The sequence below is a fragment of the Micromonospora sp. WMMD754 genome (genome assembly GCF_049315235.1).
Classification (GTDB): Bacteria; Actinomycetota; Actinomycetes; order Mycobacteriales; family Micromonosporaceae; genus Micromonospora; species Micromonospora sediminicola.
On sequence record NZ_CP186058.1, the window covers coordinates 847,028 to 1,073,129 of the forward strand.

Sequence of the window (226,102 nt, forward strand, 5' to 3'; positions counted from 1 at the left end):
TGCCCACGTAGTTGAACATCACGTAGCTGATCACGGCGAGGAAGGCCGGGAAGGCGATGTGCGAGTTCGGCGAGATCTGGAAGAACGGCACGATCGCGAAGAAGTTCGTCAGCAGGATGAAGCAGAAGAGCGTGGTGAAGTACGGCGCGAACCGCACCCCCGCGTGCCCGATCATGTCCACCGCGATGTTGTTGCGCACGAAGCCGTAGATGGATTCGGCGAACCACTGCTTCTTGGTGGGCACGAGCTGCGGGTTCCGGTAGCTGACCAGGAAGAAGATGATCAAGATACCGACGGCGACCCACACCATCGCCGTGATCTTGGTGAACCAGTACGAGTTCTCCGCACCCCAGGGCAGGATGCTGGGCAGGTAGAAGTCCCCCACGCTCGGTGGGAATTCCGCCTGGCCCTGAGCCAGGACGTTCGCCTGTCCGAACACCGCGTCCCTTCCTATGTAGGCGTGCCCAGCCGGCGGACGACCAGGATGATGCCCCCGGCCATGCCGAGCACGACCCCGATGCCGGTGGCGATGCCGCCGGTATCGAGCCAACGGTCGACCAACCAGCCGATGAAACCCCAGACGAGCATGCCTCCGATGAGGTATGAGAGCGCGGTCCAACCCTGACCGGCACCGGACGGAACGTCGCCCGGGCCGCCAGTGTTGGGGGGTTTCTGGTCACCGGCCATGACGGGGCGAACGATATCAGTCGAGCAGAAGAGGTTGTGCCTCACCCCCCGCACAACCTGGTTGTGTGGGACACGGGCGGGCGAAGTCGTCTGGAGGCACCGTACTCCTCCCCCGCCACTGAGAGAATGACCGATCGCGGACACACCGGCGCGTCGCCCGAAGGGTGGGACAGCTCAGCGCGCCTGCCGTCGCGCGTGGACGGTGGCCAACCACCAGATGTGCACTCCGGTCCAGACCACGACACCCGCCGCGACGCCGACGCAGAACGGGATCAGCCCCGGCCAGCCGGTCGAGGCGACCAGCACCATCACCCCGCCCAGCGCGGTCATCTTGGCCACGTAGAGGCCCAGCCCGAGCGGCAGCACCAGCTGCGGGTCCCGGGCGTCCGCCCAGGCCAGCACGACGGTGGTCAGCGTGTAGCTGGCCGCCGTGACCGCCACCCCGGCCGCCGCGCCGAGCGCGCCGTCCGCGCCGCGCCACACCCCGCCGGCCACCGCCGCCACCGCGGCCACGACCGCCACCGCGGCCAGCAGCACGGGCAGGTGACGCAGTCGCCAGCCCCGGTCCGCGGCCGCCTCCGCCGCGCGCGTCCCCGGCTCAGCCACGGGGGTACGCCGGGAACGCGGTGACCAGCTCGGTCACGTCGGCGGCGATCCGGGCCAGTTCGTCGGCGCCCCCGGGCGCCTCCGGATCGGTTCGCACCGCCCGGCCGACCAACGCCGCTATCCGCCGCATCTCTCCCTCGCGCATGCCCTGCGTGGTGACGCTCGGGGTGCCCACCCGGATGCCGGAGGCGACCATCGGCGGCTGCGGGTCGTACGGGATCGCGTTCTTGTTGAGCGTGACGCCGGCGGCGTCGCAGCGCGCCTCGGCCTCGGCGCCGGTCACGCCGGCCTCCCGCAGGTCGAGCAGGGCCAGGTGGGTGTCGGTGCCGCCGGAGACCGGGCGCAGGCCCTCGGCGGCCAGCCCGTCGGCCAGCGCGCGGGCGTTGCCGACCACCTGGGCGGCGTAGGTGCGGAACTCCGGCTGCGCGGCCTCGCGCAGCGCGACCGCCTTGGCGGCGACCGCGTGCATCAGCGGGCCGCCCTGGGTGAACGGAAACACCGCCTTGTCGATCCGGGCGGCGAGCGACTCCCGGCACAGGATCATGCCGCCGCGCGGGCCGCGCAGCACCTTGTGGGTGGTCGCGGTGACCACGTCGGCGTGCGGCACCGGCGACGGGATCGCGCCGCCGGCCACCAGGCCGATGAAGTGGGCGGCGTCCACCATCAGGTACGCGTCGACCTCGTCGGCGATCTCGCGGAACCGAGCGAAGTCGATCAGGCGGGGGTACGCGGTCGCGCCGCAGATGATCAGCTTCGGCCGGTGCGCCCGGGCCAGGTCGCGCACCTCGTCGTAGTCGATGGTCTCGGTGTCCGGCCGCACCGGGTAGCCGACCGGGTGGAACCACTTGCCGGAGAAGTTCACCCGGCTGCCGTGGGTCAGGTGGCCGCCGTGCGGCAGGTCCATGGCGAGCACCGTGTCGCCCGGCTGCACCAGGGCGGCGTACGCGGCCAGGTTGGCGCTCGCCCCGGAGTGCGGCTGGAGGTTGGCGTGCTCGGCGCCGAACAGCTCCTTGGCCCGCGCGATACCCAGTTCCTCGGCGCGGTCCACCTCGGCGCAGCCGCCGTAGTAGCGCCGGCCCGGGTAGCCCTCGGCGTACTTGTTGGTGAGCGTGGAGCCGAGCGCGGCCAGCACCGCCGGCGACGTGAGGTTCTCGCTGGCGATCAGTTGCAGGCCGCCACGCAGCCGGTCCAGCTCACCCAGCACCACCTCGGCGATCTCCGGGTCGACGGTGCTGAGCTGCTGGAAGTCCGGTCCCCAGAAGGTGTCCCTCGCGTTCTCCACAGCGAAGGAGTCTACGGAGCCGCACACTGGATGCCGTGAGATGCCTCGTCACCGGTGCGACCGGCTACATCGGCGGGCGCCTGGCGCCCCGGCTGCTGGCCGAGGGGCACACCGTACGCTGCCTGGCCCGCAAGGCGGGTCGGCTGCGCGACGTGCCCTGGGCGGCCGAGGCGGAGATCGCCGAGGGCGACCTGAGCCGGCCGGAGACGCTGCCGGCCGCGTTCGAGGGCGTGGACGTCGCGTACTACCTGGTCCACTCGCTGGGCCAGCGCGGCTTCGAGGCGGCCGACCGGGAGGCGGCGACGAACTTCGCCGAGGCGGCGCGCGCCGCGGGCGTACGCCGGATCGTCTACCTGGGCGGGCCGGAGCCGGCGGAACGGGAGAAGCTGCCCTCGGCGCACCTGCGGTCCCGGGCGGAGGTCGGCCGGATCCTGCTGGACAGCGGCGTGCCGACCGCGGTGCTGCGCGCGGCGGTGATCATCGGGTCCGGCTCGGCCTCGTTCGAGATGCTGCGCCACCTGACCGAGCGGCTGCCGGCGATGGTCACCCCGCGCTGGGTGCGCAACCGGATCCAGCCGATCGCGGTCCGGGACGTGCTGCGCTACCTGGTCGGCTGCGCCTCCCTGCCGCCGGACGTGAACCGGGGCTTCGACATCGGCGGCCCGGACGTGCTGACGTTCGCGCAGATGATGCAGCGCTACGCCCGGGTGGCCGGGCTGCGGCGCCGGCTCATCCTGCCGGTGCGACCGCTCACCCCGTCGCTCTCCTCGCACTGGGTCGGCCTGATCACGCCGGTGCCGAACGCGATCGCCCGGCCGCTGGTGGAGAGCCTGGTCCACGAGGCGGTGGCGCACGAACACGACATCGCCCGCTACGTGCCGGACCCGCCGGAGGGGCTGACCGGCTTCGACCAGGCGGTCGCGCTGGCGCTGGCGAAGGTGCGCGACGCGCAGGTGGAGACGCGCTGGTCGAACGCGAGCGGGCCGGACGCGCCGGCCGAGCCGCTGCCCTCGGACCCGCACTGGTCCGGCGGCACGACCTACACCGACCTGCGGGAGCGGGCCGTGGAGGCGCCGCCGGCGGCGCTGTGGCGGGTCATCGAGGGTGTCGGCGGCGAGCACGGCTGGTACTCGTTCCCGCTGGCCTGGTCGGTGCGGGGCTGGCTGGACCGGCTGGTCGGCGGCGTCGGGCTGCGCCGGGGCCGGCGCGACCCGCACCGGCTCCAGGTCGGCGAGGCGCTGGACTTCTGGCGGGTCGAGGAGATCGTCCCGGGTGAGCTGCTGCGGCTGCGGGCCGAGATGCGGCTGCCCGGCCGGGCCTGGCTGGAGATGCGCGCCGAGCCGACCGGCGAGGGCCGCAGCCGCTACGTCCAGCGCGCGGTCTTCCTCCCGCACGGCCTCCCCGGCCACCTCTACTGGGCCTCGGTCGCCCCGTTCCACGCCGTCGTCTTCGGCGGCATGGCCCGCAACATAGCCCGAGGCGCCGAACAGAACCCCGTGTGACCGCCCCACCCCCGCGATCTTGCAGTTGCGGCCCGCGTTTCGCGGCCTGTGCCGCTTTCGCCCGGGCAGCAACTGCAAGATCAGCGAGGGTGGTCAGTTGCCGGTGCGGGGGCTGGTGTGTTCGAACGCGACGGGCTGGCCGGGAGGGACGAAGTCCTCGACCGGCTGGTCGCGCAGGGCCCAGGCGAGGATGCGGCCGACGGCGGCGATCTGCCGCTTCTGCACGCCGCCGCCGACCGCGTCCCGGGGGTCGTCCGGGTTGGCGGCGATGGTCGCCACGGAGAGCTGCGGGGTGAACGCGACGACCGTCTCGGTGGCGTTCCGCTCCGAACTGCCGGTCTTGCCGGCGAGCGGGCGGCGCAGGCCGGGGGCCAGTTCCTCGGCCGTGCCCCCGTCGCACTTGCGGTACATCGACTGGTCGCCGACCGGGCAGCGGCTGGCGTCGGCCGCCGCGCGGGCGACCTCGGTGTCCAGCACCTGCCGGCAGTCGGTGTTCCCGGCGGCCACCTTGCGGCCGGACGGGTCGGTGATGGAGGTGACCGGGGTGGGCCGGCACCAGGTGCCCTCGGCGGCCACCGTGGCGTACGCGTTGGCCAGGTCCAGCGGCGTGGTGGCGGAGACGCCGAGCGTGAACGGCCCCCAGTTCTTCGCCCCGTCGCGGGCCATCCGCGCGTCCTCGGGGGCGCGGAACACGATGCCCAGCCGCTCGGCCATCTCGACCACCCGGTCCGCGCCGACCCGCTCGGTCAGCCAGGCGAAGTAGGTGTTGACCGAGCGACCGAACGCGTCCCACATGTCCCGGTCGCCGTCCATCCAGTAGGTGTTGGCGTTCTCCGGGCACCACCGGCCGCCGCAGCTGGCCGGACCGCCGTCGATCGGGTACTTCGTGACGTAGACCCGGGGGGCGTCGAACTCGGTGTCCAGCGGCAGCCCGGACTCCAGCGCGGCCAGCAGCGCGAACAGCTTGAACGTCGAACCGGCCTGGTAGCCGGTGATGCCACCGCCGCCGGCCACCAGCTGGTTGACCGTGTTCGGGTAGTTCTGCTGCCCGGCCGGGTTCTCGGCCACGCCGTAGGTGCGGTTGACCGCCAGGGCCAGGACCCGTCCGGTGCCCGGCTGCACCACCGCGGTGGGGGCGGCGCGCTGGATCGTCTCCGGGTAGATCGCGCGTACCTGCTCGCTGGTCTTGCCCTGCACGTCCGGGTCGAGCGAGGACACGATGGACCACCCGCCCCGGCGCAGCGTGCGCTGGCGTTCGTCAACGGTCTTGCCGAACGCCGGCTGGGCGTTCCACCACTGGGTGAACCAGTCGCAGAAGAAGCCCCAGTCGTTGTGCCCGGCCGGCACGGCGGCGCAGTCGTTCGGGGTGCTCTTGGGGTCGAGGGCCAGTTCCGTCGCCTTCGCCGCGGCGGCGTCCGCCGCGCTCACCCGGCCGGTCTCCACCATCCGGTCCAGCACGTACGCCCGGCGGGCCACCGCCGCGTCGGCGTCACCGTTGATCGGGTCGTCGCTCGCCGGCGAGCGGACCAGCCCGGCGAGCAGCGCGGCCTGGGCCAGCGTGAGCCGGTCCGGGGTGGTGGAGAAGTAGCGCTTGCTGGCGGCGGCGATGCCGTACGCGCCCGCGCCGAAGTACGCGATGTTCAGGTACCGCCCCAGGATCTCGTCCTTGCCGACCTGCCGTTCCAACGTCAGCGCGTACCGCATCTCGCGGATCTTGCGGCCGACGGTGATCTCGGTGGCCGCGGCCCGCTGCTCCTCGGTCAGCCGGGGGTCACCGGCCAGCGCGTTGCGCACGTACTGCATGGTCAGCGTGGAGGCGCCCTGCCGGGTGCCCTCCCGGCGGTTGGCCGTGAACGCCCGCACCACGCCGCGCACGTCGACGCCGTGGTGCTCGTAGAAGCGCACGTCCTCGGCGGCCACGATGGCGTCCCGCATCACCGGCGCCACCTCGCCGACCGGCACGTCCACCCGGTCCTCGACGTAGAACGACGTGATCAGCGTCTGGCCGTCGTTGGCGTAGAGGTTGGATCGCTGCGCCGGCTGCGGCGCCTTGAGCGCCTCCGGCAGCGTGGTGTACGGCATCAGGTTCTTCACGCCCAACCCGAGGACCAGCGCGGCCGGCAGCGCCGCGGCGGCCAGGGCCAGTCCGGCGAGCACGCCGGCGAGCAGAACGGTGAACAGCTTGTCGAGATGGGCCCGGTTCATCAGCTCTCCCCGCAGGAGCCGGCCGTACGGACCCGTCAAGAATGACCGGAATCGCCGCTTTCACCGCCATCTTCGGCGAAATGCGCAGGAAGTTCGCGAGAAAGGATGAACGTCAGGGCAGCAGCGCGGCGGCGAGCGGCTGGACCGTCTCCTCGATCTCGTCGGCCACCCGGCTGAAGCACTGGTCACCCCGACCCCACGGGTCGTCCAGATCGTCGGTGGGCAGCGCGGCGGCGCCCCGGCGGAGCGCGTCGACCGCCGCCACCAGCGCCACCCCGCGGGCGTGCACGGCATCCGGGGTCGGCTCGGCGGGCGGCAGGGCGGAGCGGTCGAGGCCGCCGAGCAGCCGGCCGAACTCACCCAGCACGAACGTGCGCCCGGCGGCGTCCGAACGCAGCGCCACCACGTACTCCTGCTGGTCGGCGGTGGCGGTGAGCACCAGGTCGGCGGCGTCGATGAGGTCCGAGCGGAGCCGGCGCGCGGCGAACCCGGCCACGTCACCGCCGCGCGCCGTCACCTGCCGGGCGGCGGGCGGGTTCATCTCCTCACCCGCGTGCCAGCCACCGGTGCCGGCGCTGTGGCTGTGCACCAGCGCGTCCGAACCGGCCGGGTCGACGTCGAGGCGGCCCAGCCGCTCCCGGACCGCGAGCAGCAGCAGCCGCTCGGCCATCGGGGAACGGCAGATGTTGCCCATGCAGACGTGCAGGACGGTGAAGGGCGGCACTCAGAGCCCCCGCTCGTCGAGGATGCCCGGCACCACGTCGCGCAGCTTCGGCAGCGTCACCGCGCCCTGCCGCAGCACCCGCGGCACCTCGCCGGTCAGGTCGACGATGGTGCTCGGCACCGGGTCCACCGCCGGCCCGGCCTCCAGGTAGGCCCGCACGCCGTAGCCGAGCTGGTCGCGGGCCTCCTCCGCGGTGAGCGCGGCGGGCTGGCCGATCTTGTTGGCCGAGGCCACCGCCATCGGCCCGGTCTCCCGCAGCACCTCCAGCGCGACCGGGTGCAGGGGCATCCGCACCGCCACCGTGCCGCTGGTGTCGCCCAGGTCCCAGGCCAGGCTCGGCGAGTGCTCCACCACGATCGTCAGCGCGCCCGGCCAGAACGCCTCGACCAGGTCGCGGGCCGCCTGCGGCAGCGAGAACACCAGGCCGTCGAGCGTGTGCCGGGAGCCGATCAGCACCGGCGGCGCCTGCCGGGCGCCGCCCTTGGTGTCCGCCAGCGCCTTCACCGCGTACGGGGTGAAGGCGTCCGCCCCGATCCCGTAGACCGTGTCGGTCGGCAGGACGACCAGTTCCCCGTTCTTGACCGCCTCGATGGCAGCGGCGATGCCGCGGTCCCGGTCGGCGGGCGACCGACAGTCGTAGAGCATCACGAGGAGTCAGTCTGCCACGCCGCGCCGGGGTCGGCGTGTCGGCCGTCCGCCCGGCGGGACGCCGTCGCCCAGCGGGGCCGCCCGGCCAGGTCCCGGTGCTCCGCCACGCGCTCGTAGCGGCCGTCGCCGGCGAGCAGCGCCGGCACCGCCGCGGCGTGCGTGTCGTCGTGCTCGACGCCGATCGCGCCACCCGGTCGCAGCAGCGTCGCGGCCCGGGCCACCACCGGGCGGATCACGTCCAGCCCGTCCGCGCCGCCGAACACCGCCTCGTCCGGGTCGTGACCGGCCACCTCCGGCGGCACCACCACCGACCGGGGCACGTACGGCGGATTGCAGAGCAGCACGTCGACCCGGCCCGCCAGGTCGGCCAGCAGCTCCGGGTCGGTGACGTCGGCGACCACCACCTCGATCGGCCGGTCCCCCGCCCCGGCGCGGGCGGCGGCGTTGCGGCGCAGCCAGGCCAGCGCGGCCGGGGACCGTTCCACCGCCACCACCCGGGCCGCCGGCACCTCCTGCGCCACCGCGAGGGCGATCGCGCCGGAGCCGCTGCACAGGTCCACCACGAGCGGCGCGGCGAGCCGGCGGGCGCGGTCGATCCCCCAACCGGCGAGCAGCTCGGTCTCCGGCCGGGGCACGAACACCCCCGGCCCGACCGCCAGCTCCAGGTGCCGGAACCCGGCCGCGCCGACCAGGTGCTGCAACGGCTCCCGGGCCACCCGCCGGGCGACCAGCGCGTCCAGGCGGTCCCGCTGGGCCGGACCGAACCCGTCGGCCAGCGCCAGCCGGCCGCGCGGCACCGCCAGCACGTACGCGGCCAACTGTTCGGCCTCCGCGCGGGGCGCCTCGACCCCGGCCGCGGCCAGCGCCCGGGCGACCCGGGCCACCACCAGCGAGGCCCGTTCGCGTTCTGTCCCTTCGGACGGGTGTTGCGGGAGTGTGCTCACGCAATAATCATGAAGCGTCGCGGGTCACCTCACGAGCGGGTGCGTCCGGGCGCACACGGCAGGGAGGTCGCGAGTGGGCTGGCTCGACCAGGTCGAGGACCAGGTTGACGCCCTCCGACGTGCCCGGGCGTTGCAGGAGGTCAGCCGCTCGGCGGAGGCCTGCGTCCTGCTCGACCGGGTGATCCGCACCACCGACGACCCGTACGCGCGCGCCGACGCGTTGGTGCAACGCCTCTCCGCGCTGATCAATCTCGGTCGGACGGCCGAGTTCACCCGCGCGATCGAGGACGCCTCCGCCGCCGTGCGGGATCTCGCCGAGCCCTACCTGCACGGACACCTCAACGCGCTCGCCGCGCTCGCCGCCCACCACCAGGGCGCGCTCGACCGGTGCGTCATGCACCTGGTCCGGGCCGCCCGGGCGCTGGGCGCCGACGACACCCCGGACCGGGACACCGCCTGGGGCTGGCACGACCTGGCGATGGCGTACTCGTACCTCAGCTTCCACGGCCACGCCCTCGGCGCGATCGAGCGGGCCCGCGAGGTCGGGCTGAGCGCGGGCATCCCGGAGGAGACGTTCGCCGCGCCGGGGATCCGGCTGCGCAACGCGGTGGCCCTGGACCACAACGGCGACAGCGACGGCTGTCTGCGGGTGCTCCGCGACGTGGCCGGCGACCTGGCCCGGTTCCTGCGCGGCGGGCGGGCCGGCAACCTGCGCCCCAGCAGCCTCGCCGCCTACGGCTACGCCGCCGCCCGGCGGGCCGCGCTCGGCGACCGGGTGGAGTCGGCCGGGGACGCCGACCCGAACCGCCTGCTCGGCCACGGCGGCGACAGCGCCCGCGCCCGCGACCTGCGCCAGCTCGGCCAGGTCTGCCTGGCGGTCGCCGCCGGCCGGCCGATCGAGGCGGTCACCCGGCTGGACGCGCTGCGGGTCTCCGACGAGACGCTGGGCGCGGCCGAGGCGCCCCGGCTGCGCAGCGTCGCGCTGGCCCGGGCCGGCGACCACGCCGGCGCGCACCGGGCCGACCGGCACGCGTTCCGGCTGGCCGCGCGGCGCAGCGACCGCCTGCGGGACGTCTACATCGACGGCATCGCCGCCCGGATCGACCACGAGGAGATGCGCCGCGAGGCGGCCCGGTACGAGGGCGAGGCCCTCACCGACCCGCTCACCGGCCTGCCCAACCGGCGGCGGTTGGAGCGCTACCTCGGCGCGGTGGTGTCCCGGGGCGAGCGGGTGGTGATCGGCGTGTGCGACCTCGACGGGTTCAAGGCGGTCAACACCCGGCACGGCCACCACTCCGGCGACCTGGTGCTGCAACGGATCGCCGGCGTGATCAACCGGGTGATGCGGCGGGGCGACTTCGTCTCCCGCTACGGCGGGGACGAGTTCGTCGTGGTGCTCCCGGACACCGGCATGGCGGAGGCGGTCGAGGTGGCGCGGCGGATCGAGGCGGCCGTCCGCACCGAGGACTGGGAGTCGCTGGTCCCGGGCACCCCGGTCGGCGTGACGATCGGCTTCGCCGAGGTCGACGGCAGCACCACGGTCAGCGTCCGCGAGGCGCTCGGCACCGCGTTCGAGCTGGCCGACCGGGCGATGCTGCGCGCCAAGGACCGGCTGCGCGCGAGCTGAGCGGTAAGGAAGGGCCCCCTGTTAACGCCTCCGGTAGAGGAGGGGCCCCCGCTTAACACCCCGGCGGTCAGCGGCGGGACAGCTCGGTCTCGCCGGCCAGCCGGGCCGCGCGGTCCGCCTCGGCCAGCGCGTCGAGCACCCCGTCCAACTCGCCGGCCAACGCCAGGTCGAGGTTGTACGCGGTGTAGCCGATCCGGTGGTCGGTGATCCGGTTCTGCGGGAAGTTGTAGGTGCGGATCCGCTCCGACCGGTCCACGGTGCGGACCTGCGCCTTGCGCGCGTCGGAGGCCGCCGCGTCGGCCTGCTCCTGGGCCGCGGCGAGCAGCCGGGCGCGCAGGATCCGCATGGCCTGCTCCCGGTTCTGCAGCTGCGACTTCTCGTTCTGGCAGGACACCACGATGCCGGTCGGCACGTGGGTGATCCGGACCGCCGAGTCCGTGGTGTTGACCGACTGGCCACCGGGGCCGGACGAGCGAAACACGTCGATCCGCAGCTCGTTCGGGTCGATGGTGACGTCGACGTCCTCCGCCTCGGGCAGCACCAGGACGCCGGCGGCGCTGGTGTGGATCCGGCCCTGCGACTCGGTGACCGGGACCCGCTGCACCCGGTGCACGCCGCCCTCCCACTTGAGCCGGGACCAGACGCCGTTGCCGCCGTCCGGCACACCCTTGGTCTTGATCGCCAGCGAGACGTCCTTGACGCCGCCGAGGTCGGAGTCCTGGGCGTCGATCACCTCGGTGACCCAGCCGCGCCGCTCGGCGTAGCGGGTGTACATCCGCAGCAGGTCGCCGGCGAACAGCGCGGACTCCTCGCCGCCCTCGCCGGCCTTGATCTCGACGATCACGTCCTTGGCGTCGTGCGGGTCGCGCGGGATGAGCAGCTCCGCCAGCCGCTCCTCCAGCGCCGGCAGCGAGGCCGCGATGGTCTCCGCCTCGGCGGCGAACGTCGCGTCCTCGGCGGCCAGCTCACGGGCCGCGGCCAGGTCGGCCCGGGCCTGCTCCAGCTCGCCGGCCGCCTTGTGCAGCGGCACCAGCTCGGCGTACCGGCGGCCGACCCGCCGAGCGGCGCCCTGGTCGGCGTGGATGGCCGGGTCGGCGAGCCGCTTCTCCAGCTCGGCGTACTCGTCGAGGAGGGCGGCCAGGCGCTCACTGCTCATGCTGCGGATGCTCCTTCGGAAGACGCCGGGCGGAAAACGGACGAACGCCCGTGCCCGGCACGGAGCCGGACACGGGCGTCGTCGACGGAGCTACTTGGCCTTCTTGGCCTGAACCTTGGCGTACTTCTGCTGGAACTTCGCGACCCGACCGGCGGTGTCCAGCACGCGCTGCTTACCGGTGTAGAACGGGTGGCAGGCGCTGCAGGTCTCGACGCTGATGGCGCCGCCCTTGGCGGTGCTGCGGGTCGTGAACGTGTTGCCGCAGGAGCAGCGGACCTCGGTGGTCACGTACTCCGGGTGGATGTTGGGCTTCATGTCGCCTCGGTCCTTTCGTCGGTGGTCGCCGGGTCGCCGTCGGTGCTCCCCGTCGTCCGCGACGGGCTCGGGCGTGAACCGGAACCGGTGGCCGATTGACCAGTGTGCCATGGGCGTCGCCCACTCGACACAGCAGGTCCGGCTGCCACAACGCCCGCCCGCCCCACCGCATTCCCACCCCCACTCCACCCACGCCCCCGACCCACCCGCGCCCACCCGCGCCGAGCCGGTCGATCATGAAGTTAGCCGCGTGTCCTGTCGCTTTTGTCCCGGCCAACTTCATGATCGACGAGCCGGCGCCGGGGCTCCTTCCCCAGGTGGAGGAGCCCCGGCCCTGGGGTCAGGCCGCGGGGGCCCGGACCGCGGCCACGGTGGTCACCTGCGCCTCGGCCTTCACTCCGTTCACCGTCACTGTCAGCTGGACCTGGACGCCGGGGCGCAGAGCAGTCAGCTTGCCGGTCACCGGGTCGAAGCGGGCGGCGTGCCAGGGACGGACGCCCACCGCGCTGCCGATGTGCAGGTTCGGCGAGCCGGACCAGTCCGCGCTGACCGGCGCGGCCACCGGCACCTGCCGGCCGCCGGGCTGGGTGAGCGTGGCGGCGACGGTCACCGGGGTCCCCACCCGCACCTCGGCCGGCGCGGTCAGGTCGAGCCGGTCGACGTGCGCGTGCATCTCCGCGCTCACCCACTCCGGCCCCTCCGCCAGCGGGTCCCGGCGGGCCCGCTCGGCCTCCCGGGGCGTCACCGGGTCCACCCCGAACTCGGTCCAGCCGGTGAACCCGCCGAGCCCGGCCGGGGTGGAGGGATCCTTGCCCGCGTTGCCGTTGATCACGTACGGCACCCCGTCCACCCGGTCGGCGTGGAACGTGCCGACGTGCCCGTTCACCACCAGCGCGCCCTTGCCGGTGCGGTGCTGGAAGTCGGCCAGCCACTGCTCGACCAGGGCGGCCTCCTTCCGGTCGCCGAGCTGGCTGGCCTTGGCCGGGCTGGGATCACGCGGCGGGTGGTGGAAGAACACCGCGACCGAGCCGACCGACCGGTCGGCGGCTGCCGCGTCGAGCGTCCGGCGCAGCAGCTCCACCTGGTCGAACCCGCCCCCGCGCAGCGACCCGGTCGCCGTGGACAGGGTGACGAAACGGGTCCCGGCGTGGTCGAAGACGCGCGAGGTGTCCCCGAAGACGCTCCGGAAGTTGTCGATCGGCGCGCCCATGATCTCGTGGTTGCCCGGCACGTAGTAGTAGGGCACCTCGCCGCCCAGCTCCTCGTCCAGGATCCGCTTGGCCAACGCGAAGTCCGCCGGGTACGCGGTGTCCACGAAGTCGCCGTCGATGATCAGGAAGTCCGGTCGGGCGGCGCGGACCTCGCGCAGCGTGCGGCGGGCCTGGGCGACCAGCTCGCTGTCCGGGTCGGCGGCGACGAACTGGGCGTCGGAGAGCACCGCGAAGCGCCAGGGCGCGCCGTCCACCGTGCCGTCGCGCAGCACCACCCGGTCGGTCCGGTTCGGCTCCGGCGGCGCCTGCACGTCCGGCGGCACCCGGGCCACCAGGTCGTCGATGACCACCTCGCTGCGGTACTGCTCGGCCGGGTCGGTCTCGGCCACGTAGAACCGGCGCACCCGCACCGGGTACTGCACCCCGGGCGGCACCGCGAACTCGACGTACTTCCAGCCGGTCCAGTCCAGGTAGGGGCCGCGGAGCACGAACTGGGTGTCCTGCGCGTCGTGCAGGTGCAGGCTCGGCCACTCCCCGGTGCCGTTGGCCTTGATCCACATCCCGAACGCCTGCGGCTGACCGGGCACGTCGATCCAGGCCGGCGGGTCGGCGTACGCGGCCCGGGTGCCGGTCGACTGGCTGAAGTCGTACGACATCCGCAGGCCGGTGCCGGTGTGCCCCTCGGCCGGAGCGACCGACCCGGAGGCGCGGGCCTGGCTGAACGTCCAGGACGCGGCGTCGTCGAAGCCGGCCACCGGCACGTCGGTCAGCCCGACGGTCACCGGCAGCACCGTGCTGCGCGCGCCGACGCGGGCGGTGACCAGCGCCGAGCCGGACCCGCCGAGCGCCTTCACGGCCAGGTTGCCGTCGCTCGTGGGGGTGATCGAGAGCAGGTCGTGGTCGTACTCCAGCGTCAGGTCGCCGGGCTCGATCGGCGCGGTGTTCCCCTCCGCGTCGTAGCCGACCACGCCGAACAGGCCGGTGTCGCCGGCCCGGTCCAGCCCGACCCGGTCGACGGTGCCGTCGATCCGCTCCAGCGGGCCGAGCACGGTCAGCTCGATCGTGCCCCGGGCCCGGCCCCGGGAGGCGGTGACGGTGCTCCGGCCGGGGACGGTGGCGCGGAACACGCCGTCGCCGTCGACCCGGCCGTGGGTGGCGCGCCAGCGCGGCTCGCCGGCGGCCGGGCCGTACGTCTCGTCGTAGCCGGCGGCGGTGAGCCGGCGGGTGAGGCCGGGGAAGACGCGGTCCGGCCGCCCACCCCGCACCGGGGCGACGCCCGGCGCGGCGGTCGGGTCGCTGGCGGTCTCCAGCCAGTAGCCGGTGAGCCGGCCGCTGCCCTTCGGCGCGTAGACGGCCAGGCCGTTCGGCACCGGGCGCTCGCTGCCGTCGGACGGGCTGTTCTCCACCTGGACCGCCGGCGCGCCCGGCTCGCGGGCCAGCAGGGTGGAGGAGCCGCCGCCGTCGAGGTTGAGCGCGTTCGCCGCGCCCAGCTCGGCCATCATCCGGCCCATCTCGGTCTGGGTGACGCCGCGGCTGTCCACCTGCCGCCCGTCCACCGTCAGCATGATCATCTTTCGGCCGTCGGCGGAGAAGCCCACCGAGGTACGCGGGGCCAGCGACTGGTCGGCGACGGTCTGCACCACGCCGTCGCGGACCAGCACGCTGCCACCGCCCACGGCGGCTCGCAGGTCGCCGCCGTCGGAGGAGCGCGGACGCCAGGACAGGTCCACCGCGTCGCCCGGGCGCAGCGCGGCGAGCGCGTCGGCGCCGGCCTCCCGGCCGAGCAGCACGGTGCTGCCGGCCGGGATCGGGCCCTCCCCCGCCGCGGAGGCCACGGCGGCCACCCGGCCGCCGGTCAGCGTCACCTCGACCACCCGCGCCGCGCCGTCCACCGCGCGCTGCCGGGGGTACGAGCCCCAGAGCGGGGTGAAGACGCCCACGCCGTCGCGCTGCACCATGTTGTTGAACTGGGTCAGCGACACCGGGCCGGTGGGCAGCGCGGCGGTGCCCTCGAAGCCGACCTGGACGACCCGGCCGATGCCCTGGGCACTGATTCCCACGGCGTTCGGGTGCCCGGCGATCGGCGACTGCACCAGCTCACCGGAGCGGATGCCGACGCCCTGCGCCGCACCCGAGTTGTTGATGTCGAAGAAGTCGCCGTTCACCGCCGCCACCGCCCGGGAGCGGTCCACCGCGGCGCGCAGCGGCTCGTCCCGGGTCACCGCGCCGGAGTTCACGTAGTCGACGGTCAGCCCGCCGGACAGGTCCGCGGTGAGCGCGTCGGCGCGTAGCCAGCCGGCCGCGTCGTACCGGTCGAAGGAGGTCAGGTCGAGGCCGGGCGCGACCGGCCGGGTGGTTTTCGTGGTCTCCAGGCCGCCGGCCGGTTCCACGCCGGCCAACGCCACCGAGGACTCGGGTCGGGACGACGCGGCAGGTGCGTCCTCGGCCGAAGTGGACACCGGTGGCGCGGCCACGGCGGCGGGCGGTGACACCGGCGCGGCGAGCGTGAGCAGGGGCGTCAGCAGCAGGACGCCGGCGAAACGGGCGGATCGTCTGCGGATTCGCATGGACGACAGTCAACCCGACCATGAACAGAAGTTTCAATACCCCACGGCTTAACCGTAGAAAAACTTCACGCCGTCGGGGTCGGTACGCGAACGAGGGGCACGGCCGTCGGCCGTGCCCCTCGTCGTCGGATCCGTCAGGTCACTCGCCCGGAGTGGACTTCGCGATCTGCATCAGGAACTCGATGTTGGTGCGGGACTGCTTGAGCCGGTCCAGCAGGAGGTCGAGCGCCGCCTGCGAGTCCAGCGAGTGCAGCACCTTGCGGAGCTTGTGGATGATCGCCAGCTCCTCCGGCGCGAGCAGGACCTCCTCCTTGCGCGTACCGGAGGGGTTGATGTCGATCGCCGGGAAGACCCGCTTGTCGGCGATCTTCCGGTCCAGCTTCAGCTCGGCGTTGCCGGTGCCCTTGAACTCCTCGAAGATGACCGTGTCCGCCATGGACCCGGTCTCCACCAGCGCGGTGGCGAGGATGGTCAGCGAGCCGCCGTTCTCGATGTTGCGGGCGGCGCCGAGGAAGCGCTTCGGCGGGTAGAGCGCGGTGGAGTCGATACCACCCGACATGATCCGACCGCTGGCCGGCGCCGCCAGGTTGTACGACCGGCCGAGCCGGGTCACCGAGTCGAGCAGCACGACCACGTCGTGCCCCAGCTCGACCAGGCGCTTCGCCCGCTCGATCGCCAGCTCCGCCACGGTGGTGTGGTCCTGCGGCGGACGGTCGAACGTGGCCGCGATGACCTCGCCCTTCACCGACCGCTGCATGTCGGTGACCTCTTCCGGCCGCTCGTCGACCAGCACCACCATCAGGTGGCACTCCGGGTTGTTGCGGGTGATCGCGTTCGCGATCGCCTGCAGCACCATCGTCTTACCGGCCTTCGGCGGCGACACGATGAGCGCCCGCTGACCCTTGCCGATCGGCATGACCAGGTCGATCACCCGGGTGGTCAGGATGTGCGGCTCGGTCTCCAGCCGCAGTCGCTCCTGCGGGTAGAGCGGGGTGAGCTTGTAGAACTCCGGCCGGCGCTTCGCCTCGTCCGGCTCCATGCCGTTGATGGTGTCCAGCCGGACCAGCGGGTTGTACTTGTCGCGCCGCTGCTCGCCGTCCCGCGCGGCCCGCACGGCGCCGGTGATGGCGTCACCGCGGCGCAGGCCGTACTTCTTGATCTGGGACATCGAGACGTACACGTCGTTCGGACCGGCCAGGTAGCCGGTGGTCCGGACGAAGGCGTAGTTGTCGAGCACGTCGATGATGCCGGCGACCGGGACGAGCACGTCGTCCTCACCGACCTGCGGCTCGCGGCCGCCGCCGTTGTCGCCGACCTCGCCCCGCTCGCCACGGCCGCGTCGACGGTCCCGGAACCGGCTGCGCCGGCCCCGCCGGCCGCCGCCCTCGCCGTCGTCGTCACCGTCGTCGCCCCGCTCGGCGCGCTGGCCCCGGTCGTTACGGTCACCGCGGTCGTTGCGGTCGTTGCGGTCGTTGCGGTCACGGTCGTTGCGGTCGGCGCGCTCGCCCCGGTCGTTGCGCTCGCCCCGGTCATTGCGGTCGCCGCGCTCGCCCCGGTCGCCGCGCTCGCCCCGGTCGTTGCGCTCGGCCCGCTCGCCCCGGTCGCCCCGGTCGTTGCGCTCGCCCCGGTCGGTTCGCTCGCCCCGGTCGGCCCGCTCGGTGCGGTCGGCCCGCTCGTTGCGGTCGGCCCGCTCGCCGTTGCGCTCGCGGCCCCGGCCGTCGTTGCGCTCACCACGCTCGGCCCGGTCACCACGATCCGCCCGGTCACCACGCTCGCCGCGCTCGGCCCGCTCGCCGGTCTCGACGGCGGGAGCCTCCTCGGCGCGCGTCTCGGCCGGCCGCGTCTCGGCGGTGGCGGCGGTGGCCCGGCTGCGACGGCCACGGGTACGGCCCTCGGTCGCCTCGGCGGTGGGCGCCTGCTCGGTGGGACGCGCCTCGGCCCGCTCCTCACGGACCTCGGCGTGCACCTCCTCGCGGGCGGGAGCGGCCGCGGCCGCGACCTCGGCCCGCGGTCGAGGGGTTCCGGCGGCGGCGCCGCCCTGCCGCTCGGTGATGGCACTGATCAGCTCGCCCTTGCGCATGCGAGCCGTACCGGAGATGCCGAGCGACGCGGCCAGGCTCTGGAGCTCCGGCAGCAGCATCGCCGACAGGCCGGTGCCGCTACGCCGACGACGCGTGGGGGCGGCGGTGGTGGCATCGCCAGCGACGTTGGAAACATCCGACGTCACGTCGGTGGTGTCGCTCAATGGATTCCTTCCCTCGATAGGCCGGGGCTGCCCGGAGTCGTGGAACCAGGTGGCCGGGCGGCCTCGGTGCACCCGCCTCGCAAGGACGCGTCGCGGGAGTCTGTAACACAGCAGCCGGTCGGTTTCCCGACTCACCAACCATCGGTGAGCAGGTCTCGCCGTCTGCGGCGACCTGTGGAAACTGCGGTGCGGCGTGGGCCTTGGGCAGGGGTGACGGGCTGACCGCCGAGAGCTTCGGGGGTGCGCCGAACCGCAGGAAGATCGCATGCTTCGCGGCTGTGCTCGGTCTAGAGCGTAATCAACTCTTCCGACCTGCGGCAACAGGGTCCCGCTCGGCGTGTCAAAGTCTACCCCGGGAAACCCGGGCCCCGCTGACATCTATCGGCAACTCCCAGCGGCGCCATTGTGTTCCCGGGTCGAATCCCGCCGGGACCTCGGACAACGCCAGCACGGTCGGACCGGCCCCACTGACCACGGCCGCCACACCCGCCCCACGCAGCGCGCTCACCAGCGTGGCGGTGGCCGGCATCCCCGGCGCCCGCTGGTCCTGGTGCAGGCGGTCGACGGTGGCCGGCAGCAGCAGGGCCGGGTCGGCGGTCAGCGCGTGCACCAGCAGGGCCGCCCGACCCGCGTTGGACGCCGCGTCGGCGTGCGGCACGGTGGTCGGCAGCGCGGCCCGGGCCTCCGCGGTCAGGCCCCGCTCGGCGGGCACGAAGACGGTCGGGCGGACGGCCGACGCCACCGGCAGCGAGACCGCCCGGGCGCCGGACGGCTCCGTCCAGGCGATGGTGAAGCCGCCGAGCAGGCACGGCGCGACGTTGTCGGGGTGCCCCTCCAGCTCCGCCGCCAGCCGCAGCGCCGCGTCGTCACCGAGCCGCTGCCCGCCGTCGGCCACCAGCGCGCGGGCCGCCAGCACCCCGGCCACGATGGCGGCCGAGGACGAGCCGAGGCCACGGGCCTGCGGGATCCGGTTGACGCACTCCAGCGCCAGGCCGGCCGGCTGCGCGCCGAGCACGTCGAAGGCGGCCCGCATGGCGGTCACCACCAGGTGCCGCTCGTCCGCCGGCAACTCACCGGCGCCCTCGCCGGTGACCGCCACCCGCACGCCGCCGTCGGTCACCTCGGCGGTGACGTCGTCGTAGCGACCGAGCGCCAGCCCGAGCGCGTCGAACCCGGGGCCGAGATTGGCGCTGGTCGCGGGCACCCGGACCCGGACCGGGCCGGAGGTGAGAGTGGTCGGCACCGGCTCATGCTAGGGCGTGCCACCGACAGCCGGCCGGATCGCCCGCAGCGTGGGACCCACGGGTCACCCGGCGCCGCCCGGCGCCTGCGCCGGCACCGGGTCGGCGAGCGAGAGGCGACGCGTCGCGAACCGCCAGCCGATCGCGTAGACGACGGTCACCAGGCCGCAGCCGGCCAGCACGGTCCGCTCGTCCACCCGGTCCACGACCAGCGCCACCACCAGCTGGCTGACCGCGATGGCCAGCGTCGCCAGCATCATGTCGGTGGCGAAGACCCGGCCCCGCAGCCGGTCCGGCACCTCGCCCTGCAGGGCGTAGTTGGACAACACCCAGTTGCTGCCGCCGCCGAGGTGGGCGAGAAAGACCAGGACCAGGACCAGCGGGAACCAGGACACCGCCGAGGCGCCCAGGTAGGCCAGGCCGTACAGCGACATCGACAGCGCCAGGCCGGTGAGCAGCCAGGCCCGGTTGCTGAGCACCCGGCGCATCAGGATCGGGCCGACCAGCGCGCCGGCGCCCCGGGCGGCGAAGAGCAGGCCCGCGCCGACCGCCCCGACCCCGTAGACGCCGGCCAGCAGCGGGAAGACGGTCAGCACGCCGTTGCCCAGACCGACCGCCGACTTCACCGTGACCAGCGCGAGCACGCGCGGCCGGTGCGCGATGTAGCCCAGCGCCTCGCGGATCGCCGCCCAGGTGCGCGGCACTGTCGCCGCCGGGTCGCGGGGCGCCTGGAGCGGCCGACGGATCAACGCCGCCAGGCCCGCCGCCCCGGCCAGCGCCGCGGCGGCCACCCAGAAGCTGGCGTACGCGCCGGCAGCGGCGCTCAGGATGCCGCCGAGCGAGGCGCCGACCACCGTCATCGTGCCCCAGGCCGAGCCGGCGACCGCGTTGCCGGCCGCCAGGTCCGCCGGATCGAGCACGTTGGGCAGGGCCGCCTGGGCGGCCGGCGAGTAGAACGCCTTGGCCACCGCCACGATCGCGATCGACACCAGCGCCAGCCAGGCCGTCCCGGCGTCACGGACGCCGAGCAGCAGCAGGATGCCGGCGAGCGCGGCCAGGTTGGCCACCATCATGACCTTGCGGCGGTCGAACCGGTCGGCCACGGTGCCGGCGTACGGGAGCAGCAGCGCGGTGGTGCCGGTGTCCACCGCCAGCACCAGCGCGCCCCAGACGCCGCTGCCGGTCAGCTGCGGCAGCAGCACCAGCAACGGCACCATGACGAACCAGTCCGCGCCGAACACCACCAACTCGGCGAGGAACAGGTTGCGGAAGTCGCGGTTGCGGACGAGGACCGAGAAGGTGGGCGACACGCCGGCACCCTATCGGGCCGCCCCCGGACCGGCAGCGTGACGCAGCAGGTCGGAGACGGTGACGAAGGTGTAGCCCCGGGCCTTCAGCCCGGTGATCATGTCGGGCAGGCCGCGGAGGGCGACCAACCGCCGCTCGTCACCGACGTCGTGGCCGAGCAGGATGGTGCCGGGCCGGATGTCGGCGACGATCCGCCGGGCGTGCCCGTCCGGGTCGTGCGGGAACTCGCTCTCGACCATCTGGAGCGTCCAGAGCACCAGCCGGTAGTCCAGCCGCGCGGCCGCGTGCAGCACCGACCCGCCCAGGTGCCCCCAGGGCGGACGGAGCAGCCGGGGAGCCGCCCCGGTGGCCGCCGTGATCGCGTCGTGGCTGCGGCTCAGGTCGTCGTGGGCCTTGGTGGCGTCCATCCGGGCGAGGTCGTGGTGGGCCCAGCTGTGGTTGCCCACCTCGTGCCCGCCCATCCGCCCCCGAACCAGCGCGGCGTGCCGCCGGGCCCGCTCGCCCACCAGGAAGAACGTGGCCGGCACCCGGTGCTCGGCCAACGTGTCCAGCACCATCGGCGTCCACTGTGGGCGAGGCCCGTCGTCGAACGTCAGCGCGACCAGGGGCGTGTCGGTGCGGACGCCCCAGACGACCTGCACCCCGCCCGAGCCGACGTCCTGCCGGCGGTTACCCAGGGTGGCACTGGCCGGGCCGCCCGCGAGCGGCAGCCGGCGGTCGGCCACCCGGGCGCTCTCCAGCGTGGCGGCGGAGCCGAGCGCGGCTCCGCCGAGCAGCAGCGCGGACCGGCGCAGCAGCGTGCGCCGACCCCACCGGCCCCCGCCGTCGACCATCACGCCCCCGCACCCCGAGTAGGCACCAGCTCACTGAGCGTACCGTCCGAGGTGGCTCACCATGTGCCCCGCGCGGCGGCGGACACGCGTGGAAGGGCCCCCGCTCGTCCAGGAGGCGTCGAGCCGGGGGCCCCTCCTCTCACTCGGTCGGGGGCAGCGGGGACTGCCGGCTCTTGGGCAGGCGGAGCACCTCGAACTGGTCCGTACCGTCGATCAGCGCGCCCGACGGCCGGGCCGGCGGCGCGGCCACCTCGGCCGGGCGCTCCCCGCCGCCGACTCCCACCGGGACCGGCTCCGGGGCGGGCGCCTCGGCCGGCTCGGCCGCCTCGACCTGCTCCGGAGCGCCCCGGCGGCGGTCCCGGCGGGCCCGCAGCGAGCCCTTGGTCCGCTCCACCATGGTGTAGAGCGTCGGCACCAGGACCAGCGTCAGCAGCGTCGAGCTGAGCAGGCCGCCGATCACCACGACGGCCAGCGGCTTCGAGATGAAGCCACCCTCGCCGGTCAGCCCGAACGCCATCGGCAGCAGCGCGAAGATGGTGGCCACCGCGGTCATCAGGATCGGTCGCAGCCGACGCCGGCCGCCCTCGACCACGGCCTCGGTGACGCCCATGCCCTGCGCCCGGTACTGGTTGATCAGGTCGAGCAGCACGATCGCGTTGGTCACCACGATGCCGACCAGCATGAGCACGCCGATCAGCGCCGGCACGCCCAGCGGCGTCCCGGTGGCCAGCAGCAGCGCGATCGCCCCGGTCGCCGCGAACGGCACCGAGATCAGCAGGATCAGCGCCTGGGTCAGGCTCCGGAACGTCGCCACCATGATCAGGAAGACGATCGCGATGGCGGCCAGCACGGCCAGGCCGAGGTCCGCGAACGCGTCCGCCTGGTCGGCGCTCACCCCGCCGATCACGTACGTGGCGCCCGGCACGTCCAGCGCGTCCAGTCGCTTCTGCAGCTCCTGGGTGGTCGCGCCGAGGTTCGAGCCGGTGGCGGTGCCGGTGACCGAGACGCTGCGCTCACCGTCGATCCGGGTGACCTGCTGCGGGCCGTCGACCTGGTTGACGTCGGCGATCGCGTCCAGCGTCACCGGGCCCACCCGCAGCGCCCGCAGCTCGGCCACGTTCACCGGCGGCCGGGCCCCGGTGCTCAGCACCACGTCCTGCGCGGTGCCGTCCAGCGTGACCTGGCCGAGCGGCGCGCCCCGGTACGTCTGCGCGACGAGCTGCCCCACGGCCGCCTCGGTGAGACCGGCGCGGGCCGCGGCGGCCCGGTCCACTGTCACCTCCACCCGGGGCACCCGGGTGGCCAGGCCGCTGGTGACGTCCTCCACGCCGGGGGTGTCGGCCATCGCGGCGCGGACCTCCTCCGCCGCCCGGGTCAGCGTCTCCTGGTCGGCGGCCTGCACCACCACCTCGACCTGGTTGGCGGAGGCGTTCTGGCCACCGCCGAAGGTCAGCTCGCCGACCTCCGGGCCGAGCGCGTCGAACTCCTTGCGCAGCACCTGCCGCACGGCCGTGGCGTCGGTGTCGTCGGAGAGCGCCAACGACCAGGAGGCGCTGTCGCTGCCGCCCCCCGCCCACGGGTTGTCCCCGCCGCCGGCGCTGACCTGGTAGGTCTCCACCCCCGACGTACGCTTCAGCACCTCCTCGACCCGGGTGGCGGCCCGGTCGGTGCCGGCGAGTCCGGTGCCGGCCGGCATCTCCTGGCGGATCGCCAGCGTGTCCTGGCCGGAGTCGTCCAGGAAGTTGGTCTCCAGCTTCTGCGCCAGGCCGAACGTGCCCAGCAGCACCAGCAGGCCGAGCGCCACGGTGGCCCACCGGCTCTTGCGGGATCGGGTGGCGAAGCCGATCACCGGCAGGTACGCCCGCTGCAACGGGCTGCGCAGTTCCTTCTCCTCGGCGGCCGCCCGGGCGGCGGCGTCGTCGGCCCCGCGCCGCGGGCGCAGGAACCAGTAGGCCAGCACCGGGATGACGGTCAGCGACACCAGCAGCGAGGCGAGCAGGGCCACCGTCACGGTGATCGCGAACGGCGCGAACAGCTGCCCGACGAAGCCGCCGACCAGGGCGATCGGCGCGAACACCGCGACCGTGGTGAGCGTGGAGGCGGTCACCGCGCCGGCCACCTCGCGGACCGCGGTCAGGATCGCCGCCCGCTTCTCCTCGCCGTACTCCAGGTGCCGTTTGATGTTCTCGAGCACCACGATCGAGTCGTCCACCACCCGGCCGACCGCGATGGTCAGCGCGCCGAGGGTCAGCAGGTTGAGCGAGTAGTCGCCGGCCCAGAGCACGATCAGCGCGACCAGGACCGAGAGCGGGATGGAGACCGCGGTGACCACCGTGGACCGCACCGAGAGCAGGAAGACCAGGATCACCACCACCGCCATCAGCAGGCCCAGCAGGCCCTCGGTGGTGAGGCTCTCGATGGACCGCTCGACGAACGGGGCCTGGTCGAACACCACGGTCAGCTCGGCGCCGGAGGCGGCCTCCAACTCGTCCAGCCGGTCCCGGATGTCGTGCGAGATGCCGACCGCGTTGCCGTCCGGGCTGGCGGTGACCGCGATCCCGAGGCTCGGCTTGCCGTTGGTGCGGGTGAACGACGTCGCCGGGGCGAGCTGCTGCTCCACCCGGGCCACGTCGCCGAGGCGCACCGGCGCGGCCGGCGCCGTGGTGAGCACGATGCCCCGCAGGTCGTCCACGGTGCGGATCGGCGTGCCGACCTGCACCGGCAGCGAGCGGTCGCCGTCGGCCAGCGCGCCGGCCGGCACGGCCACCCCATTGGTCTTGAGTGCCTGCGCGATCGCGGTCGGCGCCACCTTCGCGGCGGCCAGCTTCACCGGGTCCGGCGTGACGGTCACCACCTGGTCGCGGGCGCCGGTGACGTCCACCGAGCGGACCCCGTCCAGCCCCTCCAGCTCCGGTACGACGGTGGCGCGCAGCTTCTCGGCCAGCGCCCGCTCGTCCCCGTCGCCGGTCGCGGCGACCACCACGGCGGGCAGGTCGTCAGTGCTGCCGGCGATCACCTGCGGGTCGACGCCCTCCGGGAGCTGGGCGTCGATCCGGTTGAGCGCGGTCTCCATCTTGTTGACCACGTCGTCCAGGTCGGTGCCGAACTCGTACTGCACCTGGACCGTGGCCGCGCCCTCCCGGGAGGTCGAGGTGACCTTCTCCAGCCCCGGGATGCCCTGGAGGCTGTTCTCGATCGGCTCGGCGACCTGGGACTCGACGATCTCCGGGGCGGCGCCCGGGTACGGGGCCACGATGAACGCGGCGGGGAACTCCAGCGACGGCAGCAGCTGCTGCTTCAGCGACGGCACGGCGAACGCCCCGAACGCCGTGGTCACCAACGCGATGAGGGCGATCAGGCCCCGGTTGGCGAGACTGAATCTGGCGAGCAGCGACATGGGCGTTACTCACTCCTGAAGAGGGGTCTACGGGGTGCCCTGAGTCTGCCGCACACGCTCGCCGGCTCCGCATCCGCCCCGGGTGAGGTATCGGGCCCCGCTCACGCTCCAAGCTGACCTCCTCACCCCCGTTCGACCTCGCCCACCACCACGTGCGGGCGGGGCGTCGCGCCTCCCCGTCCTGGCGCCGCCCGGGACCGGTGTCGGTAGGCGGGAACCCGTAGTGGCGTCGGAACGACCCGTCCAGACACCCACAACGTTCCACCCGTGCTCGGAAACGGCAGTGAGTGGAACACCATGGGTGTCTGGACGGCCCGGAGACACCCATGGCGTTCCACTCGTGCCCTGCGACGGCTTTGAGTGGAACGTCATGGGTGTCTGCCACGTCGGCGAAGGCGCGCGGCGAGGTGGTCGGAGGCGGGCACATGCCGTCGCGCACGGCGGCAGCGAGGGAGCCCGGCACATGCCGTCGCGCACGGCGGCAGCGAGGGAGCCCGGCACATGCCGTCGCGCACGGCGGCAGCGAGGGAGCCCGGCACATGCCGTCGCGCACGGCGGCAGCGAGGGAGCCGGGCACGGACGACGACGACCAGCGAGCACGCCGGCCCGCACCCGACGGAGATCAGCACCGCACCGGTCGGGGCACGCCGAGCGGGTCGACTCAGGCGAGGTCGAGGGAGCGGGCGGCGGCGAGGGCGTCGTTGGCGATGGTGACCGGCGCGGGAGCCGTCGAGATGGCCCACTCCGGGTCCTTCAGGCCGTGGCCGGTGACCGTGCAGACCACCCGCGACCCGGCCGGCACGCGCCCGGCGGCGGCCTGCTGGAGCAGCCCGGCCACGCTGGCCGCGCTGCCCAGCTCGACGAAGACCCCGACCTCACGGGCCAGCAGCCGGTAGGCCGACAGGATCTCCCGGTCGGTGACCGCCGAGATCAGACCGTCCGAAGCGTCCCGCGCGTCGACGGCCTTGGTCCAGCTCGCCGGGTTGCCGATCCGGATGGCGGTGGCGATGGTCGACGGCTCGGGCACCACCTGGCCGGTGACGATCGGGGCCGCACCGGCCGCCTGGAACCCGTACATCCTGGGTGCCTTCGTGGCGTTGCCGTCGCGCAGGTCCTCGGAGTAGCCCATCCAGTAGGCGGAGATGTTGCCGGCGTTGCCCACCGGCAGGCAGTGGATGTCCGGCGCGTCGCCGAGCGCCTCGACGATCTCGAAGGCGGCCGTCTTCTGCCCGTGCAGCCGGTCGATGTTGACGGAGTTGACCAGCGCGACCGGGAAGTCCTGGGCGAGCTTGCCGGCCAGGCCCAGGCAGTCGTCGAAGTTGCCCTGCACCTGGAGCAGCTTGGCGCCGTGCACCAGTGCCTGGGCCAGCTTGCCCAGCGCGATCTTGCCCTGGGGCACCAGCACCGCACAGGTGATCCCGGCCCGGGCCGCGTACGCGGCGGCCGAGGCGCTGGTGTTGCCGGTGGAGGCGCAGATGATCGCCTTGTCCCCCGCCTCGACGGCCTTGGAGACGGCGAGGGTCATGCCCCGGTCCTTGAACGAGCCGGTCGGGTTCGCCCCCTCGACCTTGAGCCACACGTCCGCGCCGACCCGGGCGGAGAGCACCGGCGCCGGCAGCAGCGGCGTGTTCCCCTCGTGCAGGGTGACGACGGGAGTGGCGTCGGTGACCGGCAGACGGTCCCGGTACGCCTCGATGAGTCCCCGCCACATGTCGCGCTCCTCGCCTCTCCGGCCCCGGCCGACCGGGACCCGCCAACAGCGTGGACCAGCCTCCCCGACCGGTCACCGGCACACCCCGTCCTAACCATCAGGCGGGACGCCCGGGTTACGCGCCGCCCTCGACCCGCAGCACGCTCGCCACCGAACGGACGATGTCCAGCCCGCGCAGCTCGCGGACGGTGGCGGCGAGCGCCGCGTCCGGCGCCACGTGGGTGACGATCACCAGCTCGGCGTCGCCCCCGGCCGGCCCCTGCCGCACGGTCGCGATGGAGACCTCGTGCCGGGCGAACACCCCGGCCACCGCCGCCAGCACACCCGGCCGGTCGGCCACGTCGAGGCTGATGTGGTAGCGGGTGAGCGCCTCGCCCATCGGCCGCACCGACAGGTCCGCGTACGCCGACTCGCTGGCCGCGTGCACCCCGGCGAGACGGTTGCGGGCCACCGCGACCACGTCGCCGAGCACCGCGCTGGCGGTCGGCGCGCCGCCCGCGCCCCGACCGTAGAACATGAGCTGACCGGCCGCGTCGGCCTCGACGAAGACCGCGTTGAACGCGTCGCCGACGCCGGCCAGCGGGTGGGTCAGCGGGATCATCGCCGGGTGCACCCGGACGTTGACGGTCTCGCGGCCGTCCGCGTCGACGCCCCGGGCGGCGATGCAGAGCAGCTTGATCGTGCAGCCCATGGCCTTCGCGCTGGCCACGTCCGCGGCGGTCACCTCGGTGATGCCCTCACGGTGCACGTCGGCGGCGGTGACCCGGGTGTGGAACGCCAGCGAGGCGAGGATGGCGGCCTTGGCGGCGGCGTCGAAGCCCTCCACGTCGGCCGTCGGGTCGGCTTCCGCGTACCCCAGCTCGGTGGCCTCCTCCAACGCCTCGGCGAAGCCGGCGCCGGTGGCGTCCATGGCGGAGAGGATGAAGTTGGTGGTGCCGTTCACGATGCCGGTGACCCGGGTGATCCGGTCGCCGTGCAGCGACTCGCGCAACGGGCGCAGCAGCGGGATCGCCCCCGCGACGCTGGCCTCGTAGTAGAGGTCCGCGCCGCCCTCGGCGGCGGCGTCGTGCAGCGTGGCGCCGTCCTCGGCGAGCAGCGCCTTGTTGGCGGTCACCACGCTCTTGCCCGCGCGCAGCGCCTCGACCAGCCAGCCCCGGGCCGGCTCGATGCCTCCGACGACCTCGACCACCACGTCCACGTCGTCCCGCTTGACCAGCCCGAGCGGGTCGGTGGTGAACAGCGCCGGGTCGACCGGCAGGTCGCCCCGGTCCCGGCCGAGCCGGCGTACGGCGATGCCGGCGATCTCCAGCGGGGCGCCGATCCGGGCGGCGAGATCGGCGGACTGCTCGTGCAGCAGCCGCACGACGTCGCTGCCGACCGTGCCGCAGCCGAGCAGCGCCAAGCGAACCGGTGAGGTCATCCCACATCCAATGCGAGCAGGTCGTCTTCGGTCTCCCGGCGGACGATCAGCCGGGCCCGACCGTCGCGGACCGCGACGACCGGGGGCCGCGGGACATGGTTGTAGTTGCTGGCCATGCTCCGGCAGTAGGCCCCGGTGCCGGGCACCGCGACAAGATCTCCGGGCTGCACGTCGGCGGGCAGGAATTCATCCTTCACCACGATGTCCCCGGACTCACAGTGCTTTCCCACCACGCGGGCGAGCATCGGCTCCGCCGCCGACGTGCGGTTCGCCACCGTGGCCGAGTAGGAGGCGTCGTAGAGCGCGGTCCGGATGTTGTCGCTCATCCCCCCGTCGACGCTCACGTAGGTGCGGATGCCGTCGACGTCCTTGACCGTGCCCACCTGGTAGAGGGTGAACACGGCCGGCCCCACGATGGCGCGGCCCGGCTCCACCGACAGGTGCGGCACGGCCAGGTTCTCCGCCGCGCACTCGCCGTCGACGATCTTGCGCAGCCGCTTGGCCAGGTCGTGCGGCGACGCCGGGTCGTCCTGCGTGGTGTACGCGATGCCGAAGCCGCCGCCCAGGTCCAGCTCCGGCAGCTCCACGCCGCGGGCGTCGCGGATCTGCGCCTGCAGGGCGAGCACCCGGCGGGCGGAGACCTCGAAGCCGCTGGCGTCGAAGATCTGCGAGCCGATGTGCGAGTGCAGCCCCCGCAGCTCCAGCACGTCCTCGTCGAGGATCTTGAAGGCGGCCGCGGCCGCCGCGCCGCCGGCGAGGGAGAAGCCGAACTTCTGGTCCTCGTGCGCGGTGGCGATGAACTCGTGGGTGTGCGCCTCCACGCCGACCGTGACCCGGACCAGCACCCGCGGGCGTACCCCGCGCTCGCGGGCCAGCTCGGAGAGCCGGTCGATCTCGGCGAACGAGTCGACGATGATCCGGCCGACCCCGGCGTCCACCGCCCGGGTCAGCTCGGCCACCGACTTGTTGTTGCCGTGGAAGCCGATCCGCTCCGCCGGCATCCCGGCCGAGAGCGCGGTGGCCAGCTCCCCGCCGGTGCACACGTCGAGGAACATGCCCTCCTCGGCGATCATCCGGACCACGGCGCGGCAGAGGAACGCCTTGCCGGCGTAGTAGACGTCCGCGTCCGGGAACGCGGCGCGGAACTCGCGGCAGCGCTCGCGCAGGTCGTCCTCGTCCAGCACGTACGCCGGGGTGCCGAACTCGGCGGCGAGGTCGCGGACGTCCACTTCCGCGACGGTCAGCGCGCCGGCCGGGCCGCGCGCCACGTGACGCGGCCAGAGCTGCGGCACCAGGGCGTTGACGTCGACCGGGGTACGCAACCAGGCCGGACTGCGGTTGCCGATGTCGCCGTGCAGGGCACCGGCTTCGTGCGCGCGCATCGGGAATTACATCCTCTCCGGGGCGGAGACGCCGAGCAGGTGGAGGCCGTTGGCGATGACCGTCCGGGTGGCGTCGTTGAGCCAGAGCCGGGCCCGGTGCAGGTCGGTGACCTCCTCGTCGCCGCGCGGCAGGATCCGGCAGTTGTCGTAGAACCGGTGGTAGGCCCCGGCGAGCCGCTCCAGGTAGCGGGCCACCAGGTGCGGCCCGCGCAGCTCGGCCGCCGAGGCGACCACGGCCGGAAACTCGGCGAGCGCCTTGAGCAGGTCGTTCTCCTTCTCGTGCACGAGCAGCTCGGCCCGGAAGTCGGCGGCGTCACCCCGGGTCAGCCCCGCCTCGGCCGCGTTGCGGCCGACGCTGGCGGTCCGGGCGGCCACGTACTGGACGTAGTAGACCGGGTTGTCGCGGGTGGCCCGGGTCCAGAGTTCCACGTCGATGTCGATCGGCGAGTCGCTGGAGTAACGGGCCAACGCGTAGCGGGAGGCGTCCACGCCGATCGCGTCGACCAGGTCCTCCAGGGTGACCACGGTGCCGGCCCGCTTGCTCATCCGCACGGGTGCGCCGTCGCGGAGCAGGTTGACCAGCTGGCCGATGAGGATCTCGAGATTGCGCGCCGGGTCGTCGCCGAAGCAGGCGGCCATCGCCTTCATCCGGCCGATGTAGCCGTGGTGGTCGGCGCCCAACATGATCACGACCCGCTCGAAGCCGCGCTCCCGCTTGTCCAGGTAGTAGGCGCAGTCGGCGGCGAAGTAGGTCCACTCACCGTTGGACTTGCGCAGCACCCGGTCCTTGTCGTCACCGAAGTCGGTGGTGCGCAGCCAGGTGGCGCCCTCGGACTCGAAGACGTGCCCGTGCTCGCGCAGCCGGAGCAGCGCCTTCTCCAGCTCGCCCCGGTCGTGCAGGTCCTTCTCGTTGAAGTAGGTGTCGAACTCCACCCCGAAGTCGCGCAGCGAGGACTTGATCTCGCTGAACATCAGCTGGACGCCCTCGACCCGGAACACCTCCTGGGCGGCGTCCTCGGGCAGGTTCAGCACGTCGGGCCGGCGCTTGACGACCTCCGCCGCGATCTCGGCGATGTACGCGCCGCCGTAGCCGTCCTCCGGCGCCGGCTCGCCCTTGGCCGCGGCCAGCAGCGAGCGGGCGAACCGGTCGATCTGCGAGCCGGCGTCGTTGAAATAGTATTCGGTGCCGACGTCGGCCCCGGTGGCCCGGAGCAGGCGGCTGAGCGCGTCACCGACGGCCGCCCAGCGGACCCCGCCGATGTGCACCGGGCCGGTCGGGTTGGCCGAGACGAACTCCAGGTTGATCCGCTGCCCGGCCAGGGTGTCGGAGCGCCCGTACGCCGGGCCGGCCTCGACGATCACCTTGGCCAGCTGGCCGGCGGCGCCCGCGTCGAGCCGGATGTTCAGGAAGCCCGGGCCGGCGATCTCCACCGACTTGACCCCCGGCGCCCGGCCCAGCTGGTCGGCCAGGGCCGACGCCAGCTCCCGCGGGGGGACGCCCACCTTCTTGCTGAGCTGCAACGCCAGCGTCGAGGCGTAGTCGCCGTGATCGGGGTTACGGGGTCGCTCGACGGTGGTCTGCGCGGGTAGCGCGGCACGGTCCAGGCCCCGCTCGTCGAAGACGGCGTGGGCTGCGGCGAGGACGACCTCGGCGAGTTCTGCGGGAGTCACTGAACCATGTTATCGGGGGTAGACTCGGGCACCGCGGAGGCGACCCAGCATGTGAACCGGCCCCGCGGTCCCCCTGACCGACCGACCTGACGAGGCACGATGAGCATCAGCACCCCGGGCGGCCCGGAGCGCCGTCCCACCGTGGTCAGCACCGGCAAGAAGCCGGCCGCAGGCCGTCCGGCGGCCGGCGACAAGCCCGCCGCGAAGGCCGGCGCGGGCAAGGCCGGGGGCGGCAAGGGCACGCCACGGCCGGGCGCCGGGGGCAAGGGCCGCAAGCCGGTCACCCCGGTGAAGGTGAGCCAGGGTCGCTCGTGGGGTCCGATCGCCCTGTTCGTCGCGGTCGGCGTGCTCGCCGTCGGCATCATCGGCATCGGCGCCTGGGCCGTCTACCAGGGCGCCCAGCCGTGGCAGAAGCGGGCGGACGCCATCAACGGCATGGTCGACTTCCGCAAGAAGGACAAGGACCTGGTCAAGGGCGGCAACCACCAGCCCGGCACGATCAAGTACGACGTCTCCCCGCCGGTCGCCGGCCCGCACAACCAGGCCTGGCAGAACTGCATGGGTGACGTCTACGACGCCCCGATCGCCAACGAGCACGCGGTGCACAGCCTGGAGCACGGCACCGTCTGGATCACCTACCGCCCGGACCTGCCCGCCGACCAGGTGGAGAAGCTCAAGAGCAAGGTGCAGGGCAAGGAGAAGCTGATGCTCAGCCCGTACGAGGGGCTGGACAAGCCGATCTCGCTGCAGGCCTGGGGCTTCCAGCTCAAGGTCGACAACGCCGACGACAGCCGGATCGACGACTTCATCAAGACGCTGCGGGTGAACGCCTCGATCGAGGGCCCGAACGCCCTCTGCGACCAGGGCGTCACCGCCACCGGCCCCACCCCGCGGGACAACCTGCAGAACAACATGCCCGAGCAGCCGACCCAGTAAGGACGTCGCGATGACCGCTCCGGTGACCACCGACAGCGAGCTCGACGAGGCACCGGCCACCGACGAGGGCGGCCGGCCGGCGGCGCGCCGCTACGGCCTGCTGGCCGTGGCCGCCGCCATCGTGGTCGGGCTCCTGCTCGGGTACGCCGGCGGCCTGCTCACGCCGACGCTCACCCGGCCGGGTGACAACTCGGCCGAGGCCGGTTTCGCCCGGGACATGACCGCGCACCACAACCAGGCGGTGGCCATGGGCCTGCTGGCGTTCCGGCAGGGGCAGGACGCGGAGGTCCGCCAGGTCGGCGTCGACATCGCCACCGGCCAGCAGGGCGAGATCGGCACCATGCAGACGTGGCTGCGCTCCTGGAAGCTGGACCCGACCGGCGACCAGCCGGCGATGGCGTGGATGCCGGACGGGGCCGGGCTGGTGAAGAACGGGCTGATGCCCGGCATGGCCACTCCCGAGGAGATGGCGAAGCTGAAGGCGGCCAGCGGACGTGAGTTCGACCTGCTCTTCCTGAACATGATGATCCGGCACCACATCGGCGGCGTGCACATGATCGACGGCATCCTGGCCGAGGGGCACGACGACGACGTGCTCGCGGTGGCCCAGACCATGAAGAACACGCAGCAGAACGACCTGACCAACCTCAGCGCGGCGCTGAAGCGCCTGGGCGGCACCCCGTAACAGACGCGAAAGGCCGGCACCCCGGGTTGGGGGTGCCGGCCTTTCGCGTTGGTCCTACTTGGTCCAGTGCTGGGCCACGATGTCGGTGGCCTGCTTCTCCCACTGCGCGTAGGCGTCGGGGTACGCGCTGACCTGGACGGTCTGGGCGGCGTCGGTCAGGGGCATGGTGTCCCAGCCGTCGACCTGCTTCAGACCCTTGAGGAACGCCAGGGTCGAGTACTCGGGGTCGGTGATCTGCTCCGGCGTGCCCCAACCGCTCGACGGGCGCTGCTGGAACAGACCCAGCGAGTCGTGGTCGTTGCGGTCGCCGAGGTGGCCCAGGTTCTCCAGCTTCGACTCCTGCAGGGCGGTGGCGATCGAGATGACCGCGGCCCGCTCCGGCAGACCGGCCTTCTTCGTCGCGGCGATGATCGCCTTGGCGTTAGCGGTCTGCTCGTCGTTCAGCGTGATGGTCGACTGCTCACCCTGCACGGACGCGACCGCGACGGGCTTACCAGCGGCGTGGGCGGGGGTGTCGGCGTGGGCGGCGACCGGACCGGCGAACACACCACCGGTGAAGGCCAGACCAGCGATACCGAGAATGCTCTTACGCAGGATCGTGTTCATGAGGGGGCTCCATTCGGGGGTCAACACACCGGGGGGTGTGGGCACCGTCAGGCGCGCGAAAAGTCTTGAGGGGATCCGGCAGGCTCGTGGGGCCGGGGGGCCAGTTCACGGGGGCCGGGGTGTCCGGCTGGCTCGCGGGGCGGGGGCCTCGTCGCGGCGCCGGGATGATGTGTAACGACCGGCGGCCGGCCGTCATTCCCCGGGGGCGAGGGTGGCGGCTCGGGGGTGTTCGCCTGCTCGGTCGTTCACCCGTCTATAACGCCGCCGACCCGCCGTCGATTCCGCCGCCGGGGTGCCGCCCACCACCACCGAACCGGACACCCCACCCCACCCGGGCCGCGCGGGTGGACCACCACGGGTGCATCCGGACACCCGCAGACACCCGTGACGTTCCACCCACCGGCCGCCAACCCCGCGAGTGGAACACCATGGGTGCATCCCGGCCGCGGAGACACCCATGACGCTCCACCCAGCGCCCGCCAACGCCGTCGGTGGAACACCATGGGTGTGTCCCGGCCCGGGAGACACCCACCCCGTTCCACCCAGCGCCCGGCAGCCCTGCGAGTGGAACGCCACGGGTGTGCCGGCCGGGAGACACCAGCCCCGCTCCCGCCACCGCCTGCCTACCCCGCCGTTCAAGGTTGGGGCCGCCGGGAGAGCGCCCGGACCTCGCACCGGCCAAGCGCGGCGCAATGACCAGAACACCCCACCCAGCCGGCGGCTACACGGGCCACCGACCGGCTGCCCGTTGCCGGGCCGGGCGCTGCGCGCCCTGGAGCTGGGGCAGTGTGGTGCTCAAGGAGTTTGTGTCGGGTCACGCCCTCGCCGCCGACACGATCTCCTTGATCACCGGGAGGGCGCGGGTGGTATGTCGGATATGCCGCTTTGTAACGTTTTGGGGCTAACGGGTCATTGCGGCGCTCTGAGAAGTTTCTCCATACATATCGTGACCAGTTGCGATTCGGGCTCGTTGCGCAGGACGTGGGGGTTGCACTCAGAGACGCAGGGCGGTCGGTGACCAGCTGGTGCCGACGCCACACCATCGGCGGTGACGGGGCGGTGGCAGCCGTCCGTCGCGGACTGCGGCAGGGCGAGCCGGGAACGCTCAGCCGCGAACAGGAACTCGAACTGATCGACGTGTTGCGGGGCGTCCACCCCGACGAGTTCGGCATCGACGAGGAGCTCTGGACGCGCCAGAGCCTGACCACTCTCATCGAGCGCCGGTTCGGGCTGAGCATGGACGCCGGCCTCGTCGGGGCGTACCTGCGGGCCTGGGGGTTGGGGCCGCGCGAGCCGCGCGAGCGCGCCTGCGGCCTCTGCGTCGGCGCGGTCGAGCGCTGGGTACGCAGCGAGTACCCGGCGATCACCCGGGCGGCCCAGGAGCACGCCGCGGAGGTCTACTGGATCGGCCGGGTGCGCCTGCGGGGCACCATGCCGGCCGCGGACGTGGTGTCGGCGGTGTCGTCCCGTGGACGGGTGCGGTTCATGGTCACCACGCCCTCGGTGGACCCGCCACTGCCCCGGGACTTCGTCCTGCGGTTGAGCGGCGCCGAGGAGCGTACGGTGCACCTCATCGTGGACGGCTCCTGGCCGCGCAACGAGTGGCCCCGGCGGTTGCCCCGTCGGATCGTGCTGCACCCGCTGCCGAGCTGCGGGCGCGCCCTCGCCGCCGCCTGAGCCGGCGAAGATCGACTCGCGGATACCGATTCGGTGATCCGGGGAGGGGTTTGCTACTCTTCTCGGGTCGCTGAGCCCCCGTAGCTCAGGGGATAGAGCACCGCCCTCCGGAGGCGGGGGCGCAGGTTCGAATCCTGCCGGGGGCACCAGTCACGTCGAAGCCCGGGCCACAGTGCCCGGGCTTTCGCGTGTGGTCAGCCCGCCTCGCGCCGCGCCTTCGCCCGCCGCTTGCCCTCGTGCATCGCCTGGACCCGGGCCACCGGGATGGTGCGCCCCTCGGCGACCAGGTCGGCCGGCAGCGGCTGCGGGGCGGGCAGCGCCTCCGCCCACGGGTCCCGCTCCCCCAGCAGGCCGGGCACGGTCCGCACGGTGAAGTCGGCCGGCGTCGCCGACTCCAGGTCGGCCCAACCGACCGGGTACGACACCGGCGTGCCGGGCCGGATCCGGGGGCTGTAGGCGGCGACCACCGTCGCCCCGTACGCCCGGGTGGAGTCGACGAAGACGCGGCCGCCGCGGTCGGCCACGATGAACGCGGTGGTGGCCAGCGCCGGGTCGAGCCGTTCGGTACGGGCCGCGAGCGCCCGGGTCGCGGCGGCGGCCTCCTCGGCCGTGGTGGCCGGTTCCACCGGCACGATCACGTGCAGGCCCTTGGCCCCGCTGGTCTTCACGGCGCCGGCCAGGCCGGCGTCGGTGAGCGCCTGCCGCACCAGCAGCGCGACCCGGACCGCCGCCGGGTAGGAGTCGCCCTCCGGCGGGTCCAGGTCGAGCACCAGATGGGTGGGGTGCTCGGGCTGACCGGCGTGGGCCAGTGTCGGGTGGTATTCCACCGCCCTCTGGTTGGCGAACCAGAGCAGCGTCCGCCGGTCGTCGCAGAGGGCGTACGCGATGCGCCGGTGCGACGCCTCCGCCCAGACGTCGGTGCGGCGCACCCAGTCCGGCGTGTACTTCGGCAGGTTCTTCTGCATGAACGGCTCCTGCCCGGGCCGCACCCGCAGCACCGACAGCGGCCGGTCCCGCAGCTCCGGCAGGATCCGCCCGTGCACCGCGTCGAGGTAGTCGACCAGGTCACGCTTGGTCGCGCCCGCCCCGTCGAACAGCGGCTGGTCCAGGTTGGTCAGCGACACCCCGGCCCGGGTCTCGTCAGCGGCGGCCATCCGCCCACCTTCCCGGGCCGGGCCCGTCTCGGCAACCCCGACACGGTCGCCGGCGGTCAGACCCAGAACGTGTCGTGTCGCAGGAAGAACTCGGCCCGCTCCTCCTCGCTGCGGTCGGAGAGGTCGCGCAGCCCCTCGAAGTAGCCTTCCCGGGGCGCGCCGGGGGCGAAGTGCAGCAGCATCGACGCGGGCTCGCCGGACTCGTTGCGGAACGCGTGCACCCCGCCCTCGGGGACGTGCACGAAGTCGCCGGGCTCCGCGTCGATCCAGCGGCGGCCGTCGTAGATGCGCACGGTGCCGGCGAGGATGAAGAAGGACTCCGAGATGGACCGGTGGAAGTGCGGGGCCGGGCCCGACGGTTGCGGACCCATCTCCCAGCGGTAGAGCCCGAACTGGCCGTTGGTGGTCGCCCCGGTGGCGAGGTAGCCGGCCGAGCCGCCGCCGGTGTGAACCAGTTCCGGCGGGTGCCCGGCCGGTCGGAACGTCGCGGTCGTCTCGCCCCGGTCCCCGGTGTAACGCGGCGGTGGATACGTCACGGTCCCTCCTCTGCCGGTGGAATCCCGACCGTACGTCCGTTTCGCTCGGGCCGCCGCCCCGTCCCGCGCGCTTTGTCACCGGGCCCCCGGCCTGTGACGATGAGGGCGTGCGTGAGGAACAGGCGAACCGGTGTGGGCCCGGCGCGGCGGACCAGGCCCGGGCCTGCACCGTGCGGGAGGCGTTGGACCGGGTCGGCGGCAAGTGGAGCATCGGCATCCTGATCGCCGCCTCGACCGGTCCGGTCCGCTTCACCGAGCTGGAGCGGCGGGTGGAGGGGATCAGCCGGCGGATGCTCACGCTGACCCTGCGCAACCTGGAGCGCGACGGCCTGCTCGTCCGGCACGTGCACCCCACCGTGCCGCCGAAGGTCGAGTACACCGCCACCCCGATGGCCCGGGAGCTGTACGAGTCGCTGGTCGCCCTCACCCGCTGGGCCGAGCGGCACCGGGAGGCGATCAGCGCGGCCCGGACGACGTACGACCGGGAGCACGGCACGTCGGCGGGCTGAGTCAGGCCCGGACCCGCTCGGCCCACTCGATGTGGTGGTCGAAGAGCCAGGCCTGCGCGGCGCCCCCGTTGCGCGCCAGGAGACGGGCGAACACCGGCATGCCGAGGTCCCGGACCAGGCGCCCGACCGGGCCGGCCACCTTGGCGGTGCTGGTCCGCCGCCCCTGCGCGACCACCCGCTCCACCCGAGCGCGGCGCAGCCGCTCGTACGCCGCGAACGCGGCCGGCACGTCCGGCAGGTCGCGCAGGCAGCGGGCGAGCTGGACGGCGTCCTCGAAGGCCATCGCCGCACCCTGCCCCGAGGAGGGCGCGGCGGTGTGCGCGGCGTCGCCGATCACGACCATGCGGTCCCGGTGCCAGACCGGCACCGAGGGCAGGTCGTACGTGGGCCAGCCGTACTCGATCCGCGGGGTGTGGTCGAGGATCGCCGCCGCCGGGCCGGGATCGTCGGCGAGCAGGGCGTGCAGCCGGGAGCGGGCCTCCTCCGGGCCGACCGCGGCGAGCTGCTCCCGGCTCTGCTCGACCGGCTGCGGCGGGTTGGCGAACCACCACACCTCGTCCTCCCCCACCACGATCCAGCAGAAGAAGCAGCGTCGGCCGAACATCATCTGCATGGTGCCGCGCTCGTCGGGCAGGCGCAGCCCGCGGGCGAACCCGCCGGCGTTGAGCAGTGGCACCCGGCGCGGCGCGGGGGCGGCCGGGTCGATGAGCGTGCGGACCCGGGACCGCAGCCCGTCGGCGCCGACCAGCAGGTCGCCGTGCTCGGTGCGACCGTCGGCGAACCGGGCGGTCACCCCGCCCTCGGTCGGCGCGGCGCCGGTCAGCCGGGATCCGTGGACGAACTCGACACCCCGGCTCAGCGCCTCGTCCCGCAGCGCGCGGTAGAGGTCGGAGCGGCCGACCGTGCGGCTGCCCGCCGCGTCGAACGCGGCGAGCCGGCGCCCCCGGTGGTTGTGCATGACCATCCGCGGCGTGGGATGCCCGAGCCCGGCGACCAGGTCGTCGAGCCCGACGGCGCGCAGCGCGTCCAGCCCGTTGACCGAGAGCGTGAGGAACGCGCCCACCCCGACGGCGTCCCGCTCGTACGCCTCGTGGACGACCGCGTCGATTCCGGCGCGCAGAAGTGCCATGGCGGCGACGGGACCGGCCAGTCCCGCACCGACGACGAGAGCCTTAGTCATGTGATGACTATACATAGAATGACTAAGAGAGAACAGGGTCACCTAGGGTGGGCACATGACGGCTCGTCGCTCGCCGCTGGCGATGATGGTGCTGGCCCTCCTGGTCGAGGAGCCGATGCACGCGTACCGGATGCAGCAGCTCGTCCGGGAGCGGGAGAAGCAGGACGTGGTCAACGTCGCGCAGCGCAACAGCATCTACCAGGCCATCGAGCGGCTGCGCCGGGACGAGCTGATCCGGGTCGCGGAGACGACACGCGCGGAGGGCCGGCCGGAACGGACCGTGTACGCGCTCACCCCGGCCGGTCGCCGCGCCCTCGACGCCTGGCTCGCCGAGGCGCTCGCCACCCCCGCGCGGGAGTTCCCCGAGTTCCCCGCCGCGCTGTCCTTCCTGCCCATCCTGCCGCCGGAGGAGGCGGCCCGGCGGCTCGACCAGCGGGCCGACGCGATCGAGGCGCGGCTGCGCGAACGCGAGGCGGCGCTGGGCGCGGTCGACCTGCCCCGACTCTTCCTGGTCGAGGACGAGTACCAGCTCGCCCTGCTCCGCACCGAACTGGACTGGGTACGCGGCCTGGTGGCCGACCTGCGGTCGGGCGCGCTCACCTGGTCGGGCGACTGGCTCGCCGACTGGACCGGGGCGCCGACCACCTGACCTGCGGCGACGCGGCGCTGTGGCGAAGACCACGTCTTCCGTCTGACCGATCGGTCAGGTGCTGACCGATCGGTCAGGCATGCTGGAGGACATGGCACGCGCGACCCCGGCCACCCACGACGAGCTGCTCACCGCGGCGGCCCGTCGGTTCGCCGTCACCGGCTACAAGGGCACCTCGTTGCAGGACATCGCCCGCGAGGTGGGCTGCTCCAAGGCCACCGTGCTCTACCACTTCGCCAGCAAGGACGCCCTGCTCTGCGAGCTGATGGCCCCGGCCATCGCGGTGCTGGAGGAACTCGACACCCGCCTCGCCGGACGCACCGGGGCGGACGCCCAGCGGGTCGCCGCGGAGGGCTTCGTCGACCTGGCGGTCCGCTTCCGCCGGGAGATCGCGCTGCTCCGGGGCGAGTTCCCGGACCTGCTCCAGCAGCCGGCGTTCGCGCACATCCAGCAGATCTCCGAACGGCTGGTCGCCGCCTTCGCCGGTTTCTCCGACCGGCCGGCGGCCCGCGTCGCCGCGCTGGTCGTCCTCGCCGGCATCGCCGAGACCTGCGGCGAGTTCCTGGACATCCCCGACGAGGAGCTGCGACCCGCGCTGCTCGCCGTGGCACACCGCGCGCTCGAACCCACCACCTGATTGCACTGTCCAACCCGAGGACGAAGGAAGGTCCATGGCGACCCTGCTGTACCGGCTCGGCCGGGCATCCCTGCGCCGGCGGCGACTCGTCGCCGTCGTCTGGCTCGTCGTACTCGTCGGTCTCGGCCTGGCCGCGGCCACGCTGAAGGGCCCGACGGCGAGCAACTTCACCATGCCGGGCACCGAGTCGCAGAAGGCGATCGACCTGCTCGCCGACCGCTTCCCGGCGGCCAGCGGCGCGACCGGCACCATCGCGGTGAAGGCGCCCCAGGACGGCGCGCTCACCACCCCGGCCGGTCAGGCGGTGGTCGGACAGCTCACCCAGGAGGCGGCCACGCTGCCCGGCGTGGTCGGTGCGGTCGACCCGTACCAGGCCCGGGCGCTCACGCCCGACGGCCGGTACGCGCTGATCCAGGTGCAGTTCGCCGGCCGGGCGGACGACGTCACGACCGAGCAGCGCGACGCGTACGAGAAGGTCGGCGCGCAGGCCGAGGCGCAGGGCTGGCAGGTCGCCCCCGGTGGCGAGGTGCTCAACGCCGAGCCGGAGGTCGGCTCGACCGAGGCCATCGGCGTGCTGGTCGCGGCGATCGTCCTGATCATCACGTTCGGCTCGCTGGTCGCGGCCGGGATGACCATGCTGAACGCGCTGATCGGCGTCGGCGTCGGCATGGCCGGCCTGTTCGCGCTCAGCGGCGCGGTCGAGCTGACCAGCACCGCCCCGATCCTGGCGTTGATGCTCGGCCTCGCGGTGGGCATCGACTACTCGCTCTTCATCACCTCCCGGCACCGGCAGAACCTGCTCGACGGGCTCTCCCCCGAGGAGGCCGTCGGCCGGGCGGTCGGCACCGCCGGCTCCGCCGTGGTCTTCGCCGGCGCGACCGTCGTGGTGGCCCTGGCCGGCCTGGCCGTGGTGGGTATTCCGTTCCTCACCGTGATGGGCCTGGCCGCCGCCGGCACCGTCACCGTGGCCGTGCTGGTGGCGATCACCCTGGCCCCGGCGCTGCTCGGCTTCGCCGGCCGCAAGGTGCTGCCGCGCAAGCTGCGCAACCGGGAGGCGGTCGCGGACCCGGGCACCGGCTCGGAGGACCGTTCCGGCTTCGGGTTCCGCTGGGCGCACTGGGTGACCCGGTTCCGCATCCCGGTGATCCTGGTCGGCCTGCTCGGCCTCGGGCTGCTCGCGATCCCCGCCCAGGACATGCGCCTGGCCCTGCCGGACGCGTCCGCCGCCGCCGAGGGCACCCCGGCCCGGGTCAGCAACGACCTGATCCAGGAGGGCTTCGGCCCCGGCTTCACCGGCCGGCTCGCGGTCGTCGTGACGGCCGACTCCCCGCAGGCCACCCAGGCGGCCGTGCCGCAGGTCACCGCGCTGATCCAGAAGACCGACGGGGTGCTGGCGGTGGCCCCGCCGCAGCTCGACCCGTCCGGCCGTACCGCGCTGCTGGGCGTGATCCCGAAGACCGGGCCGACCGACGAGGCGACCGAGACGGTCGTGCACGACATCCGCGAGCAGGTCGCCGGCATCCAGAACGCGGAGGTGCTGCTCACCGGCGTCACCGCGATCGGCATCGACGTGTCGGAGAAGCTCTCCGACGCGCTGCCGGTCTACCTGCTGCTGGTGGTGGGCCTGTCCGTGCTGCTGCTGATGCTGGTGTTCCGGTCGATCCTGGTGCCGGTGAAGGCGGCGCTGGGCTTCCTGCTCACCGTGGCGGCCACGTTCGGCATCACGGTCGCGGTGTTCCAGCAGGGTCACCTGGCCGACCTGGTCGGTCTGGACACCCCGGCCCCGCTGGTCAGCTTCCTGCCGATCCTGCTCATCGGCATCCTGTTCGGCCTGGCCATGGACTACGAGGTCTTCCTGGTGTCGCGGATGCGCGAGGACTACGTGCACGGCGACACCGCGCGTCAGGCCACCATCAACGGGATGGGGCACGGCGCCCGGGTGGTCACCGCCGCCGCGCTGATCATGATCTCGGTGTTCGGCGGCTTCGTCTTCCTGGAGGACCCGATCATCAAGTCGATGGGCTTCGCGCTCGCGATCGGCGTCGCCATCGACGCGTTCGTGGTCCGGATGACCATCGTCCCGGCGGTGATGTCGCTGCTGAACAACGCCGCCTGGTGGCTGCCGCGCTGGCTGAACCGGATCCTGCCCAACGTGGACGTCGAGGGCGAGGGCCTGCGCGCCCACCTCGCCGAGCGCGAGCCCGCCGAGGTGAGGTGAAAGGAGGGGCCCCCTGTTAACGCCTGGCGCATAACAGGGGGCCCCTCCTAACGCCTGACCTCACACACCGGCCGGGTACGTCTCCATCTCGCCCGGCGTCACCAGCGCCGGCAGCGGGTGCAGCGCGGTCGTCTCGTCGCACCAGACGAACGCGTCGTACCGCTCACCGAGCCGGGTCGGCACGTAGTTGCCCCAGGACTCGAAGCTCGGGTCGTACACCACGCCGATGGCCCGGTGGTCGACCTCGCCGGTCACCCACTCCGGCTGGTCCTCCCCGCCGAAGACCAGCACCGCCCGGTCCGGCATCAGCTCGTGCAGCCGGCGCTCGACCGACCCCTCGCGGGCCGGCGGCACCACCATCGTCTCGGCCGGCGAACCCCAGCGCGGGGCGGCGACCACGGTGCCCCGGTAGCTGCCGAAGCCGATCAGCGCCACCGCGTCCCGGCCGTGCCGTTCCCGCGCGAGCTGACCGATGTTCACCATGCCGTCCGCCGCCATCTCGGTGGCCCGGGCGTCCCCGACGTGCGTGTTGTGGGCCCAGACGACGCCGCGCGCGTCCGGGCCGTAGCGGTCGAGCAGCCGGTCCAGCGTGTCCGCCATGTGGATGTCCCGGACGTTCCACGACTCCGGCCCGCCGCAGACCATGGCCCGGTAGTAGCGCTCCGCGCCGGCCACCACCTCCGCGTTCTGCCAGGCCGAGAAGCGGTCCAGGCCGTCCGCGGCGGCCTGTTCCCGGGTACGCGCCAGCAGCCGGACCACCTCCTCCTCGCAGCGGGCGGAGACGAACCGGCTGGCCAACCCGTACTCCTCGACCTGCTTGCCGTACGGCTCGAAGCAGCGGTAGGCCTCCTGGGCCGCCTCCAGCGACGCCGGGTCCTCCTCGCCCAGGTAGTCGAAGATGGCCTGCATCGACTCCCAGAGGGAGTAGACGTCGAGGCCGTGGAATCCGGCCCGTTCCCCCTCCGGCCGCTCCAGGTTCCAGGCCCGCAGCCAGCGGCAGAAGCGGGCCACCTCGGCGTTCGCCCACATCCAGGTGGGCCAGCGTTCGAACCGTTCCAGCGCGACCAGCGGGTCGGCCAGTCCGCCCGGCGCACCCACCACGGACCGGTGCACCCGGTCGCAGTCCGGCCAGTCCCCCTCCACCGCCACGAAGTCGAACCCCTGCTCGGCGATGAGGCGCCGGGTCACCTGCTCCCGCAACCGGTAGTAGTCGTAGGTGCCGTGCGTCGCCTCGCCGATCATCACGATGCGGGCGTCCCGGACGCGTTCCAGCAACGGGTCGAAGTCGCTCGGCGCGCCGAGCCGCTGTACCAGCATGCCCGCGGCTACCCGGGACCGGTCGGGGCAAACCGGCGTCCCGGGGCATGCCACCCCGCCCAGCGGGTAGCCGCGCGGCATGACCGTCAGCGGCGCGCAGTTGCAGGAGTTCCTGGCCGGGCTCGACTACCCGGTCTCCCGGGAGGACCTGGTCCGGTGGGCCCAGGAGAACGGCGCCAGCACCGAGACGCTCCAGACGCTGCGGACGCTGCCGGCCGAGGAGTTCGGCACGCCGGCGGAGCTGGGCGAGGCGCTCGTCGTCGTGACCCGTTGAGCGGGAGCCCGCCTCTCACCGCACCGTGACCGCGACGGTGTGGTGGCCGGTGGCGCCGTCGGGGAACGGTGGGCGGCGGTCCTCGGGCTGCGGCGCGCCGGTGCCGTCGGTGGCGCGTACCCGCAGGCGGTGCGGGCCGGCCGGGGCGGACCAGGCGAACCGCCACTGGACCCAGGTGTCGGAGGAGGCGGTGGGCAGCAGCTCCGCCGTCCGCCACGGGCCGTCGTCCACCGAGACCTCCACCGCCGCGATGCCCCGGTGCTGGGCCCACGCCACGCCGGCCACGGTCACCGGACCGGCGGGAAGTCGGGCGAACGGCGCGGGCCGGTCGATCCGCGACGCCGTCTTCACCGGCGCCTCCCGGGCCCAGCCCCGCCGCACCCAGTACGCGTCGAACGCGTCGAAGGTGGTCACCTCCAGCTCGGTGACCCATTTGCACGCCCCGGCGTAGCCGTACAGGCCGGGGGTGAGCATCCGGACCGGAAAGCCGTGCACGAACGGCAGCGGTGCGCCGTCCATGCCCACCGCGAGCATGGCGTCCCGTCCGTCGAGGAGGGTGGCGATCGGCGTACCGATGGTCATCCCCTCGTCGGAGCGGGCCACCAGCTGATCGGCGCCGGCCCGGATGCCGGCGGCGCGCAGCAGCGGGGCCAGCGGCGCGCCGAGCCACCGGGTGGTCCCCACGTACGGGCCACCGACCTCGTTGGACACACAGCTCAGCGTGACGTCGCGCTCGATCAGCCCTCGGTCGAGCAGGTCGGCGAAGGTCAGCTCGACCGGCCGCTCCACCATCCCGTGCAGCCGCAGCCGCCAGGCGTCCACGTCCAGCCGCGGCACGGTCAGCGCGGTGTCCACCCGGTAGAAGTCCGCGGTCGGGGTGCGGAACCCCGGCCCCACCCCGGCGGGCAGCGGACGGGCCGGCGAGGCCGGGGCGGGCAGCCGGACGGCGTCCCGGGCGCGGGTGGCGTCGGCCAGGTTCAGCCGGCGCAGCGCGACCGTGCCGGCCCCGGCCAGGGTGGTCCCGACCGCCACCAGCGCGGCGTTGCGCAGCACCGCCCGCCGCGTCGCCGCCGGGCGGCGGGAACGGGCCACGCCGGAACCGGTCGAACGTGCCGCGCCCGCACCGGCCGCGCCCGGACCGGCCGCGTCGGCCCCGGACGCCGCCCGGCCCACCCCCACGGGGTCGGGTGCGGCGCCCGGGGCGGCCGGCCGGCCGGGCAGCGGCAGCCAGCGCAGGAGGGCGGCGGCCACGGCGGCGCCGGCCAGGGCCGGCAGGGCGTCGGCCGGGCGGGCGTCGGGGCGGCTCAGGGCGGCGGCGGCGCCGGCGATCCCGAGCACCGCCGGCCCGAGCAGGCCCAGCGTCGGGCGACGGCGGACGGCGACGCCGGTGAGCGCGGCCAGCACGACCACCGCCACCGCGATTCCGCCCAGGAGCAGCGGCTTGTCGTAGGTGCCGAGGGTGCGCACCGCCCACTCCTTGACCGGGGTCGGCGCGCCGTCCACGACGGCGCCACCGACCGCGACCAGGGGTGCCGCCTGTGGCCGGACGGCGGTGGCGAGCAGTTCCGCGACCGCCACCCCGGCGGCCGCCGCGAGCAGCCCCGTCCCGGCGGCCGCCGAGGTGCGGCGGATCATCGGTTCCTCCCCTCACCGGCCGGTCCGGGTCAGGACTTCGGCATCAGCACGGAGTCGACGATGTAGACGGTGGCGTTGGCGGTCTGCACGTTGCCGCAGACGACCGTCGAGGCGCCGTTCACGGTGAACTCGGTACCGCTGCCGGCGACCGTCACCTCGCCGCCCTGGAGGGTCTTGTGCGTGCCGGCGAGCTGATCCGGGCTGAGTCGCCCCTCCACCACGTGGTAGGTCAGCACGTCGGTGAGCATCTTCTTGTCGGCGAGGACCTTGTCCAGATCGGCCTTGGGCAGCTTGCCGAAGGCGTCGTTGGTCGGCGCGAAGACCGTCACCCCCGGGGCGCTGTTCAGCGAGTCGACCAGTCCGGCCTGCTTGACGGCGGTGACCAGCGTGCTCAACACCGGGTTGCCGGACGCCGCGGTCGCCACCGGCACCTTGGCCATGGCCGCGAAACTGCCGGGGTTCGACGCGTCGGTCGGCACCGCGGCACAGCCGGGTCCGAACTGACCGTCGGCCATCGCCGGGGCGCTGCTGGCCGGCGCGGAACTCATCGGGGCGCTGCCGGCCGGCGCGGCGGCGCCGCTGTCCTCGCCGTCCCCGCCGCAGGCGGCGAGTCCGAGGCCGAGCATGGCGGCGAGGGCGACGGCGGTGAGCTTCACAGGGCGCATCGGGTGAATCCCTTCAAGTGGTGAACTGTCGGTCTGGAAGGGATTCGGCGCGGATCGCCGCGCGGATGGGTCCGGTACGGAAAAGATCAGGTGAGCGCGAACGCCACCAGCGGCGTCGTGCTCGGCCGCGTCGACCCGCCCGCCGGCTCCTCGGTCACCCCGAAGGACCCCTTGCCGCGTACGCCCACCAGCAGCCGGGTGCCGGCGCCCTGCCCGGACGGCAGCACCCCGGCCGAGGTGGCGGTGCCGCCCTCGATCAGCCAGAGCTGGTAGGCCCGCCCCGGCGCCGGCGCGGCCAGTCCGTCCAGCAGCGCCACCCCCTCGTCCCGGCTCGCCGACGCGACCACTGTCACCCGGCCACCGGCCGGTGCGGTGGCGCCGCGGACGACCGCGTCCGGGGCGGCCAGCACCGCCCGGATCCGGCCCACCTCGTCCCGGGCCGCGCCGGCCTCGGTGCGCGCGTCGCGTACCCGCTGCTCCTGGGCCACCCAGGTGGCCGCGCCCGCGCCGCCGGCCAGCAGCACGGCGGCGGCCGCGACGGCCACCCGGCGCCGCCAGGTCCCGGCGCCGGGCGGCTCCGCGCGACCCGCCCGGCCGGGCCGTTCCTGCGGGGTGCGCCGGATCTCCGCCAGCACCGCCGCGCGCAACGTGGGCGGCGGCACCGACCAGGTCGGGTCGGCCAGCCGCGCGACCGTCTCGCGCAGTTCGGCCAGTTCCAGCGCGCAGCTCTCGCAGTGGTCCAGGTGCCGGGTGAACGCGGCCCGCTCGACGTCGTCCACCGCGTCGAGCACGTACGCCCCGGCGAGCGCGTGGATGTCGGTCATCGGCTCAGCTCCACTCCCAGGCAGTCGCGGAGACGGATCAGCCCGTCCCGCATGCGGGTCTTGACGGTCGGCAGCGCGGCGTCCAGCAGGCCGGCCACCTCGCGGTAGCTGTGTCCGCCGTAGTAGGCCAGCGTGATCGCCTCGCGCTGCACCTCGGTCAGCACGTCCAGGCAGCGCCGCACCTGCTGCCGCTCCAGCCGCGCCGCCGCCTCCTCGGCCACCTCGTCGTACGGCGTCTCCCGGGAACCGGCGGCGACCCGACGGGCGCGTTCGGCGCCCGCCTGTTCCGACCGGACCCGGTCCACCGCGCGGCGGTGGGCGATGGTGAAGACCCAGGCGGTCGCCGAGCCCCGGGCCGGGTCGAAGCGGGCGGCGGTGCGCCACACCTCCACCAGCACCTCCTGGGCTACCTCCTCGGCCTGGGCCGGATCCCGCAGCACCCGCCGGGCCAGGCCGTAGACCCGGGGCGAGACGATGCCGTAGAGCCGTTCGAACGCGGTCTCGTCGCCGCGCGCCACCGCCCGCAACAGGTCGTCGGCCTCGACCCCCGGGTCCGGGGCGGCCGGGGACAGCGCGTGCAGCCTCGACCGCCCCGGCACGTCACCGGCGCTGTCGCCGTGGGTCATCCGGTCCCGCCTTCCGTCCGCTCCGTCTGCCAGCACGGTAGGCATTCGGAGCCGGGGCCGTCCCGGATGGGCGGGGTTTCCCGCTCCGGCCGCTGTCGCTCGCGTGCAGCAGCCGGAACAGCACCAGCCACTGCTCGGGCCAGACCAGCCCGACCGGGGTGTCCGGCGCGACCCGGGCGGCGCGCAGCGCACCGTCCACCCGGCGGCCGGGATGAGCGGCGCGCAGCGACGCCGCGAGCGAGCCGCCGACGCCGCCGAACCCCAGCTCCACCATCCGCCGGTACGCGGGCAGCGTGTCCGGCGCGAGCAGCGGCACGGCGCGGCGCTCCAGGCGCAGGATGCCACCGTCCACGGCCGGCACCGGCCGGAACGCCTCCCGACGCACCCGCCCGGCCAGCCGCCAGTGGTGCTCCGGCCAGGTGGACACCGTCAGCCGGCTCCACCGGCCGTGGTCGCCGGCGCGCTTGCGGGCGTAGTCGAGCTGGGTGAGCAGCGTCGCGGCCCGCAGTCCGGGCGCGGCGAGACACCACCGGACCACCGCCGCGGTCAGTGACCAGGGGATGTTGCCGGCGACCGAGAACGGCTGGTCGGGCGGGGACGCGGACAGGAAGTCGGCCGACCGGATCTCCACGTGCGGCAGCCGCGCGCAGGTCGCCGCCAGGTCCGGCAGCACGGTCGGGTCGACCTCGTAGGCGACCAGCCGGCCGCAGCGCGCGGCGAGCGGCCGGGTCAGCTGTCCACGTCCGGCGCCCACCTCCAGCAGCAGGTCGTCCGGTTCGGGCCGGACCGCCCGGACCATCCGCGCGACGGCGGCCGGGTCGGCGAGGAAGTTCTGGGACAGTACGCGACGGGACCGGTCGCGTGCGGTGGGTCGGCGGGGCGCCACGGGTTCGTCCTGTCTGTCGCCGGACGGCGACGGGTACGGACCGCTGCGCGGGTGTCGACGCCGGGCCGGCGGCGCTCCGGACAGGCCGGGTGCCGTCGGCGTGGGTGAGCCGGCGTGGATCGGTCGGGCGGTCCGAGCGGATCGGGACTCGGACGACCCTGGAGGGTTGGTCGGGACGCGGACCGGCCGGACCACCGCGCCACCTCGGTGAGGTGGGGTGGCCCGTGACCGCCCGACGCCACCACCTCGGCGAGGTGGCGCGGTCGGCGGATACCGGATGCCGCCACCTCGGGGAGATGGCGGGCCTGAGCCGAGGAACGCCACCTCCGGGAGGTGGCGGGACCGGCGGGTGCCCGGGCCGGGGAGGCTCGGGGCAGGTGGTCGGGTCAGGCGCGGCGGTGGGCGTCCCGGCCGGCCAGGGCCGGGCGCCGGACCCGCGGGCGGGCGACCAGGAGGGGCCCCCACGCGGCCGGCGCGGCGGCCACGTCGATCAGGGCATGCGTGAACATGCCGGCCACGCTAGCGGCGGGCCGCTCGGCCCGCGACGGGATTTCTACAGCTCGACCGTGCGGCCCTGGGCCCGGGCGGTCTCCGCCGCGTCGAGCACCGCCACCACCTCGCGGCCGAAGCGCACGTCGCAGCGGTGGTCCCGGGTGCCCGCGTCGACCTCCTCCAGCAGCTGGTCCAGCGCGGCGCCGAACGCCTGGAGCACGCTGCCGTCGCCGGGCGGGACGCTCTCGGTGCCGTTCTCGCCGAAGAAGACGAAGTCCCGGGCGACCGCGTCGGCCGGCGCGTCCAGGGTGAGCGAGAGCGAGCTGGTCGCGCCGCCGTCGTGGGTGAGCAGGAGATGCACCAGGCCACTCGGCCCGTCCATCGCGGCGACCCGGGTGACCCGACCGAGCACCGGCAGGATCAGCGACAGCGCGTGCGGGCCGATGTCCCAGAGCGCACCCCGGTCCCGCCGCCACTGCGAGTCGCCGTACGGGTTCCCGGGCTGGTAGATCGAGGCGAACATGGTGGCCCGCGCGTGCTGCCAGCCGCCGGCGGCGGCGGTCGAGGCGAGGAAGCCGGTGACGTTCGGGTGGAAGCGCTGGGTGAAGAAGACCACCGAGGCCACCCCGGACCCCTGGGCGGCGGCGACCACCCGGTCGGCGTCGGCCAGGCCGAGCGCGAGCGGCTTGTCCAGCAGCAGGTGCCGCCCGGCGGTGGCGGCCCGGACGGCGATGTCGGCCTGCACGTCGGGCGGGAGCGCCACGGCGACCGCGTCGCACGCGTCGAGCAACGCGTCGACCTCGGTGAAGGCCGGGACGCCGTGCCGGGTGGCCAGTTCCTCCGCCTTCGCCGGGTTCCGTCCCCACACGCCGGCCAGGCGCGCCCGCGGATGCGCGTCGATGGCCGCGGCGTGCGTCTCCGCCGCCCAGTGACCGGTGCCGAACAACCCGAAGCGCACCCCGACCCCCTGCCGTCGTCGTCGGCCACCGGCGTACGCCCGGGGCCGTGATCCACGCTAGTCGTCCGAACCGCCCGGCGCGCCCCGACCCGGCGGGGACGGCGCTACTACACGGATTAGTAGACTGGGCCGGTGAACGACACAGCGTCGATGACCAGCGCCGCGGCGGCCGGCTCGCCGGTGGACGGGATCCTCGCCACGATCCCGATCGTGCTCTCGCTGGTGGTCGCGGTCTGGGCCCTGGTGGCCGCCGTGCGCCGGCAGCCGCCGGACCGGCTCCAGTTCGTCGGCCTGGCCGTGCTGGAGGTGGCGCTGCTCGCGCTGACCGTGGTCGCGCTCGTCGCGCTCGGCGGGGGCGACCGGCCGGGCGAGCCGGGCGCGTTCTTCGGCTATCTGGTGACGCTGGTCTGCCTGCCGCCGCTGGCCTGGGTGCTGGCCCGGATGGAACCGACCCGGTGGGGCTCCGCGATCGTCTGCGCGATCTGCCTGGTGACGCCGGTCGTGGTGGTCCGGCTGCAGCAGACCTGGGAGGTCGTCGGTGGTTGAGACCCGGACGCCGGAACGTGCCACCAACCGGGGGCCGGGCCGGCTGCTGATCGCGGTCTACATCCTGTTCGCCATCGCCGCGACCTCGCGCGCCGGGCTGCAGATCGCCACGAAGTTCGGCGAGGCGCCGGTGGCGTACCTGCTCTCCGCGCTGGCGGCGCTGATCTACATCGTGGCGGCGGTCGGGCTGGCCCGCGCCGGGCACGCCGGCCGCCGGGTGGCGCTGGCCTGCTGCTCGGTCGAGCTGGTCGGGGTCCTCGCGGTCGGCGTGCTGAGCATCGCCGACCCCGAGCTGTTCCCGGACGAGACGGTGTGGTCGGACTTCGGCAGCGGTTACGGCTACATCCCGCTGGTGCTGCCGGCGCTCGGCCTGTTCTGGCTCTGGCGCACCCGGCGCGACCCCGCCTGAGCGGGGCCGCGCCGGGCAGCGGTCAGTCCTTCGGGCCGCCGGCGACGTAGATGACCTGGCCGGAGACGAACGACGCGCCCTCGCTGGCCAGGAACGAGATGGTGTGCGCGACGTCCTCCGGACGGCCGGCACGGCGTACCGGGATCTCGGCGGCGGCGTGCTGCTGGAGCGCCTCGAAGTCGACCTTCATCCGTGCTGCCGTGGCCGCGGTCATGTCGGTGACGATGAAGCCCGGCGCGACGGCGTTGACGGTCACCCCGAACGGGCCCAGCTCGATCGCCAGCGTCTTGGTGAAGCCCTGGAGGCCGGCCTTGGCGGCCGAGTAGTTCGCCTGCCCCCGGTTGCCCAGCGCCGAGGTGCTGGAGAGGTTGACGATCCGGCCCCACTTGCGCTCGACCATGTGCTTCTGCGCGGCCTGGCTGAACAGGAAGGCGCCGCGCAGGTGCACGCCCATGACCGTGTCCCAGTCGGCGTCGGTCATCTTGAACAGCAGGTTGTCCCGGAGCACGCCGGCGTTGTTGACGAGCACGGTCGGGGCGCCCAGTTCGGCGGCGACCCGTGCCACGGCGGCCTCGACCTGGGCCCGGTCGGAGACGTCGGCGCCGACGCCGAGAGCCCGGCCACCGGCCGAGCCGATGGCGTCCACGGTCTCCTTGGTGGCGGACTCGTCGATGTCGACCACGGCGACGGCCATGCCGTCGGCCGCCAGCCGGCGGGCGGTGGCCGCGCCGATGCCGCGCGCGGCTCCGGTCACGATGGCGACGCGGGGCTCCTCCGACATGATTACCTCCCGGTAACTTGGGGTCGATCGAAGGAGCCTAACCCGCGCGCGCCGCGATCAGAGGTCCCGGCCCCGGCAGAGCCGGATCCAGCGGTAGCCGTGGCCGGCGAGCTTGAGCCGGTCGAGCTTGCCGACGTCCTCGTAGTTGCGGTCGGTCAGCACGTCGATCGGCAGGTCCGCCTCCGGGGCCAGCGTGCTCAGGTCGATCTCCACGTCCTCGGTGCCGAGGTTGTGCAGGAAGACCATGGTCCCGGTACGCCCGTCGGCGCGGTGCGCGAGCACGCCGGGCGGCATCGGCACGTCGATGTGGGTGGTGCTGCCGGAGCCGATCTCCGGCGCCTCCCGCAGCGTGCGGATCATGCGCTCGAACCAGCCCAGCAGCGAACGCGGGTCCTTGCGCTGGACGGTGACGTTGACCTGCTGGTAGCCGAAGTCCCCCTTGTCGATCACCGGGCGGACCAGCTTCTCCGGCTCGGCGGTGGAGAAGCCGGCGTTCTCCTTGTACGACCACTGCATCGGGGTGCGGATCGCGTCCCGGCCGTCCAGCGCCAGGTCCTCCCCCATTCCGATCTCCTCGCCGTAGCGCAGCACCGGCGTGCCGCGCAGCGAGAACTGGAGCGCGTACGCCAGTTCGATGTGCCGCCGGTCGTTGCCGAGCATCGGGGCGAGGCGGCGGCGGATGCCCCGGCCGTAGAGCTGCATGTTCTCGTCCGGCCCGAACTTCGCCAGCACGTCCTTGCGCTGGTCGGCGGTGAGGCGGGACAGGTCGATCTCGTCGTGGTTGCGCAGGAACGTCGCCCACTGGCCGCCGGTGGGCAGCTTCGGGGTGTCGCGCAGCGCGTCGATGATCGCCTCCGGGTCCTCCCGGGCGAGGGCGAGCATCAGCCGGCCGTTGAGCATGAAGTCGAAGAGCATGTGGATCCGGTTGCCCGAGCCGCTGCCGTCGCCGAAGTAGACCGGCAACTGGTCCGGCTCGACGTTCGCCTCCGCCAGCAGGGCCGCGTCACCCCGGCGCCACTGCACGTGCTGGCGCAGGTCGGTGAGGAAGTCGAAGTCCTTGGGCGAGTTCGGGTTGCCCGGCTCGGTCTTCTCGATGATGAACGGCACGGCGTCCATCCGGAAGCCGGAGACGCCGAGCTGGAGCCAGAACGAGGTGATCTTCTTGATCTCCGCGCGGACCTTCGGGTTCTCGATGTTGAGGTCCGGCTGGAACTTGTAGAAGCGGTGGTAGTACCAGGCCTTGGCGGTGCGGTCGTAGGTCCACGTCTCGTGCTGCTCGCCCGGGAACACCATGCCCTGGTGCCGGTCGTCCGGCTCGTGGTCGGCCCAGACGTACCAGTCGCGGTAGGGCGAGTCCGGTGAGGACCGGGCGGACTGGAACCAGGGGTGCTGGTCCGAGGTGTGGTTGACCACCAGGTCGATGATCACCCGGATGCCGCGGTTCTGCGCCTGGTGCAGCAGCTCGGCGAAGTCGCCCAGGGTGCCGAGGCGCGGATCGACGTTGTAGAAGTCGGTCGCGTCGTACCCGTCGTCCTTGTTCGGCGAGGGGTGGATCGGGTTCAGCCAGAGGCAGGTCACTCCCAGCCTGGCCAGGTAGTCCAGTCGCCCGATCAGGCCCTGGAAGTCACCCACCCCGTCGCCGTCGGAGTCCGCGTACGTGTCCACGTCGAGGCAGTAGACGACCGCCTCCTGATACCACCTGTCACCCATGCGGCAACTACTTCTCCGAACGGCCGATCCGGCAAACCCGGTACGGTGCCCCCATGAGCGAGGAGGCCTCGGACTGGTCCGCCGGTGTCTGGCTGAACCCGCCGGAGCGCGCCGAGCCGGTCGACGGTGGCCTGTTGGTGGAGCCGCGCGGCGGCAGCGACTTCTGGCGGCGCACCAGCTACGGCTTCGTGCACGACGACGGCTCGGCGCTGCTCGCGCCGTTCCCGGTGGACAGCGCCGTCGAGGTCTCCTTCCGGCTGGACTACGGCGCGCAGTTCGACCAGGCCGGCGTGCTGGTCCGGGTGGACGAGCGGCGGTGGACCAAGGCCGGCGTCGAGGTCAGCGACGGCGCCCCGCAGGTCGGCGCGGTGGTGACGGACGAGTTCTCCGACTGGTCGGTGGCGCCGGTGCCGGACTGGTCGGGGCGGGACGTGACGGTGCGGGTGAGCCGGGCCGGGGACGCGCTGACCGTACGGGCCCGGGTGGCGGACGAGCCGTGGCGACTGGTCCGGGTCGCACCGCTCGACCCGGCCGCCGAGGCGTCGGCCGGGCCGTACTGCTGCTCCCCCAGCCGGGGCGGCCTGGTGGTCCGCTTCACCGGCTGGCGGCGGGGACCGGCGGACGCGGCGCTGCATCCGGAGAGCTGAGCCACAGGTGTGGGCGGGGCCGGGCCGGGTACTACCCCCGGATCCCCGGCAACCCTGTGGAAGGACCACGATGGCCCTGGCCCAAGACGTCGACCCGAACCAGTTCACCGGGCTGACCGGCTGGGTGGCCAGCGTGATCGACTCGTTCGGCGCGGTCGGCGTGGCCCTGCTGGTGGCGTTGGAGAGCATCATCCCGCCGATCCCGAGCGAGATCGTGTTGGCGATGGCCGGCTATCTCTCCGCCGAGGGCCGGTTCAACGTCCTGCTGATCGTGCTCGCCGCGACGGTCGGTTCGCTGCTCGGCGCGCTGGTGCTCTACTGGCTCGGCGCGGCGCTCGGCGAGGACCGCCTGAAGCGGTGGCTGGACCACATCCCGCTGGTCGACCTGGAGGACCTGGAGAAGGCCGACCGGTGGTTCGAGCGGCACGGCCGCTGGGCGGTGCTGATCGGCCGGGTGGTGCCGGTGGTCCGCAGCCTGGTCTCGGTCCCGGCCGGCGCCAACCGCATGCCGTTGGGCGAGTTCGTCCTGCTCACCACGCTGGGCAGTGGGGTGTGGAACGCGTTGATCGTCGGCGCCGGCTTCACCCTCGGGTCGCGGTGGAAGGACGTCGACCGGTACAGCCAGTGGTTCAACTACGCGATCTTCGCCGTGTTCGGCGTCATGATCGTGAGCTGGGCGGTGAAGAAGGTACGCCGGCGGCGCGCCCGGCGGCAGTCGGTGACCGCCGGGCGCTGACCGCCCGCCTCAGCGACGGAACGTGAACCAGTTGACGTTGACGAAGTCGGACGGCTGGCCGCTGCTGAACGTCAGGTAGACCGTGTGCCGCCCGGTCACCCCGCCCACGTTGCCGGGGACCGACCGCCAGGTCTGCCAGCCACCGGTGTTCCCGACCGCGAAGCTGCCGATCGGCGGCGCGGTCGGGCTGTCCACCCGGACCTCGACCAGCCCGCTCACGCCGGCCGCCGCGCCGGAGGCGACCCGGGCCACGAAGTCGCGCGGCGGGGTCGACCCGAAGTCGACGTTGTCGTAGCGGGCCCAGTCACCGTTGGCCAGCCAGCCGATGTCCTGGCCGCCCTCGGCGCACGTCTCCACCTGCACGCCGTTCTGCGCGTTGAACGACTCGGCCTGGATGGTGGCGTAGGCGTCCCGCACCCCGCCGGGCGGCGGGGTGGTCGGGGTCGGCGACGGGTTGCCCCCGCCGCCGCGGGTGTAGACCGCCACGTAGTCGACGAGCATGGACCGGCCGGACACGGTGGCCGAGGTCGGCGTGGCCGAGCCGGCCACCCCGTCCGGGAAGCCGCCGCCCATGGCCACGTTGAGCAGCAGGAAGTAGCCGGCGTGGTTGGTCATCTGACCCCAGTACGGCTCGCCGACCTGGTTCTGCCCGACGGTGTGGAAGAGCTGGCCGTCGACGTACCAGCGCAGTTGCTGCGGGCTCACCGAGGCGTCCCACTCGAACCGGTAGGTGTGGAACGCCGACTGGCAGATGCTGCCGGGGCAGGCCCGGGACGCGCCGATGCCGTTGAACTCGCCGCACGGGCCGCCCGGCGCGACCCCGCAGTGCAGCACGCCCCAGACCGAGTTGATCCCGTTGACGTTCTCCATCACGTCGAACTCACCGATGCCCGGCCAGTTCTGGTAGTTGCCCCGGTAGGGGGAACCGAGCGCCCAGAACGCCGGCCAGTAGCCGGCCGCCGCCGCGCCGGTGACGTTGGGCATCTGGATCCGGCCCTCCAGGGCCAGCACGCCGCCGGACGGCGGTTTGAAGTTGGCCCGTACCGTCTCGATCCGGGCCGAGGTCCAGCGGCCGGCGGCGTCCCGCAGCGGCGTGATGCGCAGGTTGCCGGCGCCGTCGTGGGCCAGGTTGGCGGTGCTGGAGGTGTAGGTCTGGATCTCGCCGGTGCCCCAGTTGGCCGGCCCGCCCGGATAGCTGGTGCCGGTGTCGACGATCCAGTTGGCGGACGAGGGCAGCGTGTTGGCGGCGCCGGTGAAGTCGTCGCTCCAGACCAGGCTCCATCCGGAGGGTGGGGCCGGCACGGCCGCCTGCGCGGTCATCGAGACGCCGGCGAGCGCGGTGGTGGCGGCGAGCACGGCGGCGGCCAGGGCGAGCCGGCGGCGTGGCCGGGGCACGGTGGTGGGGGCGGCCGGGGCCGCCGGGATCGGGTCCATGTCGGGGTGCCTCTCTGCGGGGACGGGGCGGAGAGCGCTCTCTGAGAGCGATTTCTACGCGCCCGCCCCCGCACTTGTCAACGCTTGTCGATGGGTTCCGGAACCGGGCGGCGCAGCACCGCCTGCTCCACCGCGGTCCACGCGGTGGTGGTGACCAGGTAGAGCACGGCCGCGAGCGGCACCACCAGCGCCACCAGCACGGTCCCGAACGGCAGCAGCGGCACCAGCCGGCCGAGCACCGCCGCGCCGGGGCCCTCGGCCGGCGCGCCGGCCACCGTGCCGGTGGCGGCGGCCGCCCGACGCGCCCGCCGGGAGGACCACCAGGCCAACGCCAGCAGGACCGCCAGCAGCACCCCGAACACGACCGGCACCGGCCCGGCCAGCCCGTCGCCGAGGTGCCACCCCAGCGGTACGCCGGCCAAGCGCTCCCCCAGCAGCTCCGGCGCGCCGTCACCGGTGGCGAAGAGGCGGTACATGACCAGGAAGAACGGCGCCTGCAACAGCGCCGGCAGGCAACCGGCGACCGGGCTGGCGCCGGCCCGCCGGTAGAGCGCGAACAGCTCGCTCTGCAGGCGGGTGGGGTCGTCGGCGTACCGGCGCTGGAGGTCGCGGACCTCGGGCGCGAGCGCCGCGCGGCGCCGCTCCCCACGGACCTGGGCCACGGTGAGCGGCGAGATCAGCAGCCGGACCCCGGCGGTGAACAGGACGATGGCGGCGGCCGTCGCGGCGCCGCCGGCGAGCGGGGCGAGCGTGTCGGCGAGCCAGGTGACGACGACCGCGGCGGCCGAGGCCGCGGCGTGCAACGGTGCGAAGGCGAGCATGAGGAGACCCCTCGGTGGCGATTCCGGATGCCCCGGGGCGGCGACGCGCGGCGGGACGGAGGACGACGGAGTCGGCCAGGAGAGCCAGCAGGAAGGACAGGCGGAGGACACCGGTTCGCCCAGGGGCGGGCGACGGGACCGCAGCCGGGCGGCGCCTGGTGCGGGTGGCTGCCCGCCGGGCGTCCGGCGTGCGGCCGCCGGCATGTGGCTGCCCGGTGGTCCGTGTGGGGTGCGGCTGCCCGGTCCGGTGTGGCTACGCGGCCGAGGGGCGCAGCCCCGGCGCCCGGGGACGCGGACGGCCCGCCGCGTCCGGGTCGACCTGCCGGGGCACCCCGCGCCGGCGGGCGCGGGCCCGCAGGGCGGCGGCGTAGCGGCTGCCGGGCGGCGCGGGCAGCGCCCGGACGCGCAATGCGAGCAGCGTGGCCAGCAACAGCGCGGCGGCGACCGCCGCGCCGGCGAGCAGCCCGACCGGCCGGTCCGCGACCAGGGCGAGGCCATAGGCCCAGAGCCCCGTCAGCACCCCCAGCATCCCCGCCACGAACACCACCGTAGCCCCCCGTGTCACGTCCGGAGTGCCCCTTCGCACCACCTCGCCGAGCTGGCGCAATCCCCTCCCGCCCGACCCACGCGGCCCGGACCCGCCACTACGGCGAGGTGGCGGTATCGAAGCCCGCCTGATCCCCCCACCTCCCCGAACTGGAGGGATCACGGGGGCTCGAACGGGCGAAACGGGCCGACACGCCGAACGGCGCGTTTCCGGGCGACGACACGGTGGGTAACAGGGCCTCGACCACGCGGCACGGTGCCGCAGCGGGTCCGGAGGAAGCGGTGGTGACGATGGGCGGCTCAGTGGCGGAGCGGGAACGGAACGCCGCGCCGGGCGGAACGGACCTGCTGACGGTCGGCGTCGAGGAGGAGTTCCTGCTGGCCGACCCGCACACCGGCGCCGCCGTACCCGCCGTCGACCTGGTGATGGAGCAGGTGCCGGCCGAGCTGCGGGGGCAGGTGGAGCGCGAGTTCCAGACCAGCCAGATCGAGATCGGCAGCCCGCCCGGGCTGGAGCTGTCCTCGATCCGGCACTCGCTGGCGATGCTCCGCACCGAGCTGGCCGACGCCGCCGAGCGGGCCGGCGTACGGCTGCTGGCCATCGGCACCGGTCCGGTCGACGGCCCGGTGCCGCCGGTGGTGGACAAGCCCCGCTTCGACCGGATGATCGAACGGTTCCGGCTGCTGGTGCCCGGCCCCGGCAACAACGGCATGCACGTGCACGTCGGCATCCCGGACCCGGACACCGGCGTGCACGTGCTCAACCACGTCCGCCCCTGGCTGCCGATCCTGCACGCGGTCACCGCCAACTCCCCGTTCTCCCGGGGTGCGGACACCGGCTACGCGAGCTGGCGCTCGGTCGAGTGGGAACGCTGGCCGTCGGTCGCGCCCACCCCCTTCCTGGAGTCGCACGAGCACTACGAGCGCCTGATCCGCCAGCTCATCGCCAGCGGCGTGATGCTGGACGAGGGGATGCTCTACTGGTATGCCCGGCTCTCCGCGAAGTACCCGACCGTGGAGATCAGGATCGGCGACGTCTGCCCATCCGTGGACGACGCGGTGCTGGTCGCGGCGCTGGTCCGGGCGCTCGTGGCGACCGCGCTGACCGACATCGCGGCCGGCCGGCCGGCCGTCAACACCGACCACCACCTGCTGGTCGCGGCGCACTGGCGGGCCGCCCACGACGGGCTGGAGGGCGAGGGCGTCGACCTGACCGACGGCGAGCTGCGCCCGGCCTGGGAGCTGCTGGACCGGCTGGTCGACCGGCTCCGCCCGGAACTGGAGCGGCACGGCGACCTCGAGCGCGTGACCGACCTGCTCGGCGGGCTGCGCCGGCACGGCAGCGGCGCGGCGCGGCAGCGGGCGGTGTTCGCGCGTACCGGCAAGATGGTCGACGTGGTCGCGGACGTGGCCCGGCAGACCCGTGGCTGAGCTGCCCGCCGGCCGGGGCCCGGCGTGACAGGATGAGCGGCGTGGCGGAGCGGATGATCGTCGTCGGCGGGGACGCCGCCGGCATGTCGGCGGCCTCCCAGGCGCGACGCCGTCGTGACCGCACGGACCTGGAGATCGTCGCCTTCGAGCGGGGTCACTTCACGTCCTACTCGGCCTGCGGCATCCCCTACTGGATCAGCGGCCTGGTGCCGGAACGCGACCAGCTCGTGGCCCGCGCCCCGGAAGCCTTCCGCGACGACTTCGACATCGACGTCCGGATGCGGCACGAGGTCACCGCCATCGACCTCGACCGTCGCGAGGTGGTCGCGCGCGACCTGGACGGCGACCGCGAGGTCCGCGTCGGTTTCGACACCCTGGTATACGCCACCGGCGCCCGACCGGTGCAGCCGGAGTGGGCGCGCGACGACGTGGCCGGCGTGTTCGGCGTGCAGACGCTCGACGACGGCGCCGCACTGCTCGACTGGCTCGAACGCGAGCCCCGGCCCCGGCACGCGGTGGTGGTCGGTGGCGGCTACGTCGGCGTGGAGATGGCCGAGGCGCTGGTGCAGCGCGGGCTCTCGGTGCAGCTGGTCGAGCAGGCCGCGCAGCCGATGTCGACGGTCGACCCGGACATGGGCGAGCTGGTGGCCGAGGCGATGCGGGGCACCGGCATCGGCATCCGCACCGGGATGAAGGTCACCGGCCTGGATGAGCGGGACGGGCGGATCGCCGCGGTGGTCACCACCGAGGGACCGATCCCGGCCGACGTCGTGGTGCTGGGTCTGGGCGTACGCCCGAACACCGCGCTCGCCGAGGCCGCCGGCCTGCCGCTCGGCCCGTCCGGCGGGATCCGGGTGGACCGCCGGATGCGGGTGCCCGGCGTGCCCGGCGTCTGGGCGGCCGGCGACTGCGTGGAGAGCCTGCACCGGGTCAGCGGCATGCCGGTGCACGTCCCCCTCGGCACCCACGCCAACAAGCAGGGCCGGGTGGTCGGGATCAACATCGGCGGCGGGTACGCCACCTTCCCCGGCGTGATCGGCACCGCCGTGACGAAGGTGTGCGACCTGGAGGTCGGGCGCACCGGGCTGCGCGAGCAGGACGCGGCCAAGGCCGGCTTCGAGTTCGTCACCGTGCTTGCCGAGTCGACGAACCGGGCCGGCTACTACCCGGGCGCGGAGAAGATGACCGTGAAGCTGATCGCCGAGCGACCCAGCGGGCGGCTGCTCGGGGCGCAGATCGTCGGCCGGTCCGAGGCGGCCAAGCGGATCGACGCGCTCGCCGTGGCGCTCTGGAACGGCATGACGGTGGACGAGATGACCGCGCTCGACCTGGGCTACGCCCCGCCGTACGCCCCGGTCTGGGACCCCGTGCTGATCGCCGCCCGCAAGGCCGTCGACGCCCTGGCCGGCACGGGTCGCTGACCCAGGGCCGGCTATGTCGTCTGCCGCGACTCCGTGGCGGCCTGGACGAAGGCGCGGACCAGGGCGGTCTCCCCGCCGGTGCGCCAGACCGGCGCGTAGTGCAACACCGGCCCGTCGGTGATGGGCAGGAAGGTGATGTCGCCTCGCTGCCGGGTGGATGCCACGTCCGATCCGACCGGAGACACCACCTTGCCGCCGGCGATCCCCCGGAAGGCCTCCTCGAGGGTGTGCACGCCCAGTCCGCGCCGGACGGGTCGCCCGGCCGGGGTGGTGGACGGGGTGTGCGCCTCCCACACGTAGTCGGGAATGGGTCCCTCGGGGTAGACCACCGGATGGTCGCCGAGATCCTCCAGTTCGACGCTGCCCCGGCTGGCCAGCGGATGATCGGCGGCGACCGCCAGCACCAGATCCTCGTGGTGCAGGACCGGCCCGACCGTGAGGTCGGGCTCACGGATGGGTAGCCAGAGAATCCCGATGTCGATCGCGCCGGCCCGCAACGGCCCGAGGGGGTCGGTGGGCAGGATCTCGCGCAGGCGCATGTCGCACTGCGGGTGTCGCTGCCGGAACAGGTCGAGAGCGGCCTCGACCGACAGGTATTGGGTGGCCATGGTGCCGACGGTCAGCGTGCCGGCCTGGCCGCGGGCGGTGGCGGTGGCCTCCTCGATGCCGGACATGATCTCGTCGTAGCCGGCGCGGAGACGGTCGCGCAGCCGCTCGCCGAGTGGCGTGAGCCGGACGGCGCGGCTCGTACGCTCGAACAGGCCCCCGCCGATCCGACGCTCCTGCTGCTTGATCGACTGACTGACCCGCGACTGCGACACGTGCAGGCGTTCCGCCGTGCGGCCGAAGTGGAGCTCCTCGGTCAGCGTCAGGAAGATCTCGATGTCACGTAGTTCCACCGGGCGGCCCTGTCTCCCATCGTCACACTCGACCGCAGAGTCTAGGCCGCCTCGGAGACGCGCCGCCCGGCGCGATCCGGGCCACGCGTCACCGTGAGGGCCGGCGTCGATCGATTACCCGTGGCTCATGCGGCGATGCGATCTTCTGCGTTGTTCGGCCAGGGCGGCCGGACGAGGGTGGACGCATGAGCGAAGGCCGGATCGACATCGTGGCGGAGCCGGATCACCTCGGCGTCGCGCGGTGGCACGCCGTGGCTTCCCTCGGCCGGGTGGCGGGGGTAGCCGGTCTGCGCCCGGTCGAGCCGTTCGAGTGCGGGTGGCCGCCGCCGACGGCCGCGCCTTCCGGCGCTCTCGAACTGAGCCTGCACGTGGAGCCGCCGTGGCGCCGACGGGGGATCGGCTCGCGGCTGCTGGCCGCCGCCGGTGCGCACGCCGCGGGCCGGCGGCTGGTCGCCGAGGTCGGGGCGGGTTCGGCCGGGGAGTCGTTCTGTGTCCGGCACGGCTTCCGACGCACCGGGTCCTGGGATCACGACCTGCTCACCTACTGCGATGTCCACCACGCCTGGCTGGGCGAGTTGGTCGACGTCGAGCACCCCGGCTACCGCCTGCGGCACTGGGCCGGGGACCCGGGCGACGCGACGAGCGTCGAGCAGTTGCTCCGGCGCCCGAGCCGCCCCGGTGACGCGGTGGTGAGCGCGGCGGAGGCGGACGACGGCCTGGTCGCGTACGCCCTGGCACGGAGCGACGGACCGCGGCGGTGGCGCGCCCGCCAGTACGGGCCGGCAGTGCGTGGCGACCATCGCGAACGGCGACTGGGCCTGTGGGTCAACGCCGCCCTGATCAAGCGGATACGGGAGATCCACCCGCACGTCGAAGAGGTCGAGACCCGTACCGCCCACGACGACCCGGCCCAGCTGGCCCTGCGCCGGCACCTGGGCTTCCGACCTCTCGGGCGGAGTGTCCGCTACGAGCTCACCCTGCCGTAACCGGCGGCCCCGACCACCACGACAGCGCGCGGGGCCCACGCGCGCCATCAAGGAGAGGTTTGTCATGAAAGGTGAAGTATGCCCGAGAGACTGCGTCGCCCCTTCCGGAGGCAGGGACCCGCCGCACGATCGCGGCTCCGCCGCCCCCCGAATCCGACCGACGTCACCCACTCAGGAGTCCGTCACCATGTCCGTCACCCTTTCCGCCCACGACAAACTCACGCTCCGAACAGCCGCCTACGGCGCCGTCACGCTGCTGTCCGCCGCCGGAGCCGCCGGCGGCTCACCCCATCGGATCGCCACCGACGGATCCATCGCCCTGGCCTCGGCAACCGGCCTGGTCGGGCACGTGCTCGCCGAGAAGTCGACGGGCGTGGACCTCAGCGGCAGGTCGGTTGCCGCGATCGCCGACCGGGTGCTGCCCGCACTGACCGAGGCGATGCGCCTGCTCGCCCGGCAGGACCCGAGCGAGGCCGACAACTTCCGCCGTACCGTGGTGGTCGCCCTCGACGCGGGCGTGCGGAGTCGGCAGGGCGGGCCCGGCCCCGCCGTCACCGACATGATCGACAAGATCGGCGCGGCCCTCGACGCCGCCGAGGTGATCGCGTGACGGCCCCGGCGATCTCGGTCTCGGGGCTGCGCAAGGCGTACAAGGACAAGTCCGTCCTGGACGGCATCGACTTCGAGGTTCCCGCCGGCACCATCTTCTCCCTGCTCGGCCCCAACGGCGCGGGCAAGACGACCACGGTCAACGTGCTGACCACGCTGCTGGACGCCGACGGGGGCACGGTCCGTGTCGCCGGCCACGACCTCGCCACCGACGCCCGCGCGGTCCGCGCCGCGATCGGCGTCACCGGCCAGTTCGCGGCCGTCGACGAGTTGCTGACCGGCCGGGAGAACCTCCAGCTGATGGTCGACCTCAACCGGCGGGTGACCGGCGACGGCAGGCGGATCGTCGCGGGTCTGTTGGACCGGTTCGAGCTGGCCGCCTCGGCGGACAAGCCGGCCTCCACCTACTCCGGCGGCATGCGGCGCAAGCTCGACCTGGCGATGACGCTGGTCGGCGACCCAAAGATCATCTTCCTGGACGAGCCGACGACGGGCCTGGACCCCCGCAGTCGCCGCACCATGTGGTCGATCGTGCGGGACCTGGTCGCCGACGGTGTGACCGTCCTCCTCACCACGCAGTACCTGGAGGAGGCCGACCAGCTCGCCGACCGCGTCGCGGTGCTCGACCGGGGTCGCCTGGTCGCGCAGGGCACGCCCGAGGAGCTCAAACGCCTCGTTCCCGGGACCCACGTACGCCTGCGGTTCGCCACCGCCGCCGACCTCGACGCCGCCGCGGGGGTATTCCCCGAGGCGGCCCGCGACGACGACGCGCTGGCCCTGCGGGTGCCCGCCGACGGCGGCACGAAGTCGCTGCGGGCCGTGCTGGACCGACTGGACGAGCACTCCCTCAGCGCCGAGGGGTGCTCCGTGCACACCCCCGACCTCGACGACGTCTTCCTCGCCCTGACGGGCCACCCCACGGAGGTGGACGCGAAATGAGCGCCAACTCACTCGTCATGCTGCGCCGCAACGTCAAACACCTGGGCCGGAACCCGACGTCGGTGTTCAACGCCGTCCTGATGCCGATCATCATCATGCTGATGTTCGTCTACATGTTCGGCGACGCCTTCGACGTCGGCGTCGACTACATCGACTACGCGACGCCGGGCCTGATCCTGCTGGCCGTCTGCTACGGGCTGGGCGGCACCGCCACGGCGGTGAACTCCGACATGACCAAGGGCATCATCAACCGGTTCAAGGTCATGGACGTCTCCCGCGGCGCGATCCTGGCGGGCCACGTCATCGCCAGCCTGCTGACCAACCTGATCGCCGTCGCGGCGCTCGTCGGGGTGGCCTTCCTGCTGGGGTTCAGCCCGAATGCCGGCCTGGTCGACTGGCTCGCGGTGGGCGGCGTCACGGTGCTGCTCGCGTTCGCGGCGGGCTGGTTCACCGTCGCGCTGGGGCTGTCCGCGAAGTCGCCGGAGACGGCGGGCATGGCCGCCGTCCCGCTGGTCATGCTCCCGTTCTTCAGCAGCGCCATCGTCCCGGCCGAGAAGATGGGCCCCGGCCTGCGGCAGTTCGCCGAGTACCAGCCCTTCACGCCGATCATCGAGACCGTGCGTGGGCTGCTCGACGGCGCGCCCGACACCACCGACGCGTCCCTCGCGGTCGCCTGGTGCGTGGCCATCGCGCTCGTCGGCTACCTGTGGGCGCGCTCGACCTTCCGCAAGCGAGCGTGACCTTCGCCGGTGGAGTTGTTCGCGGCGCCGCCCCGGCGGCCCTGGCCCGATCCGGCAGTGCCGCGGACGTCAGGGCACCGCCGGATCGAGAACGCCTGGCGCGCGGCACCCGCGCGCCAGGCGTGGTGCGCGGCACGCCGTCCGGTGGGGAGCGTTCCCGCCTCGCGCCCGCCGTCACGCTGGCTCCGCGGTCGGAGCTGCTGCCGGCTCACCGGCAGAGCCAGCGGATCGGTCGTCCCACCGCCGACGGGTCGGCGTCCGTGTCACCGAGCTGCTCGCCCGCGATGATCCGCCCGTCGTCGCTCACGACCCACGGCACTGTGTGGCGCAGGCCGACGCCCGGTTCGGGAGCCGGCAGGTGGAGCAGGCGGGAACCGGTCAGCAGGGCGCCGGTCGGATGCGCCACCGGTTGGCCGTACGAGCCCACGGTCCAACCCCGGGAGTTCACCGCGACCGGTACGAACTCCGCGCTCGTGTGCGGGGCGACGAAGTCACCGGTCCGCAGGTCCAGCAGCGTCGGCGCGTACAGTGCGCGCGGCTGCTCACGGGGGGTGGAACCGAGCAACCAGTTTCCCCCGACCGACCGGGGCAGGAATCCGCGCGCCCCGTTGCCCGCCGTGGTCGGCATCGGCAGGAACTCACCGGTTCCGTCCGGCCGCCACCGGTAGCCCCGGTTGAGGTTCGGTCCGTAGCCATCGGTCAGCTCCAGCCCCTCCTCGCTCACCGTACCGATGATCGTGCCGTCGCCGGCGATGCCGATCGCCGTCCCCTCCCACCCCGGCCCGGGCAGCGCGAGGTCCACCGGCTCGCTCGTGGCCGAGGCCCAGAGGACCGGGACCGGCCGGACCCGCCGTCCCACCGGCTGCAGCCGCTCCCCCACCACCCGACCCGCGTCGTCCACCGCTGTCGGCCGGAGGCCGTCGCCTCCGGGGAGGCGGTCGACGCGGCCGTCCCGGACGACGTACGCCCGGTCGTCCGCGGCCCCGACGACCGTGCCGGCCGAGTTGACGGCCGCCGCCACCCCGTGACGCAAGGCACCCGGCAGCTCCGTCACCCGGTCACCGTGCCAGAGCACGGCCGTCTGCTGATCCGAACCGCGTCGCGCGGCGGAGCCGATCAGCCACCGGCCGGTCCGGTCGCCGCCGCTCACCGCGCCGCCGTCCGTGCCCTCGGGCAGCGGCAGGGGCGCGACGGCGCAGGCCGTCGGCGGCGGCACCGCGGACGGCGCGGGCGGCGGGGCGGGGCGGAGGAACAGCGGTGTCGCGCCGGCCGCCAGCGCGATGGCCACCGCCACCCCTCCCGCCACGGCGCCCCGGTGTCGGCGACGACGCCGACGGCCCTCGCGCAGGGCGTCGCCCAGATCCACCCTCGGCCCCCGGGGCGGCTCATCCCCCGCCTCGCGCAGGAGCAGCGTGATCCGGTCCTCGTCCCATGTCATCGCGTCACTCCCGTCGTCCCGGCCGGCGCTGTCTCCGTGAGCAGCCGGCGCATCGCGGTCAGACCGTGCGAGGTCTGGCTCTTCACCGTGCCCGGGGAGCAGCCCAGGATCCGGGCCACCTCCTCGACCGGCAGGTCGTGCAGGAAGCGGAGCACCAGGACGGCCCGCTGCCGGGGCGGCACCCGGTCGAGCGCGGCGCGCAGCGTCGTCCGGTCGTCGGCGCCCCGGTCCTCGACCGGTCGGGTGTCCGGCGGCGACCCGAACAGCCGCACCCGCCACCAGCCCGTGCGCCGGCCGTCGAGGAACAGTCGCACCAGGACCGACCGGACGTACGCGTCCCGGTGCTCGGCCCGAGCCACCCGGGACCAGCGCTGGAACAGCCGGGTCACGGTCTCCTGCACCAGGTCGTCCGCCTGGTCGACGTCGCCGCTGAGCGCGTACGCCAGACGGTGCAGCGCAGGCAGGCGAGCGCTGACGTACTCCATGTACTCCTGGTCCGATGCGTCTGGCATCCGGTTACCTCCGTCGCTCCACCCGTTCAGACGGGGTCCGGCCGGATTCGGTTGTACGGATCCGCCGGTTCGTTGCCCGCAACGGGGCAGCGGAGGCGGAACGGAATTCAGTACGGTGCCCAGACAGCGACTCTCCGTCGCGTCGATCCGACCCGGAAGGGGCACCTGACATGCGGTGGTGGCGAACGGCTGCGGCGAGTCTCCTCCTGCTGCCGGGCGGCCTGGTCGCCGGCGCTCCGGCCGCGAGCGCCGCGGCCGATCAGGCGCCGCCGGTGCTGGCCGGCATCACCGTCTCCCCCGACGCGGTCTCCGTGTCCGGGGTGGACCTGGTGCCGGTGACCGTGTCCGCGCACCTGACCGACGAGACCGGGGTCGAGCCGAGCGGCGAGATGGACGGCAGCAACCTGCCGGCCGTCACCCTCCTGCGGGCTGCCGGCGCCGACGCGACCGCCTCCCAGTCCGCCGAGCTGTCGCTCACCTCCGGCACACCGCAGGACGGCGTCTGGAGCGCGACGATCCAGGTGCCGTCCACCTGGGACGGTGAGTGGGAGGTCAGCCGGCTGGTCGCGGTGGACTCGGCCGCCAACCGTCTCGACGTCGACCCGCCGGCCTCGGCGGACACGAGGCTCGCCGTCACCGGCACCCACAAGCCCGCGGTCACCATGCGGTTCGCGCCGGATCCGCTGGCCGGCGACGGTCCGCTCACGGTCGAGGGGCGGTTCTACGACGAGGACACCGGCAAGGGCATCGGCAACCAACCGATCTACTTCGGCCAGGACAACCTCTGCGTCGAGTCCCCGAGCCCACCCAACGGCACCACCCGGGCGGACGGCACCTTCTCCCGGGTCTACCCGAGGGGCGACGACTTCCTGCACTGCGTCGGCATCCTGCGCCCGTCCGACATCAGGATCGCCACCTCGTTCATCGTCGTCGCGGCGCGTCACCCGCGGGTCAGGCCGCTTGTCTCGGTGACCGCCAGCAGCACCAGCGTCGCACCGGGCAGGAAGGTCACCTTCACCGGCACGGTCAAGCCCAGCACGCCCGACGTCGTGCTCCAGCAGCTGCGCGGCGGGACGTGGCGCAAGGTGGCCGGCGCGTCGGTCGGCGACGGCGGCCGCTACACCCTCTCCGTGACCCCGCCAACAGCCGGCACCTTCCGCTACCGGGTGGTGGCGCCCAAGGACGACCCGGCGCTGGCGGGCGTGTCCGAGACCGTCACGGTCCGGGTGGTGGCGCCAGGCGGTGCCGGCCAGCCCGACGGCGGCTCCGGCGGCGGCTCCGGGACGCTGCCGATCACCGGCCCCGCGATTCCGTCGCTGGTCGGTAGCGCGGCGGCTCTCCTGCTCGCCGGCGCCGGCCTGATGCTGGTGGCCCGGCGACGCCGGGTGGTCACCGCGACGGAGGGCCACGTCACCGGCCGCTAGGCACGGCAGGATGCCGACGCTTGCCCGGCTTCTCCGGCCCCGGCACGGCGGGGCGGTGTCGGTCGCCCGGGTCGGTCAGGATGACCGGATGCGGTGGGAGATTCCGAACGGATTGCGGTGGGTCGAGCGGGCACCGGCCGGACGGGCGTGGCTGACCGATCTGCCCGGCCGGCTGGCGGACTGCGCGGCGCGCTGGGAGCTGACGCTCGGCCCGCCGTTCGCCTACGCGTTCGCGTCGTTGGCCCTGCCGGCCGAGCTGCCGGACGGGACGCGGGCGGTGCTGAAGCTCCAGTACCCGGACGACGACAGCGTCCACGAGGCCACCGCGCTGGCGCACTGGGCCGGTCAGGGCGCGATCCGGCTGCTCGCCCACGACGCCGGGCACCGGGCGCTGCTGGTCGAGCGGTGCGACCCGGGTACGCCGCTGCACGCGCTGCCGCCCGACGCCGCGCTCGACGTCGCGGTCGGCCTGCTGCCCCGGCTCGGGGTGCCGGCCGGGCCGCCGTTCACCCCGCTCGCCGAGGAGGCGGCCGGCTGGGCGGAGCGGATGCCGGGGAACTGGCGGCGGGCCAACCGCCCGTACGAGCGACGACTGCTGGACGCCGCGCTCGGGCTGTTGGCCGAGCTGGCGCCGGACCAGGGCGAGCAGGTGCTGGTCAACCAGGACCTGCACGCCGGCAACGTGCTGGCCGCCGGTCGTGAGCCGTGGCTGGTCATCGACCCGAAGCCGCTGGTCGGCGAGCGGGAGTTCGCGGTGGTGCCGCTGGTGCGCGGCGCCGAGCTGGGTCACTCCCCGGCGCTGGTGCGGCACCGGCTCGACCGGCTCAGCGCGGAGCTGGGCCTGGACCGGGAGCGGGTGCGCGGCTGGGCGGTCGGCCAGACGCTGGCCTGGAGCATCGGCGGCGACCAGGTCTTCCCCGGCCAGGTCGAGACGGTCCGCTGGCTGCTGGACGAGGGGTGACTCAGCCCGCCTGGCAGGTGGGGCACCAGTAGAGGTTGCGACCCGCCAGCGTGCCCCGGCGCACCTCGGCGCCGCAGACGTGGCAGGGCGCGCCGGGACGGCGGTAGACGTAGACCTCGCCGCCGTGCCGGTCGACCCGGGGCGCCCGGCCCGTCGCCTCCGGCAGGTCCTCGTCGCGCACGGTGTCGATCCGGCCCCGCTCGACCGCGCGGGTCATCAGGGTCACCAGGTCCACCCAGAGGTCCGCCCACCCGGCCGGCGTCAGGTCCCGGCCGGGCAGCAGCGGCGGCAGGCCGGCGCGGAACAGCGCCTCGGTCACGAAGATCAGGCCGGTGCCAGCCACCACGGACTGGTCCAACAGCAGCGCGGCCAGCGGGGTGGGGCTGCGCCGGATCCGCGCGTACGCCCGGTCCGGGTCGGCGTCGGCGCGCAGCGGGTCGGGGCCGAGCCGCTCGCGCAGCGCCGCCACCTCAGGCGGGGTGAGCAGCTCGCAGGCGGTGGGTCCACGCAGTTCCAGCCAGTGCCGGTCGCTGCGCAGCCGCAGCCGCAGCTGCCCGACCGCCGGCGGCGGCTCCCCCGACCCGTCGGCGAACTTCCCGTACAGCCCGAGGTGCACGTGCAGCGTCAGCTCGCCCGCGTAGTGGTGCAGCAGGTGCTTGCCATACGCCTCGGTGCCGTCGAGGACGGTGCCGCTGAGGCGGGCGGCGCCCTCGGCGAAGCGCCCCTGCGGGCTGTCCGCGTGCACCTTGTCGCCGGCGAACAGCTCGGCGTGCCGGGCGGCGAGGCGGTGGATGGTGTGTCCCTCTGGCACGACCGCCAAGGTTAGCCAGCCGGGCCGGGCCCCGCCACGGGACGTCATTGAATCGACGCCTGTCGAATGCCAGACTGGTCGCGTTCGCGCCCGGGAGCCGGTGCGAGCCGCTCGATCCGGGGAGGGACGCGCGGGGTGGTGCGCCACCCGGCGCCGGGCAGCCTCTCCCCCACCCGTCCCGCTGGTCGCGCCACGGCGGAGAGCCGCGCCGAGGCGATCGCGCGGCGGGGCCGTGACCGTCTCCCGTCCGGCGTCGGCCCGGCCCGGCGCCCGCAGTCCCAGGAGTACCCCATGGTTCGCACGTTCGGCGCGGCCCTGGCCGCCGCGCTCGCCCTGACCGGCCTGGCCGCTCCGGCCGGCGCCCTCCGCTCGCCCGCCTCCACGGCGGCGACGCCCACGCCCGCCCCGACGCTGACCTGCCCGCCCGCGCTGCCGGTCAGCGGCCAGGTCACCGGGGCCACCACCAGCAGTCTCACCATCGCCTACTGGATGGTGCTCAGCCCACCCTGCGGCTACGACCCCCCGCTGGTCGTCAGCCTCTTCGCCAGCCGCGAGGACGCCACGCAGTGGCGCGATCCGGTGGCCGAGGCCGTCACGGGCCCGGAACGCTCCGGGTCGGTGACCGTCGGCGGGTTGACACCCGGCACCGCCTACTGGTTCCGGTTCGGCGACACCAAGGGCGTCCGGGATCCGTAGGTGATCGGCGGGCCGGCGCGGACCCTGTCGTTCTGCGCCGCGACGGCCACGATCGACAGCAGCTGGGGCGGCGGCTTCGTCGCCACGGTCACCGTGCGCAACAACGGGACCGCGCCGATGTCGGGCTGGCTCACCTCCTGGCGGTGGTCCGGTGACGAACGCGTCCAGTCGGTCTGGGGCGGGGTCGCGGAGGGCGTCGGCCCGGACGTCACGGTCCGCAACGCCTCCTGGAACGGGACGCTGCCCCCGGGCGGTTCGACGACGTTCGGCCTGCTCGTGGCGACCAGCGCGGCGCCCGGCACCATCACGCCGGACTGCCGCGGGTGACCCGGGGAGGCGCGGAGCGGGCGACGGGTGTCGATTTCCGCGCGCCTGGGTATCCCTTCCCTGTCATGCGCGGCCTCCGCGCCTGGATCAGGAGGTGCCATCGTGAAGATCCTGTCCCGCCGGAACCCTCCGGCGTCGAATACCGATGTGAACGGCGACGGCGTGGTGGACGCCCGCGACGGGAACACCGCCGCGGACGCGCCGGCCGACCGGCCGGTGGTGACCGACCGGGACGCCACGCAGACCACGTACCGCAGCGGCGCGACCGCCACCGAGTCGGAGCGGGCCGCCGAGGCCGACCGGGTCGCGGACGCCGACCGGGTCGAGGTCGCGGAGCGGACCGGCGAGCCGGAGCGGCGGGCGGCGCAGCGGGCCGCCGCGGCGCGCGCGGTGACCCGACGCCCGTCGGGCTCGACCGCGACGCCCGTCGACCCGGACCCCACCAGGGACCGCACCGTCGACCTGGACGGTGACGGGCGTCCCGACCGTCCCGTCGACCCGACCGTGGCCGGCCCCGTGGCCCGCCCCGTCGACACCGACGGCGACGGCCGTCCCGACCGTCCGGTGGACGCCGACGGCGACGGCCGTCCCGACCGCGAGCCCGACCCGGCGCTGACGAAGAAGCCGCGGGCCAGTTTCCTCGCCACGCTCGGCCTGATCGTCTCCGTGGTCGGCGCGCTGTTCGTGCTCTCCGGCACGCTTGCCGGCTACGGCATCGGGCTGGGCGCGGTCGGCGCGGTGCTGGCCGTCCTGGGGCTGATCGCCACCCGGCGCCGGCACGTGGCCGGGAAGACCGACGCGCTGATCGGCGTGGCGGTCGGCATCGCCGCCGTGGTGCTCGGCGTGGTGGCGATGACCGGCCAGTTCGACTGGCCGACGACCGACGGCGAGTGGGTGGGCCGGCTGCGCGAGTGGCTCGACTCACAGTTTGCCGATCGGTTCTGACGGGCACATTTCCGATCGCCGGCAGCGCCGGCAGCCCGACCAGCTCCGGTGGTTCACCGGCCGGGCACAACCTCTTTCGGGGGCGGCGGTTCGCCGCCCCCGAAGTTGTGTCCGGGGCACGGGCGGCCAGCGTGAGCTGTCGACGCAACGTTCCGTCGTGCCGAGCGGTCCAGACGCAATGATCCGCTGCTCGACGCACGTTATCGCGGTGGATGTCGTCGTACCGGGGCGCATAACGTTGGACCACGGCGCCAGCCCGTGGGCCGACCGTGGCCGGGCGCGCCCGACCCTGGGAGCACGACATGACGATGGACGCCACCCGCCAGCGCTTCCTCATGTGCCGGCCGACGTACTTCGCCGTCGACTACGCGATCAACCCGTGGATGGACCCGACCGCCCCGGTCGACGCCGACCTGGCGATCCGGCAGTGGGAGCAGCTCCGCCGGACCTACCTCGACCTGGGTCACGACGTCGAGCTGATCGACCCGGTCGCCGGGCTGCCGGACATGGTCTTCGCCGCCAACGGCGGCACCGTGATCGACGACAGGGCGATGGCGGTGCAGTTCCGGGACCCGCAGCGCGCCGACGAGGCGCCCGCCTACCGGGCCTGGTTCGAGGCCGCCGGCTTCGAGATGTACGACCCGAAGCACGTCAACGAGGGCGAGGGCGACGTCCTGCTGGTCGGCGACCACCTGCTCGCCGGCACCGGGTTCCGCACCGCGCACGCCTCGCACGCGCAGCTCCAGGAGGTCTTCGGCTATCCGGTGATCACCATGCAGCTGGTGGACCCGCGCTTCTACCACCTGGACACCGCGCTCACCGTGCTCGACGAGCGGACCGTGGCGTACCTGCCGGAGGCGTTCTCCCCGGGCAGCCGGGCGGTGCTGCGCCGGCTCTTCCCGGACGCGATCCACGCCACCATGGCCGACGCCGAGGTGCTGGGCCTGAACGCGGTCAGCGACGGCCGGCACGTGGTGCTGCCAGCGCAGGCCACCGACCTGGCCGCGAAGCTGCGCGACCGGGGCTACGAGACCATCGGGATCGACCTGTCCGAGCTGCGCAAGGCCGGCGGCGGACCGAAGTGCTGCACGTTGCGACTCCGTCAGGGAAAGGCGAGCAAGTGATCATCGACGACATGCTGCGGACTCCGTCCGCGGTCCGGGACGCGGAGCGTCACACGGCGCACAACTACCACCCGCTGCCCGTGGTGATCTCCTCGGCCGAGGGCGCCTGGTTGACCGACGTGGACGGCCGCCGCTACCTGGACTGCCTGGCCGGCTACTCCGCGCTGAACTTCGGCCATCGGCACCCGAAGCTGATCGAGGCCGCGCACGCGCAGCTCGACCGGCTCACGCTGACCAGCCGGGCGTTCATCCACGACCAGTTCGCCGACTTCTGCCGGGAACTCGCCGCGCTCTGCGGCAAGGAGCTGGTGCTGCCGATGAACACCGGCGCCGAGGCGGTGGAGACCGGCATCAAGGTCGCCCGCAAGTGGGGCTACCAGGTCAAGGGTGTGGCCCCGGGCCAGGCCAACATCGTGGTGGCGGAGGGCAACTTCCACGGCCGCACCACCACCATCGTCAGCTTCTCCACCGACGAGGACGCACGGGCCGACTTCGGGCCGTACACGCCGGGCTTCACCGTGGTCCCCTACGGCGACCTGGACGCGCTCACCGCGGCGATCGACGAGAACACGGTGGCCGTGCTGCTGGAGCCGATCCAGGGCGAGCAGGGCGTGGTGGTGCCGCCGGAGGGTTACCTGCCGGGTGTGCGCCAGCTCTGCACCGACCGGAACGTGCTCTTCGTCGCCGACGAGATCCAGTCCGGCCTGGGCCGCACCGGCCACACCTTCGCCTGCGACCACGAGGGCGTCGTCCCGGACATGTACCTGCTGGGCAAGGCGCTCGGCGGCGGCATCGTGCCGGTCTCCGCGGTGGCCGCGAACGCCGACGTGCTCGGCGTGCTCCAGCCGGGTCAGCACGGCTCCACGTTCGGCGGCAACCCGCTGGCCTGCGCGGTCGCCACCGAGGTGGTCCGCCTGCTCGCCACCGGCGAGTTCCAGCGGCGCTCGGCCGAGCTGGGCGAGCGGCTGCGGACCGGTCTGGAGGCGCTGCTCGGCAAGGGCCTCGTCGCCGTGCGCGTCCGCGGCCTCTGGGCGGGCGTCGACATCGACCCGGCGCTGATGAGCGGCCGGGAGGCCTGCGAGCGGCTGATGGAGCGGGGGGTGCTGGCCAAGGACACCCACGGCTCGACCATCCGGCTCGCCCCGCCGCTGGTGATCACCGCCGAGGAGATCGACCACGCGGTGGCGCAGCTCGCCGCCGTGCTGGCCGGCTGACTCCGTACGCGACAGGGCGCCGGGACCACGACGGTCCCGGCGCCCTCGCGTGCGACGGTCAGGGGCGCGGCAGCCGCATCGCCATGGTCGGCGCCTCGGCCATCACCGAGTTCGGGGTGTAGGTCGCGTCGCTGGCCATCTCGCCGGCGCGGCCGACCTGCACGCCCGGGTAGAGCTCGATCAGGTCGCCCTCGCCCAGCACCCGGGACTGCTGCGGCGGTAGCGGGATCCGCTCCGTCTCGACCATGGATCCGCCCGGTCGTACGCCGGAGCCGTTCGTGCTGATGTCGGTGACCACCACCTCGCCGCCGCGGCCCAGCGCGAACTGGACGTGGCTGCGGCTGATCCAGCGCCGGGCCTCGTCGTTGAGCCACTGGCCGAGCGTCACCCCGCCCGGCCCGTCCGGCGCCCGCCCGACCGCCACCGGCTCGGTCTCGGTGAGCGCGAAGCGCCGCCGCACCAGCCCGCCGATCCGCACCGCCAGCACCTCGCTGCGCGGACGCGGTCCGCCGTCGGAGAGCCGAGCGCCGTGCCGCGGACACGTCGGTACGCCGGTGCGCAGCGTGGGTGGCGGCTGCTCGGCCGGGGCACGGTCCACCGCGGCCAGGTCGGCGAACGCGCCGCCACCCCCGCCGCCGCCGAACAGGGCGCACCCCGGCTCGGGGCAGCGCCACTGCCGGGAGAGCACCTTGACCCCGGCCGGCGAGCGACTGCCCGTGGTCGGGTCCTGGCCGCCGCCGACGTGCGCGATGAAGACCGGACCGCCGGCGCCGGGCACCGGGGCGAGCACCCGGCCGGCCTGGCCGAGCCACGGGTAGCGGCCGACGAGCCCGTCCAACCGGGCCCGGGTGAGCACCGGCAGGCCGAGCAGGTCGGCCACCTCCAACATCCGGTCACCGGGCTGGTCGAGCACCTCCACCAGGCCGTCGTCGGCCCAGCGGCGGACCACCATCCGCTCGTTGGAGGTCAGGTCCGCGTCGGACAGCAGCGCCCGGTGCACGATCGCGTAGACCGGGACGCTGTCCTCGCCGATCTGCCGGGACAGGGCGTCGATCACCATGCCGAGCCGCAACAGGCTGGCCGGGCGGCCACCGTCCAGGTTCTGCCAGCGGATGACCTCGGCCAGGTCGACCACGGCCCGGGCCAGCGAGGGGTCGGTGCAGACCCGCCCCTCGATGGCGTCCAGCACCTTGCTGATCTCGAATCTCATGCCGCGCTCCGCACGATGTCGTCGCCTGACCCGCCCGGGGCGATCCGCCCCGTTGGGCCGCGCGCCACCACCGTGGCGCGCCCTCCACCTGGCGACGACCCTACCGGCCGCTCCCGACGGCGGCCCGGTGCCGCCCGCCCGGAAGGGGCGCGCGCCACGGCAGGGGACGTCCCCCCGACGCCCCCTGCCGTGTCTCCCCCCGACTCAGCCCGCCCGCAGTGGGCGGCCCGCGTCGTGCAGGTGCGCCAACGCCTGCCGGTACGACTCGATCAGCCCGGTCTCCGCGTAGGGGATGCCCTGTTCGGCGCAGTACGCCCGGACGAGCGGCCGGGCCCGGCGCAGGTTGGCGCGGGGCATGTTCGGGAACAGGTGGTGCTCGATCTGGTAGTTCAGGCCGCCCAGCGCCAGGTCGACGACGCGGCCGCCGCGCACGTTGCGGGACGTGAGCACCTGCTTGCGCAGATAGTCGAGGTTGTCCTCGGCGGTCGGCATCGGCATGCCCTTGTGGTTGGGGGCGAACGCACACCCCATGTAGAGGCCCCACAGGCCCTGGTGCACGGCGGCGAAGACCAGCGCCTTGCCCGGGGACATCACCGCCAGGAGCAGTCCGACGTAGCCGACGCCGTGCGCCGCCAGCAGCAGCCCCTCCACCGCCCGGTGCCGCACCGGGACGCGCCACCGGCCGTCCGGCTCCCGGCCGGTCAGCGCCCGGACGCTCGCCACGTGCAGCGCCAACCCTTCCAGCAGCAGCAGCGGGAAGAACAGCCACGCCTGCCGACGGGCCATCCACCGGCTCAGGCCCCGGGTGGCCCGCGCCTGCTCGTGCGTCCAGACCAGCGCGCCGGCGCCCACGTCCGGGTCCTCGTCGGTGTGGTTCGGGTTGGCGTGGTGCCGGTTGTGCTTGTCCACCCACCAGCCGTAGCTGAGCCCGACCGCAAGGTTGCCGGCGACCAGGCCGGCCACCTCGCTCGGGCCGCGCCGGCGGAACATCTGCCGGTGCCCCGCATCGTGGCCGAGGAACGCCACCTGGGTGGTGGCCACCGCCATCGCGACCGCCAGCGCCGGCTGCCACCAGGAGTCCCCGACCGCCGCCACCAGCGCCCAGCCGGCCAGGAAGGCGCCCAGGGTGAGGACGATGCGGACGGCGTACCGGCCGGGCCGCCGGTGGAACAGGCCCGCCTCGGCGACCCGGCGGGACAGGCGCGCGTAGTCGCTGCCCCGCCGCGCCCCCGGCGCCGCCAACGTGGAAGTGCTCATGCGGTGTCGCCCCCCGGTGCCGCGAGCCGCGCACGCCGCGCGACTCTCCGTCACCGATCCTCCCGACCCGAACACCCGGAGTTAATCCCGCACACCCCCGGATCCCCGGTGGTGCTACCCCCACCCGTCCCGTCGGGGGGTCAGGTCAGGCGGCCGACCAGGGTGCGCAGGCGGGCCAGGTCGCGGCGGCGGCGCTCGTACGTGGCGGCCAGGGCGATCAGCAGCACGCCGCCCAGCCCGAGGAAGATCCAACGGGGCAGCAGGTCCCAACCCCGGGCCAGCTCGTGCAGCGCCAACGGCACCAGCGTGGCCGCGCCCAGCACGACCGGGGCCTGCCAGCGCCGGACCGCCCCGCCGAGCACGACACCGAGCGCCACCACCCCGAGCGCCAGGCGTCGCCACGGCTGCGGCTCCCCGGACGCCAGCACCGAGACGAGGCTGGGCAGCAACGCCGCGCCGAGCCCCGGGCCGAGCGCCAGCCAACTGGTCAGCCCTGGCCGGTGCCGCAGCGCCACCAGACCGGCGGCGAGCGCGAGCACCGCCGCCGGCACGGTGTACGCCTCCAGCACCGTCACCCCGCCGGCGCCGAGCAGCAGCCAGCCGCCGAACAGTTCACTTCCGGCCGCGCCGCCCGCCAGCGCCCGCCGCCCGGCCGGCGTCTCGCCCCGACGCAGCACCCGCAGCGCGACGACCGCCCCCCACAGCACGCACACCGCCGCCGCGTGGCGCAGCGCGCCCACGGTGAGCAGCAGCGCGAGCAGCGCCACCGCCTGGGCCGCCGCCTCCAGCGCCGGCGCCCCGACCCGGGCCACCCGGTCGGGCGAAGCCACCCGCTCCCCGACCCCGCCACCCGGTGCGTCCGCCGCCGGCACCCCCGACGCGCCGCCGCCCGTCGCCGGCCCCCCGAACGCCCCGCCGCGCAGCGATGGCACCGCGTGCAGGGTCACCGCCGCGACGGCCAGGACCGCGAACCCGGCGGTACGCGGCGGCAGCCCGGCGGCCAGCGACGCGGTGAGCGCGAAGCCGGTGGCCGAGGCGACCGCGCCCAGCCAGCCGGCGAGCCGGACCACGACCGGGCGCCCCGTCACCCCGGCCACGGCGCCGGCCACCACCAGCGCGCCCAGCCCGGCGAGCGTCCCGGCGCGGGTGGCCAGCAGGCCACCGAAGCCGGTCGCCACCAGGACCGTCCCCAACGGCGTCAGCACCGCCGGCAGCGCCGGACGCGGGCCGGCCGACGCGGCGACCAGCAGCGCGACGAGCCCGGTCCCGAACGCCAGCGCCGGCACCACCGGCCAGGGCGCCCCTGCCGCCGCCACCAGCACCGGCAGGGCCACCGCGCCGAACGACGACGCGGCCAGCGCCGGCAGCCGCCGACGCCCGCCCGGCGACGCGACCCGGGTGTACGCCGCCGCGGCGACACCCAGGAGCAGCAGCGCCAGCCCGGCCCGGGCCGCCTCCACCGGCGCCGCCGTGGCGGCGGGCACCCCGGACCAGGGTCGGACCGGCAGGTCCACCAGCACGGCCAGCGCCACCGGCGCGGCGATCAGCAGCGCGAGCCCGGCCAGCGGGAAGCCCACCGCGCGGAGGACGGGCGCCGGCCGGGCCCCGCCGCCGGCGGCCAGCGCCAGCAGCGCACCCGCCACGGCGTAGAGCCCCACCGGCTCCGCGCCCGCCCCGACCAGCGGCCCGAGACCGACCGCGGCGAGCGTGACGGCCAGCCCCGCCGAGGCGTACCCGCTCAGGTCGGGCCAGGTGCGGCGGGCCGCCAGGACGGCGAGCACCGGCACCACGACGGCGGCGGTCCCGCCCCGCAGCTGCCACCAGGGCGGCGCGCCCAGGCCGAGCAGCCCGACGACCACCCCGGCCGGGACGGCGACCAGCGCCACTGCCAACGCGACGCCGGCGACGACCGGCTGCGCGCCCCGCCCACGCCGGCCGAGCGCGGCCACCGTCACGCCGAGCGCGGCCGACACGGCGAGCACCGCGCCCGCCCCGGCCGGCGCGGCGCAACCGACCAGCAGCGCGTGCCCGAGCAGCACCACGCCGGTCGACGCGGCGACGGGGACGACGACCCGGCCCGGGCGCGGGCGGGCCACGGCGGCCAGCAGCAGCGCGGTGGCCGCCACCAGGTCGACGACCAGCACCAGCGGCCACGGCGTCGCGGCCACGGCCGGCACGGCCAGGGCGGTCAGCCCGGCGGCGACCGCCCTCACCAGCGGCCGGGCGGCCCGGGGCGTCAGCAGCGCGACCGCGCCGGCGGTGAGCAGCAACGCCGGCGGCAGCTGCCAGCCCCAGGACGGGGCCGGCGCGGTCCGGCCGCCCTGCCAGGCCGGGAAGGCGACGGCCGCGCTCGCGGCGGCCACCAGCCCGGTGAGCACGACGGTGACCTGGCCCAGCCCGGCGGTCACCGCGAGGGCGCCCACCCGGGGGCCGGTCCGCAGCCCCGCCGGCAACGCCCGGACCGCTCCGGCCAGTACCGCCACCGCGAGCCCGGCCGCGAGCAGCAGCAGCCCGGGACGCAGCTCGGCCACCGGCCGCAGCAGCGCGGCCGCGAGCACCGGCACCAGCAGGCCGGCGGTCACCGCCCGCCAGAGCCGCCCGCCGGCCGCGACCGCGCCGGCGAGCAGGGCCAGCGCGACCACCAGCAGCGGGCCACCGGCCAGCAGCGGCGTGCCGGCGGCCCGGCCGAGGGCCAGCGGCACCAGCGCGCAGCCGGCCGCCAGGGCCAACGCCGCGCCGTGCCCGACCCAGCCGAGCACCTCGCCGGCCAGCACCGCCCCGGCGGCCGACCCCCCACCGGCGCGGGCCCGGCGACGCAGGGCGACCACCACCACGAGGTCGCCCAGCGCCGACGCGGTCAGCACCAGCGCCCAACCCGCCGCGCCCGGCCGGGCCGCCGCCACGGCCAGCGGCAGCACCGGCTGCGCGGCCAGCCACGCCGCGAACCACGGCCCGGTGAGGCGGCTGAGCCGCCCGTACCCGGCGGCCACCAGCGCAGCGGCCGCCGCCACCAGCGCGGCGTACCGGCTGCCCGGCCAGCCGGCCACCCCGAACAGGTTCACCGACCAGGCGGCGTACCCGTCCAGGAGCACCAGGAGCAGGCCCACCGCGGCGATCGTCTCGGCGGTGCCGCGCAGCCCGCGCGCCCGGGCCACCAGCGGCGCGGCGAGGGCGACCACGGTGACCGCGAGCAGGATCAGCGCCCGACCGGCCACCCCGAACGCGGCCCACGCGACCGCGGTGAAGACCACCGCGGCGGTGCCGAGCAACAGTCCACCCAGGACGAAGAGCAGGCCCTGCACGGCCCGGGTGGAGGTCTCCGCGCCGCCGGGGCGGGCCGACGCGACGGGCGGCAGCGGTCGTACCGGCGGCGGTCCGGCGACGACCGGCGCCGGCGCGGCGACCGGACGCGGCGCGGGGATCTCCAGGCGGATCCGGGCGGCCAGCGCCGCCCGGGCCTGACGGACCGTGGAGAACCGGCCGGCGAGATCCTGGTACGCGGCCCGGGCCGCCTCGACCTTCGGGGTCAGCGCGGCGATCTCCCGGTCCAGCCGGACCACCTCGGCGGCGGGCGGGTACGGCGGGCGGCCGCAGCCGCGGCATCCGGCGACGAGGTCGGCCGGGGCGCCGCAACCGGGACAGGGGTAACCGGTGTTCTCCACCCCGCCAGCTTCGTCGCCCCCGGGGCGGGCGGACAGAGTAGGCGTACCTAGGGACGGGTCTGCTCGCGCACCCAGGCGGTGTAGCCGGGGTTGCCGCTGTCCTCGCGGCTGACCAGGATCTCCGGCACCTCGTACGGGTGGTTGGCGCGGAGCTGGTCGACCAGCGCGTCCACCCGGTCCGGCGCGGTCTTGAACCGCACCGACCACTCGGCGGTGGTCTGGATCGCCGACTGCCACCAGTAGGTGCTGTCCACCGGCCCACCGACCTGGGCGCACGCCGCCAGCCGGCCGGCGACGGCGGCAGCCGCCAGGACGTCCGCCACCCCGCGGGCGTCCACCACCGTCGTCACCACGCAGATCTGCTCCACCAGCGCACCCTACGCGGACGACCGCGCCGCCGCCGCGAACCGCGCGGGAATCCGGTCAGGCGTCGGCCGTGTCGTCCCGGTTGGCCGCGACCCACCGGTCGATCCGACCCCACCAGTCGAACAGCCAGTCGACGCGTTCCTGCTTGCCGGCCGGGATCTCCTCCGGTGGGACGGACCAGAACCGCATCACGATCCGCTTGTCCATCGGCAGCTCGCGCCACACGTCCGCGACGGTGAGCATCTGGTCGAGCCCGGTGTGCGCCACGAAGATCACCCCGGCGTCCGGCGCGGCGTCGAGCGCGGCGAGCAGCCCGCCGGGCTGCGGGGCAAGCACGTGCTGCATGCGCTCGGCGCGCAGCGCCATCCGCTCCAGGCCGAGCGACCGCAGCCGGGCGATGGCGCGCAGCCGGCGCGACGGGGTGAAGTTGCCGCCCTCGGGGAAGATCACGAAGGCGTCGTCGTCGTCCAGGCCGGTGGCCAGGTGGCCGATCTGCCGGACCGCCGAGTCCCGGCCGTCCGCGCCGGGCGCGATGAAGCGGTTGGGCAGCCGGTTGAGCAGCACGTCGATGGCCGGGTCCCACTGGAGGCTCTCCTTGAGCACGATCCGGGGTTCCCGGTGGAACCAGTTCACCAGCGCGTGGATCAGGATGAACGAGTCACCGGGCCCGGCGTGCCGGCAGAGCACCAGCTCGGGCCGGCCGGGCAGCGCGGTGTCCGGGTCGGTGCCGACCACGTCGATGCTCAGCCGCAGCGTCCACCGGGCCTGCCAGAACAGCACCCGCAGGAAACGGCCGGCGACCACGTAGTGGGCCCGTTGGAACGCCGGCGACCGCTTGTACGCGCCGAAGCCGGAGGCCACCCAGAGCAGGAAGAGGGCGAGCAGCGCGGCGGCGTCCCAGACCAGGTAGACGGCACCGATCCAGAGCAGCCGCAGCGGGCGCAGCCGCCCCGGCACCAGCGGCGACGCGGCCAGCGCCAGCAGCGCCCAGACCGGGAGCGTGGTCACCACGGCGACGGCGAGCAGCACCACGCCGGGTGCGAGCAGCAACCGGCGTAGCCAGCGGGGTGGCAGCGGCATCAACGCTCCAGCGCGGTGTCCAGGTAGCGGCGCGAGGCGGTGTACGCCCGGCTGATCCGCCGCCCCACGGCCGCCATGTCCCGGTACGCCCACGGGCTGTCGTCGCGCGGGTCCAGACCGCCGGTCGGCAGCACGTGCACCGCGACGCCGTCGGGCAGCGCCGCCATCTCGCGGGCGAAGCGGTGCCGGCGGGCGATCTCGAACGCGACCTGGGCGATCTCCCAGGGCCGGCGCGGTGGGCTCAGCTCGCGGTCGATCCGGCCCACCTGGAGCACGAAGATCTGCGTCGCGCCGGCGGCCACCGCCTCGCCGACCGGGATCGAGTTGACCACCCCGCCGTCGATGTAGTGCTGCCCGGCGATCTGGGTGGGCGGCAGCAGCCCCGGCACCGAGGCGGACGCGAGCACGGCCGGCACCAGCGGGCCCTCGCTGAACCAGTGCTCGGCGGCGCGCTCGATGTTCGCGGCGCAGCAGCGGAACGGCACGGCCAGGTCGGCGAACGTGGTGCCCTCGCCCAGCTCGCTCTCCAGCAGGCGGCGCAGCGGGCGGGGCGAGTGCAGGTGGGTACGCGCGGCGAAGCGGCGCAGCTGCCGGGCGACCGAGTCGCCGTACACCTCGCTGGCCTCCGGGGAGGCCCAGAGGCGGACCAGCCGGTCGGTCACCGCCTCGGTCGGGTCGGCGGCCACCAGGGCGCCGTTGACCGCGCCGATCGAGGTGCCGAGCACCAGGTCGGGTCGGATCCGGTGGCGGAACAGGGCCCGCAGCATGCCCACCTCGACGGCGCCGAGCACTCCCCCGCCGCCGAGCACGAACGCCACCGGACCACCCGCCATGCCGTTCATCCTGGCACGCGGCCCACAGCCCGGCCCGTCGGTGGCGGCGGGGCCGACCACGGCCGTCACGGACGGTCAGCGGCGGCGCGCGGGCCGCGACCCGGGATCGGACGGCCGTTGACAGGTCGGACACATTCCCGCAACCTGGTAGCGCTCCCGAGCCCAGGCAGGTGCGAGGCGATGGCGACACTGCAGGCCGGCCGTCTGCTGGCCCGGCGGTACCGGCTCATCGACCGGATCGGCGCCGGCGGCATGTCGGTGATCTGGCGCGCCCGCGACGAGGTGCTCGACCGGGTGGTCGCGGTCAAGGTCCTCGCCCCCTCGCTCGCCGCGGACGCCCGCTTCCGGGACATGGTGCGCGAGGAGGCCCGCTCCGCCGCCCAGCTCGACCACCCGCACGTCACCGCCGTGCACGACTACGGCGAGACGGTGGCCCCGGACGGTGCGATCACCTCGTTCGTGGTGATGGAGCTGCTCAGCGGCGAGGAGCTGGAGCACCGGCTGACCGAGGGGCCGTTGCCCTGGCCGACGGCGGTGGAGACGGGCGCCCAGGTGGCCGAGGCGCTCGCCGCGGCGCACCGGCTCGGCATCGTGCACCGGGACGTGACCCCGGCCAACGTGATGATGACCGGCAACGGCGCCAAGGTGCTCGACTTCGGCATCGCCACCCGGATCGGCGAGCCGGACGAGGACGAGGACGGCGGCACGTTCGGCACCCCGGCGTACGTGGCGCCGGAGCGGCTGGACGGCGCCCCGGCCCAGCCGGCCACCGACGTCTACTCGCTGGGCGTGCTGCTGTTCGAGACGCTGACCGGCCAGCCGCCGTACCCGGCGGACACCTGGGAGCAGCTGAGCGCCGCGCTGGCGGACAGCCCGGCGCCCACCCTGGACGGCGTGCCGGGGCTGCCCCGGCCGGTCGCGGAGATCTGCCTGCGCTGCCTGGACCGGGACCCGCGCCGCCGGCCGACCGCGCACCGGGTGGCGGCCGTGCTCCGCGACCAGCTGCTGCCCGCCGACCCGCAGGCGGCCACCATGCTGGCACCGACGATGACCCTGCCCGCGCTGCCCGCTCCCCCGAACCCGACGACGGCGACCGCGGCGACGCCGGGTCCCGCGCCGGACCGGCGACGCGCGCTCGCGTGGGCGGGGGCCGGCGTGGCGGTGGTCGCCGCCGCCGCGCTGCTGGTGCCCGCGCTCACCCCGGACCGGCCGAGCCAGCCCGGGGCGCTGCCGACCACCGCGCCGGTGCGGGTGCCGTCCACCGCGCCGGAGGAGACGGCCGGCACCCCGTCCACCGAGCCGACGCCGCCGGCCGCCACCGTCGGGCCGACCGCTCCGGCCGCCGACCCGGCCGACGCGGCCGAACGGGTCGACGGGCTGATCGCGGCCGGGCTGGCGGAGGGGCAGATCCGCGACGACGTCGGCGTCGACCTGCGCAACCTGCTGCGCAACGCGGTCGCCGCCGACGAGGGCGAGGTGACCGCCGCCGTGGACCGGCTCCGCGGCAAGATCGCCGAGCGCCGGCGCGAGGGCAGCATCAGTCCCGGGTACGCGCGGCAGCTCGACGCCGCCGCCGCGCGGCTGCTGGCCGGACCGACCTGACCGGTCAGCCGGCGACGACCGGGGTGACCGCGCGCGGGCGGTCCGTGGTGGCCCGCGCGGCCAGGAAGCCCCGGTACACCGCCTCGTGATCGGCGGCCATCCGTTCCACCGAGAAGTTCTCCGCGACGTGCGCGATGCAGTCCGCCGGGTCCAGGCCGGCCGCCGCCCGCAGGGCCGCCGGCAGCTCGTCGGCGTGGTCGCAGACCAGACCGGTGACGCCCGGCCGGACCAGTTCCGGCACCGCGCCCCGGCCCAGCGCGACCACCGGCGTACCGGTCGCCATCGCCTCCACCATCACCATGCCGAACGGCTCCGCCCACTGGATCGGCATGATCAGACAGCGGGCGTCGAGCAGCAGCCGCAGCGTGGCCTCCCGGTCCGCGTTCACCACCAGCGTCACGTCGGAGTCCAGCATCGGCTCGACCACCTGTTCCAGGTAGCGGCGCTCGGCCGGCTCGTGGCACTTGCCGGCCAGGGTGAGCGGCAGCCCGGCCGCGCGGCAGGCCCGGATCGCCACGTCCGGGCCCTTGTCCGGGCTGAACCGGGCGAGCCAGAGCACCGGCCCGGCCCCCGGCGACCGCTTGCGCGGGACGTCCCGCAGCGGCATCGCGTTGTGCACCGTGCCGACCCACGGCAGGCCCGGGTTGGCCCGGCGCTGGGCGTGCGAGATCGCGATCAGGCCCACGCCCCGGTCGGTGTTGCTGAGCACCGTGCCGTACTCGCCGACCGGGTTGCCGTGCACCGTGGCCACGGTGGGAACGCGGCGGCGGCCGGCCACCATCGGGCCGATGGTGGTGTGGTCGTGCACCAGGTCGAAGTCGGCCGGGTCCACCAGGCGGTCGACGTGGGCCAGGTGGGCCAGCTCGGGCAGCGACTCGCCGAGCCGGTCGTACTGCAACTCCGCGCAGGTGGAGACGAAGCGGGCGTTCGTGCCGTGCTCCGTGCCCGCGCCGAACAACGTCACCGCGTGCCCCCGGTCGATCAGCGCGTCGACCAGCCCGGCCACCAGCGTCTCCAGCCCGCCGTACCCGGGTGGCGGCACCGAGAGCCACGGCGGCACCACCATCGCGATCCGGAGAGGTCCGGTCCACGCGCGGTCCGGCTGGTTCACGGCCACGAGCCCTCCCCGTTGGTCCCCGGCGTACCCGATCGGCGGCGGGTTCCCGACCCGACCGGCGGTAAACGGCGGCGCCGCCGGCCCTCGGCCGACGGCGACGGCGGGCGGCCGACGCTCAGTCGGTCACCACGATCCCGACGTGCACCTCCCGTACGCCGGGCAGGGCCCAGGCCGCCCGTTCCGCCTCCTCCCGCTGCCACCAGGCGCGCACCACGCCGGCGAGCACCACGGTGTCGCCCTCGACCCGGGCGTCGACGCGTTCGGTCCCGGTCCGCCGGACGAGCAGGCGGCGCAGGTCACGGCGGTTCTGCTCGTCGCTGGGCGGAGTCGGCGGGCGCACCTCGACCAGGTTGGTCACCCCGCGTACGCCCCGCAGCCGGCGCAGCTCGCGTTCGGCGGTCCGACGCTGGAAGCCGTACTCCACCTCGCCGCGGAGCATGACCCAGCCGTCGGCGACGGTCACGTCCAGCCGCTCGGCCGGCACGAAGCTGTCCCACTCCAGCGCCCGGCTGGCCGCGATCGCGATGTCGGCGTCGGTACGCCGGTCCGTGACCGGCAGGTCGACGTCGAGCTCGCTGGCGACGGCACGCACCCCGCGTACCCGGTGCGCGCAGCGCTCGGCCGCCCAGCGCCGGGCGTAGCTGTCCACGTGGCCGGTGAGCGTGACCACGCCGTCGGCGACGGTCACGCCGATCTCGGTGGGCCGGGTCTGCGCGTCCCAGTCCAGCTCGGCGAGGACGTCCCGCTGGATCTCCTGGTCGGTGCGTACGGCGACGGTGGTGGTCATGTCCCGAGGGTGCCGCCGGTGGGGGTGAGCCCGGGTCACCCGGACCGGGTGAGGCACGAAAAAGGGCGGCGGGTGACGGAGCCAACCCCCTTGGCTCCGTCACCCGCCGCCCGGGAGGGAGGCAGGTCTCGCGGACTATGACGTCTCGGCGAGCGTCACGGTTGCCGTCTCGGCCGATCCGTTTCGCTTGTACTGGACCTCGACCCGGTCGCCGACCTTGCCGGCCTGCACGGCGCCGACCAGATCGTTGGAGTCGTTGACCACCGTGTCGCCGAACTTGGTGATCACGTCGCCCCGCTGGAGCCCGGCCTTCTCGGCGGCGCTGCCCGGCGTGACGGCGGCGACCAGGGCGCCGCCGTCCTCGGCGGCGTTCACGCTCACCCCGAGCGACGGGTGGCTGACCTTCTCGCCCCGCTGGAGCTTCTCGGCCACGTCCTTGGCCTTGTTGCTCGGGATGGCGAAGCCGACGCCGATGTTGCCGTTGCTGCCCTGCCCGGCGGTGGCGATCGCGGTGTTGATCCCGATCACCTCACCCCGGGTGTTGACCAGCGCGCCGCCGGAGTTGCCCGGGTTGATCGGCGCGTCGGTCTGCAGCAGCCCGGAGATCGAGCTGGCGCCCTGCTGCGGGTTCTGCTGCTGGCCGCCCTCGCCGGCGGCGATGGTGCGGTCGCGGGCGCTCAGGATGCCGGCGGTCACCGAGCCCTGGAGGCCGAGCGGGCTGCCCAGGGCGAGCACCTGGTCGCCGACCTGCATGGCGTCGCTGTCGCCGAACTTCGCCGCCTTCAGGTTGCTCACGCCGCTGGCCTGGACCACCGCGAGGTCGGTCTTCGGGTCGGTCCCGACGATCTTCGCCGAGGCGGTCTTGCCGTCGGCGAAGACCACCTTGACGGTGTCCCCGCCGGCGGAGGCGACCACGTGGTTGTTGGTCAGCACGTACCCGTCGGCGCTGAGGATCACCCCGGAGCCCTCACCGCTGTTCGTCATGATCGTGACGATGCTGTCCTGGACCGCAGCCGCGATCTTGGGCAGGTCGGCGCTGTTGATCACCGGGGCGGCGGAGTAGGTGCGGGTGACGCCGCCGCCGTCGTCGAGCGCGAGGGCCAGCGCGCCGCCGGCCACGCCCGAACCGAGCATCAGGGCCAGCGCCAGCGCGCCCGCGCCGACGAACTTGCCGGCCCGGCTCGGCCGCGCCGGCTGGTGCGGACCCCACGGCGGGACCGGCTGCCCGGCCTGGTGCGGGTACTGCTGGTGCGGCTGGGCCTGGTAGGTCGGTACCGGGCCGGCGGAGTGCGGCGACGACGGGTAGCCGGCGCTGCCCTGCTGCGCCCAACCGCCCTGGTGCTGGCCCCCGTACCACGGGTAGGGCTGCTGCGACTGCCCGGAGACCGGGTACGGCGGGGCGGACGGCGTCGCGGCGGACGGCCCGTACGGGTGGCCCGGCGAGCCGGCGGGGGTGCTCTGGCCGCCGTGGGCTGCCGGGTCGGCCTGGGCGCCGGCGGCGGCCGGCGAATCCGGGCCGGGCCGGGTCGCCCACCCCGACGGAGTCGGCGTGTCGGGAGAGCCGGCGTGGGCTGTGGTTCCGGCGGCCGGGGAGTCGGCCGGAACCGGCGCGGCGGCCGGGGTGGTGGTGGAGTCCGACGTCCCGCTCTCGACGCGGGGCAGCTCGGCGGTGTGGTGCGACGGCTCGGCGTCGGCGGGGGCCGGCGACCGCTGCGGATCGGTCTCGTGCTCGGTCATGACACCAGCTTTCCCCGTGGCACTGTCACCAGCCTGGAATCCGCCTGAATGTTTTCTGTAAGTCACTCGCCCGGCTCCGGCGACTCCGGCAGCAGCGGCAGCTTCACCCGGAACGTGGCGCCCCCGCCCGGCGTCTCGGCCGCCTCGACCGTGCCGTGGTGCGCCGCCACCAGCGCGGCGACGATGGCCAGGCCGAGCCCGGTGCTGGTCGGCCCGCCGGCCCGCCGGGTCCGGGCGGCGTCCACCCGGTAGAACCGCTCGAAGACCCGTTCGGCCTGCTCCGGCGTCAGGCCGGGCCCGGTGTCCGCGACCTCCACCACGGCGACGTTGCCGGTCTCCGCCCGCAGCCGCAGCGTCACCGCGGCGTCCGACGGCGTGTGGGTGAGCGCGTTGGTCATCAGGTTGCCGATCACCTGGCGCAGCCGGGCGTCGTCGCCGAGCACCACCAGCGGGCCGGAACCCGGTTCCCGCTCCAGCTCGATCCGCCGGTCCGGATCCACCACCCGGGCCGCCTCCACCGCGTCCGAGGCCAGCACCGGCAGCTCCACCGGGGCCAGCGCGATCGGCCGCTCCCGGTCCATCCGGGCCAGCAGCAGCAGATCCTCGACCAGCAGCCCCATCCGGGACGCCTCGTCCTCGATCCGGCGCAGCAGGTCGGCGGTCTGCTCCGGCTCCCGCGCCGCGCCCTGCCGGTACAGCTCGGCGAAGCCCCGGATGGTGGTCAGCGGGGTACGCAGCTCGTGCGAGGCGTCCGCGATGAACTGCCGCATCCGCTCCTCCGAGCGGCGGGCCCGCGCCTCCGACGCCTGCGCCGAGGCGGCCGCGTCCCGGGCGCCCATCTCGGCGCTGCGCGCCGCCGCCTCGGAGGCGGCCCGCGCGGTGAACGCGGCCTCGATCTGGGCCAGCATCGCGTTCAACGCCCGGGAGAGCCGGCCCAGCTCGGAGGTCGGGCAGGCCCGCCCCTCCTCCGGGTCGGGCACCCGCCGGGTCAGGTCGCCGCCGGCGATGGCCGCCGCGGTCCGCTCGATCTCCACCAGGGGCTTCAGGCTGGTACGCACGATGCCCGCACCCACCGACGCCAGGATGATCATCACCGCTCCACCGACCAGCAGGTCTATCCAGAGCAGCTGCCGGACGGAGAGATCGACGTCGTCGAGGTTCTGGCCGACCACCCGGTACGAGTCGTCGCCGTCCTGCCGCACCATCAACCGCCACCGGACCCGCTTGTCGGCGCCGTCGTCGGTGAACGCTTCCCCGTTGGCGTGCTCGTCGTACCAGCTCTGCTGGCCGATGCCCGCCGGCAGGTCCTGGTCGTCGAGCGCGCGGTCGCGTGCCACCTTGCCCTGCCGGACGGTGCTGTTCCACTGCGCGACCAGGTAGTCGGTCGGAAGCGTGCTCAGGTTCTCCTGGCTGACCGTCACACCGCGGTCGAGCTGGTCGTCCAGCTCGCCGTCGATCCGGCCCACCAGATAGTCGTGCAGGAAGTACGCGGTGGAGACGCTGATGACCAGCAGTGCCCCGCCGACCAGTGCCAGCACGGCGGTGACCAGCTTGAGCCGGAGCGGGATCCCGCGCAGCCAGCCCTTCGCGTCGTGGACGGCGCTCACGCCGCCGGCTTGCGGAGCACGTAACCCACCCCGCGCAGGGTGTGGATCAGCCGGGGCTGGGTGTTGTCGACCTTGCGCCGCAGGTAGGAGATGTAGGACTCGACGATGTTGTCGTCACCGCGGAAGTCGTAGTTCCAGACGTGGTCGAGGATCTGCGCCTTGCTGAGCACCCGGTTGGCGTTGAGCATGAGGTAGCGCAGCAGCTTGAACTCGGTCGGCGACAGCTGCACCCGCTGGCCGGCCCGGTGCACCTCGTGCGTCTCCTCGTCCAGCTCCAGGTCGGCGAAGGTGAGCCGGGACGGCGCGTGCTCGCCGGTCGCGGTGCGCCGCAGCACGGCCCGGATCCGGGCGGTCAACTCCTCCAGGCTGAACGGCTTGGTGACGTAGTCGTCGCCGCCCAGGGTCAGCCCACGGATCTTGTCGTCGGTGGCGTCCCGCGCGGTCAGGAACACCACCGGGGTACGCGTGCCACCCTCGCGGAGCATCCGGATGACCTCGAAGCCGTCGAGGTCGGGCAGCATCACGTCGAGCACGACCAGGTCGGGCCGGTGGTCCTTGGCGGCGTGCAGCGCGGCGCTGCCGCTGGTCGCCGTCGCCACGTCGAAACCGGCGAAGCGCAGGCTCGCGGAGAGCAGTTCGAGGATGTTGGGATCGTCCTCGACGACGAGCAGTCGGGCCTCGGTCTGGGTAGCCGCCATGGCTCCCATCATCCGTGCTCCGGCTGCGGTCGCGCTGGGCGCCACCTGGAAACAACCTGTGAGCTCAGCGGAGCAGTCGTCGCAGCCCGTCGAGCGCGCCGTCGAGCACCCGGATCGCGGTGCGGAGCTGGTTGTCGCTGAGCCGCCCGGCCCGGACCAGGGCGCCCACCTCGACCGTGAACGCGGCCAGCCGCGTGTCGAACTCGGCGAGCAACGGCGACTCGGCCGGGCCGGGCGGGCTCCCGTCGCCGCCCGGGCGCGGGGGCGGGGGCGGGGGTGTCCAGCGGCCCTGCCGGGTCTGCCGGGCCACCTCGCGCAGCTCCCGCTTCAGGTCGCGCACCGAACCGCGTACCTCGGTGCGGATCTCGCCGGCGAGCGCCGAGAGGTCCTCGACGGAGGCGCTGATGTCGGCCTCCAGGGTGGCCAGCTCGTCGGCCCGCTGCCGCAGCTCGGCCCGACCGGCGTCGGTGATCTCGTAGACCTTGCGCCCACCCACGGCGGTGTGGGTCACCAGACCCTCCACCTCCAGCCGCTGGAGCCGGGGATAGATGGTGCCGGCGCTGGGCGCGTAGAGGCCGAGGAAGCGCTCCTCCAGCAGGCGGATCAGCTCGTAGCCGTGCTTGGGCCCGTCGTCGAGGAGCTTGAGCAGGTAGAGCCGGAGCCGCCCGTGACTGAACACGGCGGTCACGGCAGGTCCTCCACGTCGTCGGCGTCCGCGACCGGGCGGGCCAGCAGCGCGATGCTGCCGGACGTCGCGGACGCCCAGAGCTTACCGGCGCCCCCGCCGAGCACCCCGTGGCTGTCCTTGACCGCGCCGAAGCCGTGCTGACCGCCGCAGATCTGCGGGAAGCCGCTGGTGATCCGGCCGGAGGTGGTGTGCAGGTGCACGCTGAGGTCGCTGTCCTCGCGGACCCGCACGGTGATGCTGCCGGAGATGGCGCTGAGCCGGATCTCACTGCCGCGCGGGTTGTCCAGGTCGCAGGTGATCGAGCCGGACACCGCGTGGGCGCGGACCCGCTCGGGCGCGCTGTCGGCCAGGATCAGCTCGCCGGAGACCGTCTCCAGGTCGAGGTCGCCGCCGATGCCGAGCGCCTCCACCGGGCCGGAGACGACCTTGGCGGTGGTGCGGCCACGTAGCCCCATCAGGGTGACCTGGCCGGAGGTGACGTCGACCCGGGTGTCGCGACGCAGTCCAGAGGCGACCAGCGCGCCGTCGACCAGGTGCAGGTCGGCCAGCGCCTCGGCCGGCACCGCCACCGACACCTCGGCGCGGTAGCGGCGGCGGAGCTGACCCAGCCACCAGAGCACGCCCGGCCAGCGGGTGGTCCGCTCGTGCCGGACGGTCAACCGGCCGTCGCGCAGCTCGACCACGAGGGGTCGGCGGCTGATCCGGGTGACGTCGATCCGGGCCGGGCCGTCGGTGGCCACCACGTTGAGCCGGCCGCTGACCAGCCGGACCTCGAGCCGGGTGACCGGCTCGTCCAGGGTGAGCCGTTGCGGGCTGTCGACCGTCCAGCTGGCCATGGGTCCTCCCCTCGTCGCGCGCCCCCCGATGGCACGCCCGGTGAAGGAGAACTATAACGCGATACATCGCGACTGAACAAGTCCCTATCGCGACCGTATCGCGTCTCCCCTCGCACTTCCCCCGTTGACCAAGGAGTTCGCGTCGACTTCCGGCAAGACCGCCGACGCAAACTCCTTGATCAACGAGACGAGTCCCCGGACCGGGAAGCCCGGGACGTCAGCCCGAGGCTGGCCTCGGTCGTCCACCGTCCGGGGCCGCGAGGCTCCGCTCACGCTGCGGACGCCGAGATCTTGGTACGAAAGGGCCCTCATAGGGGCCGTTCTGTACCAAGATCTGCGGACGTTCTGAGAGGTGGAAGATCGATCCCTTTGGGTGGAAGGGTTCCGGGGGGGGTGAAGCGCGAACCGCTGTCGGCGGGAGGGGGGGCGGTGCGGTGCGGTGACGCGGCGGCGGGGTGGTCAGGCGACCAGGTCGAGGTCCGGCCCGGCCACGCCCGACGGCGACGGCACGACGCCCGGGGAGGACGAAACGTCGGCCCGGGACACGACATCGATGAGGGAGCGGGACCGGGGTGCCGACAAGAGCGGATACACGGTCGGGCCACCGAACGCCGGTTCGGGACGGGCCACCCGGGTCCGGGTGGGCGGGGCCGGGTGGACGGCGGACTCGGCGGCTCGGGCCAGCAGCCGCCGGTCCGCCCCGTCGGCCGGGTGCAGGGCGGCCGTCACGGTCACCGCCACGGTCAGGTCCCGGGCCGCCAGCACCCGGCGCACCGACGCCCAGAGCGTCTCCTCGCCCAGGAACGCGGGCAGCGTGCTCGGGTCGCCGGCGTACCGGTAGGCGAGGCCGAGCGGCACCACGGGCGCCCCGGCGACGACCGCGGCCTCGAACATCGCCGGTCGGAAGCCCCGGGCGGGGCGGCAGTCCGTCGCCGCGCCGCACCAGGTCGTGCCCTCCGGGAACACCGCCACCGGGTGCCCGGCGCGCAACGCCCCGGCCACCCGGTCGACCGTGGCCGGCAGTTCGCGCGGTCGGGACCGGTCCACGAAGACGGTGCCCGCCGCGGCGGCCAGCGCGCCGACCACCGGCCAGCTCCGGACCTCGCGCTTGGCCAGCATCCGGGCCGGCGCGACGGCGAGCACCGCGAGGATGTCCAGCCAGGAGACGTGGTTGGCGACCAGCAGCGCGCGGCGGCGCGGCGGCCGGCCCCGGACCGTCAGCCGGACGCCGAGGGCGCGCAGCGTTCCCCGGGCCCAGCGTCGCAGCGCCGCCCGCCGGTCGGCCGCCGGCAGCAGCGGCAGCACCGCCGCCAGGCCGGCCCCGGCCAGCAGCATCCCGAGTACGCCGAGCAGCCGCCCGGTCCGGCGCGCCCAGGACACGTCCGGCGCGGCGGGCGGCGGCAGGCAGTCCGGCCCGCAGCCCGAGGCGGGCCGCCAGAGCCCCTCGGCGGTCACGAGCCGGCCTCGCCGAGGAAGTGCTTCAGGTAGCGCGGATTCATCCGGTCCAGCGAGAAGAGCACGTAGAAGTCGGCGCAGCCGAAGTCCGGGTCGTACGCGGGCTCGCCGCCGACCCACGCGCCGAGCCGCAGGTAGCCGCGGAGCAGCGGCGGCACGAGCGCGCGGCGTTCGGCGGGGGTGAGCGTGGCGGGGTCGACGGCGGCCGACGCCTCGGCGAGCCAGGGCCGGCGCGGGGTGACCCGCAGCGGCGGCGGGGCGAGGTGCCGCGCCCGCACCTGCGCCCACACCTCGGCGGCGGCGGTCCCCCCGTCGGCGACCGGCACCGAGGCGCAGCCGCCGAGCCAGCGCGAGCCACGCAGGTGCAGGTAGCGGCAGATCCCGGCCCACATCAGGTTGATCACCGCCCCGGTGCGGTGGTCCGGGTGCACGCAGGAGCGCCCCGCCTCGACCAGGTCGTCGTGGAGCGGAGCGAGCGGGGCCAGGTCGAACTCGCCGTCGGCGTACCGCCGGTCGGTGCGTCCGGGCGGCAGCAGCCGGTAGGTGCCGACCACCTCCTCGGTGCCCTCGCGGACCACCACCAGGTGGTCGCAGTGGGCGTCGAACTCGTCGGCGTCGAGCCCGGCGGACCCCGGCGGCAGGGTGGCGCCGAGTTCGCTGGCGAACACCTCGTGGCGCAGGCGTTGCGCGGCCGCGACCAGGGTCGGGTCGTCGGCGATCAGCAGGGTGTAACCGCTGGTCGTGAGCGGTGCGCCAGCGGCGTGCAGAACGGCCATGGGTCCTGTGTAAGGGCCCCGGGTTGCCGCCCCCGGGGTGAGGGGTGTCGATCCGGTGAACGCCCGTCGGCGGCGGCGTGCGCGAACCGGTGACGGCGGGTGTGCGAGGCTGCCGGGCGACCGCCGACGACGGCGCCGGCGGCGCACGGAACCCGGAGGTGCACATGCTCGTCGAGGCCCGCTTCCACGGACCGGACGGCTCGGGCAACGGCGGCTGGAGCGCCGGGATCTTCGCCGCGCTGATCGACGACCGGGGGCCGGTGGAGGTCACCCTGCGCCGACCGCCGCCGCTGGACACCCCGCTGACCGCCGGCGACGGCGAGGTGCACGACCCGGAGGGCCGGCTGGTCGCCGAGGTACGCCGGGTCGCGCCGGTCGACGCGGTCGTGCCGCCGGTGGACCGGGCGACGGCCGAGCAGGCCGCGCGGGCGTACCCCGGTCTGGTGGACCACCCGTTCCCCGGCTGCTACGTCTGCGGGCCGACACGCCCGGACGGGCTGCGGATCTTCCCCGGCCGGCTGCCCGACGGGCGGACCGCCGCGCCGTTCCGCGCGCCGGCCGAGGTGGTGCCGGCGACGGTCTGGGCGGCGCTCGACTGCCCGGGCGGCTGGGCGGTGCTCTCCCCCGGCCGCCCGTACGTGCTGGGCCGGATCGCCGCGCAGGTCACCGCGCTGCCGCGGCCTGGCGACGAGTGCGTGGTGACCGGCCTCGCGGTGGGCGGCGAGGGGCGGAAGGCGGAGGTGCACACCAGCCTGTACGGGCCCGACGGCGCCCTGCTCGGCCGGGCCCGTGCCACCTGGGTCGCGGTGCCGGCGGGCTGATCTCCTCCCTGAGGAGGACGGCGCGTACGCATCCCGCCTGATTGACCCCCTTGCGCCGGGTTGGAAGGCTGTGCGGGGCGCCCCCGCAACGGCGCCCCCACCGGCGTGCGTCCAGCGCGCCGGGGCAGGAGAGGAGAATGATGTCCGACGGGCAGCCACGCCCCAGTGCCGCGACCGGCCAGATCATCGTGTCCGGCCTGACCAAGCAATACAAGAACGTCCGGGCGGTCGACAACCTGTCGTTCACCGTCGAGCCGGGCCGGGTCACCGGCTTCCTCGGCCCGAACGGCGCCGGTAAGACGACCACCCTGCGCATGTTGCTCAACCTGGTCACGCCGACCGCCGGCACGGCCACCATCGGCGGCCACCGGTACGCCGACCTGACCGACCCGCTGCGCACGGTGGGCGCGGTGCTGGAGGCGTCCAGCGCGCACAAGGGCCGCACCGGCATCAACCACCTGCGGGTGATCTGCGCGGCGGCCGGGCTGCCGAAGGAGCGGGCGGACGAGGCGCTCGCCCTGGTCGGGCTCTCCCCGGCGGCGAAGCGCAAGTTCAAGGGCTACTCGCTGGGCATGAAGCAGCGGCTCGGGATCGCCGCCGCGATGCTCGGCAACCCGCAGGTGCTGATCCTGGACGAGCCGGCCAACGGCCTCGACCCGGAGGGCATCCGCTGGATGCGCGGCTTCCTCAAGGGGCTGGCCGCCGAGGGTCGTACCGTGCTGGTCTCCAGCCACCTGCTCTCCGAGATGCAGCTGCTCGCCGACGACGTGGTGATCATCGCGGCCGGCAAGCTGGTCCGGCAGGGTCCGGTCGAGCAGGTGATGGGCTCGATGACGCACGGCGCCCGGGTGCGGGTGCGCACCCCGCAGGCGGACGAGCTGGCCGCGGCGCTGCGCGAGCAGTCCGCCACGGTCGACGCCGACCCGCACGGCGCGCTCCTGGTCGGTGGCGTGGACGCGCCGACCGTGGGCCGCGTCGCGCTGGCGGCAAAGGTGGAGCTGCACGAGCTGACCACCGAGCGCCCCGACCTCGAAGGGGTCTTCCTGGAGCTGACGGCCGGAAAGGCGGAGATCCGATGACGCTGGTCCGATCCGAACTGCTCAAGATCCGCACCACCAGCACCTGGTGGATCTTCGCGCTGATCAGCGTTCCCCTGTGGGGGCTCGCGCTGCTCTTCAACTGGCTGCAGACCGACGCGCTGGCCAGCGGCAACGTCGGCGACGTGCCGGCCGACCAGGCCGACCAGGTGCAGGCGGTATCCAGCGCCGACAGCATCGCGGCCAACCTCTACACGAACGGGCAGTTCTTCGGGCTGCTCATCGTGATGCTGCTCGGCATCGTGGTGGTGACCAGCGAGTTCTTCCACCAGACGGTGACCACCACGTTCCTCACCGCGCCGCACCGCACGGCGGTGATGCTGGCCAAGCTGGCCGCCGCCGGTGTGCTGGCGCTGCTGTTCTGGATCGGCACCACGGTGCTCAACCTGATCTTCGCGCCGCTGATCCTGAACGCCACTGACGTCGGCGCGCAGTTCGGCAGCGGGGCGGTCTGGCGCGCGGTGGCCCTCAACGGGCTGGCCTACCTGCTCTGGTCGGTGCTCGGCGTCGGGCTCGGCGTGCTGATCCGCAGCCAGATCGGCGCCACCGTGACCGGCATCCTGCTCTACCTGGGTGGCACCATCGGCGCGGCCATCGCCATCGGCCTGCTGGCGCAGCGGTTCGGCGACTGGATCAACCAGCTCCAGCTGCTGGTGCCGTCGCTGGCCTCCGGCCTGATGGTCAGCGGCGCCGAGATCCCCGGCAACCCACCCCGGTGGGCGGGTGCCGCGGTGCTCATCGGGTACGCGGTGGTGACCGGCGCGATCGGCGTGCTGACGATCCGCCGGCGCGACATCTCCTGAGTCGCCGCGCTCCGTGGCCCCGGCCGGTGACCCCGTGTCACCGGCCGGGGCCGCCGTCGTCTAGCAGGAGTCGCCGGATCACGCAGCGTTTGCCGAACTTCTGGCATCTTCTGTGAAACGGGCCACCAGCCGGAGGCGAGAATGCCTGCGGCAATCGCACGGCGTAGCCTGGGATCCGTCTTCCGTGCCCCGGCGAAGCGGGCACGGGAGCCACCGCGTGACATTCACAACCGCGTGAAAGAGGCGATTAGCGGCCGTGTCGACCCAGCAGACATCGCAGGAGAACCCACTGGCGGGTTTCGGCCCGAACGAGTGGATCGTCGAGGAGATGTACCAGCGCTACCTCGCCGACCCCTCGAGCGTCGATTCGGCCTGGCACGACTTCTTCGCCGACTACCGGCCGGCGCCGGGCTCCGCCACACCGCGCCCGGAGGCGCCGGCCAAGCCGGCCGCCAAGCCCGAGCCCGCGGAGCAGCAGGAGGCCGTCGCCACGGTCACCGAGCAGCCCGCCCCCGCCAAGGCCGCCCCCGCCGCTCCGGCCAAGCCGGCCGCCAAGCCCGCTGCCAAGCCGGCGGCGAAGGCGCCCGAGCCGGCCCCGGCGAAGAAGGCCGCTCCGGCCAAGCCGGCCGCGAAGGCGCCGACCGCGAGCGCCGCCGGCACCACCCCGCTGCGCGGCGTGGCCGCCAAGATCGTCCAGAACATGGACGCCTCGCTCTCCGTCCCCACCGCCACCAGCGTGCGCTCCGTCCCGGCCAAGCTGCTGGTGGACAACCGCATCGTGATCAACAACCACCTGGCCCGCGGCCGTGGTGGCAAGGTCAGCTTCACCCACCTGATCGGGTACGCGATGGTCCGGGCGCTGGTCGAGCACCCGGAGATGAACAACTCCTTCGCCGAGGTCGACGGCAAGCCGGCGATGGTCCGCCCGGAGCACGTCAACCTGGGCATCGCCATCGACCTGGTCAAGCCGGACGGCTCCCGCAACCTGGTCGTGCCGTCCATCAAGGCCTGCGAGCAGATGGACTTCCGGCAGTTCTGGCAGGCGTACGAGGACGTGGTCCGGCGCGCCCGCCGCAACGAGCTGACCATGGAGGACTACTCCGGCACCACCATCTCGCTGACCAACCCGGGCGGCATCGGCACGGTGCACTCGATCCCGCGCCTGATGCAGGGCCAGAGCGCCATCATCGGCGTCGGCGCGATGGAATACCCGGCGCCCTACCAGGGCATGAGCGAGGCCACCCTGGCCGAGAACGCGGTCAGCAAGGTCATCACGCTGACCAGCACCTACGACCACCGGATCATCCAGGGCGCGCAGTCCGGCGAGTTCCTCAAGGTGATGCACGAGCTGATGCTCGGCGAGCGCGGCTTCTACGACGAGATCTTCACCTCGCTGCGGATCCCGTACGAGCCGGTGCGCTGGATGCGCGACGTGGCCGTCGACAGCGAGGGCCAGATCAACAAGACCGCGCGGGTGCACGAGCTGATCCACGCGTACCGGGTGCGCGGCCACCTGATGGCCGACACCGACCCGCTCGAGTTCAAGATCCGCAAGCACCCCGACCTGGACGTGCTCCAGCACGGGCTGACGCTGTGGGACCTCGACCGGGTCTTCCCGGTCAACGGCTTCGCCGGCCAGCAGCGGATGAAGCTGCGCTCGATCCTCGGCGTGCTGCGTGACTCCTACTGCCGCCGGGTCGGCATCGAGTACATGCACATCCAGGACCCGGAGGAGCGGCGCTGGATCCAGGAGCGGGTCGAGCGCAAGTACGAGAAGCCCAGCACCGACGAGCAGAAGCACGTGCTCAACCGGCTCAACGCCGCCGAGGCGTTCGAGACCTTCCTGCAGACCAAGTACGTCGGCCAGAAGCGCTTCTCGCTGGAGGGCGGCGAGTCGCTGATCCCGCTGCTCGGCGAGGTGCTGGAGTCCTCCGCCGAGGCGGGGCTGGACGAGGTCGTCATCGGCATGGCCCACCGGGGCCGGCTCAACGTGCTGGCCAACATCGTCGGCAAGCCGTACGAGAAGATCTTCTCCGAGTTCGAGGGGCACCTCGACCCGCGCTCCACGCAGGGCTCGGGCGACGTGAAGTACCACCTCGGCCAGAACGGCAAGTTCACCACCCCGGACGGCGAGCACGCGGTCAAGGTGTCGGTGGTGGCGAACCCGTCGCACCTGGAGGCCGTCGACCCGGTGCTGGAGGGCATCGTCCGGGCCAAGCAGGACCGGATCGACCTCAAGCTGGAGGGCTACACCGTGCTGCCGCTGGCGGTGCACGGCGACGCCGCCTTCGCCGGCCAGGGCGTGGTCGCCGAGACGCTCAACCTGTCCCAGCTGCGCGGCTACCGCACCGGCGGCACCGTGCACGTGGTGGTCAACAACCAGGTCGGTTTCACCACCGCCCCGGAGTACAGCCGGTCCAGCCTCTACAGCACCGACGTGGCCCGGATGATCCAGGCGCCGATCTTCCACGTGAACGGCGACGACCCGGAGGCCGTGGTCCGGGTGGCCCGGCTCGCCTTCGAGTACCGGCAGGCGTTCAACAAGGACGTCGTGATCGACATGGTCTGCTACCGCCGGCGCGGGCACAACGAGGGCGACGACCCGTCGATGTCCAACCCCGAGATGTACAAGATCATCGACTCGAAGCGGTCGGTCCGGAAGCTCTACACCGAGGAGCTGATCGGGCGCGGTGACATCACCGTGGAGGACGCCGAGGAGCTGCTGCGCGACTACCAGGGGCAGCTGGAGCGGGTCTTCAAGGCCACCCGGGACGCCGCCACCAGCCCGCGCCAGCTCAGCCGCCCGAAGCGGGAGGACGAGCCGGAGCCGCAGGTCGACACCGCCACCGACGCCGCCGTGGTCAAGGCGATCGGCGAGGCGCACGTCAACCTGCCGGAGGGCTTCACCCCGCACAAGCGGATCCAGCAGCTGCTGGAGCGGCGCCGGAAGATGTCCGTCGAGGGCGGCATCGACTGGGGCTTCGGCGAGATCATCGCGTTCGGCTCGCTGCTGCACGACGGCGTGACGGTCCGGCTCGCCGGGCAGGACTCGCGCCGGGGCACGTTCGTCCAGCGGCACGCCTCGGTGGTCGACTCGAAGACCGGCGACGACTACCTGCCGCTGAAGTCGCTCACCGCCGACGGCGAGCGGTCCCGCTTCTTCGTCCACGACTCGCTGCTCTCGGAATACGCCGCCATGGGCTTCGAGTACGGCTACTCGGTGGAGAACGTCAACGCGCTGGTGGCCTGGGAGGCCCAGTTCGGTGACTTCGTCAACGGCGCCCAGTCGGTGATCGACGAGTTCATCTCCTCCGGCGAGGTGAAGTGGGGCCAGCGCTCCGCGGTCACCCTGCTGCTGCCGCACGGCCACGAGGGGCAAGGGCCGGACCACACCTCCGGCCGCCCGGAGCGCTTCCTCCAGCTCTGCGCCGAGGACAACATGCGGGTGGCCATCCCGACCACCCCGGCGAACTACTTCCACCTGCTGCGTCGCCAGGCTCTGTCGCCCAAGCGCAAGCCGCTGGTGGTGTTCACGCCGAAGTCGCTGCTGCGGCACAAGCTCTGCGTGTCGCCGGTGGAGGACTTCACCACGGGCACCTTCCAGCCGGTGCTGGCCGACACCGCCGCCCCGGCGCCGGAGCAGGTGAAGCGGGTGCTGCTCTGCTCGGGCAAGGTCTACTACGACCTGTTCCAGGCCCGGCAGGAGCGGGGCGTCACCGACACCGCGATCCTCCGGATGGAGCAGCTCTACCCGCTGCCCGTCGAGGAGGTCCGGGCCGCGCTGGCGCAGTACCCGAACGCCGAGGACTTCGCCTGGGTCCAGGAGGAGCCGGCGAACCAGGGCGGCTGGTCGTTCGTCGCGCTCAACCTGCTGGAGCACCTGCCCGAGGTCCGGCTGCGCCGCATCTCCCGCCCGTCCGCCGCCGCCCCGGCGGTCGGCTCGGCGAAGATGCACGAGGTCGAGCAGAACGCGCTGATCGAGGCGGCTCTCCCCCGCCCGTGACATCACCCGCAGCGGCCCGCCCCGACATCGGGGCGGGCCGCTGCCGTACGACGAGAGGAACACCGTGTACTTCACCGACCGTGGCATCGAGGAGCTGGTCGAGCGCCGGGGCGACGAGCAGGTCAGCCTGGAGTGGCTCGGCGAGCGCCTGCGGGACTTCGTCGACCTGAACCCCGAGTTCGAGACCCCGATCGAACGCTTCGCCACCTGGCTGGCCCGCCTCGACGACGAGGACGAGGACTAGTCCCCTCCCTCCCGTCTCCCCCGCGATCGTGCGGTTGCGGCCCGGCAAATGCCCGGACGGCGGCTTTTGTCCGGGCCGTAAGTGCAAGATCGACGAGGGCTGGCCGGGGGGCGAAGGACCCGGGCGCGGGTTCGTGCGATCTTGTAGCGTGAGGTCGTGGCGCGCAGCGTGTACCTGACCAGTGTGGGGTCGGGCGGGGGCAAGTCGACGGTGGCGCTCGGGCTGGCCGAGCTGCTGTCCCGACAGGTCGGGCGGATCGGCGCGTTCCGGCCGCTGGTCGCCGGCGACGGCGCCGACCCGATCCTGGCCCTGCTCACCGAGCGCTACCGGATCGAGCTGCCGGTCGGCGAACTGCACGGCGCCACCTATGCCGAGGCCACCGAGCTGGTCGCGAACGGCCGCCGGGAGGAGCTGATCTCGGCGATCGTGGCCCGCTACCGGGAGGTGGAACGACGCTGCCCCGCCGTCGTGGTGGTGGGCAGCGACTTCGCCGACGGCGACGGCGCCGGCCCCCGCGAACTGGCCTTCAACGCCCGGCTGGCGACCGAGTTCGGCAGCGTCGTGGTGCCCGTGGTGGACGGCTTCGGGCAGCCGCCCGAGGCGGTCGCGGCGGCGCTGCGCGGCGCGTACCACGATCTGGCCGACCTCGGCGCGACGGTGGTCGCGGTGGTCGCCAACCGCGTGCCCGGGCCGATGACGCTGCCCGAGCTGCCGGTCCCCGCGTACGCGATCCCGGAGGTGCCGGCCGTGTCGGCGCCGACGGTGGCCGAGGTGGCGGCGGCGCTCGGGGCCACCCTGCTCGCTGGCGACCAGGCCGCGCTGGACCGCGACGTGCTCGACTACGTGGTGGGCGCCGCACACGTGCCGACGCTGCTGGACCACCTCACCGACGGCGCGCTGGTGATCACCCCGGGCGACCGGGCCGACCTGCTGGTCGCGGCCGGCGCCGCGCACGTGGCGGGGCAGGTGTCGCTGGCCGGGCTGGTGCTCACGCTGGGCGAACAACCCGACCCCCGGGCGATGCGCCTGGTCGAGCGGATGAACACCGGGCTGGCCGTGCTGTCGGTGCCCACCGACAGCTACGACACGGTCGAGGCGTCCAGCCGGATCGAGGGCCGCCCCAGCACGGCCAACCCGCGCAAGGTCGACGCCGCGCTGGGCGCGTTCGAGCGCTGCGTGGACACCGACGACCTGGCCCGCCGGCTGCGGGTCACCCGCTCCGCCCGGGTCACCCCGCTGATGTTCGAGAACGACCTGATCGACCGGGCCCGGGCCCGCCGCCGTCGGCTGGTGCTGCCCGAGGGCGCCGAGGAGCGGATCCTGCGCGCGGCGGAGGTGCTGCTGCGCCGGGGTGTCGCCGAGCTGACCCTGCTCGGCCGCCCGGACGAGATCGCCCGACGGACCCGGGAACTGGGCGTCGACGTCGGCGACGCGCAGATCGTCGACCCGGCGACCAGCGAGTGGCGGGACGAGTTCGCCGCCACGTACGCGAAGCTGCGCGCGCACCGGGGCGTGACGCCGGAGCTGGCGCACGACATCGTGGCGCAGCCCAACTACTTCGGCACGATGATGGTGCAGACCGGCCACGCGGACGGAATGGTCTCCGGGGCGACGCACACCACGGCCGCGACCATCCGGCCGGCGTTCGAGATCATCCGGACCGTGCCCGGCGTCTCGGTCGCGTCCAGCGTCTTCTTCATGCTGCTCGCCGACCGGGTGCTGGTCTACGGCGACTGCGCGGTCAACCCGGACCCGGACGCCGCCCAGCTCGCCGACATCGCCATCTCCTCCGCCGACACCGCGGCCCGGTTCGGCATCGAGCCGCGGGTGGCGATGCTGTCGTACTCGACCGGCAGCTCCGGCGCCGGCGCGGACGTGGAGAAGGTCGCGGCGGCCACCGAGCTGGTCCGCGAGCGGCGGCCGGAACTGCTGGTCGACGGCCCGATCCAGTACGACGCGGCGATCGACCCGCAGGTCGCCGCGACCAAGCTGCCGGACAGCCCGGTGGCGGGACGCGCCACGGTGTTCATCTTCCCGGACCTGAACACCGGCAACAACACGTACAAGGCGGTGCAGCGCTCGGCCGGCGCGGTCGCGGTCGGCCCGGTCATGCAGGGCCTGCGCCGGCCGGTCAACGACCTGTCCCGAGGCGCCACCGTGTCCGACATCGTCAACACGGTGGCGATCACCGCCATCCAGGCCGCCGCGGAGGCGTCGGAATGAGCCGCATCCTGGTCCTCAACAGCGGCTCCTCGTCGGTCAAGTACCGGCTGTACGACGGCGACGAGGTGCGCGACAAGGGCACCGTGGAGCGGATCGGCGAACCCGGCGGCGGGCCGGCCGACCACGAGAGCGCGGTCCGGGAGATCATCGAACGGCTCGACCTGACCGGCCTGGCCGCCGTCGGGCACCGGGTGGTGCACGGCGGACGGCGGTTCAGCTCTCCGGTGCTGATCGACGACGCGGTCGTCACCGGGATCGAGGAACTCGTCCCGCTCGCCCCGCTGCACAACCCGGCCAACCTGGCCGGCATCCGGGTGGCCCGGGAGGCGCTGCCGGACACCCCGCAGGTGGCCGTCTTCGACACCGCGTTCCACCACACGCTGCCGGAGGCCGCCGCCACGTACGCGATCGACCGGGAGACCGCCGAGCGCTACGACGTGCGCCGGTACGGCTTCCACGGCACCTCGCACGCGTACGTCTCACGGCGCACGGCGGAGCTGCTCGACCGGCCGTACGCCGAGCTGAACACGATCACGCTGCACCTGGGCAACGGGGCGAGCGCGTGCGCGGTGGAGGGCGGCCGGAGCGTGGCCACGTCGATGGGCATGTCGCCGCTGGAGGGCCTGGTGATGGGCACCCGCAGCGGCGACCTCGACCCGACCGTCATCTTCCACCTGCGCCGCGAGGGCGGGATGGGCGTGGACGAGATCGACGACCTGCTCAACCACCGCAGCGGCCTGCTCGGGCTGACCGGCGTCAACGACATGCGGGAGGTGCTGGCCCGCCGGGACGCCGGTGACCCGCACGCGGCGCTGGCGTTCGACGTCTACTGCCGCCGGATCACCGGCTACGTGGGGGCGTACTACGCGTTGCTCGGGCGGGTCGACGCGATCGCGTTCACCGCCGGCGTCGGTGAGCACGCCGCGCCCGTCCGGGCGGCGTCGCTGGCCGGGCTGGAACGGCTCGGCGTCGCCGTCGACCCGGGCCGCAACGACGGCACGGGCGACCGGGTGATCTCCCCGGCCGGCGCCGAGGTCACCGTGCTCGTGGTCGGCACCGACGAGGAGCGGGAGATCGCCCGCGAGACCCGCGAGGTGCTCGCCGCCTGACCCCAGTCCCGCCTGCCCGACTCAGGACCGCAAACCATGATCGACACCACCTCGCCGAAGTGGCGGGATCATCGGGCCCTGGATGCGGCAACCTCGCCGAACTGGTGTTGATCATGCCCGGCGGAACTAGTAGTGCTTTGTTAGGTCGTTGTGGCGTGTCGCTTGTACGGGCATCGTGGTGGTGTTTGGCTGCGGTGCGTGGATGAGCGGGAACTCGTTCGGGTGCGGGCGCGGTTGGAGGACTTCGCGGCGGGGATCTTCGCGGGGTTGCGGCGCTCGGATCAGCGGGCGACGGGGCTGCGGTATCTGCGGGGGCTGATGCTGGACGGTCGGCGCAAGTCAATGCAGCCGATGGCGCAGCGGCTCGGGGTCGATCATCAGCAGTTGCAGCAGTTCCTGACCTCGTCCACGTGGGACGTCGCTGGCGTGCGGCGGCGGCTGGCCACCGCGGCGGTCGATCTGGTGACGCCCCAGGTGTGGGTGGTCGACGACACCGGATTTCCCAAAGACGGCAAGGCTTCAGCGTGTGTGGCTCGGCAGTACTCCGGCACGCTGGGCAAGGTCGCCAACTGCCAGATCGCCGTCAGCGTCCACGCCGCGGCCGACGCCGCGTCGGCGGTGCTGAACTGGCGGTTGTTCGTGCCGGAGTCCTGGGACGACACCTGCGTGCCCGGCCCGGACGGCAAGCCCGCGAACGCGCACGCCCGCAGGCTGCGCCAGCAGCCGGTCACTCTCGACCAGGCCGGGGCGAAGAAACCACATGTGCGCCAGCAGGTGCCGCCCGCCGAGCAGATCGCGCTGATCCGCCGGCGGCGGGCGGCATCCAAGGTCCCCGACGCCGAGCGGTACCGGCCGAAGTGGCTGATGGCCCTGGAGATGCTCGACGAACTGGCCGCGTGGGGGCTGCGTCCGCCGCTGCTGACCGCTGATGCCGGCTACGGCCAGGTCGCCGAGTTCCGCCAGGGCCTGACCGAACGCGGCATCGGCTACATCGTGGCGACCACCTCGTCCACCACCGCTCAACCCGGCGACGCCCAACCCGTCGAGGTCCCCTACGCCGGAGTCGGCCCCCATCCCACACCGCGCTACCCCCACCCGGCTCGCAGCCTGAAAGACCTGGCCCTCGCCCACGGCGCCGACGCCACGACGTTGGTGCGCTGGCGCGCCCGGCTACCCGCACCCGACCGCACCCCGGACCGGCCAGCCGGTGAACTGTCCGGGCACTTCTTCGCCCTGCGGGTGCGTCCCGCCGGCCGGGTGATCCGACGCGGACCCCACCGCGGTGACGACGGCGTCCTGCCCGAATGCTGGCTGCTCGTGCAATGGCCCCCCGACCAGCACGAACCCAGCGACTACTGGCTGTCCGACCTACCCGCCGACACACCCCTTGCCGAACTGGTCCGCCTGGCCAAAAGCCGCTGGCGCATCGAGCACGACTACCGCGAACTCAAGACCGCCCTCGGCCTCGACCACTTCGAAGGCCGCTCCTGGATCGGCTGGCACCGCCACGTCACCCTCACCGCAGCCGCCCAACTGTTCCTCACCCAACTACGGCTGACACGCCCAAAAGCAGCAGGGCAGACCTGAGCCTCTACGCCGTCCTCCGCGAACTGCAATACCTACTCGCGACCTGGCTCGGGTTCTGCCCCCTCTGCCACCAACTCGTCCCAACCTAACAAAGCACTACTAGGGCGGGAGCGGGAGCGCCGGCCCAGGACGAGCACGCCGGGAGCCGGCTCGCCCGGTCAGCCCAGGGCGAGCCAGGCGACGAGCGCGACGACCACCACGGCGGCGACGGCGAGGCCGGCGATCAACGGCAACCGGGACGGCGGGGCCGCGGCCGCGGCCGGCTCGGGCGCGTCCACGAAGGCGCGGAACTGCGCGGTGTTGCCGCTCGGATCGGTGTAGTTCTCAGCCATGCCGGTGACCCTAGCGAAGCCCGCCGTTCCCACGTGCCCCGCCGTGCCGGCGTCGACGGACCCGGGCGGCCGGCGCGCGCAAACCCGCCCGGGCGGTGGAGGCACGGCCCGGCCGGGTGGCGGAGGCAGCCGGCCCGGACGGCGGGCGCGGCCGGGCCGCTCGGCTGCCTACCGTGCAGGCATGACGGGGCAGCGGCTGGTGGCCGTGCTGATGACGGCGCTGCTGGCCGGCTGCGGGTCGGCCGTCGCCACCACCGGTCCGGTCCCGGCCGGCGTCCGGGCCGCGCCGGAGCGCCCGTACGCGGTGGGGATGCGACAGTTCACCGTCGACCCGGGCGGCGTCCGTCCCCTGCCGGTCACCGTCTGGTACCCGGTGGAGCCGTCCGCCTCCCCCGGCCCGGTCACCGCCCCTCCCGCCGCGCCGGGTGTCCGGGCGGGGGCCCGGGTGGCCGTCGGGCGGTTCCCGGTGGTCGTGTTCAGTCACGGCCTGCGCAGCCTGCCCGCGCTGCACGCGCAGCTGACCACCCGCTGGGCCGCCGCCGGTTTCGTGGTGGCGGCGCCCACCTACCCCCGCACCAACCTGCGCGCCCGGAGCTTCACCCGCGACGACGTCCGCAACCAGCCGGCCGACGCCTGGCGGCTGGTCCGTCACCTGGTCCGCCTGGGCGCCCGCCCCGGTGACCCGCTCGGCGCGCACCTGGCCGTGGACCGGTTCGCCGCCGCCGGGCACTCCGCCGGCGGTCACACCACGCTCGGCATGTTCGCCGCCGGACAGCCGTTCCCGGTACGGGCCGGGATCGTGATCGCCGGTGGCCGGCCGGTCGCCGGAGTCGCCCGGCCGCTCGCGCCGATGCTGTTCGTGCACGGCGGCGCCGATCGCGTCGTGCCGGAGTCGATCGGCCGGGCCGCGTACGCCCGCTGTCTCGGGCCGGCCGCGTTCCTGAGCCTGCCCGGTCAGGGCCACGGCGAGTACCTGAACCCCAACCGACCCGGCTTCCCCCAGGTGCTCGCCACCACCACCGACTTCCTGCGCTGGACGCTCTACGCCGACCGGGCCGCCCTGCGCCGCCTCCCCGCCGACGCCACCGCCCCCGCCCTGACCACCTTCACCACCCGCTCCCTCCCCACCTGACGATCATGAAGTTGACGGCGACAAACCGGACACCGGACACCGCCCACCTCATGATCGACGGTTAGGGTGCGGGCGTGGACGGGGTGGCCGGGCGGCAACTGGACGCGATTCGGGAGGTGGTCGAGCTGGCCGGGGCGGCCGGGATCGAGGTGTGGCTGCGGGGTGGCTGGGCGATGGACTTCCACCTCGGCGCGGTGAGCCGCCCGCACGTCGACGTCGACTGGTACTGCTGGCGCCGGGACGCCGAGGGACTGTCCGCCCGGCTGGGCGCGCTCGGCTGGCGGCCCGACCCGCGGATGCCGGCGGCGACGCAGCTCGACGTGCTCCGGGGTGACGTCGAGCTGAGCTTCGCGTACCTGGACCGGGACGAGGCCGGACGGGTGGTGGTCGGGGCCGGCCCGTGGGCGGGCACTCCCCTGCCGGAGGGGATGCTGGGCGGCCCGTCCGGCCGGATCGGTCCGCTCACCGCGCCGGTGATCAGCGTGGCCGCGCAGATCGAGTTCAAGGAGATGTTCCCGGTCTGGATGCCCGACCGGCCGCGCCGCGCCAAGGACGCCGCCGACCTGGCCCGCCTCCGGGCGTCGACCGGCGGCGGGCCCCCGGTGCGCTGACCCGCCCGGGTCACCCCCGATCGCGAGGCACAATCGAGTTCATGCGCCGTCGTCCCGTCGCCCTGGCCACCGCCGCCGCCCTGTTCGGCGCCGGCCTGACCGGCTGTTCCGAGCCGACCGCCCCGACCGGGCGGCCCGCACCCGACACCCCGCCGACGACCACGGCGCCCACGCCGCGCGTACCCGCCGGGAAGGCGCCCACGAAGAGCTTCGCGGTCGGCGTACGCCAGGTGAAGCTGAACCGCGACGGCGACCGGCCGCTGCCGGTGACGCTCTGGTACCCGGCGGAGGGCGCGGCCGGTGGCGCGGCCGAGCGGTCCGCGCCGGCGGCGGACGGGCGGTTCCCGGTGGTGCTGTTCAGTCACGGCCTCGGCGCCCGGCCGGAGGACTACCAGGTACTGCTCACGCGCTGGGCGGCGGCCGGTTTCGTGGTCGCCGCGCCGCGCTTCCCGCACACCGGCCGGGGTGGCGACGGCAACCCGCTGGACGTGCTCAACCAGCCGGCCGACGTGTCGTACGTGCTGACCCGGGTGCTCGCCCTCGGCGAGAAGGCGGGCGACCGGCTGCGCGGCCGGCTGGATCCGGAGCGGGTCGCCGCGACCGGGCACAGCGCCGGCGGGGTGACCACCATCGGGTTGTTCACCGCCGGGCGGGACGAGCGGCTCGACGCCGGCATCGTCTTCGCCGGCACGGCGCTCGGCGTCGGCACCGCGTTCGCCGGGGCCGCCGCGCCGCAACTGTTCGTGCACGGCGAGGCCGACGAGGTGGTGTCGTACGCGGCCGGCCGGGCCGTCTACGACGCGGTGCCGTGGCCCAAGGCGATGCTCAGCCTGCCGAAGGGCGACCACGGTCGGGCGTTGCTGGGTGACGGCAGGGCGCTGGGCGTGGTCGCCGACACCACCGTCGAGTTCCTGCGCTGGACGCTCTACGGCGACCCGGCGGCGAAGAAGCGCCTCCCCGCCGACGCCGCCAGGGGCGGCCTGGCCACCCTCGACGACCGCCTGTAAGGAAGGGCCCCTTCTTAACGCCTCCGGTAGAGAAGGGGCCCCCTCTTAACACGCCATCCGTCTCAGGCGGTGTGGTCGATGACGACCTTGCCGAAGACCTCGCCGGAGTGCAGCCGGGCGAACGCCTCGGCGATCCCGCTGAACGGCACCACCCGGTCCACCACCGGGCGGACCTCGTGCTCGGCGCAGAACGCGAGCAGTTCGGCCAGCTCGTCCGGGGTGCCCATCGAGGTGCCGAGGATCTCCAGCTGCATGGCGAAGACCCGGCGCAGGTTGACGGCGGGCTCGTGGCCGGCGGTCGCGCCGGAGACCACGATCCGGGCCATCGGGGCGGCCGACTTCAGCGAGTGGTCGAAGGTGGCCGCGCCGACCGTCTCGATCACCACGTCGACCCGCTCGGGCAGGCGGGCACCGGGCTCCAGCGCGGTCGCCCCCAGCTCGGTGATGCGCTCCCGCTTGGCGGCGTCGCGGCTGGTCGCGTACACCCGCTTGCCGAGCGCGACGCCGAGCGCGACCGCCGCGGTGGCGACGCCACCGCCGGCGCCCTGGACCAGCACCGACTCGCCGTCGGCGACCCGGCCCTTGGTGGTGAGCATCCGCCAGGCGGTGAGCCAGGCCGTGGGCAGGCACGCCGCGTCGGTCGCCGACAGGCCGTCGGGCAGCGGCAGCAGGTTCATCCGGGGTACGGCGACCAGCTCGGCGAAGGTGCCCTGGTAGTGCTCGGAGAGGATGGAGACCCCGCGCGGGTCGCCCGGGGTGGGCACCACCGGGTAGATGACCACCTCGTTGCCGTCCGGGTCGGTGCCGACCGCGTCACAGCCGAGGATCATCGGGAGCTGGTCGGCGGTCAGCCCCACGCCGCGCAGCGACCAGAGGTCGTGGTGGTTGAGCGAGCTGGCCCGCACCCGCACGGTGACCCAGTCGTCCTGCGGGTGGGTCGGCTCGGGACGGTCGCCGACGGTGAGCGCGGCGAGCGGGTTGTCGGCGTCGAAGGCCGAGGCATAGGCGGCACGCATGATCGGCACGGTAACAAGCTGAGCGGCCGTTAAGAAGGGGCCCTTCCTCTACCGGAGGCGTTAAGAAGGTGCCCCTCCTTACACCCTCAGCGGCGGGCGACGCCGTCGCGCCGGGCGGCCTCGGCCACCGCGTCGGCGACCGCCGGGGCGACCCGCGGGTCGAGCGGGGACGGCACGATCGCGTCCGCGGTCAGCGACTCGGCGACCACGCCCGCGATGGCGTCGGCGGCGGCCACCTTCATCGCGTCGGTGATCCGGGTGGCGCCGGCGTCCAGCGCGCCCCGGAACACGCCCGGGAAGGCGAGCACGTTGTTGATCTGGTTCGGGTAGTCGCTGCGCCCGGTGGCGACCACCGCCACGTGCCGGGCGGCCACCTCGGGGTGCACCTCCGGGGTGGGGTTGGCCAGCGCGAACACGATGCCGCCGGGGGCCATGCCGGCCACCGCCGCCTCGGGGATCTGGCCGCCGGAGACGCCGACCAGCACGTCCGCGCCGCGCAGCGCCTCGGTGACGTCACCCTCGCGGCCCTCGGCGTTGGTGAGGTCGGCCAGCTCGGCCTTGGTGCCGGTCAGCTCGCGGTGCCGGCCGATGATGCCGCGGGAGTCGCAGACCACCACCCGCGCCGGGTCGACGCCGCCGGCGATCAGCATCTTCGTCACCGCCACCCCGGCCGCCCCGGCGCCGCTGACCGCGACCCGTAGGTCGCCGAGCTTGCGGTTGAGCAGCGTCGCCGCGTTGCGCAGCGCGGCCAGCACGACGATCGCGGTGCCGTGCTGGTCGTCGTGGAAGACGGGGATGTCCAGCGCCTCGTCCAGCCGGCGCTCGACCTCGAAGCAACGGGGGGCGCTGATGTCCTCCAGGTTGATCCCGCCGAACGAGGGCGCGATCGCCCGGACCGCCGCGACGATCTCGTCCACGTCCTGGGTGTCCAGGCAGACCGGCACCGCGTCCACGCCGGCGAACTGCTTGAACAGCACCGCCTTGCCCTCCATCACGGGCAGCGCGGCGCGCGGGCCGATGTTGCCCAGACCGAGCACGGCGGAGCCGTCGGTGACCACCGCGACGGTGTGCGACACCCAGGTGTAGGTGTCGGCGAGGTCGGGGTCGGCGGCGATCGCCTCACACACCCGGGCCACACCCGGGGTGTACGCGAGGGAGAGGTCCTCCCGACTGGTCAGCGGCACCGTCGAGGTGACGGCCATCTTGCCGCCGACGTGCAGCCGGAAGACGGGATCAGCGGGGTCCGGGGTGGACGAAGACATGGTGACTCCAGGATCTGTCGATGCAGACGGACCGGCCGGCGTGGTCAGCGGTGGTCAGCGACCGGCGGGGCGGCGGTGCGGGGGTCACCCGGGCACTTTCCGAGCATAGTCACGCACCGGCTCCCAGGATGTGAGCGGGGTCATATCCGCCGCTACCCCTGCCGGCCCCTGATCCGGGCCGGACGCGGCCACCAGCGGGCCACCACCCGCCCGCGGACGTCGGCCACGCCGTAGGCCCGGGAGTCGTCGGCGACCAGGTCGTTGTCGCCGCGCAGCCACCAGCCGCCGGCGCGCGGTTCGACCGCGCGCTTGACCACCAGCAGGTCGGGGCGGGTGCGGAAGACGGCGACCACCACATCGCCGGGGCGGACCGGCCGGCCACCGGTGCGGACCAGCACCGCGTCGCCGTGGCGCAGCGTGGGCGACATGGACGGGCCGGTGACCAGGACCGGCACCAGCGGGCCGCGCAGCGCGGGCACGGCGTGTTCGTCCACACCTGGCACCGGGTTTCACCTCCCGCCCGCTGGAAAGCATCTCCAGGAGTAGTGTCGTCTTGGATCATCGCAAACATCCCATGGAGGACCCTGATGCGCCTTCCCCGCATCCTCACGCCCCGTGTGACCGCCAGTGCCCACTGTGACCTGCCGTGCGGCGTCTACGACCCGGCGCAGGCCCGGATCGAGGCCGAGTCGGTCAAAATGATCTGCGAGAAGTACCAGGCCAACACCGACCCGGAGTTCCGCACCCGCGCCATCCTGATCAAGGAGCAGCGGGCGGACCTGGTCAAGCACCACCTGTGGGTGCTCTGGACCGACTACTTCAAGCCGCAGCACTTCGAGAAGTACCCGCACCTGCACCAGCTCTTCAACGAGGCCACCAAGCTGGCCGGCGCGGCCGGCGCCAAGGGTGGCACCGACCCGGCCAAGGCCGACGAGCTGCTCTCGAAGATCGACGAGATCTCGAAGATCTTCTGGGAGACCAAGCAGGCGTGACGTCGCCCGTCGCGGCACCGACGATCCGGCCGGTACGTCCCGAGGACGTACCGGCCGTCGTCGCCATGGTGCACGAACTCGCCGAGTACGAGCGCGCCCCGGAGCAGTGCCACCTCACCGCCGAACAGCTCCACGCGGCGCTCTTCCCGGCCGCTCCGGCGCTCTTCGGCCACGTCGCGGTGGACGCGGCCGACGAGCCGGTGGGCTTCGCCCTCTGGTTCCTCAACTTCTCCACCTGGGCCGGCGTGCACGGCATCTACCTGGAGGATCTCTACGTCCGGCCGGCGGCCCGGGGCACCGGCGCGGGTCGGATGCTGCTGGCCACCCTCGCCGGGATCTGCGTCGAGCGCGGCTACGAGCGCCTCGACTGGTGGATGCTGCACTGGAACCCGGCGGCCCGCTTCTACGCCTCGATCGGGGCCACGCCGATGGACGAGTGGACCCCGTACCGGCTCACCGGACCCGCGTTGCGCGAGCTCGCCGCGCAGTCGACGCCCGCACCCACCCACCCGGCCGCCTGACCGGGTAGAGTCCCGCACCGGGGGGATGAGGCGTGACTCAACTGACCGGGCAGCCGACGACGGACGACGACGTCGTGCACCTCACCGTGCCCGCCGACGGTGGTTACCTCGGCGTGCTCCGCACCGCGACGGCCGGCCTCGCGGCCCGGCTCCAGTTCGCCCTCGACGAGATCGAGGACTTGCGCATCGCCGTCGACGAGGCGTGCGCCATGCTGCTCGCCATCGCGACCCGGGACGCCGAGTTGGAGTGCCGCTTCGCGGTCACCGAGGACGCGCTGACCGTCGAGGTGACCGTGCCGACCGTGCGAGGGGCCACGCTCCCGTCCGAGTCGTCCTTCGCCTGGAAGGTGCTCACCGCGTTGACCACCTCGGCCGGCGCTCACGCTGCCGACGGCCGGGCCACCATCTCGCTGCTGACCCGTCGCGCCCGCGGCTACTGACCCACCGGGAGCTGCCGCAGGGGCGGCCGTCAGGGGGTCGGGTCGCCGAAACCGAGCGCCCGGTTGGTCGGGCCGCTCACCAGCAGACCCACCATGCCGAGCCCGAGCGCGATGAGCGGCAGCCCGAGCCAGCCCAGGCCGCCCTCGATCATGAACCAGCCGACCGGCAGCAGCATGAGCTGGAGCACGATGGCCGGCGCGCGGGCGCCGGCCCGCCGACGCGACAGCGCCCCGCCGAGAGCCCAGAGCGCGACCGCGCCGCCGACGGCGAACGCGGTCACGAGCAGCGCCGAGGCCAGATCGGTGGTCCGTGCGGTGAGGTCGGACCAGATCAGCCACGCCGCGACCAGCCCGAGCGCCACCGCCTCGGCGCGCAGCAGGAGCACCGCCGCGCGGAGCGGGCCGGGGGTCGGGTCGGAGTCGATCGTCACGGGCGCCACGATACCGGTGGGTAGTCGCGGTACAGTGCCGCCCATGCGGGCCGTCCTGGTGGTCAATCCGAAGGCCACCACCACCAGCGAACGCAGCCGGGACGTGCTCGTCCGGGCGCTGCGCAGTGAAGTCGACCTGTCGGTGCGGTACACCCGCCGACGGGGCCACGCCATGGATCTGGCCCGGGAGGCCGCCCAGGAGGGCGTCGACCTGGTGGTCACGCTCGGTGGCGACGGCACGGTCAACGAGGTGGTCAACGGGTTGATGGCGGCCGAGCCGCCGACGTTCCGCACCGGGCAGACCTCGGCCGAGCGGTTGCCGGCGCTGGCGACCGTGCCCGGCGGCTCGACCAACGTCTTCGCCCGCGCCCTCGGGTTGCCCCGCGAGTGGCCGGACGGCACCAGCATGATCCTGGAGGGGTTGCGGCTGGGCCGGTCCCGCACCATCGGGCTGGGTCGGGCGGACGACCGCTACTTCACGTTCTGCGCCGGCTTCGGGCTCGACGCGGCGGTCATCCGCCGGGTGGAGCAGGCCCGCAAGCGGGGTCGGGTCTCCACCCCGGCGCTCTACTTCCGGTCCACCGCGAGCCAGTACTTCGTCGGCTCGGACCGTCGGCATCCGCCGATCACGCTGGAGCGGCCGGGTGAGGCGCCAGCGACGGAGTTGGCCACCGCCATCATCCAGAACACCGCGCCGTGGACGTACCTCGGCGACCGGGAGATCAACCCGAATCCGGAGGCGTCGTTCGACCTCGGGCTGGACGTGCTCGCCATCCGGCAGCTCAAGGTGGCCAGCACCGCACGGACGGTGACCCAGTTCTTCTCCCGGAAGCCCGATCCGCACGGCAAGCAGGTGCTCCGGCTGCACGACGTGGCGGAGTTCACCCTGCTCGCGGCGCGTCCGCTGCCGTTCCAACTGGACGGCGACTACCTCGGCGAGCGGGAAAAAGTCAGATTTACCTCCGTGCCGGCCGCACTCAGAGTAATCTGCTAGGTCTCGGGTATCCCAGTCGGTTGACGCGGACCCCCCGCCGCGCGGGTGCGGTGGCCGCCACGCCGAGGAAGGGTGCCGGAAATGTCAGCAACGTCACGCAGACCGTACTATATTGATCCTCGACTGTGGCACGCCGGGTAACGAGAGACTTCGGAAACCCGGACAAATGGGTGGTGAGCCCGCTCACTGTTCGGAGTTTTTCCGAGCGTCACCCTTGACATCGCTGTAGTTCGTGAAAGTATTCACAAGCGAACTCGTGTTACCGGGACATTGCCTGGATATGCTCGGCAGGTTGAGCTGTTCCAGCAGGTCCAGGGGCCCGCAGCCTGCTCACGCAGCGCCGAATTGATGGATGCTGACCGTCACCTATCGGCAATGCGGATGCATATAGGAATAGCAACGAAGCGTTATCTGGCCATCCACTAAGAATGAGGAGTGTTGCCGCCATGGACTGGCGCCACGATTCGGTCTGCCGCGACGAGGACCCGGAGCTGTTCTTCCCGATCGGGACGTCCGGTCCGGCTCTCCTGCAGGTGGAGCAGGCGAAGGCCGTCTGCCGGCGCTGCCCCGTGACCGACCAGTGCCTGCAGTGGGCGCTGGAGTCCGGTCAGGACGCCGGCGTCTGGGGTGGGATGAGCGAGGAGGAGCGCCGCGCGGTGAAGCGCCGCGGCGGTCTCCGGGTGCTGCGCGCTCACTCCGCCTGACCCGCACACGCGAGACGCCCCGGCCGGGATTCCGGCCGGGGCGTTCTGCTGTCCCGAGGCGCTCAACGCGCCGCCGCGTCCACCCGCCGACGCACCAGGTCGGCGAGTTCCGGCAGATCGGTGAGCGGGTCGGCGACCGCCACCGCCCCGGCCGAGCGGGCCGCCGCGCGTACCCCGTCGTGGAACCGGCCCGGGGCCAGGAAGTAGGCCGCCACCGCGACCCGACCGGCCCCCGCCGCGCGCAGCCGCGCCACCGCGCCGCCGACCTCCGGGGGCGCCGCCGAGGCGTAGGAGACACGGCAGGGCAAGCCCAGGCCGGCGCCGAGCGCCGCGGCGACCCGACCCACCGACGCCCGCGCGGCCGGGTCCCGGGTCCCGGCCGCGGCCAGCACCACCGCGTCCAGGTCGCCCGGGTCGTCCCCGGCGGCCTCGGCCAGCCGGCGTCGCAGCCCGGCCAGCAGCCGGCCGTCCACCGTGCCGCCGGTCGGCCCCAGCACGTCGGTCACCCGCACGTCGAGGTCCGCGCCGGCCGCCGCCACCGCCGCCGGGATGTCCACCTTCCGGTGGTACGCGGCGGTGAGCAGCAGCGGCACCAGCACCACCCGGGAGTGCCCGTCGGCGGCCAGGCCCCGCAGCACCTCGGTCGGACCGGGGTCGGTGTGGTCGAGCCAGCTCGGCAGCACCGGGCGGCCGGGACACGCGACCGCCACCGCCCGGGCCAACGCCCGGGTGGCCTCGGCCGCCCGGGGATCGCGGCTGCCGTGCGCCACCAGCACCACCGGTGGCGCGGCCGTCAGGTGTGCAGGCCGCACTCGGTCTTCTCGAACATCGCCCACCGGCCGGCCCGGGGGTCCTCCCCCGCCTTGGTCCGGCGGGTGCACGGCCAGCAGCCGATCGAGCCGTAGCCCCGGGCGAACAGCTCGTTGACCGGGATGTCGTGGCGGGCCACGTACGCGTCCACCTCGCGCTGCGTCCAGGCGGCGATCGGGTTCACCTTGACCTTGCCGCGACGCGGGTCGAAGCCGACCACCGGCGTGTTCGCGCGGGTCGGCGACTCGTCCCGGCGCAGCCCGGCGGCCCAGGCGTCGTACCCGGCGAGCGCCCGCTCCAGCGGTTCCACCTTGCGCAACTGGCAGCAGTCGTCCGGGGACCGGTTGAACAGGCGCGGGCCGTACTGGCCGTCCTGCTGCCCGACGGTCATCCGGGGCCGGATCGAGCGGACCCGCACCGGCATCCGCCGGGCCACCTCGTCGCGGACCCGCAGCGTCTCCGGGAAGTGCAGCCCGGTGTCCAGGAACACCACGTCCACCCCGGGGGCGACCCGCGAGACCAGGTGCGCCAGCACACCGTCGGCCATCGAGCTGGTCACGCAGAACCGCTCGCCGAACGTCTCCACCGCCCACCGGGCGATCTCCAGCGCGGGCGCGTCCGCCAGCTCCCGCCCGGCCTCCTCGGCCAGCAGACGCAGCTCCTCCGGGTCGCGCCGGGCCGGGTCGGCCGCTCCGCCCGCGCCGACCAGGCCCAGGCCCGCGGCGGAGACCAGGCCACTCACCGGGTCACCGCCCGGCCCAGCAGACCGGTGAACCTCACCGAGAAGACCCGCGCGCAGGCGTGGCACTCCCAGGCGCCGTGCCCGGCCTCGTGCGGTCGCAGGTCCTCCTCCCCGCAGTAGGGGCAGTAGAGAGGCGCGGATCGGGCATCACTCATCGGAGCTCCTCCTCGTCGACTCTGATCACCCAGCGGGCGAAGGTCTCGCCCTCGGTCCGGCCGGCCAGGTAGCGGCGGGCCAGCCGTTCCACGTACTCCGGAAGGTCGTCGGCGGTGGTCTTCAGGCCGCGCAGCTTGCGGCCGAAACCGGCGGTCTGGCCGGCGGCCATGCCGAGGCCGCCGCCGAGGTGCACCTGGAAGCCCTCGACCTGCCGGCCGTCCGGGCCGACCACGAGCTGGCCCTTGAGCCCGATGTCCGCGACCTGGGTGCGGGCGCAGGCGTTCGGGCAGCCGTTGAGGTGGATGGAGATGTCCGCGTCGAAGTCGCGCAGCCGCTCCTCCAGCCGGGCCACCAGCTCCTCGCCGCGCCGCTTGGTCTCTACGATGGCCAGCTTGCAGAACTCGATGCCGGTGCAGGCCATGGTGCCGCGCCGCCAGGCCGACGGCCGGGCCTCCAGGCCGATCCCACGCAGCGCCGTCACCAGGGACTCGGTCCGCTCCGGCGCCACGTCCAGCACCAGCAACTTCTGGTACGGGGTGAGCCGTACCCGGTCACTGCCGTGCGCCTCGACCACGTCGGCGAGCTGCGCCAGCTGGGTGCCGGAGACCCGGCCCACCACGGGCGCCGCGCCCACGTAGTTGGCGCCGTCGCGCTGCGGGTGCACGCCGATGTGGTCGACCGGCTTCGCCGGCAGCTCGGCGGCCGGGCCGTCGAGCAGCGCGCGGCCCAGGTATTCCTTCTCCAGCACCTCGCGGAAGCGCTCCACGCCCCAGTCGGCGACCAGGAACTTCAGTCGGGCCCGGTTGCGCAGCCGCCGGTAGCCGTAGTCGCGGAAGATGCCGACCACGCCCGCCCACACGTCCGGCACCTCGTGCAGCGGCACCCAGACGCCGAGCCGCTTGGCCAGCATCGGGTTGGTGGAGAGCCCGCCGCCGACCCAGACGTCGAAGCCGGGGCCGTGCTCGGGGTGGTCGACGCCGAGGAGCGCGATGTCGTTCGCCTCGTACGGGGTGTCGACCAGCCAGGAGATCGAGGTCTTGAACTTGCGGGGCAGGTTGGAGAACGCCTTGTCGCCGACGTACCGGCGGACGATCTCGTCGATGGCCGGCGTGGGGTCGAGCAGCTCGTCGCGGGCCACCCCGGCGACCGGGCTGCCGAGCACGATCCGGGGGCAGTCGCCGCACGCCTCGGTGGTCTGCAGGCCGACCGACTCCAGCCGGCGCCAGATCTCCGGCATGTCCTCGACCCGGATCCAGTGGTACTGGATGTTCTGCCGGTCGGTGATGTCGGCGGTGTCCCGGGCGAACTCGCGGGAGATGTCCGCGACCACGCGCAGCTGGGCCAGGTTGAGCTGGCCGCCGTCCACCCGGACCCGGAGCATGAAGAACTCGTCCTCCAGCTCGTGCGGCTCCAGCACCGCGGTGCGCCCGCCGTCGATGCCGGCCTTGCGCTGGGTGTAGAGCCCCCACCAACGGAACCGGCCGCGCAGGTCCTGCGGGTCGATCGAGGCGAAGCCCCGGTGGGCGTAGATGTTCTCGATCCGGTCCCGCACGTTGAGCGGGTCGTCGTCCTTCTTGATCCGCTCGTTGGGGTTGAGCGGCTCACGGTGCCCGAGCGCCCACTGCCCCTCGCCGCGTGGCCGGCGGGGCGCACGGGCGGCAGGCGCCGGGCTGTCGGGACGGGTCGGGGTGCTGCTGACCGCCATCGCGGCGTCCTCCATCGGTCTGCTGTGGTGCCTGGAGCGCGGACGCGGCGGCCGGCCCTGAGAAGGGCCGTGGACGGCGATGTCGATGACGGCCGGCGCGAGTACGCGCCCGAGACGGAAGGGTCGGGCGTCGTCAGTGGGCCGGACAGATCGCGCTGCGCACGCGGCCGTAGTCGACGTGGCGACGGGCCACGAAGCGGCGGACGACAGCGGCGGTCATGGGCCTCATGCTGCCACACCACCGTCCCACCGACCACCGCCCGCCCCGGTGATCCCACATCACGGGCGCCCCCCGCCCAGATCGACACCCATCCACCCCCCACCCCCCGTGACCAGCATCACCCCACCCGAGATCGTCGATCATGAAATTGGCGGCGGCAAAAGGGACGGCGGGTGCCGTCAACCTCATGATCGACCGCTGGGGGCCGGGGGTGGGGGGCCCGGTCGGGGGTGGAATCAGCGGAGCGGGGTGGCGGGGGTGGGCGGGCGTGTGACGCTGCGGGATGTGAGCGCGTTCGCCGGGCCTGCGCCGTCCCGAGCCCGCCTCGGTCGGCCGGTGTGGGTCGTACCGGGGCTGCTCACGCTGGGGATCACGCTGGTCGGAATCGGACACGCGCAGCCGTGGCGCGACGAGCTGGCCACCTGGAGCGCCGCCACCCGCCCGCTGCCCGACCTGCTCCGGCTGACCCGCGTCATCGACGCCGCCACCGGGCCGTACTACGCGCTCATGCACGGATGGACGGCGCTGGTCGGCACCTCGCCGACCGCGTTGCGGCTGCCCTCCGCGCTGGCCATGGCCGCCGCCGCCGCGCTGACCGCCCGGCTCGGCGCGCGCCTCGTCGGCGACCGGGCCGGACTGCTGGCCGGGCTGCTGTTCGCGGTGCTGCCGGCCACCTCGCGCTACGGCCAGGAGGCCCGCCCGTACGCCCTCGCGACGCTGCTCGCCGTGCTCGCCACGCTGCTGCTGGTCGACGCGCTGCGCCGGCCGACCTGGAGGCGTTGGGCCGGGTACGCGCTCGCCGTCGCCGCGCTCGCCCTGGTCCACCTGATCGCGCTCACCCTGCTCGCGGCGCACGCCGTGGTGGTGCTGCTGACCGCCGCACGCGGTCCGGCGACGGTCGTCGACCCGCCCGACCGGTCCCGGCCCGAGAGGCTCGACGCCGGCGCGGCCCACGACGCCCGAGGGGCGCCGGTACCCGGCCGGCGGGTGCTGACGCGGTGGCTGCTGGCGCTGGTGCCGGCCGTCGTGCTCGTCACCCCACTGGCGCTGGTCGCCCGGGGCCAGCGCGGTCGGCAGCTCGACTGGGTCGACCCGGCCCGCCTGCCCGACCTGGCGGCGCTGCCCGGTGGGCTGGCGCAGAGCGGCGTGGTGGGCGGGTTCCTGCTGGCCCTCGCGGCGCTCGGCGCGGTCCGGCTGGGCCGGCGGGCGCTGCTGCCCGCCGCCGCCGTGCTGCTGCCGGTGCTGCTGCTCTTCGCGGCCGGCACGGTGGTGCCGCTCTGGGTGACCCGCTACCTGGTCTTCACCGTGCCGTTCGCCTGCCTGCTCGCCGGCGCGGCCCTGGCCGGGACGACACCGACCGGGGCCACACCGACGGGGACCACGCCCACCGGGGCCACGCCCGCCGGGGCCACGCCCGCCCGGGCGGCGGTCAGCGGGACGAAGCCGACGGGGACCGCTCCGGCCGGAGCAGGGCTCGGGGCGGCGCTGGCCCTGGTGGCGCTGGCCGGGCTGCTGGGGCTGCCCGACCAGGCGGCGTTGCGCCGTACCCACGAGTGGCCGCGCGGCGCGCCCGTCGACTACGCGGGCGCGGCCCGCGTGATCGCCGCCGGCGAACGGCCGGGTGACGCGGTCGTCTACTCGCCCCGCGACAGTTGGCTGTTCCCGGATCTGGGCATGGCGTACCACCTGGGGTCGCGGCTGCCCCGTGACGTGCTGGTGGTCCGCGACCAGCGGCAGGGCGCGGACCTGTGGGCCACCGAGTGCGAGGCCCCGGCGCGGTGCCTGGCCGGGGTGGACCGGGTCTGGCTGGTGGTCACCGGGCGTCGGGCGGACCCGCTGGCGGCGGTGCCCGGCGCGAAGGGCGCGGCGCTGCGCGACGGCTTCACGGTGCGTCAGGTCTGGCCGCGGCCGGGCCTCACGGTGGCCCTGCTCGCCCGGTGAGGCGGTCGGTGGTGCCCCGGGCCAGCGGGACGACCAGCGCCGCCTCGGTGCCGCCGCCGGCGCCGTTGCGCAGCTCGATGGTGCCGCGCAGCTCACCGGTGACCAGCGCCCGGACGATCTGGAGGCCGAGGTTGCCGCCCCGTTCGGCGTCGAACTGCCCGGGCAGGCCGCGCCCGTTGTCGGTGACCGAGACGTGCAGCTCCTTGCGGAGCCGGTGCACCGAGACCACCACCTCCGGCTTCGGCCCGTCCGGCGCAGCGGGAGCGCCGTCCTCGTCGGCCGGCGGGAAGCCGTGCTCCACGGCGTTGAGCAGCAGCTCGTTGAGCACCATCACCAGCGAGGTGGCGATCTCGGCGGGCAGCACGCCGAAGCTGCCCTTGCGGCGCATGCCGACGGTCACCTCGGTGGCGGCCACCTCGGTCGCGGCGCTGGCGACCCGGTCGACGATGCCGTCGAACTCCACCGCCTCGTCGCTGGACATGGAGAGCGTCTCGTGCACCAGCGCGATCGAGGCGACCCGGCGTACCGACTCCTCCAGCGCGACCCGGGCCTCGGGCATGGCCACCCGGCGGGCCTGGAGGCGCAGCAGCGCGGCGACGGTCTGCAGGTTGTTCTTCACCCGGTGGTGGATCTCCCGGATGGTGGCGTCCTTGGTGATCAGGGCGCGGTCCCGGCGGCGTACCTCGGTGATGTCGCGGACCAGCACCAGCGCGCCGATCGGCACTCCGGCGGGCATCAGCGGCAGGGCCCGGGTCAGCATGGTGGCGCCCCGGGCGTCGATCTCCCGCCGGGGCGGCGCCTCGCCGCGCAACGCGGCGAGCACGGCGTTGCCCGCGTCGGTGCCCTCGAGCGGGTCGCCGGCCAGCCGGCGGTGCAGCTTGGCCAGGTCCTCCCCCACCAGGTGGGAGGCGAAGCCGAGCCGGCGGTACGCGGACTGCGCGTTCGGGCTGGCGTAGGTGACCTTCCCGTTGGCGTCGAGCCGCACCAGCCCGTCGCCGACGCGGGGCGCCGAGGTGGTCTCGCCCGGGTGCCGGGGCGGCGGGAACGTGCCGTCGGCGATCATCTGGGCCAGGTCGTCGGCGGTGGTCAGGTAGTTCAGTTCGAGCTGGCTCGGGGTGCGCGCGGTGGAGAGGTTGGTGTCGCGCCCCACCACGGCGATCACCTCGCCGTTCTCCCCGTCACCGGTGCGCAGCCGCACCGGGATGGCCTCGTGCCGGGCGGGCACGTCGCCGTACCAGACCGGGTCGCCCTCGCGCCAGATCCGGCCCTGCCGGTGGGCCACCTCCAGGTGCGCCACCTCGGGCCCGCCGACGATCCGGCCGACCTGGTCGTCCAGGTAGGCGGTCGGCGCGGTGGTCGGGCGGACCTGAGCCACGCAGAGGAAGGTGCCGTCACCGTCCACCGGCACCCAGAGCAGCAGGTCGGCGAAGGAGAGGTCGGACAGCAGCTGCCAGTCGCCGGCGATCCGGTGCAGGTGGTCGATGTCCGCCGGACGGAGCGCGGTGTGCTCCTCGGCGAGGTCACGGAGGGTGGACACGCCCCACAGCGTGCCACGCCGGACCTCACATCGTCGCGGTGACCTTCTTCAACCCGCGTGGTGCGTCCGGGTCCTCGCCACGGGCCAGCGCCAGGGCCAGCGCGAGCCGTTGCAGCGGCAGGATGTCGAGCAGCGGCGCGTACCGCTCGTCGACCTCGGGCACCGCCATCCGGGTCTCCCCGACGTCGGCGGAGCCGACCACCACCACGTCGGCGCGGCGCTCGCCGAGCCGGGGCAGCACCTCGCGCATCGACGTGCCGCCGGGGCCGGAGCCGACCACGGCCAGCACCGGCACGTCCGGGTCGGTCATGGCGAGCGGGCCGTGCAGCAGGTCGGCGCCGGAGAAGGCGAGCGCCGGCAGGTACGACGTCTCCATCAGCTTCAGCGCCGCCTCCCGGGCGGTCGGGTACGCGTAGCCCCGGCCGGTGGTGACGAGCTGGGCGGCGAACCGGTAGCGCGGGGCGAGCCGGGCCGGGGTGTCGTCGGCGAGGGTGCGCGCGGCCAGCTCGGGCAGGCGGGCCAGCGCGTCCCGTTCCTCGGCGGGCAGCGCGCCGTCGCCGGCGCGTACCCCCTCGACCAGCATGAGCAGCGCGAGCAGCTCGGCGGTGTAGGTCTTGGTGGCGGCGACGGCCCGCTCGTGGCCGGCGGCGATGTCGACGCTCAGCTCGGCGGTCTCGACCAGCGGCGAGTCGGGGTTGTTGGTGACGGCGAGGGTGAGCGCGCCGGAGGCCCGGGCGACCCGCAGCACCTCGGCCAGGTCGGGCGAGCCGCCGCTCTGGCTGACGCCGACGACCAGCGCGTCGGAAAGGTCGGGCCGGGCGCCGAAGACGGTGATCGCGCTCGGCGAGGCGAGCCCGGCGGGCAGCCCGAGGCGGATCTCGGTGAGGTAGGCGGCGTAGAGCGCGGCGTGGTCGGAGGTGCCCCGGGCGGTGAAGACCACGTGCCGGGGCCGCCGGTCCGCGACGACGGCCGCGACCTCGGCGATCGCGGTGGCGTGCTCGGTGGAGAGCAGGCGCTCGTAGCCGGCCGGCTGCTCGTCGATGTCGGCGGCCATGCCGACCCCTGGACGGGTCACCCCGCACCCCCTTCTGCGCGATTGCCGCGCGTTCGATGCTCAGTCTTGCACGTTTGAGCGGTCGCGGGCAACGCAACGAACAGTAGTGCGCAGTGGATCACCAATGCTGGACAAGATCCCCTACGCTTGCCCGGCTGACGACCCGACCGGCGAGAGGACGACGTGCCCGAGGACGACGCCGCGCTCTCCGCGGAGGAGGAACTCGCGCTGGCCCGCCTGGCGCTGGGCGAGGGCGACCTGCGGCACGCCGCCGACCACGTGGCCGCGGCGCTGGTCCGCTCCCCCACCCTGCCCGAGGCGCACGAGACGCTCGCCCGGCTCGCCGCGGCCAGCGGAGGCGACCTGGACCTCTTCCCGCTGGGACAGCACGCGTTCGTCGGCGCCGTGGTGGCGCGGGCACACCTGCTCGCCGCCGCCGGCCGCCCCGCCGAAGGGCTCGACCTGCTGGCCGCCGCCACCGGCTACGCGCCCGGCGCGCCGTGGGCCGCCGTGCCCTGGGTGACCGCCGCCGACCTGCCGGAACGCCTCGATCCGGAGCGCACCGCGCGGATCCTCATGCAGGTCTGCGCGGCCGTGCCGGACCCGGTGCCGCGCCGGCTGCGCGAACCGCTCCAGCCCTACCTGGCGCTGGCCCGCAACGCGATCACCGTGCACCCCGAGCACCCGCTGCTGCTGGGCGCGGCGTCCGCGCTGGCCCGACGCCTGGGCGAGGTCGCCTTGGCGGTCACCTGGGCCACCCGGGGGGTACGCGCGGAGCAGACCAAGCTCGGCGAGGTCTGGCTCGGGTACGCGTACCGCAGCGCCGGCCGGACCGCCGACGCGCTGGCCGCGCTGGAGCGCGCCGTCGCGCTCGACCCGGACGACCTGGCGGTCTACGCGGACATCGCCGGCACGCTGGCCGACCACGGCCGGCTGGACGCCGCGCTGGACTGGGTGGACCGCGCGCTGGCGAAGGACCCGTCCTTCGACTGCGCCGTGCACACCGCCCACCGGCTGCGCTTCCAGCGCGACGGGAACGTCGACCACCTGGTGGCCCTGGCCGACTTCGTCCGCGACCACCCGGACGACTCGCACGAGCACGGCGACCTCGCCGAGTGCTGCCGGGGCCGCCCCTGGCTGGGTCAGGTGACCCCGGTGGGCGCGGACGATCCGCTGGTGCCGGAGAGCCTCGCCGACAGCACGCTCCCGTCGGCCGGCGCGGTACGACGGCTCCAGCAGCTCGCCCAGCCGGCCTGGGCCCATCCCCCGGCGGCGTACGACGCCGCGGTCGGCCTCGCCACCGTCGACCTCGCCGACCTGCTCGGCCTGCTGGCGCATCCGCCGGAGACGCCGCCCACCGCGCTGGGGCGGGTGCTCGCCGGCCAGGATCCCGCGCTCTGGGTGCGGTGCGCCCAGGTCTGGGCCTGCCTCGGCCTGCTGCACCACCGCACCGACGAGCCGTGGGCGGAGTCCACCCGCCGCCGGGTGCTGGGGGCACTGGCCGCCGCCGGTCCCGGCCCGGTCGCCGAGGCGGCGCTGTTCGCGCTGGTCACCGCCGCGTGGGTGGAACCCGGGGTACGCGCCGACGTGGCCGGCCTGGTGGCCGGGCGGCTCGCCGAGGTGGCGGGCGGGCGGGCCCGCCGGACCCCGGCGGCGGTGTCGCTGGCGCACCTGGCCCGGGCCACTCCGGCCCTCGACCCGGCCGCCCGCGCCACCGCCGAGGCGTTGGTCGCCGATGCCGGGGCCGGCCCGCTGCGCCGGCTGTGGCGGCACCTCGCCGCCCTGTTCCGTCGCGCCTGACGACGCCCGGGGCGGTCCCCCGGGACGGTGCTGCCGGTACACGGTGTTAAGAAGGGGCCCCGGTACAACGCCAGGCGTTAAGCGGGGCCCCTTCCTTACACGTCAGACGGGGGCCTTGCCGAGCGCGATCTCGGCCTCGTCCTCCGGCGTGGCGCCGGCCGGCGGGGCGTCGTTCGTCGCCCGCAGCGGCACCTCCTTGATGAACCAGGCGAGCACCGGGACCGCCACGGTGAAGAAGACGGCCCACAGGAAGACGTGCGAGATGGCGTCGGCGAGCGCGCCCAGCACCACCTCCCGGGTGGCGCCGGTGAGCTGCTTGAGCTTCTCCAGGTCCAGCGCTCCGCCCTCGCCGCCGCCCTTGCCGGCGAACGCCGGGCCGGCCGCCGAGTCGGCCAGCCGGTTGGCGAAGACGGCACCGAAGAGCGAGACGCCGAACGAGCCGCCGATGGACCGGAAGAAGGTCGCCGCGCCGCTCGCCGCGCCCAGGTCCTTCTGCTCGACGCTGTTCTGGGCGATCAGCATCGAGGTCTGCATGAGGAAGCCCATGCCGACGCCGAGCACGACCATGTAGATCGAGGACTGCGTCTTGCTGGTGTCGAGGTCGAGCAGGCTGAGCAGCCCCATGCCGAGCGCCATCACCACGCCGCCGATGATCGGGAAGGCGCGGTAGCGCCCGGTCTTCGTGATCGTCCGGCCCACCACCAGCGAGACGACGAGCATGCCGAACATCAGCGGGAGCAGCAGCAGTCCGCTGTTCGTGGCGGACGCGCCCTGGACGGTCTGCTGGTAGAGCGGGAGGAAGTTCATCGCGCCGAACATGGCGAAGCCGAGCAGGAACCCGATCACCGAGATGAGCGCGAAGTTGCGGTTGGCGAACAGGCCCAGCGGCAGGATCGGCTCGGGCACCCGCCGCTCGACCAGGGCGAAGGCGACCAGCGCGACCACGGCCAGCGCGGCGAGGCCGAGGATCTGCGGCGAACCCCAGTCGTACTCGTTGCCGCCCCACGTGGTGACCAGCACGAGCGCCGTGATGCCGACCGAGAGCAGCGCCGCGCCCAGCCAGTCGATCTTGTGTTCGGTGCGGTACTTCGGCAGGTGCATGGTGGTGGCGAGGACCAGCAGCGCCACGCCGCCCAGCGGCAGGTTGACGTAGAACGCCCAACGCCAGGACAGGTTGTCGGTGATGAAGCCGCCGACCAGCGGGCCGGCCACCATGGCGATGGCCATGATGCCGGCGATCATGCCCTGGTAGCGGCCCCGCTCCCGGGGCGGGACCAGGTCACCGATGATCGCCATGACGCCGACCATCAGACCGCCGGCGCCGAGGCCCTGGACCGCCCGGAACGCGATCAGCTCGACCATGCCGTTGTCGGTGCCGCCGAAGACGCCGGAGCCGGACATGCCGCAGAGCGCGGAGCCGACCAGGAAGACGACCACCGCGGTGAGGAAGACGGCCTTGCGGCCGTAGAGGTCGCCGAGCTTGCCCCAGATCGGGGTGGAGACCGTGGTGCCGAGCACGTACGCGGTGACCACCCAGGTGAAATGGTCGGCGCCGCCGAACTCGAACACGATGCGTGGCAGCGCGGTGCTGACGATCATGTTGTCGAGCATCGCGAGCATCATCGCGATCATCAGGCCGAAGAGGACGACGCGGACGTTGGGTCTCGCGGTGACCTCGGCTGGTTGACTCATGGGTAGGCTCCCCCGCAGATCGGTGATCGACTTACTTGCCGCCCGGCTAGTTAGCTTACTAGCCGCACGGTAAGCTGGGGTACGGACGAGCGTCAAGCGGATTGGAAGGTGTCGGTCGGTGAGCGAGGGCACAGGCGGCACGCGCCAGCGGATCCAGGCGGTCGCGCTGGAGCTGTTCACCGAGCAGGGATACGAGAAGACCTCGCTCCGGGAGATCGCCGAGCGCCTCAACGTGACCAAGGCCGCGCTCTACTACCACTTCAAGAGCAAGGACGAGATCGTCACCAGCTTCGTCGACGACCGGCTCCGCCGGATGGACGAGCTGATCGCCTGGGCCGCCGAGCAGCCCGCCACGCTGGAGACCCGGCGCGCGCTGATCGGCCGGTACGCCGACGCCATGTTCGCCGGCGAACTGCCCAAGGTGATGCGCTTCTTCGAGCAGAACCAGACCGTGCTCAAGAGCCTCGCCGCCGGCCAGCAGATGCGCGAGCGGATGATGCGGCTGGCCGGCGAGCTGTGCCGGGGCGACGAGTCACCGGCCGCCCAGCTGCGGGCCGCGCTCACCCTGTTCGCGGTGCACACCAGCTGGTTCGCGGTGCGCGTGCCGGGCATCTCCGACGAGGAGCGGAAGAAGATCGCCCTGGAGGTGGCCGACGAGCTGCTGGCGAAGATCGGCGGCTGAGCCGGCTCAGCCCTCGGCGGTCAGCGCCAGACGCAGGCCGAGCAGGTCGACGCCGGGCAGCGGAGACCAGTCCTTCTCCGGCAGCCGGACGAACCCGAGCCGGTCGTAGAGGCGCCGCGCGCTCGCCGCCATGCCGTCGCGAACGCAGATCACCACCGCCGTGCAACCCAGCTCGACGGCGCGCGCCACACACGCCCGCGCCAACGCCGCGCCGGCGCCCCGGCCCTGGGCGGCCGGGTCCACCGCGAGCATCCGGAACTCCGCCTCGCCCGGCCCGGCCAGCTCCGCGTACGGGGTCCCGGGCAGCACGAACGTGACCGCGCCGAGCACCGCGCCGGTGGGCTCGTCCACCGCCACCAGCACCTCACCAGTCTCCGCCCGGCCGGCCACGTCGGCGAGCACCACGGCGTACCCGTTCTCGCCCTTGAGCTGGCCGTCCGCCTCGTACGCGGCCACCGTCAGGCGGGCCACCGCCGGGAAGTCCGCCGGTTGCGCGCGGCGGACGAGCAGGCCGCTCAACCGATCACCGCGATCAGATCGCCGTCCTGCACCACGTCGCCCTCGTTGACCGCGAGCTGCTGCACCACGCCGTCGGACTCGGCGACCACCGGGATCTCCATCTTCATCGACTCCAGGATCACCAGCGTGTCGCCCTCGGACACGGTGTCCCCGGCCGACGCGACGACCTTCCAGACGTTCGCCACCATCTCGGCGCGGATCTCCTCGGCCATGTCCCGGCCCTCCCTCTGTCCGACAGTCCTGCGACGGTATCCAATCATGACGCCGGTCACGCCGGCCCTCGGACCACCCGCGCGCTGACCCGCCCCGCCGCCCACGGGACGGACCGGGCGGCACTAGCATCGTGCGGGTCGGCTCCCGGCGCGCCGGGGACCACACGCGACCTCCGCCGCGCTCCGCCGCGGACGGACCGTGACCAGCACAAGGAGGCAGAGCATGGCGAAGAAGGCCCGGAAGAAGAAGGCCCGGAAGAAGAGCGGCGCGAACCACGGCAAGCGCCCCAACTCCTGATCGTCCGCGATCAGCGCGCCGGCCCGAGGCCGGACAGACCGGTGGCCCGGGTCCGTGCGGACCCGGGCCACCGGTGTACGTGCCCAGTCAGTCAGCCAGCTCGCGCGACTCGGTCGTCTCGAAGACCACCAGCTCGGTCAGCCGCAGCCGCAGCCGCTCGCGCAGCTTCTCCGGCGCGGCCTCGTTGCCGCAGCACCGGGCGACCAGCGCCTTGACCTCCTGCTCGATGCCGTACTCGCGCAGGCAGGGGCCGCACTCGTCGAGGTGGTGCCGGATCAGGACCCGGCGCTCCTCGGCACACTCCAGGTCGAGGTAGAGGTAGACCTCGGCGAGCACCTCGCGGCAGTCCGTCTCGTGCGGTTCTCCACAGCTCACGGTCACACCTCCCGGCCGGCGGTGGCGGTCGAGCCCTTCGACGACGCGGCGCTGAAACCTCGCTCCGCCGCGTACCCCTCGAGCAGCTTGCGCAGATTACGTCGGCCTCGGTGCAGGCGGGACATCACGGTGCCGATCGGCGTGCCCATGATGTCGGCGACCTCCTTGTAGGAGAAGCCCTCGACGTCGGTCAGGTAGACGGCCAGGCGGAACTCCTCCGGCAACTGCTGGAGGGCCTCCTTGACGTCGCTGTCCGGCAGCCGGTCGAGCGCCTCGGTCTCGGCCGAGCGCAGACCGCTGGACGTGTGCGACTCCGCCTCGGCGAGCTGCCAGTCGGTGATCTCGTCGGTCGGCGCCTGGACCGGCTGGCGCTGCCGCTTCCGGTAGGAGTTGATGTAGGTGTTGGTCAGGATCCGGTAGAGCCAGGCCTTCAGGTTGGTGCCCTGCTCGAACTGGTGGAAGGCGGCGTACGCCTTCAGGTAGGTCTCCTGGACCAGGTCCTCGGCATCCGCCGGGTTGCGGGTCATCCGCAGCCCGGCAGCGTAGAGCTGATCGACGAAGGGCATCGCGTCCCGCTCGAAGCGGGCCCTGCGCTCGTCCGTCTTCTCGGTGGTCAACCGCACATCCCCTCGCGTCGGATGCTTTCCCGCCGAGGATACGCGTACCCGGGAGCCAGCAGATTCACTTCCCGAGTGTGTGCCGGTGCTCACGGCCGACCCCGACGCGGGCCACTCCGGCGCGTCGAGCAGCCGCCGGAGCCGCCGTTCGTCCCGTTCGTCCCGCTCCCGGTTCCGTGTCTCGATCGGCACCGGTCACCCCCCTCGCGCTGACAATGTCATCCAAGGGGCTTCAACGCGAAGCGCGGGCCGTCGCATTCCATCGCACCGGCTCGACCACCCGTCCACCCGTTCCCGGCCCCAGCCTCGGCCGCGACCGACGCTGGGACCAGGAAGGGCCTGGGAGGTGACCCCGGCGCGCCCGAACCGGGCGGCCGGCGCCACCCGGTGCAACGACCACCGCCGGGGAGGGTCACGCGTCCCGGGCCGTGGTTCAGGTCAACCAACCGCGAGCGGCGAGCCAGTCGCGGACCGCCGCCGCCGTACCCGTCGGATCGACCCGCAGGTCGTGGCGCTCCCCCGGCCGGACCACCACCTCGACCCCCGGCCCCGCAGCGGGTACGCCGAACGGGTCCCGGTCGCCGTTGACCACCAGCGTCGGCAGGCCGGTGTCCAGTTCCGCCGCCCGCGAGCGTTCCGGCCGCCCCGGCGGGTGCAGCGGGAACGCCAGCGCCACCACACCCGACGCCCCGACCGTCCCGGCGGTCCGGCAGGCCACCCGGGCGCCGCTGGACCGGCCGCCCACCACCCAGCGGCCGGCGTCGGGCAGGCGTCGGCGCAGCTCGGCCAGCACCGCCGTCCAGGCCTCGTCGAGGTGCCCGGCCGGTGCCGGCGCGCGCCGGCCGGCGACCCGGTAGGGCTGGGTCACCAGCACCACTCCCGCCCCGGCGTCGCACACCGCGTCGCGGACCGCGACCAGGTCCGGCGCGTCCACGCTGCCGCCCGCCCCGTGGCCCAGCACCAGGACCGTGGAGTTGGCCGCCGCCGGCCGGTCGAGCCGGATCCGGGCCGGCCCCCGCGCAGTGTCGATCTCGTCGTCGTGCCGCACCGCCTCATTCTGCGCGCGACGCCCCGCGCGACGCGGACGGGAGCAGACATCCCGCCCGACCACGGCCTCAGCCGCCCACAGCCCACGGCCCACGACTCACGGCCCACGACTCACCGCTCACGATCCTGCGCATTCGGCTCGGAACCCTAGAGATCTTGGTACGGAATGGCCCCTGTAGGGGCCTTCTTCTACCAAGATCTCTAGCTGTCTCATGCCGTGGAAGCGGAATCCCACCGAGTGGCGAACTGCCAACCGAAGCGGTAACCGCGACGGATGAGCCGCGCACGGTGAACGCCATCGGGGCCGGACCGACGGGAACCGACACCTCGAACCGGCCGCGCACGACAACGCCCGTCGGCAACGCCCCAGCTCCGCACCGCCGCCGACGCCGAATCAGCGCGGCAGGACGACCCGTCCGCACCGACCAACGTGAGATCGGCACTGCCGGCGGGCCGGCGACACCGCTCGGCGCGAGATCGGCGATGCCCGGCGCCCGCGGGCCGGCGGACCGGACCGCGGGCGACGGGCGTGATCAGCTCAACGGCACCAGCGTGAGCAGACGGTCCCGGACCGGCGGGCCGGCCTCGTCGATCGCGTCCGGATCCGGCTGCACCTCGCTGCGCCAGGCGACGAGCATGGCCCGCCGCTCACGCGGCGTGGTGCCGCCCCAGACGCCGTGACAGTCGCCGACCTCCAGCGCCCAGGCCAGGCAGGAGCCCTGGACGTCGCAGGTGCGGCAGAGCGCCACCGCCGCGTCGGCCGGCTCGTTGGGCGCCGGGAAGAACGTCTCCGGATCGACGCTCTGGCAGGTGCCTCTGGTGCGCCAGGCATCATCCTGTCGCCGTTCGCGCAGAGCCCGTAGCAGTCGTGGATCGCGCCGTGCGGCGGCCACCTCGTGCGGGCGGGGCATGCGTGCCCGTGTCAATACACCCACCTCCCCCGTGGGACCGGCGAGGATCTTCGAAGAGATCGATGGGTGTCATCCGCCCCGTGCGAACGGACACCCACCACCGGCGCTGTGTTCTATCGCACTCGCGCACGCGGGGACAAGGGTCTCCGGTAAACATGGCTGAACGTCCGGGCGACGTTTCAGGCGCAACCCCGGCAAATCAGCACACGACAATGTGCCGAGCGTGATCAGAACAGCGTCAGTGTGGAATCCGCCTCCGCCCCCGCCGGGCCGACCCGTCGGACCAGCTCCGGCCCGTCGTTGCGGACGTCGCCGACGGCCGGTGAGACCGGCCGGATCTCCAACCCGGCGAGCTGCGCGTCGTCGGGCGGGACGAGCAACGCGGCGGGCTCGTCGGTCGGGCCGAGCCACGCCGCCCAGCGGTCCGGGGACAGCAGCAGCGGCATCCGGTCGTGCACCTCGGCCAGCTCGCCGAGCGCCGCGGTGGTCAGCACGCTGAACGTCAGCCGGGCCTGGCCGGCCGACTCCCAGAGCGACCAGATGCCCGCGAACGCCAGCACCGAGCCGTCCCGTGGGGTCATGAAGTAGGGCTGCCGACCGCCGTCGGGGCGACGGACCCACTCGTACCACCCGTCGGCCGGGACCAGGCAGCGCCGGCGGGCGAAGGACGGGGCGTACGCGCGGCTGGTGGCGACCGTCTCGGCCCGCGCGTTGATCATGCGGGCGGCGCCGGCGGCACTGCGGGACCAGGGCGGGAGCAGGCCCCAACGCCCGAGGGAGAGCAGCCGGTGCCCCTCGGGCGCGAGCCGGACCAGCGGCACCGGATCGGTCGGGGCGACGTTGAAGTCGGGCCCGACGCCGCCGGTGGAGTCGACCGACTCGAACAGCGCGCTCAGGTCCCCCGCGCTCCGGGTCGTCGCATACCTCCCGCACATGGCGCCCACGCTAGCCCCACCCGGGCGTTTCGGCTGTCCCGCTCACCGGGAGCAGGGCGCGGGGACGGTTCCACCGGGCCGTCGGGTTGGCAGAATGGAGGCGTGGGGAATCTGACCGCGACGCGTCCGCCGCAGCCGTGGACCGCGCCGACCGCGAGCGACCCGGTCGCCGCGACGCTGCGCCTGCCCGGCTCCAAGTCCATGACCGCCCGGGCCCTGGTGCTCGGCGCGCTGGCCAGCGGGCCGTCGACGCTCGCCCGGCCGCTGCGCGCCCGCGACACCGAGCTGATGGCCGGCGGCCTGCGCGAGCTGGGGGCCCACATGTCGGCCTCCGACGACGACCGCTGGCTGGTCCGCCCGCACGCGCTGGTCGGCCCGGCGCACGTCGACGTCGGGCTGGCCGGCACCGTGATGCGCTTCCTGCCGCCGGTGGCCGGCCTGGCCGCCGGGCGGGTCACGTTCGACGGCGACCCGCACGCGCGCACCCGTCCGCTCGGCCCGCTGATCGACGCGCTGCGCACGCTCGGCGTCCGCATCGACACCCCACCGACCGGCAGCCTGCCCCTGGTGGTCCTCGGCGCCGGCCGGGTGACCGGCGGCGAGGTCGTCATCGACGCCTCCGCGTCCAGCCAGCTGGTCTCCGGGCTGCTGCTGGCCGCCCCCCGCTTCGACCGGGGCGTGGTGGTCCGGCACCAGGGCCCGCCGGTGCCGTCCGCGCCGCACCTGCGGATGACCGTGCAGATGCTGCGGGCCGCCGGGGCGGCGGTGGACGACACCACGCCCGACGTCTGGGTGGTCGAGCCCGGCCCGCTCACCGGGCGCGGCTGGGAGATCGAGCCCGACCTCTCCGGCGCCGCGCCGTTCTTCGCCGCCGCGCTGGTCACCGGCGGTGAGGTCACCCTCCAGGGCTGGCCGCGCAGCAGCCTCCAGCCGGTCGAGCAGCTGCGCGAGCTGCTGCACCGGATGGGCGGCGAGGTCACGCTCGGCACCGACGGGCTGACCGTGCGGGGCACCGGCACGGTCCGCGGGCTGGACGCCGACCTCTCCGACGTGGGTGAGCTGACCCCCGTGCTGACCGCGCTCACCCTGCTGGCCGACGGCCCGTCCCGGCTGACCGGGATCGGTCACATCCGGGGCCACGAGAGCGACCGGGTCACCGCGCTGGCCAAGGAGTTCGCCGGGCTGGGCGCGGACGTCACCGAGACCCACGACGGCCTGGAGATCCGGCCCCGGCCGCTGCGCGGCGGCACGTTCCGGACGTACGCCGACCACCGGATGGCGCACGCCGCGGCCGTGGCCGGCCTGGCCGTCCCCGGCATCGAGGTCGACGACGTGACGTGCACCTCGAAGACCATGCCGGAGTTCCCGGCACTATGGTCGGGGATGGTGACCGGCAAGAACTGACAGCGGGGGGACGTCCTGGCGACCAAGCGGCGGGAGTACGACGAGGACGACGTCCGGGTACGTCCCGGCCGGTCGTCGCGGCCCCGTACGCGCACCCGGCCCCGGCACGCCGACGCCGTCGACGGGTTCGTGATCGCCGTGGACCGGGGGCGCTACACCTGCGTGCTGCCCGACGCCGGTCCCGAAACCCCGGTCGTCACCGCCATGCGCGCCCGCGAGCTGGGACGCAAGTCGGTGGTGGTGGGCGACCGGGTGGGGCTGGTCGGCGACACCTCCGGCGCGTCCGGCGCGCTGGCCCGCATCGTCCGCATCGCCGAGCGCCGCTCCGTGCTGCGGCGCACGGCCGACGACGACGAGACCACCGCCGAGGGCCGGCTGGAGCGGGTGGTGGTGGCGAACGCCGACCAGTTGGTGATCGTCAGCGCGCTGGCCGACCCGCCGCCGCGCACCGGGTTCATCGACCGCTGCCTGGTGGCCGCGTACGACGCCGACATCGAGCCGCTGCTCTGCCTCACCAAGGCCGACCTGGCCGGGCCGGAGGCGGTGCTCGGCTACTACACCGAGCTGGAGCTGCCGTACGTGCTGATCCGCCCGGAGTCCGACCTCGCCGAGCTGCGGGCGCTGCTCGCCGGCCGGATCTCGGTGCTGGTGGGCCACTCCGGGGTGGGCAAGTCGACGCTGGTCAACCGCCTGTGCCCGGACGCGGAGCGGGCGGTCGGCACGGTCAGCGCGATCGGCCGCGGCCGGCACACCTCGACCAGCGCGGTGGCGTTGCGCCTGCCGCCGCCGCCCGACCCGGTCGGCGACCCGGGGTGGATCGTCGACACGCCCGGCGTCCGCAGCTTCGGGCTGGCGCACGTCTCGGCGGAGAGCCTGCTGCACGGCTTCCCCGACCTGGTCGAGGCGACCGTCGACTGCCCGGCCAACTGCCCGCACACCGCCGACGAGGCGGACTGCGCGCTGGACGCCTGGGTGGCCGCCGGCAAGGCGGACCCGCGCCGGCTGGCCTCGTACCGGCGGTTGCTGGCCTCGCGCAGCGGCGAGGGTGACCCGCGCGAGCCCGAGCGCAACCCGGGCGATCCGCTCGCCGGGTCCTGACCGGCGGACGGACGCCCCACCCGCCGGTGCCGCCGGCGCGGCCGGCGCTAGCGTGTCGACCATGACCGGGTACGCCGACGACCTCGCCCTCGCCCACCTGCTCGCCGACGCCGCCGACGCCGTCTCCACGGCCCGGTTCCGCGCCCTCGACCTGCGGGTCGAGTCGAAGCCGGACCTGACCCCGGTCTCCGACGCGGACACCGCCGTGGAACGGGAGATCCGGGCCCTGCTGGCCACGCACCGACCGGACGACGGCCTGCTCGGTGAGGAGTACGGAGAGCAGCCCGCCGCCGGCCCGGACGGGCGGCGCTGGGTGGTCGACCCGATCGACGGGACGAAGAACTTCGTCCGGGGCGTACCCGTCTGGGCCACCCTGATCGCGTTGCTGGAGCACGACCGGCCGGTGCTCGGCCTGGTCTCCGCGCCGGCGCTCGGGCGGCGCTGGTGGGGCGCGGTGGGCGTGGGCGCGTTCGCCGGCGCCGGCCCGGCCGAGGCGACGCCGATCCGGGTCTCCGGCGTCACGGCGCTGGCCGACGCCAGCGTCTGCTACTCCTCGCTCACCGGATGGGAGCAGGCCGGTCGGCTGGACGCGATGCTCCAGCTCATGCGGGACACCTGGCGCAGCCGGGCGTACGGCGACTTCTACGGCTACATGCTGCTGGCCGAGGGCGCGCTGGAGGTGATGGTGGAGCCGGAGCTGTCGCTGTGGGACATCGCCGCGCTGGTGCCGATCGTCACCGAGGCCGGCGGCACGTTCACCGACCTGGCCGGGCGACCCGCGCCGGCCGGCGCGGACTCCGGCGACATCAGCGCGATCGCCAGCAACGGCGCGCTGCACGACGACATCCTGCACCGCCTCGGCCGGCCGGCCGAGCGCTGACCCGGCGGGAGCTCTATCCTCGCCAGGTGGTCTCCTCCGGCTGGTGCTTCCTCGCGGCGATGATCGTCGCGTACGGCTTCGCCAACCTCCTCCAGTCGGTCGCCGCCGCGCGGACCACCGTGCACCACACGTTCGACCCGGGGCTGCTGCTGCGGCTGGCCGGTCACCGGACGTACCTGATCGGGCTGACCTGCCAGGTCGTCGGCTTCGTGCTGGCCTTCCTGGCCCGCCGCGACCTCCCGCTGTTCCTGGTCCAGGCCAGTGTGGCGGCCGGGCTCGGGGTGACCGCCGTGCTCGGCGTGCTGGTGCTGAAGTGGCGTCTGCCGGCCGCCGAGGTGGCCCTGCTGGTGCTGCTCTTCGGTGGGATCACCGCGCTGGTGCTCTCCGCCGAGCCGGCGCCGTCGCGGCAGCTGGGCACCGCCGGGTTGATCAGTCTGGTGGTGGCGCTCGGCGCGATCGCCGTGTCGGGCTTCTTCGCCGCCCGGCTGCACGGCGCGCCCGGGTCGGTGGTGCTCGGCTCGCTGGCCGGGATGGCGTTCTCCGCCGCCGCGGTGGCGGCCCGGCCGCTCGCCTCGGCCGACTCGGCGGAGGCGTTCGTCCGCGACCCGCTGCTCTACCTGCTCATCGCCCACTCGGTGGTCGGCCAGCTGCTGCTCGGCCTGGCGATGCAGCGCGGCTCGACCACGGCCGCGGTGGCCGCGATGGACGCCGCCGGCGCGGTGCCCGCGGCGATCGTCGGCCTGCTGCTGCTCAACGACAAGATCTGGCCCGGGCGGGAGTGGCTGGCCGGGCTCGGCTTCCTGGTCACGCTGGCGGCCGTGGTGGGCCTGACCCGGTATGCCGAGCCGCAGCACCACCACGCGACCGCCCGTGACCGGGGGCCGGCGATGATCGGCGCCGGGGTGGTGCCCGCTCAGGCCGCCTCGACCGGTCCCCGGGCCTCGACGACCACCTCGACCGGCGGGGTCGGCTCCACCGGGGTGGCCGGCCGACGGCGCCCGATCACCCGCTCGTAGAGACGCTCCAGCGCCGCCGCCGTCCGTTCCCAGGTGTAGCTGCACCGCACCCGGTCCACCGCGGCGTGGCCGTACGCGAACCGCCCGGCGTTGTCGGTGAGCATCCGGCGCAGCGTCACCCCGAGGGTGCGGACGTCGCCCGGGGGCACCAGCTTGCCGGTCACCTCGTCCACCACGGCGTCGGCGATGCCGCCCATGGCGTAGCCGACCACCGGCACCCCGCAGGCCATCGCCTCCAGCGAGACGCGGCCGGCGGACGAGTAGTGCGGCGTGCAGGCCACCACGTCGGCGGAGCGGTACCAGGTGGCCATCTGGTCGTGCGGGACCGCGCCGACCAGCTTCACCTGCTCGGCCACCCCGGCCCGCTCGGCCAGCTCGCGCAGCCGGCGCGCCTCGGCGTGGCCGGCCAGCCGTTCGGCCGGCGGTCCGCCGGCGATCACCAGCTCGGCGTCGCCGACCAGCCGCATCGCCCGGATCAGGTCGTCCTGGCCGTGGCCGGCGGAGAGCCCGCCCACGGAGAGGATCCGGGCGCGCTGGTCCCGGGGGGCGGCCTCGCCGTCCGGGTGGAACTGGCCGAGGTCCACGCCGGTCGGCACCATCGCCACCGAGGTGCGCTGGAGGCCCATCCGGGTCAGCTCGTCGACCTCGTCGTTGCACTGGGCGACCGCCACGTCCACGGCCCGGGTCAGCGCCCGCTCCAGCGGGATGCGCTCGCCCGGCCCGCCGTAGCTCCGGCCGAGGTGACGCAGCTGCTCGACGCCGAGCGAGTGGAAGGTCTGCACCACCGGGATGTCGGTGGCCCGGACCGCGTGGGCGGCGGCGAGACCGCCCACCCAGTAGTGACCGTGCACGACCTCGGGGGCCCACTCACCGGTCCACTCCTGCGCCAGCCAGCGGCCGAACTCGGACACGTACGGCACCAGTTCGGCGGTGGGCAGCGGGTCGGCCGGGCCGACCGGCACCCGTTCCAGGCGGTAGCCGTCCAGCTCGGTGAGGGCGGGCTGGGCCGCCGCGTCGCGGCGTTCGTACACCCGGACCTCGTGGCCCCGGGCGGCGAGTTCCGCCGCCACACGCGCAATGTGCTCCTGGGTCCCGACGGTGGGACCGTCGGTGGACGAGCCGGCGTGCGCGCATACAAGGCCGACGCGCATGGTGCACCTCCATGCGTTCTCGCGAGCGGGGTCTCCCGGTCAGAGCGTCCCATTAACCCGGGTCCGGTGCGCCCAAACCTGGCAGATCGCCGGTGGCGACGGAGCGTCGCGCGGGCGGGACACCGCGCCGACCGGTCCCGATCAGGCCGACTCGGGCGGCATGACCGGCCGGCGCGGGGGTACCGGCGAAGGATGCCGCTCACCCGCACCCTCGCCGACGCCACCGTCGTCATCACCGGCGCCTCCAGCGGGATAGGCGCGGCCACCGCCTACGCGCTGGCCCGTCGGGGCGCCGCCGTGGTGCTGGCCGCCCGGACCGAGGCGGCGTTGGAGCGGGTCGCCGCGCACTGCCGGGAGTTGGGCGGGCGCGCGCTGGTGGTGCCCACCGACGTGACCGATCCGGATGCGGTGGAGCGGCTGGCGGCGCGCGCGGCGGCCGAGTTCGGCCGGATCGACGCCTGGGTCAACAACGCGGCCGTCGGCACGGTGGGGCTGTTCGACGAGATTCCGGTGGCCGAGTTCCGCCGGGTGGTCGAGGTGAACCTGCTCGGCACCGTGCACGGAATGCGGGCCGCGCTGCCCTGGCTCGGGGCGGCCGGCGGCGGCGTGCTGGTCAACAACGCCTCCGTGCTGGCCGAGGTGGCCATGCCGTACCAGTCGGTGTACAACGCCACCAAGCACGCCATCCGGGGACTGGCCGACACGGTCCGGCAGGAGCTGCGGGTGACCGGCCGGGGCGCCATCTCGATCTGCACCGTGCTGCCGGCCACCATCGACACGCCGTTCTTCCGGCACGCGGCGAACCACACCGGCCGGGAGCTGACCCCGCCGCCGCCGGTCTACCCGCCGGAGATGGTGGCGGAGACGATCGTCCGGCTGCTGCGCCGTCCCCGCCGGGAGGCGTACGCGGGGGGCGCGGCCCGGCTGATCGGGCTCCAGTGGCGGCTCGCCCCGGCGGTGGCCGAGCGGGTGCTCGGCTGGTACACCGCGCGCACCCAGTTCGGTCCCGGCGTACGCCTGGACGCCACCGGCAACGTGTTCACCCCCGACGCGGCGGCCGAGCGGACCGACGGCTGGTCGGGTCGGCGCGGCCAACTCCTGCGGCTGACCGCGGCGTTCGGGCTGGCGGCGGCCGGCACGGCGGTCGGCACCGTCGCGGCGATCGGCCGACGGTCCCGGGCCGGTCGCTCATGAGTCCCGTCGACCGGACCGATGCGCGGGGGGAGGCCGACGTGCACAATGGGACGATCATGCCGACGGACGCACGTTGCCTGGTCGAGACCGCCGAATCCTCCGCGACGGTCCGGCTGACCGGTGTGCTCGACCGGGCCGGGGTGGACGCCGTGCGGGGCGCGCTGCTCGGCCGACTCTGGGCCCGGCCGGGGCCGATGGTGGTCGACCTGTCCGGGGTCCGGATCCCCGACCCGCAGGCGCGCGAGGCGCTCGACGAGGTCGGCCGCGCGGTCGCCGACTGGCCCGCCACCGACCTGCTGTTCGTTTCCGGTGGCCGGCCGGTCCCCCGACCGGCGGACGCGCCGCCCGAGCTGCTCGACGTCGAGCTGCTCCCGGTGGTGGAGGCCGCGCGCGAGGCCCGCGCGCAGGTCACCGACGGCTGTGCCCGCTGGGGACTGCCGGAGCTGGCCGAGCCGGCCTGCATCGCGGTCACCGAGATGGTCAACAACGTGGTGGCGCACGCGGCGACGCCGATGACGCTCCGGCTGGCGCCCCGGGGCGGCGCCCTGCACGTGGCGGTACGGGACCACGCCGCCGGGCGTCCGACGTACGCGGGGCCGGCGCCGGTCGACTCGGTGGGCGGCCGGGGACTGCTGCTCATCGACGTGGTGGCCCGGCGCTGGGGCAGCACCGCGCTGCCCGACGGCAAGGTGGTGTGGTGCGTGCTGCACGCCGAGGACGAGGCGGCCTTCCGCAACTGAGGCGGGATTTCGCCCTCTTGCTCCCGATCCACCCGCTCGGTCGCGGTTAATGCGGTCAACGCAGTGGGTAGTTCACCCCCATGCGCGACGACGAGTACCCCACCCCCGTGTCCGACCCCGAGGCGGAGGGCCTGCCCGACACCGCCGACGACGACTCGACCGCCAACGACGACGTCCTGACCGGGCGCGAGGCGGACGGTCCCGAGCCGGCCCAGATCCCGGGTGACCGCACGCCGGTCGCGGTGGACCGGTTCGGCACCACGGCGGAGGAGCAGCTCGACGGCGAGTCGCTGGACTACAAGCTCGACCGCGAGCAGTACGAGCGGCCCGCCGACGACCCGCTCGCCGGCCCGGTCGACCCGGACATCGCCGCCGAGGCGGACAGCGAGGAGGCCGCGGCGCAGGCCCAGCTCGACGCGGACGTGATCGACCCGGGGCCGGTCTCCGACCCGAACTCCCCGGTCTCGATCTACGACCACGGCCAGCTCGGCGCCGTCGCCGACCACCAGGTGGGCCGGCTGGTCGAGCCGGACGAGGGCGCGCGCACCGACCAGGAGACCGACAACGTCGCCTACGACGCCGGCGCGGCCGGCGGCGGCGCCACCGCGGAGGAGCTGGCGATCCACGAGACCCGGCCGCCCGAGGCGCGCTGAGCTCTCAGCCGTCCAGGCCCCGCTCGATGGCGTACCGGGTCAGCTCGACCCGGTTGTGCAGCTGGAGCTTGCCCAGGGTGTTCTGCACATGGTTCTGCACCGTCCGGTGGGACACCCCGAGCCGCTCGGCGATCTGCTTGTAGGACAGCCCCTTGGCGACCAGACGCAGCACCTCGGTCTCCCGTTCGGTGAGCCGGGGTGCGTCGTCGTGCGGGGTCGGCGGCGCGGCCGCGAGCCGCCGGTACTCCCCCAGCACCAGCCCGGCCAGGCCCGGCGTGAACACCGGCTCTCCGGCCGCGGTGCGGCGCACCGCGTCGAGGAACTCGGCCGGGGCGGCCGACTTCACCAGGTAGCCGGTGGCCCCGGCCTTGACCGCATCCAGCACGCTCTGCGGCTCGCCGCTGGCCGACAGCATGAGCACCCGCACGTCGGGCAGGGCGGCGCGCAGCCCGTGGATCACCTCCACGCCGGAGACGTCCGGCAGTTGCAGGTCGAGCACGACCAGGTCGGGTCGGGCCGCCGCGGCCACCCGGACCGCCTGCCGTCCCTCACCGCTGGTCGCCACCACCTGGTGGCCGGCCTCGGTGAGGTCGCGGGCCACCCCTTCCCGCCACATCGGGTGGTCGTCGACCACCATCACCCGGATGCTCACCGCCGGCTCCTCGGCACGATCAGCTCGAACTCGGTCCCGGCGCCCGGCGTGGAGACGATCCGCACCTCACCGCCCAGATCGACCACCCGACCCCGGATGGACTGGGCCACCCCGAGCCGCCCCTGGGTGGCGGCTTCCGCCAGCCGCCCGTCCGGGATACCCGGCCCCTCGTCGCGTACCGAGACGGTCACCGTCTCCTCCTCGTCCTCGATCAGCACCCAGGCCCGCCCGCCGGCGTGCCGGGCCACGTTGTCCAGCGCCGCGCCGACCGCCGCGGCCAGCTCCCCGGCCGTCCGCGCCGGCAGCGGCACCGGGGTCGCCGGGGCGGCCACCTGGACCGTGGCCGAGGCGTACCGGTCGAGCAGGTCCCGCAGGTCCCGCTCGTCGGTGTCCCGGTCCGGCGCGACGCCCGCCCGGCCGATCAGCGCCCGCAACGCGGCCTCCTGCTCACCGGCCAGCCGGGCCAGCTCCGCCGCCTCGCCGTCCAGGTCCGCGCCGCGCCGCCGGACCAGCGCGAGCACCTGGAGCACCGAGTCGTGGATGTCCCGGGCCAGCCGTTCCCGCTCGCGGGTCGCCGCCTCCAGCTCCACCGCCCGCTGCAACCGGGCCTCCGCCTCGACGGCCAGCCGGGCCACGTGCCCGACCACGACGCCGGCCAACAGCATCAGGATCGCGCCGGTCAGCGCGGACGGGCTGATCCGGTCCCGGGTGGCCAGGTCGGCGCCGCCGAGCACCAGCGCGGCCACCGCGCCGCGCCGCCGGCCGCCGGAGACCGCCCAGGCCAGCACCGGCCCGGCCAGCCAGGCGACGGTCAGCGTGGGCACGCCGGCGGCGAGCGCCGTGCGGCCCACCACCCAGGGCGTGGCCAGGATGATCGCGAGCACCACGCCGAGGTCGGCCAGGAGCAGCGGCCAGCGGCGTCCGCCCGGGCGTCCGTAGCCGGCCGCCGTGACACCGGTCCAGGCCAGCATCGCCAGCAGGACGGCGCCCGCGGCGACCGGGTGCGCGTACCGGGTGGCGTCGCGCAGCACGAGCAGGCCGACGTACGCCAGCGAGGCGAAGCGGAACACCGCGATGGACCGCCAGAACGGGCCTTCCAGGCCGGAGGACGACGGCATGGGCGTCACCATGCCACAGCCCGTCACCGGCGGGCCGCCTGGTGCGGGCCGATAAACCCTGACGTACGGTGGAAATGCCGCGAAAGTCGTCGAGAAGCAGCGCTGGGACGGGGTCATGACGGACGGAGAATCCCCCGCACAGCGTACGGTTGTGCCCATCGAACCTTCCCTCCTCATCGCCGAGGCCTTCGACCAGGCCCAGGTGACCGAGCTTCGGCACTCGGTCACCTCCTGCGCGCACGCGACGGGGCTGGCCGGCCAGCGACTCGACGACTTCGTGCTGGCGGTCAACGAGCTGATCACCAACGCGGTTCGGCACGGCGGCGGGCAGGGCCGGCTGCGGCTCTGGCGCCGGGGCGGCGACCTGGTCTGCGAGGTGGCCGACCACGGCCACGGGATCAGCGAGCGACGGTTGCGCGACCGCGACCGGCCGGCGCCGGACACCGCCGGCGGTTGGGGGCTCTGGCTGGCCCGGGAGCTGAGTGACTCGATGGAGGTGGAGACCGGCGACGCCGGCACCGTCGTCCGGATCACCGCGGCTCTGGGCGCCCGGCAGCCCGCCGACCGTCCGCTGGACGGCTGACCGGCCACCGGGCCGTCCCCTCAGCCGAAGAGGGCGCTCACCGACTCGCCGTTGTGGATCCGACGCATCGCCTCGGCCAGGGCCGGCGCCACGGAGAGCACCTCCAGCTTCGGCACCCGCTTCTCCGCGGGGATCGGCACCGTGTTGGTGCAGACGATCTCCAGCACACCGTCCTGGGCGCTCAGCCGCTCCAGCGCCCCGCTGGAGAACAGACCGTGCGTGCAGGCCAGCCGGATCGACCGGACCTGCCGCTCGCGCAGGTGCGAGATCAACTCGATCACCGTGCTGCCCTTGGCGATCTCGTCGTCGAGCACGATCACGTCCCGGTCCGCCACGTCACCGATGATCGTGCTGATCTGCACCCGGTCGTCGCTGAAGCGTTGCTTGGCGCCGGCCGCGACCGGGGTGCCCAGCATCCGGGCGAACGCGGCGGCCTCCTTGGCGTTGCCGAGGTCCGGCGAGACGACCACCGCGTTGCTGAGGTCGTACCCCTTGAAGTGGGCGGCCAGCTCGCGCAACGCGTGCAGGTGGTCCACCGGGACGCTGAAGAAACCGTGCACCTGGGGCGAGTGCAGCGTCATGGCCAGCACCCGGTGCGCGCCGGCCGAGGTGAGCAGGTCGGCCACGAGCCGCCCGCCGATGGAGATCCGCGGGGCGTCCTTCTTGTCCGACCGGGCGTACGCGTAGTGCGGCAGCACCACGGTGATCCGGCCGGCCGACGCGCCCCGGGCGGCGTCGATCATGAGCAGCAGCTCGACCAGGTGCTCCTGCACCGGCGGCACCAGCGGCTGGATGAGGAAGACGTCGCGCTCCCGGCAGTTGGCCTGCAACTGCACCTCGAGGCAGTCGTTGGCGAACCGGGACACCCGCACCGGGTGCAGCGGAACGTCGAGGTGGGCACAGATCTCGGCGGCGAGGTCCGGGTGGGCGGTCCCGCTGAACACGGCAATGTCACGCACGTCTGCTGATCGTACGGGTCGATCGAGGGGAGACGGTGGACACTCTCGGCGGGTACGGTGCTGCGGTGACCGGAGAGTTCGTCGCCGCCATCGACCAGGGCACCACCTCCTCGCGGTGCATCGTCTTCGACGCCGACGGCGAGATCGTCGCGGTGGCCCAACGCGAACACCGGCAGATCTTCCCGCGGCCCGGCTGGGTGGAGCACGACGCGGACGAGATCTGGGCATGCGTCGAGCACGTGGTGCGTGAGGCGCTGGCGAGCGCCGACATCGGTCCGGAGCAGCTGGCCGCGGTGGGCACCACCAACCAGCGCGAGACCACAGTGGTCTGGGACCGGGCCACCGGTCGGCCGGTGGCCAACGCGATCGTCTGGCAGGACACCCGCACCGGCCCGCTGCTGCGCGAGCTGGCCGAGGCGTACGACGAGGAGCGACTGCGCGTCCGCACCGGGCTGACCCTGGCGACCTACTTCGCCGGCCCGAAGCTGCGGTGGCTGCTGGACCACGTCGACGGGCTGCGCGAGCGGGCCGAGCGGGGCGAGGTGCTGTTCGGCACGATGGACAGCTGGATCATCTGGAAGCTGACCGGGCGGCACGTCACCGACGTCACCAACGCCAGCCGCACCCTGCTGATGGACCTGGAGACCCTCGACTGGGCCCCGGAGCTGCTCGACGCGCTGCGCATCCCGGCCGCGATGCTGCCCGAGATCCGCTGCTCGGCCGAGGTCTACGGCACCGCCGACGGAGTCCTCGCCGGGGTGCCGGTGGCCAGCGCGCTCGGCGACCAGCAGGCCGCGCTGTTCGGACAGACCTGCTTCCAGCCCGGCGAGGCCAAGTGCACCTACGGCACCGGCAGTTTCCTGCTGCTCAACACCGGCGCCAGCCCGGTGCCGTCGCGACACGGCCTGCTCACCACCGTGGCCTACCGGATCGAGGGCCAGCCGGCCGTGTACGCGCTGGAGGGCGCGATCGCGGTCACCGGCTCGCTGGTGCAGTGGCTGCGCGACAACCTCGGCCTGATCTCCACCGCCCCGCAGGTCGAGGAGCTGGCCCGCACCGTCGACGACAACGGCGGCTGCTATGTGGTGCCGGCCTTCTCCGGCCTGTTCGCCCCGCACTGGCGCAGCGACGCCCGGGGCGTGATCGCCGGCCTGACCGGCTACATCACCAAGGGGCACCTGGCCCGCGCGGTGCTGGAGGCGTCCGCCTTCCAGACCCGCGAGGTGGTCGACGCGATGAACGCCGACTCCGACGTGGCGCTGCGCCGGCTGCGGGTGGACGGCGGGATGACCGGCAACGCGCTGCTCATGCAGTTCCTCGCCGACGTGCTCGACGTGCCGGTGGTGCGGTCCCGGATCACCGAGACCACCTGCCTCGGCGCCGCGTACGCCGCCGGCCTGGCGGTCGGCTTCTGGCCCGACCTGCCCACGCTGCGGGACAAGTGGCGCTCCGACGCCCAGTGGGAACCGGCCATGGACCCGACGCACCGCGACCACGAGCTGCACCAGTGGCACAAGGCCGTCCAACGCACCCTGAACTGGGAAGACTGACCCCGGTTTTCCGCGATCTTGCACTTACTGCCCCGACGCAAGGGACATTCCCGGGCGAATCGGCGGCCGAAAGTGCAAGATCGCGAGGGTGGGGGGCGGTCAGCGCGGGGTGAGGACGCAGAACTCGTTGCCCTCGGGGTCGGCCATGACCCGCCAGTGGATCTCGGGGTCGCCCAGGTCGATGGCGGTGGCGCCGAGCGTGCCCAACCGGGCCACCTCGGCCGCCAGGTCGTCCCCCGCATAGGGGCGGACGTCGAGGTGGACGCGGTTCCACCCGGGCTTCGCGTCGGTGCTGCGGACGAACTCCAGGTAGGGGCCGACGCCGGCGGCGGAACGCAGTGACGCGTGCCGGTCGGTGACCTCGTGCCGGGTCCAGTCCGTCGCCTCGCCCCAGAACCGCGCCATCTCCCGTGGGTCCGCGCAGTCGACCACCACCGCGGCGATCGGCCCGGTGTCCCGGTAGACCTCGCGGGGCTCCAGCACGCAGAACTCGTTGCCCTCCGGGTCGGCCATGACCGTCCACGGGACGTCGCCCTGGCCGATGTCGACGGCTGTCGCGCCGAGGCCCGTCAGCCGCGCGACCAGCTTCGCCTGGTGGTCCGGCGAGGTGGTGGCCAGGTCGACGTGCACCCGGTTCTTCGCCGTCTTGGGTTCCGCGGAGACCACGAGGTCGATGAAGAGGGCGGAGGGATCGGGATACGGGACGCCCGGCGGTTCGAGGTTGATCACTCCGGGCGCCTCGCTGGAGGTCTCCCAGCCGAGAGCCTTCGCCCAGAACGCGCCCAGCGCGACCTCGTCGCGGGCCTTCAGGTTGATCTGGACAAGCCGCGTCGTCATGTCAGTCCCAACGGTTTCCGGTGAGCTTCTCGTACACCTCGACGTAGCGTGCCCGGGTCGCCTCGACGACCTCCGCCGGCACCTCCGGCGCCGGCGGCTGCTTGTCCCAGCCGCTGCCGGTGGCCCAGTCCCGCACGTACTGCTTGTCGAAGGAGAACTGGGCCCGGCCCGGCTGGTAGGACTCGGCCGGCCAGAATCGGGACGAGTCGGAGGTGAGCAGCTCGTCGGCGAGCATCAGCGTGCCGTCCGGCGCCCAGCCCAACTCCAGCTTGGTGTCGGCGATCAGGATGCCCCGGTCCGCGGCGATCTCCGCACCGCGCCGGTAGACGTCCAGGGTGATCTGCCGCAGCCGCTCGGCGGTCTCCGGCCCCACCTTGTCGACCACCTGGTCGTAGGTGATCGGCTCGTCGTGCTCACCCTTGGGCGCCTTGGTCGACGGGGTGAAGATCGGCTCGGGCAGGATCGACGCCTCCACCAGGCCCCGGGGCAGCGGCACGCCGGAGACCGAGCCGGTGCGCTGGTACTCGGCGAAGCCACCGCCGGTCAGGAAGCCCCGGGCCACGCACTCGACCGGCACCATCTCCAGCCGGCGGCACCGGATCGCCCGGCCGGCGAACTCCGCCGGCACGTCGGTGGCGGAGATGACGTGGTTCGGCACCAGGTCCGACAACTGCTCGAACCACCACAGCGAGAGCGCGGTGAGCAGTCTGCCCTTGTCCGGGACGGGGGTCGGCAGCGCCACGTCGTAGATGGAGATGCGGTCGGAGGCGACCAGGATCAGGTCCGCGCCGTCGGCGTAGACGTCCCGGACCTTGCCCGAGTGCAGAAGTTCCACGGCGCTAGTACACCATGGGCGCGACCGCCCGCCCGGCGCGCCCACCGGCCGTCCCGTCCGGCGTTGACACCCCGGGCCGGGGCCGGTGGAATGATCCGTCCACCCCAGTTTCGGAGAGAACCGTGCGCGCTGAACGGTCCGTCCCCCGTCCCGGCCTCGACCGGCGACGGTTCCTCGGCGCGCTCACCGGGCTGCCGCTGCTCGCCGGCGGACTGGCCGGCTGCGCCCCGGAGGAGGAGGCGGCCGCCGAGGACGGCCCGATCGAGCTGTCGGTGTTCTGGTGGGGCGGCAGCCGCCGGGCCCAGGCCACCGAGCAGGCGCTGCGCCTCTACACCCAGCAGAACCCCCGGGTCAGCTTCCGGATCACCTGGCAGGGGCTGGCCGGCTACTACGACCGGCTCGCCACCCAGGGCACCGGCGGCAACGTGCCGGACCTGTTCCAGATCGACGACACGCTGCTCACCGAGTACACCCGCCGCGACATCCTGCTCGACCTCACCGCGTACGCCGACGACGGCCGGCTCGACCTGCGCGACCTGCCGGAGCAGTTGGCCCGCTACGGCCGGGTGGACGAGCGGACCGTGGCGGTGCCCGCCGCCCAGACCAACGCGGCGCTGGTCTACAACCGCGACCTGCTGCGCTCGCTGGACCAGCCCGAGCCGCGCACCGGCATGTCCTGGAAGGAGTACGCCCGCTGGGCCGCCCAGGTCACCCGGGCGTCCGGTAACCGGGTGGCCGGCTCCATGGACGCCTCCGGCGACTACCGGGCGCTCTGGCTCTGGCTGCGCGGCCAGGGCAGCGAGCTGTACCAGGGGCGGCAGCTCGGCTTCAGCTCGGCGGAGCTGCTCTCGTGGTTCGAGTTCTGGGAGGTCGCCCGCTTCGACCGGGCCACCCCGAGCGCCGCGCTCGTGGAGCAGGCGGACACCGGCGAACTGAACCGCCAGCTCGTGGTCACCGGCCACACCGCGGCTTCCTTCGCCTGGTCCCACCAGCTGCCGGAGCTGCAACGCCTCACCGAGGACGAGCTGGGCGCGGTCGCCTTCCCCGGCACGCCGGCCGCACAGTGGCCCCGGGCGTCGATGTACTGGGCCGGCTTCCGCGGCACCCGGCACCCGGGTGTGGTGGTGGACGTGCTCAACTTCCTCACCAGCAACGTGGCGGCCGGCCGGATCCTCGGCGTGGAGCGTGGCGTGAACCCCAGCACCCAGGTCCGCACGTACGTGGCCGCGGGCGTGACCGACCGGGCCGAGAAGCGGGTGACGAGCCTGGGCGCGGAGCTGGACGAGCTGGCCGGCCCGGCGCCCGCGCCGCCGCCGAAGGGGCACGCCAAGGTGCGGACGTTGCTCATCGAGGCGGCCGAGAGCATCCGGGGCAAGCGGGCCGGCGCCCGCTCCGCGACCTCCCGGTTCATGGCCCGGGCGAACGCCGCCCTGGCCGAGTGACCGCCGCCCGCCGCGCGTGGGCGCGGCGGGCGGAGCCCCGGGTGGTCGTCAGCGCGGCGGGCGGTTCCGCCGGTTCCGCGTCAACAGCACCACCAGCAGCACGATCCCGCCGACCACCACGAGGCAGCAGAGCAGGCCGAGGAAGCCGAAGCCGCCCCGGGACCGCCGTCGTGCGGCCTCCACCACGAGTTCACCGGTGCCGGTCGACGCCCAGGCCGCGACCGGTACGAAGACCGAGAGCGCGACCGTTCCGAGGACCGCACCGAGGCGGCCCCACCATCTGTTCCATCCAGCCATGCCCCCATCCTCGCCGAGGTGCGCAACCGGGGCACGCCGGACGCGGCGGAGGAATCCGGAAACGGCGAAGGGCCCCGGAGCGAACTCCCGGGCCCTTCGTCACGAGTAGCGGGGACAGGATTTGAACCTGCGACCTCTGGGTTATGAGCCCAGCGAGCTACCGAGCTGCTCCACCCCGCGTCGGCTCGTACAGCTTATCGCACTGGAATCGTGGAGATCAGCCGGGTCCCCGATCCCGCCGAAGAGGCCCGACGGGGGGAACGGCGAAGGGCCCCGGAACGGATTCCGGGGCCCTTCGTCACGAGTAGCGGGGACAGGATTTGAACCTGCGACCTCTGGGTTATGAGCCCAGCGAGCTACCGAGCTGCTCCACCCCGCGTCGGCTCGACAACCGTAGCGCACCGCCCCGGGGAGACGCAAAACGGGTCGTCAGTCCAGCCACCGCCGGACCGCGTCGACCGCCCGCCGGCTGTCCGCGTCGAACTGGGCGCGCTCGGTCGAGGTGCTCTCCCAGCCCTGTTCCCACAGCACCGTCACCACGTCACCGGAACGCACCGCGCGCACCAGGTGCACCTCGTCGCCGCCACTCGGCTCGCCGTTGGCGTCCAGGTAGGGCCTGCGCGTCTCGAACAGCACCGACTCGTCGCCGTACCCGGAGTCGGGCAGCAGGCGCTGGCGCACGGTCGTCGAGGGCGCGTCGGGGTCCGGCTGGGCGGGGCAGGCCCGGACGGCCACCCGCAGCTCGGCCAGCGCCTCGTCGGCGCGCCCGGCCCGGTAGATCGTGATGCTGTGCCGGTAGCTGCCGGAGGGCACCGCGTCGGCCGGCGCGCCGGCCCGGCGGTACGGCAACGTCCGGGCCCGCGACGCGACGACCCACTCGGTGCCGGGGCTCGATCCGCAGAGCACCGGCAGCACCGCTCCCGGGCCGAACTGGTTGCCCGTACCGGCGTCGTTGGCGGCGGGCAGGGCGAAGAACGCCCGGTCCGGGATGGCGGTCGGGGCGCCCGCCGTCGGACGTCCGGCGCTCGACGGCGGGGCCGGGCTCCGCCCCCCGGAGGTACGGGCGCCGGTAGGGGTCGGCGGGGCGGGCGAGGGCGCCTCGGCCGGCCCGGCGGTGGTGGGCGGTGGGGTGGGCACCGGCGTACCCGCGGGCGGCGGCGCGACCGGTTCCGGCCCGGCGGCCAGCACCAACTGGCTGCCGGCCACCGTGGCGGCGACCAGACCGGCGACCGCCAGCGACGCGAGCGCGGCCCGGTGCCGGGCCCGGCGGTCCGCGCCGTGACGCAGCCGGTCCGGCGACGGCAGCACCCGCTCGTCGGTGTCGTCGGCCAGGGCCCGGTAGTAGCGGTGCAGTTCACGCGACATCGTTGACCTCCAGCTCCTCGGCGGCGACACCGGGCAGCAGCTCGGCCAGCCGGGCCCGTCCGCGGGACAGCCAGGACTTCACGGTGCCGGCGGGGACGCCCGCCTCCCGGGCGATCTCCTCCACCGGCAGGTCGAACAGGTAGTGCAGGGCGAGCGCCTGCCGGTGCCGGGCGGGCAGCCGCCGTAGCGCCGCCACCAGCAGGACGGTGTCCTCGCCCGGTGGTCCGACGTCGTCGGGCGGACCGGTGCGGCTGACCGCCAGTCGCCAACCGCGCAGCCGTCGGAACCGGTCGGTGGCGAGCCGGCTGATCACCAGCCGCAGCCAGGCCTCCGGCGCGGGATGGCCGGCGAGCTTCGCCCACTGCCGCCAGGCCCGGGCGTACGCCTCCTGCACCAGGTCCTGGGCCTCGGCGGGGTCGTCGGCCACCGCGTGGCCGTACCGGAGCGCCCGCCCCGACGTGCTGCGGTAGAAGTCGTCGAAGCTGTTCGCGTCACGCATCTGCCCTCCCGCCTCCCCTCACGTCCACCTGCTCTGTTGACGGTGGAGCGGGGTGCCGGGTTGCGGCCGGGAAGTCCGGTACACGACACGAGCCCGTGCTCCGGTGACCGCTGCGGGTCCCGGAGCACGGGCTCGTGGTGTCGCTCGGCGTCAGCCGCTGGGCGAGGGGGCGGGTGAGGCCGGCGCCGACGGCGAGGCGCTGCCCGAGGGCGCCGGGCCGGCCGGCCCGTTGGCCGCCGCCTGGGCCTGCTGGAAGGCGGCCATCGCCTCGTCGAGCGCCTTGAGCGCCCGCCCGTACCGCTCGAAGTCGCCGGACGTCTGCGCGGCCTTGACCTCGGCGATCGCGGCCTGCACCTGGCTGGCGGCCTGGGCCAGCTCACCGGTGAGCGGCGGCGGGGTGTTCGTGCCCCCGGGCGGCGGCGGCGTGTTCTCGTCGTCGCTCGGCGGCGGCGGGGTGCCGTTCTGGGCGCGTTTGCCCTGCTCGACGAGCTGTTTGATGCCGTCGCTGAGGTTGTTGGCGAGCACCACGTACGAGCCGCCGTCGCCGTAGGAGAGCAGCACCTTCTGCAACAGCGGGTACGCGTCCTGGCTGCTGCTCTTCACATAGACCGGCTCGACGTAGAGCATCCCGTCGGCGAACGGCAGCGACAGCAGGTTGCCGTACTGCACCTGGGCCTGGTTGGAGGAGAGCAGGTTGAGCTGCTGCCGGATGTCGCCGTTGTTGGTCATCTGCTGATGCACCTGGGTCGGCCCGGAGACCCGGGTCTGGTCCGGCAACTCCAGCACCTCCAGCTGGGGCTTGCCGTCGACGTACGAGCCGGACACCAGCGCGGCGAGGTTCTGCCGCCCGTTCGGCGTGACCGCGGAGGTCAACTGGAAGCGGGGCCCGTCCTGCCCGGGGAACTGGGTGAACAGGTAGTAGGGCGGCTGCTTCTGCCCGCTGTCCGGCGCGTCCGGCACGTTCGGCACCTGCCAGAAGTCCTGGCCGGAGTAGAAGTCGCCGGGGTCGGTGACGTGGAACTTGGTGAGCAGGTTGCGCTGCACCTTGAACAGGTCGGCCGGGTAGCGGAAGTGCTCGGCCAGCTCCGGCGGGATGTCGCCCTTGGGCAGCACGAGGTCACCGCCGAACGCCTTGTTCCACGCCTTCAGCACCGGGTCGGTGTCGTCGTACGAGTAGAGCTTGACCGTGCCGTCGTACGCGTCGACCGTCGCCTTCACCGAGTTGCGGATGTAGTTGACGTTCTCCCGGGCGAGCTGGAACGTGCCCCGGCCGGTCAGCTCGTCGGCGGTCTCCGCCTGGAGGTTGACCCGCTCGGCGTACGGGTAGGTCGCCGCCGTGGTGTAGCCGTCGATGATCCACAGGACGCGGCCGTTCACCGAGGCCGGGTACGGGTCGCCGTCGAGGGTGAGGAACGGCGCGACCTTCTCCACCCGGTCGCGCGGGTTGCGCACGTAGAGCAGCTTCGAGTTCTCGTTGACCGCCTCGGACAGCAGGAAGTTGGTCTCCTGCTCCTTGATCGCGTAGAGCAGCCGCCGGGGGAACGAGCCGACCTTGACGCCACCCTCGCCGGTGTAGGTGTAGTACTGCTCGCCACCGGTGGAGGTGGGCCGGTCGAACTCGACGTTGCGGTCACCGGTCTGCCCGACGATCGCGTAGTCGTCGGCCTCCATCCGCTCGCCGTAGTAGATCCGCGGCTGCTGGGCCGTGATCTCCTCGGTCGGCGAGGAACACGCCTCCTGCGCCTTCTCGCCGAGGAAGCCGGAGACGAAGTACGGCTGGCCGCCGCAGACCACCTGGTTCGCCGGGGCGGCCACCAGGCCGTACCCGTGGGTGTAGACGGTGTGCCGGTTGATCCAGTTGTTCTGCTGGTCGGTCAGCTCGCCGTAGTTGATCTCACGGACGCCGACCACGTAGTCGGACGTCTTGTCCTTGACCGCGTAGCGGTCGATGTCCAGCTTCGAGCCGAAGTCGTAGAAGCCGCGGACCTGCTGGAGCTGGGTGTAGGTCTCGGAGACCAGTTGCGGGTCGAGCAGCCGGACGTTCGGGACGACCGAGGTGTCGGTGGCCAGGCTGGCGGGTGGCACGAGGTTGCTCGCCGCGTACGGCGTCGTCTTCGTGACCTCGAGACCGAACGCGGCCCGGGTCGCCTCGATGCTGCGTTCGATGTACGGCGCCTCCTTGTCGCGGGCGCTCGGCTTCACCTCGAACGTCTGCACCGCCCACGGGTAGATGCCGCCGATCGCCACCGCGGAGACCCCGAGCAAGGCCAGCGAGATGCCCGGCCAGACCAGGTTCCGCATCACCGCGTTGGAGAACACGATGATCGCGACGGCCACCAGGACGGAGATCCAGGCGAGGATCTCCTTCGCCGGCAGCAACGCGTTCACGTCGGCGTAGCCGGCGCCGTAGAGCTTCGCGCCCTCGTTGTACTCCAGCAGCATGGCGCGCCGGTCCAGCACGTACGCGACGGCCTTGAGCAGGACGAAGACGGCGACCAGCGAGCTGAGGTGGGCGCGGGCGGCGTTGGTCATCCGGTCGCCGACACCCTGCAGCCGCACCCCGCCGAACACGTAGTGCACGGCCAGCGCGCCGAGCAGGGCCAGCACCACCGCGGTGAAGCCGACACCGAGCAGGTAGCGCCAGAACGGGAGCTGGAAGACGTAGAAGCCGACGTCGACGCCGAACTCCGGGTCCTTCACGCCGAAGTCGCCACCGTTGCGGAACAGCAGCCACTGGGTCCACCGGCTCTGCGCGGAGAGCCCGGCGAAGAGCCCGATCACGGCGGAGGCCAGCGCGATCCAGGTGCCCAGCCGAGGGCTCAGCAGCATCCGGTAGCGCTCCAGCGTGGCCTGCTCGGCCGAGTGCGGGCGCATCCGGGGCCGCAGCCGGTAGGCCAGCCAGAGGTTGCCGGCGACGATCAGCGCCATGCCGACGCCGACCACCAGGAACAGCAGCAGCCGGGTGGCGAGCACGCCGGTGAAGACCTGGGTGTAGCGGACCTCGTCGAACCACAGCCAGTCGGTCCAGGCGTTGACCCCCCAACCGAGCAGGGTGAACAGCACGAACACCCCGACCAGGACCCCGATGGTGACGCGTCCGCGCCGGCTCATCCTCGGCAGGGGACTGCTACGCATGACCACTGTTGGCTCCGCACGCTCGATGTGATCGGCTCCGACCAGGCACCCCAGAGTACGGGGTGTTCCTGTACACGTCGGGTCAAGGTCACGTCACGATCGCCCGGGGCCGTCGGCGGCCCGGTTCAGCAGCGGGTCGGCTGACCTCCGGCGCGCAGTTTCTCCAGTGCCGTCAGCGCGTCGTCCACCGTCGCCACCTTCAGCAGCGGCAGGTCGGGCTGCGGGTTGCGGACCGCCTCGGCGCAGTTGTCGGCGGGCACCAGGAAGACCTTCGCGCCGGCATCCTTGGCGCCGACCAGCTTCTGGGCGATGCCACCGATCGGGCCGACCCGGCCCTCGTCGTCGATGGTGCCGGTGCCCGCGATGACCTGGCCGCCGGTCAGGTCGGCCGGCTCCAGCTTGTCGATGATGCCCAGGGTGAACATCAGCCCGGCGCTCGGGCCGCCGATGTCCCCGAGGTCGATCTTGAGGGTGAACGGGTGCGGCTGCTGCTGGTCGATCTCCACCCCGATGCGCGGACGGCCGTCCTGCTCGCGACTGGTCACCCTGGCCGTCCCCGGGGCGCCGTCCCGGGTGTAGCCGATCGTCAGCGCGGTGCCGGCCGGCTTGGCCCGGATCAGCTCGGTGAGCTTGGCCGCGCTGGTCACCGGCGCGCCGTCGACCGAGGTCAGCACGTCGTCCGGCCGGAGCACGTCGACCGACGGCCCGCCCGGGGTGACCGCCTTGACCAGCACCTTGATCGGGTAGCCCAGCTCCCGCAGGGCCGCCGTCTCGGCGCTGGTCTGCGAGTTCTGGAAGTCCTCCGCGTTGCGCTTCTCGACCTCCTCCTGCGACTCGCCCGGCGGGTAGACCAGCTCGCGCGGCACCACCGCCTCGTCGGAGGAGAACCAGCCGGCCAGCGCCGACCGGAGCCGCACGGTGGGCTGCACGCCGACCGTGGTGAGCCGGAGCTGACCGGCGGAGGTCGACGTCGCGCGGCCGCTGACCTGGATGATCTCCTTGCCGTTCTCACTGCCGAGCGTGTTGACCGTCGGACCGGGGCCGAGCACCACGTACGGCAGGGGGACGCTCAGCACGCCGACGCTGAGCAGGGCGGTGAGCAGGGCACCGAGCAGGACGGTCACGCCGCGACGTCTCATGCGCCAGAGCGTACCGATCCGTCCCGCGCCGTCCGGCGCGGTGACCGGTGGACTTCGCCCTCAGCGCAACGCCGACGGGCACGACCTGCGGCGCGGCCCGCGTACCGTAGACGTCGTGCCTGATATTCCGTTCGGTTTCGCGCTCCCGGGTGGTCAACCACCAGACCCCAACGATCCCGCGCAGATGCAGCAGTTCATGTCGCAGTTGCAGCACCTGCTGTCCGCGCCGGGCAGCGGGCCGGTCAACTGGGACCTGGCCCGGCAGGTGGCCGCGAGTCAGCTCGCCGCCGCCGGGGACCCGGCGGTCTCGCCGTTCGAGCGCAACGCGGTGGAGGAGGCGCTGCGCATCGCCGACCTCTGGCTGGAACCGGCGACCTCGTGGCCCTCCGGCATCCGCACCTCGGTCGCCTGGAACCGCAACGAGTGGATCTTCAAGACGCTCGACGTGTGGCGCAAGCTCTGCGACCCGGTGGCCAGCCGGATGGTGGGCGCGATGGGTGACCTGGTGCCGCCGGAGGCGCGCGCGCAGCTCGGCCCGATGCAGTCGATGGTCGCCACGCTCGGCGGCGCCCTCTTCGGCGGTCAGCTCGGCCAGGCGCTCGGCTCGCTCGCCGCCGAGGTGCTCTCCGCCGGTGACATCGGCCTGCCGCTGGGCCCCGCCGGCACCGCCGCGCTCGTCCCGGCCAACATCAAGGCGTACGGCGAGGGCCTGGAGCTGCCCGAGGACGAGGTACGCCTCTACGTGGCCCTGCGCGAGGCCGCCCACCAGCGCCTCTTCCAGCACGTGCCGTGGCTGCGCGGGCACGTGCTGACGGCGGTGGAGAACTACGCCGCCGGCATCCGGGTCAACCGGGAGGCGATCGAGGAGGCGATGGGCCGGGTCGACCCGACCGACCCGGAGTCGATGCAGGCGATCGCGCTGGAGGGCATCTTCACCCCGGAGGACACCCCGGCGCAGAAGGCGTCGCTGGCCCGGCTGGAGACCGTGCTCGCCCTGGTCGAGGGTTGGGTGTGCCACGTCGTGGACAGCGCCGCCGGTGACCGCCTCCCCAACGTCGTACGCCTCGGCGAGGCGTTCCGCCGCCGCCGCGCCGCCGGTGGTCCGGCCGAGCAGACGTTCGCCGCGCTGGTCGGCCTTGAACTGCGGCCGCGCCGGCTGCGCGAGGCGACGGTGCTCTGGGCGGCGCTGACCGAGCACCGCGGCATCGCCGGCCGGGACGCGGTCTGGGGCCACCCCGACCTGCTCCCCTCGGACGACGACTTCGCCGCCCCGGAGGCGTTCGCCAGGACGAGCACCGATCTCGACGACGAGCTGGCAAACTTCGACTTCACCGCGCCGGGCGCGCCGGAGGAGAAGCCCCCCGGCGAGGACGACGACAAGCACTGACACGTACGCGACGGGGCCCGCACGGATCACCGTGCGGGCCCCGTCCGCGTCCCCACCCCGCCGCCCGGCCCAGCCCGCCCCGACCCCGGCCCCGGCCCGGCCCGGCCCATCGATCTTGGAGTTGTGGCGCCCAAGATGCCCGGTTAGCGCCTTTCGTTAGGTGCCACAAGTCCAAGATCGACGTGTTCGACGGGTGGGACGGCGCAGGCGGTGGGTCAGGCGGGGCGGGCGGACAGCAGGGCGCGGGTGGCCTCCCAGCCCTCGACGGCCGGGTCGAGCGTGGCCAGGTCGGCGGGTCCGCGCAGCCGGCGCCATCCGGCACCGACCGCTACCTCCCCCGGACTCGGGGCCGCCCGCCGCACCTCGGCCGGGGCGGTCGTGTCGAGGTGCACCGTCGGCAACCACGCCGGTACGGGCAGCCGCGCCGCCACCCCCAGCAGCCCCGGTCCACCCCCGTCCACCGGGGCCACCGCCACCGGCCGGGAGGAGAGCGGCCGCAGCAGCTTGCCCAGCGTCAGGCCGGGCACGTCCGGAGCGTCGGCGGCCACCACGGCCACCTGGTCGAAGGCCGGCCGGTCGTCGCCGGTGAGGGCCGCGAACACCGCGTTCGGCGTCGGTTCGGGCACCTCGTACACCGGGGTGCCGGGCCACACCACGGCGTCGGCGAGCCAGCGGTCCGCCGGGGTCACCGCCACCGCGGTCTCCACCTCGTTGAGCGTGGCCAGCAGGTCGACCACGTCCTCGGCCAGGGCGGTCCGCCACCGCGCCGGCTCGATCCCCGGCGGCGACCAGCTCACCGGGCCGAGCAACGCCACCACCACACGTCGCACCATCCGCCGACCCTAGCGCCCACCCCCACCCCACCCCGCCCCCACCAGCAGCGTCGATCATGAAGTTGGCCGCGACAAATCGGACCGACTGGTGCCGCCACCTTCATGATCGACCACGAAAGGCGGTGGGGGCGGATCAGGGGACGGCGGCGGTGGCGGCTACGCCCTCCAGGTAGCCGCGGGCGCGCTCGGAGCGCGGATAGCGGGCGACCAGCGACCAGAACTCGGCGTTGTGGCTCGGCACGATCAGGTGCGCCAACTCGTGCAGGAGCACGTAGTCGATCACCCAGTCGGGCATGTCCTGGATGCGGTGGGAGATCCGGATGGTGCGGTCGGCGGGGGTGCAGGAGCCCCAACGGCCGTTCTGGTTGGTCACCCACCGCACGCTCGCCGGCGCGGCGGCCGACATATGCTCCGGCAGGTAGAGCCCGATCAGGCGGGTGGCGCGGGCGAGCAGCTCGGCGTCGGAGCGGGCCAGCCGACCCTCGCGGGCGGCGAGCCGGGCCAGCATCCGGTCGACCCACTCGCTCTCCTCGGCCCGGGAGAACTGGTCCGGGATGAGCACGACGACGCGCTCCCCGTCCCGGTACGCGGACACCGTGCGCCGCCGACGCTGGCTGCGCCGCACCTCGACGACGGGCTTCCGCGTCCCGGCCATTACCGACCCGCGCAGCCTCGGTTGACTGTCACGAGGGAAAGCTAATGCGTACTGACCAGGACTCCGCAAGAGTCAACACGACGACACGCGCCCGGAAAATGGCGGTTGATTGTCAGGAGTCCTGAAAAAATTCTTTGCGGGGGAAGTTGACCATCACCTGGCGGCCGTCCACCACGTTAGGTGATCTACCACGGGTCGTCGGCGGTGGGGCCACGCGAAGGGGATCTGAGCGTATTTAACCGGCGTGTCCCCGCGAAACTGACTTATCAGACGTTACCCGGCGTGCACACTCTTGCCGTCGACTTGCTCACAGAGTCGGCGTGCAGCTGACATGGAACTGCCCAGACCTGGGTAGGGTCCGCCAACCAGCGGTCAGGTGACTGACCGCGGAGAACCCCCGGCGCCGGAGCCACAGGTGGCCCCGCCGCAGGGAGACCCGCCGGGCACCTCCGGCGGACGAGACGAGGAGGCTACCGTGGCCGACCAGGCCCAGACCTACAACGGTTACTGCGTGAAGTGCAAGGAGAAGCGGGACTTCGAGGGGCACGTGGAGGTCTCGAAGACCGGCATGAACATGGCCAAGGGCAAGTGCCCGGTGTGCGGCACAACAGTGAACCGCATCCTGGGCAAGGCCAAGGTCTGACCCGTCCGGGTCGCACGGGGGAGGGGCGGCCGTCGGGCCGCCCCTCCCCCGTCGCCTATCCGACACGGTTACCGGCCAGTTGTGGAAAACCGGCGATGTCTTGTGGACAACGCTGGCCACGGCGCGCCGCACCTGTGGACAACGAACGACGGAGCGCGTGGATGCGGTCACTGTTCGTGGCGTGACCGAACCGAATCCGATCACCCGCCCGACCCTGCTGCCCGGTCTGACCCGCCTCTGGCGGGACCGGCACACGCTCCAGCTCGGCGTGGAGCCCGGCCCGGCGGTGCTGCTGGAGGTGACCACCCCGGCCACCGTGCACCTGCTCGACCTGCTCGACGGCTCCCGCAGCGAGCGGGCGGTGCTGGTCGCGGCCACCGCCGCCCGGGTGCCGGCCGGCGAGGCGCGCGCCCTGCTCGACGCGCTGCGGGCCGCCGGGCTCGTCGTACCGGCGCAGAGCCTGGTCCCCCGGGGCCTCTCCGGGCCGGTCCGGGCCCGGCTCGGCACGGAGGCCGACGCCCTCGCCCTGGCCACACCCGACCTGCCCGGCACACCGGCCGCGCTGCTGCGCCGCCGTCGCGCCGCCCGGGTGCTGGTCACCGGCGCCGGCCGGCTCGGCGCGGCAGTCGCCGTCGCGCTGGCCCAGGCCGGGATCGGGCACGTCGTACCCGATCTGACCGGCCCGGTACGCGCCGGCGACCTGGTCGGGACCGGCCTGACCGCCGCGGAGCTGGGTCGGCCGCTGGCCCCGGCGCTGCGCGCGGCGCTGGGGCGCTGCGCGCCGGGCACGAGCTGCCACCCGCTGCGCTCGACCCGACCCGACCTGGTGGTACAGCTCGGAGTCGACCGGCCGGCCGACGCGCTCGCCACCGGGTACGCCCGCCGTCGCCAACCCCACCTCCTGCTCGACCTGCGCGGCGGCGTACCCGTCGTCGGGCCCCTGGTCCGGCCACCCGCCGGCCCCTGCCTGCGCTGCCTCGACCTGCACCGCGCCGACCGCGACCCGGACTGGCCGGCGCTCGCCGCCCAGCTCGCGGCCGACCGGGACGAGCGGGCCTGCGCGGCGACCACCCGGCTCGCCGCGGTGGCCGTGGCGGCGGCCGAGGCGCTGGCCCAGCTCGACGGGGGCACACCGGAGACGCTCGGCGGCGCGGTGGAGGTCCGGGCCGCCGGCCGCCTCCGGCACCGCCGCTGGTCGCCGCACCCCTCCTGCGGCTGCTCCGGGCGTCGCCCGATCCGGTCGGCCGCGTCCGCTCCCGGCCGCACGGCAGCAGCGAGCCCCTCGCGTCGGTAACAATGGCCGGGTGACCGACATCCCGCGCCGGGCCGTGTCCCGCACCGCCAAACTCGCCGCCCTGCCGCTCGGATTCGCCGGTCGAACCGTCCTGGGCATGGGCAAGCGGGTCACCGGGCTCGCGTCCGACGTCATCTCCGCCGAGATCCAGCAGCGCACGGCCGAGCAGTTGTTCAGCGTCCTCGGGCAGCTCAAGGGCGGGGCGATGAAGTTCGGCCAGGCCCTGTCGGTCTTCGAGGCCGCACTGCCCGAGGAGGTCGCCGCCCCCTACCGGCAGGCGCTCACCAAGCTCCAGGAGGCCGCCCCGCCGCTGCCCGTGGCGACCGTGCACAAGGTGCTCGCCGAGCAGCTCGGGCCGGACTGGCGGGACCGGTTCGTCTCCTTCGACGACACCCCGGCCGCCGCGGCCAGCATCGGCCAGGTGCACCGCGCGGTCTGGCGCGACCCGGGGTACGGGCCGAACGGCGGCCCCCGACACCGGGACGTGGCCGTGAAGATCCAGTACCCGGGCGCCGGCGAGGCCCTGCTCGCCGACCTCAAGCAGCTCTCCCGACTGGGCGGGATGTTCCGGGCGATCCAGCCGGGGCTGGACGTCAAGCCGCTCCTGGCCGAGCTGCGCGAGCGGATCACCGAGGAGCTGGACTACGAGCTGGAGGCCGAGTCGCAGCGCGCCTTCGCCGCCGCGTACGCGGACGACCCGGACATCTACATCCCGGAGGTGCTCGACGCCGCGCCCCGGGTGCTGATCACCGAGTGGGTCGAGGGCATCCCGCTGTCCCACATCATCCGGGAGGGCACCGAGGAGCAGCGCGACGAGGCCGGGCGGCTGATGGCCGAGCTGCACCTCTCCGCGCCGGAGCGGGCCGGGCTGCTGCACGCCGACCCGCACCCGGGCAACTTCCGGCTGCTGCCGGACGGCCGGCTCGGCGTGATCGACTTCGGCGCGGTGGCCCGGATGCCGGAGGGCACGCCCGAGCCGATCGGCCGGATCGCCGCGCTCGCGCTGCGCGGCGACGCCGACGGCGTGGTGGACGGGCTGCGCGCCGAGGGCTTCGTCAGCCGGACCGAGCCGATCGACGCCCAGGGCGTGCTCGACTTCCTCCGTCCGATGCTGGAGCCGATCGCCGCCGACGAGTTCCGCTTCACCCGCGCCTGGCTGCGCGGTGAGGCGACCCGGCTGGCCAGCCCCCGCTCCCCCGCCTACCAGCTCAGTCGGCAGCTCAACCTGCCGCCGTCGTACCTGATGATCCACCGGGTCACGCTGGGCTCGATCGGGGTGCTGTGCCAGTTGGAGGCGAAGGCGTCCTACCGGGCGATCCTGGAGCGTTGGCTGCCCGGCTTCGCCCCGGTGGCCTGACGCGGGTACGCCGAAGGGGCGGTGACCATCCGGTCACCGCCCCTTTCGTCATCGTGGTGGTACTAGAGAACGCCCAGGTCGCGGGCCGACTGGCTACGACCCCGCATGGCGACGGTACGGGCGGAACGGGCTGCCTCAGTGCTCGTGGTGGTGCGACCGGCCTGAGGCCGGCGCATTCGAGCCCGGGACAACGCTTCGTGGAGTAGTTGCATCTCGGTTCCGTTCGGCAGGTGCAGCATCGGTTTTCTCTCTCAGGTCGGCCGGTGGAGGGACACCGGCATCGGTCGGTTTTCGGAACGCAGGTGTGTCAGGCTGCCAGTCGGACGGCGCTGCGCGACTCGGACAGCCCACTGGCCGCCAGTCGCGCCTCCGCCTCGACCCGGAGCTGGGCGTCACGGGCGAGGTCCTCCTTGCGCGGCCGGCCACGGGGCCGCTTGCGCGGGACGACCGCGCCACGCTCGAAGATCTCGCCGCCCCAGACGCCCCAGGGCTCGGCCCGCTCCACCGCCCCGGCCAGGCACTCGACGCGCAGCGGGCAGTCCCCGCAGAGCGACTTGGCCAGCTCGAGCTCGGCGGGCGAGTCGGAGAACCACAGGTCGGGGTCGAACTTCCGGCAGGGCAGGTTCGCCTCCACCTCGACGCTCACGTCGAGTGGGGCCAACGCCAGACTCATCCTCCGGTCACCTCTCTCTCACTTCGATCTCGTGGATCGCATTTCCGACGTACTTCGACGGGCAAAAAACTGAGGCCGCGGATCCCGGTATGCGGGTTCCGCGGCCTCGAGGTGAGCCGGTGGTCTGTGGATCAGACCGGTCTACCTCGAGGTGGAACGCCGCGGACATCCGTGCGCTTCTTGCCGCCATCGATGTCCATGCCCGTGAAGCCACTGGTCCCCTCGACTCCGGTGAGCGGCGCGACGGTCAGGTTCAGCTCGGCCTGAACCCGGACCTGGTGCACCTGCGGAGCCGACGGTCGGGCGGCGAGGGCCACCCGCACGGCCGACAGCGGAACGCCGGCAGCTGGCATCGCCGCCGGACGCTCGTAGGTGTAGATCTCCATTGGGGCCACCTCCCTGACTTTCCTCGTGCCGACCATGGACTCATCCCCCTTGAGCAGCCAGAACGGCGCTGCTCGCGAGGTGTGTCCTGAGGCTATTCCTCGCCCGCGGGCGAGGGCAAACGATTTACGGCTAGATTTCGAAAGTTTTCTGCGGGCAGACGTCGTCGACCGCTGCGCCGGCCACCAGGGCCAGCACCGTATCCCCGTAAAGCCCCACTTTTCGGGGCCCGATCCCGGCGATCGCGACCAGGTCCTCGGTGCGGGCCGGCTTCCGCTCCGCCAACGCGGTGAGCGTGGCGTCGGTGAACACCACGTACGCCGGCACCTTCTGCGCGCCGGCCACCCGCTGCCGCCACTCGCGCAACCGCTCGTACAGCTCCTCGTCCAGGTCGGACGGGCAGGTGGGGCAGCGGCCCAGCTTCCGGTCCGCGCCGGCGAGCAGCGTGGCGCCGCAGATCCGGCACGAGACCACCTGGGGCCGGCGCCGTTCGGCGCGCCGGGCCGGCCCGGCGGCGGCCCGCTCGCCGCCGCCCGAGCGGTCCAGCTGGGGCAGGAAGCGGGACGGGCGCCGCGCCCGGCCGCCGGGCGAGCGCGCCGTCGCGTACGACAGCCAGAGCCACTCCCGGGCCCGGGTGATCCCCACGTAGAGCAGCCGCCGCTCCTCCTCGACCTGCTCCGGGGTCTTCGCGTAGGTGGTGGGCAACGTGCCCTCGGCGAGCCCGACCAGGAACACCGCGTCCCACTCCAGGCCCTTGGCCGAGTGCAGCGAGGCCAGCGTGACCCCCTCCACGGTGGGCACGTGCTGCTGGGCGGCCCGCCGGGCGAGTTCCTCGGTGAAGTCGGCCAGGCCACGCTGCCGTTCCACCGCCGCGGCCTCGCCGATCGGCAGCAGGTCGGGCGTGGCCGCGTACTCCTCGGCGAGCTGGACCAGCGCGGCGAGCGCCTCCCAGCGCTCCCGCGCGACGCCGCCGGCCGGGGGCGCGTCCGGTGCCCAGCCGACCGCGGCGAGCCCTTCCACGACGGCCGCCCGCAGCGGCGTCCCGCCGGGGACCGACCGGGTGGCGGCGCGCAGCGCGATCATCGCCTGGCGCACCTCGGGCCGCTCGAAGAACCGCTCCGCGCCCTGGAGCACGTAGGGCACCTCGGCCTCGGTGAGCGCCTTCTCGTACGCCTCGGACTGCGCGTTGGTGCGGAACAGCACCGCGATCTCCCGGGCCGGGGTGCCACCGGCGACGAGCGCCCGGCAGCGGGCCGCCACCGCGTTGGCCTCGGCCGGCTCGTCGGTGAAGATCCGCAGCTCCGGTTCCGGGCCGGGTGGACGCTGGCCGTGCAGCTCCAGCCGCAGCCGCGCCTCGGCGCCCCGGGCCTGCGCGATGACCGCGTTGGCCAGCCCCACCACCTGCGGGGTCGAACGGTAGTCGCGGACCAGCCGGACCACCGTCGCGCCCCGGTGGTGGCGCGGGAAGTCGACCAGGTACGACGAGGTCGCGCCGGTGAACGAGTAGATGGTCTGGCTGGCGTCGCCGACCACGGTCAGGTCGTCGCGACCGCCGAGCCAGGCCTCCAGCAGCCGCTGCTGGAGCGGGTTGACGTCCTGGTACTCGTCGACGACGAAGTGCCGGTACTGGTTGCGCACCTGCTCGGCCACGTCCGGGTGCTCCTCGATGCCCCACACCGCGGCGCGCAGCATGTCCTCGAAGTCGATCACCCCGTTGCCGCGCTTGAGCCGCTCGTACGCGTCGAACACCTCGGCCACCCGGGCCGGCTCGTACGGCGTCTCGCGCAGCGCCTTGGCCGCGGCCACCACGTACTCCCCGGGCTCGACCAGGGACGACTTCGCCCACTCGATCTCGCCGGCGAGGTCCCGCGCGGCGGCCCGGTCGGCGCGCAGGCCCACCTTGGCGGCGGCCAGGGTGACCACCCGCACCTTGCTGTCCAGCAGCTCCGGCATGGCCCGGCCGGCGAGCAGCCGGGGCGCGAAGTAGCGGACCTGCCGCAGCGCCGCGGCGTGGAAGGTGCGCGCCTGCACGCCCTGCACCCCGAGCACGGTGAGACGGCTGCGCATCTCGGCCGCGGCGCGGGCGGTGAACGTGACCGCCAGCACGTGCCGGCCGGCGATGTCGCCGGTCAGCGCCCGGTGGGCGATCCGCGAGGTCACCGCCCGGGTCTTGCCGGTCCCGGCGCCGGCCAGGATGCAGACCGGGCCGGCCGGGGCGGTCACCGCGGACCGCTGCTCCGGATCCAGACCGGCCAGCACCCGTTCCGCCGCTGAGTGAACGCCCACAGCAGGGAATCATCCCAGCATCGTGTGACGTTGCAGCGGTTAGCCTGGCCTGATCGGACCGGGCGCGAGCCACCCCTTGGAGGACCAGACCATGTTGACGATGTATTCCACCCCGTGGTGCGGCTACTGCCACCGGCTGAAGTCGCAGCTCGACCGGGAGGGCATCGCGTACGAGGTGGTCGACATCGAGCAGGACACCGCGGCCGCGGAGTTCGTGATGGGCGTCAACGGCGGCAACCAGACGGTGCCGACCCTGCGCTTCGACGACGGCAGCGCCCTGACCAACCCCTCGATCAACCAGGTCAAGCAGCACCTGGCCAGCCTGCCCGGCTGACCTGCCCACGCCGCGCGAGCGGCCGTACCCGGTTCCGGGTACGGCCGCTCGTCGCCGTTCAGGGGGCCCGGCGTCGGCGGGCGGTGGCCAGCATCTCGTCGTCGAGCGGCCGGCGCGGGGTCGGGACACGCGCCGCGCCCACGGCCGGCGGGGTGAGGCCGCGGCCCCGCCACAGGTAGAGGCCGGCGGCCGTGGTGACCGCCCCCACCAGGGCGAACAGCAGCCGGTAGTCGAACACGCCGACGAGCAGCGCGCCGGTGCCGATCGAAGCCGCCTGCGGCCCGCTGACCAGTGCCTCCGAGGCGGCGGTCACCCGGCCCAGCAGCGCCGGCGGCGTCCGCCGCTGGACCAGCGTGTGCAACCCCACCATGGTCAGCGGCAGCGAGACGCCGGCCAGCAGCAGCGCCACCACCCCGAGCCAGAGCCGGGGGTACGCGAGCGCCAGCGCGGCCGGGCCGAAGAACGTCACCCCGGCGGCCAGCGCGCCGACCTCGCCGAACCGGCGCACCACCGCGGCCGAGAACAGGCCGCCGACCAGGCCACCGACGCCCTGCACCATGACCAGCACGCCGACGAACGCGGCGTCGCGGCCCAGACCCAGGTCGACGTACGCGAAGATCAACGATTCGGTGAAGCCCATCACCAGCGAGCCCAGCCCGTACCCGAGCAGCGCCCGGCGCAGCGCTGCCTCGCCGGCCAGGTGGCGCAGCCCCGCGCCCAGCTCGGCGGGGCCGCGCCGGACCGGTCGCGGCGGCCCGCTCTCCTGCACCCGGAGCCGGCCGACCACCGCCGCGGCGACCAGGAACCCGGTCATCGCCAGGGTGACCAGCAGCCAGCCGCCGACGGCGGCGTACACGCCGGCCCCGGCGAGCGGGCCGATCAACCGCAGCCCCTGCCGGACCGTCTGCAACGCGCCGTTCGCGTCGGGCAGCAACTCGGCCGGCACCAGCTGCCGGATCAGCGCGTTGAGCACGGCGGTCAGGGTGATGTAGGACAGGCCGTAGAGCGCCGCGACCACGTAGATCACCCAGACGTCGGTCCGGTCCCGCACGGTGAGCAGCGGGCCGAGCAGCACGGCGGCGACCAGGTTGGCGGCGATGAAGAACGGCCGCCGGCGGTAGCGGTCGACCACCCAGCCGACGAGCGGTGCCAGCGCCATCGGCGCGATGACGGCGAAGATGGTCGCTCCGGCCATGCTGTCCGAACCGGTCAGGTCCTTCACCCAGACGGCCAGTGCGAGCAGCAGGATCGACTCCGCCGCCATGCTCGCCACCAGCGCGGCGAACAGGAGGCGGAAGTCGGGGCGGCGCAGGACGGTGCGCATCGGTTCCCTCCGGCGGGGGTGCGCCACTCCGGGCGCGTCGGGGGCGGGCGCCGGTGAAGGCGCTCTCCACGGTCCTCTTTTTGTCTCGTGACACGCCCTCGCCGGAACCTCCGACACCGGTCGCGCCGTCCATACTGACCGTGGGGGGCGAATTTCATACAGTTACCGTCGCGTCCTGCGACGGTCGACGGGAAAGAGGACGCCGTGCCTCCTGCCGCACCAGGCCCGATTCTGCGCCGTCGCCGACTCGGCACCGAGCTGCGTCGGCTCCGCGAACAGGCCGGTCTCACCGGTGACCAGGTCATCGAGCGGATCGGCTGGGCCTCCGCATCCAAGTTGTCCCGGCTGGAGAACGGCCGGAGCCGGCCCGACCCGGACGACGTCGACGTCCTGCTGACGCTCTACGGCGCCGACGAGGAGTTGCGCGCGGAGCTGACCGGGATCACCCACGAGGCCGGTGACATGCGGGGCTGGCTGCGCAACTTCCCGGTGATGACCCAGCAGCAACGCGCCTTCGCCGAGCTGGAGGCCGGCTGCGCGGAGATCTCGGAGTACAACCCGGTGCTGGTGCCGGGGCTGTTGCAGACTCCCGGCTACGCCCGGCACCGGATCATGTCCGCGGCCCAGGTGGCCGCCGAGGCCGGCGACCCGGAGACCGAGGACCCGGAGACCGAGGTACGCGCCCGGCAGTCCCGCCAGTCGTTGCTGACCCGCTCCCCCGACGTGCCCCGCTACACCGCGGTGCTGGAGGAGGCCGCGCTCGGCCGGCGGGCGGGGCCGCCCGAGGTGCTGCACGAGCAGCTCGTCCACCTGTGCGAGCTGGCCCTGCTGCCGAACGTGACGCTGCGGCTGCTGCTGCGGGACACGCGGGTGGGCGATTGGTACCTTCCGCCGACCGCCTTCTCGGTCTACCGGTTCGCCGATCCCCTCGATCCGGAGACACTGGCCATCGAAGGTGGGTTCACCGACGTCATGTCGACCGAGGTAAACACCCTAAATCGCTATAAAGTGGTGTTCGAGTGGCTATGCGCGTCGGCACTCTCCGCATCGGACACCCTCTCCTGGTTGATCGAGGCGACGGGACGGCTGACCGGCACGGCAGTCGAGTCCACGGTGGCGTACGGGCCGGCAACGGCGCCGACCCAGCGTCGCCGGGACTCGGGGCGCCTCACCACGGAACGGTGATCCCTCGCGGACACCGCCCGCGCTCCGGCGTCGCTCGTTCCCATCGGAGCACCACATCAGGAGCAGGACCATGAACGAGATCCGCACCAGCACGACCTCCCTCTCGGGGCAGCTCGCCGGCGCCGCCTGGCGCAAGAGCACCCGCAGCCAGACCTCGAACTGCGTGGAGGTCGCGCCGCTCGGCACCGGGCCGGCCACCGTGGCGCTGCGGGACAGCAAGGACCCGAGCGGGCCGGTGCTGCTGTTCAACCGGGCCGGTTGGCTCGGCTTCATCGCCGGGGCGAAGAACGGCCGGTTCGACCTGAACTGATCCGGCGAGTGCCCGGGGGCCGTCGGCGTCACGCCGACGGCCCCTCGCGTGTCCATCCCCGACAACCGTGCTGACCTGGGGTCCCCCGATCGGTCGAGCCGGCCGGTTTCACTTGCTGGGACGACATGCGGGCGTAACATGACGCGGGAGTGACGTGGAAGTTCCAGCGCATCCGTCCGCTCTCCGGGGGACACCATGCGGTTCCTGATCGTCCGCACCGAGATCCGTAGCGCCGCCGACGCCGACATCGCCGCCGCCTGGGCGGGCGGGGGCCGCCTGCGGGACGAGACGAGCGCGCCGGAGGCCCGCCGTCAGGTCGTGCACGCGGAGGACCGGGACGCCGCCCTCCTGCTCGCCCGCGCCCTGTCCGCCGTCGGTGCGGTACGCGCCGGCCGGCACCGGGTCAAGGTGCTGCCCGTCGAGGAGACCGCGCCCGGCCACCCCTACCGCTGGGACGGCGGATGACCGGCCGCTGACGTCCGTCGTGGCCGGACCGGCTCCCCCGCCGCGCTCCACGCCTCACCCGGCCATGACGGCCCGTGTTCCCGGCCCGCGACCGCCGCGGCAACGACGGTCCGGGCCGGGACCGTGTCCGCCCGGCCCGCCCGGCCCGGCCCGCCCGGCCCGCCCGGCCCGCCCGGCCCGCCCGGCCCGGCCCGCCCGCCCGGCCCGCCCGGCCCGCCCGGCCCGCCCGGCCCGGCCGGCCCGGCCCGGCCCGCCGGAATCCGCCTGGCCCGCCACCTCGCCGAACTGGCGGCAACAACCCGCTGCGGACCACTCCACCACGCCGAGGTTGCGCGACGCGCGCGCCGGACCCCGCGACGCGTGGCCGGCGGATCGTCCTGTCGCGCTCGCCGCCCAGTCACCCTCGACGAGTGCGATATACCGCTCGGTCATATTTATGACCCAGCGGTATATCGCACTCAATCCCACTCTTCGGGTGGGCCGGTCACGGACCGTGCACCTCGGACCGAGCGGGTCAGCAGTGGCCGTCGAGCCAGCGGTGCACCAGGAAGAGCGCGATCGACGACGGCGGGGGCAGGAGCAGGCGGTCCCCGCCGTCCACCGTCACCGGCTCGTCGGCCAACGCCGCACCGATCTCCCGGCGGCTGAACCAGCGGGCGTGCGCGATCTCGGTCGGGTCGACCCGGATCGGCGCGTCGGCGTCGGCCCGGGCGAGAAAGCCGAGCATCAGCGAGCCGGGGAACGGCCAGGACTGGCTGGCCACGTACGCGATCTCCGCGACCTCGACGCCGACCTCCTCGCGGACCTCGCGCAGGACGGCGGCCTCGGCCGACTCGCCGGGCTCGACGTAGCCGGCCAGGCAGGAGTAGCGGCGCAGCCCGGGCGTGTTCGGCCAGGCCGCGTTGTTGCCGAGCAGGCACCGGCCGTCCGGGCCGTCCACCCCGTCGTGCACCAGCACGATCATGGCGGGATCGGTACGCGGCCAGGCCCGGTCGCCGTCGGGATCGATCCGCGACCAACCCGCCTCGTCGATCCGGGTCGGGTGCCCGGTGCGGGACGAGTATTCGTGCCGGAGGTGCCAGTTGAGCAGGGCCAACGCGGTGGTGAACACGCCGGCGTCCCGGTCGCTCATGAGGTGGCCGACCTCGCGCAGGTGCGCCCGGCGGGTGCCCGGCAGCTCCGGCAGCGGCCCGTCCACCGCGAAGACCGGCACCCCGTCCGGCTCGACGCCGAGGAACATCGGTACCGAGCGGGGCACCTCGGGCAGCTCACCGGGGCCGATCAGGACCAGCTCGGGCGGGGCCGCCACGCCCCGGACGAGCGCGCGCCCCTCGTCGGCCGAGTCCAGCACCAGCACCCGTGCCCGTTCCCAGGCCTCGGCCAACCAGGCCGGGTCGGTCCGCAGGTGGGCGGCCCGGTCCAGGGTGGACCGGGCCAGCGGCGGCGCGGACTCGCCGGTCACCGGCCGCCCCCCGTCACGGGGTCTCCGTCCGCACCGGCCCCAGCACGGCCAGCGAGTCCGCCACCCGGGCGGCGTCACCGAGCACCACGGTGACCGCCCGGGCCGGGGCCAGGTAGCGGGCCCCCGCCTCGGCCACGTCGTCCACCGTCGCGGCGGCCAGCCGGGCGGCGTGCTCGGCGAGGAAGTCCAGCCGGAGCCCGTTGCCGGCGTACGCGCTGGTCAGCGACGCGAGACCGGCCTGGGTGGACATGCCGAGCTGGAGCGTGCCGAGCGCGTACTGACGGGCCTGCTCCAGCTCCTCCGGTTTCGGCGGCACGGTGGCCAGCCGGCCCAGTTCGTACAGCGTCTCCACCAGCGCCGGCGCGGTCACCTCGGTGGCCACGTCGGCGCCGGCGACCAGCACCGACCCGGCCACCGAGTGCTCGACCAGCGAGTGCGGGCCGTAGGTGTAGCCCTTGTCCTCGCGGATGTTCTCCACCCAGCGGGAGGAGAAATAGCCGCCGAAGATCAGGTTCGCCAGCTGCAACGCGGCGTGGTCGGGGTGGGTGCGGGGCACCGCGGGCAGCGCGAGGCGCAGCGAGGACTGCACGGAGCCGGGCCGGTCGACCAGCACCAGCGGGCCTGGTTCGAGCGGCGGCGCGGACGGCAGCTCGGCGGTGTGCCCGTCCCCCCGCCAGCCGGCGAGCGCCCGCTCGGCGGCGTCCAGTGCCCGTTCCGGCTGGACGTCGCCGACCAGCACCAGCACCGCGCCCGCCGGGTGGACCCGCTCGGCGTGCAGCCGGCGCAACGCGGCCGGGCGGACCGCCCGGACCTGGTCGGGCTCCGGGGTCTGCACCGCGTACGGGTGGCGGCCGTAGACCCGCTTGAGCAACGCGGTCCGGGCCAGGTGGGACGGCTGGCTCTGGGCCACCTGGATCCGGTCGACCAGCCGGTCCCGCTCGGTCTGGACCCAGTCACCCGGGTAGGTGGCGCCGGTGAGCACCTCGGCGAGCAGTTCCAGCACCCGGTCCAGCCCGGTGACCAGGGCCGCGCCGGAGAGCATCAGCCGGTCCGGGTCCACGCCGGCGGAGAGCCCGCCGCCGACCTTCTGCAGCTCGGCGGCGATCTCGGTGGCGCTGTGTGCCTCGGTGCCGGCGAGCACGGTCTGCGCCAGCATGGCGCCGCGGGCCAGGTGGGCGCGCCCGAACGGCATCCAGAGGCGCAGTTCCACGAGCGGTACGGCGGGCCGCCGGACCGCGATCACGGTGAGGCCGTTGCCGAGCGTGCGCTCGGCCTGCTTCGGCACCTTGAGGCGACGGTTGGGTCCGAGCGCCGGCAGCGGCCGGACGGTGGTCGGCGTACTCATTTCAGACCTCCGGCGACGACCTCGACGGACGCGCGGCGCTCGGGCCGCAGGGTGGCGGCGGCGGCGCGGACCTGCTCCTCGGTCACCTCGCCGACCAGCCGGGGCAGCTCGTTGAGCAGGCCCGGCTCGCCGCGCTGTTGCTCCAGGACGGCCATCCGCAGCGCCCGGCCGAGCACCGCGTCGGTGTCGCGCAGCAGGTGGGTGGCCATCCGGGCCTGGGTCCGGGCCAGCTCTCCCTCGGTCAGCCCGTCGGTGGCCAGCCGGTCCAGCTCCTCGTCGACGGTGCGCAGCACCTTGTCGACGTCGCCACCGGGCGGCAGGTGCGCCTGGAGCAGCAGCGCGGTGGGGTCGCGGACGTCGAAGGGGTCGCCCATGAAGCCGAGGTAGCCGCCCAGCCCGGTGACCGAGCGGTCCCGCTGCACCATCCGCTCGACCAGCCGGGACGCGTCGCCGTCGGTGAGCACCTCGGCCAGCACCACGTAGGGCAGGTAGCCGGTGAAGTCGCCGATCGGGTCGGGCACCCGCCAGGCGCCCGCCACGGCCGGGAGCGGGGCCAGCGCGTCGGTGTACGTGCTGCGCCGCTCGGCGGTCAGGTCCGGCTCGGCGAAGTCGGGTCGCTCCGGGGCGGGGCGGGCCGGCACGTCGCCGAAGTGCCGCTCGATCAGGGTGGTCGCCTCGGCCACGTCGATGTCGCCGCTGACCGCGAGCACGGCGTTGCCGCTGGCGTAGTAGCGGCGGAAGAAGTCGGCCGCGTCGGCCACCGTGGCGGACTCCAGGTCGTCGAAGGACCCGTAGCCGTCGTGCGCGTTGGGGAAGGTGTCGAACATCACCGGGGGCAGCGTGAGCCAGGGAAAGCCGCCGTACGGCCGGTTGAGCACGTTGACCCGGATCTCCTCCTTGACCACGTCGACCTGGTTGCGCAGGTTCTCCTCGGTCAGCCGGGGGCCGCGCATCCGGTCGGCCTCCAGGAACAGCGCCCGTTCCAGGGCGTTGCTCGGCAGCGTCTCGAAGTAGTCGGTGTAGTCGAGGTGGGTGGAGCCGTTGAACGTGCCGCCGGCGCCCTGCACGTGCCGGAAGTGGGCCAGCTTCTCCAGGTTCTCCGAGCCCTGGAACATCAGGTGTTCGAAGAGGTGGGCGAAGCCGGTGCGCCCCTCCGGCTCGGAGCGGATGCCGACGTCGTAGACCACCGCCACCCCGATCACCGGGGCGCTGCGGTCCGGCGTGAGCACCACCCGCAGGCCGTTGTCGAGGACGAACCGCTCGACCGGGTACTTCGTCGCTGGGATCTTCGCTCTGCGCGTCGGCACGAGATCGACACTAGCGCCTCCGTACCGACCGCACCGGCGGTGTGCCCCGGCCGAACGGTGGACTGTCGCGGGACGGGTCTTGACGGCGGCGGCCGCTTGCCCCACTCTTCCTACCAACTAAATAGGAATACTGCGGATTGGACATGTGATGAGACGGCTCCCCCTGCGCCGCCTGGCCACCCTGGCCGCCCTGGCCGTGGTCGGCGCGGCCACGCTCGGCGCCACCGCCGCCTGCGGCGACGACAGCGACGCCGCGGGCGACTCCGGCCCGGTGACGCTGCGCCTGGGCTACTTCCCCAACATCACCCACGCGCCCGCCGTGGTCGGCGTGGAGAAGGGGATCTTCAAGGAGAAGCTGGGCGGCGACGTCACGCTGGAGACGAAGACGTTCAACGCCGGCCCGGCGGCCATCGAGGCGGTCTTCTCCGGCGCGCTCGACGCCACGTACATCGGTCCGAACCCGACCGTGAACGCCTTCTCCAAGTCCAAGGGCGAGGCGGTCCGGGTGGTTTCCGGCGCCGCGTCCGGCGGCGTGGCGCTGGTGGTCAAGCCCGGCATCACCTCGGTGGAGCAGCTGCGCGGCAAGAAGATCGCCACCCCGCAGCTCGGCAACACCCAGGACGTCGCGCTGCGCTACTGGCTCAAGGAGAAGGGCCTGCAGACCACCAAGGAGGGCGGCGGCGACGTCAAGGTCGTCCCGCAGGAGAACGCGCAGACCGTCGAGACGTTCGGCAGCGGCGCCATCGACGGCGCCTGGGTGCCGGAGCCGTTCGTCTCCCGCCTGGTCAACGCCGGCGGCAAGGTGCTGGTCGACGAGCGCGACCTCTGGCCGGACAAGAAGTTCGTCATCACGAACCTGCTGGTCAGCACGAAGTTCCTCAAGGCGCACCCGGACGTGGTGAAGAAGCTGGTCGAGGGGCAGGTCGCGGCGAACGAGTTCGTCAACACCAAGCCGGACGAGGCCCAGCAGGCGATCTCCGAGCACATCGGCAAGATCACCGGCAAGCCGCTGGACGTCAAGCTGATCAAGCAGGCCTGGCCGACGCTGGAGTTCACCAACGACCCGATCGCGGCCTCGCTGAAGGCCGGCCTGGACCACGCCGTCGCGGTCGGGCTGACCCAGCCGGTCGACCTGAACGGCCTCTACGACCTGACGTACCTCAACGAGGTGCTCAAGGCGCAGGGCAAGCCCGAGGTCACCCAGCCGTGACGTCGACCACGACGACCCCGCGCGGCGCGACCGGCTCGGTCGCGCTGCGCGGCGTGACCAAGGTGTACGGCCAGGGCGAGCAGGCCGTCCTGGCGCTGGACGGGCTGTCGCTGGACGTGGCGCCCGGCGAGTTCGTCTGCCTGGTCGGCGCGTCCGGCTGCGGCAAGAGCACGCTGCTCAACCTGGTCGCCGGCCTGGACCGGATCAGCGGCGGCACGATCGAGCTGGGCGAGGGCGTCAACCCGGGCCTGATGTTCCAGGAGCCGGCGCTGTTCCCGTGGTCGACCGTCGAGGGCAACGTCGAGGTGCCGCTGAAGCTGCGCGGGCTCCCCCGCGACCAGCGCAAGGCGCGGGTGGCCGAGCTGCTGCGTACGGTCCACCTGTCCGACTTCGGCCGCAAGCGTCCGCACCAACTCTCCGGCGGCATGCGGCAGCGGGTCGCGCTGGCCCGCACGCTCGCGCTGGACACCCCGGTGCTGCTGATGGACGAGCCGTTCGGCGCGCTCGACGCGATGACCCGGGACATCCTGCACGACGAGCTGGAGCGGATCTGGGGCGAGCGCAAGCTCACCGTCCTGTTCGTCACGCACAACGTGCGCGAGGCGGCCCGGCTCGCCGACCGGATCGTGCTGCTGTCCAGCCGACCCGGCCGGATCATCTACTCCACCCGGGTCGACGTGCCACGGCCCCGGCGGATCGACTCGCCGGAGGTCTCGGCCATCGCCGCCGAGGTCACCGACCGGCTGCGCAAGGAGGTGGGCCGCCATGGCCAGTGACACCCTCGCCGCCTCGGCGCGTACCGACGCGGAGATCTCCGGTCTGGACGCGCTGGAGATCGCCGGCCGGGAGAAGGGCCCGTCCCGGGTCCGCCGCCTGTGGTCGGCCACCTGGCCGAAGTTCGCCGCGCTCGCGCTGGCCGTCGCGATCTGGCAGGCGGTGGTCTGGTCCGGGTGGAAGGAGCCGTGGGCGCTGCCCGGCCCGGCGGTGGTCTTCGGCGACCTCGGGGACTACCTGCTCAGCTCGGCGCTCTGGGAGGGCTTGGCCACCACCGCCCGGCGTGCGGCGGTCGGGTTCGCCGCGGCGGTCGCGGTCGGCCTGCTGCTCGGTCTCGGGGTGGCCCGGGTCAAGGTGCTCCGCGCCGCGCTCGGTTCGATGATCACCGCGTTGCAGACCATGCCGTCGATCGCCTGGTTCCCGCTGGCCATCCTGCTGTTCCAGCTCAGCGAGCAGGCGATCTTCTTCGTCGTGGTGCTGGGCGCCGCGCCGTCCGTCGCCAACGGCGTCATCCACGGCGTGGACTACGTGCCGCCGCTGCTGGTCCGGGCCGGTCGCAACCTCGGCGCCCGGGGGCTCAACCTCTACCGGTACGTGATCGCGCCGGCCGCGCTGCCCGCCATCGTGGCCGGGCTCAAGCAGGGTTGGGCGTTCGCCTGGCGCAGCCTGATGGCCGGCGAGCTGCTGGTCGTCATCGCCACCCGCACCTCGATCGGCGCGCAGCTCACCTACGCCCGTGAGCTGAGCGAGGCGCCCCGGCTGATGGCCATCATGATCGTCATCCTGGTGGTGGGCCTGCTGGTGGACACCGCGTTCGGCGCGGCCGACAAGGCGATCCGCCGCCGCTGGGGTGTGCTGGACCAGGCCGGCAACTGACGCCGTGTACATCTCCGCGCGCGCCGACTACGCGCTCCGGGCCATGCTCGCCGTCGCCGCCGCCGGGTCCACCGGCGACGGGGGTGCCGGCGACGGGGGTGCCGGCGGCGGCGAGCTGGTCAAGGCGGCCAGTCTGGCCGACAGCCAGGACATCCCGCTCAGCTTCCTCCAGGGGATCCTGCTCGACCTGCGGCGGGCCGGGCTGCTGCACAGCCATCGCGGCACCGAGGGCGGCTACGCGCTGACCAGGCCGCCGGCGGAGATCAGCGTCGGTGACGTGCTCCGCGCGGTCGGGGGCGCGCTCACCAGCGTCCGGGGGATGCCGGCCGACCGGACCGGCTACCACGGCGTGGCCACCGGCCTGCGGGACGTGTGGCTGGCGGTGGACGGGGCGATCGCGCTGGTGGTGGACCGGACCACGCTCGCGGACCTGCTGGCGGACCGCGCGCCGGCGCCCTGACGCCGGGCGGGGCCCGGTGCCGGGGCCCCGCCCGGCTGCTCGCGCCCCCGGCGGTCGTGTCGGGACGCTCGTCTGTGGTGAGTGCCCCACAGGCGAAGGCATCCCTCCGAGGCGATATACCGCTGAGGCATATGTATGCCTCAGCGGTATATGCGTTCCTACCGGACAGTCGCCGGAGGACGTCACACTGCGTGACATCCTCGATCCGGTCGACAGTGCGGATCACCCAGGGTTGAACGTGCGGGCCGCGCCACGGTCCTGGGGACCGTCCACGGCCGGGTGCCACGGGCCGAACGCGGCCACCACGGCAAGCGCCAGACCGGCGCCCGCGACCGCGAGCACCAGCAGCACCTCCCGGGCACCGCCCGGGCCGGCGTCACCCGCCATGGCCGCCCCTCCGCATCCGGCTGGTCCCCCCGGACCGCCCCGGGACTCAGCATCGTCGCCCGGCCGGCAGCGGACAGTCGGCCACCCGACTGAACATCCGCTGATCCCCGACTCAGCGGGCAGCGCGGAGCGACCGGTCCGGGACGCCGGCGAACTACCGGTCGGCGACGCCGGGAAGGACCACCGGAAAACGGCCGGTCAGCGGCGACGCGGGCGGCGGCGGGGCCGGGTCGCCGGGGCGGGGTGCGCGGCGGCGGGCGGCGTGATGGTCACCGGCACGCCGGAGGGCTCCCGCGCCCCGGTCAGCCGGCCCAGCTCCGCGTCCCCGGCGCGTACCCGGGTGGTCTGCGGGTTGATCCCGGCGGTGCTCATCAGTCGGGCGACGTCCCGACGCTGCTCCGGCAGGACCAGGGTGACCACCGTGCCCGACTCCCCCGCGCGGGCGGTCCGGCCGCCCCGGTGCAGGTAGTCCTTCGCCTCGGTCGGCGGGTCGGCGTTGACCACCAGGTCCAGCCCGTCCACGTGGATGCCCCGCGCGGCCACGTCGGTGGCCACCAGCGCGGTGACCAGTCCGGTGCGGAACTGCTCCAGGATCCGGGTGCGCTGCGGCTGCGACTTGCCGCCGTGCAGCGCCGCCGCGCGTACGCCCTTGGAGAGCAACTGCCGGGCCACCCGGTCGGCGCGGTGCTTGGTGGCGATGAACACGATGGTGCGGCCCTCGCGGGCGGCGATGTGCGCCAGCGCGGTCTGCTTGTCCTCCGCCTCCAGGTGCAGCACGTGGTGGGTCATCGCGGTCACCGTGGCGGTGCCCGGGTCGACCGAGTGCGTCACCGGATCGGTCAGGAAGCGCCGGACCAGCCGGTCCACGCCCCGGTCCAGGGTGGCCGAGAACAGCATCCGCTGCCCGCCCGGCGCGACCTGCTCCAGCAGCTTCGTCACCTGCGGCAGGAAGCCCATGTCGGCCATCTGGTCGGCCTCGTCCAGCACGGTGACGGCCACCTGGTCCAGCCGGGCGTCACCCCGGTCGATCAGGTCGTGCAGCCGGCCGGGCGTCGCCACCAGCACCTCGGCGCCGGCGCGCAACGCGTCCGCCTGACGGGTCAGGGACAGCCCGCCGACCACGGTGGCGCACCGCAGCTTGAGCGCGCCCGCGTACGGGGTGAGCGCGGCGGTCACCTGCTGGGCCAGTTCCCGGGTGGGTACCAGGACCAGGGCGAGCGGGCGGCCGGGGCGGGCCCGGTGACCGGCCGTGCGGTGCAGCAGCGGGAGCCCGAACGCCAGCGTCTTGCCGGAGCCGGTGCGACCGCGACCGAGCACGTCCCGGCCGGCCAGCGAGTCGGGCAGCGTGGCCGACTGGATCGGGAACGGCGCGGTGATGCCCTGCCGGGTCAACTCGGCGACGAGCGCCGGGGCCAGGCCGGTGTCGGCGAAAGTGGGCGCAGTGGTGCTCACGGTCATGCGGAAAGCCTTCCTCGAGGCGGCACGTGTCGAGGAAGGGCGCCGGGAGCCGGCGCGTCACCGGCGTCACCGGTGGTCACAAGCACGAACCGAAAAGGGTACGGGCCGGCCCGCCTCGGCGCGCCACGTCCCGCGAACGGGAGGGCGGCGCGGCGGGCCGGCCCGTGCACCACGCCCGACGGGGCACGGTGGTGGTGCCGGTTGATCCGAAGATCAGAGCGGACGGATGTTCTCCGCCTGCGGGCCCTTCTGGCCCTGGGTCACCTCGAACTCGACCCGCTGGTTCTCGTCCAGGCTCCGGTAGCCGGAGGTCTGGATCGCCGAGAAGTGGGCGAAGACGTCGGCGCCGCCGTCGTCCGGGGTGATGAAGCCGAAGCCCTTGTCAGCGTTGAACCACTTGACGGTGCCAATTGCCATGTGTTTCGTCTCCTTGACGGAACGGTCGGCCCGCACGTGTTGCGGGCCGGAGAGGAGCCCACCGCGCGATGGTCGCACGGCGTGCCTGTCGCTGCTGGTCGCCCCGCCCGGAGAACTCCGGACACAACAAAGAGCGCCTGGGGCCACAATCCGCCAGGCGCACACAGAGTCTCTGGAAACCAAAACTGCAACCCGGACAACGTATCACGGATCTCGGCCGGTGGGGAGATCACCGGGAAAATTCCGGGACGTCGGCGACCAGCGCGGTCAGACCGGCGGCGTCGAGCAGGTCGGTCGGGCGGACCGTGGCGGAGTCCCGGACGTAGTGGAAGGCGGCACCGACGCGGTCGACCGGCACCCCGGCCAGTTCGGCCCAGGCCAGCCGGTAGACCGCCAGCTGTACCGCCGCGGCGTCCGCCTCCCGGCCGACGGGCTGCCGGCCGGTCTTCCAGTCGACCACGTCGTAGCGCCCGCCCGGGCGGGCGAAGACGGCGTCCATCCGACCCCGGACCACCACACCGGCGATCACCGTGGCGAACGGCACCTCCACCTCCAGCGGCACCCGGTCGGCCCACTCGCTGGCCAGGAAGCGCTCCTGCAGCTCGGCGAGCGCCTCGTCCGGGGCGGCGTCGTCGTCGGCCGCGCCGGGCAGCTCGTCGACGTCGAGCAGGCGGTCGGCGCCGAAGCGCTGCTCCAGCCAGGCGTGGAAGGCGGTGCCACGCCGGGCGTACGGGTTGGGTTCGCTCGGCATCGGCCGGCGCAGCGTACGGGCCAGCGCCTCCGGGTCGCGGCGCAACGCCACCAGCTGGGTCACCGAGAGCTGGCCGGGCAGCTCGACCTCGACCGCCTCGGCCCGGCGGGCCAGCTCGGCCCGCTCGGCGAGCAGCAGGTCGGCCTCGCGCCGCCAGCGGGCCACCTCCGGATCGTCGCCCGCCGGGTCGGCGGGGGGCGACGCCGGGTCGGGCGGGGCCAGCGGGGTCGCGACGGGACCGACCGTGGCCAGCAGGGCCGCCTCGCGGCGGGCCGCCTCCGGATCGGCGAGGTGACGGCGGACCAGCGCCGCCGCGTCGGTGAGCGCGGGCCGCCGGGCGCCGAGCGGGTCGGCCGGCCACTCGGCGCGCAGCACCGTCTCCGTGGTCGGGTTGACCGCGTCCCCGGCCGGCTCCGGCGCCCAGGCGTCGACCACGTGTCCGTCGACGCCGGCCAGGCCGACGTCGTAGATCTCGCGGAGGAACACCGACGGGCCACGGAACCGCTTCGTCCCCTCACCCCACCAGTAGCCGGAACAGAGCAGCAGCCGACGGGGCCGGGTCACCGCCACGTACGCCAGCCGGCGCTCCTCCCGCTCGTCGTGCGCCCGCCAGGCGTCGGTGAAGTCGGTCACCGCCCGGGCCACGCCGCGCTGGTCCGCCGCATCCGGCAGGCCCAGCTCGGGCAGCCCGTCCGCGTCGCCGCGCAGCGGGAAGGGCAGCACGCCGAGGCCGCCCAGCCAGTGGTCGGAGTTGCGGACCGGCCCCGGCCAGACGCCCCGGGTCAGACCGGCGACCGCCACCACGTCCCACTCCAGGCCCTTCGCCGCGTGCGCGGTGAGCACCTGCACGGCGCCCGCCACCACCTCGACCTCGCCCGGCGCCAGCCCGCGCTCCTCGTCCTCGGCGGCGGTCAGGTAGGCGAGGAAACCGGCGAGCGTGGCACCGGGCGTCTCGCCGCTGAACCGGGCCGCGACGTCGCCCAGCGCGTCCAGGTGGGCCCGGGCCAGGCCGGCGTCGCCGGCGCCGTCCCGGCCGGCCCGGACCGCCACCTCGACGTCCAGCCCGATCGTGCGCTCGATGTCCGCGATCAGCTCCGGCAGCGACTGGTCCAGCCGGTAGCGCAGCAGCGCCAGCTCCATCCCGTACGACCGCAGCCGGGCGAAGCCCTCCGCCGAGTACGCCTGCGCGGGCCCCAGGTCGGCCAGCGCCTCGACCAGCGTCGCCTCGTCCAGCGCGTCCACGGTGATCTCCGGCCCGTCGTCGCCGGTCAGCTCCCGGCGACCCCGGGCGATCGCGCGGGCGCGCCGGTGCAGGGCCACCAGGTCACGCGGGCCGATCCGCCAGCGCGCGCCGGTGAGCAGGCGCAGCAGCGCCGCCCCGTCGGTCGGGTCGGCGAGCACCCGCAGGGTGCAGACCACGTCCCGTACCTCCGGGGTGTCCAGCAGGCCGCCGAGGCCCACCACGTCGACCGGCAGCCCGCGGGCCCGCAGCGCCGCCTCGATCGCCGGGATCTGGCTGCGCAGCCGCACCAGCACCGCCGTGGTCGGCCGGCGGTCGGCCGGGATGTGCTCCGGCAGCGCGCCCGGCATTGCGGCCGCGCCCCGCCAGGCCGCCAGCACGCTGTCCGCGATCCAGTCGGCCTCGTCGGCGTACGTCTCCAGGAGCGCGCAGTGCACGGTGCCGGCGGCCTGCCCGCCCGGCGTGCGGTGCGGGATCGGGTCGCGGACGCTGAGCGCGGCGTGCAGCTCCGGCACCCGCGCGCCGGCGGCCCGCAACGGCACCGAGAGCGCGTTGGCGACCGCGAGGATCTCCGGCCGGTTGCGCCAGCTCGTGGTGAGGCCGAGCACTGCGGCGGGCGTGCCGTCGGCGCGGGCGAACTCGCCGGGGAACCGGTCGAGCGTGCCGGCGCTGGCCCCGCGCCAGCCGTAGATGGACTGGCAGGGGTCGCCCACCGCGGTCACCGGGTGGCCGCCGCCGAACAGCGCGTTGAGCAGCACCACCTGGGCGTGGCTGGTGTCCTGGTACTCGTCGAGCAGCACCACCCGGAACCGGTCCCGCTCGATCACGCCGACGCCGGGGTGGTCGCGGGCCACCCGGGCCGCCCGGGCGAGCTGGTCGGCGAAGTCCATCGCCTCGAAGTCGTCCTTGCGCCGGGCGTACGCGCGCACCAGCGGCAGCAGCTTCAGCCGGGTCTGCTGGAGCTGGAGCGCCTTGCGCACGTCGGCGTAGACCCGCCCGGGACGCGACTGCACCTCGGCGAAGAACCGGCCGGTCCAGGCCGCCAGCTCGTCCGGGTCGACCAGGTGCTCGTCCAGCTCGCCGGCGAGGGCGAGCACCGCGTCGGTGATGGTGGACGGCATCCGGTCCACCTCGGACATGTCGCCGTCGTAGTTGCGGACCAGCAGGTCGACCAGCTGCCAGCGGGACGCCTCGGTGAGCAGCCGGGTGGTCGGCTCGTACCCGGCCCGCAGCCCGTGCTCGGTGACGATCCGCCCGGCGTACGAGTGGTAGGTGGAGACGGTCGGCTCGCCCGCGAGCGGGTCGTCCTGCGGGTCCCGCCCCTGCCGGCCCAGCCGGCGGACGAGCTGGTCGAGCCGGGTCCGCACCCGGTGCGCCAGCTCGCCGGCCGCCTTGCGGGTGAAGGTGAGCCCGAGGATGTGCTCGGGGCGGACGTAGGAGTTGGCGACCAGCCAGACCACCCGGGCCGCCATCGTCTCGGTCTTGCCCGAACCGGCGCCGGCGACCACCAGCAGCGGTTCCACCGGCGCCGCGATGATCGCCGCCTGCTCCCGGGTGGGCGCCGGCAGCCGGAGCAGCCGGGCCAGCTCGACAGGTGTGTAGCGGGGCCCGGCGTCGGCGGCGCGCGGCGTCGGGGTGGCGGTGGCGCCGAACAGCGCCGGCTGGATCGTCATGAGCTCTCCGGGGGCGGCTCGACCACCTGGCGGCCCTGGCCGGAGACCGGGCAGCTGGTGCGTACCGGGCAGACCCGGCACTTCGAGTTGGCCACGGCGGCGAATGTCGAGGCGGCCATCGTGTCGGCGGTGCGGCGGACCAACGCGGTCGCCCAACCGGCCTCGGGGCCTTCGCCGGCCGCGGCCTGGGCCTGCTCCTTGGCGTCCCGGGCGCCGGTGCCGAGCTGCACCAGCGCGGCACCGCCGGACTCCCCGCCGAACTCCGCGAACCCGCCCGCCTCCACGGCCGCCTGGTAGGCCCCGAGCTGCGGATGCTCGGCGACCTCCCGCTCGGTGACCGCCGTCGACTTGCCGGTCTTCAGGTCGATCACCACGAGCCGCCCCTCGTCGTCGACCTCCAGCCGGTCCACCCGGCCGGTCAGCTCGACCGGACGGGACGGGTCGTCGAGGCGGACCGCGAACTCGTGCTCGATGGCGAGCAGCCGGCGCGGGTTGCCGGCCAACCAGCGCAGCAACTTGTCGACCATCGCCTCGGCGCGCTGCCGTTCCGGCCCGGCCATCCACCGGGCGGCCAGCTCGATCGCGTCGAACCGGGCGGCCACGTACTCCAGCAGCGCCTCCCGGTCGACGCTGGCGTCCTCGGCCAGCATCGCGGCGGCGTGGACCAGGTTGCCGACGCCCTGCGCGGCGCTGGCCGGCCCGCTACCGCCGTGCCGCTCCAGCAGCCAGCGCAGGCTGCACCGCAACGCGCTCTCCATGGCCGACGGCGTGACCCGGACCGGCTCGCCCTCGTCGACCAGCGGCCGGTCGTCGGAGAGCCCGCGCAGCCCCCACCAGTCCTCCGGGTGCGCGCCGGGCACCCCGGCGGCGGCCAACCGGGCCAGCTCGCCCGCCGCCGCGTGCCGCCGGGTGATCGGCGCCGCCGGGTCGGTGACCGCGGTACGCAGCTCCGCCACCAACGCGGACAGGGTGAGCCCGCGCGGCGGCAACGTCACCGGGAGCACGCCGGGCGTCGCGTCCTGCGGCTGCTCGTCGCCGTGCGGCACCGGCCCGTCCGGCTGCTGTCCCGGGCCACGGGTGCCGCTTCCGCCCGCCGGGCCGCCACCGTTCGGCGTCGCGGCGTCACGTCGCTCGCCGTGCGGGCCGTCGCCGTTCGGGCCGTCGCCGTTCGGGCCGTCGCCGTTCGGGCCGTCGCCGTTCGGGCCGTCGCCGTTCGGGCCGTCGCCGTTCGGGCCGTCGCCGTTCGGGCCGTCGCCGTTCGGGCCGTCGCCGTTCGGGCCGTCGCCGTTCGGGCCGTCGCCGTTCGGGCCGTCGCCGTCAGGGCTCGGCGGGGTGGTGCCGCCCGCGCCGGTGGCGGGCGGGTCGGTCGCGGCCAGCTCGTGCAGGAACCGGCTGGGCTGCTCCTCGTGGTCGTCGCCGCCGACCGCCGCGGAGGCGACCGCGGTGACCAGGAGCCGGCGCCGGGCCCGGCTGACCGCGACGTGGAACAGCCGCCGCTCCTCGTCCAGCAACGCCGACGTCTGCCCGACCAGGCTGGCCCGCAGGCCGGCCCCGTCGGCGCGGCCGGCGAGCACGTCGACCAGACGCTCCGAGCCGAGCAGGCTGCCGCGCAGCCGCAGGTCCGGCCAGACGCCCTCCTGCACCCCGGCGACGGCCACCAGGTCCCACTCCAGGCCCTTCGCGGCGTGCGCGGTGAGCAGGCGTACCGCCTCGCCCCGGTCGGCCGAGGCGGCCAGCGTGTCCGCCGGCAGCTCCTGCCCGAGCACGTGGTCGAGGAAGACCTCGGTGCGCGCGCCGGGCAGGCGGTCGGTGAACCGGGCCGCCGCGTCGAAGAGCACCAGCACCGCGTCCAGGTCCCGGTCGGCCGCCTCGGCCCGCCAGCGCTGGGCGGTCTCGTGCTCACCCGTGGCCGCCCGCCCCCGCGTGATCTGCCCGGCCCAGCGCTCGGCCAGCCCGCTCTCCCGCCACACCGCCCAGAGCACGTCCTCGGCGGTGGCGCCGGGGGTGCCGGCGGCCTCCCGGGCGGTCGCCAGCAGATGGGCCACGGCCTGCGCGGGAGCCGCCCAGCGCCGCTCGATCGCGGCCAGCTCGGCCGGGTCGCGCAGCGCCTCCACCAGCAGCTCGCCCGAGGGACGGCGGTCGCCCCCGGCCAGCGCCAACGCCCGCAATCCCTGGCGCAGCCGCCGCTCGGCCAGCGGGTCGGCCCCGCCCAGCGGCGAGTGCAGCAACGCGACCGCCGCCTCCTCGTCCAGCCGGTCGGGTTCGAGCGCGCACCGCAGCAGGAGCAGCAGCGGGGCCACCGCCGGCTGAAGGTGCAGCGGCAGGTCCTCGCCGTGCACGACGGTGGGCACGCCGGCGGTGTGCAGGGCCCGGCGCAACGACGGCAGTTGCCGGCCGGTCGACCGGACCAGCACCGCCATCCGCGACCAGGGCACGCCGTCGAGCAGGTGCGCCTCGCGCAGCGCGTGGGCCAGCCAGGCCGACTCACTGGTGGCCGAGCGGAACGTGCGTACCTCGACCGCGCCGGCCGGGGCGTCCGGGAGCGGGCGCAGCCGCCGGTGCGCCGCCGGGCCGCGCAGCCGGCGGGCCAGCCGGGCGGTGGCCGCCAGCAGCTCCGGCCCCGCCCGGTAGGAGGTGGTCAGCGTGACCTGGGCGGCCGGTGCGCCGGAGGCGGTCCGGAAGCGGTGCGGGAACGTGGTGACCCCGGCCGGGTCCGCGCCGCGGAAGGCGTACGTGGACGAGTCGGGGTCGGCGAAGGCGACCAGGGGTGCGCCGCCGCCGGCCACCACGGCGAGCAGGTCGAGCTGGGCCGGGTCGGTGTCGGCCAGTTCGTCCACGTAGACGTGGGCCAGCCGGCGGCGTTCGGCGGCGAGCAGCTCCGGGTCGTCGAGCAGCATCCCGGTGGCCGCCCGCACCAGCTCCGCCGGGTCGTACGCGACCGAGCCCCGGTTGCTCACGTCGCGCAGCGCGAGGACGGCGACGTACTCCCGCAGGAAGCGCGCGGCGGCCGGCCAGTCGGCGCGGCCCAACTTCTCGCCCAGCCGGGCCAGCTCGACCGGGCCGACGCCCCGCTCCGCGGCCCGCATCAGCAGGTCGCGGAGCTGCTGGGCGAACGCCCGGGTCCGCAGCGCGGGGCGCAGGTCCTCCGGCCAGCCGACCGGGTCGTCGTCCGGGTCCTCGCCGACCACGTCGAGCAGCTCCCGGATGATCAGATCCTGCTCCGGCCCGGTGAGCAGCCGGGGCGAGGGTTCGCCGCGCTCGGCGGCGGCCCGGCGGAGCAGCCCGAAGGCGTACGCCGGGAAGGTCCGGACCAGCGGCTCGCGCAGCACCCGGTGCCCGTCGCCGGCGATCCGCGCCTCGATCCGGTGGCGCAGCTCGGTGGCGGCGCGCCGGCCGAACGTGAGCACCAGGACGCGTTCCGGATCGACGCCCTCGGCCACCCGCGCGGCCACCGCCTCGACCAGGGTGGCGGTCTTACCGGTGCCGGGACCGCCCACGACCAGCATCGGCCCGTCGGTGTGCGCGACGACCTCGGCCTGCACCGGATCCACCCGCCGGCGAGCGCCTCCGGCCGACCCCACCTCGGCGTCGGCCCCGGCCCGGGCGTGCGAGGGGTGCGCGGCATCGCCCGTCGACCCCCCGGATCGCGGCTGCGTCACGGCCGGCCCGTCGGACCGGCTCACCCCCTGCCCCGCCCCGGCGTCGTGGGTGACCCCCGCCCCCGCGTCGCCGGGCCGGCGCACCAACCGGTACGCCTGCATCACCCGACATCCCACCACGCCGGTACGACACCCGGAAACCGACGCCACCCCACGCGCCGCAGCTCACCCGGGCATCGGGAACGGTTGGCACACGGGCCGGCAGTGGGCCCGGCGTGCCCCGAGCGCCGGTCGCTCGCGGCCTCCCGCACCCCGAACAGTCCCTCGAACCCCGTGCGAAGCCCGCCCGCAGCGGAATCCCGACCCCGCCGGCGGGCCCGCAGACACCCATGACGTTCCACCCGCCCCGCCCGCACGCCGTGAGTGGAACGGTATGGGTGTCAAACGGGGCCGCAGACACCCATGACGTTCCACCGGCCCGCTTCGCTACGGGTGAGTGGAACGGTATGGGTGTCAACGGGGCGGCGCGGGGAAGGGCGGCTAGGTGAGGCGGGCGTCGATCAGGTCGAGGGCGGCGGGCACGCTGTCCGCGACCATCAGCAGGTCCATGCCGGCCGGCTTGAGGAAGTGGCGGTCGGCCAGCGAACCGAGCCAGTCGAGCAGCGGCCGGTAGAACCCGTCGGCGTCGACCAGCACCATCGGCTTGGCGTGCAGGGCGAGGGTGGCGGTGGTCCAGACCTCGAACAGCTCGTCGAGCGTGCCCAGGCCGCCGGGCAACGTGACGAACGCGTCCGACTTGTCGACCATCAGCGTCTTGCGGCTGGCCATCCCGTCGGTGACCAGCAGCTCGTCGGCGGCCAGGTCGGCGACCTCCAGGTCGACCAGGGACTGCGGGATGACGCCGACCGTGCGACCGCCGGCGGCGCGCGCGCCGTCCGTCACGGCGCCCATCATGCCGACGCAGCCGCCGCCGCTGACCAGCGTGTGGCCCCGCCGGGCCAGCTCCGCGCCGGTCTCGGTGGCCAGCGCCAGCCAGCGGTCGTCGAGGGTACGGGAGGACGCGCAGAACACGCAGACGTTGGCCATGTCAGGGCTGCCCCGCCGGACCCTCGGGGGCGGCGTCGGCGGCGGCACGCTGGTCGGCGGCCACCCGGGCCACGGCCTCCTCGCGGACCGCCTCCTGCTCGGCCGAGAGCACCGCCTCGGCCTCGACGATGTGTCGTACCGCCTCGTTGACGTCGTCGGTGACGCAGATCAGGTCCAGGTCGTTCGGGCCGATCTTGCCCTCGGCGGCCATGCTGTCGCGCAGCCAGTCGAGCAGGCCGCGCCAGTAGTCGGCGCCCATCAGCACGACCGGGAACCGGGTCACCTTGCCGGTCTGCACCAGGGTCAGCGCCTCGAACAGCTCGTCCATCGTGCCGAAGCCGCCGGGCAGCACCACGAACGCCTGGGCGTACTTGACGAACATGGTCTTGCGGGCGAAGAAGTAGCGGAAGTCGATGGCCAGGTCGACCCAGTCGTTGAGGCCCTGCTCGAACGGCAGCTCGATGCCGAGCCCGACGGAGAGACCGCCCGCCTCGCCGGCGCCCCGGTTGGCGGCCTCCATCACGCCCGGACCGCCGCCGGTGATCACCGCGTAGCCGGCCCGGGCCAGCGCACCGCCCAGCTCCTCGGCCAGCCGGCACTCCGGGCTGTCCGGCTTGCTCCGCGCCGAGCCGAAGACGCTGACCGCGGGCGGCAGGTCGGCGAGGGTGTCGAACCCCTCGACGAACTCGGACAGGATCCGCAGCGCCCGCCAGGCGTCCTTGGTCTTCCAGTCGCTGCGCCCCCGGGAGTCGAGCAGCCGCTGGTCCGCGGTGCTGGTCGGGATCGCCCGGTTGCGCAACGTGACCGCTCCCCGGTGCCGCTCCCCTCGCGGCCCCCGCTCAGCCGGCCTCCCGCTGCTCTCGCTCATGGGGCCACCGTAGTGGAGCGCCGGCGGCGCGGCGCGGAGGCCGGCGAGCCCGAGAAATTCTTTGCGATCAAGGGCAACTAATTCGCTCGCCCGTACGTCTTACTATTCACATACCCGGTATGCCCGGGCGACGCGCCTTCGGGGGAGGAGCCAGCGTTGATCAGCAACAGCGAGATGATCCGGATCCGCCGGCAGATGCAGCGACGGATCCGGGACGTGGTGGCCGAGCGCCGCCGCACCCGGATGATGGAGGCCCACCGCTCCGATCTCGCCGGTGACGCCGGCGAGGCGGACGCGCCGCTGACCACGACCGTCTGACGGTCCGGGGCCCGCGCCGACGCGCGGGCCCCGGATCGCGTACGTCAGGCCGGGGCGAGCCAGCGGTGCAGGGTGGCCGCACCGTCCCGGATCTTGGTCAGCTCGACGTGCTCGTCCTTGTGGTGGGCCAGGTTCGGGTCGCCGGGGCCGAAGTTCAGCGCCGGGATGCCCATGGCCGCGAAGCGGGCCACGTCCGTCCAGCCCAGCTTGCCGATCGGCGCGGCGCCGACCGCCGCCAGGAACTCCTGCGCCGCCGGGCTCTCCAGCCCCGGCGCCGCGCCGGCCGCCGCGTCGGTGACCGCCAGGTCGAAGCCGACGAAGACCTCGCGCAGGTGCGCCTCGGCCGCCGCCGGGTCGCGGTCCGGCGCGTACCGGTAGTTGATCTCGATCTCGCAGTGGTCGGGGATCACGTTGCCGGCCACGCCACCGGTGATCCGCACCGCGTTGAGCCCCTCGCGGTAGTCGCAGCCCTCGATGGTCACCCGGCGCCCCTCGTACGCGGTCAGCCGGCGCAGCACCTCCCCGGCGCCGTGGATGGCGTTCACCCCGTGCCAGGACCGGGCCGCGTGGGCCCGCTCGCCGTGCGTGGTGACGATCGCCCGCATCGTGCCCTGGCAGCCCGCCTCGACGATGCCGTACGTGGGCTCCAGCAGCACCGCGAAGTCGGCCTGCAACCATTCGGGGTGGGTCTGCCCGACCAGGGTGAGGCCGTTGTAGCGCGACTCGATCTCCTCGGCCTCGTAGAAGAAGTAGGTGACGTCGTAGCGCGGGTCGGGCAGCGTCACCGCAAGGTGCAGCGCGAACGCCACCCCGGACTTCATGTCGGAGGTGCCGCAGCCGTACATGAGGTCGCCGCGCATGGTCGACGGGAAGTTGCCGTTGAGCGGGACGGTGTCCAGGTGGCCGGCGAGCACCACGCGCTGGGCCCGGCCCAGGTCGGTGCGGGCCATCACGGTGTTCGAGTGCCGGTAGGTGGTCAGGTGCGGTACGCCCCGCAGCACCTCCTCGACGCAGTCGGCGATCGCCTTCTCGTTGAGGGAGACCGACTCGATGTCGACCAGGGCACGGGTGAGCGCCACCGGATCGGCCAGGACCTCGGGGGTCAACGGGTTCTGCATGTCTCGCACGGTACCGTCATCCTCGGTGGGCGCGAGGCACACGTTCCGCGCCCGCGGCCGCGAGCAGCGGCGGACGCCGCCGCCTTGACGAGAGGGTGACATCGTGACGTCCGCACCATCCGCGTGGGGCATCGGCCTGGCCACCGTGACCGCCGACGACCAGGTGCTCGACACCTGGTACCCGACCGGCAAGCTGGGCCTCGGCGAGCTTCCGCTGGTGCCCGGGGAGGACCAGGCCGACGTGCTCGACCTGCCTCCGGGCGCGATCGGCGAGCGGGCGCTCCCCGGGCTGCGCACGGTCGAGGTGACCACGGTGATCGGCTCGCTGGACGACCCGATCAAGGACGCCGCCGACGCGTACCTGCGGTTGCACCTGCTCTCCCACCGCCTGGTGCGGCCCAACGAGCTGAACCTCGACGGCATCTTCGGCAAGCTGGCCAACGTGGCCTGGACCTCGGCGGGGCCGTGCCCGCCGGAGCGGGTGGACGAGCTGCGCGTGATCGAGCGCGCCGCCGGCCGCCACCTGGCCGTCCACGGGGTGGACAAGTTCCCGCGGATGACCGACTACGTGGTGCCCGCCGGGGTGCGGATCGCCGACGCGGACCGGGTCCGGCTGGGTGCGTACCTGTCCTCCGGCACCACCGTCATGCACGAGGGCTTCTGCAACTTCAACGCGGGAACGCTCGGCACCTCGATGGTCGAGGGCCGGATCGTGCAGGGCGTGGTGGTCGGCGACGGCTCCGACGTCGGCGCGGGCGCCTCGATCATGGGCACGCTCTCCGGCGGCGGCACCGACAAGGTCCGCATCGGCGAGCGCAGCCTGGTCGGCGCGAACGCGGGCATCGGCATCTCGCTGGGTGACGACTGCGTGGTGGAGGCGGGCTGCTACGTCACCGCCGGTTCCAAGGTCACGCTGCCGGACGGCCGGGTGGTCAAGGCCCGCGAGCTGTCCGGCGTCGACGGGCTGCTGTTCTGGCGCAACTCGGTGACCGGTGCGCTGGAGGCGAAGCCGCGCACCGGGCGGGGCATCGAACTGAACGCCGCCCTGCACGCCAACGACTGAGGTTCGGAGTCCGGGTCCGCGACGGCATCGCCGCGGACCCGGACGGTCCGGCTCACCGCAGGCGGTACGCCTGGATGATCCGCTGGGTCACCGTGTTGCCGGCGTCGTCGCGGGCCGAGGCCCGTAGCGACACGTAGCCCGGCCCGGCCGGGTGCCGGACGGTGGCCGTCCAGCCGCCGCCCTGCTTCTTCAGGGCCGCCTTCCGCCAGGTCTTCCCGCCGTCGTAGGAGACGTCGACGGTGAGCGCCGCGACCTTGCCCGACGGCGCGCCGGGCTGGCGCTGCACCGCCACCGGGACGGTGAACGTCCGACCGGCCGGCGCGGTGCCGTCCAGCGCGAGCGCCGGGGTGAACCGGACCGCCATGGCCGGCAGCCGCGCCGGCACCTCGCCCGGCACCCGCTTCGAGCGGAACGTCCAGCTCGCCGACACCTCGGTGCTCAGGTCCGTGAAGGACCGCGTCGCGCTGGTCTCCACCCGGTAGTTCGCCGCGCCGGGCGGCACCTCGAAGTCGCCGTACCCGGGGTAGGGCGACTCGCCGACCAGCTTGCCGTTGCGGTAGAGCGCGGTCCGTTCGGTGTCGTTCAGCGAACCGCCACCGTGCCCGGCCGCGTCGCTGTGCACCGGCAGCGAGACCACGATCGTGTCACCGGTGCGGGTGATCCCCTGCTCCGGCCAGCGCGGCTGCGGGAAGGACGGGCCGTAGGGCGCGTTGTTCCAGTCCTCCCGGTGGTCGCGTCCGGCCCGGTAGCGCGTCGGCCCCGACTCCAGCACCGCCTGCGTCTCGAGCCAGCCGTCCGGGTCCCGCCGGCCGAGGTCCAGCTCGAAGTTCCAGCGGGTCCGGACGGTGCTGAGGTGCTCGACCCGCTTGCCCGGCACCTGGACGGGCACGACGATCGCCGAGCCGCCCATGTTGTAGTCCGGCTCCGGGTAGACGATCCGTTCGTTCTCCAGACCCGCGTACCCGTTCGCGAACCGGCTGGTGACGTGGGCCAGGTCGGCCGCCCGGTAGTGCCGCGTGAACCCGGTCGGGAAGCGGCCGGGGAACAGGTCGCTCAACCCGTAGAAGTAGGGGCTGCGCTCCGGCGCGGTCGGTTCGAGCCACTGGCTGGTCAGCGAGCCGACGAAGACCTTGTCGGAGACGGACCGGCCGAGTTGGGCCGAGTAGAGGCCGTCGAAGCGGTCGGTCCAGAGTCCGAAGCTGGCGTAGTAGTCACCGAACCCCCACGCGGCGGTGAAGTCGATCAGCAGCGGGGCCGCGCCGCGTTGCGGCACGGTGGTGCGGACCGGCTTCGCCCGCCGGGCGTCCAGGACGACCCGCTGGTCGCGCTTCACCACCAGTTCCGGCTGCGCCAGCATGGAGACCTCGGACCAGCCCTGGTCGCCGTCCACGAAGAGCAGGCTCTGCACCCCGTAGCGGCCCTTGGGCACCCGGACCCTGGCGTCGCCGTCGGCGTCGTACACGTCCCGGTAGCTGCCGTCGTCGAGACCGAGCAGGCTGGTGTAGTGGTCGCCGGTCAGGGCGCCGGCCCGGTTCCGGTGCGTGACGGTCAGGTCGTAGCTCTCCACCTCGCGGTCCACCGCGAGCGGCGTCACCGCGACGGTGTCGCCGGACCGGGCGGTCAGCCGGCCGGTCCAGTAGCCGTCGACGCCGCCGAGGCGGGTGTCCACGACGACCGTGACCTGCCCGGCGCCGCCCGCCGGGACGGTGAGTCGGGAGGCGCTGAGGGTGATCATCCCGGCCGGCGCGGACCGGCCGCCGGGACCGGCGAACGTGGTGGCCAGGTCGAGGGTCAGCGGCGCCGGCCCGTCGTTGCGGTAGGTGACCGTCCGGCTGATCGGCTGGTCGTCGGTGTGCGGCCAGGCCGCGACGCCGAACGAGACCGAGGCCGGTTCGCTGGTCACCCGCTCGGTGATCGCGTGGGCCACGTCGACCCGGCCGGCGCCCTGCTGGTACGCGGTCTGGTCGGGGTGCGGCCGCGCCGAGGCCATCAGCGTCGCCTTGTAGCGGCCCGCCGTCCAACCGGGGTGCTGCTGGGCGATCAGCGCCACCGCGCCGGCCACGTGCGGGGTCGCCATCGAGGTGCCGGAGAGGGAGACGTACCGGTCCCCCACCGGGTCGCCGATCTGCCCGTTGGCGGCCCGGGCGGCGACGATCTCCACGCCGGGCGCGGTGATGTCCGGCTTGATCGCCCCGTCGCCGACCCGCGGGCCGCGGCTGGAGAAGTCGGCCAGTTCGTCGTCGCGGTCCACCGCGCCGACCGCCAGCGCGGCGTCGGCGCTGGCCGGCGAGCCGACCGAACCGTCGATGCCGTCGTTGCCGGCGGCGGTGACGAACAGCGTGCCGGTCTGCGCGGTGAGCGTCTCGACCGCCTGTTCCAGCGGGTCGACCTCCGGACTGTCGGGGCCGCTCAGGCTCATGTTGACCACGGCGGCGTGCTGCTCGGCCGCGGCCCACTGCATGCCGGCCAGGATCGCCGACTCGGTGCAGCCGAAGACCTCGCAGACCTTGCCGGAGAGCAGCGTGGCGTCCGGGGCCACACCCCGGTACTTCCCGCCGGAGGCGGCCCCGCTGCCGGCGATGGTCGAGGCGACGTGGGTGCCGTGGCCGACGATGTCGTCGGGGTTGGCCTCCTCGCTGAAGTTGCGCGCCTCGGCGACCTTGCCGGCCAGGTCCGGGTGGGTGAGGTCGACGCCGGTGTCGAGCACGGCGACCTTGACGCCCTTGCCGGTCCAGCCGGCGGCCCAGGCCGCCGGCGCGCCGATCTGCGGCACGCTGTGGTCCAGCGTCACCCGCCGTCGGCCGTCCAGCCAGATCCGGTCGACACCCCCCGCCGCGTCGAGCCGCGCACCGGACCGGCCGGCACCGACCGCGTCCCAGAGCGCGCGGGCGTCGCGCTTGGTCGCGACGACCGCCGCGCCGCCGATGGCCGGCAGGTCCCGGGTCACCCGGGTGCCGGCGAGCGGCGTCGTCGCCCGCCGGGCCACCCCGGGCCGGTACGACACCAGCAGCGGCACGGTGTCGCGGCGGGCGTCGTCGTAGCCGGCCTCGATCAGCCCGGTGACGTCGAACAGGCGCTTGTCGAGCCGGCCGGACCGGACCAGCGGCAGCGCGTCCTGGGGCAGCACGGTGAGGCGGTCGCGGTCGCGGCCGACCACGAACTGGAGGCCGGTCCGGCCGGCGCCGGGGCGCACCGCCGCGCGGCCGCCGGCCGCGACGGTGACCTGGTCGCCGGTGATCAGCGTGACGGTGACCGGGTGGCCGGGCGCCCGGGTCGGCGCGGGCGTGCCGGTCGGGGCGGCCTGTGCGGGTACGGGCAGACCGAACGTCAGCCCCAGGGCGAGGCCGAACGCGGCCAGTTTTCTGCGGTTCCGGAGCAACCTTCCTCCTCCGTCAGACGTTTCATCGATGGGGAACACATCGATACGAGTTATCAGAATTGCATACCGGGTATGCAACGGGAAGTCGCCAATCCGACCGAACCGGTACCGCACCGCCGGGCGGACCGGGCATGATCCACCGATGACCGCCATGAGGGACCGGATGCTCGCCGGCGAGCCGTACATCGCCGACGACCCCGCGATCATCGCCGACCTGGACCGCGCCGCACGCCTCACCGAACGCTTCAATCGCAGCTCCGCGGAGGACCCGGAGGGCCGACTCGCCGCTCTGCGCGACCTGCTCGGCACGCTGGGCGAGGACACCTGGGTACGGCCGCCGTTCCACTGCGACTACGGCTTCCAGACCCACATCGGGCCGCGCAGCTTCGTCAACTTCAACGCGGTCTTCCTCGACGTCGCCCGGATCACCATCGGCGCCGACGTCCAGATCGGACCGAACGTGCAACTGCTCACCGCCACCCACCCGGTGGAGCCGGAGGCCCGGCGAGCCAAGTGGGAAGCCGCCGAACCCATCACCATCGGTGACAACGTCTGGCTCGGCGGCGGAGTGATCGTGCTCGCCGGGGTGACCATCGGCGACAACACGGTGGTGGGTGCCGGCGCGGTGGTGACCCGGGACCTGCCGGCGAACGTGGTGGCGGTCGGTAACCCTGCGCGTCCGGTCAGAACCCTCGGGGATCCGGCCTGACCTGCAAAAACAAGCGTTCCAGCGGATGCGGATTCCGGGACGGGCGTGCACCCTGGGTAGTGAGGAGTTCACTCCGGGGAGGCGCGATGGAACGGGTGCTGGAGCTGCGGGTGCACGGGGTGTCCAACACCCCGCCCGATCAGCTGCTCGGTCTCCATGGCACGCCAGGCGGTGACGGTCCGCAACCCGCACAGGTCGCCGGCGGGCCGGTGACCGGCTTCTACCGGTCGAGCGCGGCCCAGCGGGACGACCCGGTCACGGTCGAGGCGTACAGCTGGGGGCGGCTGACCTCCGGCGCGCGGACCCGGCGGGACGTCGAGCGGGCCCTGTGGACGCTCCTGCTGCCCTTCGCGCTGGCCAACGTCGCCCTGCACGCCCGCACCGGCATCCCGCCGGACCCGGACCAGGAGCGCTGGGGCAGCCGGTCCGGCATCACCGCCTGGCTCATCCGGCTGTTCTGCCTGAGCCTGACCTGCACCCTGGTGATCGCGGTGACCGGGGTCGGCGTAGACCTCATCGGCTGGCAGTGCGTCGGACGGGACTGCCTCGGCCAGCTCCCCGGGCCGTGGGAGTTCCTCGGCAACTCCTGGTGGCGCCAGGGCACCCGGGCGCTCGCCCTCGGCCTGCTGCTCCCGCTGCTCGTGGTCGGCGCGATCGGCCTGGTGGCCTGGCGCACCTACCAGTACGAGGCGCAGATGCCGGCCGAGCCCCGCCACCGCCAGATCGCGCCGGAGGACGGCGGTCAGCCGGTCGAGCGACCGGAACCGCCGGAAGTGCCGGAGAACCCGTTGCAGGACCCGACGTTCTGGAACGGGGAGGGCCAGCTGCGCCGGGCCGCGGTGCTGCACCTGTGCACCGGGGCGGTGGTGGCCGCCGCCGTGCCGGTGGCCGCCGTCATGATCATGGATCCGCCACGTGGCACGCGGGCCGTGATCGCCTGGTCGACGGTGACGCTGTTCGCCGCCGTGGTGGCGATCGCCGTGGTCGCGGTGGGTCGCCCCTGGCTCAGCCGGCGCCAGGGCGCGACCCCGCTCGGCCGGTGGAGCGCGGCGGTGGCCGGGCTCACCCTGCTGAGTCTGGTCGGCACGTTCGCCCTGCTGCTGCTCCCGGACGGTCCGGCCGGTCAGCCGCTGTCGACCTACCGACCGCCGATCGGGTGCGTCGCGCAACCCCACCTGGCCGGATGCCGCACCGACCGGTCGTTGCCCGGGTACGACACCGCGGTCGCCTGGCTCGTCACCTACCAGGTGCTGTTGCTGGTGGCCATCGCCGCGGCGAACCGCTCCGGCCGGCGGGCGTTGCTCGGACCGGTGCTCGGCGCGGTACTACTGCCGCTCGGAACGACCTGGATCGAGCGCGGCCTACCGGGTCTTCCCCCCGCGCCGGACGGAGTGAACACCTGGATGCTCGTCGGCCCGGTGGTCGCGCTGGCCGTCGCCGGCCTGCTGTTGCCCCGCCTCCGGCCCGCCGTGCCCGCCCAGCCGCTCGGGGCGTACACCGATCTCGCCTGGCGCGGGTGCGCGCCGGCGGTCATCGCAGGCTTCGGCTGGATGATGGCCGTGGCGTACTGCGCCGGGCTGCTCTACTGGGTCAGCGACCGGCTCGACGGGCAGGCGGAGCCGAGCGGGCCGAGCCGGGTGGTGCCGCCGCTCGCCGTGTTCTGGGCCGGGCTGGCCTGCGTGATCGGCCTGCTCGCCCTGCTCGCGCTGCTGGTGCGGGTCGCGGTCCTGCTGCACCGCCTGCGCCGCGCCGAGTACGGCCGACTGACCGCCGCCGGCGGCCTCTCCGCCCACGACCTGCGTCGGTGCCGTGACGTCAGCACCTACCGGGCCCTGCACCGGCTCGTCGGCGAGCACGCCGTCCGGCTGGTCGGCTGCTACGCCACCGTCTCCGCGGCGCTGGTCACCCTCTGCTGCGCCGCGGCACTCTCCGGCCACCGGCCCAGCCCGCTCTCCCCGGCCGGCTGGCAGGCCGCGGTCCACTGGGCCGCCGAGCGGGGTGACGCGTTGCTCGGCTGGCTGCCGGTGATGACGAGCGCGCTCGGGCTGCTGATCTACCGCACCGACTCGGTCCGCCGGTCGGTGGGCGTCATCTGGGACGTGTGCACGTTCTGGCCCCGGGGGGCGCACCCGCTCGCCCCGCCCAGCTACGCCGAGCGCGCCGTGCCGGAACTCCAGACCCGGGTGGCCGGGCTGCTGGCGCTGCCACCACACCATCCCGACCGGATGGACGGGGTGATCCTCTCCGGGCACAGCCAGGGCACCGTCATCTGCGCCGCGGTGCTGCTCCAACTGCCCCGCCGGTGGCGGCGACGGACCTGGTTCTTCTCCTACGGCTGCCAGCTCACCCGGCTCTACGGTCGGGTCTTCCCGGCCTACTTCGGACCCGAGCGCCTGCGCACGCTGGCCCGGGCGGTCACCTGGCCCGGCGGGCACGTCGCCTGGACGAACTTCTGGCGGAACACCGACCCGCTCGGCTGGCCGGTCAGCGCCGGACAGCGGGACGTGCCGGTGACCGACCCGGAAGCGCTGCACCCCTCCGGCGGCGAGGTGGCCGACCCGCCGATCCGCAGCCACAGCGGATATCCCGAGGCGGTCGAGTTCGCCCGCGAGCGGGCCGTGGTGGCCCGGCTGCTGCGCCGGACCGTGCCGTCACCCCGGCAACGGATCGGCTAACCGGACCACCAGGTCGGCCTGCCCCGCCGTGCCGGCCACCAGCCGGGCGTTCTCCTCGTCGCTGCCGAGCGCCCAGGCGCGTGCCTGCTCCGGCGACTTCCCGTACGCCTCGTGGCGGGCGGTGAGCCGGCGCAGCCGCAGCTCGGCGTCCAGGTCGAGGAACCACGCCTGGTGCAGCAGCGAACGCACCTCCTCCCACGGGTCGTCGCGCAGCAGCAGATAGTTGCCCTCGGTGACCACCAGGCGCACCTCGGGCGGCACCTCGATCGCCCCGGCGACCGGTTCCTCCAGGTCGCGGCGGAACTCCGGCGCCCACACCGACGTCGGCTCCAGCCGCCGCAGCCGGCGCAGCATGGTGACGAACCCGTTGACGTCGAACGTGTCCGGCGCGCCCTTGCGGCCCGTGCGGCCGAGCCGGGCCAGCGCCGACCCGGCCAGGTGGAAGCCGTCCATCGGCACCAGTCGGGCGGTCGCACCGACCTCGGCCACGATCCGCTCCGCCAGCGTGGACTTGCCCGCCCCGGGCGCGCCGGCGATGCCGAGCAGCTGCCGGGGGCCGTCCTCGGCGAGCGCCCGGGCCCGGGCGACCAGCTCGCGGAGCGGGAGGACCTGGGCCGGCGGCATCAGTCGAGCACCGGCTCGCTGATGGTGAACCGCGCCTCGACCGCCGCCTGCACCGGCTGTGGGGCCGGATCCAGCTCCAGCTCCGGAGCGGAGTCGCCGGACCGGGCGAACGCGGCCTTCGCCAGCATCGGCGGCGCGGCGGTCAGACCGGTGTCGGCCAGCTCCCGCAAGGCGGTCACCCGGGCGCCGAGCGCCTCCGCGTACTCCCGGGCGCGGACCAGCGCGTCGGCGATCGCGGCGTGCCGCGCCTCCCGGTAGGCCGGGCTGTCCGGCCGCAGGGACCACACCGGACCGGCCACCTCGACCTGCTCCTGGTCGGCCAGGCGCAGCATCAGCTCGCCCAGCGCGGTGAAGTCGGTGACCGTGACCGTGGTGCTCACGCTGCCCTGGTAGGCCACCACCCGCTCGCCGGAGCGCTTCGTCACCGGCCAGACCCGGACCTGGCCGGTCTCCCGCCGTTCCACGGTCGACCCGGCGGCGTCGAGCAGCGCGCGCACCGCGGCGGCCCGTTCGGCGAGGCGGGTCAGCGTGGTCTCCCGGTCGCGGTCCCGCGCGACCGCGGTCACCGTGAACCGGGCCAGCTCGGGGGCCACCTCCCGGTACGCCTCGCCGCGTACCGCCACGACCGGTGCGTCCGCCATGCCGCTCAGCCTAACGGCGGGGTGGCCGGCAGGTGCGCCGTGTAGCCGACCGCGCCGGCCGTCACCCGGCACCCGGTCAGGTGACCGCCCGCCGCGCCCAGCTCACGCAGGTAGGCCAGCTCGCCGGCGTGGTCCGCGCCGGCCGGGAACTCCCGCTGGTGCGCGGTGAACCCCCGCGCGTACAGCGTGGCCCGGGCCGCCCGCGCCTCGGCCAGCCGGCCGGTCAGCGCGTCGGCGTCGCCGGCCCGCAACGCCGCGGCCACCTCGTCCAGGAACGCGCCGACGGCGGTCAACTCGACCAGCACCCGGTCCCGGTTGGCGAGCAGCATGTTCGCGGTCCGCTCGGGCGGGCCACCGGCGACCCGGGTGCCGTCGGCGAAACTGCCGGCGGCCAGCGCCAGCACCGCGTCCCGCAGCGCCGAGCGCTGCACCGTGCCGGCCAACGCCCCCGCCAGCACGTGCGGCACGTGCGAGGCGAGCGCGGCGGCGGCGTCGTGCTCCGGCGCCGACATCGGCACCACCCGCGCGTGGAAGACGTCGACGAGCAACGCCGCGAGCCGACGGAACGCGTCCAGGCCGGCCGGCCCCGGGCAGAGCACCCAGGCGGCGCCGTCGAGCAGGTGCGCGCCGGCCGCACCCAGGCCGGCCCGGTCGGCGCCGGCCATCGGATGGCCGGGCACGAACCGGCGCCCGAGCCCCTGCGCGGTGGCCGCCGTGGCCACCTCCGCCTTGGTGCTGCCCACGTCGGTGAGCACGCACCGGTCGTCGGTCGCGGCGGCCACCCGGGCCAGCATGGCGGGCAACGTGGGCAGCGGCCCGCAGACGAACACCACGTCCCGGCCGGCGACCGCCTGCTCGACCGTTTCGGACACCGCGACGCCCCGATCCCGCAGCCGACGCCGGACCGCCGGCTCCGGATCCCAGCCGGCCACGTCGAGGCCCGCGTCGCGCAGCCGGAGCAGCACCGAGCCGCCGATCAACCCGGTGCCGACCACCGCCGCGCGCGCCAGCCCGCCGGCCTCGCCCACCATCGGCCCACCTCGGCGTCCGCGTCGTCCCGGAGCCGGGCGGCCCGCGGGGAAGTCCCGCCGAGGATATCGCCCGCCGCCCCGCCCGGGATCACGGTCGGGCCCTCGGGGGAGATCGATTCGGACGGACGGGGGTTGTCCCCGTGGGACCCGCGTCGTACGGTCCCCCGGCGGCTCGCCCGGATCGACCGGTCGGGCCCTCGTCAACGGGGAAGGGAAACGCATGTCCGCGACGTACCGGGCGCTCGCCTCGGTGGTCATGTTGATCGGTTTCTACGTCGTCGCGCTGCTCCAGCTCGCCGCCGTGGTCGCGCTCGGGGTCTGGCTGTTCGGCCACACCAGCGGCGTGATCACCGGCAAGCTGCTGCTGCCGCTGGTGGTCGCGCTCGGCGCGGTCGGCGTGGGGATGTGGAAGGCGATCCGTACGAAGAACGAGCCGGCGCCCGGCCTGATCCTGGACGAGCGCGCGGCGCCCCAACTCTGGGCCACCGTGCGTGAGCTGGCGACGGCGGTCGGCACCCGGGCGCCGGACGAGATCCGGCTGGTGCCGGAGGTGAACGCGGCGGTCGGCGAGCAGAGCAGGCTGCTCGGCCTGGTCGCCGGACGGCGCACCCTCTACCTCGGGTTGCCGCTGCTCCAGGCCATGCGGATCGACCAGCTCCGGTCGGTCCTGGCGCACGAGCTGGGCCACTACTCCGGCCGGCACACCCGGCTGGGCGGCGTCGCCTACCGGGGCCGGGTGGCGATCGGGGAGACCATCGAGCGGATCAGCCCGCGCAACCCGATCGGCTGGGTGTTCAAGGGTTACGCGATGCTCTACCTGATGGTCGACAACGCCGCGTCGCGCCGTCAGGAGCTGGAGGCGGACCGCGCCTCCGTCGCGCTCGCCGGAACCGAGGCGGCCACCTCGGCGCTGCGCACGCTGCCGGCGCTGGACGCCGCCTGGGGCTTCTACATGCGCCGCTACGTCGAGCCGGGCTGGTCGGCCGGGCTCGCGCCGGACGACCTCTTCGGCGGCTTCGCGCACCTGCTCCAGGCGCGCCGCGACGAGATCGACGAGCTGCGGGAGAACGCCCCGGAGGGCACTCCGTCCCGGTGGGACACCCACCCGCCGATCGGCGTCCGCGTCGCCGCGATGACGTCCGTGCCGCCGACGGCGGCGGGTGCGGACGACCGACCGGCCTGGATCCTGCTCGCCGACGTGGCCGGGGCCGGCCGTGCGCTCCAGTCACTGGTGGTCGAGCACGGCTCGCGGCGGCTGCTGCCCTGGCCGCAGTTCGTCGCCGAGTCGGTGGCCGCCGGCGTGCAGCAGCAGGCGGACGGCATCTACCGGGCGGCCGGCCGGTTCACCGGCAACGCCGGGCCGGGACTGCCGACCGTGCTGGAGCTGGTCCGCGCCGGCCGGCTCGGCGAGTTCGCCGAGCGGTTCTTCGGCGGCGCCACCCGCGAGGAGGCCGCCGCCGCCTTCGCCGGCCCGATGGAGACCCTGCTGGACAACGCGGCGGTCCGCGCCGGGCGGGCCCGGTGGCAGCTCTCCTGGTCCGGGCCGGCGCAGCTGGTCGGTCCGGCGGGCGAGCCGTGGGACCAGGCCGAGGTGGCCAAGCTGGCGGTCGCGCCGGAGAGCCTGGACGAGGCGCTGGCCCGGCTGGCCGCGCTGGGGATCGACGTCGGCGCCGCCACGGTGGTGCAGGCCCGCGCGTCGGCCCGGGACGCCGACCTGATCGGCGGGCTGGCCAACATCAAGATCGACGGCCGGGAGCACGACGTGCTGGTGCTCGACAACGGCCTGGTGCTGATCCCCGACCCGGGCAAGGCCGGCGAGGGCGAGAAGCGGCTGACCGCGCTGGTCGGCTCGGCGCCGATCGCCGAGCTGGCCGGCCGGCACCCGTACCTGCCGTACGAGGAGATCACCTCGGTGGAGGTGCGGCGGGAGGTGCCGTTGAAGGCCACGCTGACCCTGTTCGACGGCCGCACCGTGCAGATGCAGGAGCTGATGGCCAGCGAGTTCCTGGAGAAGCGCAGCCGGGACACGCTGCTGACGGTGTTCCGGAGGATCAACGGCTGACCCGTTCCGGCCGCCGACCCCGGTCAGGGTCGGCGGCCGGGTGGTCAGGACTCGGCCAGCCGGCCGGCCACCGCGTCGACGCGCTCGTCGGACTCGGTCAGCGCCACCCGGACGTGCCGGGCACCGGCCGGGCCGTAGAACACCCCGGCGGCGACCAGGATGCCCCGCCGGGCCAGCCAGTCGACCGTGTCCCAGCAGTCCTCGTCGCGGGTCAGCCACAGGTAGAGCCCGGCCTCGGAGTGCTCGACGGTGAAGCCGGCGCCGGTGAACGCGGCCCGCAGCTTCTCCCGCCGGGCCCGGTAGCGCTCCCGTTGGGCGTCGGCGTGGGCCTGGTCGCCGAGCGCGGCCACCATGGCGGCCTGCACCGGGGCCGGCACGATCATGCCGGCGTGCTTACGGATCTTGAGCAGCTCGGCCACCAGCGCCGGGTCGCCGGCGACGAACCCGGCCCGGTAACCGGCCAGGTTGGAGCGCTTGGAGAGCGAGTGCACCGCCAGCACGCCCGCGTACGACCCGCCGCAGACCTCGGGCGAGAGGATCGAGACGGGCTGCGCGTCCCACCCCAACGGCAGGTAGCACTCGTCGCTGGCGACCACCGCCCCGCGCTCCCGCGCCCACTCGACCACCTTGCGCAGGTGGGCGGCGGGCAGCACTCGGCCGGTCGGGTTGCCGGGCGAGTTGACCCAGACCAGGCGCACCCGGGGATCCGGGCCGAGGGCGGTCAGCGAGTCGCTGCGCACCGTGGTCGCGCCGGCCAGCCGGGCCCCGTCCTCGTAGGTCGGGTAGGCGACCGGCGGCACCACGACCACGTCACCGGGGCCGAGGCCGAGCAGCGTGGGCAGCCAGGCCACCAGCTCCTTGGAGCCGATCGTCGGCAGCACACCCAGCCCGTCGACGCCCGCGCCGCAGGCCCGGGCCACCCAGGCCGCGATCGCGTCCCGCAGGGCGGGCGTGCCCGCGGTCAACGGGTAGCCCGGCGCGTCCGACGCGTCGGCCAGCGCCTGCCGGATCAACGGTGGCACCGGGTCGACCGGCGTGCCCATGGAGAGGTTGACGAGACCACCCGGGTGCGCCGCGGCCGTGGCGGCCGCGGCGTCCAGCGTGTCCCAGGTGAACTCGGGCAGCCGTGCCGAGACCGGCGTGGGCCGGCTCAGTGGCCCTCGCCGCGCGGCGGCTGCGCGGCGACGAAGGTGGCGTCCTTCTCCACCTTGCCGATCTTGGAGGCGCCCCCGGGCGAACCCAGGTCCTCGAAGAACTCGTAGTTCGCGCCGGTGTAGTCCTTCCACTGCTCCGGCACGTCGTCCTCGTAGAAGATCGCTTCGACCGGGCAGACCGGCTCACAGGCACCACAGTCGACGCACTCGTCGGGGTGGATGTAGAGCATCCGGTTGCCCTCGTAGATGCAGTCGACCGGGCACTCCTCGATGCATGCCTTGTCGAGCACGTCCACGCACGGCTCGGCGATGATGTAGGTCACCGGTCTTCTCCTCCGCAAGACTCGTCGCGATCATCCGCAACGGTAAGAGCCTAGTATCTCGCCGGGGAGGGGGTCGATCGTGCTCCGACAGCAGGACGTGGGACACCGGATCGTGGTCCGCCGGATTGTGGGGATTCGGGGAGGCCGGCCGCTGTTCTCCGACGCGCTCGGCGAGCTGGTCGAGCTGAGCGAGACGCACATCACGCTCGCCACCGACGCCGGTCCGCTGCGCGTACCGGTCGGCGAGGTGCACCGGGCCAAGCGGGTGCCGCCGGCCCGCCGGCCCACCGCCGCCGCCGTGGTCGACCTGGAGGTGGCCGCCGACGAGGCGTGGCCCGCCCCGGTACGCGGACGGCTCGGCGACTGGCGCCTGCGCTCGGCCGCCGGCTGGACCGGCCGGGCGAACAGCGCCCTGCCGATCGGCGACCCGGATCGCCCGCTGCCCGCCGCGCTGGACGCCGTGCAGCACTGGTACGCCGACCGGGGCCAACCGGCGCTGGTGAACACCCCGCTGCCGCTGGCCGCCCCGGTCGGCGCGGAACTGGACGCGCGCGGCTGGACGTCCCGCCCGCCGGTGCTGGTCCAGACCGTCCCGCTGGCCGCCCTGACCGCACCGGACGCCGACGTCGCGCCGGAGCGGCCGGTGACGCTGGCCGACGCGCCCGCCGACGACTGGCTGGCGGTCGCCGCCGACCGCAAGGGCGGACTGCCGGCGGAGGCGCGGCACGTGCTCACCGCCGTGGCGCGGGTCCGCTTCGCCGAGCTGCGGGTCGACGGGCGGCTGCTCGCGGTGGGCCGGGGCACCGTCACCGGCGAGGGCCGCTGGTTCGGCGTCAGCCTGCTGGAGGTGCTGCCGGAGGCCCGCCGGCAGGGGTTCGCCGCGGCGGTCGTGCGCGCCCTGGCCGGGTGGGCCGCGGCGGAGGGAGCGTCCCGCGCGTTCCTCCAGGTGGAGCAGCGCAACGTGGGCGCGGTGGCGCTCTACCGTCGGCTCGGCTTCACCACCCACCACACCTACCTGACCCGGGTCGCCCCCTGAGGTCAGCGGCGGACGATCTTGCGGGGCCGGGACGCCTTCATCTCGGCGTACCGCTTCAGCTGGCGGGACCGGTGGTCCCGGCCGAGCGCGGTGAGGATCAGGTAGCCCACCAGCACGCCGGCCAGGGTCGCCGCGAGGTAGAGCCAGATCTGGGCGAAGAAGAGACCCGCGCCCCCGCCGAACGGGTTCTCCCCGACCAGCAGCGGGCCGACGAACACGGTCAGCGCCAGCGCCACGACCACGCCGACGGCCAGGTCGCCCGCCCAGTGCCCGAGCGGCCGATCGGCACCCCAGCGGAACGAGGTGACGGCCAGGATCAGCCCGATCACCAGGAACATCGCCAGGGAGACCCGGCCGGAGGCGGTGTCGTCGTCCGGGAACGCGAACCGGATGACCAGCCGGGCCACCACGTTCACCGCGAACAACGCGGCCGCCAGCACGCCGACCGCACGCCACCTCTGAGCCATCGCACGCCTCCCGCCGTACCACCCGCCCCCACGGCGGGCCTCTGGCAGGAATGTCTACCACCGCCACCTGTGCGGCGTCAGCACCTACCGGGAGACCGGCGGCGGCACCACGATCTGCCGGAAGCCGAGCACCGCGAAGGTGACCGCACCGGCGACGATCAGCGCCAGGCCGAGCACGTTGTCGCCGGCCAGCGCCAGGTCCCCCTCGGTGGTGCGGAAGCCGCCCACGACGATCACCAGGAACCAGGGCAACGCGGCCAGCGCCACCGCCCACCGGGTGCCGGTCGACCGGTGCGCGAACGAGCCCAGCAGCACCGTCGACGCGACCACGGCCGCGATCCCGGCGAGCACCAGACCGATGCCGACCAGCGCCTGGGCGCCGCCGGAGCGGCCCTGCACCGCCTCCCACGCCCAGGTCGCGAAGATCAGGTCGAGCAGCGCGGCCAGGACACCGGCCCAGACCGTCACCACGCCGCCGGCCACGCGCAGCGCACGGTCGAGCGCCCGCTCGGCGCGCGACGGCGACGCGGGTGGCTGCGGCTCGGGAAGGATCGACACGGGTGCGGCGGGCAGCGTCACCGGAGACCGGCCGCCGCGACCGGGGTGCGGTCCGGCCCGTCCAGGCCCAACCCGGCGAAGAGGTCGTCCTCCCAGCCGTACGGGCCGACGCCCGGGCCCTTGCCGCCGACCGCGAGCGTGAAGTATTCGACCCCCATGAACTCGGCGCCGAAGTTGCCGGCGATCGAGTAGAGCCACGAGTTGGCCGGGATCTGGGTGGCGTGGGCGCGCATCGCCGCCTCCTTCGCGGCGTGCTGCTCGGTGGCGTCGATCCGCGCCGCGATCTGCGCGTCCGGCGTGCCGAAGGGCAGGTCGTCGACGTCGTCGATGCCGGCGAAGGGATTGTCCGACGACTCGGTGAACGCCTCCAGGCCGGCGTCCAGCACGCTGCGCGGCATGGCCGTCCAGTAGACCTTGGCCGGGGCGATCCCCTCGGCGGCGGCCAGCTCCACGCCCCGCATCGCCACCCGGTGCGCCTGGATGTGGTCGGGGTGCCCGTAGAAGCCGTTCGGGTCGTACGTGATCACGACCTGCGGGCGGACCTCGCGGATGACCTCCAGCAGGTGCCCGGCGGCCTCGTCGAGGTCGGCGCGCCAGAACGCCCGCGGGTGGTCGTTGGTGGCCAGCCCCATCATCCCGGAGTCGCGGTAGCGGCCGGCGCCGCCGAGGAACCGGTGGTCGGTGACGCCGAGCGCGGCGCAGGCCGCGGCCAGTTCGCCGATGCGGTAGCCGCCGAGCTGGTCCGCCTCGGCGGCGCAGAGCCGCGCCAGCTCGGGGACGTGGATCTCGCCCTCCTCGCCCAGCGTGCAGGTCACCAGCGTGACGTGGGCGCCGGCGGCGGCGTAGTGCGCCATCGTCGCGCCGGTGCCGATCGACTCGTCGTCGGGATGCGCGTGGACCAGCAGGAGGCGTCGGTCGGGCAGCGTCGTCACGCCCGTCACTCTAACCGGCGGTCCTGCCCGCTCGGCGCTCATGCGTCCGCCCAGGTCGGCCACATCACGCCCGGCACCCGCCTACGATCTGCAGGCGTGGACTTTCCCGAGCTGGCCGCCCGTACCCGTCGGTTCAGCCACGGGGCGCCGCGCGCCGTCTCCGTCGCGGGGGACGGCTCCCGGGTGCTCTTCCTGCGGTCCGCGGGACCGGAGGACCCGGCCGACGCACTCTGGCTGCTCGACGTCGACAGCGGCGAGGAACGCCTGGTCGCGGACCCGGCGGTGCTGCTGGGCACGGACGCCGAGCCGGCCCGCCTCGCCCCCGGCGAGCGGGCGCTGCGCGAGCGGCTGCGCCTCAGCTCCGGCGGCATCGGCTCGTACGCGCTGGACGCGGCCGGCCGGGTGGCCGCGTTCGCGCTGGCCGGGCGGCTGTTCCGGGCCGACCTGGTGCACGGTGACGTGGTCGAGGTCGCCGCCGTGGGGCCGGTGATCGACCCGCGCCCCGACCCGGCCGGCGAACGGCTGGCCTACGTCACCGACGCGGCCGAGGGCGTCCGCCGGGGCCAGCTGCGGGTCGTCGAGCCGGACGGTACGGACAACCTGCTCGCCGGTGAGGACAGCGGGGTGACCTGGGGGCTGGCCGAGCACATCGCGGCCGAGGAGTTCCACCGCTACCGGGGCTACTGGTGGGCGCCGGACGGTCGCAGCGTGCTGGCCGCCCGGGTCGACGAGTCCCGCCTGCCGCGCTGGTACCTGCACGACCCGGCCGAGCCGGCGAGCCCGTCGACGTCGCTGGCGTACCCGGTGGCCGGCGGCCCGAACGCGGAGGTCAGCCTGCACCTGCTCGACCTCGACGGCGGCTGGGTCGACGTGCACTGGGACCGCGAGACCTACCCCTACCTCAGCTCGGTGGACTGGGCGGACGGCGGGCCGTTGATCACCGTGCTGCGCCGCTCGCAACAGCACGGCCTGGTGCTGGCGGTGGACCCGCGTACCGGGGAGACGCAGGTGCACGCGGAGCTGGCCGACCCGCGCTGGGTGGAGCCGATCCCGGGCACCCCGGCGCACCTGCCGGACGGGCGGGTGCTGGTCGGCGGCGAGCTGGCCCACGACGGGTACGACGCCCGCTGCCTCTTCGCCGACGGGACGCTGCTCACCCCGCCCTCGCTGTACGTGCGGCGAGTGGTCGGGCGGTTGCCGGCCGGTCCCAACCAGGCGGCCGACCTGCTGGTGGAGGCGAGCGAGGGCGAGCCCAGCCAACGCCACCTCTACCGGGTGCGGACCACCATCGGCGGTGGGATGGACGCCCGCCGGATGGGCAGCGACCCGGGCTGGCACACCGCCGCGATCGGCGGATCCACGCTGGTGGTGGGCATCGCCTCGCTGGAGCACCCGGGCGTGCGGTGGCGGGTGTGGCACGGCGACCGCGAGGTGGGCGAGCTGCGCTCACTGGCCGCCACCTGCTCGTACGCGCCGCGGCCGACGCTGGTCCGGGTGACCGACCGGCGGCTGCCCAGCGCGGTGCTCTACCCGGTCGAGCACGTCAAGGGCACGCGGTTGCCGGTGCTGCTGGACATCTACGGCGGCCCCGGCCACCAGGAGGTGATCGCGGCCCGCGGCGCCTGGCTGGAACGGCAGTGGTGGGCCGAGCAGGGCTTCGCGGTGGTGACCATCGACAACCGGGGCACCCCGGGCATCGCGCCGTCGTTCGAGAAGGCGATCCACCGCCGGGTCGCCGACGTGATCCTGAGCGACCAGGTGGACGCGCTCACCGCGCTCGCCGGCAAGCACCCCGACCTGGACCTGGAGCGGGTGGCGGTGCGCGGCTGGTCGTTCGGCGGTTGGCTGGCCGGGCTGGCGGTGCTGCGCCACCCCGAACTGTTCAAGTGCGCGATCGTCGGGGCGCCGGTCACCGACTGGGCGCTGTACGACACCGCCTACAGCGAGCGCTACCTCGGCATGCCGGACGACGGGATGGACGTCTACGCGCACCACTCGCTGGTCGAGCTGGCCGCCGAGCCGCTCGGCGACCCGGCGCAGGCCCGGCCGATGCTGCTGGTGCACGGGCTGGTGGACGACAACGTGCTGGCCGCGCACACGCTGCGGCTCTCCGCCGCGCTGCTGGCCACCGGCCGCCCGCACGCGGTGCTGCCGCTCACCGGCGCGAGCCACCTGGCCGCCGGCGGGGTGTCCGAACGCCTGCTCCGCCTGGAGCTGGACTTCCTCCGCCGCTACCTGGCTTAAGGAAGGGCCCCTTATTAACGCCTGCGGTAGAGGAAGGGCCCCTTCTTAACGTCGCGCGTTAAGAAGGGGCCCTTCCTTCAACCACAGGTACGGCTACTGCTTGACGAAGGCGTTCACGAAGTTCGGGTAGCCGAACACGGAGGAGATGAAGACCCCTCCGGCCTTGGAGCCGTGCACGTTGTAGGCCACGTCCACGTAGAGCGGCACCACCGGCGCGTGCTCCTTCATGATCCGCTCGTCCAGCTTGCCCCACTCCGGGCCCTGGTCGGCCGGGGGCAGCGCCAGGATCCGGTCCATCTCGGCGTTGATCGCGTCGTCGTTGAAGTACGACTGGTTGCTGTTGCCCTCGGCCTTGATGGTGCGGCCGTCGTAGAGCACCGGCAGGATCGAGGCGCCGCTCGGCCAGTCCGCGGCCCAGTTACCGATGTAGAGGTCCCACGGGTTGTCCTTCTTCTTGACCTCGTCCAGCTTCGCGTCGTCCGGGATGTTCCGGACGGTGATCTTGAAGCCGGCGCGCTCCAGGTTGCCCTTGAGCTGGACCGCGATCTGCTGCTCGTCGGTGTTGTCCGCGACGCCGAGGACCAGCTCCGGCGTCTGTCCGCCGAGCAGCTCCTTCGCCTTCTCCGGGTTGCCGTTGGCACCCGCCGGGTAGGCGTCGTACGCCTTGTAACCGATGGTCGACGACGGCATCAGGGTGGTCATCGGCTGGGCGACGGTCTGGCCGCCGAGCGCCTTGACCAGGCCCTCCCGGTCGATCGCGTAGTTGAGCGCCTGGCGGATCTTCAGGTCCTTGACCCGCTGGGTGTTGATCACGAGCTGGTTGGCGCTCGGGGTCGGGGACAGCAGGGTGCGGGACTTCAGCGCAGGGTCACCGGCCACCTTGGCGACCAGCGCCGGCGGCACCGAGTTGAACGCCAGCGCGCTCTGGTCGGCGCCGTTGTCCGCGATCACCCGGTTGTTGGCGGCGTCCTGGGTCGGGCCGAAGGTCCAGACGAACTGGTCCGGGTACTGGTGGCGCACCGGGTCGGTCTTCGCGTCCCAGTTCGGGTTGCGGTCCAGCGTCAGCTGGACGCCGACCTGGTTCTTGGCGATCTTGTAGGGGCCGGACGAGAACGGCTTCTGGTCCAGGTTGACCCCGGTGTCCTTCTCCGGCTTCAGCGGCGCCGTGGTGGGCAGCGAGACCGCGAACGGCAGGTCGCAGCGCGGCTTGGCGAACTCGAACCGCAGCGTCTTGTCGTCCGGCGTGGTCAGGCCCGGCGGCAGCGACGTCTTGTTCTTCTTGAAGTCCCACTTGGTGTCGAACTGCGCGGTGTCGGCCAGCCACTCCTGGATGTAGGTGGGGCCGCTGGTGAGGTCCGGGTCGAAGGAGCGGGCGATGCCGTACGCGATCTCCTTGGCGGTGATCGGGCTGCCGTCCTCGAACTTCACCCCGTCCTTGATCGTGAATTCCCAGACCTTGCAGTCGTTGTTGACGTTCTTGCCCGGCGTCTCGGCCAGGTCGCCCACCAGGACCAGGCCGCCCTTGCCGTCGTCCTTCCACGTGGTCAGGTAGCGGGCGAAGAGCGGGCTGGCCATCAGCCCGGCGAACGAGTACGTCCGCTGCGGGTCCAGGTGGGAGATGGGGGTCTCCCGGATGATGGTGAACGTGCCGCCCTTGGCCGCGCCCTCCACCTCCGGCGCCGGCCCCTGCGAGTCCTTGGGGTCGGTGGCGATGACCCCGGTCTGCTGCCGGCTGCCGTCCACCTTGGTGCCCTCGCCCGTGTTCTCCGAGCAGGCGCCCAGCCCCACAACCAGTGCGATGGCGCCGCCGACGGCGGCCGCTGCGCGTGGTCGCATGTCCTACCTCCTCCACCCGTACGCCGGGCGCATCCGCCGACGTCCCGAGGATCGTAAAGAAGAAAAACTACGAGTTGTGTAACAGTTCTCGATAAATTTCGTCGGACCGTCGGTCAGCCCAGGCGCACCCGGGGGTCGATCACCGCGTAGAGCAGGTCCACGATCATGTTGGCGAGCACCACGAAGACCGCCGCGATCAGCACGGTCGCCATGATGGTCGGCAGGTCACCGGAGCGGACCGCGTCCACCGCGGTCCGACCCATCCCGTTCAGGCCGAACGTCGTCTCGGTGATGACGGTGCCGCCGAGCGCCCCGCCCACGTCCAGGCCGGCGATGGTCACCACCGGCGTGATCGCGGCCCGCAGCGCATGTCGGCCGTACACCTTGCGTTTGGCCAGGCCCTTGGCGCGGGCGGTGCGGACGAAGTCCTCCGACAGCGTCTCCAACATCTGCGCCCGGGACAGCCGGGCATAGATGGCGGAGAAGAGGAAGGCCAGCGCCAACCAGGCCAGCACCAGCCCGCTGCTCCATTTCAGGGGGTCGTCGAAGAACGAGGTGTAGCTGGGCACCGGTAGCAGGCGCAGGTTGTAGACGAACACGATGAGCAGCACCGCGCCGACGAAGTAGAGCTGCAGCGAGGCGCCGGTCAGCGAGAAGCCGATCGCCGCCCGGTCCAGCCAGCTCCCCCGGCGCAGCGCGGACAACATGCCCAGGCCGACGCCGAGCAGCAGCCACAGGACGGCCGCCGGGATGACGATGCTCAGCGTCACCGGCAGCACCCGGGCGATGGTGTCCGAGACCGCCTCGTTGGAGACGTACGACCAGCCGAGGCAGGGCGCGTCGCACTGGCCGCCCTGGGCGCTGCCCAGGTCCCGCCCGGTGACGATGCCCTTCATGTAGCCGGCGTACTGGCTGATCAGCGGGTCGTTCAGGCCCAGCTCCTGGCGGACCCGTTCCAGCCGCTCGGGGTTGCAGTTCTTCGGGCACATGCCGGTGACCGGGTCGCGCGGCAGGGCGAAGAACATCAGGAAGCTCAGCACGCTGACCGCGAAGAGCGTGAGCGCGGCCGAGAGCAGCCGGCGGACGAGGAAACGCGTCATGGGTCGGCCTCCTACCGGGACGACTTCGGGTCGAGCGCGTCGCGCAGCGCGTCGCCGAAGAGGTTGAAGGCGAACACGAGCGCGAAGATCGTGATGCCGGGGAAGAAGACGTACGCCGGGTCGGTCTGCAGGTAGTCGAGACTGCGGTAGATCATCCGGCCGAAGCTCGGCGTCGCGTCGGTGAGGCCGACGCCGATGAACGACAGCGCCGCCTCGCTGGTGATGTACTGCGGCACCGCGAGCGAGAAGGCGACCAGGATCGGCGCCCACACGTTCGGCAGCAGCTGACGGAACAGCATGTGCCCGAGACCGGCCCCGCTGGCCCGGGCCGCCTCCACGAACTCGCGCTCGCGCAGCGCGATGATCTGGCCCCGGACCAGGCGGGCGGTGCTGGTCCAGCCGAACAACGCGAAGATCGAGATGAGCACGCCGATCTGGAAGTACGCCGGGACGGCCTCCCGCTGGCCGTAGAAGCGCAGCGCGACGGTCGGCATCAGTGCCAGCGCGATGATCAGGAACGGCATCGCCAGGGTCAGGTCGGTGATCCAGTTGATCACCGAGTCCAGCCAGCCACCGAGGTAGCCGGCGAGCGTACCCAGCGTCACGCCGATGACGGCGGTCAGCACGGCGGCGGCGAACGCGATGAACAGCGACGTCCGCAGCCCGTGCACCATCCGGATGAAGATGTCCCGACCCAGGCCGGGCTCCAGCCCAAACCAGTGGTCGCCGGTGACGCCGCCGGCGTAGCCCAGCGGCATGCCGTAGCCGTCGAGACGGCTCTGGAACTGCTCCTTCGGCCCCACCCCGTACAGCGCCTCGATCAGCGGCACGGCCAGCGCGACCAGGACGAAGAAGACGAGCAGGGCGCCGCTGACCAGGGCGGTGCGGTCCCGCCGGAGCCGCGCCAGCGCGAGTTGGCCGGGTGAGCGGCCGACGAACTCCTTGTCCCGGCGCTCGTCGCCGTCACCGGGCGACTCGATCTCCGCGAGCGCCACGCCCTCGACCGGGGACAGGCTCATTCCGCCACCTCCTTCAGTTCCGGGGCGTCGCCGCCGCCGACCGCCGCGGGCGCGACAGTGCCACCGCCGACCGTCGCCGGCCCGGCGGCGTCCACCGGTCCGCTCTCCGGGTAGTGGCAGGCGGTGAGTTGGGTGCCGCCGTCGCGGGTGGTCAGGGCGGGTGTTTCGGTGGCGCAGCGGTCGGTGGCTTTCCAGCAGCGGGTGCGGAAGCGGCAGCCGCTGGGTGGGTCCAGGGGGGTGGGGACGTCGCCGGTGAGGCGGATGCGGCCGGCGGGGCCGAGGGTGGTGACGTCGGGGATGGCCGAGAGCAGGGCGCGGGTGTAGGGGTGTTGCGGGCGGGTGTAGATGGTGTCGCGGTCGCCGATCTCGACGATGGTGCCGAGGTACATGACGGCGACGCGGTGGCAGAAGTGGCGGACCACGGCGAGGTCGTGGGCGATGAACACGAACGCCAGGTCGAGGTCGCGTTGCAGGTCGCGCAGGAGGTTGATGACCTGGGCCTGGATGGACACGTCGAGGGCGCTCACGGGTTCGTCGGCGACGATGAGCTTGGGTTGCAGGGCCAGGGCGCGGGCGATGCCGATGCGTTGGCGTTGCCCGCCGGAGAACTCGTGCGGGTAGCGGTTGTAGTGCTCGGGGTTGAGGCCGACCAGTTCCAGCAGTTCCTGCACGCGTTTCTTGACGCCGCCGGGTGGGGTGATGTTGTTGACCTGCAGCGGCATGGCCACGATCCGCCCGACGGTGTGGCGGGGGTTCAACGACGCGTACGGGTCCTGGAAGATGATCTGCAGGTCCTGGCGCAGCGGCCGCAACGCGCCCCGGCGGGCGTGGGTGATGTCCCGCCCGGCGAAGGTGATGCTGCCGGCGGTGGGTTCCAGCAGCCGCACCAGCATCCGCCCGGTCGTGGTCTTCCCACACCCCGACTCGCCCACCAGACCCAACGTCTCGCCGGGGCGGACGTCGAAGTCCAGCCCGTCGACCGCCCGCACGGCGCCCCGGCTGCGGAAGCCCTCGCGCACCGGGAAGTGCTTGGTCAGCCCCCGCACCCGCAGCAGCGGCTCGCTCTCGACGCTCATCGGGCCACTCCCACCTGGGCGATGTCCTGCTGATAGATCCGGGTCCGCTCCGCCGCCGACAGATGACAGGCCACCAGGTGCCCCGTCTCGCCGGCCGCCCGCAGTTCGGGGACCTCGGCGCGGGAGCGGTCGCCGTTGACGTCGGCATAGCGGCAGCGGGGATGGAACGCGCAGCCCGACGGCAGGTTGATCAGACTCGGCGGGTTGCCCGGGATCGGCACCAGGTCCGCGTCCGCGTCACCGTGCAACGACGGCACGCTCGACAACAACCCCCACGTGTACGGATGCTGCGGCCGCCGCAACACCTGCTCCACACTGCCGTGCTCCACCGCCCGACCGCCGTACATGACGAGGACGTCATCGGCCACCTGACCGACCACACCCAAATCGTGGGTGATCAGGATGATCGCCGAACGGAACTCCTCCTGAAGATCATTGAGCAGGTCCAGGATCTGCGCCTGCACCGTCACGTCCAACGCCGTCGTCGGCTCGTCGGCGATCACCAGATCCGGATCGTTGACCAACGCCATCGCGATCATCGCCCGCTGCCGCATCCCACCGGAGAACTCGTGCGGATACTGCTCGAACCGCCGCGCCGGCTGCGGAATCCCCACCCGACCCAACATGTCCACCGCCCGGCTACGCGCCTCCCGCCTACCGGCCTTCGGGTGGTGCACCCGGTACGCCTCGGCGATCTGCTTCCCGACCGTGTAGTACGGATGCAACGCCGACAACGGATCCTGGAAGATCATCGCCATGTCCCGACCCCGCAGCCGCCGCACCTCCTCCTCCGGCAGACCCACCAACTGACGCCCACCCACCGAGATCTCCCCGGTGACGGACGCCCGCTTGGAGTTGTGCAGACCCAGGATCGCCAACGACGTCACGCTCTTCCCCGACCCGGACTCCCCCACGATCCCGAGCGTGCGACCCCGCTCGACGGCGAACGACACCCCGTCCACAGCCCGGACCACACCGTCCTCGGTGTCGAACCGCACCCGCAGGTCCCGGACCTGGAGATAGGGGCCCTCGCCGGAGCGCTGCTCCGGCACCTCCGGGCGGTCCGGCTCCCCGGACGGCACTGCATCCGACCTGCCCATGACCGCCTCCCCCTCCTGATGAAGAGAACCTACAGGAAACCTCTGGAGGCGAAAATAAGCTACAAAGGCCGGGCTGTCAGCGGTCAGAGCGTAACGACTCGGTTTCCGACCTGAACAGCCCTCACCAGGGACATTCACCGACGCGAGTGGGCATCGTCGTCTCGTCGGCGCACCTGAGGTGCGACCATGGTCCCGGCGACGAAGGGAAGATTCCCGCGACACGAGGTGGAGGTGACCATGACCGCGGCGGTGTTCGGCCACGACGGCCCGTGGACCGAAGAGGAGTACCTCGCCCTCAGCGAGACGCAGCAACGCGTCGAACTCTTCGACGGGAGCCTCCACGTGACGCCGGCGCCCACCCCGCGGCACCAGCGGATCCAGCGGAACCTCGGCAACCTGCTCGAAACCGCGGCGCGGCGCGTGGGCCTGGAGCTGCTGGAGACGGTCAACGTCCGGCTCAAGCCGGGCCGGATACCGATTCCCGACCTGGTCGTCACCGAGCCGATCGACTTCGACGAACCGATGATCGAGGCGCGGGACGTCCGGCTCGTCTGCGAGGTCATCTCACCGAGCAACGCGGCGACGGACAAGGTGCTCAAGATGCACTACTACGCCGCCGCCGGCATCGAGTGGTACCTGCTGGTCGAGCAGGAGACCGGCACGTTGCACCTCTACCGCCGCCAGGGCCGGCACTACCGGGAGGTGTCGGTGACCAAGCCCGCCGACGTGCTGGAGCTGACGGACCCCGTCCGGGCGACGATCCGGCCGGAGGATCTCGTCCCCTGACGGATGTCGGTGCGCTCGCCTAGGGTCGGCCCATGAGCGAGCGCCATCGAGCGAATCGTCACCGCAGTGCGGCCGTGCCTCCTGGCCGCGCCGAGCGAAGCGTAGTGCCGTCATGAGCGAGTTCGACGCGGCCACCGCCGCCGTGCAGGCCGCCCTCGACGCCGGGGCCCGCTATGCCGACGCCCGGGTGATGCACCGCCGGTACGAGTCGATGTCGGCGCGCAACGGTGACGTCGAGGAGCTGACCCAGCACGAGAGCGTCGGCCTGGGGGTGCGCGCCCTGGTCGGCTCCGGGTGGGGTTTCCAGGCCGTACCCGAGCTGTCCGACGCCTCGGCCCGCGACGCCGGCCGGCGCGCCGCGGCGATCGCCACCGCGAGCGCGCGCGTCTCCGGCCCGCCGATCGACCTCGTGCCGGTCGAGGCGGCGGTGGCGAGCTGGGCCTCGACCTGCGCGGTCGATCCGCTCGGGGTGCCGCTCTCCGACAAGGGCGACCTGCTGGTCGGCGCCACCGCGACCATGCGGGAGCACGGGGCCGACCTGGCCGAGGGGCTCTACCAGATCTGGGACACCACGAAGTGGTTCGTCTCCAGCGAGGGCCACCGGATCGACCAGCACATCCGGGAGTGCGGCGGCGGCATCTCGGCCACCTCGATCGGCGACGGCGAGACCCAGCGCCGGTCCTATCCGAGCTACCGGGGGCAGTACGGCACCACGGGGTGGGAGCTGGTCACCTCACTCGACCTGGCCGCGCACGCCGCCCGGATCGCCGAGGAGTCCCGCGAGCTGCTCACCGCCCCGGAGTGCCCGGCCGGCGAGACCGACCTGATCCTCGGCGGCGAGCAGCTCGCGTTGCAGATCCACGAGTCGGTCGGGCACGCCATCGAGCTGGACCGCATCCTGGGCTGGGAGGCGGCCTTCGCCGGCACCTCCTGGCTCGACCTGGCCCGCCTCGGCTCACTGCGCTACGGCTCCGAGCTGATGAACGTGACCATCGACCCGACCATCCCGGGCGCGCTGGGCAGCTTCGGCTTCGACGACGAGGGCTCCCCGGCGGTCGCCCGGGACGCGGTCCGCGAAGGGCGGTGGGTCGGGGTGCTCGCCGGCCGGGACTCGGCCGCCGTCGCCGGCCTGGGCTACGGCGGCAGCGTACGCGCCGACGGCTGGGCCCGGCTGCCGATGGTGCGGATGACGAACGTGGGCCTGGAACCCGGCCCGCACACGCTCGACGAGATCGTCGCGGCCACCGACGACGGGGTGCTGATGGACATCAACCGGTCCTGGTCGATCGACGACAAGAGGCTCAACTTCCAGTTCGGCTGCGAGGTCGGCTGGGAGGTGAAGAAAGGCCGCCGGGGGCGGATGCTGCGCAATCCCACCTACACCGGCATCGGGCCGGTCTTCTGGCGGTCGATGGACATGCTCTCCTCGGAGATCGTCCCGTGGGGCACGCCCAACTGCGGCAAGGGGCAACCCGGCCAGGTCGGGCACACCGGCCATCCGGCCGCCCCGGCCCGCTTCCGCGGCGTCCGTGTGGGGGTGCGCGCGTGAGCGCCGAACAGGATCTCGCCGCCCGGGTGGTGGAGCTGGTCCGGCGCGTGGCCGGGCCGGGCGCGGAGGCCGAGGTGCTGGTGACCCGCACCGACCTCGCGCTCACCCGCTTCGCCAACTCCTCGATCCATCAGAACGTCGCCGAGACCGGCACCGCGATCCAGCTGCGGCTGCACGTCGACGGGCGGACCGCCGCGGGTGGCGGCAACCGGGTCGACGCCGACGGGCTGGCCGCGCTGGTCGAGCGGACCCGGGCCGCGGCCCGGCTGGCCCCGGCCGACCCGGCCTGGCCCGGGCTCACCGCGCCGACGCCGACGCCGTCCGGCCCGGGCGTCGACGAGGCCACCGCGTTCGCCTCGCCCGACGAGCGGGCGGCCCGGGTACGCGCCTTCGTGGACGCGGTCGAAGGGCTGGAGGCGGCGGGCTACTGCCGCACGGCGTACCGGTCCGGCGCGTTCGCCAACTCCGCCGGGCACTCGGCGCAGGGGCGGGCGGCGGAGGCGGCCATGGACGGCATCGCCCGCACCGGGGGCGTCGACGGCGTGGCCCGGCACTGCGCCGACCGCCTCGCCGACCTCGACGGCGCCGCGCTCGGCGCCCGCGCGGCGGCCAAGGCACGGGCCGCGGCCGACCCGGTGGAACTGCCGCCCGGGCGCTACGAGGTGGTGCTCGAACCGGCGGCGGTGGCCGACCTGTTGCAGAACCTCGCCTGGTTCGGCTTCAACGGCAAGCGGTACGCCGAACGCCAGTCCTTCGCCGAGCCGGGCGCCGCCCAGTTCGACCCGGCGGTGACGCTGGTGGACGACCCGCTGCACGCCTCGACGCTGCCGTTCGACCTGGAGGGCACGCCCCGGCGGGCGCTGCCGCTGGTGGAGGCCGGCACCACCCGGGCGGTGGCCCACGACCGGCGCAGCGGCGCGGAGGCGGGCGTCGCGTCCACCGGGCACGGCATGGCCGGCGGGTCGACGTTCGGGCCGATCCCGCACAACCTCCGCCTGCTGCCGGGCGCGCCGGACACGGTCGACGCCGGGGTCGCGGCCGGACCGGTGAGCGCCGGGGTGACCGGGGCGGTGGGCGACCCGGACACCGCGGCCCTGGTGGCCGGCGTGCGGCGCGGACTGCTGGTCAGCGACTTCTGGTACACCCGGGTGCTGGACCCGAAGCAGCTGGTCGTCACCGGGCTGACCCGCAACGGGGTCTGGCTGGTCGAGGACGGCGTGCCGGTGCGGGCGGTCCGGGATCTCCGGTTCACCGAGTCGTACCCGCGGGCGTTGGGGCCGGGCCGGGTGCTCGGTCTGGGCCGGTCGCCGGTCCGCCAGCCGGACCGGATGGACGGGTCCTGGTGGGAGGGGCCCGCCCTGCGGCTGTCGTCGTGGAACTTCACCGGCGGCGCGTCCGGCTGATCCGGAACACCGACGCGGCGACGCCGTCCGCATATTGATCATGATCCGGGTCTTTCCAACCCGCGGGACACACGGGACACTGCGTTGCGCGGCCGGGCCGTGAAGATCGGCGTAACGTGTGTCACTTAGCCGCGCCGGTTCACCGGCGTGGTCCCGCGCGTGCGCAGGACGTGACAGTGACGTCAGGGAGATGACTCGAATGACATCAACGGCAACGAGACCGCGGGGAGCGCGGGCACGTGCCGCCATCGCGGCGAAGACGTTGCGGACCGACCGCTGGTGGTTCGCGCCATTGATCACCGTCGTCGGGCTGAGCGCGTGGGTCATCTACGCGACCGTCCGGGTCTTCATGCACAAGTGGTACTGGGTGGACCAGTACCACTACCTGACGCCGTTCTACTCCCCCTGCGTGACCGAGCGCTGCGTCGAGGGTTCCTCGCACTTCGGCAGCTTCCTGCCCGGCTGGTGGATCATCCCGGACGCGGCGCTGACCCTGCCGTTCCTGCTGCTGTTCCGGCTCACCTGCTACTACTACCGCAAGGCCTACTACCGGTCGTTCTGGCTGTCGCCGCCGGCGTGCGCGGTGCCGGACGGGCACCAGTCCTACAGCGGTGAGACCCGGTTCCCGCTGCTCGGTCAGAACCTGCACCGCTACTTCTTCTACGCCGCCGCGATCATCTCGCTGATCAACACCTGGGACGCGATCTACGCCTTTCACTCCCCCGAGGGCTTCGGCTTCGGCCTGGGCAACGTCATCCTGCTGATCAACGTGGTGATGCTCTGGGCGTACACGATCTCCTGCCACTCCTGCCGGCACATCATCGGCGGCCGGCTCAAGCACTTCTCGAAGCACCCGGTGCGCTACAAGGCGTGGACCGGCGTGTCCTGGTTGAACGTCCGGCACATGCAGCTCGCCTGGATCACCCTGGGCACGCTGGCGCTGACCGACTTCTACGTGATGGCGGTGGCCGCCAAGTGGATCACCGACCTCCGGTTCATCAACTGAGGGCCCCTGACATGACTGAGACGCGAATCGAACGACACCACTACGACGTCGTCGTGATCGGGGCCGGCGGCGCCGGCCTGCGCGCGGCGATCGAGGCCCGGCTGGCCGGCAAGAAGACCGCGATCATCTCGAAGTCGCTGTTCGGCAAGGCGCACACGGTGATGGCCGAGGGCGGCGCGGCGGCCGCGATGGGCAACGTGAACTCGCGCGACAACTGGCAGGTGCACTTCCGGGACACCATGCGCGGCGGCAAGTTCCTCAACAACTTCCGGATGGCCGAGCTGCACGCCAAGGAGTCGCCGCAGCGGATCTGGGAGCTGGAGACGTACGGCGCGCTCTTCGACCGCACCTCCGACGGCAAGATCTCGCAGCGCAACTTCGGCGGCCACGAGTACCCACGACTGGCGCACGTCGGCGACCGGACCGGCCTGGAGCTGATCCGCACGCTCCAGCAGAAGATCGTGTCGCTCCAGCAGGAGGACAAGCGGGAGTTCGGCAGCTACGACGCCCGGATCCGGGTGTTCGCCGAGACCACGGTCACCGAGCTGCTGCTCGACGGCGACCGGGTGGCAGGCGCGTTCGGCTACTACCGCGAGTCCGGTGAGTTCGTCCTCTTCGAGGCGCCGGCCGTGGTGCTGGCGACCGGCGGGGTCGGCCGGTCCTACAAGGTCACCTCGAACTCCTGGGAGTACACCGGGGACGGTCACGCGCTCGCGCTGCGCGCCGGCGCCACGCTGATCAACATGGAGTTCCTCCAGTTCCACCCGACGGGCATGGTCTGGCCGCCCTCGGTGAAGGGCATCCTGGTCACCGAGTCGGTGCGCGGCGACGGCGGCGTGCTGAAGAACTCCGACGGCAAGCGGTTCATGTTCGACTACGTCCCCGACGTCTTCCGCAAGCAGTACGCGGAGACGGAGGAGGAGGCGGACCGCTGGTACACCGACCCGGACAACAACCGGCGTCCGCCGGAGCTGCTGCCCCGCGACGAGGTCGCCCGCGCGATCAACAGCGAGGTCAAGGCCGGTCGGGGTACGCCCGCCGGCGGTGTCTACCTGGACATCGCCTCGCGCAAGTCGGCGGAGGAGATCCGTCGCCGGCTGCCCTCGATGTACCACCAGTTCAAGGAGCTGGCCGACGTCGACATCACCAAGGAGCCGATGGAGGTCGGCCCGACCTGCCACTACGTGATGGGCGGCGTCGAGGTGGACCCCGACTCCGGCGCGGCGGCGGGCACCGTACGCGGGCTCTTCGCCGCCGGCGAGGTCTCCGGCGGGATGCACGGCTCCAACCGGCTGGGCGGCAACTCCCTGTCCGACCTGCTGGTCTTCGGCAAGCGGGCGGGCGGCCACGCGGCCACGTACACCGACCAGCTCACCGCGCGCCCGGCGGTGTCGGTGGCGGCGGTGGAGGCCGCGGTGGAGACGGCCCTGGCGCCGTTGCAGCGGGACACCGGCGAGAGCCCGTACCAGCTCCAGCAGGACCTCCAGGTGGTCATGGGCGACCTGGTCGGCATCATCCGGCGGGAGGGCGAGCTGGCCGACGCGCTGGGCCGGCTGACCGAGCTGCGGGAGCGGGTGGCGAAGGTGAGCGCGGTCGGCGGCCGGCGCTACAACCCGGGCTGGCACCTGGCGCTCGACCTGCGCAACATGCTCGTGGTCTCGGAGTGCACCGCGAAGGCGGCGCTGGAGCGGCAGGAGTCGCGCGGCGGGCACACCCGGGAGGACTACCCGGCGATGGACCCGAAGTGGCGGCGGGTCAACCTGGTCTGCTCGTTGGACGGGGACACGGTCCGGCTGACCCACAAGCCGCTGCCGAAGATGCGGCCGGAGCTGATCGGGCTGTTCGATCGGGCGGAGCTGTCCAAGTACCTGACCGACGAGGAACTCGCCGAGTTCGACGCCCTCACCGAACAGGAGCGCTGAGGAATGGGAACCGATCCGCAGCAGGCGACCGGCAAGCCGGCCGCGAAACGCCAGTTCCGCATCTGGCGGGGCGACGAGACCGGCGGCGACCTGAAGGACTACTCGGTCGAGGTCAACGAGGGCGAGGTCGTCCTCGACGTGATCCACCGGCTCCAGGCCACCGAGGCGCCGGACCTGGCGTGCCGGTGGAACTGCAAGGCCGGCAAGTGCGGCTCCTGCTCGATGGAGATCAACGGCAAGCCGCGGCTGGGCTGCATGACGCGGATGTCGACGTTCGAGGAGACCGAGACCGTCACGGTCACCCCGCTGCGCACGTTCCCGGTGATCCGGGACCTGGTCACGGACGTCTCGTTCAACTACGAGAAGGCCCGGGAGACGCCCGCGTTCGCGCCGCCGGCCGACGTGGCGCCCGGTGAATACCGGATGCAGCAGGTCGACGTCGAGCGCTCGCAGGAGTTCCGCAAGTGCATCGAGTGCTTCCTGTGCCAGAACGTCTGCCACGTGATCCGCGACCACGACGAGAACAAGCAGGCGTTCTCCGGCCCCCGGTTCTTCATCCGCGCCGCCGAGCTGGACATGCACCCGCTGGACGCGAAGACCGACCGCAAGGAGTACGCGCAGTCCGAGATGGGGCTCGGTTTCTGCAACATCACCAAGTGCTGCACCGAGGTCTGCCCCGAGCACATCAAGATCACCGACAACGGGATCATCCCCATGAAGGAACGCGTCGTCGACCGCAGGTACGATCCCCTTGTGTGGCTCGGTAACAAGATCTTCCGGAGGGGTCAGGTGCCTCAGACCAGCGCGACCAGCGGGCATGTCAGCGGTGCGGTGACCGCCGGCGCGGCACACGGCGGGGTGCACTCCCACGCCGGCGGCTCGCACGACAGCGGCGCCGAGCGCCAGGCCCAGCAGGGTGTCAACTGGCAGCGCGAGGTGCCGCACCCGACCGCCCCGGCCGTCGACTCCAGCGGCAAGCTGCCGCTGACCGAGTTGACCTTCGACCGGGCCGCCGCGCCGTCGCCGTTCGGCGACGACGTGGAGTTCCCGCTGCCGCCGGAGCACCTCAACTTCGCCCACCCGCAGCAGGACGAGCCGAAGCACTGAGCAGCGCGACGATGACGGGGGCCAGCGGCACACGCCGCCGGTCCCCGTCTCGTTTCCGACCCGCTGTCCGGTTCGTGGTCTCAGGCGGACGCGGCGAGCAGCGGGCGCAGCGCGGGCACGATCGGCACGTCGGCCGGCAGCCAGGCGACGCTGTCCAACTCGGCGGCCGAGAGCCAGCGCAGCTCGGCGTGCTCCAACGCCTCCGGCTGGTCGCCGTGGAGCAGACGGGCGGCGTAGACGCGCAGGACGGAGCGACCGTGGGCCATCCGCACGTCCCGTCCCACCCGCGCGCCGACCGCGACCCGGACGCCCAGTTCCTCGGCGCACTCCCGGGCCAACGCCTCGGTCTCGGTCTCCCCCGGCTCGACCTTGCCGCCGGGGAACTCCCACCGCCCCGCCACCTCGGGGGGCGCGGAACGCTCGCAGGCGAGGACCCGGCCGGCCACGATGATCGCCGCCCCGACGACCACCCTCGGCTCCTGCCGGTCGGCCTGCCCGTTCCCGGTAACCCGTTCGGTCCGCACGAGCCACCAGCGTGCCAGATCAATCGGCGGTTTGGGTAGCTGAGTCGACCGTCAGGCCAACAGAACACGGAAGTGTGGGCGTGGACACACCATCTGTGCGGCGACAAACTAGAGGGCGTCGACTGGGACACGGGATGGCGACGATTTGGCCACAAGCCGGCAACGACGCCTGGGAGGTGCGGTGATGCGCGTGCTGTTCAGCGGCCGGGCGAAGCACGACTACCTCAGCGACGCGCTCGCCCTGCTGTCCGGATGGACCCGGGAGGGCGAGCAGATCCGCCGCACGCTCGTCCTCGACGACACCCAGCACGCCGCGCTCACCGAGCGGGTGGCCGTGGTGGCCGACGCGTTGCGGCTGCGCCCCGAGATCAGCCGCCGGGCCGACCGCACCCAGATCAAGGTGGGGCACGGCGACGACGAACCACTCACCGAGGGTGAGGTCCTGCTGGCCGCGCGCATCGAGGACGCCGTCCGGGCGGTCACCGAGCGCTGAGCGCTGGCGCGTCTGCCCTACCGTCGAGGACATGTCTGGCCCGACGTACGACCGCAAGGAACAGTTCCAGCAGATCCAGAGCGGCCTGCTGCCCGGTGAGCAGATCATCGCCGTCTACGACGCGATCGGCACCGGCACCGGCTTCATCGGCCTGACCGACCGGCGGGTGATCATCCAGGACCGCTCCTTCGTCGGCAAGCGGTACGCCATCACCAGCATCCCCTACTCGAAGATCACCAGCGTGAGCGTGGTGAGCAACAAGCACTGGGGCGGCTCGTTCTTCTCCACCGGCGCGATCGCCGTGCACGTCGGCACGCACACCTACGAGGTCGAGTTCCGTGGCTCGGAGAAGAGCCACCACGTGCACAACGTGATCCTGCACCACATCTCCTGATCGGACGGTGACACAATCGCCGCCATGGGGGGACGAGTCGCGCGGTGGCGCGCCTGGTGGGCCACCGACCGGCGGGCCGTACGCCCGATCCGCCGGCTCCTCCTGGTCGGCGCCGCCGGCGCGGTGCTGTCGACCGCCGTGACCGCGGCGAGCGTGGTCTGGATCCGCGACGGCGCCGAGGGGCACGTGTTCACCGCCGCCGAGGTGCCGGAGGCGCCGGTGGCGCTGGTGCTCGGCGCGAAGGTCGAGCCCGACGGGACGCCGTCGCCGTTCCTGGCCGGTCGGCTGGAGATCGCGCGGCAACTCTTCGCGGCCGGCAAGGTCCGGGTGGTGCTGGTCTCCGGCGACCACATGAACTGGGACTACGACGAGCCGGACGCGATGCGGCGCTGGCTGGTCGAGCGCGGTGTGCCGGCGGACAGGGTCGTGCTGGACCACGCCGGGTTCGACACCTACGACTCGTGCGCCCGGGCCCGGCGGGTCTTCGGGGTGCGGCAGGCCACCGTGGTCACCCAGTCGTTCCACCTGCCCCGCGCGGTGACGCTCTGCCGGCGCCTCGGCATCGACACCAACGGCGTCGGCGACGACACCGCCCGCCGGTACGCCGACCAGTGGCGGATCAGCACCACCCGGGAGTACGGCGCCGCCGTGAAGGCCGCGGCGGACGTGCTCTCCGGCCGCGACCCGGTGCACCTGGGCCGACGGGAGACCGCTGTCGACGACGCCCTGCGGGCCGGCTGAGGCGCGTAATCCGGTTGTCGCGGGTGGCGACGGGTGGTCTGCTGCCGTGATGTCCGTCTTCGACGATCCCGGCCTGTTCGGCCGGCTCTGGGCCGCCACCTACGACGGCCCGGGCAATCCCGACCCCTCTCCCGCTGTCGACTTCCTCGCCCCGCTGGCCGACGGCGGCCCGGTGCTCGAACTGGCCGTCGGCACCGGCCGGGTGGCCCTGCCGCTGGCCGCCCGCGGCCTCGCCGTGGAGGGCGTCGAAGCGTCCCCGGAGATGGTGGCGCAGCTGCGCGCCAAGCGGGGTGGCGAGCACATGCCCGTCACCATCGGCGACATGGCGGACGTCCCGGTCGCCGGGCCGTACCGCCTGGTCTTCCTGGTGTTCAACACGCTGTTCAACCTGGTCGACGCCGAGCGCCAGGCGGCCTGCTTCCGCAACGTCGCCCGGGTGCTGACCCCCGGCGGGGCGTTCGTGGTCGAGACCTACGTGCCCGACCCGGCCGACTTCGACCGGGACGAGCAGGTCCAGGTCCGGGAGGTGACCGAGGACTCGGCCACCATCCGACTGCACCGGTACGACCGGGCGGCGCAGACGTTCGTGCGGCAGACCGTCACGTTCGACGCCGACGGTGTGCACCTCAGGCCGTTCGCGATGCGCTACGCCTGGCCGGAGCAGATCGACGAGATGGCGGAACGCGCCGGGCTGCGCCTCGCCGAGCGGTACGCGGACTGGGACCGGACCCCGTTCGACGCAGACAGCCGGGCGCACATCTCGGTCTACCGGACCCGGTAGCGGTCGCGCCGAGGGCCGGGACCTTTCCTCCCGGCCCTCGGTCGTGCCGGTTACGCTGGCGCGGCCGGGCCTCGGCCGCCACAGGGTCAGGAGGGGTCGATGACCGTCACCGTCGCCGCGATGGACGACACGCACGCCGACGCCGTGCTGGAGATCTACCGGCTCGGCATCGCCGAGGGGCACGCCACGTTCGAGACCGAGCCGCCCGACTGGTCCCGGTTCACCGCCACCCGGCTGCCCGGGCACCGGTGGGTGGCGCTCGACCCGGCCGGGCAGGTGCTCGGCTGGGTGGCCTGCTCGGCGGTCTCGGACCGCTGCGTCTACGCCGGCGTGGTCGAGCACTCCGTCTACGTGCACCCCGGGGCGCGGGGGCGGGGCGTCGGCCGGGCCCTGCTGGACGCGTTGGCGGCCTCCACCGAGGCGGCCGGCATCTGGACCATCCAGTCCGGTGTGTTCCCGGAGAACACCGCGAGCCTCGCCCTGCACGAGCGCTGCGGGTTCCGGGTGGTCGGCACCCGGCAGCGGATCGGCCGGCACCACGGCGTGTGGCGGGACGTCACGCTGATCGAACGGCGCAGCCCGCGGATCGACTGACCGGGGCGTCAGGCGACACAGAACTCGGTGCCCTCCGGGTAGTACTCGGGGCAACGTTGACAATCAGGAGCCGCTTCGATCTCACATGCCGGCCAATGTCAGCACGTGGTGGAATCCGCGAGGCTGGGCCGGCGAACTCGTCATCGGTAGCACCAGGGCCGGTATGCCGGCGGCCACGGAACCGCCGTCGCCGCTGGGATGGTCACCGACCATCAGCGTCCGATCCGGCTGTGCCTCCAAGGCGTCGAGTGCGGTGCGCCAGATCTGCACATCGGGCTTGATGAAGCCGACCTCGTAGGAAAGCACGTATGCGTCGATGTAGCGGTCCAGTCCGTGCCGGGCAAAGCATTCGCGAATGTCCCAGCCAGTGTTGCTCACCACGCCAAGGCGAATATCGCGGGCGCTGAGGGCGGCGAGAGTGGAGGACGTGTCCGCGTACGGCTCGAGTGCTTCGGCGTGCGTTTCGTGCAGGGCTCGCGCGAACGGCAGGTCCACCCCACGGATCTGCTGCAGGACGGCCAGAATCGCCCGGTCCCACACCTGCGGGTCCAGGTCGCGGGCAACATGAGCGGGGTCCGCAGCCGTTGCCCGCAACAACTCAGCGAAATCCGCGGCGATGCGCTGAGCGTCACCGGCGACCACCTCCCGGCCGAGCGATGCCGCGGCGCTGCCGACCCAGCGGTCAGGGTCTCTGGCGAACAGGGTCCACGCGAAGTCGAACAGGACGGTCGTCACGGGTTTCGAAGCCACCAGGCCAAGCTAGATCAGCGGGACGACTCCCGTGGGGCCGTGATGCTCCTGACCGCACTCGACCGCTACCGCACCTCGTCGCCGTGGCGACTCCGCCCCTCGACCCGGTCCTGGACGATGCGCGTGCTCTGGTCGGGAACCAGCTCCGAGAACACCCGCAGGTGCTTCTGGTCCACCCACGTCACCTGGGTGCCGTCCCCGAAACCGTCGTAGCTGTCGACGCTCTTGCGGGTCAGGTTGTTCATCCGTCGGCCGTCGAGGTCGCAAGCGAACATGTCGGTCGCCAGCCCGTTCGGCTGCGGCGACTCGAACGCCACCCGGGCGCGTTCCGGGTCCGGACCCGACAGGAGCGGGCGACCGGTCGCCGGTGACAGCCAGACGTCCTCGGGGTAGCGGATTCCGGCACGGACGACGAGAAGGTAGGGCGTGCGTGACACCGGCCGGCCACCGACGCACTCGACCGCGACGACCAGCCCCGGTGTACCTGTCGACCGCGCCACCTCGACGTGCCCGGCATGCAGGGCCACTCCGTCGACGTAGGGCAGTATGCCGCCGCGGTCGAGCAGGCCGACCGCGGCGAAGCGTCGCTGCGGGGGCCGCCCGGACACAGCTTGCAGGTAGGCGAGGTCCGTGATGATGTGCAGGACGACGGTGGCTGCCGCGCGACACGTGCCGCGCACCACGAACCGGTGGGGCAGCGGCGTGGCGCGGGCGATGTCCGTCCCGGTCAGGGTGTGCAGGTCGAGCCTGCGCGCGTTCGCCCCCGCGGCGGCCAGCGACCAGTCCGCCGGAAGGACGCACAGGTCCCGGCCCGGGACCAGCACCCGTTTCTGCGGGCCCTCGCCGTATTCGACCGCGCTGATCCGGACGTTGGACGCGACAGGTATCGCGTCCAGTTCGAGAGCGGGACGCAGGTGACGTCGCCGCACCCGCAGGCTGACGTGTCCCAGTTCCGCCGGATCGGCGGCGGGCCGGAACTCCAGCACCAGGTAACCGACGACGCACAGGACGGTCAGCGTCCACGCGATCCACAGGTTCCCGGCCAGGAAGGCGGGCACCTGGGACGTCGAGTAGTTCACGACGATGCTGGTCACCGTGAGGACGAGGGCGGCCAGCAGAGATCGACGTACGCCGCGCTCGGTCCGCATGCGCCGCAGGCTAGTGCACCCGGGGCTCGCCCTCCCATCCCCCGACGGGCCGAGTCTCTACACTGTGGACCCGTCCAAGGGCCGACGCGGCAGGCGGTCAGCGCGAGTGCGGCCGCCGGTCAGACGAGGGGCGAGGGCAGCGGCACCTCTCCCCGCAGCGCCCGCTCCGCCAGCTGGACGCGCTGGGGGTGGAGGGTGGCATTGTGCAGCGGCTGACCGGGAACGTTGATGCACCGTTCGCCGGGCACGGAGTCGCAGACCGGACACGGAAGGAACAGGCCACAGGACGGGACGAGTTCCGCG

General features: G+C 73.9%; 207 protein-coding genes, 3 tRNA genes and 2 pseudogenes (2 of these 212 cut by a window edge). 89 read left to right on the plus strand and 123 right to left on the minus strand.

Annotated features, from left to right (window positions below; genetic code table 11):
• From atpB to glyA, 4 genes are all read right to left on the minus strand, one after another.
• A protein-coding gene (gene atpB / locus ACN27B_RS03970; RefSeq protein ID WP_091571229.1) for a F0F1 ATP synthase subunit A crosses the window boundary here: on the minus strand, window positions 1-439 show its 5' portion. Its footprint begins 359 nt before the window's first position; the window shows 439 of its 798 coding nt (coding positions 1-439); the start codon lies at window positions 437-439; its stop codon lies beyond the left edge, outside the window.
• Between the two features lie 11 nt (window positions 440-450).
• On the minus strand, window positions 451-687 hold the full coding sequence (locus ACN27B_RS03975; protein WP_091577014.1) for an AtpZ/AtpI family protein: 237 nt from the start codon (window positions 685-687) through the stop codon (window positions 451-453).
• Between the two features lie 174 nt (window positions 688-861).
• Entirely contained in the window at window positions 862-1,293 is a 432-nt protein-coding gene (locus ACN27B_RS03980; RefSeq protein WP_422743529.1) for a hypothetical protein, read from the minus strand.
• The gene (glyA, locus tag ACN27B_RS03985) at window positions 1,286-2,575 is read right to left on the minus strand and encodes a serine hydroxymethyltransferase (protein ID WP_422743531.1); all 1,290 of its coding nucleotides are present in this window, start codon (window positions 2,573-2,575) and stop codon (window positions 1,286-1,288) included. The genes ACN27B_RS03980 and glyA overlap by 8 nt, the downstream gene beginning before the upstream one ends.
• Window positions 2,576-2,610: 35 nt before the next feature.
• On the opposite strand from glyA, the gene ACN27B_RS03990 reads away from it, so the two are divergent.
• Window positions 2,611-4,077 (plus strand): SDR family oxidoreductase, encoded by a 1,467-nt coding sequence (locus ACN27B_RS03990; protein ID WP_422743533.1) that lies wholly within the window; start codon window positions 2,611-2,613, stop codon window positions 4,075-4,077.
• Window positions 4,078-4,170: 93 nt separating this feature from the next.
• Here the strand turns inward: ACN27B_RS03990 and ACN27B_RS03995 are convergent, their stop codons facing one another.
• The 4 genes from ACN27B_RS03995 to prmC form a co-directional block, all read right to left on the minus strand.
• A complete protein-coding gene (locus tag ACN27B_RS03995; protein WP_422743535.1) occupies window positions 4,171-6,282 on the minus strand; it encodes a transglycosylase domain-containing protein in 2,112 nt (703 codons plus the stop codon).
• Window positions 6,283-6,394: 112 nt separating this feature from the next.
• Window positions 6,395-7,006 (minus strand): phosphotyrosine protein phosphatase, encoded by a 612-nt coding sequence (locus ACN27B_RS04000; RefSeq protein ID WP_422743537.1) that lies wholly within the window; start codon window positions 7,004-7,006, stop codon window positions 6,395-6,397.
• Window positions 7,007-7,651 (minus strand): L-threonylcarbamoyladenylate synthase, encoded by a 645-nt coding sequence (locus tag ACN27B_RS04005; protein WP_099163866.1) that lies wholly within the window; start codon window positions 7,649-7,651, stop codon window positions 7,007-7,009.
• The gene (gene prmC, locus ACN27B_RS04010; RefSeq protein WP_172967931.1) at window positions 7,651-8,598 is read right to left on the minus strand and encodes a peptide chain release factor N(5)-glutamine methyltransferase; all 948 of its coding nucleotides are present in this window, start codon (window positions 8,596-8,598) and stop codon (window positions 7,651-7,653) included. The genes ACN27B_RS04005 and prmC overlap by 1 nt, the downstream gene beginning before the upstream one ends.
• Before the next feature lie 73 nt (window positions 8,599-8,671).
• Between prmC and ACN27B_RS04015 the strand changes: the two genes are divergently transcribed.
• Window positions 8,672-10,225 carry a diguanylate cyclase domain-containing protein gene (locus ACN27B_RS04015; RefSeq protein WP_396821849.1) on the plus strand — a complete coding sequence of 518 codons (1,554 nt, stop codon included), beginning with the start codon at window positions 8,672-8,674 and terminating at the stop codon, window positions 10,223-10,225.
• 67 nt (window positions 10,226-10,292) lie between these two features.
• Here the strand turns inward: ACN27B_RS04015 and prfA are convergent, their stop codons facing one another.
• The 12 genes from prfA to argS form a co-directional block, all read right to left on the minus strand.
• On the minus strand, window positions 10,293-11,381 hold the full coding sequence (gene prfA, locus ACN27B_RS04020) for a peptide chain release factor 1 (protein ID WP_098747122.1): 1,089 nt from the start codon (window positions 11,379-11,381) through the stop codon (window positions 10,293-10,295).
• Window positions 11,382-11,471: 90 nt separating this feature from the next.
• Window positions 11,472-11,696, minus strand: coding sequence for a 50S ribosomal protein L31 (rpmE, locus tag ACN27B_RS04025; protein WP_013288272.1), 225 nt, complete (start codon window positions 11,694-11,696; stop codon window positions 11,472-11,474).
• 340 nt (window positions 11,697-12,036) lie between these two features.
• Window positions 12,037-15,474: a phosphodiester glycosidase family protein gene (locus ACN27B_RS04030; protein WP_422743540.1), complete on the minus strand. Its 3,438-nt coding sequence runs from the start codon at window positions 15,472-15,474 to the stop codon at window positions 12,037-12,039.
• A 139-nt stretch (window positions 15,475-15,613) separates the two neighbouring features.
• Complete coding sequence (gene rho, locus ACN27B_RS04035) at window positions 15,614-17,719, minus strand: transcription termination factor Rho (RefSeq protein WP_422743542.1); 2,106 nt, start codon at window positions 17,717-17,719, stop codon at window positions 15,614-15,616.
• Window positions 17,720-18,059: 340 nt separating this feature from the next.
• Window positions 18,060-18,962 carry a homoserine kinase gene (thrB, locus tag ACN27B_RS04040; RefSeq protein ID WP_099163861.1) on the minus strand — a complete coding sequence of 301 codons (903 nt, stop codon included), beginning with the start codon at window positions 18,960-18,962 and terminating at the stop codon, window positions 18,060-18,062.
• A gap of 63 nt (window positions 18,963-19,025) precedes the next feature.
• Window positions 19,026-20,270 carry an MFS transporter gene (locus tag ACN27B_RS04045; RefSeq protein WP_422743544.1) on the minus strand — a complete coding sequence of 415 codons (1,245 nt, stop codon included), beginning with the start codon at window positions 20,268-20,270 and terminating at the stop codon, window positions 19,026-19,028.
• A gap of 9 nt (window positions 20,271-20,279) precedes the next feature.
• Window positions 20,280-21,101, minus strand: a complete 822-nt coding sequence (locus tag ACN27B_RS04050; RefSeq protein WP_422745839.1) for a polysaccharide deacetylase family protein — start codon at window positions 21,099-21,101, stop codon at window positions 20,280-20,282.
• A gap of 139 nt (window positions 21,102-21,240) precedes the next feature.
• Window positions 21,241-24,498: an efflux RND transporter permease subunit gene (locus ACN27B_RS04055; protein WP_422743546.1), complete on the minus strand. Its 3,258-nt coding sequence runs from the start codon at window positions 24,496-24,498 to the stop codon at window positions 21,241-21,243.
• A gap of 661 nt (window positions 24,499-25,159) precedes the next feature.
• A complete protein-coding gene (gene thrC, locus ACN27B_RS04060; RefSeq protein WP_099163857.1) occupies window positions 25,160-26,209 on the minus strand; it encodes a threonine synthase in 1,050 nt (349 codons plus the stop codon).
• 115 nt (window positions 26,210-26,324) lie between these two features.
• Entirely contained in the window at window positions 26,325-27,629 is a 1,305-nt protein-coding gene (locus tag ACN27B_RS04065) for a homoserine dehydrogenase (protein ID WP_099163856.1), read from the minus strand.
• Window positions 27,626-29,011, minus strand: coding sequence for a diaminopimelate decarboxylase (gene lysA / locus ACN27B_RS04070; RefSeq protein WP_422743549.1), 1,386 nt, complete (start codon window positions 29,009-29,011; stop codon window positions 27,626-27,628). The genes ACN27B_RS04065 and lysA overlap by 4 nt, the downstream gene beginning before the upstream one ends.
• Window positions 29,012-29,017: 6 nt before the next feature.
• Entirely contained in the window at window positions 29,018-30,682 is a 1,665-nt protein-coding gene (gene argS, locus ACN27B_RS04075; RefSeq protein ID WP_422743550.1) for an arginine--tRNA ligase, read from the minus strand.
• 99 nt (window positions 30,683-30,781) lie between these two features.
• Here argS and ACN27B_RS04080 point away from each other — a divergent pair, with 99 nt between their 5' ends.
• Window positions 30,782-31,618, plus strand: a complete 837-nt coding sequence (locus ACN27B_RS04080) for a DUF3105 domain-containing protein (protein WP_422743552.1) — start codon at window positions 30,782-30,784, stop codon at window positions 31,616-31,618.
• Between the two features lie 10 nt (window positions 31,619-31,628).
• Window positions 31,629-32,303: a DUF305 domain-containing protein gene (locus ACN27B_RS04085; protein WP_422743554.1), complete on the plus strand. Its 675-nt coding sequence runs from the start codon at window positions 31,629-31,631 to the stop codon at window positions 32,301-32,303.
• Window positions 32,304-32,357: 54 nt separating this feature from the next.
• Here the strand turns inward: ACN27B_RS04085 and ACN27B_RS04090 are convergent, their stop codons facing one another.
• Window positions 32,358-32,909 carry a hypothetical protein gene (locus ACN27B_RS04090; RefSeq protein ID WP_422743556.1) on the minus strand — a complete coding sequence of 184 codons (552 nt, stop codon included), beginning with the start codon at window positions 32,907-32,909 and terminating at the stop codon, window positions 32,358-32,360.
• 981 nt (window positions 32,910-33,890) lie between these two features.
• Here ACN27B_RS04090 and ACN27B_RS04095 point away from each other — a divergent pair.
• Entirely contained in the window at window positions 33,891-34,586 is a 696-nt protein-coding gene (locus tag ACN27B_RS04095; protein WP_099163851.1) for a winged helix-turn-helix domain-containing protein, read from the plus strand.
• Window positions 34,587-34,660: 74 nt separating this feature from the next.
• Window positions 34,661-34,735 (plus strand) — tRNA-Arg (locus ACN27B_RS04100).
• Window positions 34,736-34,780: 45 nt separating this feature from the next.
• On the opposite strand, the gene ligD is transcribed toward ACN27B_RS04100, so the two are convergent.
• Both ligD and ACN27B_RS04110 read right to left on the minus strand, forming a co-directional pair.
• Window positions 34,781-35,740: a non-homologous end-joining DNA ligase gene (gene ligD, locus ACN27B_RS04105; protein ID WP_422743558.1), complete on the minus strand. Its 960-nt coding sequence runs from the start codon at window positions 35,738-35,740 to the stop codon at window positions 34,781-34,783.
• Window positions 35,741-35,796: 56 nt separating this feature from the next.
• The gene (locus tag ACN27B_RS04110; protein ID WP_422743560.1) at window positions 35,797-36,276 is read right to left on the minus strand and encodes a cupin domain-containing protein; all 480 of its coding nucleotides are present in this window, start codon (window positions 36,274-36,276) and stop codon (window positions 35,797-35,799) included.
• A gap of 107 nt (window positions 36,277-36,383) precedes the next feature.
• On the opposite strand from ACN27B_RS04110, the gene ACN27B_RS04115 reads away from it, so the two are divergent.
• Window positions 36,384-36,785, plus strand: coding sequence for a winged helix-turn-helix transcriptional regulator (locus tag ACN27B_RS04115; RefSeq protein ID WP_422743562.1), 402 nt, complete (start codon window positions 36,384-36,386; stop codon window positions 36,783-36,785).
• A gap of 1 nt (window position 36,786) precedes the next feature.
• Here ACN27B_RS04115 and ACN27B_RS04120 read toward each other — a convergent pair whose 3' ends face one another.
• Window positions 36,787-37,965 (minus strand): FAD-dependent oxidoreductase, encoded by a 1,179-nt coding sequence (locus ACN27B_RS04120; protein WP_099163847.1) that lies wholly within the window; start codon window positions 37,963-37,965, stop codon window positions 36,787-36,789.
• A gap of 55 nt (window positions 37,966-38,020) precedes the next feature.
• Here ACN27B_RS04120 and ACN27B_RS04125 point away from each other — a divergent pair, with 55 nt between their 5' ends.
• From ACN27B_RS04125 to ACN27B_RS04135, 3 genes are all read left to right on the plus strand, one after another.
• Window positions 38,021-38,614 (plus strand): PadR family transcriptional regulator, encoded by a 594-nt coding sequence (locus tag ACN27B_RS04125; RefSeq protein WP_422743564.1) that lies wholly within the window; start codon window positions 38,021-38,023, stop codon window positions 38,612-38,614.
• A 91-nt stretch (window positions 38,615-38,705) separates the two neighbouring features.
• On the plus strand, window positions 38,706-39,251 hold the full coding sequence (locus ACN27B_RS04130; protein ID WP_099164926.1) for a TetR/AcrR family transcriptional regulator: 546 nt from the start codon (window positions 38,706-38,708) through the stop codon (window positions 39,249-39,251).
• 34 nt (window positions 39,252-39,285) lie between these two features.
• Window positions 39,286-41,469 carry an MMPL family transporter gene (locus tag ACN27B_RS04135; RefSeq protein WP_355522270.1) on the plus strand — a complete coding sequence of 728 codons (2,184 nt, stop codon included), beginning with the start codon at window positions 39,286-39,288 and terminating at the stop codon, window positions 41,467-41,469.
• 60 nt (window positions 41,470-41,529) lie between these two features.
• Here ACN27B_RS04135 and ACN27B_RS04140 read toward each other — a convergent pair whose 3' ends face one another.
• The gene (locus ACN27B_RS04140) at window positions 41,530-42,786 is read right to left on the minus strand and encodes an erythromycin esterase family protein (protein ID WP_422743567.1); all 1,257 of its coding nucleotides are present in this window, start codon (window positions 42,784-42,786) and stop codon (window positions 41,530-41,532) included.
• Between the two features lie 79 nt (window positions 42,787-42,865).
• Between ACN27B_RS04140 and ACN27B_RS04145 the strand changes: the two genes are divergently transcribed.
• On the plus strand, window positions 42,866-43,060 hold the full coding sequence (locus tag ACN27B_RS04145; RefSeq protein ID WP_091571113.1) for a DUF2795 domain-containing protein: 195 nt from the start codon (window positions 42,866-42,868) through the stop codon (window positions 43,058-43,060).
• A 15-nt stretch (window positions 43,061-43,075) separates the two neighbouring features.
• Here ACN27B_RS04145 and ACN27B_RS04150 read toward each other — a convergent pair whose 3' ends face one another.
• The 7 genes and pseudogenes from ACN27B_RS04150 to ACN27B_RS04180 form a co-directional block, all read right to left on the minus strand.
• Window positions 43,076-44,695: a molybdopterin-dependent oxidoreductase gene (locus ACN27B_RS04150; protein ID WP_422743569.1), complete on the minus strand. Its 1,620-nt coding sequence runs from the start codon at window positions 44,693-44,695 to the stop codon at window positions 43,076-43,078.
• Window positions 44,696-44,724: 29 nt separating this feature from the next.
• A complete protein-coding gene (locus ACN27B_RS04155; RefSeq protein ID WP_091571105.1) occupies window positions 44,725-45,360 on the minus strand; it encodes a fasciclin domain-containing protein in 636 nt (211 codons plus the stop codon).
• A gap of 86 nt (window positions 45,361-45,446) precedes the next feature.
• The gene (locus ACN27B_RS04160) at window positions 45,447-46,184 is read right to left on the minus strand and encodes an anti-sigma factor (RefSeq protein ID WP_099163844.1); all 738 of its coding nucleotides are present in this window, start codon (window positions 46,182-46,184) and stop codon (window positions 45,447-45,449) included.
• On the minus strand, window positions 46,181-46,810 hold the full coding sequence (gene sigK, locus ACN27B_RS04165; protein WP_099163843.1) for an ECF RNA polymerase sigma factor SigK: 630 nt from the start codon (window positions 46,808-46,810) through the stop codon (window positions 46,181-46,183). Before sigK ends, ACN27B_RS04160 begins: the two co-directional genes overlap by 4 nt.
• A gap of 100 nt (window positions 46,811-46,910) precedes the next feature.
• Window positions 46,911-47,696, minus strand: a pseudogene (gene erm, locus ACN27B_RS04170) (ErmE/ErmH/ErmO/ErmR family 23S rRNA (adenine(2058)-N(6))-methyltransferase); the annotation flags it as partial.
• A 386-nt stretch (window positions 47,697-48,082) separates the two neighbouring features.
• On the minus strand, window positions 48,083-48,205 hold the full coding sequence (locus ACN27B_RS04175; RefSeq protein WP_256385999.1) for a hypothetical protein: 123 nt from the start codon (window positions 48,203-48,205) through the stop codon (window positions 48,083-48,085).
• A 44-nt stretch (window positions 48,206-48,249) separates the two neighbouring features.
• Window positions 48,250-49,146, minus strand: a complete 897-nt coding sequence (locus ACN27B_RS04180) for a Gfo/Idh/MocA family protein (protein WP_099163841.1) — start codon at window positions 49,144-49,146, stop codon at window positions 48,250-48,252.
• 150 nt (window positions 49,147-49,296) lie between these two features.
• Between ACN27B_RS04180 and ACN27B_RS04185 the strand changes: the two genes are divergently transcribed.
• Together ACN27B_RS04185 and ACN27B_RS04190 are read left to right on the plus strand one after the other, a co-directional pair.
• Window positions 49,297-49,692, plus strand: a complete 396-nt coding sequence (locus ACN27B_RS04185; protein ID WP_099163840.1) for a hypothetical protein — start codon at window positions 49,297-49,299, stop codon at window positions 49,690-49,692.
• Window positions 49,685-50,151: pseudogene (locus tag ACN27B_RS04190) on the plus strand (hypothetical protein). The gene ACN27B_RS04185 and the pseudogene ACN27B_RS04190 overlap by 8 nt, the downstream one beginning before the upstream one ends.
• Here the strand turns inward: ACN27B_RS04190 and fabG are convergent.
• Complete coding sequence (gene fabG / locus ACN27B_RS04195; RefSeq protein ID WP_422743572.1) at window positions 50,124-50,882, minus strand: 3-oxoacyl-ACP reductase FabG; 759 nt, start codon at window positions 50,880-50,882, stop codon at window positions 50,124-50,126. The pseudogene ACN27B_RS04190 and the gene fabG sit on opposite strands and share 28 nt — an antisense overlap.
• Before the next feature lie 57 nt (window positions 50,883-50,939).
• Entirely contained in the window at window positions 50,940-52,592 is a 1,653-nt protein-coding gene (locus ACN27B_RS04200) for an alpha-amylase family protein (RefSeq protein WP_099163837.1), read from the minus strand.
• Between the two features lie 53 nt (window positions 52,593-52,645).
• Between ACN27B_RS04200 and ACN27B_RS04205 the strand changes: the two genes are divergently transcribed.
• Both ACN27B_RS04205 and ACN27B_RS04210 read left to right on the plus strand, forming a co-directional pair.
• On the plus strand, window positions 52,646-53,239 hold the full coding sequence (locus ACN27B_RS04205) for a DUF1349 domain-containing protein (protein ID WP_099163836.1): 594 nt from the start codon (window positions 52,646-52,648) through the stop codon (window positions 53,237-53,239).
• Window positions 53,240-53,309: 70 nt separating this feature from the next.
• The gene (locus ACN27B_RS04210) at window positions 53,310-53,975 is read left to right on the plus strand and encodes a DedA family protein (protein ID WP_422743574.1); all 666 of its coding nucleotides are present in this window, start codon (window positions 53,310-53,312) and stop codon (window positions 53,973-53,975) included.
• A 9-nt stretch (window positions 53,976-53,984) separates the two neighbouring features.
• Here ACN27B_RS04210 and ACN27B_RS04215 read toward each other — a convergent pair whose 3' ends face one another.
• The 3 genes from ACN27B_RS04215 to ACN27B_RS04225 all read right to left on the minus strand — a co-directional run bounded on the left by ACN27B_RS04215 (window position 53,985) and on the right by ACN27B_RS04225 (window position 56,759).
• The gene (locus ACN27B_RS04215) at window positions 53,985-55,409 is read right to left on the minus strand and encodes a carbohydrate-binding protein (protein ID WP_422743576.1); all 1,425 of its coding nucleotides are present in this window, start codon (window positions 55,407-55,409) and stop codon (window positions 53,985-53,987) included.
• A gap of 77 nt (window positions 55,410-55,486) precedes the next feature.
• Complete coding sequence (locus tag ACN27B_RS04220; RefSeq protein WP_099163833.1) at window positions 55,487-56,230, minus strand: YidC/Oxa1 family membrane protein insertase; 744 nt, start codon at window positions 56,228-56,230, stop codon at window positions 55,487-55,489.
• Between the two features lie 253 nt (window positions 56,231-56,483).
• Complete coding sequence (locus ACN27B_RS04225) at window positions 56,484-56,759, minus strand: DUF6412 domain-containing protein (RefSeq protein ID WP_099164925.1); 276 nt, start codon at window positions 56,757-56,759, stop codon at window positions 56,484-56,486.
• 299 nt (window positions 56,760-57,058) lie between these two features.
• Between ACN27B_RS04225 and ACN27B_RS04230 the strand changes: the two genes are divergently transcribed.
• Both ACN27B_RS04230 and ACN27B_RS04235 read left to right on the plus strand, forming a co-directional pair.
• The gene (locus tag ACN27B_RS04230; protein ID WP_099163832.1) at window positions 57,059-58,207 is read left to right on the plus strand and encodes a carboxylate-amine ligase; all 1,149 of its coding nucleotides are present in this window, start codon (window positions 57,059-57,061) and stop codon (window positions 58,205-58,207) included.
• Window positions 58,208-58,248: 41 nt separating this feature from the next.
• The gene (locus tag ACN27B_RS04235; RefSeq protein WP_422745842.1) at window positions 58,249-59,628 is read left to right on the plus strand and encodes an FAD-dependent oxidoreductase; all 1,380 of its coding nucleotides are present in this window, start codon (window positions 58,249-58,251) and stop codon (window positions 59,626-59,628) included.
• Window positions 59,629-59,639: 11 nt separating this feature from the next.
• Here the strand turns inward: ACN27B_RS04235 and ACN27B_RS04240 are convergent, their stop codons facing one another.
• The gene (locus tag ACN27B_RS04240) at window positions 59,640-60,527 is read right to left on the minus strand and encodes a LysR family transcriptional regulator (RefSeq protein ID WP_357963273.1); all 888 of its coding nucleotides are present in this window, start codon (window positions 60,525-60,527) and stop codon (window positions 59,640-59,642) included.
• Window positions 60,528-60,712: 185 nt separating this feature from the next.
• Here ACN27B_RS04240 and ACN27B_RS04245 point away from each other — a divergent pair, with 185 nt between their 5' ends.
• The 4 genes from ACN27B_RS04245 to ACN27B_RS04260 all read left to right on the plus strand — a co-directional run bounded on the left by ACN27B_RS04245 (window position 60,713) and on the right by ACN27B_RS04260 (window position 63,801).
• Entirely contained in the window at window positions 60,713-61,513 is an 801-nt protein-coding gene (locus ACN27B_RS04245) for a GNAT family N-acetyltransferase (RefSeq protein ID WP_422743579.1), read from the plus strand.
• Window positions 61,514-61,700: 187 nt separating this feature from the next.
• Window positions 61,701-62,123 carry a hypothetical protein gene (locus ACN27B_RS04250; protein WP_422743581.1) on the plus strand — a complete coding sequence of 141 codons (423 nt, stop codon included), beginning with the start codon at window positions 61,701-61,703 and terminating at the stop codon, window positions 62,121-62,123.
• A complete protein-coding gene (locus ACN27B_RS04255) occupies window positions 62,120-63,061 on the plus strand; it encodes an ATP-binding cassette domain-containing protein (RefSeq protein WP_099163828.1) in 942 nt (313 codons plus the stop codon). The genes ACN27B_RS04250 and ACN27B_RS04255 overlap by 4 nt, the downstream gene beginning before the upstream one ends.
• Window positions 63,058-63,801 carry an ABC transporter permease gene (locus ACN27B_RS04260; RefSeq protein ID WP_422743583.1) on the plus strand — a complete coding sequence of 248 codons (744 nt, stop codon included), beginning with the start codon at window positions 63,058-63,060 and terminating at the stop codon, window positions 63,799-63,801. Before ACN27B_RS04255 ends, ACN27B_RS04260 begins: the two co-directional genes overlap by 4 nt.
• A 208-nt stretch (window positions 63,802-64,009) precedes the next feature.
• Here the strand turns inward: ACN27B_RS04260 and ACN27B_RS04265 are convergent, their stop codons facing one another.
• The gene (locus tag ACN27B_RS04265) at window positions 64,010-65,239 is read right to left on the minus strand and encodes a hypothetical protein (RefSeq protein WP_422743585.1); all 1,230 of its coding nucleotides are present in this window, start codon (window positions 65,237-65,239) and stop codon (window positions 64,010-64,012) included.
• Window positions 65,236-65,751, minus strand: a complete 516-nt coding sequence (locus ACN27B_RS04270; RefSeq protein WP_099163825.1) for a SigE family RNA polymerase sigma factor — start codon at window positions 65,749-65,751, stop codon at window positions 65,236-65,238. Before ACN27B_RS04270 ends, ACN27B_RS04265 begins: the two co-directional genes overlap by 4 nt.
• 170 nt (window positions 65,752-65,921) lie before the next feature.
• Here ACN27B_RS04270 and ACN27B_RS04275 point away from each other — a divergent pair, with 170 nt between their 5' ends.
• A complete protein-coding gene (locus ACN27B_RS04275; protein ID WP_422743587.1) occupies window positions 65,922-67,175 on the plus strand; it encodes a hypothetical protein in 1,254 nt (417 codons plus the stop codon).
• Between the two features lie 88 nt (window positions 67,176-67,263).
• A complete protein-coding gene (locus ACN27B_RS04280; protein ID WP_422743589.1) occupies window positions 67,264-68,136 on the plus strand; it encodes an aminoglycoside phosphotransferase family protein in 873 nt (290 codons plus the stop codon).
• A gap of 1 nt (window position 68,137) precedes the next feature.
• On the opposite strand, the gene ACN27B_RS04285 is transcribed toward ACN27B_RS04280, so the two are convergent.
• Window positions 68,138-68,947 carry an Fpg/Nei family DNA glycosylase gene (locus tag ACN27B_RS04285; RefSeq protein ID WP_422743591.1) on the minus strand — a complete coding sequence of 270 codons (810 nt, stop codon included), beginning with the start codon at window positions 68,945-68,947 and terminating at the stop codon, window positions 68,138-68,140.
• Between the two features lie 291 nt (window positions 68,948-69,238).
• On the opposite strand from ACN27B_RS04285, the gene ACN27B_RS04290 reads away from it, so the two are divergent.
• The 5 genes from ACN27B_RS04290 to rocD all read left to right on the plus strand — a co-directional run bounded on the left by ACN27B_RS04290 (window position 69,239) and on the right by rocD (window position 73,253).
• Complete coding sequence (locus ACN27B_RS04290) at window positions 69,239-69,643, plus strand: hypothetical protein (protein WP_422743593.1); 405 nt, start codon at window positions 69,239-69,241, stop codon at window positions 69,641-69,643.
• Window positions 69,644-69,970 carry a cellulose binding domain-containing protein gene (locus tag ACN27B_RS04295; RefSeq protein ID WP_422743595.1) on the plus strand — a complete coding sequence of 109 codons (327 nt, stop codon included), beginning with the start codon at window positions 69,644-69,646 and terminating at the stop codon, window positions 69,968-69,970.
• A gap of 147 nt (window positions 69,971-70,117) precedes the next feature.
• Window positions 70,118-70,915: a thrombospondin gene (locus ACN27B_RS04300; protein WP_253866179.1), complete on the plus strand. Its 798-nt coding sequence runs from the start codon at window positions 70,118-70,120 to the stop codon at window positions 70,913-70,915.
• 308 nt (window positions 70,916-71,223) lie between these two features.
• Complete coding sequence (gene ddaH / locus ACN27B_RS04305) at window positions 71,224-72,039, plus strand: dimethylargininase (RefSeq protein ID WP_172968071.1); 816 nt, start codon at window positions 71,224-71,226, stop codon at window positions 72,037-72,039.
• Window positions 72,039-73,253 (plus strand): ornithine--oxo-acid transaminase, encoded by a 1,215-nt coding sequence (gene rocD, locus ACN27B_RS04310; RefSeq protein ID WP_172968070.1) that lies wholly within the window; start codon window positions 72,039-72,041, stop codon window positions 73,251-73,253. Before ddaH ends, rocD begins: the two co-directional genes overlap by 1 nt.
• A 58-nt stretch (window positions 73,254-73,311) precedes the next feature.
• On the opposite strand, the gene ACN27B_RS04315 is transcribed toward rocD, so the two are convergent.
• The 6 genes from ACN27B_RS04315 to ACN27B_RS04340 all read right to left on the minus strand — a co-directional run bounded on the left by ACN27B_RS04315 (window position 73,312) and on the right by ACN27B_RS04340 (window position 81,661).
• A complete protein-coding gene (locus ACN27B_RS04315; protein WP_099163822.1) occupies window positions 73,312-74,463 on the minus strand; it encodes an FHA domain-containing protein in 1,152 nt (383 codons plus the stop codon).
• 204 nt (window positions 74,464-74,667) lie between these two features.
• A complete protein-coding gene (locus ACN27B_RS04320) occupies window positions 74,668-75,720 on the minus strand; it encodes a fatty acid desaturase family protein (RefSeq protein ID WP_422743598.1) in 1,053 nt (350 codons plus the stop codon).
• A gap of 140 nt (window positions 75,721-75,860) precedes the next feature.
• A complete protein-coding gene (locus tag ACN27B_RS04325; RefSeq protein ID WP_422743600.1) occupies window positions 75,861-79,382 on the minus strand; it encodes an SCO7613 C-terminal domain-containing membrane protein in 3,522 nt (1,173 codons plus the stop codon).
• 47 nt (window positions 79,383-79,429) lie between these two features.
• On the minus strand, window positions 79,430-79,750 hold the full coding sequence (cutA, locus tag ACN27B_RS04330; protein ID WP_099163819.1) for a divalent-cation tolerance protein CutA: 321 nt from the start codon (window positions 79,748-79,750) through the stop codon (window positions 79,430-79,432).
• A 55-nt stretch (window positions 79,751-79,805) separates the two neighbouring features.
• Complete coding sequence (locus tag ACN27B_RS04335; RefSeq protein WP_099163818.1) at window positions 79,806-80,828, minus strand: 1-acyl-sn-glycerol-3-phosphate acyltransferase; 1,023 nt, start codon at window positions 80,826-80,828, stop codon at window positions 79,806-79,808.
• Window positions 80,828-81,661 carry a patatin-like phospholipase family protein gene (locus ACN27B_RS04340; RefSeq protein ID WP_091571019.1) on the minus strand — a complete coding sequence of 278 codons (834 nt, stop codon included), beginning with the start codon at window positions 81,659-81,661 and terminating at the stop codon, window positions 80,828-80,830. The genes ACN27B_RS04335 and ACN27B_RS04340 overlap by 1 nt, the downstream gene beginning before the upstream one ends.
• 180 nt (window positions 81,662-81,841) lie before the next feature.
• Here ACN27B_RS04340 and ACN27B_RS04345 point away from each other — a divergent pair, with 180 nt between their 5' ends.
• Window positions 81,842-83,263, plus strand: coding sequence for a serine/threonine-protein kinase (locus tag ACN27B_RS04345; protein ID WP_099163817.1), 1,422 nt, complete (start codon window positions 81,842-81,844; stop codon window positions 83,261-83,263).
• Window positions 83,264-83,267: 4 nt separating this feature from the next.
• Here the strand turns inward: ACN27B_RS04345 and ACN27B_RS04350 are convergent, their stop codons facing one another.
• From ACN27B_RS04350 to ACN27B_RS04390, 9 genes are all read right to left on the minus strand, one after another.
• Window positions 83,268-84,329, minus strand: coding sequence for a glycosyltransferase family 4 protein (locus tag ACN27B_RS04350; protein WP_172968069.1), 1,062 nt, complete (start codon window positions 84,327-84,329; stop codon window positions 83,268-83,270).
• 166 nt (window positions 84,330-84,495) lie between these two features.
• Window positions 84,496-85,167 (minus strand): BON domain-containing protein, encoded by a 672-nt coding sequence (locus tag ACN27B_RS04355; RefSeq protein WP_099163815.1) that lies wholly within the window; start codon window positions 85,165-85,167, stop codon window positions 84,496-84,498.
• Between the two features lie 135 nt (window positions 85,168-85,302).
• Window positions 85,303-86,904 carry a trypsin-like peptidase domain-containing protein gene (locus ACN27B_RS04360; protein ID WP_099163814.1) on the minus strand — a complete coding sequence of 534 codons (1,602 nt, stop codon included), beginning with the start codon at window positions 86,902-86,904 and terminating at the stop codon, window positions 85,303-85,305.
• A 62-nt stretch (window positions 86,905-86,966) separates the two neighbouring features.
• Entirely contained in the window at window positions 86,967-88,511 is a 1,545-nt protein-coding gene (locus ACN27B_RS04365; RefSeq protein ID WP_099163813.1) for a sensor histidine kinase, read from the minus strand.
• The gene (locus tag ACN27B_RS04370; RefSeq protein ID WP_088646020.1) at window positions 88,508-89,209 is read right to left on the minus strand and encodes a response regulator transcription factor; all 702 of its coding nucleotides are present in this window, start codon (window positions 89,207-89,209) and stop codon (window positions 88,508-88,510) included. The genes ACN27B_RS04365 and ACN27B_RS04370 overlap by 4 nt, the downstream gene beginning before the upstream one ends.
• Before the next feature lie 64 nt (window positions 89,210-89,273).
• Complete coding sequence (locus ACN27B_RS04375; RefSeq protein ID WP_099163812.1) at window positions 89,274-89,897, minus strand: PadR family transcriptional regulator; 624 nt, start codon at window positions 89,895-89,897, stop codon at window positions 89,274-89,276.
• Window positions 89,894-90,733 carry a DUF4097 family beta strand repeat-containing protein gene (locus tag ACN27B_RS04380; protein WP_355522215.1) on the minus strand — a complete coding sequence of 280 codons (840 nt, stop codon included), beginning with the start codon at window positions 90,731-90,733 and terminating at the stop codon, window positions 89,894-89,896. Before ACN27B_RS04380 ends, ACN27B_RS04375 begins: the two co-directional genes overlap by 4 nt.
• A 459-nt stretch (window positions 90,734-91,192) precedes the next feature.
• Window positions 91,193-92,188, minus strand: a complete 996-nt coding sequence (locus ACN27B_RS04385) for a lysophospholipid acyltransferase family protein (RefSeq protein WP_422743605.1) — start codon at window positions 92,186-92,188, stop codon at window positions 91,193-91,195.
• Window positions 92,185-92,964, minus strand: coding sequence for a GNAT family N-acetyltransferase (locus tag ACN27B_RS04390; RefSeq protein ID WP_099163809.1), 780 nt, complete (start codon window positions 92,962-92,964; stop codon window positions 92,185-92,187). Before ACN27B_RS04390 ends, ACN27B_RS04385 begins: the two co-directional genes overlap by 4 nt.
• A 164-nt stretch (window positions 92,965-93,128) precedes the next feature.
• Between ACN27B_RS04390 and ACN27B_RS04395 the strand changes: the two genes are divergently transcribed.
• The 8 genes from ACN27B_RS04395 to ACN27B_RS04430 all read left to right on the plus strand — a co-directional run bounded on the left by ACN27B_RS04395 (window position 93,129) and on the right by ACN27B_RS04430 (window position 104,851).
• The gene (locus ACN27B_RS04395) at window positions 93,129-93,785 is read left to right on the plus strand and encodes a hypothetical protein (RefSeq protein WP_422745845.1); all 657 of its coding nucleotides are present in this window, start codon (window positions 93,129-93,131) and stop codon (window positions 93,783-93,785) included.
• Between the two features lie 137 nt (window positions 93,786-93,922).
• The gene (locus ACN27B_RS04400; protein ID WP_369700213.1) at window positions 93,923-94,864 is read left to right on the plus strand and encodes an ABC transporter ATP-binding protein; all 942 of its coding nucleotides are present in this window, start codon (window positions 93,923-93,925) and stop codon (window positions 94,862-94,864) included.
• A complete protein-coding gene (locus ACN27B_RS04405; protein WP_099163808.1) occupies window positions 94,861-95,685 on the plus strand; it encodes an ABC transporter permease in 825 nt (274 codons plus the stop codon). Before ACN27B_RS04400 ends, ACN27B_RS04405 begins: the two co-directional genes overlap by 4 nt.
• A 256-nt stretch (window positions 95,686-95,941) precedes the next feature.
• Window positions 95,942-99,688 (plus strand): multifunctional oxoglutarate decarboxylase/oxoglutarate dehydrogenase thiamine pyrophosphate-binding subunit/dihydrolipoyllysine-residue succinyltransferase subunit, encoded by a 3,747-nt coding sequence (locus tag ACN27B_RS04410; RefSeq protein ID WP_099163807.1) that lies wholly within the window; start codon window positions 95,942-95,944, stop codon window positions 99,686-99,688.
• A gap of 64 nt (window positions 99,689-99,752) precedes the next feature.
• A complete protein-coding gene (locus tag ACN27B_RS04415; RefSeq protein WP_091570976.1) occupies window positions 99,753-99,932 on the plus strand; it encodes a DUF6104 family protein in 180 nt (59 codons plus the stop codon).
• Window positions 99,933-100,088: 156 nt separating this feature from the next.
• On the plus strand, window positions 100,089-102,155 hold the full coding sequence (gene pta / locus ACN27B_RS04420) for a phosphate acetyltransferase (protein WP_099163806.1): 2,067 nt from the start codon (window positions 100,089-100,091) through the stop codon (window positions 102,153-102,155).
• A complete protein-coding gene (locus tag ACN27B_RS04425) occupies window positions 102,152-103,264 on the plus strand; it encodes an acetate/propionate family kinase (RefSeq protein WP_099163805.1) in 1,113 nt (370 codons plus the stop codon). Before pta ends, ACN27B_RS04425 begins: the two co-directional genes overlap by 4 nt.
• Window positions 103,265-103,462: 198 nt before the next feature.
• Entirely contained in the window at window positions 103,463-104,851 is a 1,389-nt protein-coding gene (locus tag ACN27B_RS04430; protein WP_422742705.1) for an IS701 family transposase, read from the plus strand.
• 158 nt (window positions 104,852-105,009) lie between these two features.
• On the opposite strand, the gene ACN27B_RS04435 is transcribed toward ACN27B_RS04430, so the two are convergent.
• Window positions 105,010-105,183, minus strand: coding sequence for a hypothetical protein (locus ACN27B_RS04435; protein WP_422743609.1), 174 nt, complete (start codon window positions 105,181-105,183; stop codon window positions 105,010-105,012).
• A gap of 181 nt (window positions 105,184-105,364) precedes the next feature.
• Between ACN27B_RS04435 and ACN27B_RS04440 the strand changes: the two genes are divergently transcribed.
• From ACN27B_RS04440 to ACN27B_RS04450, 3 genes are all read left to right on the plus strand, one after another.
• Window positions 105,365-106,315, plus strand: a complete 951-nt coding sequence (locus ACN27B_RS04440) for an alpha/beta hydrolase family protein (protein ID WP_422743611.1) — start codon at window positions 105,365-105,367, stop codon at window positions 106,313-106,315.
• 74 nt (window positions 106,316-106,389) lie between these two features.
• Window positions 106,390-106,926, plus strand: a complete 537-nt coding sequence (locus ACN27B_RS04445) for a nucleotidyltransferase domain-containing protein (RefSeq protein ID WP_422743613.1) — start codon at window positions 106,390-106,392, stop codon at window positions 106,924-106,926.
• Between the two features lie 41 nt (window positions 106,927-106,967).
• Window positions 106,968-107,933 carry an alpha/beta hydrolase family protein gene (locus ACN27B_RS04450; RefSeq protein WP_099163802.1) on the plus strand — a complete coding sequence of 322 codons (966 nt, stop codon included), beginning with the start codon at window positions 106,968-106,970 and terminating at the stop codon, window positions 107,931-107,933.
• A 62-nt stretch (window positions 107,934-107,995) separates the two neighbouring features.
• Here ACN27B_RS04450 and ACN27B_RS04455 read toward each other — a convergent pair whose 3' ends face one another.
• The 3 genes from ACN27B_RS04455 to ACN27B_RS04465 form a co-directional block, all read right to left on the minus strand.
• Window positions 107,996-108,958, minus strand: a complete 963-nt coding sequence (locus ACN27B_RS04455) for a zinc-binding dehydrogenase (protein WP_172967929.1) — start codon at window positions 108,956-108,958, stop codon at window positions 107,996-107,998.
• A 77-nt stretch (window positions 108,959-109,035) separates the two neighbouring features.
• Window positions 109,036-110,211 carry an NAD(P)-dependent malic enzyme gene (locus ACN27B_RS04460; RefSeq protein ID WP_422743615.1) on the minus strand — a complete coding sequence of 392 codons (1,176 nt, stop codon included), beginning with the start codon at window positions 110,209-110,211 and terminating at the stop codon, window positions 109,036-109,038.
• 152 nt (window positions 110,212-110,363) lie between these two features.
• Window positions 110,364-110,714, minus strand: coding sequence for a S26 family signal peptidase (locus tag ACN27B_RS04465; protein WP_253866177.1), 351 nt, complete (start codon window positions 110,712-110,714; stop codon window positions 110,364-110,366).
• Between the two features lie 84 nt (window positions 110,715-110,798).
• Here ACN27B_RS04465 and sodN point away from each other — a divergent pair, with 84 nt between their 5' ends.
• The 3 genes from sodN to ACN27B_RS04480 are packed head-to-tail and all read left to right on the plus strand — an operon-like array spanning window position 110,799 to window position 112,164.
• Window positions 110,799-111,203, plus strand: a complete 405-nt coding sequence (sodN, locus tag ACN27B_RS04470; protein ID WP_089155059.1) for a superoxide dismutase, Ni — start codon at window positions 110,799-110,801, stop codon at window positions 111,201-111,203.
• Window positions 111,200-111,724, plus strand: a complete 525-nt coding sequence (locus ACN27B_RS04475) for a GNAT family N-acetyltransferase (RefSeq protein ID WP_099163799.1) — start codon at window positions 111,200-111,202, stop codon at window positions 111,722-111,724. The genes sodN and ACN27B_RS04475 overlap by 4 nt, the downstream gene beginning before the upstream one ends.
• Window positions 111,725-111,756: 32 nt before the next feature.
• Window positions 111,757-112,164 (plus strand): ATP-binding protein, encoded by a 408-nt coding sequence (locus ACN27B_RS04480; RefSeq protein WP_091570942.1) that lies wholly within the window; start codon window positions 111,757-111,759, stop codon window positions 112,162-112,164.
• A gap of 29 nt (window positions 112,165-112,193) precedes the next feature.
• Here the strand turns inward: ACN27B_RS04480 and ACN27B_RS04485 are convergent, their stop codons facing one another.
• On the minus strand, window positions 112,194-112,595 hold the full coding sequence (locus ACN27B_RS04485) for a hypothetical protein (RefSeq protein WP_099163798.1): 402 nt from the start codon (window positions 112,593-112,595) through the stop codon (window positions 112,194-112,196).
• A 43-nt stretch (window positions 112,596-112,638) separates the two neighbouring features.
• Here ACN27B_RS04485 and ACN27B_RS04490 point away from each other — a divergent pair, with 43 nt between their 5' ends.
• Window positions 112,639-113,589 (plus strand): diacylglycerol/lipid kinase family protein, encoded by a 951-nt coding sequence (locus tag ACN27B_RS04490; protein WP_099163797.1) that lies wholly within the window; start codon window positions 112,639-112,641, stop codon window positions 113,587-113,589.
• Window positions 113,590-114,035: 446 nt separating this feature from the next.
• Window positions 114,036-114,293 (plus strand): WhiB family transcriptional regulator, encoded by a 258-nt coding sequence (locus ACN27B_RS04495; protein ID WP_013288358.1) that lies wholly within the window; start codon window positions 114,036-114,038, stop codon window positions 114,291-114,293.
• A 62-nt stretch (window positions 114,294-114,355) separates the two neighbouring features.
• On the opposite strand, the gene ACN27B_RS04500 is transcribed toward ACN27B_RS04495, so the two are convergent.
• Genes ACN27B_RS04500 through ACN27B_RS04515 form a run of 4 tightly spaced genes read right to left on the minus strand, consistent with a single transcriptional unit; the run spans window position 114,356 to window position 117,706 of the window.
• Entirely contained in the window at window positions 114,356-115,105 is a 750-nt protein-coding gene (locus tag ACN27B_RS04500) for a sirohydrochlorin chelatase (RefSeq protein ID WP_422743620.1), read from the minus strand.
• Complete coding sequence (locus ACN27B_RS04505; protein WP_091570927.1) at window positions 115,087-115,845, minus strand: phosphoadenylyl-sulfate reductase; 759 nt, start codon at window positions 115,843-115,845, stop codon at window positions 115,087-115,089. Before ACN27B_RS04505 ends, ACN27B_RS04500 begins: the two co-directional genes overlap by 19 nt.
• Window positions 115,842-116,000, minus strand: a complete 159-nt coding sequence (locus ACN27B_RS04510) for a hypothetical protein (protein ID WP_172967928.1) — start codon at window positions 115,998-116,000, stop codon at window positions 115,842-115,844. Before ACN27B_RS04510 ends, ACN27B_RS04505 begins: the two co-directional genes overlap by 4 nt.
• A complete protein-coding gene (locus ACN27B_RS04515) occupies window positions 115,997-117,706 on the minus strand; it encodes a nitrite/sulfite reductase (RefSeq protein ID WP_355522189.1) in 1,710 nt (569 codons plus the stop codon). The genes ACN27B_RS04510 and ACN27B_RS04515 overlap by 4 nt, the downstream gene beginning before the upstream one ends.
• 505 nt (window positions 117,707-118,211) lie before the next feature.
• Between ACN27B_RS04515 and ACN27B_RS04520 the strand changes: the two genes are divergently transcribed.
• The gene (locus ACN27B_RS04520; RefSeq protein WP_422745847.1) at window positions 118,212-119,867 is read left to right on the plus strand and encodes a glycosyltransferase family 39 protein; all 1,656 of its coding nucleotides are present in this window, start codon (window positions 118,212-118,214) and stop codon (window positions 119,865-119,867) included.
• Here ACN27B_RS04520 and ACN27B_RS04525 read toward each other — a convergent pair.
• Window positions 119,842-121,404 carry a PAS domain-containing sensor histidine kinase gene (locus ACN27B_RS04525; protein ID WP_099163795.1) on the minus strand — a complete coding sequence of 521 codons (1,563 nt, stop codon included), beginning with the start codon at window positions 121,402-121,404 and terminating at the stop codon, window positions 119,842-119,844. The genes ACN27B_RS04520 and ACN27B_RS04525 overlap by 26 nt on opposite strands.
• 25 nt (window positions 121,405-121,429) lie before the next feature.
• Window positions 121,430-122,458 (minus strand): SIS domain-containing protein, encoded by a 1,029-nt coding sequence (locus tag ACN27B_RS04530; RefSeq protein WP_099163794.1) that lies wholly within the window; start codon window positions 122,456-122,458, stop codon window positions 121,430-121,432.
• A 183-nt stretch (window positions 122,459-122,641) separates the two neighbouring features.
• On the opposite strand from ACN27B_RS04530, the gene ACN27B_RS04535 reads away from it, so the two are divergent.
• Window positions 122,642-124,258 carry a tetratricopeptide repeat protein gene (locus ACN27B_RS04535; protein ID WP_099163793.1) on the plus strand — a complete coding sequence of 539 codons (1,617 nt, stop codon included), beginning with the start codon at window positions 122,642-122,644 and terminating at the stop codon, window positions 124,256-124,258.
• Between the two features lie 102 nt (window positions 124,259-124,360).
• Here the strand turns inward: ACN27B_RS04535 and ACN27B_RS04540 are convergent, their stop codons facing one another.
• Window positions 124,361-125,950: an MDR family MFS transporter gene (locus ACN27B_RS04540; protein ID WP_422743623.1), complete on the minus strand. Its 1,590-nt coding sequence runs from the start codon at window positions 125,948-125,950 to the stop codon at window positions 124,361-124,363.
• A 118-nt stretch (window positions 125,951-126,068) separates the two neighbouring features.
• Here ACN27B_RS04540 and ACN27B_RS04545 point away from each other — a divergent pair, with 118 nt between their 5' ends.
• Window positions 126,069-126,632 (plus strand): TetR/AcrR family transcriptional regulator, encoded by a 564-nt coding sequence (locus ACN27B_RS04545; protein WP_422743625.1) that lies wholly within the window; start codon window positions 126,069-126,071, stop codon window positions 126,630-126,632.
• A 6-nt stretch (window positions 126,633-126,638) separates the two neighbouring features.
• Here ACN27B_RS04545 and ACN27B_RS04550 read toward each other — a convergent pair whose 3' ends face one another.
• Window positions 126,639-127,151, minus strand: coding sequence for a GNAT family N-acetyltransferase (locus ACN27B_RS04550; protein ID WP_099163791.1), 513 nt, complete (start codon window positions 127,149-127,151; stop codon window positions 126,639-126,641).
• On the minus strand, window positions 127,148-127,363 hold the full coding sequence (locus ACN27B_RS04555) for a biotin/lipoyl-binding carrier protein (RefSeq protein WP_091068708.1): 216 nt from the start codon (window positions 127,361-127,363) through the stop codon (window positions 127,148-127,150). Before ACN27B_RS04555 ends, ACN27B_RS04550 begins: the two co-directional genes overlap by 4 nt.
• Before the next feature lie 223 nt (window positions 127,364-127,586).
• On the opposite strand from ACN27B_RS04555, the gene ACN27B_RS04560 reads away from it, so the two are divergent.
• Window positions 127,587-127,661: a 50S ribosomal protein bL37 gene (locus tag ACN27B_RS04560; protein WP_369700219.1), complete on the plus strand. Its 75-nt coding sequence runs from the start codon at window positions 127,587-127,589 to the stop codon at window positions 127,659-127,661.
• 87 nt (window positions 127,662-127,748) lie between these two features.
• Here the strand turns inward: ACN27B_RS04560 and rsrA are convergent, their stop codons facing one another.
• The 5 genes from rsrA to ACN27B_RS04585 form a co-directional block, all read right to left on the minus strand.
• A complete protein-coding gene (gene rsrA / locus ACN27B_RS04565; protein ID WP_091576980.1) occupies window positions 127,749-128,036 on the minus strand; it encodes a mycothiol system anti-sigma-R factor in 288 nt (95 codons plus the stop codon).
• 2 nt (window positions 128,037-128,038) lie between these two features.
• Window positions 128,039-128,845 (minus strand): sigma-70 family RNA polymerase sigma factor, encoded by an 807-nt coding sequence (locus ACN27B_RS04570; RefSeq protein WP_422743628.1) that lies wholly within the window; start codon window positions 128,843-128,845, stop codon window positions 128,039-128,041.
• A 241-nt stretch (window positions 128,846-129,086) separates the two neighbouring features.
• Window positions 129,087-129,701: an alpha/beta family hydrolase gene (locus ACN27B_RS04575; protein ID WP_422743630.1), complete on the minus strand. Its 615-nt coding sequence runs from the start codon at window positions 129,699-129,701 to the stop codon at window positions 129,087-129,089.
• Window positions 129,702-130,233: 532 nt separating this feature from the next.
• The gene (locus ACN27B_RS04580; protein ID WP_091570883.1) at window positions 130,234-130,626 is read right to left on the minus strand and encodes a WhiB family transcriptional regulator; all 393 of its coding nucleotides are present in this window, start codon (window positions 130,624-130,626) and stop codon (window positions 130,234-130,236) included.
• 212 nt (window positions 130,627-130,838) lie between these two features.
• Window positions 130,839-131,546 (minus strand): SOS response-associated peptidase, encoded by a 708-nt coding sequence (locus tag ACN27B_RS04585; RefSeq protein WP_422743633.1) that lies wholly within the window; start codon window positions 131,544-131,546, stop codon window positions 130,839-130,841.
• A gap of 102 nt (window positions 131,547-131,648) precedes the next feature.
• Here ACN27B_RS04585 and aroA point away from each other — a divergent pair, with 102 nt between their 5' ends.
• The 4 genes from aroA (at window position 131,649) to ACN27B_RS04605 (ending at window position 135,944) form a co-directional block, all read left to right on the plus strand.
• Window positions 131,649-132,950: a 3-phosphoshikimate 1-carboxyvinyltransferase gene (aroA, locus tag ACN27B_RS04590; protein ID WP_099163787.1), complete on the plus strand. Its 1,302-nt coding sequence runs from the start codon at window positions 131,649-131,651 to the stop codon at window positions 132,948-132,950.
• A gap of 162 nt (window positions 132,951-133,112) precedes the next feature.
• On the plus strand, window positions 133,113-134,048 hold the full coding sequence (gene rsgA / locus ACN27B_RS04595) for a ribosome small subunit-dependent GTPase A (RefSeq protein WP_099164915.1): 936 nt from the start codon (window positions 133,113-133,115) through the stop codon (window positions 134,046-134,048).
• Window positions 134,049-134,109: 61 nt separating this feature from the next.
• Window positions 134,110-134,928, plus strand: coding sequence for a histidinol-phosphatase (gene hisN / locus ACN27B_RS04600; RefSeq protein ID WP_422743635.1), 819 nt, complete (start codon window positions 134,110-134,112; stop codon window positions 134,926-134,928).
• Window positions 134,929-134,987: 59 nt separating this feature from the next.
• Entirely contained in the window at window positions 134,988-135,944 is a 957-nt protein-coding gene (locus ACN27B_RS04605; protein ID WP_176558958.1) for a hypothetical protein, read from the plus strand.
• Here ACN27B_RS04605 and ACN27B_RS04610 read toward each other — a convergent pair.
• Window positions 135,842-137,095 (minus strand): glycosyltransferase, encoded by a 1,254-nt coding sequence (locus ACN27B_RS04610; RefSeq protein WP_099163784.1) that lies wholly within the window; start codon window positions 137,093-137,095, stop codon window positions 135,842-135,844. The genes ACN27B_RS04605 and ACN27B_RS04610 overlap by 103 nt on opposite strands.
• A gap of 192 nt (window positions 137,096-137,287) precedes the next feature.
• On the opposite strand from ACN27B_RS04610, the gene ACN27B_RS04615 reads away from it, so the two are divergent.
• From ACN27B_RS04615 to ACN27B_RS04625, 3 genes are all read left to right on the plus strand, one after another.
• Complete coding sequence (locus ACN27B_RS04615) at window positions 137,288-138,289, plus strand: SDR family oxidoreductase (protein ID WP_422743637.1); 1,002 nt, start codon at window positions 137,288-137,290, stop codon at window positions 138,287-138,289.
• Between the two features lie 56 nt (window positions 138,290-138,345).
• Window positions 138,346-139,029: an ATP-binding protein gene (locus ACN27B_RS04620; RefSeq protein WP_422743639.1), complete on the plus strand. Its 684-nt coding sequence runs from the start codon at window positions 138,346-138,348 to the stop codon at window positions 139,027-139,029.
• 80 nt (window positions 139,030-139,109) lie between these two features.
• Complete coding sequence (locus ACN27B_RS04625; protein ID WP_422743641.1) at window positions 139,110-139,682, plus strand: DUF5709 domain-containing protein; 573 nt, start codon at window positions 139,110-139,112, stop codon at window positions 139,680-139,682.
• Between the two features lie 4 nt (window positions 139,683-139,686).
• Here the strand turns inward: ACN27B_RS04625 and ACN27B_RS04630 are convergent, their stop codons facing one another.
• Both ACN27B_RS04630 and macS read right to left on the minus strand, forming a co-directional pair.
• Window positions 139,687-140,319, minus strand: coding sequence for a response regulator (locus ACN27B_RS04630; RefSeq protein WP_172968067.1), 633 nt, complete (start codon window positions 140,317-140,319; stop codon window positions 139,687-139,689).
• Between the two features lie 11 nt (window positions 140,320-140,330).
• Window positions 140,331-141,452 carry a MacS family sensor histidine kinase gene (macS, locus tag ACN27B_RS04635; RefSeq protein ID WP_099164914.1) on the minus strand — a complete coding sequence of 374 codons (1,122 nt, stop codon included), beginning with the start codon at window positions 141,450-141,452 and terminating at the stop codon, window positions 140,331-140,333.
• Between the two features lie 115 nt (window positions 141,453-141,567).
• Between macS and ACN27B_RS04640 the strand changes: the two genes are divergently transcribed.
• Window positions 141,568-142,035, plus strand: coding sequence for an ATP-binding protein (locus ACN27B_RS04640; protein WP_099163781.1), 468 nt, complete (start codon window positions 141,568-141,570; stop codon window positions 142,033-142,035).
• Between the two features lie 20 nt (window positions 142,036-142,055).
• Here the strand turns inward: ACN27B_RS04640 and ACN27B_RS04645 are convergent, their stop codons facing one another.
• A complete protein-coding gene (locus tag ACN27B_RS04645; protein ID WP_099163780.1) occupies window positions 142,056-142,994 on the minus strand; it encodes a ribose-phosphate diphosphokinase in 939 nt (312 codons plus the stop codon).
• Window positions 142,995-143,059: 65 nt separating this feature from the next.
• Between ACN27B_RS04645 and glpK the strand changes: the two genes are divergently transcribed.
• Window positions 143,060-144,544, plus strand: coding sequence for a glycerol kinase GlpK (gene glpK, locus ACN27B_RS04650; RefSeq protein ID WP_422743644.1), 1,485 nt, complete (start codon window positions 143,060-143,062; stop codon window positions 144,542-144,544).
• 99 nt (window positions 144,545-144,643) lie between these two features.
• Here glpK and ACN27B_RS04655 read toward each other — a convergent pair whose 3' ends face one another.
• Together ACN27B_RS04655 and ACN27B_RS04660 are read right to left on the minus strand one after the other, a co-directional pair.
• Entirely contained in the window at window positions 144,644-145,381 is a 738-nt protein-coding gene (locus tag ACN27B_RS04655) for a VOC family protein (RefSeq protein ID WP_422743646.1), read from the minus strand.
• Window position 145,382: 1 nt separating this feature from the next.
• Complete coding sequence (locus ACN27B_RS04660) at window positions 145,383-146,216, minus strand: phosphoribosylaminoimidazolesuccinocarboxamide synthase (RefSeq protein WP_099163777.1); 834 nt, start codon at window positions 146,214-146,216, stop codon at window positions 145,383-145,385.
• 122 nt (window positions 146,217-146,338) lie between these two features.
• Here ACN27B_RS04660 and ACN27B_RS04665 point away from each other — a divergent pair, with 122 nt between their 5' ends.
• A complete protein-coding gene (locus tag ACN27B_RS04665; RefSeq protein ID WP_099163776.1) occupies window positions 146,339-147,658 on the plus strand; it encodes an ABC transporter substrate-binding protein in 1,320 nt (439 codons plus the stop codon).
• A gap of 48 nt (window positions 147,659-147,706) precedes the next feature.
• Here the strand turns inward: ACN27B_RS04665 and ACN27B_RS04670 are convergent, their stop codons facing one another.
• The 7 genes from ACN27B_RS04670 to ACN27B_RS04700 all read right to left on the minus strand — a co-directional run bounded on the left by ACN27B_RS04670 (window position 147,707) and on the right by ACN27B_RS04700 (window position 154,093).
• Complete coding sequence (locus tag ACN27B_RS04670) at window positions 147,707-147,955, minus strand: hypothetical protein (RefSeq protein WP_091570819.1); 249 nt, start codon at window positions 147,953-147,955, stop codon at window positions 147,707-147,709.
• 106 nt (window positions 147,956-148,061) lie between these two features.
• Window positions 148,062-148,135: transfer RNA gene (locus ACN27B_RS04675), tRNA-Met, on the minus strand.
• A gap of 125 nt (window positions 148,136-148,260) precedes the next feature.
• A tRNA-Met gene (locus ACN27B_RS04680) sits at window positions 148,261-148,334 on the minus strand.
• Window positions 148,335-148,384: 50 nt separating this feature from the next.
• A complete protein-coding gene (locus ACN27B_RS04685; RefSeq protein ID WP_422743649.1) occupies window positions 148,385-149,320 on the minus strand; it encodes a hypothetical protein in 936 nt (311 codons plus the stop codon).
• On the minus strand, window positions 149,310-149,819 hold the full coding sequence (locus ACN27B_RS04690; RefSeq protein ID WP_099163774.1) for a SigE family RNA polymerase sigma factor: 510 nt from the start codon (window positions 149,817-149,819) through the stop codon (window positions 149,310-149,312). Before ACN27B_RS04690 ends, ACN27B_RS04685 begins: the two co-directional genes overlap by 11 nt.
• A gap of 150 nt (window positions 149,820-149,969) precedes the next feature.
• Window positions 149,970-152,954 (minus strand): UPF0182 family protein, encoded by a 2,985-nt coding sequence (locus tag ACN27B_RS04695; RefSeq protein ID WP_422743651.1) that lies wholly within the window; start codon window positions 152,952-152,954, stop codon window positions 149,970-149,972.
• A gap of 125 nt (window positions 152,955-153,079) precedes the next feature.
• The gene (locus tag ACN27B_RS04700; RefSeq protein ID WP_172967925.1) at window positions 153,080-154,093 is read right to left on the minus strand and encodes a YlbL family protein; all 1,014 of its coding nucleotides are present in this window, start codon (window positions 154,091-154,093) and stop codon (window positions 153,080-153,082) included.
• A gap of 115 nt (window positions 154,094-154,208) precedes the next feature.
• Between ACN27B_RS04700 and ACN27B_RS04705 the strand changes: the two genes are divergently transcribed.
• Window positions 154,209-155,480: a zinc-dependent metalloprotease gene (locus ACN27B_RS04705; protein ID WP_091576975.1), complete on the plus strand. Its 1,272-nt coding sequence runs from the start codon at window positions 154,209-154,211 to the stop codon at window positions 155,478-155,480.
• A 215-nt stretch (window positions 155,481-155,695) separates the two neighbouring features.
• Here ACN27B_RS04705 and ACN27B_RS04710 read toward each other — a convergent pair whose 3' ends face one another.
• Together ACN27B_RS04710 and ACN27B_RS04715 are read right to left on the minus strand one after the other, a co-directional pair.
• Window positions 155,696-156,313 (minus strand): hypothetical protein, encoded by a 618-nt coding sequence (locus ACN27B_RS04710; RefSeq protein WP_099163772.1) that lies wholly within the window; start codon window positions 156,311-156,313, stop codon window positions 155,696-155,698.
• A 133-nt stretch (window positions 156,314-156,446) separates the two neighbouring features.
• Window positions 156,447-156,968 (minus strand): M48 family metallopeptidase, encoded by a 522-nt coding sequence (locus ACN27B_RS04715; RefSeq protein ID WP_091570795.1) that lies wholly within the window; start codon window positions 156,966-156,968, stop codon window positions 156,447-156,449.
• Between the two features lie 475 nt (window positions 156,969-157,443).
• Here ACN27B_RS04715 and ACN27B_RS04720 point away from each other — a divergent pair, with 475 nt between their 5' ends.
• From ACN27B_RS04720 to ACN27B_RS04730, 3 genes are all read left to right on the plus strand, one after another.
• On the plus strand, window positions 157,444-157,611 hold the full coding sequence (locus ACN27B_RS04720) for a DUF5679 domain-containing protein (protein ID WP_007464795.1): 168 nt from the start codon (window positions 157,444-157,446) through the stop codon (window positions 157,609-157,611).
• Window positions 157,612-157,792: 181 nt separating this feature from the next.
• Window positions 157,793-158,905, plus strand: a complete 1,113-nt coding sequence (locus ACN27B_RS04725; protein ID WP_157779175.1) for a TOMM precursor leader peptide-binding protein — start codon at window positions 157,793-157,795, stop codon at window positions 158,903-158,905.
• A 10-nt stretch (window positions 158,906-158,915) separates the two neighbouring features.
• Window positions 158,916-160,262: an ABC1 kinase family protein gene (locus tag ACN27B_RS04730; protein WP_091570788.1), complete on the plus strand. Its 1,347-nt coding sequence runs from the start codon at window positions 158,916-158,918 to the stop codon at window positions 160,260-160,262.
• Window positions 160,263-160,569: 307 nt separating this feature from the next.
• On the opposite strand, the gene ACN27B_RS04735 is transcribed toward ACN27B_RS04730, so the two are convergent.
• The 3 genes from ACN27B_RS04735 to ACN27B_RS04745 form a co-directional block, all read right to left on the minus strand.
• Entirely contained in the window at window positions 160,570-160,935 is a 366-nt protein-coding gene (locus ACN27B_RS04735) for a WhiB family transcriptional regulator (protein ID WP_073828771.1), read from the minus strand.
• Window positions 160,936-161,066: 131 nt separating this feature from the next.
• Complete coding sequence (locus tag ACN27B_RS04740) at window positions 161,067-161,321, minus strand: hypothetical protein (RefSeq protein WP_099164913.1); 255 nt, start codon at window positions 161,319-161,321, stop codon at window positions 161,067-161,069.
• 130 nt (window positions 161,322-161,451) lie between these two features.
• Window positions 161,452-163,605, minus strand: a complete 2,154-nt coding sequence (locus ACN27B_RS04745; RefSeq protein WP_099163770.1) for an ATP-dependent DNA helicase UvrD2 — start codon at window positions 163,603-163,605, stop codon at window positions 161,452-161,454.
• A gap of 91 nt (window positions 163,606-163,696) precedes the next feature.
• Here ACN27B_RS04745 and ACN27B_RS04750 point away from each other — a divergent pair, with 91 nt between their 5' ends.
• Window positions 163,697-163,939: a mycoredoxin gene (locus tag ACN27B_RS04750; protein ID WP_091570776.1), complete on the plus strand. Its 243-nt coding sequence runs from the start codon at window positions 163,697-163,699 to the stop codon at window positions 163,937-163,939.
• A 58-nt stretch (window positions 163,940-163,997) separates the two neighbouring features.
• Here the strand turns inward: ACN27B_RS04750 and ACN27B_RS04755 are convergent, their stop codons facing one another.
• A complete protein-coding gene (locus ACN27B_RS04755) occupies window positions 163,998-165,263 on the minus strand; it encodes an MFS transporter (RefSeq protein ID WP_099163769.1) in 1,266 nt (421 codons plus the stop codon).
• A 204-nt stretch (window positions 165,264-165,467) separates the two neighbouring features.
• Between ACN27B_RS04755 and ACN27B_RS04760 the strand changes: the two genes are divergently transcribed.
• The 3 genes from ACN27B_RS04760 (at window position 165,468) to ACN27B_RS04770 (ending at window position 167,223) form a co-directional block, all read left to right on the plus strand.
• Window positions 165,468-166,448: a helix-turn-helix domain-containing protein gene (locus tag ACN27B_RS04760; RefSeq protein WP_091570767.1), complete on the plus strand. Its 981-nt coding sequence runs from the start codon at window positions 165,468-165,470 to the stop codon at window positions 166,446-166,448.
• Window positions 166,449-166,518: 70 nt separating this feature from the next.
• Window positions 166,519-166,758: a DUF397 domain-containing protein gene (locus tag ACN27B_RS04765; protein WP_091570763.1), complete on the plus strand. Its 240-nt coding sequence runs from the start codon at window positions 166,519-166,521 to the stop codon at window positions 166,756-166,758.
• 195 nt (window positions 166,759-166,953) lie between these two features.
• On the plus strand, window positions 166,954-167,223 hold the full coding sequence (locus ACN27B_RS04770; protein WP_091570759.1) for a hypothetical protein: 270 nt from the start codon (window positions 166,954-166,956) through the stop codon (window positions 167,221-167,223).
• 514 nt (window positions 167,224-167,737) lie between these two features.
• Here the strand turns inward: ACN27B_RS04770 and nudC are convergent.
• Genes nudC through ACN27B_RS04785 form a run of 3 tightly spaced genes read right to left on the minus strand, consistent with a single transcriptional unit; the run spans window position 167,738 to window position 171,337 of the window.
• Window positions 167,738-168,685, minus strand: a complete 948-nt coding sequence (nudC, locus tag ACN27B_RS04775) for an NAD(+) diphosphatase (protein ID WP_099163767.1) — start codon at window positions 168,683-168,685, stop codon at window positions 167,738-167,740.
• A gap of 13 nt (window positions 168,686-168,698) precedes the next feature.
• Window positions 168,699-170,030, minus strand: a complete 1,332-nt coding sequence (locus tag ACN27B_RS04780) for a M16 family metallopeptidase (protein WP_099163766.1) — start codon at window positions 170,028-170,030, stop codon at window positions 168,699-168,701.
• Complete coding sequence (locus ACN27B_RS04785; RefSeq protein ID WP_422743659.1) at window positions 170,027-171,337, minus strand: M16 family metallopeptidase; 1,311 nt, start codon at window positions 171,335-171,337, stop codon at window positions 170,027-170,029. Before ACN27B_RS04785 ends, ACN27B_RS04780 begins: the two co-directional genes overlap by 4 nt.
• A 148-nt stretch (window positions 171,338-171,485) precedes the next feature.
• Here ACN27B_RS04785 and ACN27B_RS04790 point away from each other — a divergent pair, with 148 nt between their 5' ends.
• From ACN27B_RS04790 to ACN27B_RS04805, 4 genes are read left to right on the plus strand one after another with little or no spacing between them, the layout of a single operon-like run.
• Complete coding sequence (locus ACN27B_RS04790) at window positions 171,486-172,547, plus strand: ABC transporter substrate-binding protein (RefSeq protein ID WP_422743661.1); 1,062 nt, start codon at window positions 171,486-171,488, stop codon at window positions 172,545-172,547.
• Window positions 172,544-173,323, plus strand: a complete 780-nt coding sequence (locus ACN27B_RS04795; protein WP_099163763.1) for an ABC transporter ATP-binding protein — start codon at window positions 172,544-172,546, stop codon at window positions 173,321-173,323. The genes ACN27B_RS04790 and ACN27B_RS04795 overlap by 4 nt, the downstream gene beginning before the upstream one ends.
• Window positions 173,313-174,197, plus strand: a complete 885-nt coding sequence (locus tag ACN27B_RS04800; protein ID WP_099163762.1) for an ABC transporter permease — start codon at window positions 173,313-173,315, stop codon at window positions 174,195-174,197. Before ACN27B_RS04795 ends, ACN27B_RS04800 begins: the two co-directional genes overlap by 11 nt.
• 4 nt (window positions 174,198-174,201) lie before the next feature.
• Window positions 174,202-174,657: an RrF2 family transcriptional regulator gene (locus ACN27B_RS04805; protein WP_422743664.1), complete on the plus strand. Its 456-nt coding sequence runs from the start codon at window positions 174,202-174,204 to the stop codon at window positions 174,655-174,657.
• A gap of 222 nt (window positions 174,658-174,879) precedes the next feature.
• On the opposite strand, the gene ACN27B_RS04810 is transcribed toward ACN27B_RS04805, so the two are convergent.
• The 7 genes from ACN27B_RS04810 to ACN27B_RS04840 all read right to left on the minus strand — a co-directional run bounded on the left by ACN27B_RS04810 (window position 174,880) and on the right by ACN27B_RS04840 (window position 186,136).
• Complete coding sequence (locus ACN27B_RS04810) at window positions 174,880-175,044, minus strand: hypothetical protein (protein WP_172967924.1); 165 nt, start codon at window positions 175,042-175,044, stop codon at window positions 174,880-174,882.
• A 198-nt stretch (window positions 175,045-175,242) separates the two neighbouring features.
• Complete coding sequence (locus ACN27B_RS04815) at window positions 175,243-176,502, minus strand: DEAD/DEAH box helicase (protein WP_245666141.1); 1,260 nt, start codon at window positions 176,500-176,502, stop codon at window positions 175,243-175,245.
• A 213-nt stretch (window positions 176,503-176,715) separates the two neighbouring features.
• Window positions 176,716-176,919: a transcription antiterminator/RNA stability regulator CspE gene (gene cspE / locus ACN27B_RS04820; RefSeq protein ID WP_013288421.1), complete on the minus strand. Its 204-nt coding sequence runs from the start codon at window positions 176,917-176,919 to the stop codon at window positions 176,716-176,718.
• Window positions 176,920-177,148: 229 nt separating this feature from the next.
• Complete coding sequence (locus ACN27B_RS04825) at window positions 177,149-180,583, minus strand: ATP-dependent helicase (protein WP_099163760.1); 3,435 nt, start codon at window positions 180,581-180,583, stop codon at window positions 177,149-177,151.
• Window positions 180,580-184,344: an ATP-dependent helicase gene (locus tag ACN27B_RS04830; RefSeq protein WP_422745851.1), complete on the minus strand. Its 3,765-nt coding sequence runs from the start codon at window positions 184,342-184,344 to the stop codon at window positions 180,580-180,582. Before ACN27B_RS04830 ends, ACN27B_RS04825 begins: the two co-directional genes overlap by 4 nt.
• A 378-nt stretch (window positions 184,345-184,722) precedes the next feature.
• On the minus strand, window positions 184,723-185,268 hold the full coding sequence (locus ACN27B_RS04835) for a TIGR00730 family Rossman fold protein (protein ID WP_091570718.1): 546 nt from the start codon (window positions 185,266-185,268) through the stop codon (window positions 184,723-184,725).
• A 1-nt stretch (window position 185,269) separates the two neighbouring features.
• Complete coding sequence (locus tag ACN27B_RS04840) at window positions 185,270-186,136, minus strand: TIGR00730 family Rossman fold protein (RefSeq protein ID WP_091570715.1); 867 nt, start codon at window positions 186,134-186,136, stop codon at window positions 185,270-185,272.
• A gap of 156 nt (window positions 186,137-186,292) precedes the next feature.
• Here ACN27B_RS04840 and ACN27B_RS04845 point away from each other — a divergent pair, with 156 nt between their 5' ends.
• A complete protein-coding gene (locus tag ACN27B_RS04845; RefSeq protein WP_172967923.1) occupies window positions 186,293-186,454 on the plus strand; it encodes a hypothetical protein in 162 nt (53 codons plus the stop codon).
• A gap of 44 nt (window positions 186,455-186,498) precedes the next feature.
• On the opposite strand, the gene dapE is transcribed toward ACN27B_RS04845, so the two are convergent.
• Window positions 186,499-187,572, minus strand: coding sequence for a succinyl-diaminopimelate desuccinylase (gene dapE, locus ACN27B_RS04850; RefSeq protein ID WP_098747223.1), 1,074 nt, complete (start codon window positions 187,570-187,572; stop codon window positions 186,499-186,501).
• Between the two features lie 103 nt (window positions 187,573-187,675).
• Here dapE and dapD point away from each other — a divergent pair, with 103 nt between their 5' ends.
• The gene (dapD, locus tag ACN27B_RS04855; RefSeq protein WP_099163757.1) at window positions 187,676-188,635 is read left to right on the plus strand and encodes a 2,3,4,5-tetrahydropyridine-2,6-dicarboxylate N-succinyltransferase; all 960 of its coding nucleotides are present in this window, start codon (window positions 187,676-187,678) and stop codon (window positions 188,633-188,635) included.
• Between the two features lie 52 nt (window positions 188,636-188,687).
• Here the strand turns inward: dapD and ACN27B_RS04860 are convergent, their stop codons facing one another.
• Window positions 188,688-192,014, minus strand: coding sequence for a S8 family serine peptidase (locus ACN27B_RS04860; RefSeq protein ID WP_099163756.1), 3,327 nt, complete (start codon window positions 192,012-192,014; stop codon window positions 188,688-188,690).
• 142 nt (window positions 192,015-192,156) lie between these two features.
• On the opposite strand from ACN27B_RS04860, the gene ACN27B_RS04865 reads away from it, so the two are divergent.
• Window positions 192,157-192,723: a sugar O-acetyltransferase gene (locus tag ACN27B_RS04865; protein WP_099163755.1), complete on the plus strand. Its 567-nt coding sequence runs from the start codon at window positions 192,157-192,159 to the stop codon at window positions 192,721-192,723.
• Between the two features lie 86 nt (window positions 192,724-192,809).
• Window positions 192,810-195,398, plus strand: a complete 2,589-nt coding sequence (locus ACN27B_RS04870) for a hypothetical protein (protein WP_099163754.1) — start codon at window positions 192,810-192,812, stop codon at window positions 195,396-195,398.
• Here the strand turns inward: ACN27B_RS04870 and ACN27B_RS04875 are convergent.
• From ACN27B_RS04875 to ACN27B_RS04885, 3 genes are read right to left on the minus strand one after another with little or no spacing between them, the layout of a single operon-like run.
• Complete coding sequence (locus ACN27B_RS04875) at window positions 195,375-196,022, minus strand: nucleoside/nucleotide kinase family protein (protein WP_422743670.1); 648 nt, start codon at window positions 196,020-196,022, stop codon at window positions 195,375-195,377. The genes ACN27B_RS04870 and ACN27B_RS04875 overlap by 24 nt on opposite strands.
• Entirely contained in the window at window positions 196,022-196,663 is a 642-nt protein-coding gene (locus tag ACN27B_RS04880; RefSeq protein ID WP_099163752.1) for an SIMPL domain-containing protein, read from the minus strand. The genes ACN27B_RS04875 and ACN27B_RS04880 overlap by 1 nt, the downstream gene beginning before the upstream one ends.
• A gap of 5 nt (window positions 196,664-196,668) precedes the next feature.
• Window positions 196,669-197,694, minus strand: a complete 1,026-nt coding sequence (locus ACN27B_RS04885; protein WP_422743672.1) for a prephenate dehydrogenase — start codon at window positions 197,692-197,694, stop codon at window positions 196,669-196,671.
• A gap of 220 nt (window positions 197,695-197,914) precedes the next feature.
• Between ACN27B_RS04885 and ACN27B_RS04890 the strand changes: the two genes are divergently transcribed.
• The gene (locus ACN27B_RS04890; protein WP_422743674.1) at window positions 197,915-199,756 is read left to right on the plus strand and encodes a M48 family metallopeptidase; all 1,842 of its coding nucleotides are present in this window, start codon (window positions 197,915-197,917) and stop codon (window positions 199,754-199,756) included.
• 44 nt (window positions 199,757-199,800) lie between these two features.
• On the opposite strand, the gene dapC is transcribed toward ACN27B_RS04890, so the two are convergent.
• Together dapC and fdxA are read right to left on the minus strand one after the other, a co-directional pair.
• Window positions 199,801-200,910, minus strand: coding sequence for a succinyldiaminopimelate transaminase (gene dapC, locus ACN27B_RS04895; protein ID WP_099164912.1), 1,110 nt, complete (start codon window positions 200,908-200,910; stop codon window positions 199,801-199,803).
• On the minus strand, window positions 200,907-201,233 hold the full coding sequence (gene fdxA, locus ACN27B_RS04900) for a ferredoxin (protein ID WP_007464872.1): 327 nt from the start codon (window positions 201,231-201,233) through the stop codon (window positions 200,907-200,909). Before fdxA ends, dapC begins: the two co-directional genes overlap by 4 nt.
• 79 nt (window positions 201,234-201,312) lie before the next feature.
• Between fdxA and ACN27B_RS04905 the strand changes: the two genes are divergently transcribed.
• On the plus strand, window positions 201,313-202,269 hold the full coding sequence (locus ACN27B_RS04905) for a GNAT family N-acetyltransferase (protein WP_422743676.1): 957 nt from the start codon (window positions 201,313-201,315) through the stop codon (window positions 202,267-202,269).
• 2 nt (window positions 202,270-202,271) lie between these two features.
• Here the strand turns inward: ACN27B_RS04905 and ACN27B_RS04910 are convergent, their stop codons facing one another.
• From ACN27B_RS04910 to mshB, 3 genes are all read right to left on the minus strand, one after another.
• Complete coding sequence (locus ACN27B_RS04910) at window positions 202,272-202,736, minus strand: hypothetical protein (RefSeq protein WP_099163748.1); 465 nt, start codon at window positions 202,734-202,736, stop codon at window positions 202,272-202,274.
• Window positions 202,737-202,820: 84 nt separating this feature from the next.
• Complete coding sequence (locus ACN27B_RS04915; RefSeq protein WP_422743678.1) at window positions 202,821-203,315, minus strand: hypothetical protein; 495 nt, start codon at window positions 203,313-203,315, stop codon at window positions 202,821-202,823.
• Entirely contained in the window at window positions 203,312-204,235 is a 924-nt protein-coding gene (gene mshB / locus ACN27B_RS04920; RefSeq protein WP_099163746.1) for an N-acetyl-1-D-myo-inositol-2-amino-2-deoxy-alpha-D-glucopyranoside deacetylase, read from the minus strand. Before mshB ends, ACN27B_RS04915 begins: the two co-directional genes overlap by 4 nt.
• An 87-nt stretch (window positions 204,236-204,322) precedes the next feature.
• Between mshB and ACN27B_RS04925 the strand changes: the two genes are divergently transcribed.
• A complete protein-coding gene (locus tag ACN27B_RS04925) occupies window positions 204,323-206,470 on the plus strand; it encodes a prolyl oligopeptidase family serine peptidase (protein ID WP_422743680.1) in 2,148 nt (715 codons plus the stop codon).
• 93 nt (window positions 206,471-206,563) lie between these two features.
• Here ACN27B_RS04925 and ACN27B_RS04930 read toward each other — a convergent pair whose 3' ends face one another.
• From ACN27B_RS04930 to ACN27B_RS04950, 5 genes are all read right to left on the minus strand, one after another.
• Window positions 206,564-208,306: an ABC transporter substrate-binding protein gene (locus tag ACN27B_RS04930; RefSeq protein ID WP_396821740.1), complete on the minus strand. Its 1,743-nt coding sequence runs from the start codon at window positions 208,304-208,306 to the stop codon at window positions 206,564-206,566.
• Window positions 208,307-208,419: 113 nt separating this feature from the next.
• A complete protein-coding gene (locus ACN27B_RS04935; RefSeq protein WP_099163743.1) occupies window positions 208,420-209,406 on the minus strand; it encodes an ABC transporter permease in 987 nt (328 codons plus the stop codon).
• An 11-nt stretch (window positions 209,407-209,417) separates the two neighbouring features.
• A complete protein-coding gene (locus ACN27B_RS04940) occupies window positions 209,418-210,425 on the minus strand; it encodes an ABC transporter permease (RefSeq protein WP_099163742.1) in 1,008 nt (335 codons plus the stop codon).
• Entirely contained in the window at window positions 210,422-211,501 is a 1,080-nt protein-coding gene (locus tag ACN27B_RS04945; protein ID WP_422743683.1) for an ABC transporter ATP-binding protein, read from the minus strand. The genes ACN27B_RS04940 and ACN27B_RS04945 overlap by 4 nt, the downstream gene beginning before the upstream one ends.
• Window positions 211,498-212,601 (minus strand): ABC transporter ATP-binding protein, encoded by a 1,104-nt coding sequence (locus ACN27B_RS04950; RefSeq protein WP_422743685.1) that lies wholly within the window; start codon window positions 212,599-212,601, stop codon window positions 211,498-211,500. Before ACN27B_RS04950 ends, ACN27B_RS04945 begins: the two co-directional genes overlap by 4 nt.
• Window positions 212,602-212,838: 237 nt before the next feature.
• Between ACN27B_RS04950 and ACN27B_RS04955 the strand changes: the two genes are divergently transcribed.
• The 6 genes from ACN27B_RS04955 (at window position 212,839) to ACN27B_RS04980 (ending at window position 220,374) form a co-directional block, all read left to right on the plus strand.
• Window positions 212,839-213,387, plus strand: coding sequence for a Uma2 family endonuclease (locus ACN27B_RS04955; RefSeq protein WP_098747402.1), 549 nt, complete (start codon window positions 212,839-212,841; stop codon window positions 213,385-213,387).
• Window positions 213,388-213,499: 112 nt separating this feature from the next.
• Window positions 213,500-214,936 carry a TldD/PmbA family protein gene (locus tag ACN27B_RS04960; protein WP_099163740.1) on the plus strand — a complete coding sequence of 479 codons (1,437 nt, stop codon included), beginning with the start codon at window positions 213,500-213,502 and terminating at the stop codon, window positions 214,934-214,936.
• Window positions 214,933-216,339, plus strand: coding sequence for a TldD/PmbA family protein (locus ACN27B_RS04965; protein WP_422743688.1), 1,407 nt, complete (start codon window positions 214,933-214,935; stop codon window positions 216,337-216,339). The genes ACN27B_RS04960 and ACN27B_RS04965 overlap by 4 nt, the downstream gene beginning before the upstream one ends.
• Before the next feature lie 199 nt (window positions 216,340-216,538).
• Entirely contained in the window at window positions 216,539-217,345 is an 807-nt protein-coding gene (locus ACN27B_RS04970; protein WP_091570634.1) for a hypothetical protein, read from the plus strand.
• Window positions 217,346-217,356: 11 nt separating this feature from the next.
• The gene (locus ACN27B_RS04975) at window positions 217,357-219,267 is read left to right on the plus strand and encodes a fumarate reductase/succinate dehydrogenase flavoprotein subunit (protein ID WP_099163738.1); all 1,911 of its coding nucleotides are present in this window, start codon (window positions 217,357-217,359) and stop codon (window positions 219,265-219,267) included.
• Window positions 219,268-219,270: 3 nt separating this feature from the next.
• On the plus strand, window positions 219,271-220,374 hold the full coding sequence (locus ACN27B_RS04980) for a succinate dehydrogenase/fumarate reductase iron-sulfur subunit (RefSeq protein WP_422743691.1): 1,104 nt from the start codon (window positions 219,271-219,273) through the stop codon (window positions 220,372-220,374).
• A gap of 80 nt (window positions 220,375-220,454) precedes the next feature.
• Here ACN27B_RS04980 and ACN27B_RS04985 read toward each other — a convergent pair whose 3' ends face one another.
• On the minus strand, window positions 220,455-220,844 hold the full coding sequence (locus ACN27B_RS04985) for a (deoxy)nucleoside triphosphate pyrophosphohydrolase (RefSeq protein WP_099164910.1): 390 nt from the start codon (window positions 220,842-220,844) through the stop codon (window positions 220,455-220,457).
• Between the two features lie 238 nt (window positions 220,845-221,082).
• Between ACN27B_RS04985 and ACN27B_RS04990 the strand changes: the two genes are divergently transcribed.
• From ACN27B_RS04990 to ACN27B_RS05010, 5 genes are all read left to right on the plus strand, one after another.
• Window positions 221,083-221,391, plus strand: coding sequence for a 4a-hydroxytetrahydrobiopterin dehydratase (locus ACN27B_RS04990; RefSeq protein WP_091570621.1), 309 nt, complete (start codon window positions 221,083-221,085; stop codon window positions 221,389-221,391).
• Window positions 221,392-221,422: 31 nt separating this feature from the next.
• Complete coding sequence (locus ACN27B_RS04995) at window positions 221,423-221,785, plus strand: PH domain-containing protein (protein ID WP_091570616.1); 363 nt, start codon at window positions 221,423-221,425, stop codon at window positions 221,783-221,785.
• 24 nt (window positions 221,786-221,809) lie between these two features.
• Window positions 221,810-222,526 (plus strand): SanA/YdcF family protein, encoded by a 717-nt coding sequence (locus ACN27B_RS05000; protein ID WP_422743694.1) that lies wholly within the window; start codon window positions 221,810-221,812, stop codon window positions 222,524-222,526.
• A 49-nt stretch (window positions 222,527-222,575) separates the two neighbouring features.
• Window positions 222,576-223,307 (plus strand): class I SAM-dependent methyltransferase, encoded by a 732-nt coding sequence (locus tag ACN27B_RS05005; RefSeq protein WP_422743696.1) that lies wholly within the window; start codon window positions 222,576-222,578, stop codon window positions 223,305-223,307.
• A gap of 99 nt (window positions 223,308-223,406) precedes the next feature.
• On the plus strand, window positions 223,407-223,901 hold the full coding sequence (locus tag ACN27B_RS05010; RefSeq protein WP_099163734.1) for a GNAT family N-acetyltransferase: 495 nt from the start codon (window positions 223,407-223,409) through the stop codon (window positions 223,899-223,901).
• A gap of 81 nt (window positions 223,902-223,982) precedes the next feature.
• Here the strand turns inward: ACN27B_RS05010 and ACN27B_RS05015 are convergent, their stop codons facing one another.
• From ACN27B_RS05015 to ACN27B_RS05025, 3 genes are all read right to left on the minus strand, one after another.
• Window positions 223,983-224,651 carry an HAD family hydrolase gene (locus ACN27B_RS05015; RefSeq protein WP_253866167.1) on the minus strand — a complete coding sequence of 223 codons (669 nt, stop codon included), beginning with the start codon at window positions 224,649-224,651 and terminating at the stop codon, window positions 223,983-223,985.
• Between the two features lie 65 nt (window positions 224,652-224,716).
• Window positions 224,717-225,799: a hypothetical protein gene (locus ACN27B_RS05020; RefSeq protein ID WP_099163732.1), complete on the minus strand. Its 1,083-nt coding sequence runs from the start codon at window positions 225,797-225,799 to the stop codon at window positions 224,717-224,719.
• A gap of 119 nt (window positions 225,800-225,918) precedes the next feature.
• Window positions 225,919-226,102, minus strand: the 3' portion of a protein-coding gene (locus ACN27B_RS05025; protein ID WP_422743699.1) for a zinc finger domain-containing protein. 143 nt of this gene lie beyond the right edge of the window; the window shows 184 of its 327 coding nt (coding positions 144-327); its start codon lies beyond the right edge, outside the window; its stop codon occupies window positions 225,919-225,921.

What these genes read in the sequence shown, in the direction of transcription:
- ACN27B_RS04220 (WP_099163833.1), bottom strand. Translation starts at nt 56,230, where the DNA reads ATGCTCGCCTTCGCACCGTTGCACGCCGCGGCCTCGGCCGCCGCGGTC.
- ACN27B_RS04700 (WP_172967925.1), bottom strand. Translation starts at nt 154,093, where the DNA reads ATGAGACGTCGCGGCGTGACCGTCCTGCTCGGTGCCCTGCTCACCGCC.
- ACN27B_RS04810 (WP_172967924.1), bottom strand. Translation starts at nt 175,044, where the DNA reads ATGGCGGGTGACGCCGGCCCGGGCGGTGCCCGGGAGGTGCTGCTGGTG.
- ACN27B_RS04335 (WP_099163818.1), bottom strand. Translation starts at nt 80,828, where the DNA reads ATGCCGCTGCCACCCCGCTGGCTACGCCGGTTGCTGCTCGCACCCGGC.
- ACN27B_RS04085 (WP_422743554.1), top strand. Translation starts at nt 31,629, where the DNA reads ATGACCGCTCCGGTGACCACCGACAGCGAGCTCGACGAGGCACCGGCC.
- ACN27B_RS04880 (WP_099163752.1), bottom strand. Translation starts at nt 196,663, where the DNA reads ATGGCGGACGCACCGGTCGTGGCGGTACGCGGCGAGGCGTACCGGGAG.
- ACN27B_RS04245 (WP_422743579.1), top strand. Translation starts at nt 60,713, where the DNA reads ATGAGCGAAGGCCGGATCGACATCGTGGCGGAGCCGGATCACCTCGGC.
- ACN27B_RS04125 (WP_422743564.1), top strand. Translation starts at nt 38,021, where the DNA reads ATGACGGCTCGTCGCTCGCCGCTGGCGATGATGGTGCTGGCCCTCCTG.
- sodN (WP_089155059.1), top strand. Translation starts at nt 110,799, where the DNA reads ATGCGCCTTCCCCGCATCCTCACGCCCCGTGTGACCGCCAGTGCCCAC.
- ACN27B_RS04690 (WP_099163774.1), bottom strand. Translation starts at nt 149,819, where the DNA reads ATGCGTGACGCGAACAGCTTCGACGACTTCTACCGCAGCACGTCGGGG.
- ACN27B_RS04395 (WP_422745845.1), top strand. Translation starts at nt 93,129, where the DNA reads ATGCTCGTCGAGGCCCGCTTCCACGGACCGGACGGCTCGGGCAACGGC.
- ACN27B_RS04250 (WP_422743581.1), top strand. Translation starts at nt 61,701, where the DNA reads ATGTCCGTCACCCTTTCCGCCCACGACAAACTCACGCTCCGAACAGCC.
- ACN27B_RS04130 (WP_099164926.1), top strand. Translation starts at nt 38,706, where the DNA reads ATGGCACGCGCGACCCCGGCCACCCACGACGAGCTGCTCACCGCGGCG.
- ACN27B_RS04740 (WP_099164913.1), bottom strand. Translation starts at nt 161,321, where the DNA reads ATGGAGATCTACACCTACGAGCGTCCGGCGGCGATGCCAGCTGCCGGC.
- ACN27B_RS04835 (WP_091570718.1), bottom strand. Translation starts at nt 185,268, where the DNA reads ATGGCCAACGTCTGCGTGTTCTGCGCGTCCTCCCGTACCCTCGACGAC.
- ACN27B_RS04320 (WP_422743598.1), bottom strand. Translation starts at nt 75,720, where the DNA reads ATGAGCACTTCCACGTTGGCGGCGCCGGGGGCGCGGCGGGGCAGCGAC.
- ACN27B_RS04140 (WP_422743567.1), bottom strand. Translation starts at nt 42,786, where the DNA reads ATGCTGGTACAGCGGCTCGGCGCGCCGAGCGACTTCGACCCGTTGCTG.
- fabG (WP_422743572.1), bottom strand. Translation starts at nt 50,882, where the DNA reads ATGTCGGAGGAGCCCCGCGTCGCCATCGTGACCGGAGCCGCGCGCGGC.
- ACN27B_RS04735 (WP_073828771.1), bottom strand. Translation starts at nt 160,935, where the DNA reads ATGAGTCTGGCGTTGGCCCCACTCGACGTGAGCGTCGAGGTGGAGGCG.
- ligD (WP_422743558.1), bottom strand. Translation starts at nt 35,740, where the DNA reads ATGGCCGCCGCTGACGAGACCCGGGCCGGGGTGTCGCTGACCAACCTG.
- ACN27B_RS04800 (WP_099163762.1), top strand. Translation starts at nt 173,313, where the DNA reads ATGGCCAGTGACACCCTCGCCGCCTCGGCGCGTACCGACGCGGAGATC.
- ACN27B_RS04390 (WP_099163809.1), bottom strand. Translation starts at nt 92,964, where the DNA reads ATGGCCGTTCTGCACGCCGCTGGCGCACCGCTCACGACCAGCGGTTAC.
- ACN27B_RS04175 (WP_256385999.1), bottom strand. Translation starts at nt 48,205, where the DNA reads ATGTTCACGCATGCCCTGATCGACGTGGCCGCCGCGCCGGCCGCGTGG.
- ACN27B_RS04605 (WP_176558958.1), top strand. Translation starts at nt 134,988, where the DNA reads ATGATCGTCGCGTACGGCTTCGCCAACCTCCTCCAGTCGGTCGCCGCC.
- ACN27B_RS03975 (WP_091577014.1), bottom strand. Translation starts at nt 687, where the DNA reads ATGGCCGGTGACCAGAAACCCCCCAACACTGGCGGCCCGGGCGACGTT.
- ACN27B_RS04530 (WP_099163794.1), bottom strand. Translation starts at nt 122,458, where the DNA reads ATGGCCGCCGACATCGACGAGCAGCCGGCCGGCTACGAGCGCCTGCTC.
- ACN27B_RS04145 (WP_091571113.1), top strand. Translation starts at nt 42,866, where the DNA reads ATGACCGTCAGCGGCGCGCAGTTGCAGGAGTTCCTGGCCGGGCTCGAC.
- ACN27B_RS04930 (WP_396821740.1), bottom strand. Translation starts at nt 208,306, where the DNA reads ATGCGACCACGCGCAGCGGCCGCCGTCGGCGGCGCCATCGCACTGGTT.
- ACN27B_RS04510 (WP_172967928.1), bottom strand. Translation starts at nt 116,000, where the DNA reads ATGAGTGATGCCCGATCCGCGCCTCTCTACTGCCCCTACTGCGGGGAG.
- ACN27B_RS04615 (WP_422743637.1), top strand. Translation starts at nt 137,288, where the DNA reads ATGCCGCTCACCCGCACCCTCGCCGACGCCACCGTCGTCATCACCGGC.
- ACN27B_RS04540 (WP_422743623.1), bottom strand. Translation starts at nt 125,950, where the DNA reads ATGAGTCAACCAGCCGAGGTCACCGCGAGACCCAACGTCCGCGTCGTC.
- ACN27B_RS04205 (WP_099163836.1), top strand. Translation starts at nt 52,646, where the DNA reads ATGAGCGAGGAGGCCTCGGACTGGTCCGCCGGTGTCTGGCTGAACCCG.
- ACN27B_RS05020 (WP_099163732.1), bottom strand. Translation starts at nt 225,799, where the DNA reads ATGCGGACCGAGCGCGGCGTACGTCGATCTCTGCTGGCCGCCCTCGTC.
- ACN27B_RS04555 (WP_091068708.1), bottom strand. Translation starts at nt 127,363, where the DNA reads ATGGCCGAGGAGATCCGCGCCGAGATGGTGGCGAACGTCTGGAAGGTC.
- ACN27B_RS04080 (WP_422743552.1), top strand. Translation starts at nt 30,782, where the DNA reads ATGAGCATCAGCACCCCGGGCGGCCCGGAGCGCCGTCCCACCGTGGTC.
- ACN27B_RS04155 (WP_091571105.1), bottom strand. Translation starts at nt 45,360, where the DNA reads ATGCGCCCTGTGAAGCTCACCGCCGTCGCCCTCGCCGCCATGCTCGGC.
- ACN27B_RS04625 (WP_422743641.1), top strand. Translation starts at nt 139,110, where the DNA reads ATGCGCGACGACGAGTACCCCACCCCCGTGTCCGACCCCGAGGCGGAG.
- ACN27B_RS04890 (WP_422743674.1), top strand. Translation starts at nt 197,915, where the DNA reads ATGTCCGCGACGTACCGGGCGCTCGCCTCGGTGGTCATGTTGATCGGT.
- ACN27B_RS04065 (WP_099163856.1), bottom strand. Translation starts at nt 27,629, where the DNA reads ATGACCTCACCGGTTCGCTTGGCGCTGCTCGGCTGCGGCACGGTCGGC.
- ACN27B_RS05010 (WP_099163734.1), top strand. Translation starts at nt 223,407, where the DNA reads ATGACCGTCACCGTCGCCGCGATGGACGACACGCACGCCGACGCCGTG.
- ACN27B_RS04995 (WP_091570616.1), top strand. Translation starts at nt 221,423, where the DNA reads ATGTCTGGCCCGACGTACGACCGCAAGGAACAGTTCCAGCAGATCCAG.
- ACN27B_RS05000 (WP_422743694.1), top strand. Translation starts at nt 221,810, where the DNA reads ATGGGGGGACGAGTCGCGCGGTGGCGCGCCTGGTGGGCCACCGACCGG.
- ACN27B_RS04940 (WP_099163742.1), bottom strand. Translation starts at nt 210,425, where the DNA reads ATGAGCCTGTCCCCGGTCGAGGGCGTGGCGCTCGCGGAGATCGAGTCG.
- dapE (WP_098747223.1), bottom strand. Translation starts at nt 187,572, where the DNA reads ATGCAGAACCCGTTGACCCCCGAGGTCCTGGCCGATCCGGTGGCGCTC.
- ACN27B_RS04755 (WP_099163769.1), bottom strand. Translation starts at nt 165,263, where the DNA reads ATGCGCACCGTCCTGCGCCGCCCCGACTTCCGCCTCCTGTTCGCCGCG.
- ACN27B_RS04265 (WP_422743585.1), bottom strand. Translation starts at nt 65,239, where the DNA reads ATGACATGGGACGAGGACCGGATCACGCTGCTCCTGCGCGAGGCGGGG.
- ACN27B_RS04685 (WP_422743649.1), bottom strand. Translation starts at nt 149,320, where the DNA reads ATGTCGCGTGAACTGCACCGCTACTACCGGGCCCTGGCCGACGACACC.
- ACN27B_RS04005 (WP_099163866.1), bottom strand. Translation starts at nt 7,651, where the DNA reads ATGCTCTACGACTGTCGGTCGCCCGCCGACCGGGACCGCGGCATCGCC.
- ACN27B_RS04290 (WP_422743593.1), top strand. Translation starts at nt 69,239, where the DNA reads ATGGTTCGCACGTTCGGCGCGGCCCTGGCCGCCGCGCTCGCCCTGACC.
- ACN27B_RS04980 (WP_422743691.1), top strand. Translation starts at nt 219,271, where the DNA reads ATGGGAACCGATCCGCAGCAGGCGACCGGCAAGCCGGCCGCGAAACGC.
- ACN27B_RS04400 (WP_369700213.1), top strand. Translation starts at nt 93,923, where the DNA reads ATGATGTCCGACGGGCAGCCACGCCCCAGTGCCGCGACCGGCCAGATC.
- ACN27B_RS04875 (WP_422743670.1), bottom strand. Translation starts at nt 196,022, where the DNA reads ATGCCGCCGGCCCAGGTCCTCCCGCTCCGCGAGCTGGTCGCCCGGGCC.
- ACN27B_RS04960 (WP_099163740.1), top strand. Translation starts at nt 213,500, where the DNA reads ATGAGCGAGTTCGACGCGGCCACCGCCGCCGTGCAGGCCGCCCTCGAC.
- ACN27B_RS05005 (WP_422743696.1), top strand. Translation starts at nt 222,576, where the DNA reads ATGTCCGTCTTCGACGATCCCGGCCTGTTCGGCCGGCTCTGGGCCGCC.
- ACN27B_RS04370 (WP_088646020.1), bottom strand. Translation starts at nt 89,209, where the DNA reads ATGGCGGCTACCCAGACCGAGGCCCGACTGCTCGTCGTCGAGGACGAT.
- ACN27B_RS04355 (WP_099163815.1), bottom strand. Translation starts at nt 85,167, where the DNA reads ATGACCACCACCGTCGCCGTACGCACCGACCAGGAGATCCAGCGGGAC.
- ACN27B_RS04770 (WP_091570759.1), top strand. Translation starts at nt 166,954, where the DNA reads ATGCGGTTCCTGATCGTCCGCACCGAGATCCGTAGCGCCGCCGACGCC.
- ACN27B_RS04790 (WP_422743661.1), top strand. Translation starts at nt 171,486, where the DNA reads ATGAGACGGCTCCCCCTGCGCCGCCTGGCCACCCTGGCCGCCCTGGCC.
- ACN27B_RS04350 (WP_172968069.1), bottom strand. Translation starts at nt 84,329, where the DNA reads ATGGTGGTGCCGCCGTGGCTCTCGGTGCCGCCACCCGGGTACGGCGGG.
- hisN (WP_422743635.1), top strand. Translation starts at nt 134,110, where the DNA reads ATGACCGGGTACGCCGACGACCTCGCCCTCGCCCACCTGCTCGCCGAC.
- ACN27B_RS04780 (WP_099163766.1), bottom strand. Translation starts at nt 170,030, where the DNA reads ATGAGTACGCCGACCACCGTCCGGCCGCTGCCGGCGCTCGGACCCAAC.
- ACN27B_RS04215 (WP_422743576.1), bottom strand. Translation starts at nt 55,409, where the DNA reads ATGGACCCGATCCCGGCGGCCCCGGCCGCCCCCACCACCGTGCCCCGG.
- ACN27B_RS04435 (WP_422743609.1), bottom strand. Translation starts at nt 105,183, where the DNA reads ATGGCTGAGAACTACACCGATCCGAGCGGCAACACCGCGCAGTTCCGC.
- ACN27B_RS04120 (WP_099163847.1), bottom strand. Translation starts at nt 37,965, where the DNA reads ATGACTAAGGCTCTCGTCGTCGGTGCGGGACTGGCCGGTCCCGTCGCC.
- ACN27B_RS04765 (WP_091570763.1), top strand. Translation starts at nt 166,519, where the DNA reads ATGAACGAGATCCGCACCAGCACGACCTCCCTCTCGGGGCAGCTCGCC.
- ACN27B_RS04380 (WP_355522215.1), bottom strand. Translation starts at nt 90,733, where the DNA reads ATGGCCAGCTGGACGGTCGACAGCCCGCAACGGCTCACCCTGGACGAG.
- ACN27B_RS04910 (WP_099163748.1), bottom strand. Translation starts at nt 202,736, where the DNA reads ATGGCTCAGAGGTGGCGTGCGGTCGGCGTGCTGGCGGCCGCGTTGTTC.
- ACN27B_RS04275 (WP_422743587.1), top strand. Translation starts at nt 65,922, where the DNA reads ATGCGGTGGTGGCGAACGGCTGCGGCGAGTCTCCTCCTGCTGCCGGGC.
- ACN27B_RS04655 (WP_422743646.1), bottom strand. Translation starts at nt 145,381, where the DNA reads ATGACGACGCGGCTTGTCCAGATCAACCTGAAGGCCCGCGACGAGGTC.
- ACN27B_RS04185 (WP_099163840.1), top strand. Translation starts at nt 49,297, where the DNA reads ATGACCAGCGCCGCGGCGGCCGGCTCGCCGGTGGACGGGATCCTCGCC.
- ACN27B_RS04840 (WP_091570715.1), bottom strand. Translation starts at nt 186,136, where the DNA reads ATGAGCGAGAGCAGCGGGAGGCCGGCTGAGCGGGGGCCGCGAGGGGAG.
- ACN27B_RS04990 (WP_091570621.1), top strand. Translation starts at nt 221,083, where the DNA reads ATGCGCGTGCTGTTCAGCGGCCGGGCGAAGCACGACTACCTCAGCGAC.
- ACN27B_RS04050 (WP_422745839.1), bottom strand. Translation starts at nt 21,101, where the DNA reads ATGGTCGACGGCGGGGGCCGGTGGGGTCGGCGCACGCTGCTGCGCCGG.
- ACN27B_RS04460 (WP_422743615.1), bottom strand. Translation starts at nt 110,211, where the DNA reads ATGTCTTCGTCCACCCCGGACCCCGCTGATCCCGTCTTCCGGCTGCAC.
- ACN27B_RS04225 (WP_099164925.1), bottom strand. Translation starts at nt 56,759, where the DNA reads ATGCTGGGGGTGCTGACGGGGCTCTGGGCCTATGGCCTCGCCCTGGTC.
- ACN27B_RS04975 (WP_099163738.1), top strand. Translation starts at nt 217,357, where the DNA reads ATGACTGAGACGCGAATCGAACGACACCACTACGACGTCGTCGTGATC.
- ACN27B_RS04440 (WP_422743611.1), top strand. Translation starts at nt 105,365, where the DNA reads ATGACGGGGCAGCGGCTGGTGGCCGTGCTGATGACGGCGCTGCTGGCC.
- ACN27B_RS04315 (WP_099163822.1), bottom strand. Translation starts at nt 74,463, where the DNA reads ATGAGATTCGAGATCAGCAAGGTGCTGGACGCCATCGAGGGGCGGGTC.
- ACN27B_RS04280 (WP_422743589.1), top strand. Translation starts at nt 67,264, where the DNA reads ATGCGGTGGGAGATTCCGAACGGATTGCGGTGGGTCGAGCGGGCACCG.
- ACN27B_RS04815 (WP_245666141.1), bottom strand. Translation starts at nt 176,502, where the DNA reads ATGACCGTGAGCACCACTGCGCCCACTTTCGCCGACACCGGCCTGGCC.
- ACN27B_RS04495 (WP_013288358.1), top strand. Translation starts at nt 114,036, where the DNA reads ATGGACTGGCGCCACGATTCGGTCTGCCGCGACGAGGACCCGGAGCTG.
- ACN27B_RS04950 (WP_422743685.1), bottom strand. Translation starts at nt 212,601, where the DNA reads ATGGGCAGGTCGGATGCAGTGCCGTCCGGGGAGCCGGACCGCCCGGAG.
- ACN27B_RS04405 (WP_099163808.1), top strand. Translation starts at nt 94,861, where the DNA reads ATGACGCTGGTCCGATCCGAACTGCTCAAGATCCGCACCACCAGCACC.
- ACN27B_RS04885 (WP_422743672.1), bottom strand. Translation starts at nt 197,694, where the DNA reads ATGGTGGGCGAGGCCGGCGGGCTGGCGCGCGCGGCGGTGGTCGGCACC.
- ACN27B_RS04515 (WP_355522189.1), bottom strand. Translation starts at nt 117,706, where the DNA reads ATGGCGGTCAGCAGCACCCCGACCCGTCCCGACAGCCCGGCGCCTGCC.
- macS (WP_099164914.1), bottom strand. Translation starts at nt 141,452, where the DNA reads ATGCCGTCGTCCTCCGGCCTGGAAGGCCCGTTCTGGCGGTCCATCGCG.
- ACN27B_RS04030 (WP_422743540.1), bottom strand. Translation starts at nt 15,474, where the DNA reads ATGCGAATCCGCAGACGATCCGCCCGTTTCGCCGGCGTCCTGCTGCTG.
- ACN27B_RS04640 (WP_099163781.1), top strand. Translation starts at nt 141,568, where the DNA reads ATGACGGACGGAGAATCCCCCGCACAGCGTACGGTTGTGCCCATCGAA.
- lysA (WP_422743549.1), bottom strand. Translation starts at nt 29,011, where the DNA reads ATGCGCGCGCACGAAGCCGGTGCCCTGCACGGCGACATCGGCAACCGC.
- ACN27B_RS04610 (WP_099163784.1), bottom strand. Translation starts at nt 137,095, where the DNA reads ATGCGCGTCGGCCTTGTATGCGCGCACGCCGGCTCGTCCACCGACGGT.
- ACN27B_RS04865 (WP_099163755.1), top strand. Translation starts at nt 192,157, where the DNA reads ATGACCGCCATGAGGGACCGGATGCTCGCCGGCGAGCCGTACATCGCC.
- rpmE (WP_013288272.1), bottom strand. Translation starts at nt 11,696, where the DNA reads ATGAAGCCCAACATCCACCCGGAGTACGTGACCACCGAGGTCCGCTGC.
- sigK (WP_099163843.1), bottom strand. Translation starts at nt 46,810, where the DNA reads ATGACCCACGGCGACAGCGCCGGTGACGTGCCGGGGCGGTCGAGGCTG.
- prfA (WP_098747122.1), bottom strand. Translation starts at nt 11,381, where the DNA reads ATGAGCAGTGAGCGCCTGGCCGCCCTCCTCGACGAGTACGCCGAGCTG.
- ACN27B_RS04970 (WP_091570634.1), top strand. Translation starts at nt 216,539, where the DNA reads ATGACATCAACGGCAACGAGACCGCGGGGAGCGCGGGCACGTGCCGCC.
- ACN27B_RS04715 (WP_091570795.1), bottom strand. Translation starts at nt 156,968, where the DNA reads ATGGCCGGGACGCGGAAGCCCGTCGTCGAGGTGCGGCGCAGCCAGCGT.
- ACN27B_RS04935 (WP_099163743.1), bottom strand. Translation starts at nt 209,406, where the DNA reads ATGACGCGTTTCCTCGTCCGCCGGCTGCTCTCGGCCGCGCTCACGCTC.
- ACN27B_RS04670 (WP_091570819.1), bottom strand. Translation starts at nt 147,955, where the DNA reads ATGGCTGGATGGAACAGATGGTGGGGCCGCCTCGGTGCGGTCCTCGGA.
- ACN27B_RS04270 (WP_099163825.1), bottom strand. Translation starts at nt 65,751, where the DNA reads ATGCCAGACGCATCGGACCAGGAGTACATGGAGTACGTCAGCGCTCGC.
- ACN27B_RS04200 (WP_099163837.1), bottom strand. Translation starts at nt 52,592, where the DNA reads ATGGGTGACAGGTGGTATCAGGAGGCGGTCGTCTACTGCCTCGACGTG.
- ACN27B_RS04360 (WP_099163814.1), bottom strand. Translation starts at nt 86,904, where the DNA reads ATGACCGAGCACGAGACCGATCCGCAGCGGTCGCCGGCCCCCGCCGAC.
- ACN27B_RS04210 (WP_422743574.1), top strand. Translation starts at nt 53,310, where the DNA reads ATGGCCCTGGCCCAAGACGTCGACCCGAACCAGTTCACCGGGCTGACC.
- ACN27B_RS04945 (WP_422743683.1), bottom strand. Translation starts at nt 211,501, where the DNA reads ATGAGCGTCGAGAGCGAGCCGCTGCTGCGGGTGCGGGGGCTGACCAAG.
- ACN27B_RS04695 (WP_422743651.1), bottom strand. Translation starts at nt 152,954, where the DNA reads ATGCGTAGCAGTCCCCTGCCGAGGATGAGCCGGCGCGGACGCGTCACC.
- ACN27B_RS04345 (WP_099163817.1), top strand. Translation starts at nt 81,842, where the DNA reads ATGGCGACACTGCAGGCCGGCCGTCTGCTGGCCCGGCGGTACCGGCTC.
- ACN27B_RS04750 (WP_091570776.1), top strand. Translation starts at nt 163,697, where the DNA reads ATGTTGACGATGTATTCCACCCCGTGGTGCGGCTACTGCCACCGGCTG.
- ACN27B_RS04150 (WP_422743569.1), bottom strand. Translation starts at nt 44,695, where the DNA reads ATGATCCGCCGCACCTCGGCGGCCGCCGGGACGGGGCTGCTCGCGGCG.
- ACN27B_RS04090 (WP_422743556.1), bottom strand. Translation starts at nt 32,909, where the DNA reads ATGAACACGATCCTGCGTAAGAGCATTCTCGGTATCGCTGGTCTGGCC.
- ddaH (WP_172968071.1), top strand. Translation starts at nt 71,224, where the DNA reads ATGGACGCCACCCGCCAGCGCTTCCTCATGTGCCGGCCGACGTACTTC.
- ACN27B_RS04630 (WP_172968067.1), bottom strand. Translation starts at nt 140,319, where the DNA reads ATGGTGGTCGACGACCACCCGATGTGGCGGGAAGGGGTGGCCCGCGAC.
- ACN27B_RS04160 (WP_099163844.1), bottom strand. Translation starts at nt 46,184, where the DNA reads ATGACCGACATCCACGCGCTCGCCGGGGCGTACGTGCTCGACGCGGTG.
- ACN27B_RS04870 (WP_099163754.1), top strand. Translation starts at nt 192,810, where the DNA reads ATGGAACGGGTGCTGGAGCTGCGGGTGCACGGGGTGTCCAACACCCCG.
- ACN27B_RS04450 (WP_099163802.1), top strand. Translation starts at nt 106,968, where the DNA reads ATGCGCCGTCGTCCCGTCGCCCTGGCCACCGCCGCCGCCCTGTTCGGC.
- ACN27B_RS04490 (WP_099163797.1), top strand. Translation starts at nt 112,639, where the DNA reads ATGCGGGCCGTCCTGGTGGTCAATCCGAAGGCCACCACCACCAGCGAA.
- ACN27B_RS04135 (WP_355522270.1), top strand. Translation starts at nt 39,286, where the DNA reads ATGGCGACCCTGCTGTACCGGCTCGGCCGGGCATCCCTGCGCCGGCGG.
- ACN27B_RS04425 (WP_099163805.1), top strand. Translation starts at nt 102,152, where the DNA reads ATGAGCCGCATCCTGGTCCTCAACAGCGGCTCCTCGTCGGTCAAGTAC.
- ACN27B_RS03995 (WP_422743535.1), bottom strand. Translation starts at nt 6,282, where the DNA reads ATGAACCGGGCCCATCTCGACAAGCTGTTCACCGTTCTGCTCGCCGGC.
- ACN27B_RS04830 (WP_422745851.1), bottom strand. Translation starts at nt 184,344, where the DNA reads ATGCAGGCGTACCGGTTGGTGCGCCGGCCCGGCGACGCGGGGGCGGGG.
- ACN27B_RS04585 (WP_422743633.1), bottom strand. Translation starts at nt 131,546, where the DNA reads ATGTGCGGGAGGTATGCGACGACCCGGAGCGCGGGGGACCTGAGCGCG.
- ACN27B_RS04825 (WP_099163760.1), bottom strand. Translation starts at nt 180,583, where the DNA reads ATGACGATCCAGCCGGCGCTGTTCGGCGCCACCGCCACCCCGACGCCG.
- ACN27B_RS04340 (WP_091571019.1), bottom strand. Translation starts at nt 81,661, where the DNA reads ATGGCGGGTGGTCCGGTGGCGTTCGTGCTCGGCGGCGGGGGAGTGCTC.
- cspE (WP_013288421.1), bottom strand. Translation starts at nt 176,919, where the DNA reads ATGGCAATTGGCACCGTCAAGTGGTTCAACGCTGACAAGGGCTTCGGC.
- thrC (WP_099163857.1), bottom strand. Translation starts at nt 26,209, where the DNA reads ATGTGGCGGGGACTCATCGAGGCGTACCGGGACCGTCTGCCGGTCACC.
- ACN27B_RS04620 (WP_422743639.1), top strand. Translation starts at nt 138,346, where the DNA reads ATGCCGACGGACGCACGTTGCCTGGTCGAGACCGCCGAATCCTCCGCG.
- ACN27B_RS04260 (WP_422743583.1), top strand. Translation starts at nt 63,058, where the DNA reads ATGAGCGCCAACTCACTCGTCATGCTGCGCCGCAACGTCAAACACCTG.
- ACN27B_RS04710 (WP_099163772.1), bottom strand. Translation starts at nt 156,313, where the DNA reads ATGGTGCGACGTGTGGTGGTGGCGTTGCTCGGCCCGGTGAGCTGGTCG.
- ACN27B_RS04055 (WP_422743546.1), bottom strand. Translation starts at nt 24,498, where the DNA reads ATGTCGCTGCTCGCCAGATTCAGTCTCGCCAACCGGGGCCTGATCGCC.
- ACN27B_RS04955 (WP_098747402.1), top strand. Translation starts at nt 212,839, where the DNA reads ATGACCGCGGCGGTGTTCGGCCACGACGGCCCGTGGACCGAAGAGGAG.